Origin of the sequence: Pseudomonas sp. D1HM (assembly GCF_019266105.1) — a bacterium.
Lineage (GTDB): Bacteria > Pseudomonadota > Gammaproteobacteria > Pseudomonadales > Pseudomonadaceae > Aquipseudomonas > Aquipseudomonas taetrolens.
The window spans coordinates 1-229,751 of record NZ_LRMN01000015.1 but is presented as its reverse complement, the minus strand read 5'-3'; the positions used below and the strand labels follow the sequence as shown (position 1 = coordinate 229,751).

Annotated in this window: 195 protein-coding genes, 2 tRNA genes, 1 pseudogene and 1 riboswitch (1 of these 199 running past the window's edge); of the genes and pseudogenes, 108 read left to right on the top strand and 90 right to left on the bottom strand. The window is 59.4% G+C overall.

The annotated features are described in order from the left end of the window. From glnE to AWM69_RS16725, 9 genes are all read left to right on the top strand, one after another. Window positions 1-1,393: the end of a bifunctional [glutamate--ammonia ligase]-adenylyl-L-tyrosine phosphorylase/[glutamate--ammonia-ligase] adenylyltransferase gene (glnE, locus tag AWM69_RS16765; RefSeq protein WP_218727600.1), read on the top strand. Its footprint begins 1,583 nt before the window's first position; only the last 1,393 of its 2,976 coding nucleotides appear in the window; its start codon lies beyond the left edge, outside the window; it ends in the stop codon at window positions 1,391-1,393. A 92-nt stretch (window positions 1,394-1,485) separates the two neighbouring features. Further along, window positions 1,486-2,409 carry a branched-chain amino acid transaminase gene (locus AWM69_RS16760; RefSeq protein WP_048382825.1) on the top strand — a complete coding sequence of 308 codons (924 nt, stop codon included), beginning with the start codon at window positions 1,486-1,488 and terminating at the stop codon, window positions 2,407-2,409. 226 nt (window positions 2,410-2,635) lie between these two features. After that, window positions 2,636-3,670 (top strand): lipopolysaccharide heptosyltransferase II, encoded by a 1,035-nt coding sequence (gene waaF / locus AWM69_RS16755; protein ID WP_218727598.1) that lies wholly within the window; start codon window positions 2,636-2,638, stop codon window positions 3,668-3,670. Continuing rightward, window positions 3,671-4,732, top strand: coding sequence for a lipopolysaccharide heptosyltransferase I (gene waaC, locus AWM69_RS16750; RefSeq protein ID WP_048382821.1), 1,062 nt, complete (start codon window positions 3,671-3,673; stop codon window positions 4,730-4,732). Further along, a complete protein-coding gene (locus tag AWM69_RS16745) occupies window positions 4,732-5,853 on the top strand; it encodes a glycosyltransferase family 4 protein (RefSeq protein WP_131653664.1) in 1,122 nt (373 codons plus the stop codon). The genes waaC and AWM69_RS16745 overlap by 1 nt, the downstream gene beginning before the upstream one ends. Next, window positions 5,853-6,659 carry a lipopolysaccharide core heptose(I) kinase RfaP gene (rfaP, locus tag AWM69_RS16740; protein WP_131653663.1) on the top strand — a complete coding sequence of 269 codons (807 nt, stop codon included), beginning with the start codon at window positions 5,853-5,855 and terminating at the stop codon, window positions 6,657-6,659. Before AWM69_RS16745 ends, rfaP begins: the two co-directional genes overlap by 1 nt. Next, window positions 6,659-7,393 carry a lipopolysaccharide kinase InaA family protein gene (locus tag AWM69_RS16735; protein WP_218727596.1) on the top strand — a complete coding sequence of 245 codons (735 nt, stop codon included), beginning with the start codon at window positions 6,659-6,661 and terminating at the stop codon, window positions 7,391-7,393. Before rfaP ends, AWM69_RS16735 begins: the two co-directional genes overlap by 1 nt. After that, entirely contained in the window at window positions 7,390-8,142 is a 753-nt protein-coding gene (locus AWM69_RS16730; RefSeq protein WP_131653661.1) for a lipopolysaccharide kinase InaA family protein, read from the top strand. The genes AWM69_RS16735 and AWM69_RS16730 overlap by 4 nt, the downstream gene beginning before the upstream one ends. Then, window positions 8,142-9,578, top strand: a complete 1,437-nt coding sequence (locus AWM69_RS16725) for a lipopolysaccharide kinase InaA family protein (protein ID WP_218727595.1) — start codon at window positions 8,142-8,144, stop codon at window positions 9,576-9,578. Before AWM69_RS16730 ends, AWM69_RS16725 begins: the two co-directional genes overlap by 1 nt. Window positions 9,579-9,685: 107 nt before the next feature. Here AWM69_RS16725 and AWM69_RS16720 read toward each other — a convergent pair. Further along, a pseudogene (locus tag AWM69_RS16720) lies at window positions 9,686-11,777 on the bottom strand (TonB-dependent receptor family protein). 219 nt (window positions 11,778-11,996) lie between these two features. Between AWM69_RS16720 and AWM69_RS16715 the strand changes: the two are divergent. From AWM69_RS16715 to AWM69_RS16690, 6 genes are all read left to right on the top strand, one after another. Continuing rightward, window positions 11,997-13,754, top strand: a complete 1,758-nt coding sequence (locus tag AWM69_RS16715; RefSeq protein WP_131653658.1) for a carbamoyltransferase — start codon at window positions 11,997-11,999, stop codon at window positions 13,752-13,754. Beyond that, the gene (locus AWM69_RS16710) at window positions 13,738-14,868 is read left to right on the top strand and encodes a glycosyltransferase (protein WP_131653657.1); all 1,131 of its coding nucleotides are present in this window, start codon (window positions 13,738-13,740) and stop codon (window positions 14,866-14,868) included. The genes AWM69_RS16715 and AWM69_RS16710 overlap by 17 nt, the downstream gene beginning before the upstream one ends. Then, the gene (locus AWM69_RS16705; RefSeq protein ID WP_131653656.1) at window positions 14,868-15,764 is read left to right on the top strand and encodes an antimicrobial resistance protein Mig-14; all 897 of its coding nucleotides are present in this window, start codon (window positions 14,868-14,870) and stop codon (window positions 15,762-15,764) included. The genes AWM69_RS16710 and AWM69_RS16705 overlap by 1 nt, the downstream gene beginning before the upstream one ends. A 120-nt stretch (window positions 15,765-15,884) precedes the next feature. Continuing rightward, window positions 15,885-17,321, top strand: a complete 1,437-nt coding sequence (locus AWM69_RS16700) for a PIG-L deacetylase family protein (protein WP_218727593.1) — start codon at window positions 15,885-15,887, stop codon at window positions 17,319-17,321. Continuing rightward, the gene (locus tag AWM69_RS16695) at window positions 17,318-18,292 is read left to right on the top strand and encodes a glycosyltransferase (protein WP_131653654.1); all 975 of its coding nucleotides are present in this window, start codon (window positions 17,318-17,320) and stop codon (window positions 18,290-18,292) included. The genes AWM69_RS16700 and AWM69_RS16695 overlap by 4 nt, the downstream gene beginning before the upstream one ends. Beyond that, window positions 18,289-19,389, top strand: coding sequence for a glycosyltransferase (locus tag AWM69_RS16690; protein ID WP_218727591.1), 1,101 nt, complete (start codon window positions 18,289-18,291; stop codon window positions 19,387-19,389). The genes AWM69_RS16695 and AWM69_RS16690 overlap by 4 nt, the downstream gene beginning before the upstream one ends. On the opposite strand, the gene AWM69_RS16685 is transcribed toward AWM69_RS16690, so the two are convergent. After that, complete coding sequence (locus AWM69_RS16685; protein WP_218727670.1) at window positions 19,378-19,944, bottom strand: lipopolysaccharide kinase InaA family protein; 567 nt, start codon at window positions 19,942-19,944, stop codon at window positions 19,378-19,380. The genes AWM69_RS16690 and AWM69_RS16685 overlap by 12 nt on opposite strands. A gap of 137 nt (window positions 19,945-20,081) precedes the next feature. Here AWM69_RS16685 and AWM69_RS16680 point away from each other — a divergent pair, with 137 nt between their 5' ends. The 3 genes from AWM69_RS16680 (at window position 20,082) to hldE (ending at window position 24,674) form a co-directional block, all read left to right on the top strand. Continuing rightward, window positions 20,082-21,248, top strand: a complete 1,167-nt coding sequence (locus tag AWM69_RS16680; RefSeq protein WP_218727589.1) for an O-antigen ligase — start codon at window positions 20,082-20,084, stop codon at window positions 21,246-21,248. 16 nt (window positions 21,249-21,264) lie between these two features. Next, window positions 21,265-23,076 carry a lipid A export permease/ATP-binding protein MsbA gene (gene msbA, locus AWM69_RS16675; RefSeq protein ID WP_131653651.1) on the top strand — a complete coding sequence of 604 codons (1,812 nt, stop codon included), beginning with the start codon at window positions 21,265-21,267 and terminating at the stop codon, window positions 23,074-23,076. Between the two features lie 176 nt (window positions 23,077-23,252). Continuing rightward, window positions 23,253-24,674 (top strand): bifunctional D-glycero-beta-D-manno-heptose-7-phosphate kinase/D-glycero-beta-D-manno-heptose 1-phosphate adenylyltransferase HldE, encoded by a 1,422-nt coding sequence (hldE, locus tag AWM69_RS16670; RefSeq protein WP_131653650.1) that lies wholly within the window; start codon window positions 23,253-23,255, stop codon window positions 24,672-24,674. Between the two features lie 118 nt (window positions 24,675-24,792). Here the strand turns inward: hldE and AWM69_RS16665 are convergent, their stop codons facing one another. The 4 genes from AWM69_RS16665 to AWM69_RS16650 form a co-directional block, all read right to left on the bottom strand. After that, window positions 24,793-25,758 (bottom strand): metal ABC transporter ATPase, encoded by a 966-nt coding sequence (locus AWM69_RS16665; RefSeq protein ID WP_131653649.1) that lies wholly within the window; start codon window positions 25,756-25,758, stop codon window positions 24,793-24,795. Window positions 25,759-25,799: 41 nt separating this feature from the next. Next, the gene (locus AWM69_RS16660) at window positions 25,800-26,612 is read right to left on the bottom strand and encodes an aldo/keto reductase (RefSeq protein WP_048382791.1); all 813 of its coding nucleotides are present in this window, start codon (window positions 26,610-26,612) and stop codon (window positions 25,800-25,802) included. Then, on the bottom strand, window positions 26,609-27,784 hold the full coding sequence (locus AWM69_RS16655; RefSeq protein WP_218727587.1) for an FAD-binding oxidoreductase: 1,176 nt from the start codon (window positions 27,782-27,784) through the stop codon (window positions 26,609-26,611). The genes AWM69_RS16660 and AWM69_RS16655 overlap by 4 nt, the downstream gene beginning before the upstream one ends. A gap of 67 nt (window positions 27,785-27,851) precedes the next feature. Continuing rightward, the gene (locus AWM69_RS16650; protein ID WP_131653647.1) at window positions 27,852-28,184 is read right to left on the bottom strand and encodes a multidrug efflux SMR transporter; all 333 of its coding nucleotides are present in this window, start codon (window positions 28,182-28,184) and stop codon (window positions 27,852-27,854) included. A gap of 355 nt (window positions 28,185-28,539) precedes the next feature. Here AWM69_RS16650 and waaA point away from each other — a divergent pair, with 355 nt between their 5' ends. Beyond that, the gene (waaA, locus tag AWM69_RS16645) at window positions 28,540-29,817 is read left to right on the top strand and encodes a lipid IV(A) 3-deoxy-D-manno-octulosonic acid transferase (RefSeq protein WP_218727585.1); all 1,278 of its coding nucleotides are present in this window, start codon (window positions 28,540-28,542) and stop codon (window positions 29,815-29,817) included. A 174-nt stretch (window positions 29,818-29,991) separates the two neighbouring features. Here waaA and AWM69_RS16640 read toward each other — a convergent pair whose 3' ends face one another. Then, a complete protein-coding gene (locus AWM69_RS16640) occupies window positions 29,992-31,428 on the bottom strand; it encodes a TolC family outer membrane protein (protein WP_218727583.1) in 1,437 nt (478 codons plus the stop codon). A gap of 181 nt (window positions 31,429-31,609) precedes the next feature. Next, window positions 31,610-31,715, top strand: a riboswitch (TPP riboswitch). 154 nt (window positions 31,716-31,869) lie between these two features. Here AWM69_RS16640 and thiC point away from each other — a divergent pair. Both thiC and cytX read left to right on the top strand, forming a co-directional pair. Beyond that, complete coding sequence (gene thiC / locus AWM69_RS16635; RefSeq protein WP_131653644.1) at window positions 31,870-33,759, top strand: phosphomethylpyrimidine synthase ThiC; 1,890 nt, start codon at window positions 31,870-31,872, stop codon at window positions 33,757-33,759. 129 nt (window positions 33,760-33,888) lie between these two features. Continuing rightward, window positions 33,889-35,154, top strand: a complete 1,266-nt coding sequence (gene cytX, locus AWM69_RS16630) for a putative hydroxymethylpyrimidine transporter CytX (protein ID WP_218727581.1) — start codon at window positions 33,889-33,891, stop codon at window positions 35,152-35,154. Between the two features lie 57 nt (window positions 35,155-35,211). Here cytX and AWM69_RS16625 read toward each other — a convergent pair whose 3' ends face one another. Further along, a complete protein-coding gene (locus AWM69_RS16625) occupies window positions 35,212-35,958 on the bottom strand; it encodes an RsiV family protein (protein WP_218727579.1) in 747 nt (248 codons plus the stop codon). A 223-nt stretch (window positions 35,959-36,181) separates the two neighbouring features. Here AWM69_RS16625 and AWM69_RS16620 point away from each other — a divergent pair, with 223 nt between their 5' ends. The 9 genes from AWM69_RS16620 (at window position 36,182) to AWM69_RS16580 (ending at window position 45,487) form a co-directional block, all read left to right on the top strand. After that, window positions 36,182-36,799, top strand: coding sequence for an NUDIX domain-containing protein (locus AWM69_RS16620; protein ID WP_048382781.1), 618 nt, complete (start codon window positions 36,182-36,184; stop codon window positions 36,797-36,799). After that, the gene (locus AWM69_RS16615; protein ID WP_131653642.1) at window positions 36,790-37,242 is read left to right on the top strand and encodes a DUF1249 domain-containing protein; all 453 of its coding nucleotides are present in this window, start codon (window positions 36,790-36,792) and stop codon (window positions 37,240-37,242) included. Before AWM69_RS16620 ends, AWM69_RS16615 begins: the two co-directional genes overlap by 10 nt. 79 nt (window positions 37,243-37,321) lie before the next feature. Next, window positions 37,322-38,137, top strand: coding sequence for a 3',5'-cyclic-AMP phosphodiesterase (gene cpdA / locus AWM69_RS16610; protein WP_131653641.1), 816 nt, complete (start codon window positions 37,322-37,324; stop codon window positions 38,135-38,137). A gap of 111 nt (window positions 38,138-38,248) precedes the next feature. Beyond that, a complete protein-coding gene (locus tag AWM69_RS16605; RefSeq protein ID WP_218727577.1) occupies window positions 38,249-38,857 on the top strand; it encodes a YqiA/YcfP family alpha/beta fold hydrolase in 609 nt (202 codons plus the stop codon). A 52-nt stretch (window positions 38,858-38,909) separates the two neighbouring features. Continuing rightward, a complete protein-coding gene (parE, locus tag AWM69_RS16600; protein WP_131653640.1) occupies window positions 38,910-40,814 on the top strand; it encodes a DNA topoisomerase IV subunit B in 1,905 nt (634 codons plus the stop codon). Next, window positions 40,814-41,794, top strand: a complete 981-nt coding sequence (locus tag AWM69_RS16595; protein WP_218727575.1) for an esterase-like activity of phytase family protein — start codon at window positions 40,814-40,816, stop codon at window positions 41,792-41,794. Before parE ends, AWM69_RS16595 begins: the two co-directional genes overlap by 1 nt. After that, on the top strand, window positions 41,791-42,312 hold the full coding sequence (locus tag AWM69_RS16590; protein ID WP_131653638.1) for a TIGR02281 family clan AA aspartic protease: 522 nt from the start codon (window positions 41,791-41,793) through the stop codon (window positions 42,310-42,312). The genes AWM69_RS16595 and AWM69_RS16590 overlap by 4 nt, the downstream gene beginning before the upstream one ends. 11 nt (window positions 42,313-42,323) lie before the next feature. Next, entirely contained in the window at window positions 42,324-44,594 is a 2,271-nt protein-coding gene (parC, locus tag AWM69_RS16585) for a DNA topoisomerase IV subunit A (RefSeq protein WP_218727573.1), read from the top strand. A gap of 188 nt (window positions 44,595-44,782) precedes the next feature. After that, a complete protein-coding gene (locus AWM69_RS16580) occupies window positions 44,783-45,487 on the top strand; it encodes a membrane integrity-associated transporter subunit PqiC (protein WP_218727571.1) in 705 nt (234 codons plus the stop codon). A 122-nt stretch (window positions 45,488-45,609) separates the two neighbouring features. Here AWM69_RS16580 and AWM69_RS16575 read toward each other — a convergent pair whose 3' ends face one another. Beyond that, the gene (locus AWM69_RS16575) at window positions 45,610-47,145 is read right to left on the bottom strand and encodes an AhpA/YtjB family protein (protein WP_131653635.1); all 1,536 of its coding nucleotides are present in this window, start codon (window positions 47,143-47,145) and stop codon (window positions 45,610-45,612) included. A gap of 132 nt (window positions 47,146-47,277) precedes the next feature. Here AWM69_RS16575 and serB point away from each other — a divergent pair, with 132 nt between their 5' ends. After that, complete coding sequence (gene serB / locus AWM69_RS16570) at window positions 47,278-48,492, top strand: phosphoserine phosphatase SerB (RefSeq protein ID WP_048382771.1); 1,215 nt, start codon at window positions 47,278-47,280, stop codon at window positions 48,490-48,492. Between the two features lie 101 nt (window positions 48,493-48,593). Here the strand turns inward: serB and asd are convergent, their stop codons facing one another. The 3 genes from asd to AWM69_RS16555 are packed head-to-tail and all read right to left on the bottom strand — an operon-like array spanning window position 48,594 to window position 51,882. Continuing rightward, entirely contained in the window at window positions 48,594-49,463 is an 870-nt protein-coding gene (gene asd, locus AWM69_RS16565) for an archaetidylserine decarboxylase (protein WP_048382770.1), read from the bottom strand. A gap of 9 nt (window positions 49,464-49,472) precedes the next feature. Continuing rightward, a complete protein-coding gene (locus tag AWM69_RS16560; RefSeq protein WP_131653634.1) occupies window positions 49,473-50,300 on the bottom strand; it encodes a rhodanese-like domain-containing protein in 828 nt (275 codons plus the stop codon). A 43-nt stretch (window positions 50,301-50,343) separates the two neighbouring features. Then, window positions 50,344-51,882 (bottom strand): HDOD domain-containing protein, encoded by a 1,539-nt coding sequence (locus AWM69_RS16555; RefSeq protein ID WP_218727668.1) that lies wholly within the window; start codon window positions 51,880-51,882, stop codon window positions 50,344-50,346. A gap of 165 nt (window positions 51,883-52,047) precedes the next feature. Between AWM69_RS16555 and motA the strand changes: the two genes are divergently transcribed. Further along, the gene (gene motA / locus AWM69_RS16550) at window positions 52,048-52,899 is read left to right on the top strand and encodes a flagellar motor stator protein MotA (RefSeq protein ID WP_131653633.1); all 852 of its coding nucleotides are present in this window, start codon (window positions 52,048-52,050) and stop codon (window positions 52,897-52,899) included. A gap of 3 nt (window positions 52,900-52,902) precedes the next feature. Further along, on the top strand, window positions 52,903-53,880 hold the full coding sequence (motB, locus tag AWM69_RS16545) for a flagellar motor protein MotB (RefSeq protein WP_131653632.1): 978 nt from the start codon (window positions 52,903-52,905) through the stop codon (window positions 53,878-53,880). 44 nt (window positions 53,881-53,924) lie between these two features. Here motB and rsgA read toward each other — a convergent pair whose 3' ends face one another. Continuing rightward, window positions 53,925-54,956, bottom strand: a complete 1,032-nt coding sequence (gene rsgA / locus AWM69_RS16540) for a small ribosomal subunit biogenesis GTPase RsgA (RefSeq protein WP_048382764.1) — start codon at window positions 54,954-54,956, stop codon at window positions 53,925-53,927. A gap of 105 nt (window positions 54,957-55,061) precedes the next feature. On the opposite strand from rsgA, the gene orn reads away from it, so the two are divergent. Further along, on the top strand, window positions 55,062-55,604 hold the full coding sequence (gene orn, locus AWM69_RS16535; protein ID WP_048382763.1) for an oligoribonuclease: 543 nt from the start codon (window positions 55,062-55,064) through the stop codon (window positions 55,602-55,604). A gap of 240 nt (window positions 55,605-55,844) precedes the next feature. Beyond that, window positions 55,845-56,456, top strand: a complete 612-nt coding sequence (locus AWM69_RS16530; RefSeq protein ID WP_048382761.1) for a trimeric intracellular cation channel family protein — start codon at window positions 55,845-55,847, stop codon at window positions 56,454-56,456. A 158-nt stretch (window positions 56,457-56,614) separates the two neighbouring features. Here AWM69_RS16530 and queG read toward each other — a convergent pair whose 3' ends face one another. Next, window positions 56,615-57,682: a tRNA epoxyqueuosine(34) reductase QueG gene (gene queG / locus AWM69_RS16525; protein ID WP_218727569.1), complete on the bottom strand. Its 1,068-nt coding sequence runs from the start codon at window positions 57,680-57,682 to the stop codon at window positions 56,615-56,617. 62 nt (window positions 57,683-57,744) lie between these two features. Here queG and AWM69_RS16520 point away from each other — a divergent pair, with 62 nt between their 5' ends. From AWM69_RS16520 to AWM69_RS16470, 11 genes are all read left to right on the top strand, one after another. Next, on the top strand, window positions 57,745-58,605 hold the full coding sequence (locus AWM69_RS16520) for an NAD(P)H-hydrate dehydratase (protein WP_218727568.1): 861 nt from the start codon (window positions 57,745-57,747) through the stop codon (window positions 58,603-58,605). Continuing rightward, entirely contained in the window at window positions 58,593-59,063 is a 471-nt protein-coding gene (tsaE, locus tag AWM69_RS16515) for a tRNA (adenosine(37)-N6)-threonylcarbamoyltransferase complex ATPase subunit type 1 TsaE (protein ID WP_048382758.1), read from the top strand. Before AWM69_RS16520 ends, tsaE begins: the two co-directional genes overlap by 13 nt. Before the next feature lie 2 nt (window positions 59,064-59,065). After that, on the top strand, window positions 59,066-60,496 hold the full coding sequence (locus AWM69_RS16510) for an N-acetylmuramoyl-L-alanine amidase (protein WP_218727666.1): 1,431 nt from the start codon (window positions 59,066-59,068) through the stop codon (window positions 60,494-60,496). Further along, a complete protein-coding gene (gene mutL, locus AWM69_RS16505; RefSeq protein WP_131653628.1) occupies window positions 60,493-62,412 on the top strand; it encodes a DNA mismatch repair endonuclease MutL in 1,920 nt (639 codons plus the stop codon). Before AWM69_RS16510 ends, mutL begins: the two co-directional genes overlap by 4 nt. Next, the gene (gene miaA / locus AWM69_RS16500) at window positions 62,412-63,392 is read left to right on the top strand and encodes a tRNA (adenosine(37)-N6)-dimethylallyltransferase MiaA (protein WP_131653627.1); all 981 of its coding nucleotides are present in this window, start codon (window positions 62,412-62,414) and stop codon (window positions 63,390-63,392) included. Before mutL ends, miaA begins: the two co-directional genes overlap by 1 nt. 93 nt (window positions 63,393-63,485) lie before the next feature. Further along, a complete protein-coding gene (hfq, locus tag AWM69_RS16495) occupies window positions 63,486-63,746 on the top strand; it encodes an RNA chaperone Hfq (RefSeq protein WP_003439025.1) in 261 nt (86 codons plus the stop codon). Window positions 63,747-63,758: 12 nt separating this feature from the next. Continuing rightward, a complete protein-coding gene (hflX, locus tag AWM69_RS16490) occupies window positions 63,759-65,060 on the top strand; it encodes a ribosome rescue GTPase HflX (protein WP_218727566.1) in 1,302 nt (433 codons plus the stop codon). Between the two features lie 96 nt (window positions 65,061-65,156). Further along, window positions 65,157-66,329, top strand: a complete 1,173-nt coding sequence (gene hflK, locus AWM69_RS16485) for an FtsH protease activity modulator HflK (protein WP_131653626.1) — start codon at window positions 65,157-65,159, stop codon at window positions 66,327-66,329. Then, window positions 66,329-67,204, top strand: coding sequence for a protease modulator HflC (gene hflC, locus AWM69_RS16480; RefSeq protein WP_218727564.1), 876 nt, complete (start codon window positions 66,329-66,331; stop codon window positions 67,202-67,204). Before hflK ends, hflC begins: the two co-directional genes overlap by 1 nt. A gap of 325 nt (window positions 67,205-67,529) precedes the next feature. Continuing rightward, a complete protein-coding gene (locus AWM69_RS16475) occupies window positions 67,530-68,717 on the top strand; it encodes an ATP phosphoribosyltransferase regulatory subunit (RefSeq protein ID WP_131653624.1) in 1,188 nt (395 codons plus the stop codon). Between the two features lie 54 nt (window positions 68,718-68,771). Continuing rightward, complete coding sequence (locus AWM69_RS16470) at window positions 68,772-70,067, top strand: adenylosuccinate synthase (RefSeq protein WP_048382750.1); 1,296 nt, start codon at window positions 68,772-68,774, stop codon at window positions 70,065-70,067. Between the two features lie 85 nt (window positions 70,068-70,152). On the opposite strand, the gene AWM69_RS16465 is transcribed toward AWM69_RS16470, so the two are convergent. The 4 genes from AWM69_RS16465 to AWM69_RS16450 all read right to left on the bottom strand — a co-directional run bounded on the left by AWM69_RS16465 (window position 70,153) and on the right by AWM69_RS16450 (window position 73,353). Further along, complete coding sequence (locus AWM69_RS16465) at window positions 70,153-71,706, bottom strand: iron ABC transporter permease (protein ID WP_131653623.1); 1,554 nt, start codon at window positions 71,704-71,706, stop codon at window positions 70,153-70,155. Then, the gene (locus AWM69_RS16460) at window positions 71,706-72,731 is read right to left on the bottom strand and encodes an extracellular solute-binding protein (RefSeq protein WP_218727562.1); all 1,026 of its coding nucleotides are present in this window, start codon (window positions 72,729-72,731) and stop codon (window positions 71,706-71,708) included. Before AWM69_RS16460 ends, AWM69_RS16465 begins: the two co-directional genes overlap by 1 nt. A gap of 283 nt (window positions 72,732-73,014) precedes the next feature. Then, window positions 73,015-73,101: transfer RNA gene (locus AWM69_RS16455), tRNA-Leu, on the bottom strand. Window positions 73,102-73,266: 165 nt separating this feature from the next. Further along, window positions 73,267-73,353, bottom strand: a tRNA-Leu gene (locus AWM69_RS16450). Between the two features lie 224 nt (window positions 73,354-73,577). Here AWM69_RS16450 and rnr point away from each other — a divergent pair. The 7 genes from rnr to dnaB all read left to right on the top strand — a co-directional run bounded on the left by rnr (window position 73,578) and on the right by dnaB (window position 80,906). Further along, window positions 73,578-76,244, top strand: a complete 2,667-nt coding sequence (rnr, locus tag AWM69_RS16445; protein WP_131653621.1) for a ribonuclease R — start codon at window positions 73,578-73,580, stop codon at window positions 76,242-76,244. Then, on the top strand, window positions 76,241-77,008 hold the full coding sequence (gene rlmB / locus AWM69_RS16440; protein ID WP_048382746.1) for a 23S rRNA (guanosine(2251)-2'-O)-methyltransferase RlmB: 768 nt from the start codon (window positions 76,241-76,243) through the stop codon (window positions 77,006-77,008). Before rnr ends, rlmB begins: the two co-directional genes overlap by 4 nt. 300 nt (window positions 77,009-77,308) lie before the next feature. After that, entirely contained in the window at window positions 77,309-77,734 is a 426-nt protein-coding gene (gene rpsF / locus AWM69_RS16435; RefSeq protein WP_003439045.1) for a 30S ribosomal protein S6, read from the top strand. 28 nt (window positions 77,735-77,762) lie between these two features. Next, complete coding sequence (rpsR, locus tag AWM69_RS16430) at window positions 77,763-77,993, top strand: 30S ribosomal protein S18 (RefSeq protein ID WP_003171373.1); 231 nt, start codon at window positions 77,763-77,765, stop codon at window positions 77,991-77,993. A gap of 36 nt (window positions 77,994-78,029) precedes the next feature. Then, entirely contained in the window at window positions 78,030-78,926 is an 897-nt protein-coding gene (locus tag AWM69_RS16425) for a hypothetical protein (RefSeq protein WP_048382744.1), read from the top strand. 19 nt (window positions 78,927-78,945) lie between these two features. Beyond that, on the top strand, window positions 78,946-79,392 hold the full coding sequence (gene rplI / locus AWM69_RS16420) for a 50S ribosomal protein L9 (protein ID WP_003439047.1): 447 nt from the start codon (window positions 78,946-78,948) through the stop codon (window positions 79,390-79,392). Window positions 79,393-79,511: 119 nt separating this feature from the next. Beyond that, window positions 79,512-80,906, top strand: coding sequence for a replicative DNA helicase (gene dnaB / locus AWM69_RS16415; protein ID WP_016783319.1), 1,395 nt, complete (start codon window positions 79,512-79,514; stop codon window positions 80,904-80,906). Window positions 80,907-80,960: 54 nt separating this feature from the next. On the opposite strand, the gene AWM69_RS16410 is transcribed toward dnaB, so the two are convergent. Next, a complete protein-coding gene (locus tag AWM69_RS16410; RefSeq protein WP_218727561.1) occupies window positions 80,961-84,977 on the bottom strand; it encodes a dermonecrotic toxin domain-containing protein in 4,017 nt (1,338 codons plus the stop codon). A gap of 349 nt (window positions 84,978-85,326) precedes the next feature. On the opposite strand from AWM69_RS16410, the gene AWM69_RS16405 reads away from it, so the two are divergent. Then, a complete protein-coding gene (locus AWM69_RS16405; RefSeq protein ID WP_218727662.1) occupies window positions 85,327-87,636 on the top strand; it encodes a YgiQ family radical SAM protein in 2,310 nt (769 codons plus the stop codon). A 255-nt stretch (window positions 87,637-87,891) separates the two neighbouring features. Here the strand turns inward: AWM69_RS16405 and AWM69_RS16400 are convergent, their stop codons facing one another. Continuing rightward, window positions 87,892-88,098, bottom strand: coding sequence for a hypothetical protein (locus AWM69_RS16400; protein WP_048382741.1), 207 nt, complete (start codon window positions 88,096-88,098; stop codon window positions 87,892-87,894). A 408-nt stretch (window positions 88,099-88,506) separates the two neighbouring features. Between AWM69_RS16400 and azu the strand changes: the two genes are divergently transcribed. Next, window positions 88,507-88,953: an azurin gene (gene azu, locus AWM69_RS16395; protein ID WP_048382740.1), complete on the top strand. Its 447-nt coding sequence runs from the start codon at window positions 88,507-88,509 to the stop codon at window positions 88,951-88,953. Window positions 88,954-89,019: 66 nt separating this feature from the next. Here azu and AWM69_RS16390 read toward each other — a convergent pair whose 3' ends face one another. The 4 genes from AWM69_RS16390 to AWM69_RS16375 form a co-directional block, all read right to left on the bottom strand. Continuing rightward, window positions 89,020-90,042 (bottom strand): DUF1338 domain-containing protein, encoded by a 1,023-nt coding sequence (locus tag AWM69_RS16390; RefSeq protein WP_218727559.1) that lies wholly within the window; start codon window positions 90,040-90,042, stop codon window positions 89,020-89,022. Window positions 90,043-90,259: 217 nt separating this feature from the next. Beyond that, entirely contained in the window at window positions 90,260-91,087 is an 828-nt protein-coding gene (gene nadE, locus AWM69_RS16385; protein WP_218727557.1) for an ammonia-dependent NAD(+) synthetase, read from the bottom strand. A 3-nt stretch (window positions 91,088-91,090) separates the two neighbouring features. After that, on the bottom strand, window positions 91,091-92,305 hold the full coding sequence (gene pncB, locus AWM69_RS16380; protein ID WP_048382737.1) for a nicotinate phosphoribosyltransferase: 1,215 nt from the start codon (window positions 92,303-92,305) through the stop codon (window positions 91,091-91,093). A gap of 129 nt (window positions 92,306-92,434) precedes the next feature. After that, window positions 92,435-93,340, bottom strand: coding sequence for a LysR family transcriptional regulator (locus AWM69_RS16375; RefSeq protein WP_218727555.1), 906 nt, complete (start codon window positions 93,338-93,340; stop codon window positions 92,435-92,437). 166 nt (window positions 93,341-93,506) lie between these two features. Here AWM69_RS16375 and AWM69_RS16370 point away from each other — a divergent pair, with 166 nt between their 5' ends. The 9 genes from AWM69_RS16370 (at window position 93,507) to AWM69_RS16330 (ending at window position 104,315) form a co-directional block, all read left to right on the top strand. Beyond that, complete coding sequence (locus AWM69_RS16370; RefSeq protein ID WP_218727553.1) at window positions 93,507-94,997, top strand: aldehyde dehydrogenase family protein; 1,491 nt, start codon at window positions 93,507-93,509, stop codon at window positions 94,995-94,997. 77 nt (window positions 94,998-95,074) lie between these two features. Continuing rightward, complete coding sequence (locus AWM69_RS16365; RefSeq protein ID WP_218727551.1) at window positions 95,075-96,358, top strand: FAD-binding oxidoreductase; 1,284 nt, start codon at window positions 95,075-95,077, stop codon at window positions 96,356-96,358. A gap of 363 nt (window positions 96,359-96,721) precedes the next feature. Further along, a complete protein-coding gene (locus AWM69_RS16360; RefSeq protein WP_048382733.1) occupies window positions 96,722-97,858 on the top strand; it encodes an ABC transporter substrate-binding protein in 1,137 nt (378 codons plus the stop codon). A 167-nt stretch (window positions 97,859-98,025) separates the two neighbouring features. Then, a complete protein-coding gene (locus AWM69_RS16355) occupies window positions 98,026-98,940 on the top strand; it encodes a branched-chain amino acid ABC transporter permease LivH (protein ID WP_131653613.1) in 915 nt (304 codons plus the stop codon). 2 nt (window positions 98,941-98,942) lie between these two features. Continuing rightward, window positions 98,943-100,226 carry a high-affinity branched-chain amino acid ABC transporter permease LivM gene (gene livM, locus AWM69_RS16350; RefSeq protein WP_131653612.1) on the top strand — a complete coding sequence of 428 codons (1,284 nt, stop codon included), beginning with the start codon at window positions 98,943-98,945 and terminating at the stop codon, window positions 100,224-100,226. Continuing rightward, window positions 100,223-101,113: an ABC transporter ATP-binding protein gene (locus tag AWM69_RS16345; RefSeq protein WP_218727549.1), complete on the top strand. Its 891-nt coding sequence runs from the start codon at window positions 100,223-100,225 to the stop codon at window positions 101,111-101,113. Before livM ends, AWM69_RS16345 begins: the two co-directional genes overlap by 4 nt. Beyond that, window positions 101,110-101,826, top strand: coding sequence for an ABC transporter ATP-binding protein (locus AWM69_RS16340; protein WP_131653610.1), 717 nt, complete (start codon window positions 101,110-101,112; stop codon window positions 101,824-101,826). The genes AWM69_RS16345 and AWM69_RS16340 overlap by 4 nt, the downstream gene beginning before the upstream one ends. Window positions 101,827-102,571: 745 nt before the next feature. Beyond that, window positions 102,572-103,339: an SDR family oxidoreductase gene (locus AWM69_RS16335; protein WP_218727660.1), complete on the top strand. Its 768-nt coding sequence runs from the start codon at window positions 102,572-102,574 to the stop codon at window positions 103,337-103,339. Window positions 103,340-103,409: 70 nt separating this feature from the next. Beyond that, window positions 103,410-104,315: a cation diffusion facilitator family transporter gene (locus AWM69_RS16330; protein ID WP_131653609.1), complete on the top strand. Its 906-nt coding sequence runs from the start codon at window positions 103,410-103,412 to the stop codon at window positions 104,313-104,315. Between the two features lie 37 nt (window positions 104,316-104,352). Here the strand turns inward: AWM69_RS16330 and AWM69_RS16325 are convergent, their stop codons facing one another. From AWM69_RS16325 to AWM69_RS16300, 6 genes are all read right to left on the bottom strand, one after another. Further along, entirely contained in the window at window positions 104,353-105,486 is a 1,134-nt protein-coding gene (locus tag AWM69_RS16325) for an AGE family epimerase/isomerase (RefSeq protein WP_218727547.1), read from the bottom strand. 746 nt (window positions 105,487-106,232) lie between these two features. Beyond that, window positions 106,233-106,841, bottom strand: a complete 609-nt coding sequence (ureG, locus tag AWM69_RS16320; RefSeq protein WP_131653607.1) for an urease accessory protein UreG — start codon at window positions 106,839-106,841, stop codon at window positions 106,233-106,235. A 9-nt stretch (window positions 106,842-106,850) separates the two neighbouring features. Next, complete coding sequence (locus AWM69_RS16315) at window positions 106,851-107,525, bottom strand: urease accessory protein UreF (protein WP_218727546.1); 675 nt, start codon at window positions 107,523-107,525, stop codon at window positions 106,851-106,853. Beyond that, entirely contained in the window at window positions 107,522-108,022 is a 501-nt protein-coding gene (gene ureE / locus AWM69_RS16310) for an urease accessory protein UreE (RefSeq protein ID WP_218727544.1), read from the bottom strand. The genes AWM69_RS16315 and ureE overlap by 4 nt, the downstream gene beginning before the upstream one ends. Before the next feature lie 162 nt (window positions 108,023-108,184). Then, window positions 108,185-108,817, bottom strand: a complete 633-nt coding sequence (locus AWM69_RS16305) for a TetR family transcriptional regulator (protein ID WP_218727542.1) — start codon at window positions 108,815-108,817, stop codon at window positions 108,185-108,187. Between the two features lie 188 nt (window positions 108,818-109,005). Further along, complete coding sequence (locus AWM69_RS16300; protein ID WP_131653603.1) at window positions 109,006-109,416, bottom strand: hypothetical protein; 411 nt, start codon at window positions 109,414-109,416, stop codon at window positions 109,006-109,008. Window positions 109,417-109,760: 344 nt separating this feature from the next. Here AWM69_RS16300 and AWM69_RS16295 point away from each other — a divergent pair, with 344 nt between their 5' ends. Then, a complete protein-coding gene (locus AWM69_RS16295; protein ID WP_218727540.1) occupies window positions 109,761-111,827 on the top strand; it encodes an AsmA family protein in 2,067 nt (688 codons plus the stop codon). A 94-nt stretch (window positions 111,828-111,921) separates the two neighbouring features. On the opposite strand, the gene AWM69_RS16290 is transcribed toward AWM69_RS16295, so the two are convergent. After that, entirely contained in the window at window positions 111,922-112,452 is a 531-nt protein-coding gene (locus tag AWM69_RS16290) for a bacterioferritin (protein ID WP_048382904.1), read from the bottom strand. A 120-nt stretch (window positions 112,453-112,572) separates the two neighbouring features. Next, the gene (locus AWM69_RS16285; RefSeq protein WP_131653601.1) at window positions 112,573-113,457 is read right to left on the bottom strand and encodes a DMT family transporter; all 885 of its coding nucleotides are present in this window, start codon (window positions 113,455-113,457) and stop codon (window positions 112,573-112,575) included. Window positions 113,458-113,554: 97 nt separating this feature from the next. On the opposite strand from AWM69_RS16285, the gene AWM69_RS16280 reads away from it, so the two are divergent. The 3 genes from AWM69_RS16280 to AWM69_RS16270 all read left to right on the top strand — a co-directional run bounded on the left by AWM69_RS16280 (window position 113,555) and on the right by AWM69_RS16270 (window position 115,850). Beyond that, entirely contained in the window at window positions 113,555-114,340 is a 786-nt protein-coding gene (locus tag AWM69_RS16280; RefSeq protein ID WP_131653600.1) for a helix-turn-helix transcriptional regulator, read from the top strand. Between the two features lie 90 nt (window positions 114,341-114,430). Further along, entirely contained in the window at window positions 114,431-114,712 is a 282-nt protein-coding gene (locus tag AWM69_RS16275) for a PsiF family protein (protein WP_048382714.1), read from the top strand. Window positions 114,713-114,839: 127 nt separating this feature from the next. Further along, entirely contained in the window at window positions 114,840-115,850 is a 1,011-nt protein-coding gene (locus AWM69_RS16270) for an AI-2E family transporter (RefSeq protein WP_131653599.1), read from the top strand. A 111-nt stretch (window positions 115,851-115,961) separates the two neighbouring features. Here AWM69_RS16270 and AWM69_RS16265 read toward each other — a convergent pair whose 3' ends face one another. Beyond that, complete coding sequence (locus tag AWM69_RS16265) at window positions 115,962-117,227, bottom strand: Hsp70 family protein (RefSeq protein ID WP_131653598.1); 1,266 nt, start codon at window positions 117,225-117,227, stop codon at window positions 115,962-115,964. A gap of 296 nt (window positions 117,228-117,523) precedes the next feature. On the opposite strand from AWM69_RS16265, the gene cbpA reads away from it, so the two are divergent. The 3 genes from cbpA (at window position 117,524) to AWM69_RS16250 (ending at window position 124,116) form a co-directional block, all read left to right on the top strand. Beyond that, entirely contained in the window at window positions 117,524-118,435 is a 912-nt protein-coding gene (gene cbpA, locus AWM69_RS16260) for a curved DNA-binding protein (protein WP_218727538.1), read from the top strand. A 2-nt stretch (window positions 118,436-118,437) separates the two neighbouring features. Next, complete coding sequence (locus AWM69_RS16255; protein ID WP_048382710.1) at window positions 118,438-118,740, top strand: chaperone modulator CbpM; 303 nt, start codon at window positions 118,438-118,440, stop codon at window positions 118,738-118,740. Window positions 118,741-118,929: 189 nt separating this feature from the next. Further along, the gene (locus AWM69_RS16250; RefSeq protein WP_218727536.1) at window positions 118,930-124,116 is read left to right on the top strand and encodes an NEL-type E3 ubiquitin ligase domain-containing protein; all 5,187 of its coding nucleotides are present in this window, start codon (window positions 118,930-118,932) and stop codon (window positions 124,114-124,116) included. A gap of 69 nt (window positions 124,117-124,185) precedes the next feature. Here AWM69_RS16250 and ureC read toward each other — a convergent pair whose 3' ends face one another. The 11 genes from ureC to urtA all read right to left on the bottom strand — a co-directional run bounded on the left by ureC (window position 124,186) and on the right by urtA (window position 134,262). Further along, window positions 124,186-125,886 (bottom strand): urease subunit alpha, encoded by a 1,701-nt coding sequence (ureC, locus tag AWM69_RS16245; RefSeq protein WP_218727535.1) that lies wholly within the window; start codon window positions 125,884-125,886, stop codon window positions 124,186-124,188. A 75-nt stretch (window positions 125,887-125,961) separates the two neighbouring features. Beyond that, entirely contained in the window at window positions 125,962-126,270 is a 309-nt protein-coding gene (locus AWM69_RS16240; RefSeq protein ID WP_131653594.1) for an urease subunit beta, read from the bottom strand. Then, window positions 126,267-126,800: a GNAT family N-acetyltransferase gene (locus AWM69_RS16235; protein ID WP_131653593.1), complete on the bottom strand. Its 534-nt coding sequence runs from the start codon at window positions 126,798-126,800 to the stop codon at window positions 126,267-126,269. The genes AWM69_RS16240 and AWM69_RS16235 overlap by 4 nt, the downstream gene beginning before the upstream one ends. Next, window positions 126,797-127,339 carry a GNAT family N-acetyltransferase gene (locus AWM69_RS16230; RefSeq protein WP_218727533.1) on the bottom strand — a complete coding sequence of 181 codons (543 nt, stop codon included), beginning with the start codon at window positions 127,337-127,339 and terminating at the stop codon, window positions 126,797-126,799. Before AWM69_RS16230 ends, AWM69_RS16235 begins: the two co-directional genes overlap by 4 nt. 9 nt (window positions 127,340-127,348) lie before the next feature. After that, window positions 127,349-127,651 (bottom strand): urease subunit gamma, encoded by a 303-nt coding sequence (gene ureA / locus AWM69_RS16225; protein ID WP_218727531.1) that lies wholly within the window; start codon window positions 127,649-127,651, stop codon window positions 127,349-127,351. A 68-nt stretch (window positions 127,652-127,719) separates the two neighbouring features. Continuing rightward, a complete protein-coding gene (locus AWM69_RS16220) occupies window positions 127,720-128,559 on the bottom strand; it encodes an urease accessory protein UreD (RefSeq protein ID WP_131653591.1) in 840 nt (279 codons plus the stop codon). 32 nt (window positions 128,560-128,591) lie between these two features. Then, a complete protein-coding gene (urtE, locus tag AWM69_RS16215; RefSeq protein ID WP_048382703.1) occupies window positions 128,592-129,290 on the bottom strand; it encodes an urea ABC transporter ATP-binding subunit UrtE in 699 nt (232 codons plus the stop codon). Between the two features lie 162 nt (window positions 129,291-129,452). Then, complete coding sequence (gene urtD, locus AWM69_RS16210; protein WP_131653590.1) at window positions 129,453-130,301, bottom strand: urea ABC transporter ATP-binding protein UrtD; 849 nt, start codon at window positions 130,299-130,301, stop codon at window positions 129,453-129,455. Then, complete coding sequence (gene urtC / locus AWM69_RS16205) at window positions 130,298-131,377, bottom strand: urea ABC transporter permease subunit UrtC (RefSeq protein ID WP_131653589.1); 1,080 nt, start codon at window positions 131,375-131,377, stop codon at window positions 130,298-130,300. The genes urtD and urtC overlap by 4 nt, the downstream gene beginning before the upstream one ends. Further along, window positions 131,377-132,879 (bottom strand): urea ABC transporter permease subunit UrtB, encoded by a 1,503-nt coding sequence (gene urtB / locus AWM69_RS16200; RefSeq protein WP_218727529.1) that lies wholly within the window; start codon window positions 132,877-132,879, stop codon window positions 131,377-131,379. Before urtB ends, urtC begins: the two co-directional genes overlap by 1 nt. A 117-nt stretch (window positions 132,880-132,996) precedes the next feature. Next, on the bottom strand, window positions 132,997-134,262 hold the full coding sequence (gene urtA / locus AWM69_RS16195) for an urea ABC transporter substrate-binding protein (protein WP_218727527.1): 1,266 nt from the start codon (window positions 134,260-134,262) through the stop codon (window positions 132,997-132,999). 182 nt (window positions 134,263-134,444) lie between these two features. Here urtA and AWM69_RS22910 point away from each other — a divergent pair, with 182 nt between their 5' ends. After that, window positions 134,445-134,567 (top strand): hypothetical protein, encoded by a 123-nt coding sequence (locus AWM69_RS22910; protein WP_256930377.1) that lies wholly within the window; start codon window positions 134,445-134,447, stop codon window positions 134,565-134,567. Next, complete coding sequence (locus tag AWM69_RS16190; protein WP_218727525.1) at window positions 134,554-137,991, top strand: DUF4329 domain-containing protein; 3,438 nt, start codon at window positions 134,554-134,556, stop codon at window positions 137,989-137,991. The genes AWM69_RS22910 and AWM69_RS16190 overlap by 14 nt, the downstream gene beginning before the upstream one ends. On the opposite strand, the gene AWM69_RS16185 is transcribed toward AWM69_RS16190, so the two are convergent. From AWM69_RS16185 to cbiE, 12 genes are all read right to left on the bottom strand, one after another. Beyond that, the gene (locus tag AWM69_RS16185) at window positions 137,988-138,998 is read right to left on the bottom strand and encodes an iron ABC transporter permease (RefSeq protein ID WP_048382698.1); all 1,011 of its coding nucleotides are present in this window, start codon (window positions 138,996-138,998) and stop codon (window positions 137,988-137,990) included. The genes AWM69_RS16190 and AWM69_RS16185 overlap by 4 nt on opposite strands. Continuing rightward, window positions 138,995-139,945 carry an ABC transporter substrate-binding protein gene (locus AWM69_RS16180; RefSeq protein WP_218727523.1) on the bottom strand — a complete coding sequence of 317 codons (951 nt, stop codon included), beginning with the start codon at window positions 139,943-139,945 and terminating at the stop codon, window positions 138,995-138,997. Before AWM69_RS16180 ends, AWM69_RS16185 begins: the two co-directional genes overlap by 4 nt. After that, window positions 139,942-140,730: an ABC transporter ATP-binding protein gene (locus tag AWM69_RS16175; protein ID WP_048382695.1), complete on the bottom strand. Its 789-nt coding sequence runs from the start codon at window positions 140,728-140,730 to the stop codon at window positions 139,942-139,944. The genes AWM69_RS16180 and AWM69_RS16175 overlap by 4 nt, the downstream gene beginning before the upstream one ends. Window positions 140,731-140,828: 98 nt before the next feature. Further along, complete coding sequence (locus AWM69_RS16170) at window positions 140,829-142,946, bottom strand: TonB-dependent siderophore receptor (protein WP_218727521.1); 2,118 nt, start codon at window positions 142,944-142,946, stop codon at window positions 140,829-140,831. Window positions 142,947-143,097: 151 nt separating this feature from the next. Next, window positions 143,098-144,474 carry a PepSY domain-containing protein gene (locus AWM69_RS16165; RefSeq protein WP_218727519.1) on the bottom strand — a complete coding sequence of 459 codons (1,377 nt, stop codon included), beginning with the start codon at window positions 144,472-144,474 and terminating at the stop codon, window positions 143,098-143,100. A gap of 75 nt (window positions 144,475-144,549) precedes the next feature. Further along, window positions 144,550-146,628: a TonB-dependent copper receptor gene (locus tag AWM69_RS16160; protein ID WP_218727518.1), complete on the bottom strand. Its 2,079-nt coding sequence runs from the start codon at window positions 146,626-146,628 to the stop codon at window positions 144,550-144,552. A gap of 96 nt (window positions 146,629-146,724) precedes the next feature. After that, on the bottom strand, window positions 146,725-147,120 hold the full coding sequence (locus AWM69_RS16155) for a DUF2946 domain-containing protein (RefSeq protein ID WP_048382691.1): 396 nt from the start codon (window positions 147,118-147,120) through the stop codon (window positions 146,725-146,727). Between the two features lie 48 nt (window positions 147,121-147,168). Beyond that, window positions 147,169-147,663: a copper chaperone PCu(A)C gene (locus AWM69_RS16150; protein WP_218727517.1), complete on the bottom strand. Its 495-nt coding sequence runs from the start codon at window positions 147,661-147,663 to the stop codon at window positions 147,169-147,171. 47 nt (window positions 147,664-147,710) lie between these two features. After that, entirely contained in the window at window positions 147,711-148,109 is a 399-nt protein-coding gene (locus AWM69_RS16145; protein WP_218727516.1) for a DUF2946 domain-containing protein, read from the bottom strand. 259 nt (window positions 148,110-148,368) lie between these two features. Further along, window positions 148,369-149,097 carry a cobalt-precorrin-6A reductase gene (locus tag AWM69_RS16140; RefSeq protein ID WP_218727515.1) on the bottom strand — a complete coding sequence of 243 codons (729 nt, stop codon included), beginning with the start codon at window positions 149,095-149,097 and terminating at the stop codon, window positions 148,369-148,371. After that, window positions 149,094-150,191, bottom strand: a complete 1,098-nt coding sequence (locus tag AWM69_RS16135; protein ID WP_131653577.1) for a cobalt-precorrin-5B (C(1))-methyltransferase — start codon at window positions 150,189-150,191, stop codon at window positions 149,094-149,096. Before AWM69_RS16135 ends, AWM69_RS16140 begins: the two co-directional genes overlap by 4 nt. Then, window positions 150,184-151,395: a precorrin-6y C5,15-methyltransferase (decarboxylating) subunit CbiE gene (gene cbiE, locus AWM69_RS16130; protein WP_218727514.1), complete on the bottom strand. Its 1,212-nt coding sequence runs from the start codon at window positions 151,393-151,395 to the stop codon at window positions 150,184-150,186. The genes AWM69_RS16135 and cbiE overlap by 8 nt, the downstream gene beginning before the upstream one ends. A gap of 92 nt (window positions 151,396-151,487) precedes the next feature. On the opposite strand from cbiE, the gene AWM69_RS16125 reads away from it, so the two are divergent. From AWM69_RS16125 to AWM69_RS16090, 8 genes are all read left to right on the top strand, one after another. Further along, window positions 151,488-151,700, top strand: a complete 213-nt coding sequence (locus AWM69_RS16125) for a hypothetical protein (protein ID WP_218727513.1) — start codon at window positions 151,488-151,490, stop codon at window positions 151,698-151,700. 236 nt (window positions 151,701-151,936) lie between these two features. Next, window positions 151,937-153,187, top strand: coding sequence for a precorrin-3B synthase (gene cobG, locus AWM69_RS16120; protein WP_256930385.1), 1,251 nt, complete (start codon window positions 151,937-151,939; stop codon window positions 153,185-153,187). Next, window positions 153,180-153,806, top strand: coding sequence for a precorrin-8X methylmutase (locus AWM69_RS16115; protein ID WP_218727512.1), 627 nt, complete (start codon window positions 153,180-153,182; stop codon window positions 153,804-153,806). Before cobG ends, AWM69_RS16115 begins: the two co-directional genes overlap by 8 nt. Further along, entirely contained in the window at window positions 153,803-154,537 is a 735-nt protein-coding gene (locus AWM69_RS16110) for a precorrin-2 C(20)-methyltransferase (protein ID WP_131653573.1), read from the top strand. The genes AWM69_RS16115 and AWM69_RS16110 overlap by 4 nt, the downstream gene beginning before the upstream one ends. Then, a complete protein-coding gene (gene cobJ / locus AWM69_RS16105; RefSeq protein ID WP_218727511.1) occupies window positions 154,534-156,222 on the top strand; it encodes a precorrin-3B C(17)-methyltransferase in 1,689 nt (562 codons plus the stop codon). Before AWM69_RS16110 ends, cobJ begins: the two co-directional genes overlap by 4 nt. Window positions 156,223-156,569: 347 nt before the next feature. Beyond that, a complete protein-coding gene (locus AWM69_RS16100) occupies window positions 156,570-157,379 on the top strand; it encodes a hypothetical protein (protein ID WP_131653571.1) in 810 nt (269 codons plus the stop codon). 68 nt (window positions 157,380-157,447) lie between these two features. Further along, a complete protein-coding gene (locus AWM69_RS16095; RefSeq protein WP_218727510.1) occupies window positions 157,448-158,173 on the top strand; it encodes a hypothetical protein in 726 nt (241 codons plus the stop codon). Beyond that, window positions 158,170-158,820 carry a hypothetical protein gene (locus AWM69_RS16090; protein ID WP_131653569.1) on the top strand — a complete coding sequence of 217 codons (651 nt, stop codon included), beginning with the start codon at window positions 158,170-158,172 and terminating at the stop codon, window positions 158,818-158,820. Before AWM69_RS16095 ends, AWM69_RS16090 begins: the two co-directional genes overlap by 4 nt. A gap of 26 nt (window positions 158,821-158,846) precedes the next feature. Here AWM69_RS16090 and AWM69_RS16085 read toward each other — a convergent pair whose 3' ends face one another. The 12 genes from AWM69_RS16085 to AWM69_RS16030 all read right to left on the bottom strand — a co-directional run bounded on the left by AWM69_RS16085 (window position 158,847) and on the right by AWM69_RS16030 (window position 173,626). After that, window positions 158,847-159,443, bottom strand: a complete 597-nt coding sequence (locus tag AWM69_RS16085) for a MarC family protein (protein ID WP_048382678.1) — start codon at window positions 159,441-159,443, stop codon at window positions 158,847-158,849. 62 nt (window positions 159,444-159,505) lie between these two features. Beyond that, complete coding sequence (locus tag AWM69_RS16080) at window positions 159,506-162,292, bottom strand: hybrid sensor histidine kinase/response regulator (RefSeq protein WP_218727509.1); 2,787 nt, start codon at window positions 162,290-162,292, stop codon at window positions 159,506-159,508. A gap of 99 nt (window positions 162,293-162,391) precedes the next feature. Further along, the gene (gene purD, locus AWM69_RS16075) at window positions 162,392-163,690 is read right to left on the bottom strand and encodes a phosphoribosylamine--glycine ligase (RefSeq protein WP_131653567.1); all 1,299 of its coding nucleotides are present in this window, start codon (window positions 163,688-163,690) and stop codon (window positions 162,392-162,394) included. Window positions 163,691-163,842: 152 nt separating this feature from the next. After that, window positions 163,843-165,450 (bottom strand): bifunctional phosphoribosylaminoimidazolecarboxamide formyltransferase/IMP cyclohydrolase, encoded by a 1,608-nt coding sequence (purH, locus tag AWM69_RS16070; protein ID WP_131653566.1) that lies wholly within the window; start codon window positions 165,448-165,450, stop codon window positions 163,843-163,845. Window positions 165,451-165,531: 81 nt separating this feature from the next. After that, the gene (gene fis / locus AWM69_RS16065; RefSeq protein ID WP_003439210.1) at window positions 165,532-165,852 is read right to left on the bottom strand and encodes a DNA-binding transcriptional regulator Fis; all 321 of its coding nucleotides are present in this window, start codon (window positions 165,850-165,852) and stop codon (window positions 165,532-165,534) included. Continuing rightward, window positions 165,849-166,862: a tRNA dihydrouridine synthase DusB gene (dusB, locus tag AWM69_RS16060; RefSeq protein ID WP_048382674.1), complete on the bottom strand. Its 1,014-nt coding sequence runs from the start codon at window positions 166,860-166,862 to the stop codon at window positions 165,849-165,851. The genes fis and dusB overlap by 4 nt, the downstream gene beginning before the upstream one ends. A gap of 196 nt (window positions 166,863-167,058) precedes the next feature. Then, window positions 167,059-168,309: a DUF3426 domain-containing protein gene (locus tag AWM69_RS16055; RefSeq protein ID WP_218727507.1), complete on the bottom strand. Its 1,251-nt coding sequence runs from the start codon at window positions 168,307-168,309 to the stop codon at window positions 167,059-167,061. Between the two features lie 30 nt (window positions 168,310-168,339). Continuing rightward, window positions 168,340-169,218 (bottom strand): 50S ribosomal protein L11 methyltransferase, encoded by an 879-nt coding sequence (prmA, locus tag AWM69_RS16050; RefSeq protein WP_218727505.1) that lies wholly within the window; start codon window positions 169,216-169,218, stop codon window positions 168,340-168,342. 177 nt (window positions 169,219-169,395) lie between these two features. Further along, window positions 169,396-170,754 carry an acetyl-CoA carboxylase biotin carboxylase subunit gene (gene accC, locus AWM69_RS16045; protein WP_048382671.1) on the bottom strand — a complete coding sequence of 453 codons (1,359 nt, stop codon included), beginning with the start codon at window positions 170,752-170,754 and terminating at the stop codon, window positions 169,396-169,398. A 17-nt stretch (window positions 170,755-170,771) separates the two neighbouring features. Then, a complete protein-coding gene (accB, locus tag AWM69_RS16040) occupies window positions 170,772-171,233 on the bottom strand; it encodes an acetyl-CoA carboxylase biotin carboxyl carrier protein (protein ID WP_048382670.1) in 462 nt (153 codons plus the stop codon). A gap of 25 nt (window positions 171,234-171,258) precedes the next feature. After that, window positions 171,259-171,714 (bottom strand): type II 3-dehydroquinate dehydratase, encoded by a 456-nt coding sequence (gene aroQ / locus AWM69_RS16035; RefSeq protein WP_048382669.1) that lies wholly within the window; start codon window positions 171,712-171,714, stop codon window positions 171,259-171,261. A gap of 130 nt (window positions 171,715-171,844) precedes the next feature. After that, window positions 171,845-173,626 carry a protein-disulfide reductase DsbD gene (locus AWM69_RS16030; RefSeq protein ID WP_218727657.1) on the bottom strand — a complete coding sequence of 594 codons (1,782 nt, stop codon included), beginning with the start codon at window positions 173,624-173,626 and terminating at the stop codon, window positions 171,845-171,847. A 273-nt stretch (window positions 173,627-173,899) separates the two neighbouring features. On the opposite strand from AWM69_RS16030, the gene AWM69_RS16025 reads away from it, so the two are divergent. The 4 genes from AWM69_RS16025 (at window position 173,900) to speA (ending at window position 178,447) form a co-directional block, all read left to right on the top strand. Next, entirely contained in the window at window positions 173,900-174,967 is a 1,068-nt protein-coding gene (locus AWM69_RS16025; protein ID WP_218727504.1) for a DUF2333 family protein, read from the top strand. A gap of 3 nt (window positions 174,968-174,970) precedes the next feature. Next, window positions 174,971-175,513, top strand: a complete 543-nt coding sequence (locus AWM69_RS16020; protein ID WP_218727502.1) for an NUDIX hydrolase — start codon at window positions 174,971-174,973, stop codon at window positions 175,511-175,513. Between the two features lie 429 nt (window positions 175,514-175,942). After that, window positions 175,943-176,314, top strand: a complete 372-nt coding sequence (locus AWM69_RS16015) for a translation initiation factor Sui1 (RefSeq protein ID WP_048382666.1) — start codon at window positions 175,943-175,945, stop codon at window positions 176,312-176,314. A 219-nt stretch (window positions 176,315-176,533) separates the two neighbouring features. Continuing rightward, window positions 176,534-178,447, top strand: a complete 1,914-nt coding sequence (speA, locus tag AWM69_RS16010) for an arginine decarboxylase (protein ID WP_131653562.1) — start codon at window positions 176,534-176,536, stop codon at window positions 178,445-178,447. A gap of 64 nt (window positions 178,448-178,511) precedes the next feature. On the opposite strand, the gene AWM69_RS16005 is transcribed toward speA, so the two are convergent. Continuing rightward, window positions 178,512-179,855: an MATE family efflux transporter gene (locus tag AWM69_RS16005; RefSeq protein WP_218727500.1), complete on the bottom strand. Its 1,344-nt coding sequence runs from the start codon at window positions 179,853-179,855 to the stop codon at window positions 178,512-178,514. Between the two features lie 357 nt (window positions 179,856-180,212). On the opposite strand from AWM69_RS16005, the gene AWM69_RS16000 reads away from it, so the two are divergent. From AWM69_RS16000 to AWM69_RS15990, 3 genes are all read left to right on the top strand, one after another. Further along, window positions 180,213-181,187, top strand: a complete 975-nt coding sequence (locus tag AWM69_RS16000) for an S-type pyocin domain-containing protein (protein ID WP_256930375.1) — start codon at window positions 180,213-180,215, stop codon at window positions 181,185-181,187. Window positions 181,188-181,197: 10 nt separating this feature from the next. After that, the gene (locus tag AWM69_RS15995; RefSeq protein WP_131653559.1) at window positions 181,198-181,437 is read left to right on the top strand and encodes a pyocin S6 family toxin immunity protein; all 240 of its coding nucleotides are present in this window, start codon (window positions 181,198-181,200) and stop codon (window positions 181,435-181,437) included. 182 nt (window positions 181,438-181,619) lie between these two features. Then, entirely contained in the window at window positions 181,620-186,500 is a 4,881-nt protein-coding gene (locus AWM69_RS15990; RefSeq protein WP_218727498.1) for an alpha-2-macroglobulin, read from the top strand. Between the two features lie 78 nt (window positions 186,501-186,578). Here the strand turns inward: AWM69_RS15990 and AWM69_RS15985 are convergent, their stop codons facing one another. Beyond that, on the bottom strand, window positions 186,579-186,872 hold the full coding sequence (locus tag AWM69_RS15985) for a hypothetical protein (RefSeq protein ID WP_048382660.1): 294 nt from the start codon (window positions 186,870-186,872) through the stop codon (window positions 186,579-186,581). 104 nt (window positions 186,873-186,976) lie between these two features. Between AWM69_RS15985 and pbpC the strand changes: the two genes are divergently transcribed. Then, window positions 186,977-189,301: a peptidoglycan glycosyltransferase PbpC gene (gene pbpC / locus AWM69_RS15980; protein WP_373274329.1), complete on the top strand. Its 2,325-nt coding sequence runs from the start codon at window positions 186,977-186,979 to the stop codon at window positions 189,299-189,301. 341 nt (window positions 189,302-189,642) lie between these two features. Here pbpC and AWM69_RS15975 read toward each other — a convergent pair whose 3' ends face one another. After that, window positions 189,643-189,789, bottom strand: coding sequence for a Flp family type IVb pilin (locus tag AWM69_RS15975; RefSeq protein WP_256930383.1), 147 nt, complete (start codon window positions 189,787-189,789; stop codon window positions 189,643-189,645). A 419-nt stretch (window positions 189,790-190,208) separates the two neighbouring features. Between AWM69_RS15975 and cpaB the strand changes: the two genes are divergently transcribed. Genes cpaB through AWM69_RS15935 form a run of 8 tightly spaced genes read left to right on the top strand, consistent with a single transcriptional unit; the run spans window position 190,209 to window position 197,632 of the window. Next, complete coding sequence (gene cpaB, locus AWM69_RS15970; protein ID WP_218727496.1) at window positions 190,209-191,144, top strand: Flp pilus assembly protein CpaB; 936 nt, start codon at window positions 190,209-190,211, stop codon at window positions 191,142-191,144. 28 nt (window positions 191,145-191,172) lie between these two features. After that, window positions 191,173-192,390, top strand: coding sequence for a type II and III secretion system protein family protein (locus tag AWM69_RS15965; RefSeq protein WP_131653555.1), 1,218 nt, complete (start codon window positions 191,173-191,175; stop codon window positions 192,388-192,390). Beyond that, window positions 192,387-193,589, top strand: coding sequence for a pilus assembly protein (locus AWM69_RS15960; protein ID WP_131653554.1), 1,203 nt, complete (start codon window positions 192,387-192,389; stop codon window positions 193,587-193,589). Before AWM69_RS15965 ends, AWM69_RS15960 begins: the two co-directional genes overlap by 4 nt. After that, entirely contained in the window at window positions 193,586-194,860 is a 1,275-nt protein-coding gene (locus tag AWM69_RS15955; RefSeq protein WP_048382655.1) for a CpaF family protein, read from the top strand. Before AWM69_RS15960 ends, AWM69_RS15955 begins: the two co-directional genes overlap by 4 nt. Before the next feature lie 10 nt (window positions 194,861-194,870). Continuing rightward, complete coding sequence (locus AWM69_RS15950; protein WP_131653553.1) at window positions 194,871-195,755, top strand: type II secretion system F family protein; 885 nt, start codon at window positions 194,871-194,873, stop codon at window positions 195,753-195,755. Window position 195,756: 1 nt separating this feature from the next. Beyond that, window positions 195,757-196,641 carry a type II secretion system F family protein gene (locus AWM69_RS15945; RefSeq protein WP_218727494.1) on the top strand — a complete coding sequence of 295 codons (885 nt, stop codon included), beginning with the start codon at window positions 195,757-195,759 and terminating at the stop codon, window positions 196,639-196,641. A 14-nt stretch (window positions 196,642-196,655) separates the two neighbouring features. Continuing rightward, window positions 196,656-197,348 carry a tetratricopeptide repeat protein gene (locus AWM69_RS15940; protein WP_131653551.1) on the top strand — a complete coding sequence of 231 codons (693 nt, stop codon included), beginning with the start codon at window positions 196,656-196,658 and terminating at the stop codon, window positions 197,346-197,348. 17 nt (window positions 197,349-197,365) lie between these two features. Then, window positions 197,366-197,632, top strand: a complete 267-nt coding sequence (locus tag AWM69_RS15935; protein WP_218727493.1) for a DUF3613 domain-containing protein — start codon at window positions 197,366-197,368, stop codon at window positions 197,630-197,632. Between the two features lie 26 nt (window positions 197,633-197,658). Here the strand turns inward: AWM69_RS15935 and AWM69_RS15930 are convergent, their stop codons facing one another. Then, on the bottom strand, window positions 197,659-198,438 hold the full coding sequence (locus AWM69_RS15930; RefSeq protein ID WP_218727491.1) for a response regulator transcription factor: 780 nt from the start codon (window positions 198,436-198,438) through the stop codon (window positions 197,659-197,661). 118 nt (window positions 198,439-198,556) lie between these two features. After that, window positions 198,557-199,030, bottom strand: a complete 474-nt coding sequence (locus AWM69_RS15925) for a prepilin peptidase (RefSeq protein WP_218727490.1) — start codon at window positions 199,028-199,030, stop codon at window positions 198,557-198,559. Between the two features lie 70 nt (window positions 199,031-199,100). Between AWM69_RS15925 and AWM69_RS15920 the strand changes: the two genes are divergently transcribed. Together AWM69_RS15920 and AWM69_RS15915 are read left to right on the top strand one after the other, a co-directional pair. Further along, complete coding sequence (locus tag AWM69_RS15920; RefSeq protein WP_218727488.1) at window positions 199,101-199,538, top strand: TadE/TadG family type IV pilus assembly protein; 438 nt, start codon at window positions 199,101-199,103, stop codon at window positions 199,536-199,538. Further along, on the top strand, window positions 199,535-202,303 hold the full coding sequence (locus tag AWM69_RS15915; protein WP_218727487.1) for a PAS domain-containing sensor histidine kinase: 2,769 nt from the start codon (window positions 199,535-199,537) through the stop codon (window positions 202,301-202,303). Before AWM69_RS15920 ends, AWM69_RS15915 begins: the two co-directional genes overlap by 4 nt. On the opposite strand, the gene AWM69_RS15910 is transcribed toward AWM69_RS15915, so the two are convergent. From AWM69_RS15910 to AWM69_RS15880, 7 genes are all read right to left on the bottom strand, one after another. Further along, window positions 202,292-204,250 carry a pilus assembly protein TadG-related protein gene (locus tag AWM69_RS15910; protein ID WP_131653545.1) on the bottom strand — a complete coding sequence of 653 codons (1,959 nt, stop codon included), beginning with the start codon at window positions 204,248-204,250 and terminating at the stop codon, window positions 202,292-202,294. The two genes, AWM69_RS15915 and AWM69_RS15910, sit on opposite strands and share 12 nt — an antisense overlap. Window positions 204,251-204,494: 244 nt before the next feature. Then, window positions 204,495-205,052: a DUF4136 domain-containing protein gene (locus AWM69_RS15905; RefSeq protein WP_131653544.1), complete on the bottom strand. Its 558-nt coding sequence runs from the start codon at window positions 205,050-205,052 to the stop codon at window positions 204,495-204,497. A gap of 26 nt (window positions 205,053-205,078) precedes the next feature. Continuing rightward, window positions 205,079-205,705, bottom strand: coding sequence for a DUF4136 domain-containing protein (locus AWM69_RS15900; RefSeq protein ID WP_218727485.1), 627 nt, complete (start codon window positions 205,703-205,705; stop codon window positions 205,079-205,081). A 23-nt stretch (window positions 205,706-205,728) separates the two neighbouring features. Next, entirely contained in the window at window positions 205,729-206,478 is a 750-nt protein-coding gene (locus AWM69_RS15895; RefSeq protein ID WP_218727484.1) for a methyltransferase domain-containing protein, read from the bottom strand. Continuing rightward, window positions 206,475-206,780, bottom strand: coding sequence for a nucleotide pyrophosphohydrolase (locus tag AWM69_RS15890; RefSeq protein ID WP_048382642.1), 306 nt, complete (start codon window positions 206,778-206,780; stop codon window positions 206,475-206,477). The genes AWM69_RS15895 and AWM69_RS15890 overlap by 4 nt, the downstream gene beginning before the upstream one ends. 240 nt (window positions 206,781-207,020) lie before the next feature. Then, window positions 207,021-207,875, bottom strand: coding sequence for a MaoC/PaaZ C-terminal domain-containing protein (locus AWM69_RS15885; RefSeq protein WP_218727483.1), 855 nt, complete (start codon window positions 207,873-207,875; stop codon window positions 207,021-207,023). Window positions 207,876-207,877: 2 nt separating this feature from the next. Beyond that, window positions 207,878-209,230 carry a 3-oxoacyl-ACP reductase gene (locus tag AWM69_RS15880; protein ID WP_218727482.1) on the bottom strand — a complete coding sequence of 451 codons (1,353 nt, stop codon included), beginning with the start codon at window positions 209,228-209,230 and terminating at the stop codon, window positions 207,878-207,880. A 122-nt stretch (window positions 209,231-209,352) separates the two neighbouring features. Here AWM69_RS15880 and AWM69_RS15875 point away from each other — a divergent pair, with 122 nt between their 5' ends. Further along, entirely contained in the window at window positions 209,353-210,627 is a 1,275-nt protein-coding gene (locus AWM69_RS15875) for an acetyl-CoA C-acetyltransferase (RefSeq protein WP_131653540.1), read from the top strand. 292 nt (window positions 210,628-210,919) lie between these two features. Here AWM69_RS15875 and AWM69_RS15870 read toward each other — a convergent pair whose 3' ends face one another. After that, on the bottom strand, window positions 210,920-211,948 hold the full coding sequence (locus AWM69_RS15870) for a bile acid:sodium symporter family protein (protein WP_218727481.1): 1,029 nt from the start codon (window positions 211,946-211,948) through the stop codon (window positions 210,920-210,922). An 82-nt stretch (window positions 211,949-212,030) separates the two neighbouring features. On the opposite strand from AWM69_RS15870, the gene AWM69_RS15865 reads away from it, so the two are divergent. Beyond that, a complete protein-coding gene (locus tag AWM69_RS15865; RefSeq protein ID WP_218727480.1) occupies window positions 212,031-212,825 on the top strand; it encodes a helix-turn-helix transcriptional regulator in 795 nt (264 codons plus the stop codon). Between the two features lie 207 nt (window positions 212,826-213,032). Beyond that, window positions 213,033-213,926 carry a PA4780 family RIO1-like protein kinase gene (locus tag AWM69_RS15860; RefSeq protein WP_218727479.1) on the top strand — a complete coding sequence of 298 codons (894 nt, stop codon included), beginning with the start codon at window positions 213,033-213,035 and terminating at the stop codon, window positions 213,924-213,926. A 97-nt stretch (window positions 213,927-214,023) separates the two neighbouring features. Here the strand turns inward: AWM69_RS15860 and cueR are convergent, their stop codons facing one another. The 3 genes from cueR to AWM69_RS15845 form a co-directional block, all read right to left on the bottom strand. After that, on the bottom strand, window positions 214,024-214,425 hold the full coding sequence (cueR, locus tag AWM69_RS15855) for a Cu(I)-responsive transcriptional regulator (RefSeq protein WP_048382635.1): 402 nt from the start codon (window positions 214,423-214,425) through the stop codon (window positions 214,024-214,026). A 13-nt stretch (window positions 214,426-214,438) separates the two neighbouring features. Continuing rightward, a complete protein-coding gene (locus AWM69_RS15850; protein WP_218727654.1) occupies window positions 214,439-216,826 on the bottom strand; it encodes a heavy metal translocating P-type ATPase in 2,388 nt (795 codons plus the stop codon). 92 nt (window positions 216,827-216,918) lie between these two features. Beyond that, window positions 216,919-217,299, bottom strand: a complete 381-nt coding sequence (locus AWM69_RS15845) for a hypothetical protein (RefSeq protein ID WP_218727478.1) — start codon at window positions 217,297-217,299, stop codon at window positions 216,919-216,921. Window positions 217,300-217,446: 147 nt separating this feature from the next. Here AWM69_RS15845 and AWM69_RS15840 point away from each other — a divergent pair, with 147 nt between their 5' ends. Both AWM69_RS15840 and AWM69_RS15835 read left to right on the top strand, forming a co-directional pair. Then, window positions 217,447-217,647 carry a heavy-metal-associated domain-containing protein gene (locus tag AWM69_RS15840; RefSeq protein ID WP_131653534.1) on the top strand — a complete coding sequence of 67 codons (201 nt, stop codon included), beginning with the start codon at window positions 217,447-217,449 and terminating at the stop codon, window positions 217,645-217,647. Window positions 217,648-217,779: 132 nt separating this feature from the next. Further along, window positions 217,780-218,976: a multidrug effflux MFS transporter gene (locus tag AWM69_RS15835; RefSeq protein ID WP_131653533.1), complete on the top strand. Its 1,197-nt coding sequence runs from the start codon at window positions 217,780-217,782 to the stop codon at window positions 218,974-218,976. Here AWM69_RS15835 and AWM69_RS15830 read toward each other — a convergent pair whose 3' ends face one another. Together AWM69_RS15830 and AWM69_RS15825 are read right to left on the bottom strand one after the other, a co-directional pair. Next, window positions 218,977-219,147, bottom strand: coding sequence for a hypothetical protein (locus tag AWM69_RS15830; RefSeq protein WP_218727477.1), 171 nt, complete (start codon window positions 219,145-219,147; stop codon window positions 218,977-218,979). Between the two features lie 137 nt (window positions 219,148-219,284). Then, a complete protein-coding gene (locus tag AWM69_RS15825; RefSeq protein ID WP_218727476.1) occupies window positions 219,285-220,298 on the bottom strand; it encodes a zinc-binding alcohol dehydrogenase family protein in 1,014 nt (337 codons plus the stop codon). Between the two features lie 124 nt (window positions 220,299-220,422). Here AWM69_RS15825 and AWM69_RS15820 point away from each other — a divergent pair, with 124 nt between their 5' ends. Then, window positions 220,423-221,334 carry a LysR family transcriptional regulator gene (locus AWM69_RS15820; protein WP_048382630.1) on the top strand — a complete coding sequence of 304 codons (912 nt, stop codon included), beginning with the start codon at window positions 220,423-220,425 and terminating at the stop codon, window positions 221,332-221,334. A 123-nt stretch (window positions 221,335-221,457) separates the two neighbouring features. On the opposite strand, the gene AWM69_RS15815 is transcribed toward AWM69_RS15820, so the two are convergent. Then, window positions 221,458-222,411 carry an adenosine deaminase gene (locus AWM69_RS15815; protein ID WP_218727475.1) on the bottom strand — a complete coding sequence of 318 codons (954 nt, stop codon included), beginning with the start codon at window positions 222,409-222,411 and terminating at the stop codon, window positions 221,458-221,460. Between the two features lie 223 nt (window positions 222,412-222,634). Here AWM69_RS15815 and AWM69_RS15810 point away from each other — a divergent pair, with 223 nt between their 5' ends. After that, entirely contained in the window at window positions 222,635-223,720 is a 1,086-nt protein-coding gene (locus AWM69_RS15810) for a calcium:proton antiporter (protein ID WP_218727473.1), read from the top strand. A gap of 487 nt (window positions 223,721-224,207) precedes the next feature. On the opposite strand, the gene AWM69_RS15805 is transcribed toward AWM69_RS15810, so the two are convergent. From AWM69_RS15805 to AWM69_RS15795, 3 genes are read right to left on the bottom strand one after another with little or no spacing between them, the layout of a single operon-like run. Beyond that, window positions 224,208-224,810, bottom strand: a complete 603-nt coding sequence (locus AWM69_RS15805) for a YigZ family protein (RefSeq protein ID WP_218727472.1) — start codon at window positions 224,808-224,810, stop codon at window positions 224,208-224,210. Window positions 224,811-224,821: 11 nt separating this feature from the next. Continuing rightward, on the bottom strand, window positions 224,822-225,472 hold the full coding sequence (locus tag AWM69_RS15800) for a TetR/AcrR family transcriptional regulator (protein ID WP_131653530.1): 651 nt from the start codon (window positions 225,470-225,472) through the stop codon (window positions 224,822-224,824). 57 nt (window positions 225,473-225,529) lie between these two features. Continuing rightward, window positions 225,530-226,450: a LysR family transcriptional regulator gene (locus AWM69_RS15795; protein ID WP_048382624.1), complete on the bottom strand. Its 921-nt coding sequence runs from the start codon at window positions 226,448-226,450 to the stop codon at window positions 225,530-225,532. 123 nt (window positions 226,451-226,573) lie between these two features. Between AWM69_RS15795 and AWM69_RS15790 the strand changes: the two genes are divergently transcribed. After that, window positions 226,574-227,923 carry an aspartate aminotransferase family protein gene (locus AWM69_RS15790; RefSeq protein ID WP_048382623.1) on the top strand — a complete coding sequence of 450 codons (1,350 nt, stop codon included), beginning with the start codon at window positions 226,574-226,576 and terminating at the stop codon, window positions 227,921-227,923. An 80-nt stretch (window positions 227,924-228,003) separates the two neighbouring features. Continuing rightward, on the top strand, window positions 228,004-229,497 hold the full coding sequence (locus tag AWM69_RS15785) for a CoA-acylating methylmalonate-semialdehyde dehydrogenase (protein ID WP_048382622.1): 1,494 nt from the start codon (window positions 228,004-228,006) through the stop codon (window positions 229,495-229,497). Window positions 229,498-229,751 lie beyond the last annotated feature (254 nt).

The window sequence follows — 229,751 nt, the reverse complement described above, 5'->3', positions numbered from 1 at the left end:
TTTTATCCCGCGTTTGCTGGCCCAGGCGGTGGAGCACGCCAACCCGGACCTGGTGCTGGAGCGGGTGCTGCCGCTGGTTGAGGCCGTCGCCCGGCGTTCGGCGTACCTGGTGTTGCTGACCGAAAACCCCGATGCGCTGCGCCGCTTGTTGACCCTGTGCGCGGCGAGCCCGTGGATTGCCGAGCAAATCACCCGTTTCCCGCTGCTGCTCGATGAGCTGCTCAACGAGGGCCGTTTGTTCAAGCCTCCTTTGGCACCCGAGCTGGCGGCCGAGCTGCGCGAGCGGCTGACGCGCATCCCCGAAGATGACCTTGAGCAACAGATGGAGGCCTTGCGTAACTTCAAGTTGGCCCACCGGCTGCGGGTCGCCGCTTCGGAAATCGCCGGCAGCTTGCCTTTAATGAAGGTCAGCGATTACCTGACCTGGCTGGCTGAGGCGATTCTGGAGCAAGTGCTGGCGCTGTCCTGGCGCCAGACTGTCGCCAAATACGGGACCCCGCAGCGTTCGGACGGCAGCCTGTGCGATCCCGGCTTTATTATTGTGGGTTACGGCAAGGTCGGCGGGATTGAGCTGGGGCATGGCTCGGACCTGGATCTGGTGTTTATTCACGACGGGGATCCGAATGCTGAAACCGACGGTGCCAAGCCGATCGACAGCGCGCAGTTCTTCACTCGCCTGGGGCAGCGGATCATCCATTTGCTGACCGCACAAACCAACTCCGGTCAACTGTATGACGTCGACATGCGTTTGCGTCCCTCGGGTGCTTCGGGGTTGCTGGTCAGTTCGCTGGGGGCCTTTGAGCGCTATCAACAAAACGAAGCCTGGACCTGGGAACACCAGGCGCTTGTACGGGCGCGGGTGCTGGTGGGGTGCAAGCAGGTGGGGGCGGCTTTCGAAAAAGTGCGCGCCAGCGTGCTGGGTCGCGAGCGGGATTTGCCGACATTGCGCCAGGAGGTCAGCGAGATGCGGGCCAAAATGCGCGATAACCTCGGGACCCGGATCACCGCTGCCGGAACCGGCGAAAATGCCTACCAGGCCTCGGTGCCCTTCGACCTCAAGCAGGACGCAGGAGGTATCGTCGATATTGAATTTATGGTGCAATACGCGGCCTTGGCATGGTCCAGGGAACACCCGGCGTTACTGCGCTACACCGACAACATCCGCATTCTGGAAGGGCTGGAACAGGTCGGGCTGATGCCCGTCACCGATGCCAGCCTGTTGCGCGAGGCTTACAAGGCCTTTCGCGCCGTCGCTCACCGGCAAGCCTTGCAGAAGGAGGCCGGTGTGGTGACGGGGGATCAATTTGTCGTCGAGCGTCAACACGTGCGGCGCATTTGGTCCGAGCTGGGATTGAGCCAGTTCTCCAAGGCTCAAGCTGGAACACAGAATTAAAGCTGTAAAACGTATCCGGCGGGTCCATAAGGCCCGTCCAATTTGCCTGAAGCCTCATGGCGCAGGTGCTGGATTCTTTGAGGAGCGTAATGATGTCGATGGCTGATCGTGATGGTGTGATCTGGTATGACGGCAAGCTGGTGCCGTGGCGTGATGCGACAACCCACGTGCTGACCCATACCCTGCATTACGGCATGGGCGTGTTTGAAGGTGTGCGTGCCTACGAAACCCCGCAGGGCGCGGCTATTTTCCGCTTGCAGGCGCACACAGACCGCCTGTTCGACTCGGCCCACATCATGGGCATGAAGATCCCGTTCAGCAAAGACGAAATCAACGAAGCGACCCGCGTAGCGGTGCGTGAAAACAACCTCGACAGCGCCTACATTCGCCCGATGGTGTTCTACGGATCCGAAGCCATGGGGCTGCGGGCAACCGGCCTGAAGGTTCACGTGATCATCGCGCCCTGGAGCTGGGGTGCCTACATGGGCGCCGAAGCCCTGGAAGTCGGAATCAAGGTGCGTACCAGCTCCTTTACCCGCCACCACGTGAATATTTCCATGACCCGGGCCAAGGCCAACGGTCACTACATCAACTCGATGCTGGCCCTGCAGGAAGCGATTTCCGGTGGTGCCGACGAAGCCTTGTTGCTGGACCCTGAAGGCTTTGTGGCCGAAGGCTCGGGCGAGAACGTGTTCCTGGTCAAGGATGGCGTGATTTACACCCCGGACGTGACGGCCTGCCTGAACGGCATTACCCGCAGCACGATCCTGACCCTGGCCACTGAGCTTGGCTTCAAGTTTGTTGAAAAACGCATCACCCGCGACGAGGTGTACATCGCCGACGAAGCGTTCTTCACCGGTACGGCCGCTGAAGTAACGCCGATCCGTGAAGTCGACGGCCGCCTGATTGGTATCGGCCGTCGTGGTCCGATCACCGAAAAACTGCAAAAGGCTTACTTCGATCTGGTGACCGGCAAAACGACGGCCCACCCAGAGTGGCGTACACTGGTCAAATAAAGGCATATGGCATCAAAGCGGGGAGGCGAAGCCTGATACCCGTCAGTTGAGTGGGCGTTGTCCCTGCAGGAGCGAGCTTGCTCGCGATGGTCGTTAACGATAACGCGTGTTTACTGTATAAACGCGGCGCTCATCAGGCCATTGCGAGCAAACTCGCTCCTGCAGTTGATTGCCCTTGACTGACGAGTATCAGGCAAATGCCTCCCTTGCTTGTTTATGGAAACTTATGAATATTCTGATCGTTGGGCCCAGCTGGGTCGGTGACATGGTGATGGCGCAGACACTGTTCCAGTGCCTCAAACAGCGCCACCCGCAGTGCGAAATCGATGTGCTGGCCCCCGAGTGGAGCCGGCCCATCCTTGAGCGCATGCCTGAGGTTCGCCAGGCCTTGAGCTTTCCGCTCGGCCACGGTGCGCTCGAACTGGCCACGCGACGCAAGATCGGCAAGTCCCTCAAGGGCCAATACGATCAGGCCATCTTGCTGCCCAATTCCCTGAAATCGGCCCTGGTGCCGTTTTTTGCCGCTATTCCCAAGCGCACGGGCTGGCGCGGCGAATTCCGCTACGGTCTGCTCAACGATGTACGCACCCTCGACAAACAGCGTTATCCGCTGATGATCGAGCGCTTCATGGCGTTGGCGTATGAGCCGGGGGCCGACCTGCCCCAGCCGTACCCGCGCCCTGACTTGCAGATTGACCCGGTGAGCCGCGATGCGGCCCTGACCAAGTTTGGCCTGGCGCTGGACCGCCCGGTGCTGGCGCTGTGCCCCGGAGCCGAGTTTGGCGAATCCAAGCGCTGGCCATCCGAGCACTACGCCAAAGTGGCCGAGCAAAAGATCCGCGAAGGCTGGCAGGTGTGGTTGTTCGGCTCGAAAAACGACCACGGCGTGGGCGAAGACATCCGCTCCCGGCTGATTCCGGGTCTGCGCGAAGAGTCGGTCAACCTCAGCGGTGAGACCTCGCTGGCCGAGGCCATTGACCTGTTGTCGTGCGCCGACGCCGTGGTGTCCAACGATTCTGGCCTGATGCATGTGGCCGCGGCGCTCAACCGCCCGCTGGTGGCAGTCTATGGCTCGACTTCGCCCGGTTTTACCCCGCCGCTGGCGGACAAGGTCGAAATCGTGCGGTTAGGGCTCGAGTGCAGTCCCTGCTTTGACCGGACCTGCCGCTTTGGCCACTACAACTGCCTGCGTGAATTGATGCCGCAGTCGGTAGTTGAAGCCCTGCAACGTTTGCAGGGATCACCGGTCGAGGTTCAATAGGTGCGCGTTCTGTTGGTGAAAACCTCGTCCCTTGGGGATGTGATTCATGCCTTGCCGGCCTTGACCGATGCGGCACGGGCGATCCCGGGGATCACGTTCGACTGGGTGGTGGAAGAAGGCTTTGCCGAAATCCCGACCTGGCACCCGGCCGTGGGCAAGGTGATCCCGGTGGCGATCCGCCGCTGGCGCAAGAACCTCTGGCAAACCTTCAAGAGCGGCGAATGGCGACGCTTCAAGCAAAGCCTGCGCGCCGAGCATTACGACCTGGTGATCGACGCTCAAGGCCTGTTCAAAAGTGCCTGGCTGACCCGTTACGTGAAAGCCCCGGTGGCGGGCCTTGACCAGAACTCCGCCCGTGAACCCTTGGCCAGCCGCTTTTACCAGCGCCGTCTGGCCGTGGCCCGCGGGCAGCATGCGGTGGAACGCTTGCGCCAATTGTTCGCCCTGGCGTTGGGGTATGACTTGCCCAAAGGTCTGGGCGATTACGGACTGGATGTCGACAGGCTGGTCGAGTTGCCGCGCAACAAACCTTATGTGCTGTTTTTGCACGGTACGACCTGGGACACCAAGCATTGGCCTGAAGTGTATTGGCGCGATCTGGCCCTGCGGATGGGGCATATGGGCGTCGAAGTCCGCCTGCCCTGGGGCAACCCGGCAGAAAAAGCCCGTGCCGAACGTATTGCCAATGGCCTGGGCAACGCCGTGGTATTGCCCAAGCTGAACCTGGCGGGGGTTGCCAAAGTGTTGGCCAGCGCCAGCGCCTGTGTGGCCGTCGATACCGGGCTGGGCCATTTGGCCGCGGCTCTGGATGTGCCGACGATATCCCTGTTCGGCCCGACCAATCCCGGCCTGACCGGCGCCTATGGCAAGGCACAAATTCATCTTGCCAGCGACTTTCCGTGCGCGCCGTGCCTGCAGAAAAAATGCACTTACCAGCCGACTGCGCAGGATCAGCAGCGGTTTGACCTGAAAACCGAGTGGCCTTTGTGTTTCACTCGTTTGAATCCCGAGCGTGTCGCGAGTCGATTAAGCACGTTGTTACTGGCTGAGGAACTGCGCTGATGCAACTGGCTTTTGTGCTGTACAAATATTTCCCGTTTGGCGGGCTGCAACGCGATTTCATGCGCATTGCACTGGAGTGCCAGAAGCGCGGGCACCAGATCCGTGTGTACACCATGATCTGGGAAGGTGACATTCCGCCGGGTTTTGAAGTGCTGGTAGCGCCGGTCAAGGCGTTCTCCAATCACACCCGCAACGAAAAAATGCTGGCCTGGATGCAGGCTGACCTGGCCAAGCGCCCGGTCGACCGTCTGATCGGCTTTAACAAAATGCCGGGGCTGGATGTTTACTACGCGGCCGACGGCTGTTTTGAAGACAAGGCGCAAAACCTGCGCCACTCGATGTATCGCTTCTTCAAACGTTATCGGCACTTTGCCGAGTACGAGCGCGCGGTGTTCGACAAGAACGCCAAGACCGAAATCCTGATGATTTCCGAAGTCCAGCAGCCGTTGTTCATCAAGCACTACGACACGCCGCTGCAGCGCTTCCATTTGCTGCCCCCGGGTATTGCGCTGGATCGCCGTGCGCCGCCGAATGCAGCCGAAATTCGGGCTGAATTCCGTCGCGAGTTCAAGCTGGCCGACGATGACCTGTTGCTGGTGCAGATTGGCTCCGGGTTCAAGACCAAGGGCGTGGATCGCAGCCTTAAAGCCGTGGCGGCGTTGCCCTCCGAGCTTAAAAAACGCACCCGGCTGTTTGTAATCGGTCAGGACGACCCCAAAGTCTTTCAGTTACAGAGCGCCACGCTGGGGCTGGGTGATCACGTGCAGTTCCTCAAGGGCCGCAGCGATATCCCCCGTTTCCTGTTGGGCGCCGACGTGCTGATCCATCCGGCTTACAACGAAAACACCGGCACCGTATTGCTTGAAGCTTTGGTGGCGGGTTTGCCGGTACTGGTCAGTGCGGTATGCGGTTACGCCCACTACATCAGCGATGCCGACAGTGGTCGGGTGTTGGACGAGCCGTTCGAGCAGGCACAACTCAATGAGTACCTGACCCATATGTTGTCCGATGATGCTGCGCGCGCGGCCTGGAGCCGAAACGGCCTGGCCTACGCGCAGACGGCCGACCTCTATAGCATGCCGCAGCATGCTGCGGATGTGATTCTGGCGGAGCAACACTGATGAAACTGATTCTTGCCGAACCGTTCAAAAGCTTATGGGCTGGACGCGATGCGTTCACCGAAGTCGAGCGTCTGGAAGGCGAGGTTTACCGCGAGCTGGAAGGCCGGCGTACCTTGCGTACCGAAGTCGACGGGCGTGGTTTCTTTGTAAAAATTCACCGCGGCATTGGCTGGGGTGAAGTGTTTAAAAACCTGCTGACCGCCAAATTGCCGGTGCTGGGCGCCGGTCAGGAGTGGCGGGCGATCAAGCGCCTGCACGAAGTCGGCGTACCGACCATGACCGCAGTTGCCTATGGCGAAAAAGGCAGCAATCCGGCCGCACAGCACTCGTTCATCATCACCGAAGAGCTGGCACCCACGGTCAGCCTCGAAGATTTCAGCCTCAACTGGATCGCGCAGCCGCCGCAACCCAGGCTCAAGCATGCGCTGATCGCAGAAGTGGCCCGCATGACCGGGATGATGCACCGCGCCGGGGTTAACCACCGCGACTGCTACATTTGTCACTTTTTGCTGCACACCGATAAGCCGGTGACGGCCGAAGACTTTCGTTTGTCGGTAATCGACTTGCACCGTGCCCAGACCCACGCCGTGATTAGCCAGCGCTGGCGCAACAAAGACCTGGCAGCGCTGTATTTCTCTGCGCTGGACATTGGCCTGACCCGGCGCGACAAGCTGCGGTTCTTGCGCGGCTACTTCCAATTGCCGTTGCGTCAGATCCTGCGCGAAGAAGCCCGCCTGCTGGCGTGGCTGGAAGGCAAGGCGAAAAAACTCTACGCCCGCAAACTGCGTTACGGGGATGCACTGTAATGGCGGGTTGGAATCTGGAACCGGCCTACAGCTCATTGGCAGACGACTTTGGCACTCTGGACGCGGTCTTCGCCCTGCAGGGCGAGCACCTGACCCGAGATCCTTTGTCGGATGTCATCCGCGTCGAGCGCGAGGGCGTCAATTACTACGTCAAGCGCTACACCGGCGCCGGCAAGGGTTTGCGCCGCTATCTGGGGCGGCCACGGGTCAAGTCCGAATGGCAGAACCTCAAGCGTTTCGCCAAATGGGGCATTCCGACTGCCGAAGTGGTGGCCTGGGGTCTTGAACGGCGCGGCGCGGCCTATGACCGTGGGGCCTTGATTACCCGCGAACTGCCGAACACCCGGGACCTGTCCGAGCTGGCCGAGCACAATGACCCGCTGCTCAAGGACCGTACCTGGCTGGATGGCGTGAGCCGCCAATTGGCGCGTTACACGCGGATCATGCACGACCACTGTTTTACTCATAACGATCTGAAGTGGCGCAACTTGCTGATCGACGATCAGTCCCGGCTGTTCTTGATCGACTGCCCCAATGGCGATTTCTGGCGTGGATTCTGGCTCAAGTACCGCATCACCAAAGACCTGGCGTGCCTCGACAAAGTGGCCAAATACCAGCTGTCTGCGACTCAGCGCCTGCGTTTCTATCTTCAATACACCGGGCGTTCTACGCTCAATGCGGCGGACAAAAAACGGGTCCGTCATATCGTGCGTTTTTTTGAGGGCCGGGAATGACTGATTTTTTGGCGGCCGCCGACCGGACGTTGCTGGAGCGCAATGGACTGGCTGACTTCGATGCCTTATGGGCCTTGCAGCTTGAAGCGGTTGACGAGCCCAACACCAGCGGTGGTGGCTGGAGCAGCGTGTTTCGCCTGGACCTTGAAGGCCAGGGTTTTTACCTCAAGCGTCAGAACAACTACCTGACCCGTACGCTGCATCGGCCGCTGGGCGAGCCGAGTTTTGCCCGTGAGTTTCGTAATATCCGTCGCTATCAGCAGATGGGTGTTCCGGCATTGGACGCGGTATTTTTTGGTGAGCGCAAGGCACCGGGTGAGCGCCGGGCGATCCTGATGACCCGTGCGCTGGACGGATGGAATGATCTGGATTCGCTGCTGGAGCAATGGCCGCAGCTGACAGCCGAGCAACAGCAGAAGATTTTGCAAGCCTGCGGGCAGCTGGCGCGGCGTCTGCATGCCGCACGCCAGGTGCACGGTTGTTTCTATCCCAAGCACATTTTTTTGCAGCCCGACGGCTCAGGCTATCGTGCTCAATTGATCGACCTGGAAAAAACCCGGCCTTTGTTGCTGGGCCAGCGTGATCGGGTCAAGGATATCGAGCCCTTGTTGCGCCGGGCCCGGGTCTGGACCGAGGCCGAGGTGCGCACCTTGCTTGCCGCGTATCTGGAGCAACCGCTCGACAGTAGCCTGGTTGAGGCGTGGTTTCGGCGCCTGAATCTTCGTCGCAGTCACAAGGAGAGCCGCTGATGCGTTTGTCCGAATTGCACAAAGCCGGGCGTGCGCCCGAGGTGCCGCTCAGCATAACCCTGGCGGATGCGGCCGGGCCTGCGCAGCTGCAACTGTTGAGTTTGCTGCGCGTGTTGCCCGGTCAGCGCTATGTCGGTGCCGGTGTATGGCGCGGACGTCCGGTGCTGGCCAAGTTGTTGGTGGGCAGCAAAGCCTCGCGTAATTTTGAGCGTGAGCTGGCAGGCGTGCGTCTGCTGGCTGAGCAAGGCCTGACCACCCCGTTACTGCTGGCTGACGGCTTGCAGGCAGGCGAGGGCGGCTGGCTGCTGTTCGAGTTTCTGGAGCAGGCTGAGAGCCTGGCCGAGGCCTGGAGTGCCGTACAGGATCTGCCTCTGCTGGCAGACGAGCAGCAGGCGGTTTTGGCTGATGCGTTGTCGGCGATCGGGCAAATGCACCTCAAGGGGTTGTGGCAAGAAGACCTGCACCTGGACAACCTGCTGCGTCAGAACGGTCGCTTGTATTTGATCGATGGTGCAGGGATTTGCGCCGAGCAGCCGGGCAAGCCGCTGTCGCGCAATAAGGTGCTGGAAAACCTCGGGGTGTTTTTCGCCCAGTTGCCGAAAAACCTTGAGCCGTTTATCGAAGAGCTGCTGGTGCATTACTTGCTGAGCAACGGCGAGCACGCCTTGCCGCTGGAAGCTCTGCTCAAACAGGTCGAGAAAGTCCGCGCCTGGCGCTTGAACGATTTTCTGAACAAGGTCGGACGCGAGTGCACGCTTTTTAGCGTGCAGCGCGGGGCCTTTGCCTTGCGCGCCATCCGTCGCGAAGAAGAGGCCGCAATGTTACCGGTGCTGGCCAGGGCCGATGACCTGCTGGAGCAGAGTCACCTGTACAAGACCGGCGGCGCGGCCAGTGTTGGCAAGGTCGACGTGGCAGGTCGCACGCTGGTGGTCAAACGCTACAACATCAAAGGTTTCGCCCATTGGCTCAAACGCTTCTGGCGCCCGAGCCGGGCCTGGCATTCCTGGCGCGAGGGCAATCGACTGGCGTTTTTGGGCATTGCCACACCCAAACCGCTGGCGTTGCTGGAAACCCGCTTTTTGTGGCTGCGCTGCAAGGCGTATCTGGTGACCGAGTACTTGCCCGGCCCGGATATCATCGAGCGCTTTGCGCCTTATATCGAGCACGGCGATGCCCCCGAATCCGAGTTGCAGGCGCTGGATGTCCTGTTTGCCGATTTGATTCGCGAGCGCATCAGCCACGGCGATCTCAAGGGGCATAACGTGTTCTGGGATGACGGCCGCTGGGCGTTGATCGATCTGGATTCGATGTGCCAGCACCGTTCGCTGAGCAGCTTTGCTCCGGCCTATGCCCGGGACCGGGCGCGCTTCATGCGTAATTGGCCAGTGGGCAGTGCGCTGTATCAAGTGATTGATGGGCGATTGCCAAAATTGTAGGAGCGGGCTTGCTCGCGATGCAGGCGACGCGGTTGTGTTGCCAAACCGCATTGAGGCTATCGCGAGCAAGCTCGCTGTTACAGGCGGCGGGGGCAGTACGGAGGCTTTTAAAAGCTGTACTGAGCCCCGGCGCCGGCATACCACGAGCGGCCCGGTGCCGATTCGTAGTAGCGATTGTTACTGTCACCGACAATCACTGACCCCACGTATTGGCGATCCAGCAAATTGTCCAGGCGCAGGGTCTGGTGGAAGGTCCAGTGTTCGACCTTCTGTTCAAACTTCGCACGCCAGTTGAAGACGGTGTAGGCCGGTGCCGGTTTTTCGGTGTTGGTGTCTTCGACATACACCTTGCTGCGGTACATGCCTTCGATGGCGGTGCTGACCCAATCAACAGGCTTCCAGTTCACTTCGGCAAACAGCGTGGTTTGCGGCACGCCCGGCAGGTAGTTGCCTTTGTCCACGGAGCCCTTGGCGCTGGCAAAGTCACGGTCGTAGGTGGCTTGCAGGCGAGTGTAGGCCAGGGTCGTGGTCCAGTGTTCGCTGAGCTGGCTTTCGACGCCCAGTTCAAAGCCGCGTCGCAGGGTACGGCCAGCATTTTGATAGGTTGTGCGCCCCCCGGTGTTGCTCAAGACCACCAGTTCGTCTTCAGTGGTGATCTGAAAGATCGCGGCATTGATGCGGGTGTTGTTGAGCTGGGCCTTCAATCCCATTTCATATTGAGTGCTTTCGGAAGGCTTGAGGCCAAAATTGAAACCCTGGCCACTCGGTGAGTACGCCAGTTCAGCCTGAGTCGGCGTCTCAAACCCTTTGCCGGCACTGACATAACCATGCAGTTCTGGCGTGAAGGCGTACATCACGCTCATCGATGGCGTGGCTTTTTCGTAGCGTTTGGTGCCGCTGTCGTCGCCGTTGCTCAAAAATTGATCATCGACGTCCATTTCCATGGTGCTGTAGCGCAAGCCGGTCTGCACCGTCCAGTTGTCGATGGCCCAGTTGGCTTGCACATACGGGTCGAGGCTCCGTGCTGTGTCGACTTCGTCACGCACCAGAGCACCTTTCACGCCCAGCAGGTCGCCGCTGAAGTTTTGATAGCCATGACGGCTGTCCTGGCTCTGGTCGTAGTCCAGGCCTGCGATCAAGGTCAGATCACCCGGCACGCTGTACACCGGCTGCAGCCAGCGCAGGCTGCCACCGTGGAACTTGCGGTCGAACTGAACCACGCCGCCGCCTTGTTTATTGCCTGCCGCGAACGGTGGAATCGCCAAATACTGAATCACGCTGCGCGTCCCGGTGTACGCATTGACTTGCAAGGTTGCGTCGCCGAAGTAGCGCTCGTAGTTCAGTCCCACCTGCTGGTGGTCGATGCTTTTGCGCGTGTTGTAGGTCAGGGCGTTTGGCGTGACTGAACGCGGGTCGGCCTTGTAGGCGTCCCAGCTTTGACCCAGTGGATCCTGCGTGCCGTTTTGCTCAAGGCTGCTGTAGATCAGCGCCAGTTTGCTGTCTTCATCTGGCTTGAGGTTGAGCTTGGCGAAGGTCTGGTCGCGGCGCGCGGCGCGCGGCGCTGTGGTCACGGTAGCCATCGGTGTCCATGCGCGAGGCGTCGAGTACAAAACCCACGTCATCGGTAGCGCCTTCGGCCGTCAGGTGGTTTTTGCTCATGCCGTCGCTGCCGATCAGGGTTTCGGCGCCAATGCGCGGCGGACCTTCGCCATCACGGGAAAACATTTGAATCACACCGCCAGCGTTGCTGCCGTACAAGGTGGCTGCCGGCCCGCGCAGGACTTCGATGCGTTCGGCGGTGTCGAGATTAAACGTTGCCGCCTGGCCCTGGCCGTCCGGAGTGCTGGCCGGGATGCCGTCCGCGATCAGCTTGATGCCACGGACGCCAAATGCCGAACGGGCACCAAAGCCGCGGGATGAGATTTGCAGGTCTTGTGCATAATTCTGGCGGTTTTGCACCACCAGCCCTGGTACGCGAGACAGCACTTCAGAGGCGTTGATGCCGAGTTGACCGTCATTGATTTGTTGCTGGTTGATGCTGTCGACCGAGTACGGCAGGTCAAAGCTTGGGCTTGCGCTGCGCGAGCCGGTAATCACGCTCGGGTCGAGCAGTAGCGGCGCACTGTCACCCAGGGCCAGGGGGCTCAGGGACAGGCAAGGCAGCAGCAGGGCGAAATGTGCAGGGGTCAACGCTTTCATGGGAGGTATCGGAGTTCCGTTTGACGCGACCCGGCCGGGCAGCCGGGTATCAGGCTAGCAAAGGTTGCGGAGTTTAGCGGTTAGGGTGGTAAATAGCGCTGAGTCATTACCCTGCTCTTTACGCTATAATCCCGCCCTTTAGCTGTTTCTCGCATGGCGAGGGGCACACCATTTTCTCAGGCGCCCGCCGCCTGCCTGCATTTTAAAGAGGCTAAACCAGTGGCATTGACGATTCTTGGCCTGTCCGGCGCCCTTAGCCATGATCCCTCCGCAGCCCTCTATATCGACGGCAAGCTGGTCGCAGCAGCAGAGGAAGAGCGCTTTGTACGCGATAAGCATGCAAAGAACCGCATGCCCTACGAGTCGGCAAAGTTCTGTCTTGAACAAGCCGGTATCAAACCTTCCGACGTTGACGTAGTGGCGATTCCCTTCGCTCCGATCAGCTTGTTCGGCAAGGCGCGCTGGCATTACGCCAAGCGTTATTGGTACGCCCCGGATCGCGCGCTCGATGCGATCCTGATGGGTAATCGTCGTTACAAACGCTATCGCAACAAGATTGTGTTCTGCCTTGAGCAACTGGGTTTCGATCCGAAAAAAATCAAGATCGAGCCGGTTGAGCACCACTTGGCCCACGCCTCCAGCGCTTATCACTGCTCCGGTTTCAAAGAGAAAACCGCGATCCTGGGTATCGACGGCAAGGGCGAGTACGCCACGACCTTCTTTGGTTATGGCGAAAACGGCAAGATCCACAAGATCAAGGAGTTCTTCGATCCGGATTCCCTGGGTGGCCTGTACGGCGCAATCACCGAGTTCCTCGGTTTCGAGATGCTCGACGGCGAGTTCAAGGTCATGGGCATGGCGCCGTACGGCGATGCCAGCAAATACGACTTCTCGCGCCTGGCTTCGTTTGAAAACGGTGAGCTGGTAATCAACACCGAGTACGCCAACGTCATCGGTCTGCGTCGCTACAAGGAAAACGGCAAGGGTTTCTACTTTTCGCCAAAACTGATCGAGTGGCTGGGGCCCAAGCGTGAAGGCGATATTGCCGACGAACCTTACATCCACTACGCGGCCAGCATGCAGGCGCTGTTTGAAAAACTGTCGCTGCAAATGATCGATTACTACCTGGGCGACATCCTCAAGGAAACCGGCAAGATCGCTTTTGCGGGCGGCTGCGCGTTGAACGTGAAGCTGAACCAGAAGATCATTGCCCGTCCCGAGGTCAAGGAGCTGTTCGTGCAGCCAGCGTCCGGCGATGCCGGGACTGCCGTGGGTGCCGCCGCTTATGTATCACACGCCCGTGGCGTACCGGTCGAGAAAATGGAGCACGTTTATCTCGGCCCTGCGTACAGCAACGAAGACGTCATTGCCGCCTGTGCCCGTCACCCGGGCAAGCCGGCGTATCGCAAGATCGAAAACACCCCGGAGCGCATTGCCAAGATCATGGTCGATGGCAACCCGGTAGCCTGGTTCCAGGGCCGCATGGAATTCGGTCCGCGTGCCTTGGGCGGACGTTCGATCATCGGTTGCCCGAGCAGCGAAGGCGTGGCTGACCGTATCAACGAACAGATCAAGTTCCGCGAGCGCTGGAGGCCTTTCTGCCCGTCGATGCTCGACACCGTGGGCCCGCAGATGATCAAGGTCGATCACCCGGCACCCTTTATGACCTTCACCTTTGAAGTGGCTGAAGAGTGGAAAACCCGTGTTCCGGAAGTTGTCCATGAAGATGGCACCTCCCGTGCACAGGTACTCAAGCGCGAATACAACCCGCGCTACTACGACATGATGAAAGCCCTTGAAGTGCTGACCGGTAACGGCGTGTCACTGAACACCTCGCTCAACCGCCGTGGCGAGCCGATGGTGTGCTCGCCGACCGACGCGCTGAACATGTTCTTCGGCTCCGATCTGCAGTACCTGATCATGGAAGATATTCTGGTTGTCAAAGCTGGCGCGGAAACTTATGAATCGCTCGACTGAGCGCCATGTTCTGCAGTTCTGTCACGGCTATGACGGGCCGTTTCTGGACTGCGCCCGTCAGTACGCCAGCCTGTTCGCCGGCACCGGTTATCGCGTCACCACGGTCTTCTTGACCGGGGTGGCGGATCCCGAAGTGGCAGCAAACTGTGCCTCCGATGAAGTGCTGTTCATGGAGTTCAGCTCCAAGGCCATTCGTGGCCTGAAGCTGGGCGCCATCCGTGAGCTGCGTAAAATCGCAGCGTCGCGCTCTTTCAGCTTTTGCATTGCCCACCGCTTCAAACCGATCTACATCGCCTTGCTGGCCACCGGCCTGCCGGTGATCGGCGTGCATCACGCGTTTGGTGATTATCAACGCAGCAGCCGCAAACTGTTTGCCAACCTGTTCCGCAAGCGCCTGAGTCTGCTCGGTGTGTCGGACGCGGTGCGCGATGACATGCGCCAGTGCTTGCCCAAGTGGCCGACCGGACGCATTCGCACGCTGTACAACCGCATCGATATCGATGCCGTACAAGCCGGCCAATTGCCGGGCACCCAGGCGCGTGAAGCGCTGGGGTTGTCGGTCAATGGCTTTATTGTCGGCAATGTCGGGCGCCTGCATCCCGACAAGGACCAGGCGACGTTGATCAAGGGGTTCGCCAAGGCTTTGCCGGGCTTGCCTGCTGACAGCCAACTGGCGATCCTGGGTACCGGGCGGCTGGAGCAAGACCTCAAGGAACTGGCAAACGAACTCGGAATTGGCGCGCAGGTGAGTTTCCTCGGCCAGGTTCCTGACGCCCGACGCTTCTTCCGTGCTTTCGATGTGTTCGCCCTGAGCTCCGATCACGAGCCTTTCGGCATGGTTCTGCTGGAGGCGATGGCCGCCGGGGTTCCGCTGCTGGCCACGGCCTGCGGTGGCGCCAAGGAAGTGGTCGAGGGTGTGGGCGTGCTGTTCCCGCTAGGGGATGCCGAACACCTGGCCCAAGGGCTGCAGCATCTGTCGCGGCTTGACGACGAACAACGCCAGGTGTGCGCTGAGCAGATGCTGACGCGTTTGCATGAGCGGTTCTCGGACCAGGCTGTGCGTAATGTGTTCTGGCATTTACCACAAGTTACCGACCTGACAGCGGAGTCCTGATGCTTAATCGATTTCAGGGCTGGCGCGAGCGCGGCTGGAACGTGGTGGATGCGTGTACGTACGCTGACGCCTGGCAGCGTTTTGGTGGCAGTGTCGCGACTCACCCAATGGTTGTTGACCGGCTGGCGCAACTTGCCGGTATCCCGGTGCGTTATCTGGCCTGGGAGCAGGGGGGTGAGCTGAAAGCGGCGATCCCGACCTGGGGCCGGGATCTGGCGTTGTCCAAGGACGTGCTCAAGCGTCACGGTAAAAAAGGCCTGTTCGACCTCGGCAATGCCGAGTTCATACTGCCGGCTGCCGTCGATGCCCAAGCGCCTTTGCGTCATCGTGGACGCTATCTGTCAGCGCTCAATGAAGGCCGTTTCAGCACGTTGGTCCCGCAAGCCGAGCAGTTGGCTATGGCCCGCACACCTGAAGAACTCTCGAAGAAGTTCCGCTATAACCAGCGCCGTGAACTGCGTCTGCTGGAGGAAGCGGGGGGAGTTGTGCGCCCGGTGTCGGAGTTTTCCAGCGCCGAATTGGCGAGCATTTATTGCGACTTGTTTCTGCGCCGCTGGGGGTTTGTGGCCACCGGTGCCGAGCGCATGGCTGAAGTGATTGAGTTGTTGCGTGAGCTGTTGATAGGCTCGGTGATCTTCCTCAACGATGCACCCATCGCAATTCAACTGGTGTATAGGGTTGAATCACCTGAATGGATCAGCGTGGAGTACGTCAATGGGGGTGTCGACCCCGAAACCCGCGCATTCAGCCCCGGCAGTGTATTGAGTTTTCTCAATACCCAATCGGCCTGGGAACAGGCTCGCAGCGTCAATAAGCCCCTGCGCTTCTCGTTCGGTCGTGCCGATCGCGAGTATAAAGAGCGATGGTGTAATCCGGTGCCTGTTTTCAAGGTTTGAATGATCTTCTGCAGGCACGGGCTTGCGCGCGATGGCATCACTTCGGTGAATCAGGCAGGCCGAACATGTTGCATCGCAAGCCAGCTCGCTCCTGCAGGGGCTAAATACAAGAGCCAAACCATGAGCGAACCCCTTTCTCGAAAGCAACAGTTACTCAAGCGTCATCGACGCAACAAGCGGATGGGCTTGCTGGCGGGTTTGATCGTGCTGATCGCCTGCGGCGTGCTGCTGGCCTGGTGGTTGCCACCCGTGTTGGCGGTTTTGGGCTGGATCGCCCATGAAGCCTGGTTTGCCGACCATCTGTTTTACTCTCCCCAAGACGACTATCAGTACAGCTTTCCTGCGGATAGCGAGCGCCCGGCTGCTCGCCTTGAAGGGGAGCGCTTGTTGCTGGATCAACCGCTAAATGTTGCCGGCGATGAAACCCTGATACTGGCAATCAGGGTCAAAAGCGGCTGGGCAGGACGGTTTCTTGATCCGTTCGTCACCCTCTCGGGATCCGGACATGCCGACCGGCAAACCTTTGAGCGGGGCGTCAACGGGCTGCGCTATTTGAACCTGAGTGATCATGCCGAAGCCTTGAGCCGGGGCGAGTTGCGCATTCGCGGGCGCTTTTGCAGCGTGCAGGGCCAGCCTGAATTGTGGCTGTTGCGTCAGCCCGACTATCGCGAACAGCGGGTGATGGTCATCGCGCCCCACGCCGACGATGCCGAGCTGGCGGCCTTTGGTCTGTACAGCCAGGCCCGTGAAGCCTGGATCGTGACCCTGACCGCAGGAGAGATCGAGGCTGAGCATTATCAGCAGATGGGCCTTGGGCGCGCTGACGCTGCGCGCCTCAAAGGGCGTTTGCGTGCCTGGGACAGTCTGGCCGTACCTCGCTGGGCGGGTGTGCCAGAGGCTCATTGTGCGCAGCTTGGGTATTTTTGCCTGCAACTGCCTGCCATGCAGGCTGCTCCCGATCAACCGATTGCCTCGCGAGAAGCCGACCTGAACGACACCCGTCTGTTCAGGCAGCTCAATCCGTTCCTGCTCCCGGGCGATCAGGACGGTGCGCCGACCTGGCATAACCTGCTGGCAGACTTGCGTGCGCTGATTGAAAGGGCCCGCCCCGAAGTCATTGTGCTGCCGCACCCCTCAATCGACCCTCACCCGGACCACATCTGTGCCCACACGGCGGTGATGCAAGCCCTGGAAGGGTTGGCCTGGCAACCGACAAGTGTGCTCGGTTACGCCAATCACTTGCATGACAATGATCGCTGGCCGATGGGTAACAGTGCAGACGGTATTGCCTTGCCGCCGATGTTCGATGCTGCGATTCGAGTGCACCCTTGCTCCTTGCCGTTGTCCCTTGAACAGCAGCGCAACAAGGCGATGGCGCTGGGCATGATGCACGACCTGCAGCCGCGAGCGGCGCTCAAGCGCCGGTTGCGACGGGCGATCCAGCAGGTGCTGGTAGGTCGCAAGCCATCACCGTATGGCGAGAATGAATTCTTTCGTAAAGCGGTCCGGCGGCATGAACTGTTTTGGCGCCTCCCGGTGCCGCAAGGAAAACCATGAACGTTCTATTTCTAGTACAGAAAGAGCAGCGGGCCATTCTGGATCGCTTGTATGACGGCGTATCGGCTCACTGCAACTGCGATATCCGCTGGCTGAGCAGCGATGAGCAGCGCAACCTGCGCCGTTACTTTCGCGAGGAAGTCGATGTGTCGCGATACGACCGGATCGTGTTTTTCCTGCGCTTCAAGCAGGAAATCCGGCAGGTTGGCTTTATCCGCACGTTGCCCAACCTGGTGATTCTTGAACACGATGCTTATCAGAACTACATCGAGTGCAAGTACACCGGAAAATTCAGCGCGCACTATCGTCAACTGCCCTGGGCCCGGATCATCAGCTCCGGCTTTATGGTGACCGAGCGCCTGCGCGAAGAAGGTTTCGATGCGGTGTTCGTGCCCAAGGGCTACGACGAGACGTTGCTGCAGGACCTGGGCCTTGAGCGAAACATCGAGCTGGCATTTGTCGGCAGCACCAACAGCGTGGCCTACAGCGGCCGCAAAGCCTTGCTCGATGAGCTGGCCAGTGTCGAGCCGCTGGTGGTCACCCGCACCAAGTCCGGCGATGAATACCGCGATACCTTGAACCGCATCCGCTTTTTTGTCAGCGCAGATGTGGGCATGGGTGAGTACATGATCAAGAACTTCGAAGCGATGGCCTGCGGTTGTGTGTTGCTGGCGTTCGATCAGGGTGAGGCCGAAAACCGCGCCCTGGGCTTTGAAGACATGCACAACATGGTTTTTTACCGCGACATCCCTGAGCTGCAAGAAAAGCTCGCCCGCCTGCGTGCCGATCCGGAGCTGGCCGCTGCCATTGCCCGGCGCGGCCGTGATCTGGCCGTGTCGCAGTACAGTTTTGCGCGCATAGGCCAGCGTATCGTTGAAGCGCTGGAGCCTGCCTTGCGTCCCCATCCCCCGTTGTCCTGGCTGGACCGTATTCGGTTGAAGCTGGGTGGGCATCGAGGCGTTGGCGGATGAGCATCATCAATGTGATGTGGTCAGGTGGCTTGCCATATGCCTCCGTTCACAAGGTTCATCAGCAAATCCTGTCCCAGGCCGCCCCGGGTGCGTGCATCAAAACCTGGCTGCTACAGGACAAGGCCGCTGCTTGCCTGAAGGATGTCGGCGAAGTGCGGGCCTGGCAGTTGTCTTCAAAGGTGTTGAAAGGTCGCGGGATCCGGGCGTTGTCCGGTTTTTGGCTGCGGCGTGGTTTTCACAAGGCATTGTTGGCCGATGATGCCCGTGTCGTATTGATCGACGGAGTGGGCGTTGCGCGGGTGCTGTTGCCGGTATTGCGCACGCTGCCTCACGTGCGTGCGGTGGTGATGTTTCATGGCGCTACCCGGCTCAATGATAAAGAAATCAGCCTGTTTCGTGATTTCCCCCAGGAGCAGCTCACCTTGTGTGCGGTATCGCAAACGCTGGCGGCTTCCATTGAGGCCGACACCCGGTTGCCCGTGGTGACACTGCGTTGTGCGCTCGACCCCCAGGCCTTTCAAAGCCAGTTGTTGTCCCGCGAACTGGCCCGTGAGCAGTTGGGGATTGCGCTCGACCCGGCTCAGGTGTTTGGCGCTGTCGGCCGGTTAGTCGCAGGCAAGGGTTTCGACTGTTTGATCCGCGCCTTTGCCCGGACACTCCAGCAGGCACCGGACCGGCTGCTGGTGATTGTCGGTGAAGGTCCTGCGCGAGCTGAGCTTGAAGCCAGGATCCAGTCACTGGGACTGCAAGGCAAGGTGCTGCTGCCTGGCCACTTGACCCACGTGGCGAGTTTGTATCGAGCGTTTGACTGGGTGCTGATCCCTTCGCAGGAGGAAGGCCTGGGGCTGATCGTGCAAGAAGCAGTCATTGCCCATGTGCCCGTGCTGGTCAGCGACCTGCCGGTATTTGAGGAGCAACTGGGTGAGTCGGGGCGCTACGTGCCAGTAGACGATGAAGCCGCCTGGGTACAGGCCATTGAGGCGACGGCGGCTGTTTCAGCGCGGGACGTGGCAGCGCGTCAATACGCAGCGATTGCTCCGGAGCAGGCGTGGCAGCGGTTCAGTCACGCGTGCTCCGTGGTGCTTTCAGGCCGGTAAAAAAGACTCTTGCAGTGCATCGACGGGAAACTTGTCGGTCAAATGTTCCCGCTGGATGTAGCGCACGAAATGTTGAAGGTTGCGTTGCGCCAGTTTTTTGGACAGAGGGGCTTTGAAAAAGCGCATGTCTGCGATATCGATCAATCCCCACTGGTTCTGCGGGGTGACCACAATGTTGCCCAGGTGGAGGGAGCGAAAGTAAATACCGGCCGCGTGCAGGCGGCGGATCAGTTCAATCAGCTTCGGCAGGTTTTCTTTCCAGTCAAACCCGTTCTTTTCCGCGATCTGACGCAGTGTTTCGCCTGGTAATGGGCTATACAGCACAGCAGTCATGCCGGGCTTGTCCAGACGATAAAATGCCAGAACCTTGAGGGTCGGAATACCGAGGTGTTGAAGCTGCGCGGCATTGTCGATGAAGCGTTTTGAATAAGGGCGCAGCAAAGCAGATGAGAACAGTCGCTTGCGCCGGAACAGCTTCATGATGTTCCCGTCTTGGAGCAGATAGACTTTTGCGCCGTAACTGTCGGCTTCAAGAATTTTGGCGCCTTCAATCATTTGATTCAAAGCGGCTTGTGGAAGCCGTGAACATTGCATCGTAGAACCCTTGCGAGCAGTCAGACAGGCAATGATGCCGAAAAAGTCATGTTTTAACCATGCCAGCGTTGGCGGGTGTTTTATTTAGGAGTTGGACGATGTACGAAAGTCGGTGGGCGAAAGCCCTGATGACGTGTGGTTTATTGTGGTTCATGTGGGCCATGGCATTAGCGCCCACCAATAAGCTGTATCAGCAGGGGCTGGTGTTGTTCATCTGGGTCCCCACGCTGTTCGTGGCGTGGTCAGCTCGCGCGCTGATTGCTCAGCTCTGGCAGGCCCAGCGTGCACTGTGCCTGGCACTCATCGGTCTGGCGGTCTGGGCGCTGATCAGTTGGAGCTGGAGTGAGGCTCCGCTGCGTGAGGCCAAGACCATGGCCTACATTGCCCTGTTTATCCTGTCGTTTCCGATTCTCGCCAATGGCCAGCCTGAGCGTGTCGTGCGCTTGCTGCAATGGGGCGGGCTGGGGCTGGCACTCATCGCACTGGTGGCGATGGTGCGCTTCTACTTTGTCCTGGGGCACGGCTGGACTGAGCGCCTCGAAGGCCTGGGTCAGCTGGCGCACCCTATTTTGGGCGCCTACGCGATAGGCGTGGCATGCGTGTGGATGCTGCACTGGGTACCGCAGGGGCGCGGCATGAAAATGCTGTGGCTGGTAGCCCTGGGACTTTTGGGTGGCTTTGTCGTGTTGACACAAAGCCGTGGTGCGGCCGTTGCATTGTTGCTGACGGTTCTGGCAATGCCGCTCTGGCGGCGTGACCGACGTACCGTGGTGATCGCCCTTGCGGGGCTGATAGGCGCAGGCGTGGTGTTTTGGTATATGCAGGCGCTGATGCTGGAGCGAGGTTCTTCCTATCGCCCCGAAATATTCATGGCCAGCGTAGAGATGATCAAATCACATCTCTGGACCGGTCTGGGGCTGGGGATGCGCTATCACGTCACGTCTGTCGGATTGACCTTTGATCATTCGCATAACCTGTTCACCAGTGTCGGAATTCTTTATGGTCTGCCGGGCTTGTTCTTCTGGAGTGTCGCCTGGTTCTCAGTCCTGTTCTACGCTTGGCGTGCGCGTACAACTGTGCTCGGTCAGGGTGTGATCGGGGTTTGGGTGTTTTCGATGCTGGCCATGCAATTTGATGCGGCCAGTCTGCTGGATTCACCCCGTGCAGAGTGGTTCATTACCTGGCTGCCGGTGGCCCTTGCGACTCTTTTGACGTTCAAGAAGGCGTCGATTGACGCCTGTGATAAAATTTCGCGTTTTCCCTAATTCAGTGAGCTCTACGATGAGTGATGCACCGCGTGAAGCGGAACAGAGTTCAAGCCTGAAAATATACTTTCGGCTTTTGACTTATGTGAAACCCTATATCGGCCTTTTCCTGCTGAGTATTCTCGGGTTTCTGATTTTCGCTTCGACCCAGCCAATGCTTGGTTACATCCTCAAGTATTTCGTCGACGGCCTGTCCAATCCGGATGCCGTGTTGTTTCCTTCCGTCCCGTATCTGCGTGATTTGCGTCTGCTGCAGGCCGTGCCATTGCTGATTGTGTTCATCGCAGCCTGGCAAGGACTGGGATCATTCCTAGGCAACTACTTCCTGGCCAAAGTATCGCTTGGGCTGGTGCACGACCTGCGGGTCCAGTTGTTCAATAACCTGCTGGTGTTGCCGAACCGTTATTTTGATCAGCACAACTCGGGTCACCTGATTTCCCGTATCACCTTCAACGTGACGATGGTGACCGGTGCCGCTACGGATGCGATCAAGGTCGTTATCCGTGAAGGCATGACGGTGGTCTTCCTGTTTGCTTCATTGCTGTGGATGAACTGGCGCCTGACGCTGGTAATGATCGCCATCCTGCCGCTGATTGCGGTGATGGTCAGCACGGCCAGCAAGAAATTCCGCAAGCAGAGCAAGAAAATCCAGGCGGCAATGGGTGATGTCACCCATGTGGCCTCGGAAACCATTCAGGGCTATCGCGTAGTTCGCAGTTTCGGTGGCGAAACCTACGAGCAGAATCGCTTCCTGGAAGCCAGCCAGAGCAACACGGACAAGCAATTGCGCATGACCCGCACCGGGGCGATTTATACGCCGATGCTGCAACTGGTCATTTACATAGCCATGGGCATTCTGATGTTCCTGGTGCTCTACCTGCGCGGTGATGCCTCGGCGGGTGACATGATTGCCTACATCACCCTGGCCGGCCTGTTGCCCAAGCCGATTCGCCAGCTGTCGGAAGTCAGCTCGACGATTCAGAAAGGTGTGGCAGGTGCTGAAAGCATCTTTGAACAACTGGATGAAAAACCGGAAGTCGACACGGGCACCGTTGAGCGTGATCACGTCAGCGGACGGCTTGAGGTGCGTCACCTCAACTTCACCTATCCGGGGACCGATCGCCAGGTGCTCAAGGATGTGACGTTCTCGGTTGAACCCGGGCAGATGGTGGCGCTGGTAGGGCGTTCGGGCAGTGGTAAATCAACGCTGGCCAACCTGATTCCGCGTTTCTATCACCACAATTCGGGCGAAATCCTGCTCGACGGCGTTGAGATCGAGCAGTACCGCCTGATCAACCTGCGTCGTCACATTGCGCAGGTGACCCAGCACGTGACCCTGTTCAGCGATACCGTGGCCAATAACATTGCCTACGGCGATCTGGCCGGTGCACCTCGTGAGGATATCGAGAAAGCCGCGCGGGATGCCTACGCGATGGACTTTATCGAGCAATTGCCACAAGGGCTGGACACCCAGGTCGGTGAAAACGGCGTATTGCTTTCCGGCGGTCAGCGCCAGCGTCTGGCAATCGCCCGGGCCCTGCTTAAAAATGCTCCGTTGCTGATTCTCGACGAAGCGACCTCCGCACTGGATACCGAGTCCGAGCGTCACATTCAGGCAGCGCTGGACCACGTCATGCAGGGTCGAACCACGCTGGTGATCGCTCACCGCCTGACGACCATCGAAAAAGCCGATCTGATTCTGGTCATGGATCAGGGCCAGATTGTAGAGCGCGGCACGCACGCCGAACTGCTGGCACAAAATGGTTATTACGCCAGGCTGCACTCGATGGGGCTCGACGCTCCTGAGACCTCTGGCGATATCGCCTGAGGTCGATGCAGCCCTTGCAGGAGCCCGCGTGCTCCTGCAAGGGCTGTGTCAGTTCTGGCAGGCCATGTTTTGTAGCACCCTTCTGATTCTCATTCGTTGCGATTAATACCGTGAACTGACCTGCGTTCACCCTGTGTTAATATCGCGCCCCTGTTCATTTTGTATGTGGGTTCTCCATGAAGTTGTCCATGCCGCAATTCGATCAAGCCCCTGTCTTGGTGGTAGGCGATGTCATGCTCGACCGTTATTGGCATGGCGGGACCTCACGGATTTCCCCTGAGGCGCCGGTGCCGGTAGTCAAGGTCGAGCAAATCGAAGACCGTCCGGGCGGTGCTGCCAACGTTGCGCTCAACATCGCCGCACTCGGTGCGCCTGCCTCGCTGGTCGGTGTGACCGGTGACGACGAAGCGGCCGACAGTCTGGCCAACAGCCTTGAAGGCGCTGGCGTACGCGCTCTGTTCCAGCGCATCGCGCACCAACCGACCATCGTCAAACTGCGGGTCATGAGCCGTCACCAGCAACTGCTGCGTATCGACTTTGAAGAACCGTTCGCCACCGATGCCCTGGCATTGGGTGCTGAAGTCGACAACCTGCTCGAAGGCATCAAGGTGCTGGTGCTGTCGGACTACGGCAAAGGTGCGCTGAAAAACCATCAGGTGCTGATCCAGGCCGCGCGTGCCCGGGGCATTCCGGTGCTGGCAGATCCTAAAGGCAAGGACTTCTCGATCTATCGGGGCGCCAGCCTGATCACGCCGAATCTCAGCGAGTTCGAAACCATCGTCGGCGGTTGCGCCGACGAGGCCGAACTGGTGGCCAAAGGTGCCAAGCTGATGGCTGACCTGGATTTGGGTGCCTTGCTGGTTACCCGTGGCGAGCACGGCATGACCTTGCTGCGTCCCGGCTTTGCCGCGATGCACCTGCCAGCCCGGGCCCGTGAAGTGTTTGACGTCACGGGTGCTGGCGATACCGTTATTTCGACCCTGGCCGCGGCTATCGCTGCCGGCGAAGAACTGCCCCACGCCGTGGCACTGGCCAATCTGGCGGCCGGCATTGTGGTCGGCAAGCTGGGTACGGCGGCCATCAGCGCGCCGGAGTTGCGCCGCGCCATTCAGCGTGAAGAAGGCTCGGAGCGGGGCGTATTGAGCCTCGATCAGTTGTTGCTGGCCATCGATGATGCGCGGGCTCACAACGAGTCAATCGTCTTCACCAATGGCTGCTTCGACATTTTGCATGCCGGGCATGTGACCTATCTGGAGCAGGCACGGGCCCAGGGCGACCGATTGATCGTTGCCGTCAACGATGATGCCTCCGTGAGCCGCCTGAAAGGGCCTGGCCGCCCGATCAACAGCGTGGATCGCCGCATGGCGGTGCTGGCTGGCCTTGGCGCGGTGGACTGGGTGATCAGCTTCCCGGAAGCCACACCGGAGAACCTGCTGACTCAGCTCAAGCCGGATGTGCTGGTCAAGGGTGGCGATTACGGGATCGACCAAGTGGTCGGCGCCGACATCGTGGCGGCTTACGGCGGGACCGTGAAAGTGCTGGGGCTGGTAGAAAACAGCTCGACCACGGCCATCGTCGATAAAATCCGCGGTCAGTGACGGCAGCCCTCATCCGGGGCAGCTCAAAAATCTGTAGGTGCGAGCGTGCTCGCGATGGTTTCAAAAAACGCTGCGCTTAACCAGTAAGTACATGCGTCCATCGCGAGCAAGCTCGCTCCTACAGAGGGCTTTTGGTTTTCACCACCTTTCTGAAGATCTGCCGGGCCTTGCCGGTCAGGCGTTGTAGCCCTGACGCCTTGCGCGGTGCGCTCAAACCTTGCTGTATGAGCCAGTCTTTCCAGCGTATGCGCTCCTCGCGGACCACCCAGCCTTCCTGATGCGCAAAGCTCTCTGCCAGATACAGCCCTCGGGTACTGGCGCTGTGTAGCCGGTCTTTGTGCAGCGTATACAACTCGGCACAGGGTTGGCCGTCGCTCAGGGGCATCAGGTACAGGTCCGGTCGCTTGCGGTCCAGCCGTGCCACCAGTTGGTCACCTTCCAGTCGCTCATCAACATGGAACAGGCTCAGGGATTTGGCCTCTTTGGGCACTTCCAGGCGCAAGTCGTAAATCAGCTGCAACGAGGCGGTGGGCAAGTGTACATAGCCCCGTGGGCGCTCCAGCAAAGTCTGGGTGCCACAACGAACCGGGCGGGCGGCGCCGGACAACGGCGTGAGGCGAAAGGGCAGGGCTTCACGGTAGTGCAGTGCCGCAGAATAAGGTGCGGGTAGCCATGTTTCGTTAAAACGCCCGCTGAGCCAGCCTTCGGGGGTTTCCAGCAAGCACTCCTCGGCTATCTCTTGAATGGCGGTGTGCAAAGGCAGATTGATTTCGTGGGCGGGTACGTAGCCCGAAATCAATTTGAGCACCACGTCCCCCCGATCCTGGCGCCGCTGGCGCACCAATACCCAGTAATCACGCCCTTGCCAATTCAGGGTCAGGCGCACCGACACCCCGAGATTGGCCAGCTCCAGCGAGAAACGCTCGGTATCGGTCACCGTGACCTGTCGGCGTTTGTGCAGGGTTTGCGCAAAGTTCAGGGGCATGCCGATACTTTGATAGCTCAAGCCCTCAGGCGTGGCCTCGACAAACAATGGCAGGGTTTTGAAGTCGCTGGGGTTCTTGCGGATAAGTGAACGCGGCATGTCGGCACCTTCTTGCGTCGGGGTCGGCCGCGTCGGCGGCATCAGAGGTTACGCAAAACCTGCGCAACGGTTGCCACGTTATGGGCCAAGTGCAAAGGGTTGATGGTGCCGACAATAGCACTGGCAACCCCGTGATGACCAAACACCAGTTCGAAGCTGGCGCGTACTGGATCAACGCCCGGGCTCAAACAGACATGACCACTGGCCAGGGCTTTTTTTACCAGAATCGCCTTGCCGTGAGCCGCGGCATAATCGATGACAGGCTTTTCAGCCTGTTCATTCAGATTGTAAGTGACCATTGCACAGTCGCCGCTTTCCAGGGCTTTGAGCCCACCTTCTACGGTTTTTCCTGACAACCCGAAGCCACGAATTTTACCTTCGCGTTTCAGGTCTTCCAGTGTGGCATACACCTCACACTGGTTGAGGATCGCCAGGTCATTGCCGTCAGAGTGCACCAGCACCAGATCGATGAAATCAGTTTCCAGACGTTGCAGGCTGCGCTCTACCGAATACCGGGTGTGAGCCGCACTGAAGTCGTGACTCGACTGACCGTTGACGAATTCTTCGCCCACCTTGCTGACAATCACCCACGCTTGCCGCTGGCCGCGCAGCAGAGGCCCAAGGCGTTCTTCACTGCGGCCATAGGCGGGGGCGGTGTCGATCAGGTTGATGCCCAGATCGCGGCTCAGTTTGAGCAGCATCCGCGCTTCATCGTCGTCCGGGATCTGGAAGCCATTGGGGTATTTCACCCCTTGATCACGGCCCAGCTTGACCGTGCCCAGCCCTAGCGGCGAAACCATCAGTCCGGTGCTGCCCAATGGGCGGTGATGCGCGTGCAGGGTTGCCTGGCTCATGGCAGCAGTTGCTCCCAGGCCGTTTTACCCAGTGGAGGACGCGGGAATTCCGGCAGTGCAGGGGCATTGCCCGGTTTGATGCCGTCATGCTCCAGTGCTTGTAATACGCGGTCCGAGAAATCGGGGGCCAGCGCCAGTTTGGTCGGCCAGCCCACCAGCAGGCGGCCTTGATCGGCGAGGAAGGCGTTGTCGGGACGCACCAGGCCCGATTGCGCGGGCTCGGCACGGCTGACTCGCAGCGTGGCCCATTGCGCCTGACTCAGGTCCACCCAGGGCAGCAGGTTGCCCAGTTCTTTTTGGGCCACCGCGATTTGCTCGGCAGGTTCGCGGGCCACACCATCGGCTTCGGCAATGTCACCGCCCAAATACCAGACCCATTCACCATCGGCGGCCGGGTGGGTGGTGACCGTGATGCGCGGCTTGGACCCGCCACCCAGGCAATGAGCGTACAGGGGTTTCAGGCTGGGGCCTTTGACCAGCACCATGTGCAGGGGGCGCAGTTGTTGCGCGGGAACGTTGATGCCTGCACTGGCCAGAAGCTCGGCATTGCCGGCGCCGGCGCTGAATACAATGCGCTGGGCATGAATCTCACGCCCGTCGACCCGCAGGCCGATCAGCTCGTTGTTTTCGAACAGGGGCTCGATGTTCTGGCCTGCCAGCAGGCCGTCACCGGCCAGTTGGGCGAGACGCTCGATCAGGCTAGGCACGTCGACCACCAGTTCGGCCAGGCGATAGACCTTGCCCTTGAAACGAGGGTTTTGCAGGGCCGGCGGCAATTGGTCGCCCTTGACCTGGTCAACCCGGCCGCGCACGGCCTTGCTGGCAAAAAAGCTGGTCAGATTGCCGGCCAGGGTGCCGGGCGACCACAGGTAGTGGGCTTCGGAAAGCAGGCGCACGCCGCTCAGGTCCAGCTCGCCGTCACCGGCAAGGGCTTTGCGCCAGCGGCGTGGCATATCGGCAATGGCTTCAGAGGCGCCGGTGAGCGCACCATGCAGTGCGTACTTGGCACCGCCATGAATGATGCCCTGGGACTTGACCGTCTGTGCGCCGCCGAGCGTACCGTTCTCTACCAGCACGGTAGAAAACCCCTGACGGCGCAGGCGGGCATTGAGCCAGAGGCCTGCAACCCCAGCGCCGACAATCAGCACGTCGGTGGAAATAACAGATGGCATGGTCGACCTCAGCGTTCAAAGACAAGGCCGCAAGTATACAGCCTCATTCTCAACCTGCCCGTGTGGTCTAGTGCCCCGCTGTTTTGGAAAACAGCTGGATTACCACCACGCCCAGCACGATCAGGGCCATACCGAGCATGGCCGGCACATCGAGTTTTTGCCCGTAGATAAATAGCGCGGCAATACTCACCAGCACAATGCCCAGCCCCGCCCATACGGCATAAGCCACACCCACCGGAATGGTGCGCACCACCAGGGTCAGCATCCAGAACGCCGTGGCATAACCGGCAATCACCAATATCAGGGGCAACGGTGTGCTGAACCCCTTGATCGCTTTCATTGAAACGGTGGCAATCACTTCGGCGCCAATGGCGATGGCCAGATAGTAGTAAGCGTTCATGATGGAGTCCTGAAGGTGGAACGGAGCAATTTAACAGCAAGGCATTCTAGTGGTTGTAAAAGTATGTAGCGGGTTTTTGTTGTGGTAAGCGTAGGAGGATTCTGGGTTTTAGCGGTGAAGCTTTGGGCGGCGAAATCAGCTCTTAGAATTCCTGACCCACGTTGATTCAGGAATGTATGGAGCAGCCGGATTTTCCAAGGAAACACTACTCCGAGCCGCTGGCGTAGCTCAATCACGAGCAGGTACAAGTAACCGCTTGTTTGGGAGTTGGTGGTCTGGCGCTCCCTATGGTGATGATCGCGGGCAATGAAACATTCCGGGCACACTCAATTCCATCATCGTAAACTCTGCTCCCATGAATAGAACTCTCTACACCTTGCTGTTTCATCTGGGGCTGCCGTTGGTGGCGATTCGCTTATGGTTGCGGGCGCGCAAGGCGCCGGCGTATGCCAAGCGCATTGGCGAGCGTTTTGCCGTGAATTTGCCGGCCTTGCAGCCCGGGGGCATTTGGGTGCATGCGGTGTCGGTGGGCGAGAGCATCGCGGCGGCGCCGATGATTCGGGCGCTGCTCAAGCGTTATCCCGAACTGCCGATTACGGTCACGTGCATGACGCCCACCGGTTCCGAGCGGATTCAGGCCATGTTCGCCGACGAACCACGGATTCAGCATTGTTACTTGCCTTACGACTTGCCATGGGCCGCTGCGCGGTTTTTGGCCCGGATGCAGCCAAAACTGGCGGTCATCATGGAAACCGAGCTGTGGCCCAACCATATCCATCAGTGCGCTAAACGCGGTATCCCGGTGGCGTTGGCCAATGCCCGGCTGTCGGCACGCTCGGCCAAGGGCTATGCCCGTTTCGCCGGACTGACACGGCCTATGCTCGAAGAGATGAGCCTGATCGCCGTGCAGACCGAAACCGAGGCCGAGCGCTTTCGTCAGCTGGGTGCGCGGCCTGAATGCGTGGAGGTGACGGGGTCGATCAAGTTCGACCTGAGCATCGATCCGCAGTTGCTGATCAAGGCCTGTGAGTTGCGTGGGTCCTGGCAGGCGCAGGAGCGCCCGGTATGGATTGCTGCCAGTACCCATGAGGGCGAAGACGAGATTGTCCTGAATGCCCATCGTCAGTTGTTGGCCAATTATCCGGACGCGTTGCTGATTTTGGTGCCGCGTCACCCGGAACGCTTCAACGCAGTATTTGAGCGGTGTCAGCGTGAAGGTTTTGCCAGCGTGCGGCGCTCCACGGGTGAGCCGGTCAATGCCCGGACGCAGGTGCTGGTGGGTGACACCATGGGCGAGTTGCTGCTCTTGTATGCACTGGCAGACAGCGCATTCGTCGGCGGCAGCCTGGTGCCCAATGGCGGGCACAACTTGCTGGAACCCGCGGCGTTGGCCAAGCCGGTGTTGAGCGGCCCCCACCTGTTCAACTTCCTCGAAATCGCCGCCATGTTGCGTGAAGCGGGGGCGCTGGAAGAGGTAGAAGATGCCCAAGGGCTTGCGCTGGCGGTGCAGCGTTTATTTGAGTTGCCGCAAGATGCGCAGCGCATGGCACAGGCGGGCCTGAATGTGATGCAGGCCAATCAAGGCGCCTTGCAGCGCCTGCTGGACGGGCTGGCCCGGTTGCTGAAGGGTTGATCCGAACCCTGCACCCCGTAGCCGCTGCAGAAGGCTGCGTCTGACGACGCAGTCGTCAAACCTGAGCATGGGTGTGTCGGTCGAGTTCGACAACTTGCCTTTATGATTGCGGCGCAATCGGACGTAGCCTTCGGCAACGGCTACACAATCTGATTGCGCCGCAAATCGGGCGCTTCAATTCCCTGGCGAGCGCAAGTTGGCTTCGGCCGCTTTGGCCAGGTCCGGTGGCAGGAAGTCCTTGTCCGGGTTGTAGTCGGCTTTCAGATACCGCGACAGTGCTTCCAGGTCACCCGGATTCAGCGTGCCCGCTGCCTGCTTCAAGCGCAGGTTGTCGAGGATGTAGTCGTAGCGGGTGTTGTTGTAGTCGCGCACCGAGGTGTACAGCTGGCGCTGGGTATCGAGGACATCGACGATGTTGCGTGTTCCCACCTGGTAGCCGATTTCGGTGGCCTCCAGAGCGCTCTGGTTAGAAATGATCGACTGTTTGCGGGCCTGAACCTGCTCGACATCGGTGTTCACGGCACGGTGCAGGTTGCGGGTGTTCTCGACCACCTGGCGTCGCAGGGCTTCGCGTTGCTGTTCGGTCTGGCTCAGGCGCGAGTACGACTCTCGTACCTGTGAGCTGGTCAGGCCGCCGCTGTACAGCGGAATGTTCAATTGCAGGCCGATGCTGCGCTGCGACACGTCGCCGCCATACCGTTGATTCAGGGCATTTGGATTGCTCAGGCCAAAACCATCGTTGTCGCCGGTCTTGTATTGCGCCACGGCGTCCAGGGTCGGCGCATGACCAGCCTTGCGCTGCTTGAGGGTTTCCTCGGCTGCACTCACCGCGTAATTGCTGGCCAGCAGGTTCAGGTTTTGCTTCGCCGCCGTCTCCACCCAGGTCGTGGCGTTATTGGGGGTGGGTGGCAAAATCGGCAAGGTGTGGGCAATGCCTTCAATTGACCGGTACTGGCGGTTGGTCAGGGTCATCAATGCTTCAAAGGCGTCATCGACCTGGCGCTGAGCCAGAAGCCGGTTGGCCCGTGCCGTGTCGTAGCTGGCCTGGGATTGCAGGACGTCGGTCTTGTCTGACAGGCCGACATCAAAGCGTTCGCGCGATTGATCCAGCTGGCGCTTGAATGCGGCTTCTTCAGCCTTGGTCGAGGCCAGCGTGTCCTGGGCGCGCAACACGGTGAAGTACGACTCGGCGGTTTGCAGGATCAGATTTTGTTCGGTGGCCGATAATTGCAGCGCGGCCTGTTCATTCACGGACTCGGCTGCCTTCAATTGGAACCAGCGGTCCGCGCGGAAAATCGGTTGGGCGAGTGTTGCCTGATACACCACGGCACTGCGGGTGGTCGTCAGCGATGGCTGGTCGATCGAGGTGCGCACGCTGCTTGATTCGGCGCCCCCCGAGAGGTTGGGCAGCAACCCGGCACGGGCCTGGGGCACGACTTCCTTTTGCGCCGCGTAATCGGCGCGGGCGGCCGCCAGGTCGGCGTTGTTGTTTACCGCTTCATGGTAAACGCTGACCAGGTCGGTCTTGCTGGACACAGGGGGTTGCCCGTCCAGAGCCATTGCGCTGGTCGCACAAGACACAGCAATAGCCAGCGAGAGTTTGCGCAGCATGAGCGATCCCTAGTTCAATAATGCGAAAAATAAAGGCCCGAGGCCGTGTTCCGGCGCTCGTGGTGTCGAGACGTAGCGAGTGTAGTAGCCGTGTCATCTTGCAACAATGCCGTTATCACGCCTTTCATCATGCGGTTTATTCCGGTGTTGGCGTTCTGCTTCACTCTTGTCTAGACTGCACGGGTTCTTGTCGGGGTGCCTTGCTATGAGGCTGAGATCGAATAATTTCGGATCCCGTTGAACCTGATCAGGTTAACGCCTGCGTAGGGAACAAGATTTCTCGTCTCCCGGCGAGTCCTCTTGAGTACCGTCCGGGATCGATTGTTCAAAAAATGAACAGTCGTTCGAGGTCGTCACTCAGCATCCGGTCCTTGGGTGCGTCCGTGCTTTTTTCAGGTTCTCCCTCCGACAATCCGCCTGGATGCAGTCTGGAGAGCCGTGATGAGTACAACACTAAAAAACGCGATCAATCTCAGCGATTCGGCCAAGGTCGATGAGCAATCGGTCAAGCCGTTTACCCGTTCACAAAAAGTCTATGTACAGGGTTCGCGCCCTGACATTCTGGTGCCGATGCGTGAAGTCAGCCTGGATGTCACACCCACGGATTTTGGCGGGGAAATCAACGCCCCGGTATTGATCTACGACACCTCCGGCCCGTATACCGACCCGTCTGTGCAAATTGACGTGCGTAAAGGTTTGGGCGACGTGCGTTCAGCGTGGATCGATGACCGCGGCGACACGGAGCGCCTGCCAGGCCTGAGCTCTCACTTCGGGCAGATGCGTCTTGACGATGCTGAACTGACCAAACTGCGTTTTGCGCACGTGAAAAACCCGCGTCGGGCCAAGGCCGGGGTTAACGTAAGCCAGATGCACTATGCGCGTCAGGGCATTATTACGGCCGAGATGGAATACGTCGCCATCCGCGAAAACATGAAGCTGCAAGAAGCTCGTGCCGCCGGTTTGCTTGACCAGCAGCACGCCGGCCACAGTTTCGGTGCCAACATTCCGAAAGAAATCACCCCGGAGTTCGTGCGCGAAGAAATCGCCCGCGGTCGCGCCATCATCCCAGCCAACATCAATCACGTTGAGCTGGAGCCGATGATCATTGGCCGTAACTTCCTGGTGAAGATCAACGGCAACATCGGCAACAGCGCGCTGGGCTCTTCGATCGAGGAAGAAGTGGCCAAGCTGACCTGGGGCATTCGCTGGGGGTCGGACACGGTCATGGACTTGTCCACCGGCAAACACATTCACGAAACCCGCGAGTGGATCATCCGCAACTCGCCGGTTCCAATTGGCACCGTGCCGATTTACCAGGCACTGGAAAAAGTTAACGGTGTCGCCGAAGACCTGACCTGGGAACTGTTCCGCGACACGCTGATCGAGCAGGCCGAGCAGGGCGTCGACTACTTCACCATTCACGCCGGCGTGTTGCTGCGCTACGTGCCGCTGACCGCCAAGCGTGTAACGGGCATTGTTTCCCGTGGCGGCTCGATCATGGCCAAGTGGTGCCTGGCGCACCACAAAGAGAACTTCCTCTACACCCATTTCGACGAAATCTGCGAAATCATGAAGGCCTATGACGTCAGCTTCTCGCTGGGTGATGGCCTGCGCCCGGGTTCGATTGCCGACGCCAACGATGCGGCGCAATTCGGTGAACTGGAAACCCTCGGCGAGCTGACCAAAATTGCCTGGAAACACGATGTGCAGTGCATGATCGAAGGCCCTGGCCACGTGCCGATGCAGCTGATCAAAGAGAATATGGACAAGCAGCTGGAGTGCTGCGACGAGGCACCGTTCTACACCCTGGGCCCGCTGACCACCGACATTGCGCCGGGTTACGACCACATCACCTCGGGCATCGGCGCGGCCATGATCGGCTGGTTCGGTTGCGCCATGCTCTGCTACGTCACGCCCAAAGAGCACCTGGGCCTGCCGAACAAGGATGACGTGAAAACCGGGATCATCACTTACAAGATCGCGGCCCACGCGGCTGACTTGGCCAAAGGGCACCCGGGCGCACAAATCCGCGACAACGCGTTGAGCAAAGCGCGTTTTGAGTTCCGCTGGGAAGACCAGTTCAACCTCGGTCTGGACCCGGACACCGCGCGCTCGTACCACGACGAAACCTTGCCCAAGGATTCGGCCAAGGTCGCGCATTTCTGCTCGATGTGCGGGCCGAAATTCTGCTCGATGAAAATCACCCAGGAAGTGCGGATCTACGCCGCCAACCAACGCATCGAAGCCGTCGACGTTGACGTGGCCAAAGGCTTGGCCGAGCAGGCTGAGCGCTTCAAGCAGGAAGGCAGCCAGCTGTACAAAAAGGTGTGATGTAAACGCGCCAGCCAGTCTGGCGCAATTCCCGTAGCCGCTGCCGAAGACTGTGAAGCGGTCCTTTTGGCAGTCTTCGGCAGCGGCTACGGGGGCGAGTGCGTGTATTCCCTCTTTGAGATCCAACCCTTGAACACACCCAGCACCTATTCACCGGATATTGCTGTGCCTTCTCATCAGCGCGTGTTCGGTGCGCGTGATCTGTTTTCTCTGTGGTTTTCCCTCGGCATTGGCCTGATGGTGTTGCAGACCGGCGCGTTGCTTGCGCCGGGGCTGGGCCTGTCGGGTTCGTTGCTGGCGATTTTTCTCGGCACGTTGGTCGGCGTGGCCTTGCTGGCGTCGGTCGGGGTCATTGGCAGCGACAGCGGTCTGTCCTCGATGGCCGCGCTCAAGCTCAGCCTGGGATCCCGTGGCGCGAGCCTGCCGGCGGTGCTCAATGTGCTGCAGCTGGTCGGCTGGGGCTCGTTCGAAATTATCGTAATGCGCGATGCCGCGAGCCTGCTCGGTGCCCGGGCGTTCAGCGAGGGCAGCCTGTGGAGCCATCCCTTGCTGTGGACGGTGTTCTTCGGCGCTTTGGCCACGTTGCTTGCCGTCAGCGGGCCTTTGACGTTTGTCCGGAAAATTCTGCGCAAATGGGGCATCTGGTTGCTGCTGGCGGCCTGTATATGGCTGACCTTGAACCTGTTCGCCAAGGCTGATCTGGCCGCGCTCTGGGCGCAAAAGGGCGATGGTTCACTGCCGTTTGCCGTAGGTTTCGACATTGCCATCGCCATGCCGCTGTCGTGGCTGCCGCTGATCGCCGATTACTCGCGTTTTGGCAAGCGAGCCAAAAACGTGTTTGGTGGCACGGCACTGGGTTTCTTTATCGGCAACTTCTGGTTGATGAGCCTGGGGGTGGCCTACACGCTGGCATTTGCGCCAAGCGGCGAAGTCAACGCGTTGCTGTTGGCGCTGGCGGGGGCCGGGCTGGGGATTCCGTTGCTGCTGATCTTGCTGGACGAGTCTGAAAACGCGTTTGCCGATATTCATTCGGCGGCGGTTTCCGGCGGGATCTTGCTGCGCCTGAAAGTCGAGCACCTGGCCTTGGCCATCGGTGTGATCTGCACCCTGATCGCTTGCTTTGCACCGCTGGCGCAGTACCAGAACTTTCTGCTGTTGATCGGTTCAGTGTTTGCGCCACTGTTTGGCGTGGTGCTGGTGGATCACTTCATCCTGCGCAAGCGCAGCGCTGAAGTGACCCCCGGGCGGTTCCACAGGGCGACGTTGCTGGCCTGGTTGGGCGGGGTGGTGACGTATCACCTGCTGGCAAACCTGCTTCCGGACGTGGGCGCCACTTTGCCGGCATTGCTGTTGGCGGGGCTGCTGCAATGGGTGCTGGGGCGCAAGGGTTCATAAGCGCTAAGGATCGGCTGCAGGGGCGAACCTATTCGCGCCTGCAGCCGATCTGGCGGCTTATCCTCGACCCGGGAACCACTCCGGCTTGAGGATGCCGCGCAGGCGCGAGTAAGGAATCTTCAGCTCAACATGGCCTTCAGAGTACGGTGCAATGCTGTACACATCGTATTTGAGGACGACGTTGTCCTTGAGCAGCGCGACGTGCGGTGTTTGCTGGAACGGCCAGTTTTTGACGAATTCAGGGTCATTACCGAAACGAGTGCTGATCAGCCAGTTGTTGTGTGCGACCTTTCCGGCAGCCCAAAAAGCGTTTTCCTGACCCGGTACCAACATGTCCTGCAAGGTCACTTCTTTTTGATTCTGGCGCGAATAGTTGATAAAGCCACGACCCGGGATGCCATGAGCGCCGCCTGTGTCCAGATAACTGGACAGCTCAACAATCACCAATCCGTCATGCTGTTCACGTACTTTGGCCTGCAAATAGCTGCTGTTGCGGCTTTCGGCAGTGCGCAGGAACTGCTCACGGTAAGCCTCGAGCGAAGGCGCGAGTTTATCTTCGGGTGAAAAGACGGTCATTTTCAGCAGGCGTTGTTCGATCAGCGCATCGAGCTTTGGCTCGTCGGCCACGTGCACGGTATCAATGTTCACCAGTGGGCATTCCTGGCCGCTGCAACCTGCCTTGAGCTGCTCGGAGCGGTCAGCGGTGAATGCCAGGGGCTTTTGTACCGAGGGCTGGAATACGCTTTGGCAGGCGCCCAGCGTCAGGGCGATGCAGGTCATGGAAGCAAATTTTAAAAGCGACATGGTCGTCCTTCATGAATAAAAGAAAGTTGAAAAATATGGTGGTTCGACTGCCAACAACAGCATCAGTTCGCCACTAAGCTAATAAGTGTCAATTAGAGTTGTTTTGCAGGCGATCCGTCTATCTCCGTGTCATAAAAGGGGCTGCATCCCCAAGTGCTGGCGCGTTAGGATGCCCGTTGCCGAGATCCACTCCCGGCATGAATTCGCCAGCAAGAGGTTTTGAATGACTGATATCACTAAGGCCACGCCAAGCGTTGTTGAGATCGTAAAGCGCGAAAACGGCTACCAGGGTTTCTACAAACTTGATCGTGTACACCTGCGCCATGAGCTGTTTGCCGGTGGCATGAGCCGTGAGATCAGTCGCGAAGTCTTTGTGCGCCATGATGCTGTCTGCGTATTGCCTTACGACCCGCAGCGCGATGAAGTGGTGTTGATCGAGCAATTCCGCGTCGGGGCCATGGACAAGGCTGATACACCCTGGCTGATCGAGCTGGTCGCCGGCCTGATCGATAAAGATGAACAGCCCGAAGAAGTCGCCCATCGTGAAGGCGAAGAAGAGGCAGGGCTAACGTTTTCGTCTTTGTGGCCTGTTACCCGGTATTTCCCGTCGCCGGGCGGCAGCACCGAGTTTGTGCACTTGTACCTGGGCCGTTGCAGCACCGAGGGCGTGGGCGGGTTGCATGGTCTGGAAGAAGAAGCAGAAGATATCAGGGTTACAGTGTGGGCTTATGAAGATGCCATGCAGGCCGTGCGAGATGGACGTATTTCCAATGCAGCGAGCATTATTGCCCTGCAATGGCTGGCGCTGAACCGCGCTGAAGTGAGGGGGTTATGGTCGTAAACGGGGTGCGCGATCGTTATCGGGTCGATTTGATCGGGCTGCAGGCGGCCTGCGAGGCCAACTATGCCCGCTTGATGCGCTTGCTGCCCGATATGCGTGAGCAACCCAGCGCCCGACGCATCGCCTTGACCCAGGGTGACCAGATGCTCGGTGTGCTGACCCTTGAGGTGATCCTCGACTGCCCCTACACCAGCACCTTGCGCGTGCGCCAGGAGCACAGCTTGCCGTGGCTGCCGGTGCCTGAGCTGCAGGTTCAGGTTTACCACGACGCGCGCATGGCCGAAGTCATTGGTGCCGAACACGCCCGGCGTTTTCGCTGTATTTACCCGTATCCCAACGTCGCGATGCATCAACCTGATGAAAAGGCCCAGCTCAATGTGTTCCTGGGCGAATGGTTGAGTCATTGTCTGGCGTGCGGGCATGAGTACGCCGAGGTTCGCTAGAAACCTCGACGGTGTGCGTTGTCTGGTCTGATGGCATAATCTCGCCATTCGTTCATGGCGTTGTACCGGGAGAACCCCCTTGCCGAGTGTATCCTCGCTGACCACCGAAGATCCGGTGCTGCTGGTGCAGTTGTCCGACAGTCATTTGTTTGCCGACGCAAACGGTGCACTGCTGGGGCTCAAGACCGCCCATAGCTTGCAGCAGGTGGTCGATCTCGCTTGCGCCGAGCAGCCGCGCCCCGATCTGCTGCTGGCCACCGGGGATTTGACCCAGGATGGCAGCGTTGAGGCTTATCAACATTTTCGCCGGCTGACGACCCCGCTGTCGGCCACGGCGCGCTGGATACCCGGCAATCACGACCAGCTGGCGCACATGCGCGAGGCGGCGGTGCAAAGCCGCTTGCTTGAGCCGGTGGTCGATATCGGTAACTGGCGCATCACCTTGCTCGACTCGGCGGTACCGCATTCCACCCCCGGTTATCTGGAAGACAAGCAATTGCAGTTGCTCGCCCAGGCTTTGAGTGAGGCGCCTGAACGCCACCATCTGGTGTGTCTGCATCACCATCCCGTGTCGGTGGGGTGCCCGTGGCTTGAGCCGATTGGTTTGCGCAATGCCAATGAGTTCTGGAAAGTGCTGGATCGCTACCCGCAAGTGCGTGCGGTGCTCTGGGGGCACGTCCATCAGGCGTTTGATCAGCAGCGAAATGGCGTCAGGCTGCTGGCATCGCCCTCGACCTGCATTCAGTTCGCCCCGGGCAGTGAGGATTTCAACGTCAGCAACGAAGCGCCCGGCTATCGCTGGTTGCGTCTGCAACCGGATGGCACGCTGGAAACCGGCGTGTCGCGTCTGGCGGATTTTGAGTTCGAACCGGACTACAGCGCCGGTAATTACTGAGTGATTGTCGGGCGGATCTACCTTGAGGAGGGTCATTACCCTTGAGTCAGGCTAAACTGCGCGTCTTTATAGAGGCTGTGTTTGGCTTAATTTGCACTCGGGAGTAATTGCATGTCGGGTTCCATCTTGTATATCCACGGTTTCAACAGCGCTCCCGAGTCCAAAAAGGCCACGCAGTTGTCGTCGCTGATGCAGCGCATCGGTTGCAGTGATCAGTTGCGGGTACCGGCCTTGCACCATCACCCGCGTGAAGCCATCGCCCAACTGCAGGCGGCAATCAGCGACCTGGGCAGGCCATTGCTGGTCGGCAGCTCGCTCGGCGGCTACTATGCGACGTATCTGGCCGAACAGCATGGTCTCAAGGCCTTGCTGGTCAACCCGGCCGTCAGTCCGCACCGGATGTTTGACGGTTATCTCGGCACGCAAACCAACCTGTACAGTGGCCAGACCTGGGAGCTGACCCACGATCATGTCACGGCCCTGGCTGAGCTTGAAGTGGCGGCGCCTCAAGACCCGGAGCGCTATCAGGTTTGGCTGCAGACGGCCGACGAAACCCTGGATTATCGCCTTGCCGAAAAATACTACAAGGCATGTGCCTTGCGTATTCAGGCCGGAGGCGACCACAGTTACCAAGGGTTCGCCCAGCAACTGCCCGCGCTGCTGAATTTTGCCGGGATTGGCGCAGAACAGTATCAAGCCATCGACTTTGCGGCCCTGTAAGGCGCCCGTTGAATGGCCCTTATTTTTCACTTACGACTAACGACGAGACCCTATGGCCACTCCCAGCGCTAGCTCTTATAACGCAGACGCCATCGAAGTCCTCTCGGGCCTCGACCCGGTGCGCAAACGCCCCGGGATGTACACCGACACCAGCCGGCCCAACCACTTGGCTCAGGAAGTCATCGACAACAGTGTCGACGAAGCCCTGGCCGGTCACGCCAAATCGGTACAAGTCATCCTGCACGCCGACCACTCGCTCGAAGTCAGCGATGACGGGCGCGGCATGCCCGTGGACATTCACCCTGAAGAAGGGGTGTCCGGTGTTGAGCTGATCCTCACCAAGCTCCATGCGGGCGGCAAGTTCTCCAACAAAAACTATCAGTTCTCCGGCGGCCTGCACGGCGTCGGCATTTCGGTGGTCAACGCCCTGTCGACGCTGGTCCGGGTCAAGGTCAAGCGCGACGGCAACGAGTACCAGATGACTTTCGCCGATGGCTACAAAGCCACGGACCTTGAAGTCATCGGCACCGTCGGCAAACGCAACACCGGGACCAGCGTGTACTTCGCGCCGGATCCCAAGTACTTCGATTCACCCAAGTTCTCGGTCAGCCGCCTCAAGCATGTGCTCAAGGCCAAGGCCGTGCTGTGCCCGGGGCTGCTGGTCAGCTTTGAAGACAAAAACACCGGCGAAAAGGTCGAGTGGCACTACGAAGACGGCCTGCGTTCTTACCTGGTCGACGCGGTCAGTGAGTTCGAGCGCCTGCCGAACGAGCCGTTCTGTGGCAGCCTGGCGGGTAATAAAGAAGCCATCGACTGGGCGCTGCTGTGGTTGCCCGAGGGCGGGGACAGTGTTCAGGAAAGCTACGTCAACCTGATCCCGACCGCTCAGGGCGGCACCCATGTCAACGGCTTGCGCCAGGGCTTGCTCGATGCGATGCGCGAGTTCTGTGAGTTCCGCAGCCTGTTGCCGCGTGGTGTGAAGCTGGCCCCCGAAGACGTCTGGGAGCGCATTGCGTTCGTGGTGTCGATGAAAATGCAGGAACCACAGTTCTCGGGTCAGACCAAAGAGCGTCTGTCATCCCGTGAAGCCGCGGCTTTTGTCTCGGGTGTGGTCAAGGATGCCTTCAGCCTGTGGCTCAATGCCAACCCTGAACTGGGCATGCAGCTGGCTGAACTGGCAATCAACAACGCCGGGCGTCGCCTCAAGGCCAGCAAAAAGGTTGAGCGCAAGCGCATTACCCAGGGCCCGGCCTTGCCCGGCAAACTGGCCGACTGCGCCGGGCAGGACCCGATGCGCGCTGAACTGTTCCTGGTCGAAGGGGATTCCGCAGGCGGTTCGGCCAAGCAAGCACGGGACAAAGAGTTCCAGGCAATCCTGCCGTTGCGCGGCAAGATCCTCAACACGTGGGAAGTCGACGGCAGCGAAGTGCTGGCCAGCCAGGAAGTGCACAACATCGCCGTCGCCATTGGCGTCGATCCGGGCGCGGCCGACATCAGCCAGCTGCGCTACGGCAAAATCTGCATCCTCGCCGACGCCGACTCCGACGGCCTGCACATTGCGACGTTGCTCTGTGCCTTGTTTGTGCAGCATTTCCGCCCGCTGGTGGATGCCGGTCATGTGTACGTGGCCATGCCGCCGCTGTACCGAATCGACCTGGGCAAAGAGATCTATTACGCCCTGGACGAAGCCGAGCGCGACGGCATTCTTGATCGACTGGTGGCCGAGAAGAAGCGCGGCAAGCCGCAGGTCACTCGATTCAAGGGGCTGGGTGAGATGAATCCACCGCAGCTGCGTGAAACCACCATGGATCCGAATACCCGGCGTCTGGTGCAATTGACGCTGGAAGACTTCGCCGCCACTTCGGAAATGATGGACATGCTGCTGGCCAAAAAACGCGCGGGTGACCGCAAGTCCTGGCTTGAATCAAAAGGCAACCTGGCGCAGGTGCTGGCTTGATGCGCAGAGCCTTGATGGCGTTGCTGTGTGCAGGGGCTACACCGGTGCTGGCGGATGCCTGGCCTGAATTGACATTGCAGTCCGAACATCCCGTCGAAGGCATGCGCGGCGCCAATCTGTCGGGCCTGGCGATGTGCCAGGGCGAACTGTGGGCCGTGTCCGATCGCGACGATGACCAGGTTTACCGGCTGGACAACCGCTATGCGCAGTGGCACGCCGAGGCTGTCGGCTTTGATGCGCCGCCGGTGCCTGAAAGCGGTCTGCCGTGGGGCGTACGGATGATGGGTAAAGCCTTCAGCCCCTTACGGGGCGGCGATCTGGATCTTGAAGGCATCACCTGTGACGAAGCGGGCAACCGTTACGTTGTCAGTGAGAGCCATGCCGCGGTGCTGCAACTTCCGCAGGTGGGCTCGCCTTCCTGGTTGAAAATTGATCCGGCGCTGGTGCGTCAGGCCCGCGCCAGCGGCATGTTGCTGCACTTCAATGCACTGTTTGAAGGCATTGCCGTCAACCCGCAAGGCAACCAGATCTGGCTGGCGGCCGAACGAGAGCGACGCGGGTTGCTGAGTATCCGCAAAAAACAGAGTGTGTGGGATTGCGAAGAGAGTTGTGTCTTGATGAGTGAGGGCGGCCCGGAACAGCCACCGCCCGAGCTCAAGGTCAAGCCGCAACAAAAGGACTTTGCCGACCTGGCCTTGTTCCAGGGCAAGTTGTTCACTCTGGAGCGCATGGCCTACCGTATTTGTCGCCGTAGCCCGGACACGGGGGAGGTCGAACGCTGTTGGTCGTTTGCCCGCGATGGTTTGACCGATGCCCGGCAGTACAACACCCGGTATGGTCATGCCGAAGCCTTGAGCCTGGACGCCGGCGGTGCCTGGATCGGTGTCGATAACGGCAATCACGTACGCGCTGACGGCGAAGCACGCCCGATCGTCTGGCGCTTCGCTGCACCGCAGGGTGGCTGGAGTGCCGGGTTATGAGTAACCAAGCCCCGGGTAAGGGTGTCGGCCGGATTTTCATGGTCGTGGCCTGGTGCGCCGGTTTGTACCTGGCGACCCAATTTTTCGGGCGTTGGGAGCAGCGCCAGGAAAACCCCAATACCGAGGTGACCTCGCAGCAAGGCGAGGGTTATATAGAAGTCAAACTGTTGGGTAACGCGCAGGGCCACTTCGTGGCCAGCGGCCGGATCAACAATGTGCCGGTGGAATTTTTGCTCGATACCGGAGCCACCGATGTAGCGGTTCCGCTGGAACTGGCCAGGCAACTGGCGCTGCCCAAGGGGGCGGCCGTGACCTTGAATACGGCCAATGGCCGGGCTCAGGGCTATCGTACCCAGATCGACCGCCTGCAACTGGGCGCCATCGTTTTACGCAATGTGCGTGCGGTGGCCGCGCCGGGGCTTGAAGGCGAGCAAGTGCTGCTGGGCATGAGCGCTTTGAACAAACTTGAATTTACTCAGCGCAGCGGCAGCATGCTGTTGCGCCAGACAACGAACTGAATGAGGTCCGCATGAGCGACTCCCTTGATCTCAGCCTCGACGGCGTAGAACGCCGGTCCCTGGCCGACTTCACCGAACAGGCCTACCTCAACTATTCCATGTACGTAATCATGGATCGCGCCTTGCCGCATATCGGCGACGGTCTCAAGCCGGTACAGCGACGTATCGTCTATGCGATGAGCGAGTTGGGCCTGGACGCAGATTCCAAGCATAAAAAATCGGCGCGTACGGTCGGTGACGTGCTCGGCAAGTTTCACCCTCACGGTGATTCCGCGTGTTACGAAGCGATGGTGCTGATGGCTCAGCCGTTCAGCTATCGCTACACCCTGGTCGATGGCCAGGGCAACTGGGGTGCGCCGGATGATCCCAAGTCGTTCGCGGCCATGCGTTACACCGAAGCCCGTTTGTCGCGCTATTCCGAAGTGCTGCTCAGCGAGTTGGGGCAGGGCACGGCTGACTGGGTGCCAAACTTCGACGGTACGCTCGATGAGCCAGCGGTATTGCCGGCGCGTTTGCCGAATATCCTGCTCAATGGCACAACCGGGATCGCCGTCGGCATGGCCACAGACGTGCCGCCGCACAACCTGCGAGAAGTCGCCACCGCCTGTGTGCGCCTGCTCGACGAGCCCAAGGCCACGGTTGAGCAACTGTGTGAACACATCCAGGGCCCGGATTACCCGACTGAAGCCGAGATCATCACCCCGCGTGCTGATTTGCTGAAGATCTACCAGACCGGTCGTGGTTCGGTGCGCATGCGTGCTGTCTATCACATCGAAGACGGCGACATCGTCGTTACCGCATTGCCGCATCAGGTGTCGGGCGCCAAGGTACTGGAGCAGATTGCTGCGCTGATGCAGGCCAAGCCGACCAAGCTGGCGATGGTCACCGACTTGCGCGATGAGTCGGACCACGAAAACCCGTGCCGTATCGTGATCATCCCGCGTAACAACAAGGTCGATCTCGATGAACTGATGCAGCATTTGTTTGCCGTGACGGAGCTTGAGTCGACCTTCCGCGTCAACATCAACATCATTGGCCTGGATGGCAAGCCGCAGCTGAAAAACCTGCGTGCGTTGCTGGTGGAGTGGCTGGAATTCCGCATCAATACCGTCCGCCGCCGGCTGCAGTTCCGCCTCGACAAGGTCGAGCGTCGCCTGCACCTGTTGGACGGTTTGCTCACCGCCTACCTGAACCTCGACGAAGTGATCCACATCATTCGCACCGAGGAACACCCCAAGGCGGAGCTGATTGCGCGCTTTGCCCTGAGTGAAATCCAGGCTGACTACATCCTCGACACGCGTTTGCGCCAGTTGGCACGTCTGGAAGAGATGAAGCTGCGTGACGAGCAAGACGCGTTGCGTAAAGAGCAAGCCAAGCTGCAAGCCCTGCTGGGCAGCGAAGCAAAGCTTAAGAAGCTGGTGCGCACCGAGTTGCTTGAAGACGCCAAAACCTACGGTGATGATCGTCGCTCGCCAATCGTTTCTCGCGCAGAAGCCAAGGCTCTGTCGGAAAACGAACTGGTACCCACCGAGCCGGTCACCGTTGTTCTGTCTGAAAAGGGTTGGGTGCGTTGCGGTAAAGGTCACGACCTTGATGCAACCGGCCTGTCCTATAAAGCCGGCGATGGCTACAAGACGGCGGCCGCCGGTCGCTCCAATCAATTTGCAGTGTTTATCGACTCCACCGGGCGCAGTTATTCGGTGGCGGCGCATACCTTGCCCTCGGCCCGTGGTCAGGGTGAGCCGCTGACCGGGCGCCTGACGCCGCCGCCAGGTGCGACTTTTGAATGCGTGTTGCTGCCTGAAGACAACGCGCTGTACGTGATCGCCTCCGATGCCGGTTACGGGTTCGTGGTGAAAGGTGAAGACCTGCAAGCCAAGAACAAGGCCGGCAAGGCTTTGCTTAGCCTGCCTAAAGGCGCGCAAGTCATGCAGCCACGCCCGGTCAATGATCGTGAGCAGAACTGGCTGGCAGCCGTGACCACTGAAGGCCGGCTGTTGATTTTCAAAGTCAGCGACCTGCCGCAACTGGGCAAAGGCAAAGGCAACAAAATCATCGGGATTGCGGGTGATCGCGTGGCCAGTCGTGAAGAGTATGTGACCGACATCGCCGTGCTGCCCGACACCGCAACGCTGGTGTTGCAGGCTGGCAAGCGGACTCTGTCGCTCAAGGCGGATGACCTGGAACACTACAAGGGTGAGCGGGGCCGTCGAGGCAATAAGCTGCCCCGGGGTTTCCAGCGCGTGGACGCTTTGCTGGTAGAAATACCGGGTCAAGGTTGAGGGTCTGGAGACCCTTTTGAGCGCTCGATCTGCGTTTTATCGCGCAGATCGACGCAACAACGCTGGAGTCGAACCGGATATTCGCGGATGATATGGCGCTCTTGTGGTACGGCATATGGCCATGTACCCGACGCATTTTTCAAGAATCACACTGTGGCGCGCACTGCGGCGACCACCTGGATGGAATGATGAACGTTCTGCGCCTTCCTTTAATCGCGTTGCTGGCCGGTGTGCTTGGCCTGGCCGGGTGCACCGTGCATCAGCCAGCGTCCCTGTATCAACTGGACAGCGGCACTCCTGGCCAGCCCAAGCAAGCTGAGGGCATGGCCGTGGTACTTGGCCCCGTCACCGTGGCTGATTACCTGCAACGTGAAACCCTGCTGCAACGTCAGGAGGATGGCAGCCTGAGTGCTGCGACCGACGGTCGTTGGGCGGGCAGCCTGTCTGCCGATATCGATCAATTGCTGGTGCGTCAGCTGGCCTGGCGCCTGGATAGCCAGCGCGTGGTGCTTGCGCCGGCCATTGCGAGCTTCAGCCCGGACGTGCAAGTGCTGCTGACGATTACACGTCTGGACTCGGGTAAAGACCAGCCGGCTGTGCTGGATGCACAATGGCGTCTGATCGACCGTCGTGGTCATGTGCGTGATAACCGCATGGTCCACCTCGAAAAGCTGCACGAAGGCAGCACGGCCGATCAGGTCAAGGCCCAAGGTGAGTTGTTGCAGCAATTGAGTGAGCAACTGGCAGTGGCCCTCAAACCACTGGCCAACCAGCCGCCGCTTGTTGAGCCGCGCAAACCTGAGTCAAAGCCGGCCCCCAAGAAAAGCGTCGACAGGCCAAAAATCCCGATGGCTTCACCGATCCGCACTGATCTGGAAGTGTTCCGTTTCTGAGGCAGTGATCAACGCTTTTGAAAATCCCGCCGGTGTGCGGGATTTTTTTTGGGCCAAATAAAAGCCCCTGACCCCTCCCTCGGGGAGAGGGGCAGGGTCAGGGGCTTTATTGTGACGGTGCTTTAGACGCGGGTCTCATGCATCCGCGCCAACTGGCGCTCGAGCATGGACGGATACGGCTCCATCAGGCGCTCAACGCAGCAGGCACCTTCAGGGCTGGCAATCGGGCGGATACGGGCGCGCTGACGGATCAGCGGGTCGTCGCTGATCTTGCGCTCAACCAGCAGCAGGTTGCGGCTGTGTTGCGAGAGCGCCAGGGCATCCTGAGCCGTCTCGGTCAGTAGCAGGTCTATCTGGCTCAGGCCGTTCATGCCCTCACCCAGCACCAGGCCCAGCTGCAATTGCAGGGTGATGCCGCTGTCGGCGACTTCGATCTGCAAGGCGTGACCCAGGGCGCGTAGCAGTTCACCGCAGCAAATGGCGTTGGTCAGGTAGTCGTCGCCGCTGTCTTCGCTGTGGAACAGCATCAGTGTGCTGCCATCGTTCAGGGTGTGCAGCTCGCTTTGGTACAGCGAGGCCGCCTGGTTAAGGCAGTCGCGGTAACGCTCCAGCAATTCCATCAGGCGGGCGCGGGGCAGACGTCGCAGTTGTTCCTGTGCGCCCAGTTGTACCGCAAGCACGGCGCTTGGCTGTGGCGTGGTCGGTGCTGAGGGTTGTGGCTTGCTCAGGACAACCGGTACCGCAGTGCCGGTGTCGCGCAGGTCTGCAAACGGGTCGTCTTCGTTGTCGTCGTCTTCGTCGGTGCTGATCACCTGGCGCGGTGCCGCTTTAGGCGCCGGTGCTGCAGGTGCCTCATCAAAACTCGGGTCGCGCAGGTTGCGCACTTCGAAGGTCGGCTCGTTGTCTTCTACGTCGTCTTCTATCTCGTCCTGCTCTTCTTCTGGCTCTGGCTCAGGTTCAGGTGCTTCCGGGGCCAGGCGGGCGTGGAGCTGGCGTGCCAGGTCGCCGATTTCGTCCTGGCGCTGGATGGCCGGGGTGTGTGGATCGGGTTCACGCAGCCACACTCGCAACTGCAGCAGCGGAGTGGTGATATGACGCCCCAGGCGCAGGCTCAAGGCCAGCGCCAACGCCAGCAAAATGGCGCTCAGGATACCCATGCTTTGCAGGCTGATGGTCATCGGCTGTTCAAACTGCTGCATGTCCAGGCTGATGCGCAAATGGCCGGCGGTCACGTCCTGAAAGGTGATCTTGGTCTGATAGACGCCTTCTGTTTCACCCAGCAGGCTGTTTTTCGGGCGCTCCCCGGCTTCAGCGAGGATGCGGTTATCGACGCTATAGATGGCAGCGTGCGCCACCAGCGGGTTTTTGGTCAGGTTATTGAGCAGCACGTTGAGGCTGAGGATGTCGTTGGACACCAGCAACTCGGTCGCCGACGTAGCGGTTTGCGTGGTCAGGCTCTGACCCAGGGCGTCGGCTTGTTCGTGCATGGCCTGCTTGAACTGCAGGCCCATCACCACGGCATAAATGACCAGCGCCAGGGCGACCAGGATCACGTTATGGCTGGCAATCCGCAGCGCCAATGGAATGCGACGATCGCGCAGGGCTCGAAAGATCAGCAGGAAGAAGTTATCGGTTTTGACAGGCGATGGCCGGTTCACTGAGCGCGGCTCTTAGTCCGTTAAGTTGGAGCGCAGTATAACGAGCAGCCTAGAGGCGGCAAAGCCTTGGTGATGCCCGATGGTCACTGAAAGTGAGTAGAATGCGTTTTTTTTAGGAAATGGGGGTGTGCCTTGCGCGAAATCGTCCTGATAAACATCACGGGTGAGGACCGTCCTGGCCTCACTGCGGCCATTACCGGTGTATTGGCCAACAATGGTGTGAGCATTCTCGACATCGGTCAGGCTGTCATCCATGACTTTTTGTCGTTGGGCATCCTGGTCGAAATTCCGGGGACCGAGCAGGCATCGTCTGTGCTCAAAGACATTCAGCAATTGGTCAGCGCTCTCGACCAGCAGGTGCGCTTTGCCCCTATTTCAGAAGCCGATTACCAGCACTGGGTGACCGAGCAAAGCCAGAAGCGCCATGTGCTGACACTGATGAGCCGTCAGGTCACGGCCCATCAGTTGCAGCGCGTGACGACGATCATCAGCCAGTACGGGCTGAATATCGAGCACATCGATCGCCTGTCTGGCCGCGTGCCGCTGGATGCGCCGCTTGAGCTGAGCAAAAGCTGCATCGAGTTCCGCGTGTGCGGCGAGGCAACCGACATTCAGGCCTTGCGCGCCGAGTTCTTCAATCTGGCGCAAGAGCTCAATGTCGACATCGCTTTCCAGGAAGACACGCTGTTCCGTCGCAATCGCCGCTTGGCGGTCTTCGATATGGACTCGACCTTGATCGAAGCTGAAGTCATCGATGAGCTGGCGAAAGCGGCCGGTGTGGGCGAGCAAGTGTCGGCCATTACCGAGCGTGCGATGGCTGGCGAACTGGATTTCAAGGCCAGTTTCAAGGAGCGTCTGGCACTGCTCAAGGGGCTGGACGTCAGCGTGCTGGACTCCATCGGTGCGTCGTTGCGGCTGACGGAAGGCACTGAGGTACTGTTCGCCGAGCTCAAGCGTCTGGGCTACAAGACGGCCATCCTGTCGGGCGGCTTTACCTATTTCGCCAAGCAGCTGCAGGCGAAGCTGGGCATCGACTACGTATTCGCCAATGAGTTGGGCGTGGTAGACGGCAAGGTGACGGGGGTGGCGGTTGAGCCGATTGTTGATGCACAGCGCAAGGCAGACTTGCTGCGTGAGCTGGCGCAAAAGGAAGGATTGAGCCTGGAGCAGACCATTGCGGTCGGTGATGGCGCCAACGACCTGCCGATGCTGGCCATTGCCGGGTTGGGTGTTGCGTTCCGCGCCAAGCCACTGGTCAAACAGTCGGCCAAACAGGCGATCTCGAACCTGGGGCTGGATGGCGTGTTGTACCTGTTGGGTCAGCGCGACCGTAACAGTCAGGGCTGATAATCGCCCTTTCCCGGTAGGCGCCGGCGAAGGCCGCGATCTTTTTCAAGATCAAAAGATCGCAGCCTTCACGCCTCGTCAGCGCCTGCGTGCCGTTGCGTTTATACGGTTTGAGCCGCTGGCGCACCGATGCTCTGGCCCATCGTTACCGGCGAACCGGCTGCCAGGTTTTCAGCCCATTTCACTTGCTCCGGCCCGAACAGCACGATAGCGGTCGAACCCAGCTTGAAGCGTCCCAGCTCGGCACCTTTTTCCAGATGGATCGGTGCACGCGCAGCTTCGTCGTAACGGAAGGTTTTCAGCTCGCGCTTGGGCGGTGTTACCAGGCCCGCGAACACGGTTTCGATCGATGCCACGATCATGGCGCCCACCAATACCACGGCCATCGGGCCGCGCTCGGTATCAAAAATACACACGGCACGTTCGTTGCGGGCAAACAGCTCCGGCACGTTTTCGGCAGTGGTCTGGTTGACCGAAAAGAGACGGCCTGGCACATAGATCATTTCGCGCAGGGTGCCGGCCAGCGGCATGTGCACGCGGTGGTAATCCTTGGGCGACAGGTAAATGGTCGCAAAGTCGCCGCCCATGAACTGCGCGGCCACGCCCGCATCGCCACCCACCAGCTCCAGCACGCTGAAGCTGTGGCCTTTAGCCTGGAACACGCGACCATGCTCAATCGGGCCCAGTTGGCTCACGGCGCCATCGGCCGGGCTGAGCACGGCACCCGGGGTTTGATCCAGCGGGCGAGCACCTTCTTTCAGGGCGCGGGTGAAGAACGCGTTGAAGTGTTCGTAGGCGGTCACGTCCTCAACCAGTGCCTGGGACATATCCACCTGGTAACGCTTGGCGAACCAGGTGGTGAATGCATTTTTGAACCAGCGTACGCGGCACTCGGCAATACAGCCCGCCAGACGCGACAGCAGGTGATGCGGCAACAGGTACTGGCTGAGGAGGAACAAACGCTTTTTCATTCAAGGTCCTTAATTTTTTGCAGGCAGTTCAACGGGCGTATCGGGGTGGTTGCCCCATTCGCCCCAGGAACCGGCGTAGCCTTTAACGCGCGGGTAACCGAGCGATTTAGCAACGAGATAAGTAAAACCAGAGCGATGGTGGGTCTGGCAGTGGGTAATGACTTCTTTGTCTTTGCTGATGCCCAGATCGTTGAGGATCTGCGCCATGTCAGTGCGGATACGCAGGTGGCGGGTTTTATCCATGCCAGCGGTCCATTCAAAGTGTTTGGCGCCGGGTATGTGCCCGCCTTTGGCCGCCAGTACTTTTTCACCGGTGTACTCGCCTTCGCTGCGTGCATCCCAGATCACCAGGTCGGCGGCACCCAGACGGCTTTGCAGATACTCGCGGGTGGCCGTGGGTTCGTCGTGCAACGTCAGGGCAACCGGGCCGCCAGCCGCGGGCGCAGCCTCGGTGGACAATGGCAAACCTTCTGCGATCCAGGCGTGAAGCCCGCCGTCCAGGTAGTGGCAGGCCTTGTGCCCGATCACATCCAGCAGCCAGATAAAACGCCCGGCCCAGCCGCCGCCTTCGTCGTCATAGACCACGTAGACCGCGTTCGGGTTGTGTCCCAGCTCGCCAAACAGGGCTTGCAGCGAAGCCTGGGTCGGCAGCAACCCGGGAGCCGGGGGCTGACCCAGCTGTGTCCGTTTCGGGTCGACAAAACGAGCGCCCGGAATGTGCCCGGCCTCGTAGCGCGCCACGCTGGTCAGGTCGACCACAATCAGATTGGGTGTTTCGAGCCGGGCGAGCAGGTCGCTGGGCTCAATCACCAGCGGCAAGCCAGAGAAGTCAGGCATGTGAGGTCTCCAGAGCGAAAGGGGGCGAATTGTAGCGCAAGCGTTAGCGCCCGCGAGCAGTAAAGCTGTTCAGCGCTTTCTCGATGCATTGCGCTGTTTTACCAAAGGCTTGCACGCTGGTCTGTGAAAACGGACCGCCGCCCTGATCAGCGACTATCAGCATTACCGTGCGGCTATGGTTGCTCAATGAGCGCAACAACAGGTGCTCACCCGGGAAAAGGCTGCGCAGGCTATCGGGTAAAACGGCAGAAATCACCTTGTTATTTTCGGGTGTCAGGCGCACTTGAGCCGGGTGCTCCATCAACCGTTGCAGCGCGGTGCTTTGATTGATGGGCAGGCTCAGATCGAAGACTTCCTTGGGCAGCCCCGAGATCTGATGCACGCGCAGAGTGGATGAGGTCTTGTCGGCCATCAGCAACATTACCCGGCGCATGCCACAGGCCATCAGTGCCTCGCAGGCGCAGGTGGTCAGGTGCATGGAGTTGCTGAACACACTCGGATCGGCCAGCAATTTGCCGCAGTGTTTGCGCCACAACTCCAGTGCTTCGGCCGAAGGTGGCGCGGCGGGTTGCAGGCCTTGACTCGTGCGGCGCATGTCCCATGGCCAGAGCAGTGACTGTGCCGGGTGCCAGAGATCGGGCAACGCGTGATAGCGCCCGCTGCTCGCAGCGTTCTGATGCACTTGCTGTTGCAGCTCATCCAGTGGCATTTGCAGGTACAGGCTGGTCAGGTATTGCCAGCGCAGGTTGTGCGGTGAGTCCCAGGCCTGTTGCGCGGACAGCGCCAGGCCGTTGGCCAGCAGCACGGTATGGGCGGGCTGACCCAGCCAGCGCCGCAGCGCCGGATTGGCGTCCAGGCGCTGCTGTTGGCGCAGGGGATTCTGGCTGTCACGGGCGATGTGCAGCACGCTGACCAGCGTGCGTTGTTCTTCGGTAATCACGGCATAGCCTTGCAGCACCCACTCGGGCAGTCGCCACAACACCGCCAGTGCCCGGCAGATTTCAAACAGGCGCACCCCGAACAGCCGCTGCTCAACCTTGCTGGCGCATTCGCCCTGATGAAACACTCGCCGCTCCCATTCATCAAGCTGTTGCGGGTGGGTCAGGGCCATGGCCCACAGTGGCGAGAGAAACAGCAGGCTGCCCCAGTAGATTTCGTGCCAGAGCCGTGCCAGACGATTGCCGAACAGTCCGCTGGCTTGCTGCGCGGCGTGCTGGCTGATGAGTTGTATTTGCCGGAATGCCAGAGGCATCTCTTCAGCCGGTAAGGCCGGTAAACGCTCAAGCAGCGCCTGGGTGCGTTGCAGGCCGAGGCGGTTGATGGCCACTTCAAGGCTTTCGCTCGGCTCGCTCAGGCTACCGTGGGCATGGTAATTGGCCTCGCGGATCAGGCTTAGCGCCAGCGCCGGGCTGTCTTGCATGACCTCGGCAATTTCACGCAGGGAGCGCCGACTGTCGTTGAGTGCCTTGCAGACCTGTGTATGGCTGTGCAGCGGGATCGGCAGGTTGACGGCGTCGAGGTGTTTGACCCAGGAATCGAGGGTAGAAGGCGTTGAGGGTGTGGCGAGGGTTTCGTAGGTCATGATGGGAACGCAGTCATCATCCATTGTGTGCACGCCCTGACGGGGCAAATGGCTTTTCGCCGTTGCAAGCTATAGTCTGGCGCAGATTCGCCGATAAGGAGAAGAAGAGTTTTAGCGGCGCCGGACAATCACCTTGAACCTGACTCAATAAGTACCTTTATCCCTATGGCTAAAATTATCGGCATCATCGTCGTGTTCGCGAGCGTGCTCGGCGGTTACGTGCTTTCCCATGGCAAGATCGGGGCGCTGATTCAGCCATTCGAAGTCTTGATTATTGGCGGTGCGGCATTCGGTGCGTTCCTGCAGGCGAACCCGGGTTACATGACACTGCACGTGATCAAGAAATCCATCAGCATGTTCGGTTCGCGTTTTTCCCACGCGTTCTACCTTGAAGTGCTGGGCCTGATTTACGACATCCTGAATAAAAGTCGTCGCGAAGGCATGATGGCCATCGAAGGCGATATCGAAGATGCGGCGGCCAGTCCGATCTTTGCCAAGTACCCGACCGTGCTTAAAGACGAACGCATGACGGCGTTTATCTGTGACTACCTGCGCATCATGTCATCCGGCAACATGGCGCCCCATGAGCTTGAGGGCCTGTTCGACATGGAACTGTACAACCTCAAGGAAGAGCTGGATCACCCGTCCCATGCGGTGACCGGTATTGCCGACGGCATGCCCGGGTTCGGGATCGTGGCCGCGGTGCTGGGGATTGTCGTGACCATGGCTTCGCTGGGTGAAGGCGATCAGGCCGCGATCGGCATGCACGTCGGTGCAGCCCTGGTGGGTACGTTCTTCGGGATCCTGGCCGCGTATGGCTTCTTCGGGCCGCTGGCGACTTCTCTGGCACATGATGCCAAGGAGGAGCTCAATATCTACGAATCGATCAAGGCCTCGCTGGTGGCTTCCGCCTCGGGCATGCCGCCGTCGCTGGCGGTCGAATTCGGTCGCAAAGTGTTGTACCCCAAGCATCGGCCGAGTTTTTCCGAGCTGGAACAAGTGGTTCGCGGTCGCTGATTTATGGAGAACAATCAGCCAATCATCATCAAGCGCGTCAAGCGCTATGCCGCAGGCCATCACGGTGGTGCATGGAAAATCGCGTTCGCTGACTTCGCCACGGCGATGATGGCGTTTTTCCTGGTGATGTGGCTGATGACGGCGGCGACCCCAGAACAGAAAATCGCCATCGGCGGGTACTTCAAAGACCCGATCGGCTTCAGTGAGAGCGGCACGCCGTATGTGATCGACCTCGGCGGCACCCCCGAGCTGGCACCTGAAAAAACCCTTAACCCCGAACAAACGCTGCAGCCGCAACCGGACAAAGTGCCGCTCGATGCCGATCAGGCCGAAAGCCTGGCTGATCAGGTTGAGAAAGAGCGCCTCGAACTGTTGCTGCAAGAACTGCAGAACAAAGTTGAAGAAAACCCGGAGTTGCGCAAATTCAAGGATCAGCTGCTGTTTGAAATCGCCCCGGACGGTCTGCGCATCCAGATCATGGATGCCGAGAGCCGGCCGATGTTTGATGTCGGCAGTGCGCGCCTGAAACCGTATTTTGAAGACATTTTGCTGGCCCTGGCCGACACCATCAAAGCGGTGCCCAACAAGGTCAGTATCAGCGGCCATACCGATGCTGCGCCATATGCCGGCAATGGTGATTTCGGCAACTGGGAGTTGTCAGCCAATCGCGCCAATGCGGCGCGGCGGGCGTTGGTGGCAGGCAGTTACCCAGAGGCGCAGGTGGCGCGAGTCGTTGGGTATGCCTCGTCCCAATTGTTCAACAAAACCAACCCGCTGAGCCCGATCAACCGGCGCATCGACATTGTGGTGCTGACCAAAAAGGCCCAACAGGCGATTGAAGGCGAGCAGGGTGCGCCCAAGGCCAAGGCTGAAACACCGACAACGCCGATTGATCCGATCGTATTGCCGGCCGACCAGCAGCCGCCACCGGCTCATGAAGAGCGGCAAAAGCTGAATTTGTTTGACGATAAGGCCCCGTAGCCCTGCAGGCGCGAGCGTGTTCGCGCCTGCAGGGATTCTGCGGTTTAGTAGCTGCTTTCGGGCAGGCTGGCGATGATCGAGCGGTAGCTGTTCATGCGCTGCTGCTGCACGCGGCCATCTTCCAGAGCCATCAATAATGCACAGCCCGGTTCGCGGTCGTGTTTGCAATCGCGGAAGCGGCAACGGCCGATCAGGTCGTTGAACTCGATAAACCCGGCTTCAACATCAGCCCGGCTCACGTGCCCCAGACCAAACTCGCGAATACCCGGGGAGTCGATCAGATCGCCGCCGCCCGGGAAGTGGAACAGTCGTGCGGTGGTCGTGGTGTGCGTGCCCTGCCCGGAAATCTCGGACAGCGGCCCGACCCGCAGGTTGACCTCTGGTAACAAGCTGTTGACCAGGGACGACTTGCCCACGCCAGACTGCCCCACAAACACACTGATGTGCCCATCCAGCTGTGCTTGCAGTTGCTGCATGCCATTGCCGTGATGCGCCGACACTTCCAGCACCGGATAACCCAGCTGTCGATAGACACCTAGCAACGCATTCAGCGCCGGGGCATTTTGATCGTCGATCAGGTCGGCTTTGTTGAGCAGCAACAGCGGGCGGATCCCGGCGTGCTCGGCTGCCACCAGATAACGATCGATCAGGTTGGCATGGGGCTCGGGCATGGGCGCGAAGACAATCACAATCATGTCGACGTTGGCGGCGACCGGCTTGAGCTGACCACGGCTGTCCGGACGGCACAGCTCGGTTTTACGCGGCAGCTGGGCGACGATTACCCCGATACCCTGGTTGCCGGCGCGCCATACAACGGTGTCGCCGGTGACCAGTGCGGGCAGGTTGGCGCGCAGGTGGCAACGGAACATCTGGCCTTTCAGTTCGCCTTCCTGGGCTTCGACTTCGACTTGTACGCCAAAGTGCGCGATGACCAGGCCGAGCTGCTCGGGGCCCAGGTCGCCGCCCTCAAGCGCCTCAACGGCACTGGATTCACGTTTGGCGGCGCGTGCAGCGCGCTCGCCCTGGATCTTTTCGATGCGCCAATTCTGACGACGATTGAGCTGGCGTTTGGCCATGGGTGTTCCGTGTTGATAAAACGATAAGGAGATGAAACGCCGCCGAGTTTAGCACGTGGGCCGCACGCCTAAGCTAAACTGCGCGACTAAGCCCGGGAGCCCTTTATGAACAACGCGCAGAACCTGATCTGGATCGACCTGGAAATGACCGGTCTGGACCCAGACAACGACGTCATTATCGAAATGGCCACTATTGTCACCGACAGCAACCTCAACACCCTGGCCGAAGGCCCGGTCATCGCCATCCATCACAGCGATGAAGTGCTGGCCCGCATGGACGAATGGAACACCCGCACCCACGGCGGCAGCGGTCTGACCCAGCGCGTCAAGGACAGCACCACCAGCATGGCCGAGGCCGAGGCACAAACCATTGCCTTTCTCGAACAATGGGTGCCAAAAGGCAAGTCACCGATCTGCGGCAACAGCATCTGTCAGGACCGGCGCTTCCTGTACACCCACATGAAAACCCTCGAGAGCTACTTCCACTACCGCAACCTGGACGTCTCGACCCTCAAGGAGCTGGTTGCCCGCTGGGCTCCGGAAGTCCGCGACAGCCTGGTCAAAAAAGGCACGCACCTGGCGCTGGATGACATTCGCGAGTCGATCGCCGAGCTGCAGCACTACCGTAAGCACTTCATCAAGTTCTAACGCGGTCAGCGCACTTTCCTGGCGCTGTCGAGATACGACGGCTGCGTCCGCCGGCGCAGCCGTCGTGAAATCAGGCATGCGACGTGCCGGATTTACCCTGTACTCAGGTTTGCGATTACCTGGCAATCGGGCGCAGCCTTCGACAACGGCTACGGGATCGTTGCAAACCTTCAGCGTCGCCCCCTTTTGGTGCTGGCGCCAACTGAGTAGACTGCGCGCCTTATCGCAAGGATCGCTGCCATGTTGCTGATGCTCTATTTAGTTGCCATTACCGCAGAAGCCATGACCGGCGCGCTGTCAGCCGGGCGTCGAGGCATGGACTGGTTCGGGGTGGTGCTGATTGCGTGTGTCACGGCGCTGGGCGGCGGTTCAGTGCGTGATGTGTTGCTGGGGCATTACCCGCTGACGTGGGTGAAGCACCCGGAATACCTGGTGCTGACGACTTTTGCCGCGTTGGTGACGATCTTTATCGCACCGCTGATGCGCCATTTACGCTCGCTGTTTTTGGTGCTCGATGCGCTGGGGCTGGTGGCGTTTACGCTGATTGGCTGCATGACCGCCCTGGAAATGGGCCAAGGCATGCTGGTGGCTTCGGTCAGCGGGGTCATTACCGGTGTGTTTGGCGGCATCTTGCGAGACATCTTCTGCAACGATATCCCATTGATCTTCCGCCGTGAGCTCTATGCCAGCGTGTCCTTCGCTGCCGCGTGGTGCTTCCTGCTCTGCACCTGGCTGGAAATGCCCAACGAACAGGCGATCCTCGTCACCTTGTTCGGCGGCCTGTTGCTGCGCTTGCTGGCGATCCGCTTCAACTGGGAGATGCCCAAGTTCGTCTACAACGACGAGCACTAGGCCTTCGGTAGCGGCTACAGACTGTCTCCACATCTGTAGCAGTTGACGAGCTCCGCGAGGCTACGGTCGAGGACGGGTTCCTCGGTACCCATGGCGTACTTCGATGCACGACGGCTATCTAGCCGCACGCAGCCTCGTTGCGTGGACGACAGCAGTCTTCAGGCCCGCTCAGCGTGTTGCTTCAATGCCCATGCCACATGTTCCTGCACCAGCGGCGAGGGATATTCACGGCGCGCCTTCAAGGCTTCCAGTACAGGAATGCTCGACGGCGCATTGCCCAGGCCCACGGCCAAATTGCGCAGCCAGCGCTCATAACCGGCCCGGCGCAGGGGCGAGCCTTCGGTGCTGCTCAGGAACTTCTCTTCATCCCACATAAACAGTTCAGCCAGTTCGGCGTTGTCCAGGTTATGCCGTGGCTTGAAGTCGCCTTCTGTTGTGGGGCGGGCGAAACGGTTCCAGGGGCAGACGATCTGGCAGTCATCACAACCAAATACACGGTTCCCAATCAGTGGGCGCAGGTCTTCGGGGATCGCGGTTTTAAGCTCGATGGTCAGGTATGAGATACAGCGCCGAGCATCCAGCACGTAGGGCCCGACAAACGCATTGGTCGGGCAAATGTCCAGGCATGCCGTGCAACGCCCGCAATGTTCAGTCTCGTGGGGCGGGTCTTCGGGCAGCGGCAAGTCGACAAACAGCTCACTCAGAAAGAAGTAGCTGCCCGCCTTGCGATTGAGCACCAGGGTGTTTTTGCCGATCCAGCCCAGGCCGGCTTTTTGCGCGATGGCTTTTTCCAGGACGGGCGCACTGTCGACGAACGCACGAAAGCCGAAAGGGCCGATGGCCGCCTGAATGCGGTCGGCCAGTTGTTGCACGCGCTTGCGGATCAGCTTGTGATAATCGCGACCCAAGGCGTAGCGCGACACGTAGGCTTTTTCGGGTTGGGCGAGCAATTGCGCCATGTGGGTGTCGCCGGGCAGGTAATCCATGCGCAGGGAAACCACCCGCAGCGTACCGGGCACCAACTCTTCGGGGTGTGAGCGTTTGCTGCCGTGAGCGCCCATGTATTCCATGTCGCCGTGGTAACCGGCGGCGAGCCAGCGTTCCAGATGCTGTTCGTGTTCGCCCAGATCGAGACCGGCAATGGCGACTTGCTGGAAGCCGAGCTCACGGCCCCATTCCTTGATGGACTGAGCAAGTGCGGGGAGGTCGACATTAATAGCAGGCATGAGGCAAGAGAAACCGGGGCTGAGATGCGTATAATTCTGCCAGACATCGGAGTCCAACACGCATGCCGCAGACCAAACACCTGTTTCCTGAGCCCACGCCGCTTCATGCAGAGACCCTGCCGCGCCTGCCTGCGCGTACAACCAGTGCCCACAAGGGCCAGTTCGGGCATGTACTGTTGATCGGTGGCGACCGGGGTTTCGGCGGCGCCATTACCCTGAGTGCACAGGCTGCATTGCGCTGTGGCGCGGGCCTGGTGTCGCTGGCGACCCGGCCCGAGCACGTGCCGGCCGCCTTGACCCGCTTGCCCGAAGTCATGACCTTGGGCGTGTCGTCGGCCAATCAGTTGATGGACGTGCTGGTACACGCGTCGGTGTTGGTGGTCGGGCCGGGCTTGGGGCAGGCCCCATGGGGGCGCAGCCTGCTGTCGGCAGCGGCCCAGGCAAAAATGCCGCAGGTCTGGGATGCCGATGCGCTGAATCTGTTGTCCAACGCTGACTTTAAGCTAACGTCAGGTTCAGTGATCACCCCGCACCCCGGCGAAGCCGCGCGTTTGCTCGGTATCAGTACGAGCCAGGTGCAGGGCGACCGCCCGGCTGCGGCACGGGCCCTGGTTAAAAAGTACTCAGTGGCGTGCGTTCTCAAAGGGGCAGGCAGCTTGATTGCCGATGTGGATGGCCGTTTGGCCCTGTGCGATCACGGGCATCCGGCGATGGCCACGGCCGGTTTGGGGGATGTGCTGGCAGGCGTGATCGGCGCGCTGCTGGCTCAAGGCTTGAGCGCGTTTGATGCCGCATGCCTGGCGGTGTGGCTGCATGCCCGTGCCGGGGAGCAACAAGGAACAATGGGCCGTGGGCTGGCGGCCAGTGATTTGATTCCAGTCATTCGTCAGTTGTTGGAGGAGCAAGCACCGTGTCTGAATTAACACTGCCACTGGCTGATGAAGAAGCCATGGTCGCATTTGGCGGGCAGTTGGCTCGCGTCACTCAAGGACGCGGGGTGATTTTCCTTGAAGGGGATCTGGGCGCCGGTAAAACGACCCTGTCGCGGGGCATTATTCGCGGCCTTGGGCATGTGGGCGCAGTAAAAAGTCCTACATTTACCTTGGTAGAGCCTTATGAGATCGGTGAGGTACGGGCCTTTCACTTTGATCTCTATCGCCTGGAAGACCCTGAAGAGCTGGAATTCATGGGCATCCGGGATTATTTCGATGGCGATACATTGTGTCTGATTGAATGGCCTCAAAAAGGTGCAGGCTTTTTGCCAAAGCCTGACCTGACCATTACCATTAGCCCCCTTGATGCCGGGCGCTCGCTGAAGTTGTCGGCCCAGGGTTCGCGTGGCGAGTCCTGGTGTGAGACTTTGGCATTGGAATTCAAATAATGATGGGGTTTGGTATGCGCTTTCGCGCGTTAGTGAGTGTCGTTGGTCTGTTGCTCAGTGTCATGGCGGTGAATGCCGTTGCGGCAACTCAGGTGAAAAGCGTGCGTTTGTGGCGCGCACCGGACAACACGCGATTAGTGTTTGACCTCACGGGCCCCGTGCAACACAGCGTCTTTACGCTGACGGCACCTGATCGTCTGGTGATCGATATCAATGGCGCGACCCTGGCCGGCGCCTTGAATGTGCCGATGGCCAACACGCCCATTACCAGCATGCGTTCGGCACAGCGCACGCCTCAGGACTTGCGTGTGGTCATCGACCTGAAGCAGTCCGTGACCCCGAAGAGCTTTACCCTGCCGCCAAACGCGCAGTACGGCAATCGCCTGGTGGTCGATCTGTATGACCAGGGAGCCGACCTGGCGCCAAGCCTGCCGCCCACCAACGTGGCTAAAGTGCCGGTGGTGCCGGTCACCCCGACGCAGCCGGAAGTGAAGCTGACGCCCATCCCGATACCGAAGGGCAAGCGTAATGTGGTGGTGGTGATCGATGCCGGTCACGGTGGCGAAGACCCGGGGGCTTCCGGCTCGGCCGGCCAGCGCGAAAAAGACGTGGTGTTGGCGATTGCCAAAGAACTGCAGCGTCAAATCAACGGCATGAAAGGCTTCAAGGCCGAACTGACCCGTACCGGCGACTACTTTATTCCGCTGCGCGGTCGTACCGAAATCGCCCGCAAGAAGGGCGCCGATCTGTTTGTGTCGATTCACGCAGACGCCGCACCGTCCAGGGCCGCATTCGGTGCCTCGGTGTTTGCCTTGTCTGAACGGGGTGCTACCTCCGAGACCGCCCGTTGGCTGGCAGACAGTGAAAACCGTTCCGACTTGATCGGCGGTGCTGGCAACGTCAGCCTTGATGACAAGGACCGGATGCTGGCGGGCGTGTTGCTCGACCTGTCGATGACCGCTTCGCTGACTTCCAGTCTGAACGTTGGGCAAAAGGTCTTGAGCAACATTGGCCGCGTCACCCCCTTGCACAAGCGACGCGTGGAACAAGCCGGATTCATGGTGCTCAAGTCGCCGGACATTCCGTCGATCCTGGTCGAGACCGGCTTTATCTCCAATGCCAACGAGGCATCCAAGCTGTCTTCGTCCAATCACCAGCAAGCGCTGGCGCGTTCGATCAGCAGTGGCGTACGCCAGTTCTTCCAGCAAAACCCGCCGCCGGGCACGTATATCGCCTGGTTGCGCGACACAGGCAAAATCGCCCAGAGCGCCCGGGAACACACGGTTCGCCCCGGCGAGACCCTGGCCATGATCGCTGTACGCTATCAAGTGGGCGTGTCCAGTTTGCGTTCCAGCAACAGCTTGAAAAGCGATGAGCTGAAAGTCGGCCAGACCCTGAACATCCCAGTCGCTGAGTTGGTAAGCAGCCAATGAGTGACGAGGCGTTGAACAGCAGCGCGCGGATCGAACTGCTCAGTCCGCGCCTGGCTAACCAGATTGCAGCGGGCGAGGTGGTCGAGCGTCCCGCCTCGGTAATTAAAGAGTTGCTGGAAAACAGCCTCGACTCGGGCGCCAAGCGCATCGACGTGGATGTTGAGCAGGCAGGCATCAAACTACTGCGGGTGCGTGATGATGGTAGCGGTATCTCCAGCGACGACTTGCCGCTGGCGCTGGCGCGTCACGCCACCAGCAAGATTCGTGACCTCGAAGACCTTGAGCGGGTGATGAGCCTAGGGTTTCGTGGTGAAGCGCTGGCATCGATCAGCTCGGTGGCCCGCCTCACCTTGACCTCGCGCACCCGTGGCGCAGATCAGGCGTGGCAGGTCGAAACCGAAGGCCGCGACATGGCGCCCCGCGTACAACCGGCAGCGCATCCGGTCGGCACTTCGGTTGAAGTGCGCGACCTGTTTTTCAATACCCCGGCGCGGCGCAAGTTTCTCAAGACCGAAAAAACCGAGTTCGACCACCTGCAAGAAGTGATCAAGCGTTTGGCGCTGGCCCGCTTCGATGTCGCGTTCAACCTGCGCCATAACGGCAAAACCATCCTCAATCTGCATGAAGCCCATGACGATACCGCCCGTGCGCGGCGTGTGGCAGCCGTGTGCGGTTCGGCATTCCTGGAGCAGGCACTGCCGATCGAGATTGAGCGCAATGGGTTGCATTTGTGGGGCTGGGTCGGTTTGCCGACCTTTTCCCGCAGCCAGGCCGACTTGCAGTACTTCTATGTGAATGGTCGTGCGGTGCGCGACAAACTGGTGGCTCACGCCGTACGCCAGGCCTATCGCGATGTGCTGTTCAATGGCCGGCATCCGACGTTCGTGCTGTTTTTTGAAGTCGACCCTTCGGTGGTCGATGTCAACGTGCACCCGACCAAGCACGAAGTGCGTTTCCGTGACGGGCGCATGGTTCACGACTTTTTGTACGGCACCTTGCACCGTGCCCTGGGTGACGTGCGTCCAGAGGATCAATTGGCCGCGCCTGCACCGGTTCCCGGTGCCGAGCGCCCGACCGGCCTCGATGCCGGGGAATTCGGCCCTCAGGGTGAAATGCGCTTGGCCGCGCATCTGCTGGAGCAGCCGCAAGCGGCCCCCGTGTACTCGCAACCTGTACCGGGCTCGGGTGCCGGAGCCGGTTACCAGTATCAATACCGGCCGCAGTCTTCCACCCCTTCAGTACCCGTCAGCGAGGCGAAAAACGCCTATCGCGAATTCTTTGCGCCCTTGCCTGAGGCAAACGCAGCGCCGCTGCCTGAAGGGCAGGGTGATATACCACCGCTGGGCTTTGCACTGGCGCAGCTCAAGGGTATTTACATTCTTTCTGAAAACGCCCAGGGCCTGGTGCTGGTGGATATGCATGCCGCGCATGAGCGCATCATGTATGAACGCCTGAAAATCGCCATGGCCAGCGAAGGCCTGAGCGGGCAGCCGCTGCTGGTGCCAGAGTCGATTGCAGTCAGCCAGCGCGAAGCCGATTGCGCTGAAGAGCATGGCGAATGGTTCCAGCGCCTAGGCTTCGAGTTGCAGCGCCTGGGCCCCGAAACCCTGGCGATCCGTCAGATTCCGGCCTTGCTCAAACAGGCCGAGGCTCAGCGCCTGGTACACGATGTGTTGGCGGACTTGATGGAATACGGCACCAGTGACCGGATCCAGGCCCACCTCAATGAGTTGCTCGGTACGATGGCCTGCCACGGTGCGATCCGGGCCAATCGTCGATTGGCCATCCCGGAAATGAACGGCTTGTTGCGTGACATGGAAAACACCGAGCGCAGCGGTCAGTGCAATCATGGTCGTCCGACCTGGACCCAAATGGGCCTGGACGATTTGGACAAACTCTTTTTGCGCGGTCGCTGATGACAGGTTCCAACGTTTTACCCCCCGCCATTTTTTTGATGGGGCCAACTGCTGCGGGTAAAACCGATCTGGCGATCGAGCTGAGCAAAGTCTTGCCGTGCGAGTTGATCAGTGTCGACTCGGCATTGGTGTATCGCGGGATGGACATCGGCACGGCCAAGCCGTCCAAGGACATTCTGGCCCGGCATCCGCACCAATTGATCGACATCATCGATCCGGCCGACAGCTATTCGGCAGCCGACTTTCGCCGTGATGCGCTGCAGGCCATGGCTGAGATCACCGCGCGCGGTAATATCCCGCTGCTGGTGGGCGGCACCATGCTCTATTACAAGGCGCTGAGTGAAGGCCTGGCGGATATGCCGGCTGCCGACGCCGAGGTGCGTGCCGAGCTTGAGGAAGAGGCCCGGCGCCTGGGCTGGCAAGCCCTGCACGACCAGTTGGCGGCGATAGACCCTGAGTCGGCGGCACGTATCCATCCCAATGATCCGCAGCGTCTGACCCGTGCGCTGGAGGTTTATCGGGTCAGCGGCATGAGCATGACAGCCCACCGGCAAAAACAATCTGAACAAACGACTAAAGCAGCGGCTTCTGGACAGGGACAATTGCCCTATACTGTCGCGAATCTGGCCATCGCTCCGGCGAATCGTCAGGTATTACATGAACGAATTGCACAAAGATTCGGGCAGATGCTGGAACAGGGGTTCATTGACGAGGTCCTAGCACTGCGCAATAGAAGTGACTTGCATTCAGGTTTGCCGTCTATACGTGCTGTAGGCTATCGACAAGTCTGGGATTACCTCGACGGCAAACTGACGGCAGCCGAGATGCAGGAGCGCGGCATCATTGCTACGCGCCAATTGGCGAAGCGTCAGTTCACCTGGTTGCGCAGCTGGAGTGATCTCCATTGGCTGGACAGCCTGGACTGCGACAATCTGCCACGAGCCTTGAAATACCTGGGATCGGTCTCCATATTGAGCTGAGTCTCAGGAAATGCCGTCTATCCTATGGATGTGGCGTCATCAGCCATCTAATTTTTGTTTCTATTTTTATTTATCCTTACAGGAGTGCGGCATATGTCAAAAGGGCATTCGCTACAAGACCCTTACTTGAATACTTTGCGTAAAGAGAAGGTTGGCGTTTCCATCTACTTGGTCAACGGGATCAAGCTGCAGGGGACCATCGAATCTTTCGATCAGTTCGTCATTCTGCTGAAAAACACTGTTAGCCAAATGGTTTACAAACACGCTATCTCGACAGTAGTACCAGTTCGTCCAATTCGTTTGCCTAGCGCAGCTGAATCGGAACTGGCAGACGCTGAACCAGGTAACGCCTGATAGGAGTCTGCTTTGTTCTTTGAGCGCCACGGTGGTGGTGAGCGAGCGATCCTCGTTCACTTGGAAGGTCAGGACCCTGAGGCGCGCGAAGATCCGCAGGAGTTCCAGGAGTTAGCTGTATCGGCCGGCGCCGAGACCGTCGCGTTTTTTAACGTGCCGCGTCATCGGCCATCGGCCAAGTACCTGATTGGCAGTGGCAAGGTCGAGGAGCTACGCGACCTGGTCAAGGCCGAGAAGGTCGATATTGTGATTTTCAATCACGTCCTCACGCCCAGTCAGGAGCGAAATCTCGAACGTGTTTTCGAGTGTCGCGTGCTTGACCGTACAGGGCTGATTCTCGATATCTTCGCTCAGCGCGCCCGCACCCATGAAGGCAAGCTCCAGGTCGAACTGGCCCAGCTTGACCACATGAGCACGCGTCTCGTACGCGGCTGGACCCACCTTGAGCGTCAGGGTGGCGGCATCGGCATGCGCGGGCCGGGTGAGACCCAGCTCGAAACCGACCGCCGTCTGTTGCGCGTGCGCATCAGCCAGATCAAGGCCCGCCTGAAAAAAGTCCGCAGTCAACGCGAGCAGTCCCGTAGAGGGCGCCAACGCGCCGACATTCCTACGGTGTCGCTGGTGGGCTATACCAACGCCGGTAAATCCACGCTGTTCAACGCGGTCACCGGCTCAGACGTTTTTGCCGCCGACCAATTGTTCGCCACGCTCGACCCGACCTTGCGCCGCCTTGATCTGGGCGACCTGGGGCCGATTGTTCTGGCCGATACCGTGGGTTTTATTCGTCACCTTCCGCACAAGCTAGTTGAAGCTTTCCGGTCTACGCTCGAAGAGTCGAGCAATTCCGATTTGCTGCTGCATGTGATCGACGCGCACGAACCTGAGCGCATGGCGCAGATCGAGCAGGTGATGGTGGTGCTGGGCGAGATTGGTGCCCAGGACTTGCCGATCCTCGAGGTCTACAACAAAATCGATTTGCTTGAAGGCGTCGAGCCGCAGATCCAGCGCGATGCCGACGGTAAACCGCAGCGGGTCTGGTTGTCGGCCCGCGAAGGTCAAGGGTTGGAGTTGCTTGAGCAAGCCATCGCCGAGTTGCTGGGCAATGATTTGTTCGTTGGGACCTTGCGCTTGGAGCAGCGTTTTGCTCGACTGCGTGCACAGTTCTTTGAATTGGGTGTTGTGCAAAAAGAAGAGCATGACGATGAGGGGGCCAGTCTGTTGGACGTGCGCCTGCCGCGATCCGAGCTCAATCGCTTGGTCAGCCGCGAAGGGATGCAGCCGCTGGAATTCATCGAAGAACACACTTTGCAATAAAAGCCTCGCAAAGCGGCTGTGCCGCTGTGATAGGCATTCTGTAGCATTGGTCGGCGCGCCGTGGGCGCGTCTTTGCTTTATCAGATGGAGAGCGCTATGGCTTGGAATGAGCCGGGTGGCAACTCGAACAATCAAGATCCTTGGGGTGGCAAACGCCCGAATAATGGCGGCCGCAAGGGACCACCGGATCTCGACGAGGCCTTCCGCAAGCTGCAGGAAAGCCTGAATGGGTTGTTCGGTAGTGGAAAGAAACGTGGTGGCAGCGAAGGCGGATCGGGCGGCAAGGGCGCCGGTTTCGGTCTGCTCGGCATCGGCCTGGTCGTATTGGCTGCGGCATGGCTGTACAGCGCGGTCTATGTGGTCGATGAGCAGGAGCAAGCCGTTGTGCTGCGCCTGGGCAAGTACTACGACACTGTCGGGCCGGGTCTGAACATCTACTTCCCGCCGTTCGACAAAAAGTACCTGGAGAACGTGACGCGTGAGCGTGCCTACTCCAAGCAGGGCCAGATGCTCACTGAAGACGAAAACATCGTCGAAGTGCCTCTGACCGTGCAGTACAAGATCAGCAACCTGCGCGACTTCGTGCTTAACGTTGATCAGCCGGAAATCAGCCTGCAGCAGGCTACCGAAAGTGCCCTGCGGCATGTCGTGGGTTCCACGGCAATGGACCAGGTCCTGACCGAAGGCCGTGAGCAGATGGCGGTTGAGATCAAAGAGCGCTTGCAGCGTTTCCTTGATACCTACAAGACCGGTATCACCGTGACCCAGGTGAACGTACAGAGCGCAGCGGCACCGCGTGAAGTGCAGGAAGCCTTTGATGACGTGATTCGCGCCCGTGAAGACGAGCAGCGTGCCCGCAACCAGGCAGAAAGCTACGCCAATGGCGTGGTGCCGGAAGCGCGTGGTCAGGCTCAGCGCATCATCGAAAACGCCAACGGCTATCGTGATGAAGTGATCTCTCGCGCCAAGGGTGAAGCAGACCGCTTTACCAAGCTGGTGGCCGAGTATCGCAAAAACCCTGAAGTGACCCGGGACCGTCTGTACCTCGACACTATGCAGGAAGTCTTCAGCAACACCAGCAAGGTGCTCGTGACCGGTAACAAGAACGGCCAGAACAACCTGCTTTACTTGCCGCTGGACAAAATGATCGAAGGCCGTAGTGGCAGCACGCCGGCAACGGGTTCGGCCGCAGCAGCGGGTAATAACGATGCTGGCTCGAACGCCAAAACAGATCTGCCGCCGCAAGCGCGTACCAGGGAGAGTCGCTGATGAGCAATAAATCGCTGGTCGCCCTTATTGTGGCCGTTGTCGTGGCGATCGTTGCCTGGAACAGCTTCTACATCGTCTCGCAAACCGAGCGTGCGGTACTGCTGCGTTTCGGTCGTGTGGTTGAGACCGATGTCCAGCCGGGCCTGCATGTGAAGATTCCTTACGTTAACCAGGTGCGAAAATTCGACGCCCGCCTGATGACGCTGGATGCTCCGACGCAGCGTTTCCTGACGCTGGAAAAGAAAGCCGTAATGGTTGATGCCTTCGCCAAGTGGCGGGTGAAAGATGCCGAGCGCTTCTACACCGCTACATCGGGTCTCAAGCAGATTGCTGACGAGCGCTTGTCGCGTCGTCTGGAATCCGGCCTGCGTGACCAGTTCGGCAAGCGCACGTTGCACGAGGTTGTGTCCGGTGAGCGTGATGCGCTGATGGCTGACCTGACGGCTTCGTTGAACAGAATGGCCGAGAAAGAACTGGGTATCGAAGTGATCGATGTCCGGGTCAAGGCCATCGACCTGCCGAAGGAAGTTAACCGCAGCGTGTTCGAGCGCATGAGCAGTGAGCGTGAGCGTGAAGCCCGTGAGCACCGCGCCAAGGGTAACGAACTGGCCGAAGGTATTCGTGCTGACGCCGATCGTCAAAGCCGTGTGCTGTTGGCTGAGGCGTATCGTCAGTCCGAAGAGTTCCGCGGTGATGGTGATGCCCAGGCTGCTGCCATCTACTCCAAGGCTTACAGCCAGGATCAAGAGTTCTACAAGTTCTATCGCAGCCTGCGCGCTTACCGCGAAAGCTTTGCGAACAAGAGCGATGTCCTGGTTCTGGATCCAAGCAGCGATTTCTTCCGCTACCTGGAAAAATCCAAGCCTTCGCAATAACAAGGGCCATGCCTTGGGTTGTATGCCTGCGGGCATCAATCCAGAGCATGAGTTCACTCCGCTGGGCGGGCAAATTGTCTGGCGGGGTGATCCTTTGAGAAAACGTGTGTATGATACGGCAGCCGGGAAATTCCCGGCTTTTTTGCGTCTGCATGTTTGATTGACCGAGCGGCTGTGACAGCGTCGGCAGATTTTTCGAGGAATGTTGCTGCGTAAGCCCGTCGTTTTGGGCTTTTTTGCTGTGCGCGTTCAAGACGCAGCCACGTTCTGCTTTACTCAAGGCTCGCCTGCTGGCTGGCCGCCCGGATCATAGGGGAATGGTGTAATGGCAACGGTAGACCGCTGGCTCCTGCCAGATGGCATCGAAGAAGTACTTCCGCCCGAGGCTGCCCGCATTGAAGTTGCGCGGCGTCAGGTGCTGGATCTGTTCCAGAGCTGGGGCTATGAGTTCGTCGTCACCCCGCATATCGAATACCTGGAGTCTCTGCTGACAGGGGCTGGCCAGGATCTCGACTTGCGGACCTTCAAGGTTATTGACCCGCAAACGGGTCGCCAGATGGGTTTTCGTGCCGACATCACGCCGCAAGTGGCGCGCATCGATGCGCATACCCTGCGTCGTGAAGGGCCGAGCCGTCTGTGCTACGCCGGCAGTGTGCTGCATGCCCAGCCGCGGGCGTTGTCATCCTCGCGCAGCCCGATTCAACTGGGTGCCGAGTTGTATGGCGATGCCAGCCCGAGCAGCGACGTTGAAGTTATCAGCCTGATGCTGGCGATGCTGCAACTGGCCGATGTTCCGGATGTGCACATGGATCTGGGGCACGTAGGTATTTATCGCGGGTTGGCCCGTGCGGCCAACCTGTCGGTTGAAGTGGAACAACAATTGTTCGACGCCCTGCAACGCAAGGCGATCGACGAAGTAACGGCCTTGACCGAAGGTTTGCCAGCTGATTTGGCGGGCATGCTGCAGGCATTGGTTAATTTGTGTGGTGGCCGCGAGGTACTGGCTGCTGCGCGTGAGCGACTGGCCAAGGCTCCGGCCCCGGTGCTGGCTGCTCTGGACGATCTGCTGGCGATTGCCGAGCGTTTGTCTGTGCGTTTCCCGCAGTTGCCGCTGTATTTTGACCTGGGTGAGTTGCGTGGTTATCACTACCACACAGGCGTGGTGTTTGCGGTTTTTGTACCGGGCGTTGGGGACTCCATCGCTCAGGGCGGTCGTTATGATGATATCGGCGCCGACTTCGGTCGTGCCCGTCCAGCTACCGGCTTCTCGACCGATTTGAAAACCCTGGTGACCCTGGGGCGTGCTGAAGTCGAGTTACCGTCTGGTGGTATCTGGATGCCTGACAGCACGGATGCGGCTCTCTGGCAGCAGGTTTGCCAGCTTCGCAGTGAAGGTCAGCGTGTGGTTCAGGCGTTGCCTGGACAGCTACAGGCCGCCGCCCGTGATGCGGACTGCGACCGCCAATTGATTCTGCAGAATGGCTTGTGGCAAGTAATGCCGCTGGCTTCTTGAGTTTTCCTGCCGGCGGCTGCCGGCACCAAGTTTGCGCGAATGAGGACAAGTGTTATGGGTAAGAATGTCGTAGTCCTGGGCACCCAATGGGGTGATGAGGGCAAAGGCAAGATCGTTGATCTGCTGACCGAACATGCTGCCGCTGTAGTGCGCTACCAAGGTGGCCACAACGCTGGCCACACCTTGGTGATCGACGGCGAAAAAACCGTTCTGCACCTGATTCCGTCGGGCGTACTGCGCGAAGGCGTGCAGTGCCTGATCGGCAACGGTGTCGTGGTTGCTCCCGACGCGTTGCTGCGTGAAATCATCAAGCTGGAAGAGAAAGGTGTACCGGTGCGCGAGCGCCTGCGTATCAGCCCGTCTTGCCCGCTGATCCTGTCGTTCCACGTCGCGCTGGACCAGGCCCGTGAAAAGGCCCGTGGCGAGCTGAAGATCGGTACTACCGGTCGCGGCATCGGCCCGGCGTACGAAGACAAAGTAGCCCGTCGTGGCCTGCGTGTTGGCGATCTGCTGAACATGCCGCGCTTTGAAGCCAAGCTGCGTGAACTGGTGGAATACCACAACTTCATGCTGGTCGGGTTCTACAAAGAACCAGCGATCGACTTCGACAAGACTCTGGCCGAGTGCAAGGAATACGCTGAGCTGCTCAAGCCGTTGATGCTGGACGTCACTGCTGAGCTGCACGGCCTGCGTCGCGCTGGCAAGGACATCATGTTCGAAGGTGCCCAGGGCTCGTTGCTGGACATCGATCACGGTACCTACCCGTACGTGACCAGCTCCAACACCACGGCTGGCGGCGTAGCCACCGGTTCGGGCGTTGGCCCGATGTTCCTGGATTACATCCTGGGCATCACCAAGGCATACACCACGCGCGTAGGTTCGGGTCCTTTCCCGACTGAGCTGTTCGACGACGTCGGCGCTCACCTGGCCAAGCAGGGTCATGAGTTCGGTGCTACCACCGGCCGTGCCCGTCGTTGTGGCTGGTTCGACGCTGTTATCCTGCGTCGCGCTATCGATGTGAACAGCATCTCGGGTATCTGCCTGACCAAGCTGGACGTACTCGACGGTCTGGAAACCATCAACATTTGCGTCGGCTACAAAGATGCAAACGGTGCTGTGCTGGTTGACGCACCGACTGATGCTGACAGCTACGAAGGCCTTGAGCCTGTGTACGAGTCGGTGCCGGGCTGGACCGAGTCGACCGTGGGTGCCAAGACCCTGGAAGAGCTGCCAGAAAACGCGCGTGCTTACATCAAGCGCGTTGAAGCGCTGATCGGCGCGCCGATCGACATCATCTCGACCGGTCCGGACCGCAACGAAACCATCGTTCTGCGTCATCCGTTCGCTTAAAGCGTCGCAGATGTAAAACAAAGGGCCCTTCGGGGCCCTTTGTCGTTTGGTGCTGTTTGCAAAGCTGTTGTGGCAACTGATTGTCTCAGCGGCTCAAGTACATCTTCGTCGTCAGTAAATACACCGGTAAACCCGACACCAGAATCAATAGTGCCGCATAGGGTGCAGCAGCGGCGAATTCGACGTTTGAGGTGTGGGCCCAGACTTGCGTGGCCAGAGTGTTAAGTCCGGTCGGGCTGAGCAGCAAGGTCGCGGTCAGTTCCTTCATGGCGTCCAGGAATACCAGTGCAAAGGCGGCGCCCAGGGCTGGGAAGATGATCGGCAGGGTTACCCGGCAAAACGCAGAGAACGACGAGGCTCCCAAGGTGCGTGCGGCTTCTTCAAGCTGTGGCGCGGCCTTGTTCAGAGCGGTGCGGATCGGTGCCTGAGCCAGGGGCAAAAACAACAAGGCGTAGGCAATCAGCAGCAGGGCAGAGGTTTGATACAGCGCCGGTACGTAGTGCAGGGCGAAATACACCAATGCCAAGGCGATGACCAGGCCGGGAAGCGCATGCAGTAAATAGGGCAATCGTTCGGCCCAGATCGCCAGCTGGCCTTTGTAGCGCACCACCAGCAAGCCCACCGGAACCGCGAGTACCAGGCACAGTGCCGCGCCGCCCAGTGCCAGCGACAAGGACGAAAACAGTGCTTCGCCAATGGCGGCCACCGGAAATGCCGCCGAGCTGCCTTTGACTAGCCAGTACACCAGCATGCCCAAAGGAATGCCGCTGCCGATAACGGCCAGAGCCAGGCAATACAGCTGGCCCACCACGGCAAATTTGCCCAGGCGCACCTGCTCGGCATGCCGTGCGGCGCCCTGGCCGATGCGGATGTGTCGGCCTTTGCCGCGTACTTTCAATTCCAGCCATAACAGGCTCAGGCACATTACCAACAGTACCGCCGAGAGCATGGCTGCGTTGGCGTTGCTGAACTCCAGTTCGAACTGTTGGTAAATCGCGGTGGTGAAGGTTTGCAGGCCAATGATCGACAGTGCGCCGAACTCCACCAGCATGTGCAGGGCAATCAGAAGAGAGCCGGCCAGCAGCGAGGGCCAAAGCAGTGGCAGGGTGATCCGGAAAAACACCCCCCAACGATTCTGTCCCAGTGTGCGGGCCGATTCTTCCAGGGCCGGGTCCAGATTGCGCAGGGTGGCTGCGACCGGCAGGAAAATCAGCGGGTACTTTGACAGGCTCATGACCAGAATGGCCCCGCCCAGGCCCTCGAAACTCGAGCTGAGCGAGACCCAGGTAAAGCTGCTGACGAACGCAGGGACGGCAAACGGCAAGCACAGGATCACGCCCCACAGGCGTCGTCCCGGCAGGTTGCTGCGCTCCAGCAACCAGGCCAGCGTAAGCCCAAGCAGTGCGCAGGTCACGGTGACGCCGACCATCAGCATCAATGTGTTGCGCATCAAGCCAAAGACATAAGGCCGCCACAGCAGGTTCACCGCTTGTTCCCAGCCGGCCTCCCAGGTTTTGCTGCCGACGTACCACAATGGCAACAGGCTCAGGCCCACCAGCAGTGCGACAGGCAGCAATAGCCAGATCGAAGGTCGTTTGCGTCTAGGGATAAAGCGTGCGGATTGAGTGGCGGACAGCATCAGAGCAGGCCAACGTCGCGTTCGAGCTCCAGCGCTTCTTCGGCATTGCCCAGGTCGGCCGGGGTCACTTTAGGTGGCTGCAGCTCTTCAAACGGCTTAAGGCCGCGATCCGAGATCATGCCTTTGCGCATCGGGTATTCCGCCGAGGTGTTGGTAATCACGCGCTGACCTTCTTCACTGGCCATGAATGCCAGCAGTTGTTGCGCTTCTTTAGGGTGTTTGCTGGATTTCAGTGCGGCTGCGCTGGACACGGTAATCAGGCCGCCAGCATCGCCATCGGTGAAGTAGTGCAGTTTGGAGTCCAGCTTGCCTTTTTCTTTCTCCAGGGCAAACCAGTAGTAGTTGTTCACCAGTACGCTGGCCACTTCGCCATTTTCGACTGCTTTCAGGGCAACCATGTTGTTGGTGTAGGTTTTGCCGAACGCCCGCAGCCCTGTCAGCCATTCTTCGGCGGCATCACGTCCGTGAAGCTTGATGATTGCCACCGCCTGCTCCTGGAATGCGCCGCTGGTAGGTACAAAACCCACTTTTCCTTGCCATTGAGGGTCGGCGAAATCCAGTACCGACTTGGGCAGCTCTTCTTCCTTGATCAGCTTGGGGTTGAATGCCACCACGCGGGTACGCGCGGTTACACCCATCCAGGTGTCATTGGCGGCTACGTATTCCTTGGGCAGTACCTCAAGTGTGCTGGCGTCGATCTTGGCCAAAAAGCCCTGTTCACCCAGATTGTTCAGGGGAGGGGATTCTTCGGTGTAGATCACGTCCGCCGGGGAGCGGTCGCCTTCCTCGACAATCTGGCTGGCCAACTGGTTGCTGCTGCCTTTGCGCACGTTGACGTGAATGCCGGTCTTGGCTTCGAAGGCTGCGGCGAGGTTGTCACCGACTTCTTTGTGTTGACCGTTGTACAGCGTCAGAGACACAGGATCGGCAGCGTAGGTGGAGGGAGCGGTCAGGGTCAGACCAAGAGCGGCGATGGACAAGCCGCGCACAAGCCATGTCGCAAGCTGGGTATTTCGGAGCATCATTCGCTGGGTTCCTCGCTTGGGTACTACAAAACTTGTAACAATAATAAACGATATTGTTTCTCAAGTGCGATTGACTCAGCGTCGAATTGTGCAAGTGCGACGAGCTGTGATGCGCGGGGAGGGGGAGGATTTACAGCGTGTTGCAGAAAGTCGTGAGAGGTATCGGTGCATGCAGCTTGGGTGGCTGTCGGAAGATTTTTGGGGTGGGGATGCATCGGAAACTAAAAAGCCCGCTTTCGCGGGCTTTTTGAGTGGTTTACAGCGTGAATCTGTAAACCTGAATTGGTGCCCAGAAGAAGACTCGAACTTCCACGACCTTGCGGTCACCAGCACCTGAAGCTGGCGTGTCTACCAATTTCACCATCTGGGCAGTATCAGCAACGTTGCCGCTGTTGATGTGGCGCACTATACGGATAGCTTTTAAATCTGTAAACCCCTGTTTTAGTTTTAATAAATCAGTGGCTTAGAATGCAAAAACCCGCTTTCGCGGGTTTTTGTGTGAGTCTGGAGATTGTACTAATCTCCATCTCTAAATTGGTGCCCAGAAGAAGACTCGAACTTCCACGACCTTGCGGTCACCAGCACCTGAAGCTGGCGTGTCTACCAATTTCACCATCTGGGCAGCATCTTCAACGTTGCCGTTGTCGATGGCGCGCACTATACGGATACCCCTTTGACCTGTAAAGCGTTGTGAATAAAAATATCCAAAATATTTCGCGAACGGTGAGTGGGCAGCAGCAAAGCGCGTCAGAAAGGGCTAATAAGGCATTGAGTGAGCCTGAAATTTCCCGTTTCAATACGCGTATGCCAAACTAACCCGCATATAGACAAGGTGAAAACTATCTAATGGCCGATTGGCAGACCCTCGATCCCGAGGCCGCACGTGAAGCGGAAAAATACGATAACCCTATCCCTAGCCGCGAGCTGATCCTTCAGCATCTGGCCGAGCGTGGTTCGCCGGCTGCTCGTGAGCAGTTGGTAGAAGAGTTCGGTCTGACTACTGAAGACCAGATAGAGGCCCTGCGTCGTCGCCTGCGTGCGATGGAGCGCGATGCCCAGCTGATTTACACCCGTCGGGGCACTTATGCGCCGGTGGACAAGCTCGACCTGATTCTCGGTCGCATCAGCGGTCACCGCGACGGCTTTGGCTTCCTGATCCCGGATGACGGCAGCGACGACCTGTTCATGAGCCCGTCGCAAATGCGCCTGGTGTTCGATGGCGACCGTGCGCTGGCCCGTGTTTCGGGTCTTGATCGCCGTGGTCGTCGTGAAGGCGTGATTGTGGAAGTGGTCTCGCGTGCTCACGAAACTATCGTGGGTCGCTACTTCGAAGAAGGCGGCATTGGCTTTGTAGTGGCCGATAACCCGAAAATCCAGCAGGAAGTGCTGGTGACGCCGGGTCGCAACGCTGGCGCCAAGGTAGGTCAGTTTGTTGAAGTGAAGATCACTCACTGGCCGACGCCGCGCTTCCAGCCACAAGGCGACGTGCTTGAAGTGGTGGGCAACTACATGGCGCCCGGCATGGAAATCGACATTGCCCTGCGCACCTACGATATTCCGCACGTCTGGCCGGAAGCAGTGCTCAAGGAAGCGTCCAGGCTCAAGCCGGAAGTCGAAGAGAAAGACAAAGAGAAGCGCATCGACCTGCGTCATCTGCCGTTCGTCACCATTGACGGCGAAGATGCTCGGGACTTCGATGATGCGGTTTACTGCGAAGCCAAACCGGGCAAGCTGCGACTGTTCTCGGGTGGCTGGAAGTTGTACGTGGCGATTGCCGACGTCTCCAGCTATGTGAAAATCGGTTCGGCGCTGGATGCCGAATCCCAGGTACGTGGCAACTCGGTGTACTTCCCTGAGCGCGTGATCCCGATGCTGCCTGAGCAGCTATCCAACGGGCTGTGCTCCCTGAACCCGAAAGTCGATCGTTTGGCGATGGTCTGCGAGATGACCCTCTCCAAAACCGGCGAAATGACTGACTATCAGTTCTACGAAGCGGTGATCCATTCCCAGGCGCGTCTGACCTACAACAAGGTCAGCACCATCCTGGAACAGCCGAAAACCAGCGAAGCCAAGCAGCTGCGTAGCGAATACGCTGATGTTGTGCCGCACCTCAAGCAGCTTTACTCGCTGTACAAGGTGTTGCTGGCGGCTCGTCATACCCGTGGCGCGATTGATTTTGAAACGCAGGAAACCCGGATCATCTTCGGTTCCGAGCGCAAAATTGCTGAAATTCGCCCAACGACGCGTAATGACGCTCACAAGCTGATTGAAGAGTGCATGCTGGCGGCCAACGTGGCCACCGCCGAGTTCCTCAAAAAGCACGAAATTCCTGCGCTCTATCGTGTGCATGATGGTCCGCCGCCTGAGCGTCTGGAAAAACTGCGCGCCTTCCTGGGTGAGCTGGGTCTGTCCTTGCACAAAGGCAAGGACGGTCCATCGCCGAAGGATTACCAGGCGTTGCTGGCCAGCATCAAGGATCGTCCGGACTTCCACCTGATCCAGACCGTCATGCTGCGTTCGTTGAGCCAGGCGGTGTACAGCGCTGATAACCAGGGCCACTTCGGTCTGAATTATGAAGCCTATACCCACTTCACCTCGCCGATTCGCCGCTACCCGGACTTGCTCACGCACCGTGCGATTCGTAGCGTGATCCATTCCAAAATGGACACCCCGCACGTTCGTCGTGCTGGTGCGATGACGATCCCCAAGGCGCGTATTTATCCGTACGACGAAGCTATCCTGGAGCAGCTCGGCGAGCAGTGCTCCATGAGTGAGCGTCGTGCAGACGAAGCCACGCGTGACGTGACCAACTGGCTCAAGTGCGAGTTCATGAAGGATCGCGTTGGCGAGTCGTTCCCGGGTGTGGTGACTGCGGTGACGGGTTTCGGCCTGTTCGTCGAGTTGACTGACATCTACGTCGAAGGCCTGGTTCACGTAACCGCCTTGCCGGGTGACTACTACCACTTCGATCCTGTGCATCACCGCCTGGCGGGCGAGCGCACCGGTCGTAGCTTCCGTTTGGGCGACACGGTTGAAGTGCGCGTAATGCGTGTTGATCTCGATGAGCGCAAAATCGACTTCGAAATGGCTGAGAAAACCCTCAGTGCGCCGATTGGTCGTAAAAACCGTGGCACTGAAAAGCCTGCGGCGAAGACCAAACCGGCTGGCAAGCCAAGCAGCTACGAGACTGAAAAGCCCGCGGAGCCTGCAAAAACCAGCCGTCGTGCGCCAGCGAAGAAAACGACCAAAGGCTCTGATGACGCCTATCGCCCAAGCGATGCGGCGGCAAAGAATGCCGAGCTGCGCAAAAGCCGTGAATTGAAGCAGGCGTTGTTGGCCGAGTCGAAAAGCGGCGGTCGGACATCGGAGCCGGGAAAGTCGGGGAGGGCGGCACCTGCTAAAGATGCAGGCAAGCCTTCCAAGCCGAGCAAACATCGTAAAGGCCCGCCAAAAACGGGCACCGCTCCTGCTGCCAAAAGCGGCGGGGCGCGCAAACCTAAGGCCAAACCATGAGTCAGTTGGAAAAAATCTACGGCATTCACGCTGTAGAGGCGTTGCTGCGTCACCACCCGAAACGCGTCAAGCAAGTGTGGCTGGCTGAGGGTCGTAGCGACCCTCGCGTGCAGACCTTGATTGCGCTGGCTGACGAAAGCCGGGTTCCGGTGGGCAACGCCGAACGTCGCGAAATGGACGTTTGGGTCGAAGGCGTGCACCAAGGTGTCGTGGCAGATGTCAGCCCGAGCCAGGTGTGGGGCGAGGCCATGCTCAATGAGCTGCTGGATCGCACCGAAGGTGCTCCACTGATTCTGGTGCTGGACGGTGTGACGGACCCGCACAACCTGGGTGCCTGCTTGCGTACCGCCGATGCGGCGGGCGCACTGGCCGTTATCGTGCCGAAGGACAAGTCAGCAACCCTGACCCCGACTGTACGAAAAGTGGCTTGCGGTGCGGCAGAGGTTATTCCGTTGGTCGCAGTCACTAACCTGGCTGCCACGCTGAAGAAGCTTCAGCAGCGCGGCTTGTGGATTGTCGGCACGGCTGGCGAAGCCGAGCAGGAGCTGTACGAGCAAGACCTGACCGGCCCGACCATCCTGATCATGGGTGCAGAAGGCAAAGGCATGCGCCGCCTGACCCGTGAGCACTGCGATTATCTGGTGCGCCTGCCTATGGCCGGTAGCGTCAGCAGCCTGAACGTTTCCGTGGCTACCGGCGTGTGCCTGTTCGAAGCCCTGCGCCAGCGCAGCGTCAAGGCAGCGTCTTCTTCCAAGAAGAAGTAACGCCATCTGCAGGCATTGCCGAAGGCTGCAATAAGGGTTTAAGGCCCTTCAAAGCGGGGTTGCTTCGCAACTCCGTCGCAGCCTGCGGCAACGGCTACAGGGTTTGTGGTGATTGTGAGGCGGGATTGCTCAAATAATCACCAATTGCCTTGCGCGCCTCTTGTCCCTTCTCTACAATTGCGCCCCTTGCCGTCATGGCGGGCGCATATGTGCCTCTCTAGGCAAGACACACAAGTGTCATTCACTCCTTGTCTGACCCGCTTTCAGTTAGCGGCAGGCTACAACCCGTAAGGAGCATTCATGCGTCATTACGAAATCATCTTTTTGGTCCACCCGGATCAAAGCGAACAAGTCGGCGGCATGGTAGAGCGTTACACCAAGCTGATCGAAGAAGACGGCGGCAAAATCCACCGTCTGGAAGATTGGGGCCGTCGTCAACTGGCCTACGCAATCAACAATGTTCACAAGGCTCACTACGTGATGCTGAACGTTGAGTGCACTGGCAAAGCCCTGGCTGAGCTGGAAGACAACTTCCGTTACAACGATGCTGTGATCCGTAACCTGGTCATCCGTCGCGACGAAGCCGTAACTGGCCAGTCCGAGATGCTCAAGGCTGAAGAGAACCGCAGTGAGCGCCGTGAGCGTCGTGACCGTCCTGAGCATTCTGACAGCGCCGATGGCGATGACAGCGATAACAGCGACGCCAGCGATAACGCTGACGAGTAATCCACGGACCTTTTGAGGAGCCAATTACATGGCACGTTTCTTCCGTCGTCGTAAATTCTGCCGCTTCACCGCAGAAGAAGTGAAAGAGATCGATTACAAGGATCTCAACACTCTGAAAGCATACGTATCCGAGACCGGCAAAATTGTTCCAAGCCGTATCACCGGTACTAAAGCTCGTTATCAGCGTCAGCTGGCCACCGCTATCAAGCGCGCCCGCTTCCTGGCCCTGCTGGCCTACACCGACAGCCACGGCCGCTGAGACCGGGCAGTCGACAAGTAGTAAGGGATTGAAAGCATGCGCGCCTTAGCTGAGTTCATCATGCGAGGCCGTGTGCAGGCCACGTTAATCGTGGCCGGATGTGCGGCATTGCCGTTTTTGTTCTGGTTGAGTGCTGCTGCAGGATGCCTTGTGCTTCTGCGGCGCGGTCCGAGAGATGCTTTCAGCATCCTCACATGGGCTTTACTGCCGGCCTTGGTCTGGTGGTTTATCGGAGAACCTCGCACCCTCATGGTGCTGCTGGGAACTCTGGGATTGGCGATGTTGTTACGCGCCGGTCAGCCCTGGTATCGCGTGCTGCTGGTCAGCGTGGCGTTGGGTGTGGTGTATGGCGTGATCCTGGGCACGGTTTTCCGCGAACCCATTGGTGTGATGGCGCAGGAGTTGGAAAAACTTCTGCCGCAGGTCCTCAGTGGTCTCTACGACAAGTTATCTGACGTAGAGCGAGCGCGCCTTGGAGCATTGGTTGCACCCGTACTCACCGGTTTGATTGCAGCTTTGATGCAGGTCGTCAGCGTGCTAGCCCTGATTATCGGGCGTTATTGGCAGGCGTTGTTGTACAACCCGGGCGGTTTTGCCAGCGAGTTTCGCAGCATCCGCCTACCGCTTGGTCCAGCGTTACTGTTGCTGGCGTGCATGCTTGTAGGGCCGAACTTCGGTCCTCAAATGGCCATGCTTACGCCGTTGTGCAGCGTAGCGTTGTTCTTCGCCGGGCTGGCCCTGATTCATGGGCTGGTGGCGCAAAAGCGACTGGGCCGTTTCTGGCTGGTGGGGTTGTACGTCACGCTGTTGCTGTTTATGCAGCTGATCTATCCGTTGCTCGTGGTCTTGGCCATTGTCGACAGCCTGATTGATTTTCGCGGACGTCTGGCGCCGAAAGACGCTGATAAAGACTCTGCGGACGGTGAAGGTTAAAAGTTAAGAGGATTTTCACATGCAACTGATCCTTCTGGAAAAAGTCGCTAACCTGGGCAACCTGGGCGACAAAGTAAATGTTAAGGCCGGTTACGGTCGTAACTACCTGCTGCCGTACGGCAAAGCTACCGCTGCAACCGCTGCCAACCTGGCTGCGTTTGAAGAGCGTCGTGCTGAGCTGGAACAAGCTGCTGCAGACAAGAAAGCTTCGGCTGAAACACGCGCTGCCCAACTGGCTGAGCTGGAAGTGACTATCACTGCCACCGCTGGCGACGAAGGCAAGCTGTTCGGTTCGATCGGTACTCACGACATCGCTGATGCACTGACCGCCTCCGGCGTTGAAGTTGCTAAAAGCGAAGTTCGTCTGCCGAACGGCACTATCCGCAACGTTGGCGAATTCGACGTGGCCGTGCACCTGCACGCCGAAGTTGAAGCAACCGTACGCGTTGTTGTGGTAGCTGCTTAAGCAGTCTTAACTGACTGGCACCTTGTGTGCCGGACGGTTAACATCGGGCACGATCCTGTTTACAGGTCGTGCCTTTTGTTTTTGTGCAGTTCCTGTTTTTTAACCTATTCCAAGTGGCCATGAACGATATCTCCGCTCCTGAGCAATACGATCTACAAACCGCAGCCCTGAAGGTGCCTCCGCATTCCATCGAGGCCGAACAGGCTGTGCTCGGTGGTTTGATGCTGGATAACAACGCCTGGGAACGCGTGCTGGATCAGGTCTCGGACGGTGATTTCTATCGACATGACCATCGCCTGATCTTCCGTGCCATCGCCAAGTTGGCAGACCAGAACTCCCCGATCGACGTCGTGACCCTTGCCGAGCAATTGGACAAGGAAGGTCAGACGTCGCAAGTTGGTGGTCTGGGCTACCTGGGTGAGTTGGCAAAAAACACGCCGTCGGTCGCTAACATCAAGGCGTACGCGCAGATCGTGCGTCAGCGTGCAACCTTGCGCCAGCTCATCGGCATCAGTACCGAAATTGCCGACAGTGCCTTCAACCCAGAAGGCCGCAGCGCCGAGGAAATCCTCGACGAGGCAGAGCGTCAGATCTTTGCGATTGCCGAGGCCCGGCCAAAAACCGGTGGCCCGGTGAGCGTGAATGACCTGTTGACCAAGGCCATTGACCGTATCGACACGTTGTTCAACACCGACAACGCCATCACTGGCCTGTCCACGGGTTATACCGACCTGGATGGCATGACCAGCGGCTTGCAGCCAGCAGACTTGATCATCGTCGCCGGGCGTCCATCGATGGGTAAAACCACCTTTGCGATGAACCTGGTGGAAAACGCTGTATTGCGCAGTGAGAAAGCGGTGCTGGTTTACTCGCTCGAGATGCCAGGTGAATCGCTGATCATGCGTATGTTGTCTTCCCTGGGGCGCATCGACCAGACCAAGGTGCGGGCGGGTCGACTTGAGGATGACGATTGGCCGCGCCTGACCTCGGCGGTCAACCTGCTCAATGACCGCAAGCTGTTTATCGATGACACCGCGGGCATCAGCCCTTCGGAAATGCGGGCCCGGACCCGACGCCTGGTGCGTGAGCACGGGGACATCGGCCTGATCATGATCGACTACCTGCAGTTGATGCAGATTCCGGGTTCTGGCGGTGATAACCGGACCAACGAAATCTCCGAGATATCCCGCTCGTTGAAAGCGCTGGCCAAAGAGTTCAATTGCCCGGTGGTGGCGCTCTCGCAGCTCAACCGTTCCCTTGAGCAGCGTCCGAACAAGCGCCCGATCAACTCCGACTTGCGTGAATCCGGAGCCATCGAGCAGGATGCCGACGTCATCATGTTCGTGTATCGGGATGAGGTGTATCACCCCGAAACCGAGCACAAGGGCATTGCTGAAATCATCATCGGCAAGCAGCGTAACGGCCCTATCGGTACCACGCGCCTGGCGTTCATCGGCAAGTACACGCGTTTTGAAAACCTGGCGCCCGGCAGCTACAACTTCGATGATGATTAATCGCCGGATACTGCTCGCGGCCTGATCAGGGGCCGGTTGTGCACCGCTGATTGTTCAAGAGAACAAATGCTGGATGTCTCGCTCGTTGTAGGCATAGTTCCAGCGCAGCTCCGTATCGGCTTCTATGATCTCGCTGGCGAACATCCCCGTCAGCAGGTACTTCTCTTTGACGCCTTCGGTGTTGAGGGTATCGACCACGAAAGGCGCGATTTCAACGTTATAGCCACTGGCAGCTTGCCTGACCGGCTTGCCATTGACGTATTCAAAGGTGGTGTTGATTCGCGACAGAATGTTGGTGCCGGATAAAACTACCGGCATGAACCTTGGATTGTGTGTCGAAGATCTCTTGGTCATCACGTCGATGACGTAGGGGTCTCTGCGACGGTGAGCAATGTGATAGGGGATCAGTTCCCCTGAATACACTCCCAGCACTTCCCCTTTGTTGAGCCGGATCTTGGCCGTGACCATCGACTGGCCTACCAGCAGCTGCTCACCCTCCACTTGAATGTCGGCTTCGGTAAAGGGGCGCAGATGAAGTTTTTCTTCATAAAGGCTGCCCACGGCTTCATACCCTTCCCACTCGATATAAGGCCTGATTAATTCGCTGTGATAACGCGTGCTGGAAGACGTCGAGCGTGCTCGGGTCTGGATGGAGCGTATGCGCAAGGGGTTGCCATGCAAGTCGCGAAGTGGATAACGACCGTTCTCGGCGCGTTCATAGGTTCCGGGTTGATTCCTGGCGTGCTGGTAGTTGTCGGTGTTGCGCATGATTGCGCTTTCGCGAGGGGTGTATTCGGTCCATGGCCGTTCACTTGCCGTAAAGAATGGGTCGGTGGAGCTTTCCTCGACGTTTACCCGTGAGCTTCCAATGCCAGGAGACCCGCCTTTAAGCCCGCTGTCCTGATCCAGCTCCCAGCTGTCATCGGCTGTGCGACGGATCAATGGTTTGTAACAGCGGAATGGGTTGCGGGCATCTATCAGGCGCCAGCCCAGGCGTGTGAGCTCCACTTGAAAGGTCCAGGCGTGCACCTTGATGAAGTTGCGAACAAGCCCGCCATTTTCAGGAAACTTCTGATAGATGCCTTGATAAATGCCATCCGTCCGTGGCGGGATGCCTTCCAGGGATTCCTGGCTGGCGAAGTTAAGATCCAGTTGCTGGAATGAGGGAAAGAACAACTCGGAAAGCTCACGCCTTTCTTTGGGTAAGTTTCGCCGCGCAAGCGACTGCTTGTCAGCTTGCAGACGGGTTTGTGCCATGAGCTGTTTAAGTTCCTGCACCGGTGCGAATGTGGACAGTCCCAAAAGCTGGCGCTCGGATTCCGACAGGCAGTTATACAGCGCGTAATAGATGCTGCCGGGCGGGCTGACGGGCTGGCCTTCCGGGCTAAGTGCCTGATACCGGTTGGCTGATGTGATCAGGATTCTTTTGGCTGAATCGCCCCGCGCGTAAGTACTCGCCAGTAACGGGCCTTCGGCGGTGTGCTGGTGGAGTTCAATGTTCTGTGCCGTGGGCCAGTCCACCAGGTGCTCGAAGATCGAGAAGGCCAGAAGGTCGCTTTGTTCACTGCTGACCGAGTCCAGATACAACCCTTCATATACCCGGTTGACACTCAATCTGGCCATCAACGCATCGGCCTCGGTTTTGAAGACCGGCGGCAGCGGTCGGGGACCAAGCAACTGGAGTTGTTCTGAGGGGCGAGTGGTCACGATCAGTTCATCTGCAACGCTGGTTGGCATCGTCGGGTAGCTACGTCTGATGGCCTGGGTCAACTCATTGTCGCTGACCTCACTGTGCTGGTAGAGGATTTCGAACACCCTATGGCGGAAAATCTGCGCATAAGCACTCATGGCTTCGCCCAGTGCTGCCGTGTTGGTTTGTGGCGAAACGCTGGGCGGATGCCCCAGCAGGGTTGTGAGTTCTTGATGGTCCAGGTAGGCCAGCAGGGTGTCGAGTGCAATCCCGGCCTGCAGTTGAGCGTTTGTCACCGGGAGGCGTGTGTGGTTGGGCACAGTGTCGCCAAAGTCGCGAATGACCTGGCCCAGATCGTCAATCCAGCGTACGGGTTTATTACCAGGCCATCCTGGCAGGGATGTCAGCAGTTGCAGCCAAAGCTCGGCGTTACTGGCATCAGGGGTCTGGTTGAGCTGGATGTCTTCGATGAATGACTTGATTTTGCGGTCGATCGCCAGGCGCTTGAGCGCATCGATCAGCAGGCCGGGCGGTACAAGGTTGTCAGCGTGTACGCGTTGCAGCATCTCGGTGCTGACGCCGGTGGCAGACATGATGAAATCAACATCATCCTGCTCCAGAGTCTCGCCGTAACGTCCCAGTCGTTTGATGAGCTTGGCATTGTCCCAGAAGAGGGGCTGTTCTTGTTCAAGGCGCCAGGCCCCGTAATGGTTTGTGGTCAGCGTAGGGGAGAAGGCCGTGTTGTCGGTAGGGTGCTTTACGCGCCAGGGCGTTTGCGGGGTATCGCGGGTGACCTCGAACACCTGCTGGTCCAGTTTCAAATAGTCTTTGCTGTGGAATGCGTAGAGGCCCTGTTTGTTGGGGAGGGCGGTGACGGGGAGTTCGAGGTCTTGTTGGTAGGGGGTCAGGTCGACATTCCACAGCCGGCGTGTGCCGTCAGGTAGCGTGACGGGCGCCAGTCGGGCCACGAACTCGGGCATCTTGATGGCGCGCAACTGTGAGGTGATCATGTGTGTGCCGGCCCCGATGACTGCCATTTCAGCCAGGCTGTCCGTGATGTCCAGCAGGTATTCGGCGGCCAGGTTCAGGTCGTTCTCAGACCAGGCTTCGACGCCGTGATAAGCCTGATAGAGCACATGCGCTGAGGTCAATGCGAGCATTGCCTCGCCTACACCGGGGATCAGCGAGAGGGCCAGGGTGGCGAGTGTCCACCCTGCGCTTTCAAGTGTCTGGATTCTTCGGTTGCGAACTTCCATGTTGACGTCTTCTACAGGCACGGCAATTTGCCGGGCATCGTCAAGCATGCGTTCGAGTCGTTGTTGGTGGAGGTGTTCAAACAAGGACTCATTGCAGGGTATTAACTCAAGGGATGTATCGTCGGGGTAATAAGAGGCCAATGATTCCTTGAATGTTTGTTGTTGGCGAAGCGGGACAAAGTGCAACAGGAATGCCGTTCTGTCGGCGCGTAATAGTTCACTCAGGTGCGCTTCAAAGTGAGCGATGGAAACATACTCTTTAAGCGACGCTTCTCCAGGAACCGGAATATAACCAATACAGGGTTGGCGCCGTGCTTTATCAGTAATGTGGGCACATATCAGGACCGGTCCTGTTAATACCGTGCCTAAAAAGGTGATGCTGGATAAAAATACCGATTCCCCTTGAAGGAGCAGTGTTGATTCGCCCGCGACAAGCTTTGTCAGCAACGTATGAGCCGACTGGCTGATATCACCTTTCAGGGCTGCGATACACGCCATGACTTCGAGCGTACTTTTTCCGTGGGCGATAAAGTCAATCGGTGTCTGGCTCTCGTGGCGCCAGTCATCCGCAAGGGCCGGGGCGCTGAAGACTGACCGGATGTGCTGTTGGTACTGCGAGCCCAGATCCAGCGTACGGCACACTTGGGCAAACTGTTCGGGCCTGGGTCTTAGCGAGTGCCAGCCATCCTGGCCGAGCCGGGCATAGAGCATCGAGCCTTCGATGAATCCGTCAGGTTCTGTTTCGGAGGCTTCGAAGTTCTGCAGGGCCGCCTGCAGCAGGGTTTGGTGAGTCGCGGCGGCGGTTGTCGTAAACAGCCCGAACAGGTGCGAATGAACATGGGTAATCTTGATGAAGTTATGGGTGACATCGAGCGGGGAATCGAAGCGGGCCAAGAGTGCCAGTTCAAGAATGGGCAGGGCAAATGCCGTGGGCGTCTTTAATAGCGCGAGCCGGTTTGCCACCGCATGTTGATGCTCGAGGTGGCGAATATACAGGCGTCGGAAGTTGGCTCGGGCAGAGGCGTCGGCGTTGAGCAGCCAGTCGGGAATATGTTGTTTTATAAAGTCGATACGTGAATCTTTTAATGACGGTGCTGCGGGAGAGGCGGGCGGAGTTGTGGGCATGAGCATTTCCTTTGCTTGATGAATGGCTCAAGTTTAGGGCGTTCGTAGTGTTTAAAAAGAGTAAAAAACTGATGCGTAAAAGCACCGTTTAATCTTATAAGTGCGGACAAGTCATAGTTATGTAGTGCCGGATTAATGCGTGGTTGTGCCGGGGGATTTTGTTGTCCACCGAGCGCATTCATTTGCCAGCGTGTGTTTGCCTCTGCGGGCTTTGAGTTCGCTGTGGGGCCAGTGGTCGGCAAAACCCACCGTCACGGTCGGATTTGATCAAATTTTGTGCTATATTCCGCGACCGCGAATTTCCTCGTAAATGACGCGTCCTTTTTCGCACTCAACACCGGTCATCGACATGCAAGCAGCCAAGCCTTTATTTGACTATCCGAAGTACTGGGCCGAATGTTTCGGCCCAGCACCATTCCTGCCCATGAGCAGGGAGGAGATGGATCAGCTTGGCTGGGATTCCTGCGACATCATCATCGTGACCGGTGATGCCTATGTCGATCACCCTTCGTTCGGCATGGCAATCATTGGTCGCTTGCTGGAGTCCCAGGGTTTTCGCGTGGGCATCATTGCCCAGCCTGACTGGCAGTCCAAAGACGACTTCATGAAGCTGGGGGAGCCGAACCTGTTCTTCGGCGTTGCCGCCGGCAACATGGACTCGATGATCAACCGCTACACCGCCGACAAAAAAATCCGCTCCGATGACGCCTACACCCCAGGCGGCATGGCGGGCAAACGTCCGGATCGCGCGAGCCTGGTCTACAGCCAGCGTTGCAAGGAAGCTTACAAGCATGTGCCGATCGTACTCGGCGGCATCGAGGCCTCGCTGCGCCGTATCGCGCATTACGATTACTGGCAGGACCGCGTACGCAACTCGATCCTGATCGATGCCTGCGCCGATATCCTGCTGTACGGCAACGCCGAGCGCGCCATTGTCGAAGTGGCCCAGCGTCTGTCGTACGGTCACAAGGTCGAAGAAATCACCGATGTCCGCGGTACGGCGTTCATTCGTCGCGATACGCCAAAAGACTGGTATGAAGTCGACTCCACGCGTATCGACCGTCCGGGCAAGATCGACAAGATCATCAACCCGTACGTGAACACCCAGGACACCCAGGCCTGCGCCATCGAGCAGGAAAAGGGCCCGGTTGAAGACCCGAACGAAGCCAAGGTCGTACAGATCCTGGCCAGCCCGCGCATGACCCGTGACAAGACGGTTATCCGTCTGCCATCGGTCGAAAAGGTGCGCGCTGACGCGGTTCTGTACGCTCACGCCAACCGCGTGCTTCACCTCGAAACCAACCCGGGCAATGCCCGCGCCCTGGTGCAGAAGCATGGTGAAGTGGATGTGTGGTTCAACCCGCCACCGATCCCGATGACCACTGAAGAAATGGACTACGTGTTCGGCATGCCTTACGCACGTGTCCCGCATCCTGCGTACGGCAAGGAAAAGATCCCGGCCTACGACATGATCCGTTTCTCGGTGAACATCATGCGTGGCTGTTTTGGCGGCTGCACTTTCTGCTCGATCACTGAGCACGAAGGCCGGATCATCCAGAACCGCTCCGAAGAGTCGATCATTCGCGAAATCGAAGAGATCCGCGACAAGGTCCCGGGCTTTACCGGGGTCATTTCCGACCTCGGCGGGCCGACCGCGAACATGTATCGCATTGCCTGCAAAACCCCGGAAATCGAATCGGCGTGCCGCAAGCCATCGTGCGTGTTCCCCGGCATTTGCCCGAACCTGAACACGGACCACTCGTCGCTGATCCAGCTGTATCGCAGCGCTCGTGCCTTGCCGGGTGTGAAGAAGATCCTGATCGCTTCCGGTCTGCGTTACGACCTGGCGGTCGAGTCGCCGGAATACGTGAAAGAGCTGGTGACCCACCACGTGGGTGGTTACCTGAAGATCGCCCCGGAACACACCGAGGAAGGTCCGCTCAACCAGATGATGAAGCCGGGCATCGGCAGCTATGACAAGTTCAAGCGCATGTTCGAGAAGTACACCAAGGAAGCGGGCAAGGAGCAGTACCTGATTCCGTACTTCATCGCGGCTCACCCGGGCACCAAAGACGAAGACATGATGAACCTCGCTCTGTGGCTCAAGAGCAACGGTTTCCGTGCTGACCAGGTGCAGGCGTTCTACCCGTCGCCAATGGCTACCGCCACGGCGATGTACCACTCGGGCAAGAACCCGCTGCGCAAGGTGACGTACAAGAGCGACTCGGTCACCATCGTCAAGAGCGAAGAGCAGCGTCGCCTGCACAAGGCGTTCTTGCGCTATCACGATCCGAAAGGCTGGCCAATGCTGCGTGAAGCCTTGATCCGCATGGGCCGTGCCGACCTGATCGGTTCGGGCAAGGATCAGCTGATTCCGCTGCATCAGCCGGCGGTTGATGGCTACCAAAGCGCGCGTCGCAAAAACTCGACACCTGCCGGTAGCCATAAAGTGGCCAAGGACAAGACCACCAAGATCCTCACCCAGCACACAGGGCTGCTGCCTCCACGTGCCAGTGATGGCGGTAACCCGTGGGACAAGCGTGAACAGGCCAAGGCCGCAGCGTTTGCCCGCAACAAGCAAGCCGCTAAGGAACGTCAAGAGGCAGCCAAGGGCGGCAAGAGCCAGAAGCCGACCCGCAAGCCTGTTGTGCCGCGCTAACGCCGGTACAGCAGCGGCTACCGATCGCGACACCGCGCAACGCCAGCTTTCGAGCTGGCGTTGTGCATTCTGCCGCCTGAGAAGCCTTTCAGGCATGCGCAGGCAGTCCGGTGTCTCTCGGTGTGTGTTTGCAGGGCTTGAAGCGTCTGATGGCGTTACAGGAGCTGTCAGGGTAACTGCGAGGATCAGCAGGCGGGCTGCTGATCCTGATCACAGATCCTGTGGGCCGGGTTGTGGATAACCGGGCCGAGGGGGTTACGCGTCGGGAGCTTTTTCTGCTGGTGTCTCGGTGTTTTCAGCGACAACCTCACCCTCTGCATCGACGGCGGTGTCAGCATCGGGATTGAGCTCTACTGTGCCTTCTTCAGCGGCTGCTTTCTTGCGCTGAAGCTTTTCCTCTTTCTTCTGCTCTTTAGCCAAGTCTCTTTGACGCTTAGCGAAGTTGTAATTTGGTTTGGCCATGGGCGATCCTCTGGGCTCGAAGTTGAGGTTGAGCGGCGCGTATTCTGCCCTGTATTAGTGCTTAGCCGTTAGCTGGGTTTTTGCAAGGGTGAATTCCACGTTGCTGCCCCGACTCTACACCTGGTCAGAATAGTGCGTGTATTCAAGCGTAGCGCCTGAGGTTTGAGGGTGCCCGCTGGCGCCGCAGGCATAGGCGGCGAGCAGGTGGGACAGCAATGCGGGAAATCTCATCAGGGGTGCTCCAGACCGGAATTGATGGCCTAAGGTTAAGGGCCTGATGTTCGTCTGGCTGGTTGATTGTTTCGATTAATGCGATAGAGCATGACGCAGGTCATTGGAACTTTCATCGCTTTCGTGCAATCTGTATACAAGTTTTGTATTTTTTGTACCCTGACTCGGAGATAAACCATGTTTGCCAAAGTTGTTGCGGTATCCCTGTTGACTCTGGCCAGCGGCCAATTGCTGGCGGCTGAATGCAAAGTGACAGTCGATTCCACTGACCAGATGAGCTTTGACACCAAAGCCATTGAAATCGACAAGTCCTGCAAAACGTTCACGGTTGAGCTGAAACATTCCGGCAAACTGCCGAAAAATGTCATGGGCCATAACTGGGTATTGAGCAAAACGGCAGACATGGCGGGTATCGCCACAGACGGAATCAGCGCCGGGCTGGATAAAAACTACCTGAAGGAAGGTGACACTCGTGTCATCGCCCACACCAAGGTCATTGGCGCTGGCGAGACCGATTCGGTGACCTTCGACGTGTCGAAGCTGAACCCGGCTGAGTCGTATGAGTTCTTCTGCTCCTTCCCGGGCCACAACTCGATGATGAAAGGCACCGTGGTCCTCAAATAAGCCCCGGCACCTGCCTTTGAACAGCCCTGACGAGCCTTGTGCCGTCAGGGCTGTTTGCGTTCAGGTTCAAGCTTTGGAATCGGTCATCTTGAAAATACCTTGCGCGTTGCTGCTGTCGAAGTTCAGGTCGATTCGTCCGGTGTCGGGATCAACCTTGCGCTGAATGAACTCGACGAACGACCCCGGCACCGAGTGCGCGCGATAATGGCCTGCGGCATCGATCAGGCCCCGGCTGACCGTGCAGGCGCGATACGCGGTCTGCAGTACCCGGCCCGAGGCCGAGACTTCAATGCTGTCTTTCATGGGGCGCTGCAGGTCGTGCTGCTGCGCGACGCAGGCAGTCAGGTCGTGTACGCGGTCGGTCAGGTGGTTGAAGCTGTTGCCTTCGGTGGCAATCCAGGCCATTTCGGCGCTTTCCTTGAGCAGACACTGGTAGTCCGTTTCAAGCACCACCCCGTGCTGGCGCCCGAAGGCCCGGTACAGCGCCGGCAACACGGTTTGAGCTTCGTCGAGGCTGCAGTGGCGGGTGAGCTGCAGGCGTTTGAGGATGTTCAGGTGTTGCGCCTCCAGCGGGTCGAGGCTGGAGCTCACCACGCGGCTGACGGCCTGCTGGAAGGGTTCGCTGAAACGGCCAGGGTGTAATTCCGAGACAAAAAACTGGGCAATGTCTTCGGGCAAGTCCATCTGCCGATAGCCCCAGCCCGTCATGTTGAGCCGTGTCAGCGGGTAGGTGCGAACATCGGTGAAACCCAGCGGCTCCAGCAGACGAGCGAACGCCTGGCGACCACGGGGCAGCTCGCCATTGTCGGGCCAATCCACCGTGCGCAGGGCGCCGTGATCGAATACCACCTTGCGTCCGTGACGTGCCTGTTCTTCAACATAGCGTCGGCCATCCGGCACGGCATCCACCAGCTTGTGCAGCAAGCAGAGGTTCAGCGCTTCAGCGAGCCACACCCGGTGCAGCGCTTGCTCGCTCCAGCTGAAATCAAGCAATCCTTCAGGGACATCGACATGCTCGCGCAGCCAATGGGTGGCCGGCTGACCGAGCAGTGACTGGACTAGAGAGAACAGACCATCGAAAGAAGACATGGGGCAGGGCTCTGGCGACGAAATAGACGCTTATCAAAGCCTGATGGTGCGGACGCGACAAGCGAAAAAAAACGTGGGGTTCATTCCGTTTTTTCGTACGTCGATATTCTGTAGCCGCTGCCGATCAAGTCTGCAGGCCCTTCGCGCTTTTTTAAACACGAAGGGCCTGTGGCTCTTATCGCAGCCCGCGGCAGCGGCTACAGGGGGGCGTCACGGATCAAGGGGCGAGCGGCATCTCGCGCTTGTGCTGGGTTTTCTCGTAGGTCCTGCAGATGATGTCGAACGCGGCCTGACTGACCGGCTGGCCTTGCAGGAACGCATCGATTTCGGCGTAGGTGACGCCATGGGACGCTTCGTCCGGCTTGCCGGGTGCCAGGTCTTCAAGGTCGGCAGTCGGGATTTTCTCGACCAGCGACTCGGGTGCGCCGAAATACCGGGCAATGTCCCGCACCTGGTTTTTTACCAGGCCGCTCAACGGTGCCAGGTCGCACGAACCGTCGCCAAACTTGGTGAAGAAGCCCATCACCGCTTCGGCCGCGTGGTCGGTGCCGATGACCAGGCCGCCGGTAGCCCCCGCGATGGTGTATTGCGCCACCATGCGCATCCGCGCCTTGGTGTTGCCCAATACAAAGTCGACGGTGGCGTGGGGCTTGCCTTCGAACGCCGTGACTTCGGCGGCCAGGGCTTTGACTGCCGGGCCGATGTTGACGGTTTGGCGCTCGTCGGGGCTAATGAAATCGACCGCGGCGGTCGCATCGACTTCATCGTGTTGCGCCATGTAGGGCAGGCGCACGGCGATAAAGCGATACGCAGGATCGCCGGTCTGCTCGCGCAATTGCTTGACTGCGCGCTGGGCCATCAAGCCCGCAACCAGCGAGTCGACGCCTCCACTGATGCCCAGTACCAGGGTTTTAAGCCTGGCATTGTGCAGGCAGCACTGAATGAAGGTGATGCGTCGAGCGACCTCGGCCTCCAGGGCGGAGGTGTCTTTAAACGGCGGCTGGACCTTGAGGTCTTCAGCAATCTGCTGCTGTACGGCCTGCATGATTCACTCCTTTGGAGACTGTTCAGGAACATGGAAAACGTGGCGCAAGTAGGCGGCGAAGTTTGGATCGGAGCAATGGGTCTTGCCCGGCTCGTCTGAAATCTTCGCGACTGGCGAGCCATTGCAGGCGGTCATTTTAAGCACGATGCTCATCGGCTCGACACCCGGAATGTCACACGTCAGGTTGGTGCCGATACCAAAACTGACATTGATCCTGCCGCGCAGCGCCCGGAAAATTTCCAGTGCGCGGGGCAGCGTGAGGCTGTCTGAGAACACCAGGGTCTTGCTCATCGGGTCAATACCGAGACGGTGGTAATGGGCGATGCATTTTTCGGCCCACAGCACCGGGTCCCCCGAGTCGTGGCGCAAACCGTCGAACAGCTTGGCAAAGTACAGATCGAAGTCGGTGAGGAAAGCGTCCGTGGTGATGCAGTCCGTCAGCGCAATCCCCAGCAGGCCACGGTATTCGCGGACCCAGCAGTCGAGCGCGGCGCTTTGGCTGTCTATCAAGCGTGGGCCCAGCTGCTGGTGCGCCATGATCCATTCGTGGGCCATGGTGCCCAGCGGTTTCATGTCCAGTTCTCGGGACAGATTGACGTTGCTGGTGCCGACAAAGCGCCCGGGGAAGTCATGCTTGAGCACGTTGACCACTTCTTCTTGTACGCGGTACGAGAAGCGTCGACGTGTGCCGAAATCGGCGACTTGCAGTTCGGCCAGCTCGTCTGCGCTGGCGTTGGCCTGCAGCCAGTCAAACTTGCGATACAGCTGCTCGCGGGCCTGGGACAGCACCGTGCCGGCATAGCGGGAACGGTTGCGCACTTCGCTGACAATCGCCAGCAAAGGCACTTCAAACAGAATGACATGCAGCCACGGGCCACGCAGACGGATAAACAGTTCGCCGTTTTCGATCCCGGTGTGTACGTAGCGCATATTGAAGCGGAACAGGCCCAGGAAGCGGATGAAGTCTGGCTTCATGAACGTGATGCGCTCCAGGAACCCCAGTTGATCCTGGCTCATGCTCAACTCGCCCAGACGTTCGATCTGGTGGCGAATTTCGTTCAGGTACGGGCGCAAGTCTTCGCTGTTACGGCAGCGGAACTCCCATTCGACTTCCACATTGGGATAGTTGTGCAGCACCGCCTGCATCATGGTCAATTTGTAGAAATCGGTGTCGAGCAGGTTCTGCACGATGTGATCGGCAAACACACTCTCGCTCATAGCGGCTATCTCCATGCTGGCCGTGCCTGATGACCACGACATTCAGCTCTTTCAATGAATGGTGCTAGTGGCGCATATCCGCAGGCGGTATTGCCAGTGGTTTTTGTCCGGCGAGGCATTTCCTCGCGGCTACAGGGTGTGCGGGTCTTCCAGTTGCTCCAGCATCCACGCGACAAAATCCCGGACTTTGGGTACGCCCGCTGAATGCTCGGGGTAGGCGAGGTAATACGCGTCCTGGCTGGGCATCGGGTGCTGCCAGGCGATCACCAGCTTGCCCTCGGCCAATTCTTCTTCCACCAGGAACCGTGGCAACAGCGCGACACCACAGCCCACCTGAGCTGCGCGGATGCACATATAGAAGGTGTCAAAGCGGGGGCCGTGATAGCTGTGATCGGTGCGATAACCCTGGCTCTCGAACCATTCATGCCAGGCCTGTGGGCGTGAGGCGTTCTGCAGCAGTACCAGATCGGTCAACTGTGTCGGGTCTGTGAACGGGGTGGCCGGCAAACTGGCGGGTGCACACACGGCCACCAGCTCTTCACCAAACAGCTTCAGGCATTCGGTGCCGGGTCGAGATGCCTGGCCAAAATAAAACGCCAGATCGCTGCGACCTTGCAGCAAGTCATCGGCCTCCTGCTCGTTGCACAGGTCCAGATGAATCTGCGGATGGCGCAGCCGCCAGCCCTTTAGCCGGGGTACCAGCCAGCGAGCGCCGAAAGTCGAGGGCGTCGACACCCGCAACACTTCGGTTTCACCCCCATAAGAACGCAGGGTATGGGTCGACATCTCGATTTTGGTGAGGATATTTCGGACTTCGACCAGATACAAATCACCGGCAGGTGTCAGTTGTAAGCGACGGCGTACGCGGCGAAACAGCAAGTGCTGTAGCAGCTCTTCCAGTTGCGCCACCTGTTTGCTGACGGCGCTCTGGGTCAGATTCAGTTCTTCTGCGGCGCGGGTGAAGCTCAAGTGACGGGTGACCGCCTCAAAACACTGCAAGGCAGTGATTGACGGCAGATGGCGTTTATTGAGCATAAAAGGGCCCTCGTACGTGATGTGGGGTGACGTTACCAGCGCAGCATGAATTTTTGGAATGATATCTGGCTTAAAGGTCGTTTGTTGCCGTCCGTCGACCCGGCTACAACTAATGGCCTGAGCCGTTGTGCGCGGCGAACCATTTTTCAGTTCAAGGAGTGCTTCCATGATTGCCGCATTACTGGATCGTCTAGGTGTGAACCCCGCCCTCTACCAGCAAGGCAGCCAAGCGGTTCACACGCCGATTGACGGCAGCCGGATCGGCGCCGTGCACTGGGAAGGTGCCGCCGAGGCCGAGCAACACGTCACCCGTGCCGAGCATGCATTCGAGGCCTGGCGCCAAGTACCCGCGCCACGCCGTGGCGAACTGGTGCGCCAGTTTGGCGACTTGCTGCGCGAGTACAAGGCGGACCTGGGGGAGCTGGTGTCCTGGGAGGCGGGCAAGATCACCCAGGAAGGCCTGGGTGAGGTCCAGGAAATGATCGACATCTGCGATTTCGCAGTGGGCCTGTCGCGCCAGCTTTATGGTTTGACCATTGCCTCCGAGCGTCCGGGTCACCACATGCGCGAATCCTGGCACCCGCTGGGTGTGGTCGGGGTGATCAGCGCCTTCAACTTCCCGGTTGCGGTCTGGGCCTGGAACACTACGCTGGCACTGGTGTGCGGCAACGCGGTGATCTGGAAACCGTCCGAGAAAACCCCGCTTACCGCGCTGGCCTGCCAGGCCTTGTTTGATCGGGTCCTGAGCGGATTCGACGATGCACCCCCGTACCTCAGCCAAGTGATTATTGGCGGGCGTGACGCCGGCGAAGCCCTGGTGGATGACCCGCGTGTAGCGCTGATCAGCGCCACTGGCAGCACCCGTATGGGACGTGAAGTAGCTCCGAAGATCGCCGCACGGTTCGCTCGCAGCATTCTGGAACTGGGCGGCAATAACGCCATGATCCTCGCCCCGAGTGCGGATCTGGACATGGCCGTCCGGGCGATTCTGTTCAGTGCCGTGGGCACCGCAGGCCAGCGTTGTACCAGCCTGCGCCGGTTGATCGCCCATGAGTCGGTCAAGGAAGAAATCGTCACCCGGCTCAAGGCAGCCTATTCCAGGGTGCGCATTGGCCACCCGCTGGAAGGCAACCTGGTTGGGCCGCTGATCGACAAACGCAGCTTTGAAAACATGCAGGATGCGCTGGAGCAGGCGTTGAGCGAAGGCGGGCGAGTGTTTGGCGGAGAGCGCCAATTGACCGACCAATACCCGCATGCCTACTACGTGTCCCCGGCGATCGTCGAGATGCCGGAGCAGAGCGATGTGGTTTGCAATGAAACCTTTGCACCGATCCTGTACGTCGTGGGCTACACCGACTTTGCCGAAGCCGTACGCCTGAACAATGCGGTGCCACAGGGGTTGTCATCGTGCATCTTCACCACAGACGTGCGAGAGGCCGAGCAATTCATGTCTGCCACCGGCAGTGACTGCGGCATTGCCAACGTCAATATTGGCCCGAGCGGCGCCGAGATCGGCGGTGCCTTCGGTGGCGAAAAAGAAACCGGTGGCGGTCGAGAATCCGGTTCTGATGCCTGGCGCGGCTACATGCGCCGCCAGACCAACACCATCAACTATTCGTTGGAGCTGCCGCTGGCGCAGGGGATAACGTTCGATTGAGGTGATGCAAACCCTCTCTTTCGGGAGAGGGTCAGGGGCTTTTGATTCTGGTTAGGTTTCATTTTTGGAGCTTGGCAATGCCTTTACGCGAACAATGTCTGTGGGAAAACCTCACACCTCAACGTCCCCAATCACCCACTTTCAAAGGGGAGTTGAGCGTTGATGTGTGTGTGATAGGCGCCGGTATCACGGGGCTGTCAGCTGCAATCCATCTGCTGGAACAGGGCAAAACTGTCTGTGTACTTGAAGCTCACCGTACCGGACACGGTGGTTCAGGGCGCAATGTGGGGCTGGTCAATGCCGGGATGTGGATCCCGCCCGATGAGATCGAGGCCGGTTTTGGCCCCGCGGTCGGCAGTCAGCTCAATCGCATGCTCGGGGCGGCACCGTCTCTGGTATTCAGCCTGATCGATAAATACCGCATTGACTGCCAACTGCGTCGCGAAGGCACGCTGCACATGGCCCATAACGCCAAGGGTGAGGCTGATTTGCGCAGCCGCGAACAGCAATGGAAACGCCGGGGGGCTCCTGTTGAATTGTTAACGGGCGCGGCCTGCGAAGCGGCCACCGGCACCCCCAAAATCGCCGCGGCTTTGCTCGATCGGCGGGCCGGAACCTTGAATCCCATGGCTTATACCTCGGGCCTGGCCAAGACCGCCAGCGAGTTGGGCGGGCGCCTGTTCGACCAATCGCCTGTCACCCGGCTTGAGCGTCAGGGCCAGCGCTGGTCCGTGCAAACCGCCGAGGGTGCTGTCAGCGCCGAACAGGTGGTGCTGGCCTCCAACGCCTATACCGAGGGTGAATGGACCGACTTGCGGCGTAATTTTTTCCCGGGTTATTACTATCAGGTCGCCTCCAAACCTCTGACGGATGACACCGGCCAACGCATCTTGCCGGGTGGCCAGGGCTCGTGGGACACCCGTCAGGTGCTGAGCAGCATTCGTCGGGACGCTGAGGGCCGTCTGCTATTGGGCAGCCTGGGAAATGGCAATCAAAAACCCGCGTGGTTTCTCAAAGCGTGGGCTGACCGTGTGCAACAGCATTACTTTCCGTATTTGAAGGGTGTGGAGTGGGAGTGCACCTGGACCGGCTGTATTGCCTTCACCCCCGATCACCTGATGCGGTTGTTCGAGCCGGCACCCGGTCTGGTGGCCGTGACCGGTTACAACGGGCGAGGCGTAACGACCGGTACGGTGGTGGGCAAGGCTTTTGCCGATTACTTGTGTAGCGGTGATGCCAGTGCGCTGCCCATTCCGTTTGCGCCCATGCAGCCGCTGGCTGGCGCGGGCCTGCGCAGTTGTTTGTATGAGGCCGGTTTTTCGCTTTATCACGCCGGGCAATGCTTGCGAATTGTGATCTGAGCAGAATTATCTGACTGCCCGACCAACGTTTAGCCCGCCAGCGACTAGCCTTAAAAGGTGCCGCCTGTAGCAGTCGCGCACCGAGAGTGTGCAGATCGGTGACGCATCGGGTTACAGGGCGGTTGCGCAGCGCAGGGCTACCCGGTTGCAACGCCTCATGTGGGCGGTGTAACCGATGAGTGATTGATGGTTTCACCTTCCTTGGTTTAGACGGTTGCACGCCCAATGAAAATGGGCTCGAAACAGTCGATATAACAACAATACAGCGGCTTTTTTAAGAATAAAAAACCACTGGCACGCGGCTTGCTCAGCAGTTTGTGTGAAGTCGCAGTGCCAACTAAAAAAACTCAGGAGCACCACCTCATGTCGCAGACGTTCTACAAGAAAGGTTTTCTGGCTCTCGCAGTGGCTACTGCGTTGGGTGTTTCTTCGTTTGTTCAGGCGGATGTGAAAATCGGTGTGGCGGGCCCGATGACCGGCGCCAACGCAGCATTTGGCGAGCAGTACATGAAGGGGGCACAGGCCGCGGCGGACGCAATCAATGCCAAGGGCGGCGTCAACGGCGAGAAGATCGTGCTGATCAAGGCTGACGATGCCTGTGAGCCCAAACAGGCCGTTGCTGTGGCCAACCGCTTGGTGGATCAGGATGAGGTGATTGGGGTTGTAGGGCATTTCTGCTCGTCATCGACCATTCCTGCGTCTGAGGTGTACGACGAAGCCGGGGTGATTGCGATCACGCCCGGTTCGACCAACCCCGCCGTAACTGAGCGAGGCTTGGGGGCGATGTTCCGTATGTGCGGGCGTGACGATCAGCAAGGGATTGTCGCGGCGGACTACATTGTCGACGTCCTGAAAGGCAAAAAAGTCGTGGTGCTGCACGACAAGGACACTTACGGCCAGGGCCTGGCGGATGCGACCAAGGCTCAACTGGAAAAACGCGGCGTAAAACCTGTTCTGTATGAAGGCCTGACCCGTGGCGAGAAAGACTTCAGCGCCGTGGTGACCAAGATCCGTGCAGCCGGGGCTGACGTCGTGTACTTCGGCGGCCTGCACCCGGAAGCCGGTCCGCTGGTACGCCAGTTGCGTGAACAAGGCCTTAAAGACGTGAAGTTCATGTCCGATGACGGCGTGGTAACCGATGAACTGGTGACGACTGCAGGTGGCCCGCAATACGTAGAAGGTGTGTACATGACCTTCGGTGCTGACCCGCGCCTGCTGCCGGACAGCAAGGCCGTAGTGGACCAGTTCCGTAAAGCCGGAACCGAGCCGGAAGGCTACACCTTGTACGCCTATGCTTCGGTTCAGGCCCTGGCTGATGCCTTCAATGGCGCCAAGTCCAACAAAGGTGAGGACGCCGCCAAGTGGCTCAAGGCCAACCCGGTCAAAACCGTAATGGGCGAGAAAGCCTGGGACAGCAAGGGCGACCTCAAGGTCTCTGACTACGTGATGTACCAGTGGGACAAAGACGGCAAATATCACCAGCTGGAAAAACAGAAGTGAGATGAGTCCCTTGCCTGAACCACGCTTCGGCTGCGGTTCGGGCAGGAACGAAAGTGCATCACCGGTCTTTTTTTCCAGGAGCGGCGCAAGCAGTGCCACCCGGGTCGTCGGCTGACGGCAAGGGTGGCGCGTGGCTGCGCCAATGCTCAAATGCGTGAGATTGCGTTATGGACGGTATCTTCCTACAGCAACTGCTGAACGGCCTGACCTTAGGGTCTGTTTACGGCCTGATTGCCATCGGCTACACAATGGTCTACGGCATCATCGGCATGATTAACTTCGCCCACGGCGAGGTGTACATGATCTCTGCTTACCTCGCGGCGATCAGTCTGGCTCTGTTGGCATACTTCGGCATTGAGTCCTTCCCGCTGCTGATGTTGGGTACCTTGATTTTCACCGTGGTGGTCACTGGCGTGTATGGCTGGGTGATCGAGCGCGTGGCTTACAAACCCCTGCGAAACTCCACACGGCTGGCGCCCTTGATCAGCGCCATCGGTATTTCCCTGATCCTGCAGAACTACGTGCAAATCGCCCAAGGCTCTCGCCAGCAAGGGGTTCCAACGTTGCTGAGTGGTGCCTGGCGAGTCGATATAGGCACGGGCTTTGTGCAACTCACCTACACCAAGGTCTTCATCTTGATTGCCGCCTTTGTAGGGATGGGCGTGCTGACCTACATCATCAAGTTCACCAAGCTTGGCCGCATGTGCCGTGCGACACAGCAAGACCGCAAGATGGCGTCGATCTTGGGGATCAATACCGACCGCGTGATCTCCTATGTGTTTGTCATCGGTGCCGCCATGGCTGCTCTGGCCGGTGTCTTGATCACCATGAACTACGGCACCTTCGACTTCTATGCCGGGTTCATCATCGGGATCAAGGCGTTTACCGCTGCGGTACTCGGCGGGATCGGATCACTGCCCGGCGCCATGTTGGGGGGGATCATCCTGGGGATTTCCGAGTCGCTTTTTGCCGGGTTGATTAACTCGGATTACAAGGACGTGTTCAGTTTCTCACTGCTGGTGCTGATCCTGATTTTCCGTCCTCAAGGCCTGCTGGGTCGTCCTCTCGTGGCGAAGGTGTAAGTATGTCTGCAGCCATTAACAAGCCGATTGATCTTAAAAGAAGCCTTGTCGATTCGATCCTCGCCGGATTGATTTCATTGATTGTGTTCGGGCCTATCGTAGGCGTGGTGCTCGACGGTTACAGCTTTAACTTGCAACCGGCACGCGTCGGTTGGCTGGTGGCAATCGTGATGGTGGGGCGTTTTTTCCTCAGCCTGTTTTTGCAAACGGCCAAAGGGTTGAAAATCCTTCAGGGGTTTGAATCCAGCGGCTCCGGTGTGCATGTACTGCCGCCTGACTATAAAACGCGTCTGCGCTGGATTGTCCCGCTGCTGATCGTGATTGCCATCGTGTTTCCGTTCTTTGCCAACAAATACCTGCTGACGGTGGTGATTCTCGGTCTGATCTACGTGCTGCTCGGCCTGGGGCTGAACATCGTAGTGGGGCTGGCAGGGCTGCTCGACCTGGGCTACGTCGCGTTCTACGCCATCGGCGCTTATGGTCTGGCGCTGGGTTACCAGTATCTGGGGTTGGGCTTTTGGACGGTGTTGCCGCTGGCGGCGATTGCGGCAGCGATGGCGGGGTGCATTCTGGGATTTCCGGTGTTACGAATGCATGGGGATTACCTGGCAATCGTGACCCTGGGCTTCGGTGAAATCATCCGTCTGGTGCTCAATAACTGGCTGTCGTTTACCGGCGGCCCGAACGGGATGCCGGTGCCTTCGCCCACGTTTTTCGGGCTGGAGTTCGGGCGTCGAGCCAAAGATGGCGGGGTGCCGTTCCATGAGTTCTTTGGTCTGGCCTACAACCCCAACATCAAGTTCCTGTTTATCTACATCGTGCTGTTCCTGGTGGTGCTGTTGGTGCTCTACATCAAGCATCGCTTGACCCGCATGCCTGTCGGTCGCGCCTGGGAGGCGTTGCGCGAAGATGAGATCGCCTGCCGTGCCATGGGCCTCAATCACGTACTGGTCAAGCTTTCGGCATTCACCCTCGGCGCTTCCACTGCGGGTCTGGCCGGTGTGTTCTTTGCCAGCTACCAAGGGTTTGTTAACCCGTCGTCGTTTACCTTCTTTGAGTCGGCGCTGATCCTCGCGATTGTAGTGCTGGGCGGCATGGGCTCGACGGTCGGCGTGGTCATCGCTGCATTCGTACTGACCGTGGCCCCGGAGTTGCTGCGCAGTTTTGCCGAATACCGGGTGCTGTTGTTTGGCGTGCTCATGGTGTTGATGATGATTTGGCGTCCGCGTGGCTTGATCCGGATCAGCCGCGTCGGTGTGACGCCACGTAAGGGGGTCGCGCCATGAACGAACACCCGAACAATGACGAGATCGTGCTTTCGGTCGACAAGCTGATGATGCATTTCGGTGGCATCAAAGCTTTGAGCGATGTCAGCCTCCAGGTCAAACGCAACTCGATTTTTGCCCTGATCGGCCCGAATGGCGCGGGCAAAACCACAGTGTTCAACTGCCTTACCGGCTTTTACAAGGCATCCGGCGGCAAGATCGAACTCAATGCCCGTGGCACTCGTACCAATGTGATCAAACTGCTGGGCGAGCCGTTCCGCCTGACCGACTTTGTATCGCCCAAGAGGTTTGCCAGCCGGCTCTATTACAAGATGTTCGGTGGGACTCACCTGGTGAATCGCGCCGGCCTGGCTCGAACCTTCCAGAACATTCGGCTGTTCAAGGAAATGTCCGTGCTGGAAAACCTGCTGGTGGCGCAGCACATGTGGGTCAACCGCAACATGCTGGCCGGCATCCTCAACACCAAGGGCTATCGCAAGGCTGAGAGCGATGCACTGGACCACGCGTTTTACTGGCTGGAGGTGGTGGATCTGGTGGACTGCGCTAACCGTCTGGCGGGCGAGTTGTCCTACGGCCAGCAGCGACGCCTGGAAATCGCCCGTGCCATGTGTACGCGGCCGCAAATCATCTGTCTGGATGAACCGGCGGCGGGTCTCAACCCTCAGGAAACCGAAGCATTGAGCGCGATGATTCGCCTGTTGCGTGACGAACACGACCTGACGGTGGTGCTGATCGAGCACGACATGGGCATGGTCATGAGCATTTCCGACCACATCGTGGTGCTCGACCACGGCAACGTGATTGCCCAAGGGGGGCCTGAAGCCATTCGCAACGACCCGAAAGTGATTGCTGCCTACCTTGGCGCAGACGAAGAGGAGCTGATATGACGAGCACGATCCTCGAACTCAAGGAACTGGACGTGCATTACGGGCCGATCCAGGCGCTGAAAAAAGTGTCGATGCACATTGAAGAGGGCGAGACCGTCAGCTTGATTGGCTCCAACGGCGCGGGCAAATCGACGTTGTTGATGTCGATTTTTGGCCAGCCGCGTGCCAGTGGCGGGCAGATCCTCTACCAGGGCGTAGACATCACCCAGAAATCCTCGCACTACATTGCTTCCAATGGCATTGCCCAGTCGCCGGAAGGGCGTCGCGTGTTCCCGGACATGTCGGTTGAGGAAAACCTGTTGATGGGCACCATCCCCATTGGTGACAAATACGCTGACGAAGACATGCAGCGCATGTTCGAACTGTTCCCGCGGCTCAAAGAGCGGCGTAATCAGCGGGCGATGACCATGTCTGGTGGAGAGCAGCAAATGCTCGCCATTGCCCGGGCGTTGATGAGTCGGCCCAAGTTGCTGTTGCTGGATGAGCCCAGCCTCGGGTTGGCACCCATCGTGGTGAAGCAGATTTTCTCCACGCTCCGGGAGCTGGCAAAGACCGGTATGACCATCTTTCTGGTCGAGCAAAACGCCAACCATGCCCTGCGCCTGTCCGACCGCGCCTACGTAATGGTCAACGGTGAAATCCGCCTGACCGGCAGCGGCAAGGAACTGTTGAGCAATGAGGAGGTTCGCAACGCTTATTTGGGCGGGCATTAACAGCCGTTACCAGCAGGCGCGAGCATGCCATCCCTTCAGCCCCTTAAGTGGGGCTTTTTTATTGTTCTACAAAGCGCACTTGAAATTGTGGAAAACAATATTGCAACCCTACTAAAGCGCGACATAAAGACGCTGTAAATCGCTGTTTTTCATCATTTTGACTTGTCCCCGTTTGCTGTGGAGGTGGCTGTGGGTAACGTGGGAGTAGTTGGCTGCAGCCCTTTGTTTTCGTGGTCTGCAGGCTTGTGATCGTTTTTTGATCAGTGGTTTTTGCTCAAGTGGTCGGGGGATTTGTCAACAGATTTGTTCAGCAAAAAGGGCCGATCCAAAAAGCTGCCCGGCCTGTGGATAAGTCTGTGGTTAAACTCTGGAAAGAACGCCGTGGGCAGCGTAATGACTGGCTTCTGGCTATCTGTCCGCAATCACCGGGTTGCACCTTTTCAGGGCGCCTGCATGTCAGTCATGTTCAGGTCAAGTTAAAAACACTTCAGTTCGGGCTATACCCCTTGTGTACAAAGGCTTTGAGCTCGTTCGACTTGCCCCCAAAGACTGTGGACGGGCCTGTGGATAAGGTGAGTGCATAGTGCTCCAGCCCTTATTCCGCGTGGCCTGGTGAGTGTTGGTTATTTTTCGTACAGTTCGTGACGGAAACTTCAGCCCCGGGTTGCCGCCCAATCGCAGGCCGGGCATTCTGCTTAGCGTCTTATTCAACGGCGGCCGATGCCCGCCAGCCAAGGAGAACATGATGACTTCCACCCTGTTTATTACGGGCGCGACATCCGGATTCGGTGAAGCCTGTGCCCGCAAGTTTGCGCAAGCCGGCTGGAAACTGGTGCTGACGGGTCGCCGGGAAGAGCGCTTGAAGGCGCTGTGTGAGGAGTTGTCCAAGCAGACCGAGGTATACGGGCTGGTGCTGGACGTTCGCGATCGTCCAGCGATGGAAGCGGCGATTGCCAATCTGCCGCCCGCGTTCAGCCAATTGCGCGGGTTGATCAACAACGCAGGGCTGGCAGTGGGCACCGATCCGGCCGGGCAGTGCAATCTCGACGATTGGGACACCATGGTCGATACCAATATCAAGGGCCTGCTCTACAGCACCCGCCTGCTGCTGCCACGCCTGATCGCCTATGGTCGCGGCGCCGGCATCATCAACCTGGGCTCTATCGCTGGCAGCTACCCGTACCCGGGCAGCCATGTGTACGGCGGCACCAAGGCGTTCGTTAAGCAGTTCTCGCTCAACCTGCGCTGCGACTTGCAAGGCACGGGTGTGCGGGTCAGCAACATTGAGCCGGGCCTGTGCGAGAGCGAGTTCTCGCTGGTGCGCTTCGGCGGCGACCAGGCGCGGTACGACGCGACCTATCAAGGGGCTGAACCGATCCAGCCTGAAGACATCGCCGAGACTGTTTTCTGGGTGCTCAATACCCCGGCCCACATCAATATCAACCGCCTTGAGCTGATGCCTGTCACGCAGTCCTGGAGCGGTTTTGCCATCGAACGCCACGCCAAAGAGTAAACTCACCCCTGGCAGCCCACCTGCGACCCCTGAGAGGGGTCGTATTCAACCGGGCTGAAAAGGAGTTTTTGTGAGTAACCGTGGTGAGCAGAAATTGCTCAAACAATCGACCGTCCTGATGTTCGCAGTGGCAATTGCGGGGATCGTGACGGGTTTTATATCGGGTTCCCAATCCATCATGTTCGATGGATTTTTCTCTTTGATCGCGACCTTCATCAAAGTATTGATGCTGATTACCGCGACGTTGATCGCCAAGGAAAGCAACCAGCGTTTCCAGTTCGGCTTCTGGCACCTTGAGCCCATGGTGCTGCTGATCGAAGGCAGCTTCCTGTTCCTGATTGCAATCTACGCCTTTCTCAATGGTGTGTTCGGCATCATCAACGGCGGGCGTGACATTGAACTGGGGCTGGTCATCGTCTATGCGGCGGTGTTTACCGTGATCGAATTTGCGTACTACTTCTGGGTACGCCGAAAAAACCGCAAGCTCAAATCGACCTTGATCCAGTTCGACAACATCAGCTGGCTGGTAGACGCCATGCTCTCAGTGGGTTTGTTGATCAGTTTCATCATTGCGCTGGTCTTGAAGCAGCAAGGGCATGAGCAGTGGGCCGCGTATGTCGACCCGGCGATTTTGATCCTGCTGGCACTGAGCATGCTCCCGCCAGCGTTCAAAATCCTCAAGCCGGCTTTGCGCGACGTGCTGGGTATTGCGCCGGACAAGCTCGATGACAAGGTGCGGGATGTGCTTGAAGAGATGTCGGCACGGCATGGATTTGAAGGCTACAAGACCTATGTGCAAAAGCACGGCCGGGCGCGCTTCATCGAGATCCACATTGTGCTGCCGGCGGGTTACCCACTGACCAGCGTGAAGACCCTGGATGCCATGCGCGAAGAACTGTCGAGCCTGCTCGGTGCCCCTGACAGCGCCCGTTGGTTGACCATTTGCTTTACCGGCGATCGCAAATGGATTGCCTGATCAAGCATGGCAGGCGCAAGGCCTGCCATGTGTGCAGTCAGTTCAGGAAGTGCGTAAGGCCGCTGTAACAAGTCGCCAGGTGATACGGCGTGGTCGAGGGCATGTCTGCGCGGCTGACGTTGCCTTGTGCATCCAGGCATTCATACCAGCCACCGGCATGTAGAAAATGCTGTTGCAGCGCCAGCAATTGGCGTTGCAAGCGTGGCTGGTTTTCGGGGCGCAAGGTCAGTGCCCGCAGGTACTCGGCCTGGGCCCAGATACGCTGGGTGCCATCGCGCAGGCCGCCAGCGCTGTCGAGCATGCCGCACACCGCGCCGGTCTTCGCATCCACCCCGACCTGTTCGGCGAAACTGAAGGCGCGCTCCAGCGATGCGTGCAACGGGGTGTCGCGCAGCAGTGGAGAGGCGTGCAATAAAAAGAACCATTCGAACTGATGGCCCGGCTCAAACCAGTTATCCACAGCTCCGCGTGGTTTTTCGAGCATGACGTTATGCACAGGCTCGATAAAACGCTGCTGCATGCGTTCGGTCAGTGTGAGCAGAGCGGCCTGCACGGGCGCGTCGTCGCGCACGGAAAGGGTCGCCAGAAAGGCTTCGGCCAAATGCATCAATGGGTTTTGCAGCGGCCCGCTGCCCAGTGACGACCAGTCTTGATTCAGGCTGGCTTCGTAGAGGCCGTTGCCATCACTGAAACGCTCGGCCACCACGCTCAGGGCCGCATTGAGCACCGACTCCACCAAGGGTTCGCGCACTTTGGCCCAGTAATGGGCGCTGGCAAAGATGATGAAGGCATGGGTGTAGAGGTCTTTGCGTTGATCCAGAGGCGCGCCTTGAGGGTCGATGCTGTAGATCCAGCCACCGTGCTCGGCGTCATGAAAGTGCTGCTGTAACGAGCGGAACAGGGCGCTGGCGCGCGCGGCTGCATCAGGGAAATCCTTGTCGCCGATCAGGCTGGCGAAGACATACAGCTGACGTGCGCAGGCCATGGCGCGATAACGCTGGGGCGGCAACGGCTGATGATCCGGGCTGAGGGCCTCATAAGGCAACGCCATATCGGCATTCCAGCCGGGACCTTGCCACAGGGGCACAATCACCTGGCGAAAATGCTGCTCGACGGCCGTAAATACGGCAGTCAGTTCAAGCGGGAAGGCGGAGCTGGCTACATCAGGCATGGGTGTGCGTCGTCACGGCTGTTTGCGCGACATGATACACCTCAAGGCTTTACACGTCCCTGTAGCCGCTGCCGCAGGCTGCGATGGGGTGCGCAGTTGAAGGCCCTTCGGCCATATCGCAGCCTGCGGCAGCGGCTACACAGACCGCTTGTAGCAGCGGTCGAGCGAAGCGAGGCCGCGTCCGGCGGCGCAGCCGTCGTAAAGCCCCGCGTACCTCTCCGTTGAATGCACCACGTGTCTCGCCGTTAAGGCGGTTCATTGTTGTCCCTGTAGCCGCTGCCGCAGGCTGCGATGGGTTGCGCAGATGAAGGCCCTTTGGCCCTTATCGCAGCCTGCGGCAGCGGCTACACAGACCGCCTGTAGCAGCGGTCGAGCGAAGCGAGGCCGTGTCCGGCGGCGCAGCCGTCGTAAAGCCCCGCGTACCTCTCCGTTGAATGCACCACGTGTCTCGCCGTTAAGGCGGTTCATTGTTGTCAATGTAGCCGCTGCCGCAGGCTGCGATGGGTTGCGCAGTTGAAGGCCCTTCGGCCCTTATCGCAGCCTGCGGCAGCTGCTACAGAGACCGCTTGTAGCAGCGGTCGAGCGAAGCGAGGCCGCGTCCGGCGGCGCAGCCGTCGTAAAGCCCCGCGTACCTATCCGTTGAATGCACCACGGGTCTCGCCGTTAAGGCGGCTCATTGTTGTCAAACAGCCACAAAAGCAAGCCCAAAGGCCGAAAGGGGCGGGACGGTATTTACGGACATCGAGTCAGGTCAGTAATCCTTGACGCTCGATAAACGCCACGATGGCATCGAGCCCCTGGCCGGTTTTCTGGTTGCTGAACACAAAGGGTTTGCCGGCGCGCATGCGTTGGGTGTCGCTGTCCATCAGTTCCAGGGAGGCGCCTACCAGCGGGGCGAGGTCGATTTTGTTGATCACCAGCAAATCCGATTTGCAGATCCCCGGGCCACCTTTGCGGGGCAGCTTGTCGCCCGCCGATACATCGATCACATAGATCGTCAGGTCGGACAGTTCGGGGCTGAAGGTGGCCGACAAGTTGTCACCGCCCGACTCCACCAGAATCAGGTCGAGCCCGGGGAAACGGCGGTTCAGTTGATCGACGGCTTCCAGGTTGATCGACGCGTCTTCGCGGATGGCCGTGTGCGGGCAGCCGCCGGTTTCAACACCGATGATCCGCTCCGGGGCCAGCGCTTCATTGCGCACCAAAAAGTCGGCATCTTCGCGGGTATAAATATCGTTGGTGACCACGGCCAGGTTGTAGCGCTCGCGCAGGGCCAGGCACAGCGCCAGGGTCAAGGCGGTTTTGCCGGAGCCCACAGGGCCACCAATGCCGACACGCAACGGTTGTGTGTTCATCAAATTCTCCTAGGAACGAAACAGACGGCTGTATTGGCGCTCGTGGGCCATGCTCGCCAACGACAGGCCGAACGCGGCGCTGCCCAAGCGGGATAAGTCGAGGTTGCTGGCATGTTGCTGTGCCTGTTGCAACGCGGGGGATAACTCACTGGTCATGCGTTGGGCCGCTTGCTGGCCCAGCGGCAGGGTCTTCATCAGCACCGCCAATTGGTTTTCCAGCCAGCTCCAGAGCCAGGCGGCCAGCGCATCCTGCGGGCTGATGCCCCAGGCGCGGGCAGCCAATGCCCAGCCGAGTGCCAGATGCGGCTCGGTTTGCCGGGCGAGAAACTCACGGCCAGGGTCATCCAGCTCGGGTAAACCCTTCAACAGCTGTTGCAGGGAGTAGCCCATTTGCCGGCTTTCCTGATGCAACTCGCGGGTTTCACGGCTGGCGCGGTGCTCGTCGCAAAACTGCTGCAAGATGTGCCAGTCCTGCTCTGCTGCCGCTCGACAATGGGCCAGCAGCAGCGGTGCCTCAAAGCGGGCGAGGTTGAGCAGCAACTGATCGCTGATCCAGCGCGAGGCACTCGGCGGGTCGCAGACCCGGCCTTGCTCGACCGCCATTTCCAGGCCTTGGGAATAGCTGTAGCCACCGATGGGCAATTGCGGACTGGCCAGGCGCAACAGCGCCCAGGCCGGGTTCACACGCGCACGCCGAATTGATGCAGACGCGGTGCATAGTTGAAGGCTTCTTCACCTGCCCGTGAATGATGATGACCGCCACCGTAGGCGCCGTGTTCAGGTTGAAACGGCGCCTCAATGGCTTCGGCGTGAGCCCCCAACTGCTCAAGCATGGCCTTGAGCACGTAGTCATCGAGCAACCGCAGCCAACCGTCCCCCACCTGCAAGGCGACATGGCGATTGCCCAGATGATAAGCAGCACGCGTCAACTCAAAGGCATTGCGGCAGGTGACATGCAGCAGCTTTTCGGGGCTGGCACACACGCGCACGATACGCCCGTCCTGGGCCTGAAGGTATTCACCGTCATGCAGGGGGGCTTGTCCGCGATCAAGAAACAAGCCCACATCTTCGCCATCACTGCTAAAGCAGCGCAGACGACTTTTGCTCCGGGCTTCAAAGTTGAGATGTATCTCGGCGCTCCACACGGGGTGGGCTTCGACTCTGCGGTGAATCACCAGCATCGGAAGGCTTCCTGCAATGAACAATGCCAAGGTCAGAGCAAGGGGCTTGCCAACCTTGGGGGACACCGTAAATGCGAGGGTGACATGCGATCTGGACGGAGCAGAGGGGGCGAAAACAGTGCGTAGTGCGAGGCTGGGCGCACCATTGCAGTGCGTTCTGGCCTATTCGGTGCTGCCCAGGCCTTTCCAGTGTTTGAGCCCGATAAAGATAAAGCGCAATTGCTGACTGATTTTGGCCTGTGCTTGCAGGTACTCGGGCAAGGCTTCGGCAGGTGGATCAATAACGTCGGGCAAGGCGGCGAATACGCTTTTCACCACCAGGTCGGCAATCACGGTGAGGGCCGCGTGATTCAAATGGCGCAACTTGGGCTTGGACCCGAGGTCTGCCGCCAGATCCGAAGTGATGTCTTCGCGCAGTGCGCCAATGGCCTGTCGAACAGGTTGTGAACCGCCATATTGTTCACGCGCCAGAAACAGGAATTGCGATCGATTGGCTTGGACAACGTCGAGAAAGATTTGTACCGAGGCGTTGATAACGCCGCCCATAAACAGTTCGTTGTGACGTACCAGGCGAATGGTTTCGCGGAATGTCTGGCCGACTTCACTGACCAGCGCCAGGCCCAGCTGATCCATGTCGCTGAAGTGACGATAAAACCCGGTAGGCACGATGCCGGCCGTTTTTGCGACTTCACGCAGGCTCAAGCTGCCAAAGCCGCGACCCGATTCCATCAAGTGGCGGGCAGCATCCATCAGCGCAAGGCGGGTTTGTTGTTTCTGTTCGGCGCGGGGCAGCATTGGGGCTGGTATTCCTGACTGGGGCAGCAGCGCACTCTAGCAAATCAGCTTTGATGACGTCGAACGGTGTGGGAGGCAATCCTGGCGAACCGGTGCCGATAGCTGCGATGGGAGGTGAAGCAGTCCAGATGTTTTGAGGGGCCTGCTGCTCTTATCGCAACCTGACGACAGCGGTTACCAGGAGAATGTCAGCTCGCACGTTGATTCCTTTCGGCCAGGCGTTCCGCGCCACCTTCGGCTACACGGTTCAGCTGTTTCTGGGTGCGATCGTAGCCGTCTTCGGCCACACGGTTTTGTTGATTCAACGTGCGCTGTGCGCCGTCTTCAGCGACACGATTTTGTTGATTCAACGTGCGTTGAGCGCCGTCTTCAGCGACACGGTTTTGTTGATTCAATGTGCGTTGTGCGCCGTCTTCAGCGACACGGTTTTGTTGATTCAGCGTGCGTTGTGCGCCATCTTCGGCCACCGGGTCGAGAGGCTGGGTCAGGGTGCTTGAGGCCGGTTGTACCATCGGGGTCGGTTCTTCGTCAGCAGGCTGGGCGAAGGCGTTAATCGCAAACAGTGAAAGGGTCAGGCCAAGCAATAAGGGGCGTTTCATGGTGTCGGTGCTCCGTAGCAGTGCAAACAGTAGGTGTGAAGGCAATGCTACGCTTGGAAATCCGATATCAAAGTTCATAAGGACAATGGTAATAATCAACAGAATTGATTGTCCGGGCTCAAGCGCTCTAGCCCGAGGCTTTGGCCGGGTCAGACTGTACTCGTCAGGGGGGGCGGGCGACAGCGGCAGGCCTTTGTGCGGCTGCACGGATGCTGCTGTAAACCCGGCAGATTGGTTTTTTTTTGCGAATGCGGCACCCGGGTTAAACCTTGAGTCGTGTTTGTCAGTCGTACTTTTATCAGCGTCGCTAATAGGACGTTCAGCAGTCATTAAGGAGCCGTGAAATGACGCGCACCCGTAAAACCCTCGCCTGGACTGGCGGTATTTTGGTGCTGCTGCTGGCGGTGCTGGTAGTGCTCCTCGCTACCTTCGACTGGAACCGCATCAAGCCGACCATCAACAGCAAAGTCTCCGAGATACTCCATCGTCCTTTTGCCATCAACGGCAACCTGGCCGTGCGCTGGCAGCGAGAGGTGGACGAGGGCGGTTGGCGGGCCTGGGTGCCGTGGCCGCACGTGATTGCTGAAGACTTGAGCCTGGGTAATCCCGAGTGGTCGAAAGCGCCGCAGATGGCTAGCCTGGAAAAGGTCGAACTGCGCTTGTCGCCGCTGGCCCTGCTGACTGAAACCGTGGCCATTCCGCGTATTGACCTGACCCGGCCCAGCGCCAGTCTTGAGCGCCTGGCGGATGGTCGCGCCAACTGGACGTTCACCTTTGACCCCAAAGACCCGAATGCAGAACCTTCCAGCTGGAAGGTGGATATAGGTGCGATTGGTTTCGACAAGGGGCACGTGACGTTAAATGACCAAACGCTTAAAACCCGGCTGGATGTGTTGATCGACCCGTTGGGCAAACCGATCCCCTTCAATGAAATCGTCGGTGAAGCTGCGGCGAAAAAGGCTCAGGCAAAAGGCGCCCGGGCGCAGGACTATGCATTCGCCTTGAAGGTGAAGGGCCAGTACCACGGCCAGAAACTCAATGGCTCCGGCAAAATTGGCGGCCTGCTGGCCTTGCAAGACGCGGACAAACCGTTCCCGTTGCAGGCCGAGGTGAGCATTGCCGACACTCGGGTCGCGCTGGCCGGAACCTTGACCGATCCGCTCAACCTGGGGGCGCTGGATCTGCGCCTGAAATTGTCCGGCAACAGCCTGAGCAATCTGTATCCGTTGACCGGCGTGACACTGCCGGATTCGCCACCCTATGCCACCGATGGTCACTTGATTGCCAAATTGCATGAGCCCGGTGGTGCAGCGTTCACCTATGAAAACTTCAACGGCAAGATTGGCGACAGCGACATTCATGGCAGCCTCAACTATGTCGCCACTCAGCCGCGTCCCAAGTTGAGCGGGGCGCTGGTGTCCAATCAGTTGCTGATGGCTGACCTGGGGCCCTTGATCGGAGCGGACTCCAACACCGAGCAAAAGGCCCGGGGCGGTGCAAGCAAACAACCGGCGGGTAAAGTGCTGCCGGTCGAAGAGTTCCGCACCGAGCGCTGGCGCGAGATGGATGCCGATGTCGAATTCACCGGCAAACGCATTGTGCACAGCGCAGACCTGCCTTTCACCGACCTCTATACGCACTTGGTGCTAGAGGATGGTGTGCTCAGCCTTGAGCCGCTGCGTTTCGGGGTGGCAGGAGGCAAGCTGGATGCGCAAATTCGCCTGAACGGCCAGGGGACGCCATTAACGGGGCGGGCCAAACTGACGGCACGCAAGTTCAAACTCAAGCAGTTGTTCCCGGCATTTGAGCCGATGAAGACCAGCTTTGGTGAACTGAATGGCGATGCCGCCCTCACGGGCACCGGTAATTCGGTAGCCAGGCTGCTGGCCACTGCCAATGGTGACTTGAAGATGATCATCAATGACGGGGCTATCAGCCGCAGTCTGATGGAAATTGCCGGACTGAACGTCGGCAACTACGTGGTGAGCAAGATCTTTGGCGATGAAGAAGTGAAGATCAACTGCGCGGCCGCAGACTTCGGGATCAAAAACGGGTTGGCCAGTCCCCGGCTGTTCGTGTTTGATACCGAAAACGCGATTATCTACATCGACGGTACGGCTAACCTCGCCACCGAACAGCTCGACTTGCAAATCACCCCTGAGTCCAAGGGGCTGCGCCTGTTTTCATTGCGCTCGCCATTGTACGTACGTGGCACCTTTGCCAACCCGTCGGCAGGTGTTCAAGCGGTGCCGCTGTTGTTGCGCGGCGCTGGGATGGTCGCGCTGGGTGTGATCGCCGGCCCGGCTGCCGGTTTGCTGGCCCTGATCGCCCCCAGCGGCGGAGAGCCCAACGAGTGCGCCCCGCTGCTGCAGCAAATGCAGCAGGGTAAAGTACCGAAAACCGTGAAGTAAGGGCCTGAACTTCCGCGGTTGGGCCTGACGCTCACAGGCCCAAAAAAGCCCGCCCTCACTCTCATGGGGGCGGGCTTTTTAATGGCCGGGGCGATTACAGGTCTTGCAGAATATCCGCCATGTCGTCGGCGTGTTCTTCCTCTTGGGCGAGGATGTCTTCCAGAATCCGGCGGGTAGTCGGATCCTTGTCGCCGATGTACTGGATCATTTCACGGTAGCTGTCGATGGCAATGCGCTCGGCAACCAGGTCTTCATAGACCATTTCCTTTAGCGTATTGCCGGCCACGTATTGCGCATGGGCGTTTTTGGACAGCAGGTCGGGGTTGAATTCCGGCTCGCCTCCCAGTTGCACGATGCGTTCGGCCAGTTTGTCAGCGTGTTCCATTTCCTGGGTCGCATGCTCCAGAAACTCTGCTGCCGCAACGCTGGCTTTCAGGCCGGTGGCCATGAAATGGTGGCGCTTGTAGCGCAAGACACAGACCCATTCCGTTGCCAGTGACTCATTGAGCAAACGCAGGATTTCTTCGCGGTCGGCGCTGTAGCCTTCAGTCACGGCACCGTCTTCAACGTTCTTGCGAGCGCGTTCGCGAAGGGTCTGTTTATCCGATAAATGCATCTGGGTCATTTCATTCTCCTCACTCATCCGGTTGCCGCCTGGCTCTGTTGGCAAGGTCGGTTCGTTAGTTGTGAGTCTTGAGCGCCGAGAAAGTTTTATCGGATTTCCCTCGGCGCTGCGCCTGGCTGTTTACGCCGTCTTGGGCTTGCCCAGCGGTGTGGTCCAGCGCTCCGAAAGGATGACCCCGGCCAGGGTCAGTGCGCCGCCGATCAGGTGATAGGCGTGCAACTGCTCGTTCAGTACCACGGTCGCAATCAGCGCGGTGAGTAGCGGCAACAGATTGAAAAACAGCGTGGTCCGGCTCGGCCCCAGCAGGGCAATGGCTTTCATCCACGCCAACGGAGCGAGCATCGACGCCAGCACACAGGCATACAGCACCAGCCCGATGTTGTGTACCGAGGGGCCGATCTTGGGTGAAAGCAGGTACAGCGGAAACAGCACCACAATCGCTACCAGCACTTGCAGGTACAGCATCTGCAAAGGAGGGAGCCGCAGCTGCCATTTCTTCAGCAGCGTGCTGTAAATCGCATAGGCCAGGGTGGCGATCAGCATCATCGCGTCGCCCAGGTTCAGGCCCTGCTCGAGCAAAAGGCCGAGGCTGCCACTGGAAACCACTACCAGCACGCCGACAAACGACAGCATGGCGCCGAACAAGGCGCCGGCGGTCAGGCGCTGGCCCAGGCTGATGATGGACATGGCCAGCACCATCAACGGCATCAGTGACAGGATGATGCCCATGTTAGTGGCTGAGGTACGGGCGGCGGCGTAGTAGGCCAGGCTTTGATAAACCGCCATGCCGAGTACGCCAAGGATGAAAATCTTGCCCAGGTTGGGGCGGATGATTGACCAGTTGGCAATGATCGGTTTGAGCATGAACGGCGTGAACAGCAGGCCGGCCAGCAGCCAGCGATAAAAACCGATCTCGGACGGGAAGATCGCCCCCACGGCCATTTTGGTGATCACGTTGTTGCCGGCCCAGATAAAAATGGCCAGCAGCGGGAAAGCGTATTGCATCAGTCACAACCACACGATGAATGAGCGGGGATTATCCGCTTGTCTGTCTGCAGGCCTATACTTCAATCCGGCCAATCTTTGTTTAGATCCAGACAGCATGCGCAAGAACCTGATCAGCGTTCCCGAATTCGATGGCTTACCGGCCCCGGTCTATTTCCGCTACGCCGAAATTGCGGCCGACAGCCATGCCGCGCCACACGTGCATGCCTGGGGTTCGCTGGACTACGTGGCCCGCGGGGTCATGCGGTTTGAGGTTCAGGGCCAGCGCTTCATGTCGCCCCCGCAATATGCGGTCTGGGTACCTCCCAATACCGTGCACAGTGCCTATAACGCGCAGGCGATTGTGTACCGCTCGGTGTATCTGGACACCCAGCACTGTCAGCACCTGCCGACCCGTCCGGTGACATTGGCCATCAGCGACATCCTCAAGGCCATACTCAGCGACTTTGCCCGGCGCGATATCAATATCCCCCAAAGCGAGGCGGATATTCGTCTGGCGCAAGTACTCGTCGATCAATTGCGTCAGGCCCCCGAGCATCAGTGCTACCTGCCGTATGCGCGTCATCCCGGGCTGCTGCTGGTGCTGGAGGCGTTGCAACACCACCCAGGCGATAACCGGCCGCTGGGGCAATGGGCCGATCAGGTGCATGTCAGCGAGCGAACTCTGGCGCGTTTGTTTGTGCGTGAGCTGGGCATGAGCTTCGGCGAGTGGCGTCAGCGTCTGCGCTTTCTGGTCGCGATAGAGGCCCTGGAGTCCGGGCGCAGCGTGCAGGATGTCGGCTTCGACACGGGATACAGCTCGTCATCGGCCTTTATCGCGATGTTTCAGCGCCAGGCCGGGTGTACCCCCGAACAATACCGGCGTCAGGTTCAGCATCTTTAAAGCGCGCGGACGGGCTGTAGGTGTAACAGAGTTTGTCTACAATGCCGATAAGTCCGCTGCCACTCGGTGCGGCAATAAGGAGAAGACTCCATGAAGATGCTGCGCGTTCCTCTGTTGATGATGGGTTTGCTGTTGTGTTCCCAAGGATTTGCGGCCACTGCCCAACAAAACAAAATGACCACCTGCAACGCCGAGGCCGGCGCCAAAACCCTCAAGGGTGATGAGCGCAAAGCCTTCATGAGTACCTGTCTCAAAGCCAAGCCGGCCACGCAACAAGAAAAAATGAAAACCTGCAACGCCACCGCGGGCACCCAGGCCCTCAAAGGCGATGAGCGCAAAGCGTTCATGAGCGAGTGCCTGAAGAAGAAATAACCTCCCTGAGCCTGTAGCCGTGGGCAGCCGGCTGCGGCTACAGGTCAGATGCCGTTACAAATTCTAGTGATCCCCGCCGAAGGCTGGCAGACTGCCCGTCCATTCGCGCTGCCTGGTCTGAGGCTGTATGCCATCGTTTTCTCAACGTCACATCCTTCTGGCCAGTTACATCATCATTGCTGGCGGGCTGTTACTGGTTTTTCCGTTACGTTTGTTGCCGAGCCTTCTGGCCGGTTTGCTGGTTTTCGAACTGGTCAACATGCTCACCCCGCAATTGCAGCGGCTGATCGCCGGGCGGCGTGCGCGTTGGCTGGCCGTGGCGCTGCTCGGCACACTGGTAGTCAGCGTATTGGCGCTGCTCTTTGCCGGCGCCATCAGCTTTTTACTGCATGAAGCAGAAAATCCCGGCGCCTCACTCAACAAATTCATGGTCGTGGTCGACAGGGCGCGCGGGCAATTGCCGCCGTTTATCGATGCGTATCTGCCCGCCAGTGCGGCCGAGTTTCGCGTGGCCATCGGCGCATGGATGAACAAGCACCTGAGCGACTTGCAGCTGGTGGGCAAAGACGCGGCGCACATGTTCGTGACCTTGCTGATCGGCATGGTGCTGGGCGCCATCATTGCCTTGCAACGCATTCCGGATGTGAGCCGGCGCAAGCCGTTGTCCGCGGCGCTGTTCGAGCGCTTGCACCTGTTGGTGCAGGCGTTTCGCAACATTGTGTTTGCGCAGATCAAGATCGCGTTGTTGAACACCGTATTTACCGGGGTATTCCTGGCGCTGATCCTGCCGATGTTCGGCGTGCACCTGCCACTGACCAAAACCCTGATCGTGCTGACGTTCCTGTTGGGCCTGCTGCCAGTGATCGGCAACCTGATCTCCAACACCCTGATCACCATTGTCGGGCTGTCGTTGTCGATCTGGGTCGCAGTGGGAGCATTGGGCTACCTGATCGTTATCCACAAGCTGGAATACTTCCTCAACGCCAAAATCGTCGGCGGGCAGATCAGCGCAAAATCCTGGGAGTTACTGCTGGCGATGCTGGTATTCGAGGCAGCCTTCGGCCTGCCGGGGGTGGTGGCGGGACCGATTTACTATGCGTATTTGAAAAGCGAGCTGAAGCAGGCGGGGTTGGTCTGAACCCGTAGCCGCTGCCGCAGGCTGCGATGGGTTGCGCAGCGACCCTGCCTTTAAAAGGCGAAGGCCCTGCGGCCCCTATCGCAGCCTGCGGCAGGGGCTACAAAATTGCTGTTAGCCGTAACGCTTTTTGGCTTCGATTGCCAGACCGCTGCCGATGCTGCCGAAGATGTTGCCTTCAACGTGGCGGGCGTTGGGCAGCATGGCCGAGACGCTCTGGCGCAAGGCCGGGATGCCGCTCGAACCGCCGGTGAAGAACACCGTGTCGACCTGCTCGACACCTACGCCGGCACTGACCAGCAAGTTCGTCACGCTGTTGCGGATGCGCTCCAGTTGGTTGTCGATCGACGCTTCGAACAGCGTCCGGCTCAACTCTACGCTCAGACCGGCTTCAACCCGATCCAGCGGTACATGGCGGCTGTCGCTCTGGGTCAGTTCGATTTTGGTTTCTTCGATTTCCATAGCCAGCCAGTGACCGGCACGTTGCTCGATCAGCTTGAACAGGCGGTCGATGCCACCGGTGTCTTCGATGTCGTAACGCATGCTGCCCAGGGCCAGCTGGGACTTTTGCGAGTACACCGAGTTGATGGTGTGCCAGGTCGCCAGGTTCATGTGGTGGCTGGTGGGCATATAGGCACCGCTTTTCATGCGGCTGCCGTAACCGAACAGAGGCATGACGCCTTGCAGGCTCAACTGCTTGTCGAAGTCGGTCCCGCCTACGTGCACGCCGCCAGTGGCCAGGATGTCGTCCTGGCGGTGGTCCATGCCACGGCGCTCCGGGGACAGGCGCACCAGCGAGAAGTCGGATGTACCACCGCCGATGTCGACAATCAGTACCAGTTCTTCACGCTCGATGGTCGATTCATAATCGAAGGCCGCGGCGATCGGTTCATACTGGAACGACACTTCCTTGAAGCCGATTTTGCGCGCGACGTCGATCAAGGTGTTTTCGGCTTCCTGGTCGGCGAGGGGATCGTCATCCACGAAATACACCGGGCGACCCAGAACCACTTCTTCAAAATCACGACCGGCGGTCGCTTCGGCACGCTGCTTGAGCTGACCGATAAACAGGCCGAGCAGGTCCTTGAACGGCATTGCGGTGCCGAGCACGCTCGTGTCGTGCTTGATCAGCTTGGAGCCCAGCAGGCTTTTCAGCGAGCGCATCAACCGGCCTTCGTAGCCTTCCAGGTACTCATGCAGCGCCAGACGACCATACACCGGGCGGCGTTCTTCGATATTGAAGAACACCACTGAGGGCAGGGTGATCTTGTCGTCCTCCAGTGCAATGAGCGTTTCCACGCCTGGGCGCAGCCAGCCGACAGTGGAGTTGGACGTGCCAAAGTCGATACCGCAGGCACGTGCTGGAGAGGCGCTTTTCATGTCGTTTGTGTTCCGGTTAAAAAACGGCCGCGCAGTGTATGCCAGACCGCCGAAGAATCGAAGGGCGACTATTCGTTAAATCGCAGGTTTTAATCCCCTTGAAAGACTATCCTTCACCCCCAACCTTCCAGACATTGGCTTGGTAGTTGGCTGGCGAGAAGCCTGTAGGCTGCCGATAAACTTTTGCAGCACAGTTCAGTCAGACGGTTGATAGCGATCAATCGACCGGCCGGGCACCCCGAGCTTCCTGGGTGAGCAAGAACTGCGCGATATTGATAACGGATGGTGATCCTTACATGGACTTCAAAGACTATTACAAGATCCTGGGTGTCGAGCCCACGGCTGACGATAAGGCGATCAAGGCCGCCTATCGCAAGCTCGCGCGCAAGTTTCACCCGGATGTCAGCAAGGAAAAGGACGCCGAGAACAAGTTCAAGGATGTCAACGAGGCCTATGAGGCCCTTAAAAGTGTCGAAAAACGCGCGGAATACGATGAACTGCGTAAATATGGCCAGCATGGCCAGCCGTTCCAGGGGCCACCAGGCTGGCAGGGTCACGCCGGTGCCGGTTTTGAAGACACGGGCGATTTTTCAGACTTTTTCAGCTCGGTCTTCGGTTCGCGCAGCAGCGGTTTTGGTGGCCAGTCAGGTCGCAGTGCGGGTCGTCGTGGACAGGACGTAGAAATGGAATTGCCGATTTTTCTTGAAGAAACCCTGTCCGGCGAGTCGAAACAGATCAGCTTTCAGATCGCAGGTGTCAACAAGACACTGAACGTGAAGATCCCGGCCGGTGTGGAAGACGGCGAGCGCATCCGTCTCAAAGGCCAGGGCGGCCCGGGCATGGGCGGCGGGGCGAATGGTGATTTGTACCTGATCATTCGCTTTGCCCCGCACCCGATGTTCGATGTGGAAGGTCACGACCTGATCATCACGGTTCCGCTGGCACCATGGGAAGCGGCGCTGGGCACCAAAGTGGCAGTGCCGACCCTGACCAGCAAGATCAACCTGACCATTCGTCCGGACAGCCAGAGCGGTCAGCGTTTGCGGATCAAAGGCCATGGCCTGGCAGACAAGCAAGGCCAGCGCGGTGATTTGTACGCCCAATTGAAAGTGGTGATGCCCAAGCACACCGACGAGGCTACCAAAGCCCTGTGGCAAGACCTCGCCGAAAAAGCGGCATTCGACCCGAGAGCCCAATGGAGTAACTGATCATGAGCAGCACCCTGATCGTTCAGCTGGACATGGAAAGGTTCTGCGAGGAGGCCAATATCCCGGCCACCTACGTGATAGAGATTGTCGAACACGGAATTATCGAGCCTCAGGGCCGCACGCCGGACGTGTGGCGTTTTGAAGATTACGAACTGATGATTGCAAGGCGTGCAGCCAAGCTGCGTGATGATTTGAAGATGGAGTGGGAAGGTGTCGCCCTGGCACTGGAACTGCTCGAAGAGTTGCAGCAACTGCGGGCCGAAAATCAGCGGCTCAAACAGCAGTTGGGACGCTTCGTCGAATAGCTTGACTCCGGCCCCCGCGAGTTTGCGATGACCATGCGTTGATTCGTCCGAATCAACGCATGGCGACCCTCGTGAGCCCGCTGCATGCGGCATGATTGCACTGGCCCGACCAGGCACTATCTATATACCCCTTTAGCCCAAGGCCTCCTCGATAAGCTGATGACCCCATCATTTATCAAGGACTGAACGATGCCCGAGGCTACGACTTACCCCGCTTTAATCCCCATTGAACACGGACGCCACTACGACCTCATCCAGAGCGCCATCCCCCCGTATATGGTAGAGGCTGCGCCAGAGCGACGTGCCGCGCTGACGGCAATCCGCCCGCAGATTCCCGATTGGTATGCACGCGCATCAACGGCACAAAAAGACACGCTCAAAACGCTGAACCAGACCTGCGGCCAGGCACTGAACAAGCTGGACAGTTACCTGGGCAAAATCCCGGAGCTGAACGCCTTTGCGCAACCCTTGCTCGAGCAGGCGCTGGAAAGTGCCGGGTACAGGCTCCCGGTCAACGAGGTTTTTGTCCGGCTCTACGCACCGACGGTCGACGCGTTTGGTGTCGGCTCGGGCGGGTTCAGTGTCAAAAGCATGTCGTTGCTTCAGGCCGCACTGCACAACTTTGAGCAACCTGAAACCGAGGCCGGGTACTTTGGCGAAGACTCGGGGTTCATTAGCCGGCCGGACGAGTTCGGCCGCTTCAAGCCGTACCAGACCTCACTCACGCTCGAAGTGTTCACCTCGCTGTGCCGAACCCTGGATATCGGTCGCCTGTACCAGCAGGAGCTCGGCACCTGGCTCGACCCGGAAAGCGTGCTGTCCCGGGAAGTCCTGCGCCACCGCTACATCAGTCACCAGCAAGCGTTGCTCAAGGTCGATGCGCAAACAGCCTTGCTCAAGGGCGATATCGACATCGCCACTTATGCCCTGATGATGCGGGTGGTGGGCGGTGAGCGTCAGATCAAGCTGGGCGAGCAACAACTCTGGTATCGCTACCCATGTGTGATGGGGCTTTTGCTCAAGGGCTGCGTCGTCTTCGAGCTCAGTGTCGAGGGGCACTACGCGGGAGCGATGGTGGTCTGGATCCCGGGCGATCCAGAGCACCCGCTCAAGCGCTACGCAAGCTTCTCCGATTTTCGTGACGAAATGCTGCGCAAACTGACGACCCGTTCCACGTCATTGAGGCAGGCGGGCCTTACGCCTTATCAACTGTTCCTGAGCCGGTTCATTGAGCAAAAGGACCGTCCCTATTACTACAGGCGCCTGACCATGCTGGTGACGGATGCGCCGGAGCATCCCTGGTGGCTGGGCTGGGCCCTGTCACTGAGGCCTGTGCTGCTACTGCCCCAGCCCGAATACCATACGCGTCGTGTCCAGGCGGACGATCCCGATATCAACCTCGAAATTTGCACCATGAGCGAAGAACGGGTGTGGTTCGACGTTGAAATATGGGGCAAGTTGTTCGACGACATGCGCGGCACCCTGTTCAACAATGCCCGCAACATGGCCCTGTCCACGGCAGACGCCGATGTCAGCAATCGCTCTGCACGGCTCTCGCACTATCTGAATATCGGCTTGTTTGCAGTCAACGTGCTGGCAATGGTGGTACCGCCCCTGGGTGATGTGATGTTGACGGTGATGGCCGGGCAGTTGCTGTACGAAACCATCGAAGGCTGTCTCGAGTGGAGCGATGGCGACCGGGAAGCGGCCTGGGGGCATATCGGTGATGTCCTGGAAAACATGGCGATGCTGGCGGCGGGCGCCGCAGTGGTGCGCGGCGTGTCACCGGTGATCGAAAGGCTCAAGCGCGTGACATTGCCGGGCGGTGAGCAGCGGCTTTGGAGCCCGGACCTGGAAGGTTATGAACATCCGATCACCCTGGCGCCCCAATCACAGCCCAATGAGATTGGCCTGCACACGCACAATAATCGTGAAGTGCTGGTGCACGAAGGCAAGCACTACGTGCTCAGGCAAGATCCGGCCTCCGGTCAGTATCGTGCGTTGCATCCCGCCCGCGTGGAGGCTTATGAACCCGAGTTCCGGCACAACGGCCACGGGGTGTGGGTGCATGAAGGGGAGCAGCCCAAGCTGTGGCCACGACGTACCCTGATGCGCCGGCTGGGCGCCTCGGTCGTGGGGATGAGCGACAGCGAACTCGAGCAGGTGCTGCAGGTCAGCGGCGTTCATGAAGACGACTTGCGCCGCATGTATGTCGAGAACGAGCCGACCCCCGCACTTCTGGCCGACAGCATTTGGCAATTCAAGGCGTATGCCAAGGCCAGGACCGTGGTCGCGGAAGTCAGGGCAGGGCGTCTCTCCAGTGAACTGTGTGGCTACTCCGCGGCCTTTGCCCCGGAGCTGGCGGGCTGGCCCGCGAGCAAGGCCATCGAGGTTTTCGACTTGCCGGCGCCTTCGGTACCGGGCGCCCGATTCGGCAATGAACACGCGTCCGGTAACGACATTATCCACATCAACCGGGCGCAGTTGATGAATGGCGAGTTACCGGGACGTGTTGTGGACGCACTGACTCAGCAACAACTCGAAGACCTGCTGGGTGAGCGTGTACCTTTTCAGCGTGATGAACGCCTTGAGCTGTTCAAAGAGCGTCTGAGCGCACTGATGGAAAAAAACACCCAGCGTTTGTTCGACAGCCTTGCTGAAGGCAGTGTGCCGGCCAGGGATCCGCTGCGGACCTCCATCGAGTGGCTCAAGCGCGTGTTTCCGAAACTCCCTGCATCGATTGCCCGCCGGTTGGTGTCTGACGCCAGCGCCAGCGAACTGGCGCAGCTCAACAGCGGCAAAGGCCCCGAACGGTTGATGCAATCGGCACGCACCCTGCAGCGTGAGGCGCAACTGTCGTCTGCTTACCGCGGGCTGTATATGGACAGCCTGGTCACGGCAGACACCGAAACCCTGGCCCTGAATACCCTCGAAACCTTGCCCGGCTGGAAGGACGATCTGCGCATTGAAGTCCGTAACGATCACTTCAATGGCGAATTGAGGGCCAGCTTTGGCCCCCTGGAGGCAGGCAATCGCAAAGTGCTGGTACGCATCGGAGATGGGCAATACATGGCTCAGGATGAACAGGGCCAGGCGCTGCATGGCGCTGATGACCTGTATAGCAGCCTGCAGCATGCCTTGCCGGACGGGTATCGGCAGTCGGTAAAGTTGCCCCATGTGGGCCAGGGTTCGGCGTTGAAATTGAATATTCAGCAACACCCGTTATCCCGGGAGCGCCTGCGGCCCCTGCTGAACATCCGGGCCGAGAGCCGACCGTTCTTCCTGCCCCCCGAACGCTTGCCCGATGGCCGCTTGGGTTACCCGCTCAGTGGCCGGCGGACCACGGGCACTTACGGTCCGCAAGAGATGCTCAGGGCCCGCTATGAGCGGCTGTATCCCTATGCCGGAGCGGATGAAATATCCGATGCACTGAGTTCACTCGGCATCCATGCACCGGCCAGGATCAAAGCGCTTGAGGATGATTTCACCCAGTTGGGCATGACCCTCAACCGATGGATTTCATCCCCTGTCGATGGTGTGCCTTTGCGGGGCGGGCCGACGGACACCCAGATTCCGGTATTGCGGGCCAGGCATTACATCAGCGATCGGCTCAAGCAGGTGTGGCGTCGGGCCGGTCCGATGAATCTGGATCGTGCCGGGCGGTATATTGGCCAGACGCTGCAAATCGAAGGCGAAGGCATGGGGCCTGTGCTGGAAAGCCTGCCGCCGTTGAGCGCAGATTTCTCCCATGTCACCCGGGTCGAGTTGTCGCAAACGGGGGCCACGGATGCCATTGACGACTTTCTCTCAAACTTTCCGAAATTACAGTCGCTCGATCTCAGTGCCAATCGACTGACCCGATTCCCGACGGCCATCACACGCATGCCGAAACTGGAAGTGCTCGACCTGATGGTGAACAACATCACGCTCACCCCTGAATCCGCCGAGCAGCTCAAAGGCATGACCCAGTTGGTGATGCTGGGGCTGGACGACTCACCGCTCGGCGTGTTGCCCGATCTGAGCCGCATGCCCCGCCTCAGAGCCATTTCGCTCAACAATTGCGGGCTTGATGCCTGGCCCGCCGGGCTTTTGGCTCATCCCCGGCCTCGGGATTTTTTACTGTTGCTCGAAGATAACCCGCTGACCCGCATCCCTGATGTGGCGCCGGGCTCTGACAAGGCCCGCCTGCTGGGGCGAACCAGTATCAGCGCGCAACGGGTTTCGGATGAGGTGAACGAAAAAATAAACCTGTATCGCGAATCGGTGGGAATCGACCCCGCCCGGCAAAGGGCACGGGGGCTGGCCAGCGACAGCGGGCATTGGGTCGAGGGCCTGCCCGCCGAAGAGGTGGTCTCCCGGCAAGCGTTGTGGAACCGTGTGGAATTCTCTGCGGGTTCGGAGCCGTTTTTCGCCGTCATCAGCGATCAGGCGCAACACATGAATTATCGCCCCGACGCCGTGACCTTCAACGCAGACATGAAAGCCAAGGTCTGGCGCATGCTGACAGCCATGGACGAAAGCCCTGACCTTCGTGACAAGCTCTTCGAGATGGCTCAGGCACCTTTTACGTGTATTGATGCCGGCGCACAGCTGTTCAATGCGATGGGTGTCGAGGTGATGTGGTACGAGGCTTATCAGGCGCCGAAGGCGTGGCTGGTCAAACTCGAAGTGCTCGACCTCGCCAAAGGCAAGGCCCGGCTCGATCAGTTGGGGCGGATTGCCCGGGCGCGGGTGCAGGAACTGGAAGCCCAGGGCCGCAAGCACCCCGAGTACAAATACAACTCGGGTGACACGCCACGGCGTGTCGATCATTACGATGCCAATGGCGTGCTGCTGCCAGACATCGATGAAGTGGAAATCTACCTGGCTTACACCACTCATCTTGCCCGGCGCCTGGATTTGCCGTGGCAATCTTCCAGCAATATGTTCGTGGAGCCCGAGGTGACACCGGCGATGCTGGAGAGTGCCTATGAGCAGGTGCTGGCGCTGGAGCAAGGTGAAGGTCTGCGCAACCAGTTGCTCGATCAGCCGCGGTGGATCGAGTTTCTTGAAGGCACCCACCGTCCTGATTTTGACAGGCTGAAAGCCAAGCTGGAGGCGTTGATCGATCTGCAGGCCGCGCAACAGGCCTGGGTCGAAGACGTGGCGTTATCCGGGGCGCAGAAAGCCGGGTTGCGCCAGCAGATCGAACAGGCGGGCGCCGTGCTGGGCAAACCCCTCAGTGCGCTGCCCCTCGGTCGGGTCATGACCGATGCCGAGTACGCGGCCGGTGTCCGTCAGATTGATGATGAGCACCGACAGCTGCTGAAGGCATTGACGGATGCAGCGCTGGGCGTGGACGTGCCAGCGCTGAGAGAAACCCCGCGCCAGGGATGAGCCTGTACCGGGCATTGCCGGGGGGGGGCTGGTCTCAGTACTCGCCCCCTCACCGTCCGGCGAGCGCTGTCAAAACAGGAAGTAACGCTGGGCCATCGGCAGTACGTCTGCCGGCTCGCACCACAGCAACACGCCATCGGCCTTGACCTGATAGGTCTGCGGGTCGACGTCGATCACTGGCAAGTAACCGTTGTGGATCAGGTCGGTTTTTTGCACATCGCGGCAGCCTTTGACCACCGCGATCTGCTTTTTCAAACCGAGGGTTTCAGGCACACCGGCATCCGCTGCGGCCTGGCTGATGAACGTCAGGCAGGTGGCGTGGCGCGATCCGCCATAGCTGGCGAACATGGGGCGGTAATGAACCGGCTGTGGGGTCGGAATGGAGGCGTTCGCGTCCCCCATCAGGCTGGCGGCAATCGCACCACCCTTGAGAATCAGCGTCGGCTTGACCCCGAAAAACGCCGGGCGCCACAGCACCAGATCGGCCCACTTGCCCACCTCGATCGACCCCACTTCATGGCTTACACCGTGGGTAATGGCCGGGTTGATAGTGTATTTGGCGATGTAGCGCCTGGCGCGGAAGTTGTCGTTGCCGGGGCTGTCTTCAGGCAGCGGGCCGCGCTGTTTCTTCATTTTGTCGGCGGTTTGCCACGTACGGGTGATGACTTCGCCCACACGTCCCATTGCCTGGCTGTCGGAGCTGATCATCGAAAAAGCCCCCAGATCGTGCAGGATGTCTTCGGCGGCAATGGTTTCGCGACGGATGCGGCTTTCAGCAAAGGCCACGTCTTCGGCAATGCTGGGGTCAAGGTGATGACACACCATCAGCATGTCGAGGTGTTCGTCGATGGTATTGCGGGTAAAGGGCCGGGTCGGGTTGGTCGAGCTCGGCAGTACGTTACTCAGGCCGCAGGCTTTGATGATGTCCGGGGCATGCCCGCCACCGGCGCCTTCGGTGTGATAAGTGTGGATGGTGCGGCCTTTGAACGCGGCGAGGGTGGTTTCGACAAACCCCGACTCGTTCAGGGTGTCACTGTGAATCGCCACTTGTACGTCATACAGGTCGGCAACGTTCAGGCAGTTGTCGATGGCGGCCGGGGTGGTGCCCCAGTCTTCATGCAGCTTGAGGCCGATCGCCCCGGCCTCGACCTGTTCGATCAGCGGTTGAGGCAGGCTGGCGTTGCCTTTACCGGTGAACCCCATGTTCATCGGGAACGCATCGGCGGCCTGCAGCATGCGCGCCATGTGCCACGGCCCGGAGGTGCAGGTGGTGGCATTGGTGCCTGTTGCCGGGCCGGTACCGCCGCCGATCATGGTGGTCACGCCGCTCATCAATGCTTCTTCGATCTGCTGCGGGCAGATGAAGTGAATATGGGTGTCGATCCCGCCTGCGGTGAGGATCATGCCTTCGCCGGCGATGACCTCGGTGCTGGCGCCGATGGCGATGGTTACGTTGGGCTGGATGTCCGGGTTGCCGGCTTTGCCGATGGCATGAATCCGCCCGTTTTTAAGCCCCACATCAGCTTTGACGATCCCCCAGTGATCGATGATCAGAGCGTTGGTAATCAATGTGTCGACGACTTCGCTGGCGAGCAGCTGGCTTTGCCCCATGCCGTCGCGAATCACCTTGCCGCCCCCAAATTTCACCTCTTCACCGTAGGTAGTGAAGTCCTGTTCGACCTCGATCCACAACTCGGTATCGGCCAGCCGTACCTTGTCGCCCACAGTGGGGCCGAACATATCGGCGTAAGCCTGACGAGAAATTTTCATTGTTCATTCCCCAAAATTAATTCGATCCGGCCCGCGGTGATTTCATCGCGAGCGTGCTCGCGATTCGTGTTGGGGTCAGTCCAGGTTGCCCATGATTCGCCCGGCAAAGCCAAACACACGACGCAGTCCGGCCAGCTCCACCAGTTCCACTTCGCGGGTCTGGCCCGGCTCGAAGCGCACGGCTGTTCCTGCCGGGATATTCAGGCGCATGCCGCGGCTGTCGGCCCGTTCAAAGTTCAGCGCATCATTGGTCTCGAAAAAGTGATAGTGCGAGCCGACCTGGATTGGCCGGTCGCCCCGGTTTGACACACTGAGACTCAAGGTGCGGCGGCCGACATTGAGTTCGATATCCCCGGACTCGATCCGGTATTCACCCGGAATCATTGCGGCTCACCCAGGGTTTTGTAGTAGATGGCCGTGGGGCTGTAATGGCCGTTCGGGCTGCGGCAATAGTTGGGCAATTCGCCGACACGGGTGTAGCCCAGTGCGCTGTAGAAGTTCTCGGCCGGGGAGCCGGCTTCGGTGTCCAGGTGCAACAACCCGCGTTTTTGCTGGCGGGCGCCCTGTTCAAGGGCGTGGATCAGCACCTGCCCCAGGCCGCGACGCCGCACCTCGTTGAGTACCAGCAGTTTTTGCACCTCGGCGCGGTTCAGGCCGTTGCTCTTCTGGCACAGGGCCAACTGCACACTGGCCAGCACGCGCTGGTCTTCGACCAGGACCCACAACAGCAAGCTGCCTTGCTCCAACTGAGTGTGAACCTCGTTGAAGTAGCGGCTGGCCTGAGGTAAGTCCAGATCGTCCATGAACCCGACCGAAGCACCGTGACGAACGGCATCGATCAGCAACGTGATCAAGTCTTCGCGATACTGCGCAAACGTCTGGGCCGTGACTTGCAGCACGTGTTCGGTATTCATTGCACGTTATCCAGGTGAGCGGCGCGGGGCAATGCGCCAGGGTTGAGCATCAATTGCATGAAGGTCAGGTCGAGCCAGCGACCAAACTTGATCCCGACTTGTGGCATGCGCCCGCTGGTGACGAAGCCGAGCTGGCGATGGACATGGATCGACGCGGCGTTACCGCTTTCAATGGCGGCCACCATCACATGTTTGTCGCAGGCTCTGGCACGTTTGATCAGTTCCACCAGCAACAGTGGGCCGAGGCGCTTGCCGCGCTGCTCGGGATGAATGTAGACCGAGTGTTCAACCGTGTGGCGGAAGCCTTCAAACGGTCGCCAGTCACCAAACGAGGCGTAACCCAGCGGGGTGTCGGCGGTATCGACGATCACCAGAATCGGGTAGCCCTGGGCCTGGCGGGCATCAAACCACTGCTGGCGGTTCTCCAGGTCGACGGTCTGCTCGTTCCAGATGGCCAGGGTATTGAGTACCGCATCGTTGTAGATGTCGCGAATCGCCGGCAGGTCGCTCGGGACAGCATCACGAATGATGTAAGACATGGTGCAGCCTCAGGCGATGGGTTGATGGACAGTGACCAGCTTGGTGCCATCCGGGAAGGTGGCTTCGATCTGGATGTCGGGGATCATTTCCGGGATACCTTCCATGACCTGCTCGCGGGTGAGCAGGGTGGTGCCGTAATGCATCAGGTCGGCGACGGTGCGGCCATCACGGGCACCTTCGAGCAAGGCGGCCGAAATATAGGCGATGGTTTCCGGATAGTTGAGAATCACGCCGCGTGCCAATCGCCGTTCGGCCAGCAGGCCGGCAGTGAAGATCAGCATCTTGCCTTTTTCGCGTGGTGTCAGGTCCATGATGGGTCCGTATTCAAATCAGAAAAAATAGAGTGCGAAGGGCGGGCGGCTGATGCCTGCGCCGTGCTTCAGGTGCTCCAGATTCTTGGCGCCAACGCCGCTCGGCCCAGTAGCGCCGGACGCAGCAGATGCCACAGGTCAATCAGCCAGCCCCGTGCCTGCAAGGCCTCAGCGGCCAGGCAACGCGCCACCAGCAGGCCCGGCAATTGGGTCAGATCACCTCGTACCGGGTTGGGCAACGAGCGGCAGGTCTCAAGCAATTCGGGGCTGATGTCACCGGTCACCAGCAACGTGGCAAATACCGGGTGGCCATCCAGGCCTATAGGCGAGTGCAACAGGCCATCGCCGCCGACAATGCGCTGGCGCTCATGCCAGAGCAACTGGCCGTCGCGACGGATATCCAGCTGTGATTGAAAGTGCCCGAGGTCGAAGTGTTCGTCGCTGGCTTGTCGGCCCAGCGCCACCATGTCCCAGTAAAACAGCCGCGCATCGCCTTCCAGTTCAATGCGGGTACTGAGTTCGGCCCGGGCTGCGCTGAAGACGATGGTTTCTTGTGGCAGCCATTCGAGCGTCGCGCCGGCGGCCACATTGAGCTCGACTGTTTGATAGGCCGGCCCGGCGGCGCGGTACCACTTTGCGGCGCCGGGGCTGGTCAGTTGCGCCCAGGCCCCGGGGCCGACACTGGCGCGAATGTTCAGCCGGTCACCGCCGGCGATCCCTCCCGGCGGATGGACGATGATGTGCTGGCACACCTGCGGGCCTTCGGCGTACAGGTGCTTTTGCACACGTAGCGGCCCGGCATGGCGGCGAAGCGTCGGGCGCGTGCTCTCACCAAAGCGGCCATAGCCCAGTTCCAGCTCGGCATCCCAGCTGGGGGTGAACAACGCGGTGTTGGCCGGCAGGTTCATAGGTAGGACTTTTCACTTATCAGGGCCACAGATTAAATCGTCACCAGCCCGCGTACACCCTCTGTTTGCATATTTTCTCCACGGCCTTGCTGCACGATCTCTCCCCGGGACATCACCAGGTACTGATCGGCCAGCTCTTCGGCAAAATCGTAGAACTGCTCCACCAGCAAGATCGCCATGTCGCCCCGGGCGGCGAGCATTTTGATCACGGCGCCAATCTCCTTGATCACCGAGGGTTGAATGCCTTCGGTGGGCTCGTCGAGGATCAGCAAGCGAGGCCGGCTGGCCAGTGCGCGGCCAATCGCCAGCTGTTGTTGCTGGCCACCGGACAAATCGCCACCGCGTCGATGTTTCATTTGCAGCAACACCGGGAACAGCTCATAGATGAACGCGGGCACTTCCCGGGCTTCGGCCCCCGGGAAGCGCGACAGGCCCATGAGCAGGTTTTCTTCAACCGTCAGGCGTCCGAAAATCTCCCGGCCCTGGGGCACATAAGCGATCCCGGCGTGCACGCGCTGATGAGGTTTAAGCGAGGTGATGACCTGACCCGCCCATTGCACTTCGCCTTCTTTGACCGGCAGCAAACCCATCAGGCACTTGAGCAGCGTGGTTTTGCCCACGCCATTGCGCCCGAGCAGGCACGTGACTTCACCCACGCTGACCTCAAATGACAGGCCGCGAAGAATGTGGCTACCGCCATAGAACTGATGCAGATTTTTGACGTGAAGCATGGTTGGTTTCCTTATGGCCTGCGCCTGACTGTGTACCTGTGCATAAGCCTTCTGTAGCCGCTGCCGAAGGCTGCGATGGGTTTTGCAGTTGAAGGTCCTGCGGCCCTTTTCGCAGCCTGCGGCAGCGGCTACAAAGGCAAGTTTGCAGCCTCGTTCCATTCATCAGCGGCCCAGATAAACCTCGATCACCCGCTCATCTGCCTGCACCTGTTCCAGCGACCCTTCGGCCAGTACGCTGCCTTGATGCAGCACGGTGACGTGGTCGGCGATGGCGCCGACGAAGCCCATGTCATGCTCCACCACCATCAGCGAGTGCTTGCCCGCCAGGCTTTTGAACAGTTCGGCGGTGAACTCGGTTTCAGCGTCGGTCATGCCCGCGACCGGCTCGTCCAGCAGCAACAGCTGCGGGTCTTGCACCAGCAGCATGCCGATTTCCAAAAACTGTTTTTGCCCGTGGGACAACAACCCGGCCGGGCGCTGTGCCGAGGGGGTCAGGCGGAGGGTGTCGAGCACCTCGCCGATGCGGTCGGTCTGTTCGCCGGTCAGCCTTGCGCGCAGGCTGGCCCACACCGACTTGTCGGTCTTTTGGGCCAGCTCCAGGTTTTCAAACACGCTCAGGGCCTCGAACACTGTGGGCTTTTGAAACTTGCGACCGATCCCGGCCTGGGCGATCTGCACTTCGCTCATCTGCCTCAGGTCGAAGGTTTCGCCAAACCACGCTTGACCTTCCGTGGGACGGGTCTTGCCGGTGATCACATCCATCATCGTGGTCTTGCCGGCCCCGTTGGGGCCAATGATGCAGCGCAACTCACCCACGCCGATGTACAGGTTGAGGTTGTTCAACGCCTTGAAGCCGTCAAAGCTGACGCTGATGTCTTCCAGGGTCAGGATCGTGCCGTGGCGGGTATTGAGGCCTGGCCCGGCGCTTTGGCCCAGGCCGATGGCGTCGCGGCTGCTGCCTGCATCCATGACCGGTTCGAGCATGAATTCAGCGGTCGGTGTGATTCTCATTGCTCGCCCCTTTTCTTCAGCAGGCCGATCACGCCCTTGGGCAGGTACAGGGTCACGATGATGAACAACGCCCCGAGAAAGAACAGCCAGTATTCGGGGAAGGCCACGGTGAACCAGCTCTTCATGCCATTGACCAGGCCTGCGCCGAGCAAGGGGCCGATCAAGGTGCCGCGTCCGCCCAGGGCCACCCATACGGCAGCTTCAATGGAGTTGGTGGGCGACATTTCACCCGGGTTGATGATCCCCACTTGCGGCACGTACAACGCTCCGGCCAAGCCACACAGCACGGCACTCAACACCCACACAAACAGCTTGAAGCCCCGCGGGTCGTAACCGCAGAACATCAGGCGGTTTTCGGCATCACGCAGCGCGGTGAGCACCCGGCCGAATTTGCTGCGCGCCAGTCGCCAGCCCAGAAACAGACTGCTTACCAGCAACAGCACGGTGGCTAAGAACAACGCGGCGCGGGTCCCGGGTTCAGTGATGCCGAACCCCAAAATGCTGCGGAAGTGGGTGAAGCCGTTGTTGCCGCCGAAGCCGGTTTCGTTACGAAAAAACAGCAACATCCCGGCGAAGGTCAGGGCCTGGGTCATGATCGAGAAGTACACGCCCTTGATCCGCGAACGAAAGGCGAAAAAGCCGAACACCAGCGCCAGCATGCCCGGCGCTAGCACCACCAGGCACATCGCCCACCAGAAGTGCTCGGTCCCGACCCAGTACCACGGCAGTTCGGTCCACGACAAAAAGGTCATGAAGGCGGGCAACTCATCGCCTGCGGCCTGGCGCATCAGGTACATACCCATCGCGTAACCGCCCAAAGCGAAGAACAGGCCGTGCCCCAGCGACAACAGCCCGGCATAACCCCAGACCAGATCCAGGGCCAGAGCGACAATGGCGTAGCACAGGATTTTGCCCACCAGCGTCAACGTGTAGGCAGAGACTTGAAACGGGCTGTCGGCAGGCAGCAGCGACAGCAGCGGCATGGCCAGCAGTACCAGCAGTATCAGGCCGCCCGCCAGCGCGGTGAGCCTGGGCCCGGCCTTTTGTGTGGCTGTCATCATCAGGGGTTGGTTCATCAGTCGATCACCCGTCCTTTCAGCGCGAAGAGACCTTGCGGGCGTTTCTGAATAAACAGAATGATCAGCCCCAGGATAAGGATTTTGCCGAGCACGGCGCCCATCTGCGGTTCCAGGATCTTGTTTGCCACCCCTAAGCCGAAGGCCGCGTAGACCGTGCCCGCGAGCTGACCGACGCCGCCGAGCACGACCACCAGGAAGGAATCAATGATGTAACCCTGGCCCAGGTCCGGGCCGACGTTGCCAACCTGACTCAACGCCACGCCACCCAGCCCGGCAATGCCCGAGCCGAGACCGAAGGCGAGCATGTCCACCCGCCCGGTCGGCACGCCACAGCACGCCGCCATGTTGCGGTTTTGGGTCACGGCCCGCACGTTAAGGCCCAACCGGGTTTTATTCAGCAGCAACCAGGTCAGCACTACGACGGCCAGGGCGAAGACGACGATGACCATGCGGTTGTAGGGCAGTACCAGATTGGGCAGCACGTGCAAGCCGCCCGAGAGCCAGGCCGGGTTGGCAACTTCGACGTTCTGCGCCCCAAACAGCAAGCGCACCAACTGGATCAACATCAGGCTGATGCCCCATGTGGCGAGCAGGGTTTCCAGTGGTCGGCCATAGAGATGGCGAATGATCGTGCGCTCCAGCAGCATGCCGACGCCGGCGGTGACGAAGAACGCCACGGGCAGAGCGAGCAGGGGATAGAACTCGATGGCCCCGGGTGCATAGCGCTGAAACAGCAACTGCACGGCGTAAGTGGCGTAGGCACCGAGCATCAGCATCTCGCCGTGGGCCATGTTGATCACGCCGAGCAGGCCGAAGGTGATGGCCAGCCCGAGGGCCGCCAGCAATAGAATCGACCCCAGGGATACGCCGCTGAAGGCCTGGCCCAGCACATCGCCGATCAGCAGTTTGCGCTCGACTTGCGCCAGGCTGGTTTCGGCAGCGGTACGCACGGCGGCATCGGTTTCGACACCCGGCTGCAACAGGTTTTCAAGGCGGGTACGGGCCAGCGGCTCGCCGGTTTCCCCGAGCAGGCGCACAGCGGCCAGGCGTACGGCGGGGTTGCTGTCCACCAGTTGCAGATTGGCCAGTGCCAGGCTCAGGGCGCTCTGAACATCGCTGTCGGTTTCGCTGGCCAGTTGTTGTTCGAGAAAGCTGAGCTGCGCCGGTCGGGCAGACTTTTGCAGTTGCTGCGCCGCGGTCAGGCGCAGTGCCGGGTCGGCGGCGAGCAGTTGATGGCTGGCCAGCGCGGTCTCGATCAAACCGCGCAAGCGGTTGTTCAGACGCACCGTTCGGGTTTCACCGTTGAGGGCAATCCGGCCTTGCTGCAGGCTGTTGATCAGCTCGACACGGGCCGGTTCGGGCCGGGCAGCCCAACTCTCCAGTAATTTGGCCTGTTGGGTACTGTTCGCGGCGGTGAAGTCGCTGGCGTCATCGGCCGTGGCCGCCAAGGGCAGGAATAGCAGCAACGCGAAGATAAAGCGGTAAAGGGCAGTGGGCATCGTCATGGCCTTACAGAGTCTGCAGGAGCGCGCTTGCTCGGGATGCAGGCGCCGCGGTTTATCAGAAACCGTCGAGATGCGAGCAAGCGCGCCTGCAGAGGGGGCGATCTATCGGTCTTAGTTACCCTTCACCGCGTAGTCCGGCTTTTTGTCGTTGCCAGGAATGTACGGGCTCCACGGTTGAGCCCGGACCGGGCCTTCGGTTTGCCAGACCACACTGAACTGACCGTCAGGCTGGATCTCGCCGATCATCACCGGTTTGTGCAAGTGATGGTTGGTCTTGTCCATGGTCAGGGTGTAGCCCGATGGCGCGGCGAAGCTCTGTCCGGCCAGGGCTTCACGGACTTTATCCACATCGGTGGACTTGGCCTTTTCAGCCGCCTGCGCCCACATGTGGATGCCCACGTAGGTGGCTTCCATCGGGTCGTTGGTCACGGCCTTGTCCGCCCCCGGCAGATTTTTGGCCTTGGCATAGGCTTTCCAGTTCGCCACGAACGCTTGGTTGACCGGGTTCTCGACCGACTGGAAGTAGTTCCAGGCCGCCAGGTTGCCCACCAGCGGCTTGGTGTCGATGCCACGCAGTTCTTCTTCACCCACCGAGAAGGCAATGACCGGCACGTCGGTCGCCTTGAGTCCCTGATTGGCCAGTTCCTTATAGAACGGCACATTGGAGTCGCCGTTGACGGTGGAGATCACGGCTGTTTTGCCACCGGCCGAGAACTTTTTGATGTTGGACACGATGGTCTGGTAATCGCTGTGACCAAACGGGGTGTAGACCTCTTCGATGTCTTTGTCGGCGACACCTTTGGCATGCAGGAAGGCGCGCAGGATTTTGTTGGTGGTGCGCGGGTACACATAGTCGGTGCCCAGCAAGACGAAGCGTGTGGCACTGCCGCCGTCTTCGCTCATCAAGTACTCAACGGCCGGGATCGCTTGCTGGTTAGGCGCAGCACCGGTGTAGAACACGTTGGGCGACATTTCTTCGCCTTCGTATTGCACCGGGTAGAACAGCAATCCGTTGAGCTCTTCAAACACCGGCAGCACCGACTTGCGCGACACCGAAGTCCAGCAACCGAACACCACCGCGACCTTGTCCTGGGTCAGCAACTGACGTCCCTTTTCGGCGAAGAGCGGCCAGTTGGACGCGGGGTCGACCACGACGGCTTCCAGCATTTTGCCGTTGACCCCGCCTTTGGCATTGATCTCGTCGATGGTCATCAATGCCATGTCTTTCAGCGAGGTTTCGGAGATCGCCATGGTCCCCGACAGCGAATGCAAGATGCCGACCTTGATGGTCTCTGCAGCCTGAAGGGTCCAGGACATGCCCATCGCGGCGATGGAAGCTGAGAGGGTGAAAGCCTTGATCAAGCTACGACGCTTCATGGTGCGAGCTCCAGGTGTCTGATTTTTTTAGTCGGCAGATACGAACGCTGAAGGTCTTTAGCAAAGGCTGTGCCGTTTCGGTGCGGCGGCTCTGGATTGGGGCTTTACGAGGATTTGTAACGCGGGCGCGCACCAGCCCGGTGCCGTCCGGCGCACGCCGTGGGCGCAGATGTTCTGCTTTGGTGCTTGAGCCCCCGCGCCTTAACTATGTAGCACCCGAAGGCGAGTGGCAGAACGCAGGATGGGCACTGGCCGCGATGGAACCGGCCAACACCCTCAAGGAGATGAGTGATGATGGAATCTGATAACCCGCGAACATCCGCCCGGGAGCGGAACGGTGCACCGGTAACGCTGCCGACACTGAGCCCTGCGTTCCTTAACCCCGATGATGCCGCCCGCTTTGCCCATGAGCTGATCGGCGAACGGCGCAACGTTGAGTATGGCGGGGCGATCCTGAAGGACCGCCAGGGCCGTTATTTTGCGACGCGCCCGGTGAGGGGCAAGGCCACGTCCTTCAACCCCGAACTGATCATGGCGCGCGATGCCGGCGGTGCCTTTATCCAGCCGGCGGGCTATACGTGCTACGCCTTTTACCATTCGCACCCGGACAACTACGATGCGCTGCAGGCGCATTTCGGCCATTGGGGCGCACCGGATATTCACCTGCAGGTCAGCTTCTTTTCGGTCAATGACCTGCTGGCCACGATCATCAACGCCGAGTTTGCTCCTGCGCACTACCTGTCCGGCGTAAACGGATCGCTGATCAAGTATGTGACCAGCGGCTCTGCCCTCGAACGTGCCCTGTTGCTCAAGCTGTACAAGGACATTCGGGCCGGCGTCCAGAGTTTTGACTCGATGACCGAGAGCGTCAGGGCGGTCGCCGAAGCCGGGACATTGACCGTCATCCAGTCCATGGAGGTCTGGGGCGCCAGAGTGGGGCGGCTGAGCGGGGCATTCAAGGCGTTACCGGTGCCGCATGCGTTGGCGCTGGCGCCGGTGATTGTGCAATTCCCGGCCTTCGGTCCTGTGTGTTCCAGCATCGAGCTGGCCCTCAAGTATGCCCGGCGCCGAATGTATCGAACCGCCGATCCGCACTATGGCGTGACCCTCAAACACAGGGAACGCCAGGCGTTCGTTGTCAGCGAACCCATCACCCAGGCGATGGACTTCTCTCTGGACCGGGCGCTGGGCCGGGACCCGGAGGGGCGTAGCTTGATGCCTGCCGGTTACTCCGCTTTCGGCTTTTATGGTTGCGATGGTCTTTACCGCGACCCGTCGCTGATACCCGCGCAACAGGCCAGCGTGTTCAAGAACTTCATGCACCCCGATGCCCTGCAAAAGGGCATTGCAGCGGCGCAGGCCCATGCCGGCCCGGGGGCGACTCAAGCCTTGCCACTGTATATCGCGACCCGCGACGGGGCTTTGCTGGAGTATGTGTCGCACTTCCTCGCTGTCGAGCACGCCCTGTTTGCCCGGCTGTCGGCAGCCGAAGGCGGCGGGCTGTCGATCCTGCGCGACCTGCTGGCAGGTGTCGAAACCGTTCAGGGGCTGATTCGTTCGCTGGCCAGTGCAGGCCAGTTGAGCGTGCTGCAAACCAGCGATGTGTGGAGTACCGAAGGCCGTGTCGATGCGCACTGGCAGCCTTTCAGCGGGTTTGAGCGGCGGGCGCTGAGTCCTTTCTTTATCAGCGCCGACGATGCGGCGCGTTATGTCCATGCCCGGATGGCCGGGGGTCAGGATAAAGTCTACGGCGGGCTTGTTTACCAGACTCCGGATCGGCGCTTTATCGCCACAGAGCCGTTGGCGTCCCACAACGAAACCTTTGATCCGTCGAGCGTGGTGCCGCAAGACGTTGAGCCCTTCATTCCCACCGAATACCGGGTGGTCGCGGCTTATCAGTCGCACAGGGTCGAGCCCTTGCAGCTGTGGCGCTCCGACCAGGAGGAACAACTGGCCCGCGCAATGTTTGCCCCCCATGAGTTGTGCGCCGCGATCAAGGGTCGCCATTGGGCACCCGTGCGCTATTTCTGCGCCCCCGACGGGGCATTGCTCAAATATTCGGCGAGTGGTTCGGCGGCTGAGAAAAAGCTCCTGGTCAGCCTTTCGCCCCCTGTAGAACACCCTGAGCAGGCACGGAACAACCCGCTGCAATCCAGGCTGCGGGCCAACTCAATCAAGCCCGGCGAATACATTGCCCAGGTCGCTGGCGCGGGTCAGTTGCAGGTTGTCACCGGCAGCCCTCATTGGGGTGTGCCGGGCACCCTCAGGGCCACTTCGGTGCTGCCGTTATCCAGGGACGAAGGGCTTGAGGCCAGTCAGCCTCCGGCCTGCGGTCCGGTGTTCAGTCAGGTGCTCGATGCCGTCCGTGATGCTCACCGTCGAATGGGGGAACGTCGGGGTGTGCAATATGGCTTCATTTTGAAAAGCAACGTCGGCGCGCACTATGTTGCAACCGTACCGGTACAGAGCGATGCGCTGAGCCTGGACAAGGTGTTTGCGCATCGCCCGTCGGCCTCAGGTGACCACTGGCCCGAAGGCTTTACAGTCTTTGCCATGTACCTGGCCGGGCCTGCCCGGTCGGCATTCCTTGCCACGGATGAACTGTACCAGGCGTTTGTCTCGCCCCGTGATTTGGCGGTGGCGATGGTGACACTCTCGATCATCAAGGATCAGCGTTATCCGTTGGCAGACCCGGTGAAGTTGTACCTTTCAACGGCGGACGGCGCTGTGCTGGGCTTTTTGCCGGGCAATATCCCCAGGCTTATCGGTGCGGGGAGCTTGCGCAACACCGGCAAGGAGATGATCGAGCAACTGGCCAGCCAGGCCGAGACAGCGCTGGGGTACGTGCGCAAGGTAGCGGCGAGCGGTGTCCTCGAGGTTCTGCTGCCCAGCCCGCTTTGGGGGCCAGCGGGGCGTATCTCGCAGGGTTGGCGGCCGTGGGGGCAAACACCCACCGTGGACGGGCCGGGCAACATATTCGCACTGGGCCCTGAGTTCAGTCACGAAGACGATGCGGCGCGATACGCCCATGACCAACTCACTTGCCCGCATGTACACGCAGTGACCGGCGCGATCCTGCACAACCCGGCCTCCAGCCGGTATGTGGCGGTGGAGCCTTTCAGGAATGGCGCTCCCGTGGACGGTGCCGAAGCGCTGTTCCTGAGTGCAACGTTCGAGCGTTCAACAGGCCAGTTGCGCCCCTTGCCGGACTTCCCCGACGGTTATGCGCCGATAGCCGCCCACTTTTCGCACCCGCCCGTCGACAGTGCTCGAGGGACGGAGGCGCAGCGGCAGTTGCTGGATAACTCATTCGCGCCGCGTGATATTTGCTATGTGACCACGGGGCTGGAACGCCTGGGGTTTTCGTTGGCACACGCGTTTCACTCGGGCAACGATGGCTCGTTGCTCAAGTACCGACGGCGGGAAGGGGAGGCGCAAAAGGCGCTGTGCGAGATGGTCCCGGGCTCCGATTTTTGGGACGACCTGTATGCCAGTCAGCAAGGGGTCGATGCGAGCCCGAAAAAACAACGTGATTACCTGGCGCAACTGGCCAGTGCGGGCGCCCTGAGCGTGCTGGCGAGCAGCCGCGAGTGGCCGCGTGCGGGGCGTGTAGAGGTCGGTGACAATCACGCACTGCAGGCGGCACTACAGACCGTGGACTGGGACACCCCTTCGCCGCTGGATGCCATACCCACGCCGAAACCCGGGCTGTTGCGCGACGAAATCTAGCGTTTGCGCATCAGGCCAAGAAAGAACAACCCGCCGATCGCCGCCGTGGCCACGCCAATGGGCAGGTCTTCGGGGGCAATCAGGGTGCGTGCGGCGACATCGACCCAGACCAGGAATACGCTGCCGAGCAGGGCCGACACCGGCAACAATCGCCGGTGCTCGGCACCGACCAGGCGGCGCGCGATATGCGGGATCATCAGCCCGACAAAGCCAATCGAACCGCTGATGGCGACCAGTACTCCGGTCATCATCGAGGCAATCAGGAACACCCGCAGGCGCACCGTGCGGGCATTCAGACCGAGGGTCACGGCGGTCTGCTCGCCGGCCATCAATGCATTCAACGGGCGGGCCATGCCCAGTAGCAACACCAGCCCCAGCAACACGCTGGCGCTGGGGATTGCCAGCAGCTCCCAGCGCGCCAGACCAAGCCCGCCCAACATCCAGAACAGCACGGCGGAACTGGCGCGATGGTCACCCAGAAACAGCAGGGTGTTGGCGATGGCCATCATCACGAATGACACCGCCACCCCGCACAACAGCAAGCGGTCGCTGTCGAGCCGGCCCTGACGGCTGGCGATGACCAGCACCAGCAACATGCTCAGCAGGGCACCGATAAATGCGGCAATCGGCAAGGTCAGCAGGCCGACGATCTGACCGACATGCAGCACCACGATCACTGCGCCCAGCGTCGCGCCACTGGTCACACCCAGCAGGTGCGGGTCGGCCAGCGGGTTGCGGGTCACGGCTTGCAGGACGGCACCGATCAACGCCAGCCCGGCGCCCACCAGCGCCCCGAGCAGCATGCGCGGCACACGGATCAGCCACACGATATGGGCTTGCCCGGGACTCCAGTTCACCTCTCCGATACCGAACAGCTTGTTCAGCAATATGTGCCACACCACTTCCACCGGCACCCGCGCCGGACCAAAACCCAGCGACACCACGCACGACACCAGCAACAGGACGCCAAGGCCGCTCAGCATGAGAGAGTAGCGACGGTCGGTCATTGCGGATGAAAGCCTTTGGCCAGGGTTTTGATCGCCACCACGTTGTCGATGCCCGGTGTGGCCTGAACATAGGGGATGACGATAAAGCGTTTGTTGCGGATGGCCGCCACGGATTGCAGCGCCGGGTTGTGCTCAAGGAAGTATTGTTTTTGCTCGGCACTGACTTCGCTGTAATCGACGATGACGATCACCTCGGGGTTACGCTCGACCACGGTTTCCCAATTGATGCGGGTCCAGCTGGCATCAATGTCGCCGAGGATATCGTCACCGCCGGCGGCTTCGATCAGGGCATGGGGAATGCCCAGGCGACCTGACGTCATGGCGCGGTCTTCTCCGCTGTCATACAAAAACACCCGTGGCCGGCTCTCGGGCAGGGTCTTGCGGGTGTCCGCAACGCTCTGCTGCATCTGTGCAATCAAGGCGTTGGCGCGATCCTGCACGTCGAAGATCTTGCCCAGGTTGCGCAGGTCGTTGTAAGTGTCTTCGAGGCTGGCAGCCGGGCGCTTCATCACAAACGCGCAGGACTCGGTCAGCTCATACACATTGATCCCCAGCGGGGTCAGGGTTTGGGGAGTGAGATCGCCGCCTACCCGCATGCCGTAATCCCAGCCGGCGAAGAAAAAATCAACGTTGGCATTGAGCAGGGTTTCGATCGAAGGGTACTTGCTCGCCAGTTCCGGCAGGCCGTCGAGAATCACCTGCATCTCGGGCGTGACCGCCTTCCAGCCGCTGATGCCGCTGTAGCCCGCCATGCGTGGCTTGAGGCCCAAGGCAAGCATCATTTGCGTCATGTTGATGTCGTGGCTGACCGCGTGTGTCGGCGCCTGATTGAACGTGACGTCGCGGTTGCAGCTCTGGATTGTCAGCGGGTAGCGGGAGGCTTCGGCCTGAGCCCATTGGGTAACAGACAGCAGGCTCAGGCAGAGCGCGAGGCGGATAAAAGTCATGGTTGGGTTATCCAGGTAATGCGCGGGTAGCCGGACAGGGGATGGTCGTCGACCAGGGCCTGGACACCAAACACGTCGCGCAACAGGTCGACGGTCAGCACCTCGCGCGGGGTGCCGCTGGCGATGATCCTGCCGTGGTCGATCACATACAGCCGGTCGCAAAAAGCTGCGGCCAGATTAAGGTCGTGGATGCTGGCCAGGGTGCCGATCTGCAGGCGCTTGAGCAGTTGCAGCAGTTCGAGCTGATAACGTGGGTCGAGGTGATTGGTCGGCTCATCGAGGATCAGCAGCTCGGGCTGCTGCGTCAGCGCCCGGGCCAGAATCACCCGCTGCTTTTCGCCACCGGACAAGGTGGCGAAGGCGTGGTCTTCAAAACCGTGCAGGCCGACAGATTCCAGGGCGTCCCTGGCCAGTTGCCGATCGACCTCGGTGTCGCCATCAAACAGGCCTTTGTGCGGGGTACGACCCATGGCGACGATTTCAGCCACGGTCAGGCCGAAGGCGTCGGGGAATTCTTGCAACACCACCGCGATGCGTCGGGCGCACCAGCGCGATGATTGTTGCCAGAGGTTGTGCCGGTCGAGGTGGACTTCACCCCGCTCCGGCTTGCTGAAGCGATAAGCGCAGCGCAACAGGCTGGTTTTGCCGCTGCCATTAGGCCCGATCAGCCCCACGAACTCCCCGGCCGCCACGTGCAGGTTGGCATCGCGCAGTTGAAACTGGTGATGACAATGGCCGTGGCCCAAAGGCGTCCAGGCGAGCTGAGTGAGGGTGAGGCGGGTCATAAGGTTCCGGGGGTTGTGAATACTGTCGCCGCTGGCGAAGGCTGCGATCGAGCGCAAAGCGGTCGCGCTCTTCTGCGCCAGCGGCGACAGGATTCCAGTTAAAAGGTGTAGTCGGCGGTCACGAAGAACGAGCGGGGCTCGCCCATGATCCATTGCTGGCCGCTATTGTATTGGCTTATGGCGTACTGGCGGTTGAACAAATTGTTCAGGCGCAGGCCCAGGGTGGTTTTGGGCAGGGCTTTCCAGCTCACGGAGGCATCGACCACGGTGTAACTTGGCAGCTCAACGGTGTTGGCCGTGTCGGCATAGCGTGCGTCGACATAACGTACGCCGGCCCCGGCATTCAGTTCATCGGTGAGGGTTTTGCTCAGCCACAAGTTAGCGGTACGGCGCGGCACGTCGGTCGGGCGATTGCCTTTGCGCGAGACGCCGCCATCATCGAAGGTGTCGTATTCGGCACGCACCACCGAGGCATTCGCCTGCAATTGCCAACGGTTCGGCAGTTGCATCTCAAGGCTGGCTTCGAGTCCGTCGGATGATTGCTCACCGACTTGCAGCGACACGCTCGGGTTATTGGGGTCGGGCGTCAGCAAATCCTTTTTGACGATATGGTACGCCGCCAGTGTCCACTCGCCGCGCTGGTCCCAGAACATCTGCTTGAAGCCAATTTCGGTCTGGCGGGCTCTGGCCATGTCAAAACCCTGCTCGGTCGGGTACAGGCTGATCAGCCCGGCCACGCCGTCGACGCTGGTGGCTTGTTGCGCGTACACCGACATGTCCGGCGTCAGTTCATACACCAGGCCGACTTTCCAGCTGTTGGCCGACAGGCTGCGGTCAGTGCGAGCGTGGTCGATCAGGTCATCGCGGTCCAGGTGCACGATGTCGCGGCGCACACCGGTGACCAGCGACAGTTGATCGCTGAGCTCGGTGCGGTTCTCGGCAAACAGCGACACCTGTTGGGTGGTGGTCTTGAACTGATCGCGGTACGGCGAATGGCTGACGAACTCGCCACGGTCCGGGTGGTATCGATCAATCGGTTCGCCGCCGTCCACCGCATCGTCATAGGGCGCATTGCTGTGCAGATCGAAATGGATACGGTTGTAGTCGACGCCCACCAGGGTTTTGCTGTTCAGGCCCATCAGGTCATGGTTGAGGGTGAAGGTCTGGCGGTCGCCCACCTGTTCCTGTTGATGCTTGATGCTGAAATAGCCACTGCGCAGCAGGGTTTGCCGGTTTTCGTCCCAGGCATGGTTTTCGGCGTTCTGCCAACGGCGCTGGGCCTTGAGGTAATACAGTTCGTTGCTGGCCACGAGGTTGTCGTTGATCTGCCACTCGCTGTTGAGGCGTGTCCATTGATCGTTGTAGTGCAGCTTGGCGTCCCGCACATTGTATTGCTTGTCACGCAGGCTCTTGTGATAGCGGCCGTTGATCAGCGGTACGCCGAAATCGTTTTGCGGTTGTTGGTCGCCATAGTCGTGGCTCAGGGTAAAGGCCAGGTCATCGCGGGCCTGCCAGCGTAGAACGGCGCTGATATAGGTGTTCTCGGAGTCGCCGTGGTCGATCCAGCCATTGCTCTGGGTATGGTTGATAGCTAACCGATAGCTCAGGGTGTCGGTCAGCGAGCCACCACTGTCCAGTGCCTGCTGCCGGGTGTCGTCAGTGCCATAACCGACACGGATGCGGTTTTCGATTTCGCCGCTGAACGGCTTCTTCGGTATCACGTTGATCACTGCGCCGGTCGCGCCTTCGCCGTACAGCACCGAGGCCGGGCCACGCAGCACGTCGATTCGTTCCACTGACCAATCGTCGACCGGGAAGGTCACGGTGCCAGCGCCGCTGTACATGCGGATGCCATCGTAGAGCTGCATCACCGAGCCTGCACCGACAAAACCGCGGGCCGAGTAGGATGAACCGCCGTTGCCCGGGTTGCCATTGCTGGTGATGCCCGTGGTACGGGTTACCGCCTCCTGTACGTTGCGGTCACCGCGTGCGCGAACCCGTTCGCCGCTCAGGCTTTCGACACTGGCCGGGGTTTCGAGGCTGTTGAGGTTCAGCCGTGAGCCGGCGCTGGTCGCGGTCTTGAGGTCGGTGTGTTCGGCATCGACTGCAGGCGCTGTGATGCTGGCAGCGGGCAACATCAGCGAAGGGGCGGTGTCGTCGGCCTGGGCGCTGTTGATCGCCAGCAGGCAGAGGCTGGAAAGCAGGTAGTTGTTCATCGGGGCAGTGAGTCGCTTATTTCAAGAGGTGTACCCGCTGCCTCCTGGCGGCGGGTCATGCTGCGTGCAGCGTGTTGCCATTCAATGGGTGATCGTGGCGCGTCAGTATAACCAGCGCTCTGGAATGCGCCTCTCGGATGCCTAATCCTGGTTATGAGTGACGTTCACGTTGCCGGGTTGAACGAAAGATCAGCAACAGGCGATCCAGTGCCCACACGGCAATCAAAGAGGCGCCCACCAGCGGGAATACAATCGCCAGCGCGAGCATGATCAGCACCCCGGCTTTCCAGGTCGGCAGTTCGTGACGCAAGGGCGGTACGCCCCAACGACCTTGCGGGCGGCGCTTCCACCAGATCACCAGGCCGCTGATCGAACTCAGCAGGATCATCAGGCACACCAGCAGGATCGCAATCTGGTTCAGTGAACCGAACATTTTGCCTTCGTGCAGCATGACGCCCATTTCAGTGACGCGGGCGACAGTGGGGTAGTGCTGCCAGCGCACGTCGGCCAGTACCTCGCCGGTGTATTGATCCACATGCAGGGTGGCGTCATTGCGCGGGTCGTCCGCAAACACGGCGATGGTGAACACGCCTTCGGCGGTGGTGGGCAGGGTGATGCTGTAGCCCGGCTCGACCTTGCGTGCCGTGGCGGTTTCAAACACCTGTTGCAGGGTGACGCCGGGCGCTGCCGGGCCAGCCGAGTGACCGGCATGGGCCATGTGTTCGGCATGGGCGCCGGAGGTCGGCATCGGCGTGTTTTCCATGGCCCAGGGCACGGTCTGGCGAGTCGCGGTGTTGAGCGTTCGGGCTTCAAGGTCGGATGCGGGCACGTCCATCCACATGGCGGCCGGGAACTGATTCCACAGTTCGGCGTATTGCTTGCCCCAGAAACCGGTCCAGGTCATGCCGCTGAGCAGCATGAACAACAGCAGGGCGGCGCCCCAGAACCCGGTCACGGCATGCAGGTCGCGCCACAACACCCGACCGCGCCGGCTCAGGCGTGGCCACAGAATGCCGGCTGCCGATTGCCCGCGTGGCCACCACAGGTAAAGCCCGGAAATCACCAGCACCACGCCCCAGCCAGCAGCCAGTTCGATCAGCCGGTCACCGAGGGTGCCAATCATCAGTTCGCCATGCAGTGCCCGGGCCACGGCTTGCAGGTTGAGTTTGGCGTCTTGCTCGCCCAGCACTTCGCCGTTGTACGGGTTGATAAACACATTGAGCTCGCGCCCGCCGTCATGAATGACGAACTGTCCGCTGCGCTCAGGGTTGATCGGGGGCAGGTACTGGCTGATATGGCCCTGTGGATAAGTGGCCTGCACCCGCTGCAACTGTGTGTCGGCGCTGAGGCGGTGATGGCCCGGGCTGACGTTGAGCAGGTGGTCGTACATCAAGGGGTCGAGCTGGGGCTTGAACAGATAGATGATGCCGGTCAGCGCCAGCAGGATCATGAATGGCGCAACGAACAGCCCGGCATAGAAGTGCCAGCGCCAGGCCAGGTTGTAAAAAGACGGTGTTGGTTGGCTCATGTGAGCGGCTCCGCGAAGATGAGTTGGCGTTCTGCAGGCGCGATCACGCGCGCCTGCAGAGAGCGGGTCAGGTGTTTAGAAGCTCACATCCACTTTGGTCCACAGGGTGCGGCCCGGTTCATTGATCGGCCTCGGGTCGTTGGCCGGATAGCCGTAGCCCGCGTTACCCGCCATGTTCAGGTGCTCGCTGTAGTTTTTATCCAGCAGGTTGTCGACCCCGGCGCTGACTTTGAGATTCGCGTTGATGCGGTACGCGCCATTCAACGAGAACACGCCAAACCCGGCGCTTTTGGCGTAGTCCTTGCCGACCACGTTACCGGCGTTGCGGTCGATGCGGTTTTGCGCGGCAACCACGCGCCACAGGGCACCGGCGCTCCAGTCGTCTTCGCTGTAGGTGAGGCCAAAGCGAGTATCCAGCGGCGGCATTTGTGGCAGGGCCTTGCCGTCGGTGCTGTTCTTGCCCCAGGCATAGGCCAGTGTCGCGTCGGCTTTCCAGTGCGAGGTCAACTGATAGGCTGCCCCGAGTTCGCCGCCCATGATGCGCGCATTGATGTTTTGTGCCTGGGAGGCGCCCCGGCTGTAGTCGAACAGGATGTAATCACGGACTTCCCCGGCGTAAGCCGATACCCAGGCTTCCAGGTCCGGGGTTTTGTATTGCAGGCCAACGTCGAGTTGCGTGGTTTTTTCAGGTTTGATGGCATCGAACGCATTGACCGAGCCGGTAGGGCCGGACGTCGGCGAAAACAGTTCCCAGTAATCCGGGAAGCGCTGCGCATGGCCAAGGCCGGCATACACCGTGGTCGGGCTGTCTGCCAGGTCGTGCTCGTAACGGATGAAGCCGCTGGGCAGGGTGTCGGCGCGGGTTTTATCGAGAGTGGGGTTGGCGCGGGCCATCATCCCCGAGCCCAGTTTTGCGCGGTAATCCCTGGCTGACGCGCGGTCCACCCGTGCGCCGGTAATCACGCGATCCCGCTCGGCGGCGTACCAGGTCAGCTCACCAAAGGCGCCATAGTTATGGAAGTCGGCGTCTTTGCTCCAGTTCTGATCCTTGTAGGTGTCGATGCCCATGCCGGAGCGCTTGCGATGCTCGTTGGTCTGCGCGTCGATCCCGCTGATCAACTGATAATCAGCCCAGCGCCAGGTGGCTTTGATCCGCGCTCCCAAGGTGCGGCGGTCAACGTTGCTGGCCATGGGGCCGGCCATCATGCCGGTGCCTGAGGGCGTGCGCAGGCTGTAGTTATCCATGACGTGGTCAGCGTAGTTGTAATAGACCTGCGCTTCGATGCTGTCGAGCACCTCGCCGATATTGGACTTTTCAAAGCGCAGGCCGAGGCTTTCACGCTTGTACTGGCTGCCGTCCATGCCGCGCCCGGCGGAGCGAGCTTCACCATCGCCCTTACCGGCGGTGAGTTCGAGCAGGGTGTCGGCGTCCGGGGTCCAGCCGAGGGCAATATCGCCGTTCCACTTGTCATAGCGCGACGGCACCGTGTCGCCATTGCCGTCTTTGTAATCGTCCGAGCGGGCGGTGTTGCCGATCACCCGCACATAGCCTTGAGGGCCACCGGCTGCAGCGTCCAGGGTCTTGTCGAAGCGCCCGTTGGAGGCCGCCAGCAGGCTTGCGTTGACCCGTGTGCCCAGCTCGCCAAAGTGCTCCGGTTCGCGTTCAAACAAGATGGTGCCCGCCGACGCGCCAGGACCCCAAAGCACGGTTTGCGGGCCTTTGATCACCGTCAGCCGGTCGTAGGTTTCAGGTGAGATATAGGACGTCGGGGCGTCCATGCGCCCGGGGCACGCGCCGAGCATCATGCCGCCGTTGGTGAGGATATTCAGGCGCGAGCCGAACATGCCACGCAGCACCGGATCACCATTGGTGCCGCCGTTACGGATCAAGGCGAAACCGGGAATGGTCTTCAGGTAGTCACCGCCGTCACTGGCGGGAACCGGTTGGCGCGGGTCCTTGGGGTGGGTGACCACCGTCAGCGGCGAACTGGGCGCCACGGCGGTGACCACCGTGGGGCTCAGTTCGTTGACAGGCCCGGTCGAGGTCTCGGCCAGGGCCGCAGGTGACAGCAGGGCGCAGCACAGTGCGCTCAAGGTAAAAGGCAATACCGTTTGGCCAGGGGTCAAACGGTAAGCAGCAGTAAAGCGGGACATAGACATTCCATTCTTCAAGCAGATACGACACGGCCATGCACCTGCGCCTGTCTTGAGCAGGCTGCGGGCAGGCCGGGTGGTGAAGGAGGCGGTTGCTTAAAGAAAGGCGGGCGGTGCGCGGGAGCGAGCGCCGGGGAAGACCGGTTGCCGGGCATGGCCCAGTCGGGTGTGCAGCGCCAGATAACCCTTGGGACGCGGCGCATCCAGCAGGGTCAGGTCAGGGCTGTGCGGCAGCGCCGGGCAACTGAACAGCAGGGTGCAATAGCCGCACTTTTCCCACATGGCGTGGTGATCAGTGGCAGGTGCCTGATGCTCTGCATGTTCCCCATGTCCGGCATGGGCCGACATATCCATGTCCATGCCCACGTTCATCGACATGGGCATGATCATGGAGGCGTGATGATCCATCGGCACCGCTTGGGAAATCAGCGGGCCGATAAAGATCATCAGCATGGCAAACAGGCTCAACCAACTGCCGCGAATCTGCGACATGGAGTGCCTGGCGCGAGGGGTGCGCACCGGGTTCAAAAACCGTGGCGGTTAGTGGGCGTGAGCGTGATCCACAGGGGCGCCGGGGGCTTGCTTCTGCACATTGACCTCAACCGGAACGGCACCGGCCTTTTCAAAGTGCAGGGTCATCGGGAAGCGTTTGCCGTCTTGCAGCAGGCTGCGGTCTTTCAGACCGACCAGCATCACGTGGTACGCCATGGGCGCAAAGGTGACAGTGGCGCCAGCGGGCACGTCGACGCTCGGGACCGGTTGCATTTTCATCAGGTCGCCCTGCATCACGTGCTCATGCAACTCGGCCTTGTCGGCAATCGGGGTGTCGACGCTGAGCAGGCGGTCGGCGCTGCTCCCGGCGTTGTGGATCACGAAATACGCAGCCACCGTCGGTGCGTTGGGCGGCAGCTCCTGGGACCACGGGTGAGCGATATCCAGCTCGCCGCTTTTGTATTGATGGGCGTTGGCAAAAGTGGCAGGCAGCAAAAAGGCCGCCGCAATCAGGGCGTGCTTGACCAGTGACAGGTTCAACATGGCAATTCTCCGGAACGATTCAAGGCGCAAAAGGGTGCGGGGATGAATCAGGCCAGAGGCGACGCGCGGGGGTTGAGGCTCGGCCATTGCTGGCGCGGAGTGGGGCGTTTGAGGTGATCCGGGACCAGGCTGTGGCCATGTTCGATGGCCGCGAAGTACAGCGTGGGCACATGGGCGGGCAAGGCCACCAGCGGGGCCGAGCCTGAACAGCACCAGCAATGCTGCATGGTGGAGTGATCGTCTGGCTGGCTGTCACCGGGCTCAAAGGTCCCCAGCGATACCGAGACCATTTTGGTGCCCATGGACGTGCAAAAGCTGCTGACCATGAACTGTTCGACGGGCGCACGATCTGACCGGGGCATCGCACCGGCCATCGACATGGCGAGCATGTTGAACAGCACTGCGAAGCAGGCGATCCAGGCAAATGCCAACCGTTGTCGGGACATGACGGATTCCGTGAATCAAGCGATCAAGGCGACTATTAAGCCTGAATGATCAGCGTAAGTAAAAAGGTCGGGTATGCGGTGAAACGTCGCGCAAGTTTAAACAATATGTGGCTCTTTGGTTCTGTATTTCATGTAGGAGAAATCTGGTGAGTAATGAGCGCTCTACTCATCGGAATGACCTGGTGCCCACTGTTGACTGGACTTTTGCCCACCGCCAAACAGGATGATCAAACGCTTTGCGTCATGTAACAAATAGATTCTATGCAAAGCCCTGGGTATTCAAAGCCTGCAATACCTCATCCACCGTCCATAACTCGCGCTCCACCGCCGGCAGCACCGGGCGTTTGAGGATCAGCACCGGCAGGCCGTGTGCCCGGGCGATTTCGAGTTTGGGTTCGGTGGCGCTGCTGCCGCTGTTTTTGCTGATCAGCACGTCAAACCGGCGCTGTTCGAACAGGGTGCGTTCGTCGTTGAGGGAGAAGGGGCCGCGTGCGCCGATGACGTCGCAGCGGGCATTGCCCGGATACGGGTCGAGGGCGCGCAAGGTCCAGAATTGGCCTTGGGGGATTTCATCCAGATGCGCCAGTGGCTCGCGGCCCAGGGTAAAGAACGGTCGCTGGAAGGGTTTCAGCGCGTCGACCAGTTCGGACCAGTCAGCGACTTCACGCCAGTCGTCGCCTGTCTGCGGCTGCCAGGCCGGGCGACGCAAGGCCCAGCACGGGATGGCGCAGATGGCTGCCGCCTGAGCGGCGTTCTGGCTGATTTGAGCGGCATAGGGGTGAGTGGCGTCGAGCAACAGGTCAATGCCTTGTTCGCGGATGTACTGAGCCAAGCCCTGGGCGCCGCCGAAGCCTCCGACCCGTACCTGGCACGTCAGATCCCCGGGCACGCGGCCCACGCCAGCCAGGCTGTACACGTGGTGCGCTGGCAGTGTCCGGGCGATGGCCAGGGCTTCAGTCACCCCGCCAAGCAATAAAAGGCGTTTCATGCAAAGGCTCCGGCGTGACCGACGATCCCGCCCTGACGGTCAATGGCAAACACTTCGACCTGCACCTGTGCCGGGACGACGCTGCGGGCGAAGTCCAGGGCGTGCTGGCACACGGCGTCGCCCAGCGCGATCCCGGCCGCACTGGCCATCGCCAATGCTTGCTGGCTGGTGTTGGCCTGGCGGATGGCGTCTTGCAGCGAGGCATCGGCGCCGATGGCGGCGGCCCAGTCGGCCAGTTGCGGCAGGTCGATGCTGGAATGCCGGCTGTGCAAATCCATATGCCCGGCGGCCAGTTTGCTGATTTTTCCGAAGCCGCCACACAGGCTCAACTTATCCACAGGGACTTTGCGCAGATGCTTGAGCACGGCCCCGACGAAATCGCCCATCTCGATCAGGGCAATTTCCGGCAGGTTGTAGACCCGGCGCATGGTGTCTTCGCTGGCATTGCCGGTGCAGGCGGCAATATGCAGATAGCCATTGGTCTTGGCCACGTCGATGCCCTGATGGATGGAGGCGATGTACGCCGCACAGGAGAACGGCCGGACGATACCGCTGGTGCCCAGAATGGACAGCCCGCCGAGAATCCCCAGGCGCGGGTTCATGGTCTTCAGGGCCAGGGCTTCGCCATCGCGCACATTGACCGTCACTTCGAAACCACCGCTATAACCGAGCTCTTGCGCCAGTTGCAGCAAGTGACCGCTGATCATCTTGCGCGGCACCGGGTTGATTGCCGGCTCGCCGACGCCCAGCACCAGACCCGGGCGGGTCACGGTACCGACACCTTGGCCGGCGATAAAGCCAATGCCCGGCTGCGGCGTGAGGCGTACGCGGGAGTACAGCAACGCGCCGTGGGTCACGTCGGGGTCGTCGCCGGCATCCTTGATCGTGCCCGCTTCGGCACCGTCATCGAGCAGGCGGCAGAACTCCAGGCGCATCGTGACGACCTTGCCTTTGGGCAAGGTGATTTCCACGGCATCATGGCTGACGCCGCTGAGCAGCAAACGGGCGGCAGCCAGGCTGGTGGCGGTGGCGCAGCTGCCGGTGGTCAGGCCACTGCGCAGGGGCGCGGGTTGTTCGGCGGTTTCGTCACGCATCGTGGGGCTTGGTCATTTCAAGAAGTGTGATCGGCAAGGCCTGCCGCCAGGTGTCGAATTCGCCCAGCGGTTGGGCCTGCGCGACATGCACGCGGGTCAGTTCGCCGCCATGCTGCTCGCGCCAGCTCATCAGGCGCATTTCACTTTGCAGCGTCACGGCATTGGCCACCAGCCGGCCGCCGGGCTTGAGCTGCTGCCAACAGGTTTCGAGCACACCCTCGCGGGTGACGCCGCCACCGATGAAAATCGCATCCGGCCGTTCCAGGCCAGTGAGGGCGTGCGGGGCCTTGCCGCGAATCAAGTGCAGGCCGGGTACGCCCAACGCATCACGGTTGTGTTCGATCAGTTGCTGGCGCCCGGCATCGGCCTCGATGGCCAGAGTGCGGCAGCTCGGGTAGGTGCGCATCCACTCGATGCCGATCGAGCCGCTGCCCGCGCCCACGTCCCACAGCAACTCACCGGGTAACGGCGCGAGGCGGGCGAGGGTGATGGCGCGTACATCGCGTTTGGTCAGTTGCCCGTCATGCTGGAAAGCGCTGTCGGGCAGGCCGCCAACCCTTGACAGTGGCCGGGCCGTCTCATCGGCCAGGCATTCAATGGCGATCAGATTGAGGTCGGCGATCGGCGGGTCGCTCCAGTCATTGGCGCTGGACACGAATTGCCGTTCGGCCGGGCCGCCCAGATGTTCAAATACGCTCAGGCGGCTGGGACCAAAGCCGCGCTCGCGCAGCAGGGCCGCGATGGCCGCCGGGCTGTTGCCGTCGTTGCTCAGCACCAGCAGGCGTACACCGCTGTGCAAATGGGCATTGAGTGCGGCAAGGGGACGGGCGACCACTGACAGCGTGACCACATCCTGCAACGCCCACCCCAGACGGGCGGCAGCCAATGAGCAGGAGGACGGCGCGGGCAAGATCAGCATCTCGTCGCACGGTACTGCGCGAGACAGGCTGGCGCCCACGCCGAAGAACATCGGGTCGCCACTGGCCAGCACGCAAACCGGCTGCCCGCGTGACGCCAGCACCGGCGCCAGCGAAAACGGGCTCGGCCAGGTCAGACGCTCGGCGCGGACACAGGCGGGCAGCAAGTCGAGCTGACGCGGACCGCCAACCACCCGGGTTGCACCCAGCAAGGCACGGCGGGCATTTTTGCCCAAGCCTTTGAAGCCGTCTTCACCGATTCCCACAACTGTAAGCCAGGGCGACATGCCAATCCTCTTGTTCAACGTCGATTGATCCATCCGCACCGACCGCACAGGTCCGCAGATACTCGACGCATGATACGCGCCTTGGCCTGCGGATGCCTTTGGTAGCCGTGCACGAGCAGAACGAGGCCGTGTCCGGCGGCTACCAGGGTGAGTTCGTTATGCCTCAGGCGCCAACCTTGCACGTTGAGCGAGTCACAGCTGTCACGCAGTCACCGCTCAAGGTCATCGTGCCCAAACAGCCCGCACGGGTTATTGTGCTTCGCGAACACGCCCGTTCCTGCCAAGAAATTCAATCGATCAAGTGAGCACGATTGCCAGCGATCCAGCACACACCTGCGCGATCCGGCCATGGCCGCCAAGCCATACGTCAGACGTATCGTATCCAGGCTTTTCATGCCAACGGCCAAAGCAGGCATAATGCGCGATCCGCACGCGCGCCTAGCCTTCTCTGGATCGACTTTTGACCTTGCCACCTCAACCTTCTGCCACGACGCCCGTGCGCCCTTCGGCTTGTCCGGGGTTGCTGCGTATCGTCCAGGCGATGGACGGCGGTATTTGCCGGGTCAAACTGGCGGGCGGCTCGATCACTGCCGATCAGGCCGTGGCCGTGGCCGAAGTCGCTCAGCGCTATGCCAGCGGGGTGATCGAAGCGACCAATCGCGGCAACCTGCAAATTCGCGGGGTGGGCCCGCAGCACACCGAGCTGATTGCGCCGTTGCTGGCGGCCGGGCTAGGCCCGGGCCACGCGGCCAGCGATGACGTGCGCAACCTGATGCTCAGCCCGAGCGCGGGCATTGATCCGCAGATGACGATCGATACCTGGCCCCTGGCCCGGCAGATTCTCGCCAGCCTTGAAACCACCCCGCGCCTGGCCGAGCTGTCGGCCAAGTTCGCCGTGCAACTGGACGGTGGCGAAGGGTTGGCGATGCTCGAACATCATCACGACCTGTGGTTGTCGGCGTGCGAGCAGGATGGCCAGACGCTGCTGGCCTTTGGCCTGGCCGGTTGCCCGGCGCACAACCCGGCATTGGCTGCGGTGCCTGTTGCGGCGGGCCATGAACTGGTGCTGGCCGTGCTCACACTGTTTCTCGACCTGGCCCGCCCTGAGCAAACCCGGATGCGCCATCTGCTTGAGGAGGTGCCCGTTGCGCAGTGTGTTCAGTTGTTGGCGCAACGACTGAGCGTTGCCCTGATTCCACTGACGGGCTGGCACCGCGAGATCAATCCCAAGCCGCTGCACATCGGCATTTATCCACAGCGAGAACCGGGCCGGATCTGTATTGGCGCCGTTGCACCGTTGGGGCGGCTGGATGCGCGGATGCTCAACGGGCTGGCGCAGGTGGCCCGTGAACACGGCGACGGCACCTTGCGTTTCACCCCATGGCAAAGCGTGTTGTTGCCCCATATCTCGGCGGCAGATGCTGTGCGCGTCACTGCTCGACTACAGGCGCTGGGCCTGCTCTGTGAGGCGGCCGATCCCTTGGCGCATCTGGTCGCGTGCACCGGCTCCAGCGCCTGCGCGAAAGGCCTGGCCGACACCAAACAGGATGCCCGCCAGTTGGCGGCGGGCTTGTCCCGCCCGCTGAATATTCACCTGACCGGCTGCCGGCGTTCCTGTGCGGCGGCCCACGAAGCGCCAGTCACGCTGCTGGCGGTGGCACCCGGTCATTACGACCTTTATTTACGCACCGCAGAACAGCCGGGTTTCGGCGTTCTGCGTGAGCGAAACCTTACTATTGAAGCGGCGAGCGCCTGGCTTGAGGCCCGCCAATGGAGCAACACTGATGATTGATTACATCCGCGATGGTCAAGAGATCTATCGCAACTCGTTCGCCATTATCCGTGAGGAAGCCAACCTCGATCGCATCCCGGCAGACCTGGAAAAACTCGCGGTACGAGTGATTCACGCCTGCGGCATGGTTGATGCTATTGACGACCTGCGCTTTTCGCCGGGCGCGGGCAAGGCCGGGCGTGATGCCCTGGCCGCCGGCGCGCCGATCCTGTGTGATGCGCGAATGGTCTCCGAGGGCGTTACCCGGGCCCGTCTGCCCGCCAATAATCAGGTGATCTGCACCCTGCGCGAAGCAGGCGTACCGGAGCTGGCTCTGGAACTGGGTAACACTCGCTCGGCAGTCGCGCTTGAGCTGTGGCGTCCGTACCTGGAAGGCAGTGTGGTGGTGATCGGCAATGCACCGACCGCCTTGTTCTACCTGCTGGAAATGATCGACGCCGGTGCCCCGAAGCCGGCACTGATTCTGGGCTTCCCGGTCGGGTTTGTCGGCGCAGCCGAATCCAAGGCGATGTTGGCGGCGGACAGCCGCGGAGTACCGTTTGTGATCATGCAGGGCCGTCGCGGCGGCAGCGCAATGGCCGCTGCAGCGGTTAACGCCTTGGCGACGGAGATCGAATGATGACGCAACCTGGACGTTTGATCGGTTTGGGCGTTGGCCCGGGTGATCCCGAGCTGATTACGGTAAAAGCCTTGCGCCTGCTGCGTGAGTCGCCGGTGGTGGCTTACTTCGTCGCCAAAGGCAAAAAGGGCAATGCATTCGGCATCATCGAAGCGCACCTGCAAGGCGCTCAAACCTTGATGCCGCTGGTGTACCCGGTGACCACGGAAGCCTTGCCGGCGCCGTTGTCGTATGAGCAGGTGATCAGCGACTTTTATGACGAGGCGGCTGAACACGTGGCCGTACATCTGGCGGCCGGCCGCGATGTGGCGGTGATCTGCGAAGGTGATCCGTTCTTCTACGGCTCTTACATGTACTTGCATGACCGTCTGGCGCAGCGTTTTGAAGCTCAAGTCGTCCCGGGTGTGTGCTCGATGCTGGGTGGCGCTTCGGTGCTTGGCGTGCCGCTGGTGTACCGCAACCAGAGCCTGTCGGTGCTGTCTGGCGTGTTGCCTCACGATGAACTCAAGCGCCGCCTGGCCGACGCCGATGCGGCGGTGATCATGAAGCTGGGGCGCAACTTTCACAAAGTGCGCGAAGTCCTGGGTGAGCTGGGGTTGGCCGAGCGTGCGCTGTACGTCGAGCGTGCGACCATGAACAACCAGAAAATCGTGCCGCTGAATGAAGTCGAGCCGATGTCTTCGCCTTACTTCTCGCTGATCATCGTGCCCGGTGAACGGTGGCAAGGGTGAATCGCGGCGCACCGGCCATTGTCATCCTGGGCAATGGCAGCCTGAACACGGCGCGGCGTATCCAGCAACGCTACCCGCAGGCTCGGATTCACGGTCTGGCGCAGCGGGTTGAAGGTGCTGACTGCACCTACAGTGATTTTGGCGCCACCTTGCGTCAGCTGTATCAGCAGGACACGCCGATCATCGCCTTGTGCGCCGCAGGTATTGTGATTCGTTCGCTGGCGCCGGTGCTGCTGGAGAAGGGCGCAGAGCCGCCCGTCCTGGCTGTGGCCGAAGACGCCAGTGCGGTCGTGCCGTTGTTGGGCGGGCTGGGTGGGGTGAACGATCTTGCGCGGGAAATCGCGGCACACCTGGCCGTGGCTCCCGCGATCACCACCAGCGGCGAATTGCGTTTTGGTACCTGTTTGCTGAACCCGCCGAGCGGCTATGCCCTTGGCGATCTGGAACTGGGCAAACGGTTTGTCTCTGACTTGCTGGCGGGTGAACCGGTGCGCATCGAAGGCGATGCGCCGTGGCTGGCAGGCGCGCAATTGTCCGAAAGTCAGCACGCTCGTTTGGCGATCCATGTGGGCAGCGCTGAGCGTGCGCCGACCGCCAATGAGCTGTTGATCTACCCGCGCAATGTGGTGGTGAGGGTCAGCACGCCGACCGCTGAACTGGCGCAAACCGTGCGTGACGCGTTGCACGCCGCCAGCCTCGCGTGGCAATCGCTGGCGTGTCTCATCGCAGAAGAAACCTTGATGGCGAACGTGCAGGTGCACGAGGCCGCAGCGGCGTTGGGCGTGCCGTTGCGTTTTGTCAGCACGGGCGAACAGACCCGGTCTGTCGCAGGCCAAACCCTGGCCTGGCATGAGGCGGACAACGCACTGGCGCTGGGCGTGGCTCCTGCGCCTCTGGATCCGCAACAGATCGGCCGCGCGCGCGGACGGCTGGCCGTCATCGGGCTTGGCCCGGGCGCTGCCGACTTGATGGTGCCGGCGGTCAAAGCCGAACTGGCCCGGGCCAACGATGTACTGGGCTATGAAACCTATGTACGCATGGCCGGACCGTTCCGCGACGATCAAGTGCTGCACTGCACCGATAACCGTGAGGAGATGCAGCGCGCACGGCATGCCTTCGAGCTGGCGGCTCAGGGTCGTTCAGTGGTGGTGGTGTCGTCGGGCGACCCTGGCGTGTTTGCTATGGCAGCGGCGGTCCTTGAAGCCTTGCACGCGTCCAGCGACCCGCAGTGGCACCGCGTTGAGCTGGAAATGTTGCCGGGAGTGTCGGCATCCCTGGCGACCGCGGCACAGGCCGGCGCACCGCTGGGCCATGATTTTTGTGTGATGTCACTCTCGGACAACCTCAAGCCGTGGAGCATCATCGAAAAGCGCCTCGACCTCGCCTGCGAGGCGGACCTGGCGCTGGCGTTCTACAACCCGATCTCCCGGTCACGCCCGTGGCAACTGGGGGTTGCACTGGAAATCGTCGCCCGCCACCGCACCGCGCAAACGCCGGTGGTATTGGGGCGGGATATCGGTCGACCCGGGCAGACGTTGCGGGTGACCACGCTCGGCGAACTGACCCCGGAGCAAGTCGACATGCGCACCATGGTGCTGATTGGCTCGTCCACCACCTGCACCTTCCCGCGTGCCGATGGTCGGGAGTGGGTATACACCCCGCGCTGGTATGGCGAAAAACCCTGATGGCCGATCTGGATCACGTTTAACAACAATGGCCCTTGATGGGCCATTTTTGTCAGGGCGTTATACCGGGCAGACGTGTGCAGCGCGTTATCGTGATTGAGTAGGTTTTTTCTGCTGTTTAATGAATATTTTGACAGTGGTAAGTGGGTTTGCTTACTTTGTTTTGTGGTTTATTTAGTTCTGTTTATTTAAGGCCTTTAATATTCAAGTTGATGCGGGATAGGCTCGTAAAGTTTGTAATATTTAGTATGGCGTTAAGGTTGGTGGTCAGAGTTTTTGCCGTCTAAGTTTTAACGTGTCGGGCAACTCATGGTTCGACACCTTTAAACTTTATGGGACTTCGAAGTATGTTGATCACTGAACAAGCACTGCCGACTGAACGTGAAAGCGAACAGTTTTTTAATCGCATGAAAATGCCGGCTCAGCCTCAGTTTGCAAGAATGAGTGCGTTGTCAGCACCCGGAAAAATGCAGGGTGCTTCGGACCTGCCGACTGGATCAGACGAAGCTGGCGCCGTAGTAGGCAAGAAGGCGCCGATCATCATTGCCTTTGCCGACGGCCTTGCGCCGGACAAACGCCATGCCGCAATGAACAGCACACAACTGTCAGAGCAATATGCCGACAGCAAGGCAGATCGCAAAACCCAGGCGCTACGCTGGCATGATGCCTATGTCGAAAGCATGCGCCATTGTGGCTGGATCTTTACCAGTTATGTGTTCTCCGACCACGACACTTCCAAAGCGAATGTCTCAATGGACAGTATCGTGATGGATATTGTCAGCATGGTCGCGGGGGCCAATACCCAAGTGGTTCTGGAACTGTTGGGACGGGTCTTTGACGCGATCAAACAGGACACGCCGACCATTAACCTGTTTGACAAGAACAGCAAGAAAGACTCGGTCGGTCATTGCCAGATCATGCCGTGCATGGAATCCCCCGGGGGCATCGGTGTGTCGGTATTTACCGGGCTGGAGTGTCACTTTTCGAGCCTTGAAGGCGGTGCCTGGTTCTGGAAGTGGAAAACTTCCAACTTGAAAATCAAAAAAGCGGCAACCATGGTCAATTTGAACTTTGCGCATTATCAGCGGCATGAACGCACGATTCTGTCGAAGCTCGATGGTGCCGCCGATGACTTCTTTGCCAACGTGCGCTTTTAATTTTTGAATCGTGACCACGAGATCGCTGTTGGGGCCTTGCCTGTGCTGCGGTATGGAGATTTTTCAACATGGACTATGACGTGAAAGTGGTGGCAGGGCAGTTGCTTCTGTTATCGAAGTCACTGGCGCCCGGGCACAAGGAGGATGTGGTGCAGTCGCTGCTATTTGCGCAGCTCTATGCCAACTCCAGGGCCGACAAGTTCTGCCAGGCGCTTGAATGGGACAAGTATCAGGTCAAGGCCCTGCAAGAGGCCCGGTGGATTACGACACTGGTTCAGACCCGAAGCAATCAGCCTTCGCCCCGACAGGTCATGAGTGTTTCCCGGTTGCTTACCCTGCAACTGGGCAGTGTGCTGGAGGAAGGGGCCAGCGTCCGGCTTGACGCCGTCAGCCGTGCACTGACGGCACTGGCGCGAACGCCGGTCGCCCGGCAGGTCTTTGACGAGGCTTGCCTGATGCGCACCGCGATGTGCGTTACAGAAGATTCGGCTCCTGCTTCACGGGTATCGCTGCAGGTGACGCTGGTAGAGCCCGGTGCGTTGGCAGTGTCCATCCAGATTGGCTTCACGACGCGGGTGGCCTTCGCTGACGATTTGCTGACACGGCGCTTTTCAGGTCTTGATGTGGACGGGGCGGTGGTGACGTCTGTCACGCGCACGGAGCTGGATATCCCTAATTACGCTCGCGTACGAAGCAAAATCCTCACGGCCCTCGGTACCCAGCAGGAGACGCTGGTGGTTGAGGTGGGAGTCCCGCTTGTATCGGCTGAGTGGGCAGGCAGGAGCGAGACATGAGTCAGCAGGCGGTGCTGGTGGCGGGAAACCTGATTTCTTTCGCTGAAGGCGTGACAGAGCAGGATCGTCAGGATGTCATGGACTTGATGCTGTATGCCGACCTGTCAGCCAGCAAAAAATATGATCAGACCACCTTGAGCATCAGTTGGCTAAATCATTACCAGCAACGGTTGATCAAGTTTGGCTGTGAACTGAAAGCGTTCATTGATCCTGAAACACTGTTCGCTTCGGATTTGCAGAGTTTCTATCAATTGACCTGCCAGGTGTATGGCAGTGTGGGGTCGCTCGCGCTGTCGCAGCAGCTGCGTGCTTCTTTCTCGGCGCTGGACCTGGATCAAACGGCCAAGGATTTGTTTCAGCGCTCCATGGGCAGCGCAAGGAGCGTGATCATCAAGGCCACGCCTTGCGAACTGACCGCCAGCAATGAACTGATGATTCTGTTTTGCGCCATCAAGCTGACGTCGACGGTAGACGTCGAGGGCTTTTTGTTCTGGAAAGAGACATTCCGCGATTTGAGCATTCGCCCCGACGGCGGTGTTTTCCTGTTTCGCCGGGAGATCTACGACCGCTATCGGGCGGGTATCCGAAGCAGGTTGGCGGGGCTTTCAGAGCAGTTCTTTCACCCGCTGAGGGCCCCGCAGCCCTGAAACCTTTCGTCCGGCTTGGGCGCGGCTCAGGGCACCATGTAGCCCCGGATGCCGGTAAAGATGATCTGTGCGGCAAGGGCGCAGACGAACAGTCCCATCAGGCGACTGACGATCTGCAGCCCTTGCTCCCCCAAAATGCGTTCAATCCGGCCGGACAGGTAAAGCACTACGCCAACGGTCAGGCTGGCCAGCGCAATACTCACAATGGCCATCAGCTTGTCGTCCCAGTGCGGCTGTCCGACCCCCATCACCAGCAATGCACCGATAGTGCCCGGCCCTACGGTCAGCGGGATGGTCAGCGGTACGATGGTGACGTCCTGGTTCACGTTGTCAGTCTGCACTGCTGACTTGCCCTGAGCCATGCCCAGGGCGGAGATGAACAGCACGCTACCGGCGCCGATGCGGAACGCATCCACGGTGATGCCAAAGACGTTGAAAATCACCCGGCCAAAGAGGTACAGCAATACGCTTGAGACCAGTGTCGCCAGTGCGACCTTCCAGGCCAGGTACCGGCGCTCTTTTTTAGAATAACCACGCGTCAGGCTGATAAAGCACGACAGCACGAAGAACGGGCTGTAGAGCACCAGCATCTTCAAGTAAACACTGAATAACACATGGAGCATGGTCGGAGCTCACATAGAAGGAGGGCGCCGAAAGTCTATCAGGCTGCCAACAATCTGTCGGCTTACGTCTGGTTCCACTGGGCATGAGGTTCACGCATCTCGCGTTGAGCGACCCAATACTCCACCAGTTCACGCAGTTGTGACAGTTCCACCGGCTTGGCCATGTGGCCGTCCATTCCTGCCTGTCGGGCGCGCTCTTTGTGTTCGCTCAGAATGTGCGCAGTCAATGCCACCACCGGCGTGCGAACGCGTTGGTGACTGACTTCCCAGGCCCGAAGTTGTTCGGTGGCCGAAAACCCGTCGAGCACCGGCATCTCACAGTCCATCAGCACCAGGTCATAGCGATGGGCTTTCATGGCGTGCAAGGCTTCTTCGCCATTACAGGCGTTATCGGGTTGCACGTTGAGTTTGCCCAGCATGCCGCGGATGACCTTGGTGGAGATGTTGTTGTCTTCGACCACCAGAATACGGAAGTCGCCGGGCACTGAGACGGGCGCCGCTGCCGGGCCATTGTGGGCGGTTTGTACGGCTGGTTGGCCCTTGCTGCGTTGGGTCAGCTCATCGGCCAGGGTGGTTTTCAGGGTGTAACCTGCCACGGGCTTGGCCAGGATGCGTTTGATTCCGCAGTTACGGGCGATGATCTTGCTGGGTGCGTTGCTGATCCCGGTGAGCATGATCAACAAAATGTCGTGATTCAGGCTCGGGTCTTCCTTGATCTTGGCAGCCAGTTGCATGCCGGTCATGCCGGGCATGTTCTGATCCAGCAAAACGATATCGAAGTAATCACGCAGGTGAGCTTTGGTGCGCAGCACGGCGAGGGCTTCTTTGCCCGAAGCCGCGGCACTGACATTCAAGCCCCAGGCCGAGCACTGCTGTACCAGCACTTTGCGGCAGGTGTCGTTGTCATCGACCACCAGCACTCGGGCGTCCTTGAGCGGGCTGTCCAGGTCGGATGTCGGGTGCTCGAGGTGCTGCGGGTCCAGTGGCAGGGTCAGCCAGAGATTGCTGCCCGTGGTCTGCCCGGTTTTTATCCCGAACTCGCCTCCCATCAGCATGATCAACTGGCGCGCAATCACCAGCCCCAAATGGCCACCCAGGCGGGTAGCGGCCAGGAAGTTCTTGCTGTGCAGCTCAGCGTGCAACAGCGCCTCGCGCTCCTGATCATCCATCGGCTGGCCGGAATCCTGAATGGCAATCCGTAGCCGTGGCGGGCCACTGCGCTCTTCCAGGGCCACGACGATGAGAATCTCGCCTTCGGTGGTTTTCTTCAGGGAGCTTTCCAGCAGGCTCAACAGGGTTTGGCGCAAGCGCGTAGGGTCGCCACCAATGACGCGTGGGACTTGCGGCTGAATGAAGCTGATGAGCTCGACATTCTGCTGTTCGGCCTTGGTACGGAAGATGTTCAGGCAGTCTTCAATCAGGGCATTGAGGTCGAACTGCACATCGTCCAGTTCGATTTGCCCCGATTCGAGTTTGGAAATATCGAGTATTTCGTTAATCAGCGTCAGCAGTTCATTACCGGCACTGTGGATGGTCTGTACATAGTCACGCTGCTTGACCGACAACGGTGTCCCCAGCAGCAGTTCGGTCATGCCCAGCACACCGTTCATGGGGGTGCGGATTTCATGGCTGATCTTGGACAGGAACTCGGTCTTGGCGTTGACCTCGGCGTTACTGGCGGCCAGGTCGCGGCTGATGCTGAACTGGCTTTCAGTGATGCTGCGATTACGCTCGCTCAAAGCGACACTCATCAGGCAGCCGCTGATGCAGATCACCAGCATCAACGCCAGGACCAGCTCTTGCGGGGCAATCAGGGTCAAGCTCAGGAGTGCAGGCAGAATCACCAGGCTACCGATGTTGAACACCACCATGGCCGCCACGAACAGGCGGGCAGGGCGGTAGCCCTTTTGCCAGTGGTAAGCGGCAACCAGCAGTATGCTCAGGCTGGCCAGTCCGACCAGGCCGTAGGTCATCAGGTTCAATGGCAGGGTGTCGATAAACAACAGCAGCAGGCTGGCGAGGGTGATGATCAGTATGTCGGCCAGCAGCAGTTTATTCAGCGGGTGCGGGCCGCGGGGCGAGAAGAAGCTGTAGGTAAACATCAGCCCGCAAGGCGCCGTGATCAGCAAGGCCAGGTAGGCGCCGGGGGTGTGGGCAACACGCCAGTCGGGGAGCCAGGGCCCCAGCAAGTTCAAGAACAGCACGGCACTGCTCAGGAGCAGGATTTCGCAGATGGCGAGCCACAGGCTGCTGATGGAGCGGGTGAAGGCAAATCGCAGGAGGTTATGCAGTACCAGCATGATCAGGCAGCCAAGCAGCAGGCCGTAGAGCAAGGGCATGCCTTGGTTTGCGGCAAGCATGACGGCGGTGTCCAGGGTTATGTGCGGGCGCATCTGGTGATTGGAGACCAGTCGCAGGTAAACATCGAGCTCATGAGGACTCTGGGGCAAGGGCAAAATATAGTCGCTGCTCGGCAGGGGTTTTTCCGCCGGGCTCAGGTCATTGCCCGTGGTGATTTCGTTGATCAGTTTTTGATCATCGAGGACGTACATGTCCAGCCGGGCCAGGTCGGGCGCAAACACCCGCACAACCTGTTCGTTTTTTTGGGGGGTTAGCCGTAAGCGTAGCCACAGAGCCTCGCCGGGTTTAGCGGCGGCCAGTTGATCGAGCTCGATGGGGCTGAATTGATGGGCCAGTCGTGCAGAGCGGACATCGCTCAGTTGCAGGTCACCCTGAGGGTCCGGCAGAGCTGACCAGGCATTGCCTGTAGCTGAATGTGCCGGCAGCGAGACGAGCAAGGCGGTCAGCAAACTGAACGTTACAGCTATGGCGATCCTGAGCCAGCGCAAGGCGAAATCCCTTCGTAAAGTGAAGCCAGAGGTGAACTATGCGCGGCGCTGGAACAGTTAGGCAAGGGCCGAGTGCCCCCGCCTATCTGTATGGGTTGCTTATTCCGGGACGTCGCCCCGTTCGCGTGCAATGGCTCGGTAGCCGATGTCGTTACGGTAGAAACAGCCGTCCCATTCGATGGCTTTGGCCAGTGCATACGCTTGCTGTTGAGCCGCTTCAACCGTGTCGCCCATGGCCGTTGCGCACAGTACGCGACCACCGGCAGTCACCACTTCACCCGCAGCGTTAAGTGCCGTGCCTGCGTGGAAAACCTTGCCTTCCAGTTGGGCTGCCGCATCCAGACCGTGGATCACGGCACCTTTAGCGTAGTCGCCAGGGTAGCCGCCGGCGGCCAGTACGATGCCGAGGCTCGGACGTGGGTCCCACTGAGCTTCTACCTTGTCCAGAGCCTGAGCCAGTGCGGCTTCGACCAGCAGGACCAGGCTCGACTGCAAGCGCAACATGACCGGTTGGGTTTCCGGGTCACCGAAGCGGCAGTTGAACTCGATGACTTTCGGGTTGCCCGCTTTGTCGATCATCAGGCCGGCATACAGGAAGCCGGTGTAGACGTTGCCTTCTTCGGCCATGCCGCGCACGGTCGGCCAGATCACCAGATCCATGACGCGCTTGTGGACGTCAGCCGTGACCACTGGAGCAGGGGAGTAAGCACCCATGCCGCCCGTATTAGGGCCGGTGTCGGCGTCGCCAACACGTTTGTGGTCCTGGCTGGTCGCCATTGGCAATACGTTTTTGCCATCGACCATGACGATGAAGCTGGCTTCTTCGCCGTCGAGGAACTCTTCGATCACGACGCGTGAGCCGGCTTCGCCAAACGCATTGCCCGCGAGCATGTCGCGCACGGCGTCTTCGGCTTCTGCCAGGGTCATGGCGACGATAACGCCTTTGCCCGCGGCCAGGCCATCAGCCTTGATCACGATCGGTGCACCGACCTTTTGCAGGTAAGCCAGCGCAGGCTCGATTTCAGTGAAGTTCTGGTAGTCGGCGGTCGGGATCTTGTGACGCGCCAGGAAGTCCTTGGTGAATGCCTTGGAGCCTTCCAGCTGGGCCGCGCCCGCGGTCGGGCCGAAGCAGTCGAGGCCACGGGAGCGGAACAGGTCCACGACACCGGCAACCAGTGGCACTTCCGGGCCAACGATGGTCAGAGAAACATTTTTCTCGGCAAAGTCAGCCAGTTGCTCAAGGGCCAGCACGTCGATCGCGACGTTTTCGCACTTGGCCTCAATGGCCGTACCGGCGTTGCCCGGGGCAACGAATACTTTGGCCACACGCGGGTCCTGAGCGACTTTCCAGGCCAGAGCGTGTTCGCGGCCACCGCTGCCAATGATCAAAACATTCATTTCAAAAACCTCGGATGACGCTGAATTCGGGAATTCTATGTTCTGTAGGAGCGAGCGTGCTCGCAATCGCATCACCACGGTCCAGATGGCTGGACCGTGTCGCCTGCATCGCGAGCAAGTTCGCGCCTACAGAGGCATGGGGAAGCAGTGTTTTAGTGACGGAAGTGACGCATGCCGGTGAACACCATGGCAATGCCGGCTTCATCGGCAGCAGCAATCACTTCGTTGTCGCGCATCGAGCCACCTGGCTGGATCACCGCAGTGATACCGGCCTTGGCCGCGTTGTCCAGGCCGTCACGGAACGGGAAGAATGCATCCGATGCCATGACCGAGCCTTGAACCTGCAAACCGGCATGTTCGGCCTTGATTGCAGCGATACGGGCCGAGTTTACGCGGCTCATCTGGCCCGCGCCGACACCGATGGTCTGACGGTTCTTGGCGTAGACGATGGCGTTGGATTTCACGTACTTGGCCACTTTCCAGGCGAAGATCAGGTCGTTGATCTCTTGCTCGGTCGGTGCGCGCTTGGTCACGACTTTCAGGTCTTCGCTGCCGATCATCTGGATGTCGCGGCTTTGTACCAGCAAACCGCCATTCACGCGTTTGAAGTCCCAGGCCGGAGTGCGCTCTGCGCTCCACTCGCCGCATGCCAGCAGGCGTACGTTGGCTTTGGCCGCCACGATAGCGCGGGCTTCTTCGCTGACCGAGGGGGCGATGATGACTTCGACGAACTGACGTTCAACGATGGCCTTGGCCGTTTCGGCGTCCAGCTCGCGGTTAAAGGCGATGATGCCGCCGAATGCCGATTCGGTATCCGTCGCGTAGGCCAGTTCGTAAGCCTGGCGGATGCCGCCTTCGGCGTCCGGGCTGACTGCCACGCCGCACGGGTTGGCGTGCTTGACGATAACGCAGGCAGGTTTGACGAAGCTTTTTACGCATTCCAGCGCGGCATCGGTGTCTGCCACGTTGTTGAAGGACAGTTCTTTGCCTTGCAACTGGGTTGCGGTGGAGATGCTGACTTCGGCAGGCTTGGCTTCAACATAGAACGCCGCGCTCTGGTGCGGGTTCTCGCCGTAGCGCATTTCCTGGGCCTTGATGAACTGGCTGTTGAAGGTGCGCGGGAACTGGCTGCGACCTTCGGTGCTGAGGGTTTCAGCGGCCTGGTTCACGGTGCCCAGGTAGTTGGCGATCATGCCGTCATAGGCTGCGGTGTGCTCGAACGCCTTGAGCATCAGGTCGAAGCGCTGGGCGTAGGTCAGGCCACCGGCCTTGAGGTTTTGCAGGACGTTGGCGTAATCGCTGGCATTCACCACGATGGCCACGTCTTTGTGGTTTTTGGCAGCCGAACGGACCATGGTCGGGCCGCCGATATCGATATTTTCGATCGCGGTCGGCAGGTCGCAGCCTGGTTTGGAGATGGTGGCTTCGAACGGGTAGAGGTTGACGGCTACCAGGTCGATCGGCTTGATGCCGTGCTCGTTCATGATGTCGTCGTCAATGCCGCGACGGCCGAGGATGCCGCCGTGGATTTTCGGGTGCAGGGTTTTCACCCGACCGTCCATCATTTCCGCGAAGCCGGTGTAGTCAGCAACTTCAACTGCAGCCACGCCGTTATCTTGCAGCAGCTTGAACGTGCCGCCGGTGGACAGGATCTCGACGCCGAGGGCTTCCAGTTCACGGGCGAAATCAAGGATTCCGGTTTTGTCGGAAACGCTGATTAGAGCGCGGCGGATCGGCAGGCGGGTAGTCTGATCGGTCATCTCGATTTCCATCAAAAGCAAAGGAGTCAGCAAAAAAGGCGGCCCGTTTTACCAGGACGCCTTTCAGGTTTGATTGAATGCTTACAGCAGATCGTACTGTTTGAGTTTTTTGCGCAAGGTGCCGCGGTTCAGTCCCAGTAACTCGGATGCTTTGGTCTGGTTGCCCTTGACGTAGTTCATGACGCACTCGAGCAAGGGGGCCTCGACTTCTGAAAGCACCAGGTTGTACACGTCCGTAACTTCAGCGCCCTCCAGATGGGCGAAATAATTGTGCAGCGCCTTTTCGACACTCCCGCGAAGGGTCTGACCTTCTTCGCTTGGTGTATTGAGGTGCTGTTTCAAGTTGACGTTGTCGCTCACGGGCGTTGTTCCACTCACTAATGTCTCGGTCATCATCGTCATGCGGCCACCCATCCTTCGTCCCCTGTCACCAGGCTCTTGTGTCGTTCGGCGAAAAACGCCTGAACGTTGGCGCATTGTGCTTCCGTATCTTCTAAACGATTGAAGTGGGCGCGAAACTCCTTGGCGCCCGGCAAGGTTGCGAGATACCAGCCGACATGCTTGCGGGCAATACGTACGCCCAGCACCTCCCCATAGAAGGCATGCAATGCGGCCAGATGCTCTAGCAGAATACGTTCCACTTCGCTCATCTGCGGTGCCGGCAAGAGTTGCCCGGTACGCAAAAAGTGATCAACTTCGCGGAAAATCCAGGGCCGCCCCTGGGCCGCCCTGCCAATCAAAAGTCCGTCGGCGCCGGTTGCTTGCAGCACATGCCGGGCCTTGTGGGGTGAATCGATGTCGCCATTGGCAAATACCGGGATCGACACGGCCTGCTTGATCGCGGCGATGGTGTCGTACTCGGCTTCGCCGGTGTAAAGGTCGGCCCGGGTTCGGCCATGCACTGCCAGTGCTTGAATCCCGGCCTGTTCGGCAATTTTTGCCACCGTAAGGCCGTTTTTGTTGTCCCGGTCCCAGCCGGTACGGATTTTCAGGGTGACCGGCACATCAACTGCGGCCACAACGGCCTGCAGGATCTCGTTCACCAATGCTTCATCTTTCAATAACGCGGAGCCGGCGGCCTTGTTGCAAACCTTCTTGGCCGGGCAACCCATGTTGATGTCAATAATTTGTGCGCCCAGTTCCACATTGGCTCTGGCGGCGTCTGCCAGCATTTGCGCGTCACCGCCGGCGATCTGTACCGAGCGGGGCTCGGGATCACCGTCGTGAATCATGCGCAGGCGCGATTTGCGACTGTTCCAGAGACTCATGTCGCTGGTGACCATTTCCGAAACAACCAGGCCTGCGCCCATCCGTCGACAAAGCTGACGAAAGGGCTGGTCTGTGACGCCCGCCATCGGGGCGAGAATCAAACCGTTATGTAATGTATATGGGCCGATGCGTACCGCCGACATAGGACTTCCCTGTTGTGGGGCCGGATCTTGGGAGTTCGAAAAAGGGTTGGCATGATACCCGCTCTCGATGACTGGATAAAGACTGAACTGGATAAAAATTGAACAACCCGTGGCAAGTTGCTTGCTTGAACCGTCAGCTCGCTGAGGTCAACTCATGGCCGCAAGCGTGCCGCTGGCCACTAAAAACGCGTGAGGTTCATTCCGGGGAGTGAAAGCTGAGGCTGTAGTTAACCGCCTTGGGGCCAGGATCAAGGATGTCCAGAGCAATATGGATAGGGGTTTGTGGTGGCATTTCGGCCTTGGCCAGGTCGCCGCTCAGGTACTCGCCGGGTTTGAAGCGGCGACTGGCTATCATTTTGCCATTGAGGTCGGCGAAGCGCATTTCCAGCAAGGGGAACGGCTGGGAGAACGGCGCGCGGTTATACAGGATGGCATCGACCACCAGTGCCCCGGCGAACTCAGGGTGGCTGCGCACCACCAGGTTGCTGCTTTTGATCCGGTCAATATCGACCTTTGAAGGGACGGTGCAGCCGATCAGTGGGCACACTTGCTGAAAGTAAGGGCGGTACAGGTCCTGTCGGGCCAGCTCCTCGAAGTGGTAGGCAATGTACTGGCCGGCCAGCGCGCCACCCGCCAACAGCACCAGCAAGCCCCAGAGCAGGCGCTTGCCCCAAGGGCTGCGGCGCTTTTTCCAGTCCAGGTGCAGTGGCGTGTCGACCAGATCCAGCAGCATGTCATCGCGGATGCCCGGTTCGTTGCGTCTGGATTTGTCTTTGCCGGCAGGGGGTGCCTCAACAATCTCGTCGTCTTCGTCATCGGTTGCTGACAGGCGTTCGCCGATCAGCGGCGGCTCGTGTACATCATCGTCCATCGACAATCTGAGTTGCGGGGTGTCGTCGAGATCGTCGATGTCGAGAGACAGGGACGGCTCAGTGCGTTCGGATGTGTTTGGCTCGACGGGCTTTGCTGCGGCCTGTGCCGCCAGCGCCGAGGTTTCGGCGCGCTCGGCGGCAGAGTCGCTGAACAGGCTGTCAGACCATTCGCTTTCCTCTGCGTCGCAGGTTTCGCGCCGCGCACTCAGCGAAGGGTCTTTGGGTTTGTGCGGTTGACCGAAACTTTTGCTGGGCTGGATTTCAAGCTCTTCTAGCCTGGCCAGTTCTTCGTCCAGATCCAGATGGTCGAGGTCGAGCTCGGTCGCCTGCCACGGTGTCGGTTCGGCGGCCTTGGGCGTGGCGGGCGGCGTGATGGCCGCGGGTGCCACAGCCGTGGGCACCGCGACCGGTGGCTGCTCTGTTTCAGTGCTTTTATTCAGCAGTTGCTGTGCGGCATTGAACACTTGCAGGCAGGCGCCACAGCGCACCACGCCGCGCGCCATGCTCAGTTGAGCATGGCTGACGCGGAAGCTGGTTTGGCAATGCGGGCACTGTGTAACGAAGCTATCGCTCATGCGGCCATCCGGATTAGTCAGGCGTGCATTCTAGCGCCGACGGCCACTGATGCGCACCCAGCCGTCGCGATTGGCGATAGGGTCAAGGTCGAAATCCTTGGCGTAGGCAGCCGCCACTTCTTCGCCCTGTTCGGCGAGGATGCCCGACAATGCCAGGCGGCCACCGGGTTTGACCAGGCTCGACAGTTGCGGTGCCAGTGCGACCAATGGCCCGGCGAGGATATTGGCGACCACGACATCGGCCTGAACCTGTGGCAGGTCTTCGGGCAGGTACAGCGGAAACAGGCCCGGCTCGATGTTGTTGCGTCCGGCGTTATCGCGCGAGGCTTCCAGCGCTTGCACATCGATATCGGTGCCGATGGCTTCCTTGGCGCCCAGCAGCAGGGCGGCGATGGCCAGAATCCCCGAGCCGCAGCCGAAGTCCAGCACGTTGCAGTCCTTGAGGTCCTGACCGTCGAGCCATTCCAGGCACAGCGCGGTGGTCGGGTGAGTGCCGGTGCCAAACGCCAGCCCCGGATCGAGCAACAGGTTCACGGCGCCCGGCTCGGGAGCTGCGTGCCAGCTGGGTACGATCCACAGGCGCTGGCCGAAGCGCATCGGGTGGAAGTTGTCCATCCAGCTGCGTTCCCAATCCTGGTCTTCGATGACTTCAGCGTGGTGCTCGGGCAAGGGCGAGCCGGTCAGCAGTTCCAGATGGGACAGAACGAGTTTGGCTTCGGTGCCGCCTTCGAACAGTGCCAGCAAGTGGGTGTGCGACCACAGTGGCGTGGTGTTGAGTTCAGGTTCAAAGATCGGTTGATCTTCGGCGTCCATGAACGTGACCGAAACAGCGCCGACTTCGAGGAAAGCGTCTTCGTAGGTTTCGGCTTGTTCCGGGCTGATGGCGAGGCGTACTTGCAGCCAAGGCATGGCGGGCACCTTTGAATTAAGAGGAGTGTGCAGCCTGTCGGGCCGCGAAAGCGCGCAAGTTTACGCGAGCAGGGGCGTGGCGGGTAATCAAAATGCGATGAAGCGCCTGGCGGGCGTCAGCAAAACCCGTAAACAACAAAGCCGCTCGAAAGCGGCTTTGTTGATCAGAAAACAAACTTACTGGTTAGCCAGTTTGTGTTCCAGGTAGTGAATGTTGACGCCGCCTTCGCAGAAGCCTTCGTCATTCACCAGATCACGGTGCAGCGGGATGTTGGTTTTGATCCCGTCGACCACGATCTCGTCCAGGGCATTGCGCATGCGCGCCATGGCTTCGTCACGGGTCGAGCCCCAGGTGATCAGCTTGCCGATCAGGGAGTCGTAGTTGGACGGAACCTTGTAGCCGCTATACAGGTGCGAATCGACGCGAACGCCGTTGCCGCCTGGAGCGTGGAAGTGCTTGACCATGCCCGGGCTCGGCATGAACGTCGCCGGGTCTTCAGCGTTGATCCGGCATTCCAGCGAGTGACCGTGGATTTTTACGTCGTCCTGGCTGAAGGTCAGCTTGTTGCCCGCGGCAATGCTCAACATCTCTTTGAGGATGTCGATGCCGGTGACCATTTCGGAAACCGGGTGCTCTACCTGCACACGAGTGTTCATCTCGATGAAGTAGAAGCGACCATTCTCGTACAGGAACTCGAACGTGCCTGCGCCGCGGTAGTTGATGTCGATACACGCCTGAACGCAGCGCGCCAGAACTTCTGCGCGTGCGGTCTCGTCAATGCCGGGTGCCGGTGCTTCTTCCAGAACCTTTTGGTGACGACGTTGCAGCGAGCAATCGCGGTCGCCCAGGTGGATCGCATTGCCCTGGCCGTCGGAAAGCACCTGAACTTCCACGTGACGTGGGTTGGTCAGGTATTTTTCGAGGTAGACCATCGGGTTGCTGAACCAGGCGCCCGCTTCTTCGCGGGTCTGCTTGGCGGCTTCGATCAGGTCTTCTTCGCGGTGCACAACGCGCATGCCGCGACCACCGCCGCCGCCAGCGGCCTTGATGATCACCGGGTAGCCGACTTCACGGCCAATGCGCAGTGCGGTTTCTTCGTCTTCCGGCAACGGGCCGTCAGAACCCGGAACCGTCGGAACGCCTGCCGCGATCATCGCGTGCTTGGCCGACACCTTGTCGCCCATCAGGCGGATGGTATCGGCTTTAGGACCGATGAAGGCAAAGCCGGATTTCTCGACTTGCTCGGCGAAGTCGGCGTTTTCAGCCAAAAAGCCGTAGCCCGGGTGAATCGCCGTGGCGCCGGTAACTTCAGCGGCCGCGATGATTGCCGGAATGTGCAGGTAAGACAGGTTGGCTGGTGCCGGACCGATGCAGACGGTTTCGTCCGCCAGGCCCAGGTGCATCAGTTCCTTGTCGGCAGTGGAGTACACCGCGACGGTCTTGATGCCCAGTTCCTTGCACGCCCGCAGGATACGCAAGGCGATTTCACCGCGGTTGGCGATAAGAACTTTTTCCAGCTTCTGAGGCTTCAACATCGTTGGCTCCCCGTGGTTCAAACGATGGTGAACAGCGGTTGGTCGAACTCAACCGGCTGACCGTTTTCTACCAGGATGGATTCGATAACACCGGCTTTTTCAGCCTGGATGTGGTTCATCATTTTCATCGCTTCAACGATGCAAATGGTGTCGCCGACCTTAACAGTCTGGCCCACTTCAACGAAGGCTGGCGAAGTTGGCGCCGGGGTGCGGTAGAACGTACCGACCATTGGCGACTTGACCACAAAACCGTTCAGTTTCGGGGCAGCCGGGGCTTCGGTGATGGTAGCAACCGGGGTTGCGGCAACCGGAGCGGCAGCGGCTGGCGCTTGCATTGGAGCCGGCGCGTAGAACTGCTGGGCTGGAGTCTTGCTGTGACGGCTGATGCGTACGGACTCTTCGCCTTCTTTGATTTCCAGCTCGTCGATACCGGACTCTTCCAGCAGCTCGATCAGTTTCTTAACTTTACGGATATCCATGAATCGTCAACTCCCAATGGGTCGGTCAGGGGCGTTTAGCTTGTAGTTCAAGCTGTTCCAGGGCGGCCTCCAAGGCCAGTCGATAACCGCTGGCGCCAAGGCCGCAGATCACACCTACCGCAACGTCGGAGAAGTAGGAGTGATGGCGGAAAGGTTCGCGTTTGTGCACGTTAGACAAATGCACTTCGATGAATGGGATGCTCACTGCCAGCAACGCGTCACGTAATGCCACGCTGGTGTGGGTAAAAGCAGCCGGGTTGATCAAAATAAAATCCACCCCTTCATCGCGGGCGGCATGAATCCGGTCGATCAATTCATACTCGGCATTGCTTTGCAGATAGAGCAAATGGTGACCGGCATTACGGGCCCGCTGCTCCAGATCCTGATTGATTTGCGCCAGGGTAGTCGCGCCGTAGACGCCCGGCTCGCGGGTGCCGAGCAGGTTCAGGTTGGGGCCGTGCAGCACCAGAAAGGTCGCCATCTGCTGTTCCTTGTTATGTGTGTGCAGTTGTCAGTGCCGGGCGACTATGCCGAAAAGCGGATTCGCTGTCCAGTTAACTGCAATAGCCAGCACGATGACCGATGTTCGCGAAAAGTTTGTGACCGGAGCTCTAGTTCTGGTCATTCGCGTTCGCGACACGTTCGGCGAAGTCCGCCGCATTGATCTCGCCGATGACCCGCTGGTCACTAATTTCGGCGCCATTTTTACCAAAGAACATCAGCGCCGGAGGACCGAACAAGCGGTAGTGATCAAGCAGGGCACGCTGCTCGGGATTGCTGGCCGTCATGTCGAAGCGAATCAGCCGGTAGCCCTTGAGCAAAGCGAGCACGCGCGGGTTGTCCAGCACTTCATGTTCAATCACCTTGCAACTGATGCACCAGTCGGCGTACCAGTCCAGCAACAACGGCTGGCCTGCTGCCGTGGCTTCGGCCAGCGCGTTATCCAGCTCGGCGGGCGTGCTGATGCTGAGCCATTGGCCCGCCGGTTGCGGGGCGGCGGGTGTGGCGTTGCTGATCGATTGCGAAGGGCCGAGCGGATTCAGCGGGTTGCCCTGGCCGCTAAGGGCGCCGTACCAGCAGGCCAGGCCATAGGTCAGCAACAGCAGGCCCAGTAGCTGTGCCAGGCGCTGGCGCGGGGTTTTACGGGTCAGCTCCAGGGTGCCCAGGAACACGCTCACGCCTACCGCCAGCAAACCGATCAGCAATAACGTGATCGTGCCGGGCAACACACGGCTGAGCAAACCAATGGCCAGACCTAGCAGCAGCGCGCCAATCGCGTTTTTAACGCTGACCAGCCACGGCCCGCTCTTGGGCAGCCATGCTGCACCGCCGGTGGCCACCAGCAGCAGCGGCGCGCCCATGCCCAGCCCCAGCGCGAACAATTTCAAGCCGCCGCCCAGGGCATCGCCGCTGGCGCTGATATAGAGCAAGGCACCGGCCAGTGGCGCTGACACACAGGGCGATACCAGCAAGCTGGAGACTACGCCCAGCACGGCAGCGCCCCACAGCGATCCGCCCTGGGTGCGATTGGCAACGCGATCCAGGCGGTTGCTGATGGCTTGCGGCAACTTCAGTTCGAATACGCCAAACATCGCCAGGGCAAAAATGGCGAAGAACAGGGCAAACGGCACCAGCACCCACACGGATTGAAGACGGGCTTGCAGGTTGAGTTGAGCGCCGAACATGCCCATCAGCGCACCCAGCAGTGCAAAGCACGCCGCCATAGGCAAGACGTAGGCCAGAGACAGGCTGAAACCGCGCAGGCCGCCCACCTGGCCGCGCAATACCACGCCCGACAGAATCGGCAGCATAGGCAACACGCAGGGGGTAAAGGTCAGCCCAAGGCCGGCGAGGAAAAACAGCGCCAGTTCGCGCCAGCTCCAGGACGTTGCCGGCACGCCAATGCTTTCATTGGCGGGTGCCGAAACGGTCGTGCCATCGATGCTCAGGCGTTCGGTTTCTGGCGGGTAGCACAACCCTTTGTCGGCGCAGCCCTGGTAGGTGACCAGCAGGGTGAAGGCACGTGAGTCGTTGGCCGGGCGGGGTACTTCAACATCGAGAATGCCGTGATACACCTCGACATCGCCAAAGTACTCGTCGTGCTTGGCTTCGCCGGGTGGCAATTGCGCAGTGCCCAGTGCGATGCCGGCGGGCTCGGTCTTGAAGCCGAACTTGTGCCGGTACAGGTAATAGCCTTCGGTGGGAACAAAGCGCAGCGTGATCGTTTCGGGAGTGCTGTCGATCAGGTTCAGCTTGAACGCTTCACGCACGGGTAAAAAGTCGCTGCTGTTATTGATCGCCCCCAAGGTGGCGCTGGGACGGTTATCCAGCAGTCCGGCGCCCAGGGCTGGTACGGCAAACAACACACACAGGATCAACATCAGGCGGCGCATGGCAATCTCGCAAATCAAACGTGCGGACATGATAACGGAGTGGGTCGATCGGCGCAGGTGCAGGTCAAAAACCGACCCTCAAGGCGCCGGTCTCGTTGGCGTTCCTGAATACCGGAGCGCCGCACGTGCATAGGCGTGGCTGCGAGCTTGTTCTATAGTGCCGTGCTGTAGCGCCCGCCCCGGTTTTTGCGTGATTAAAAAGCATGCATGCAAGGCACGATGGGGTAGGGTTGTGGTCGAACCGTTGAATCAAGTATTGAAAAGGACATAGCCATGCTGGACTGGAAGAAGCGTGAGGGCAGCACCCGCGAATCGGTCAAGGAGACATCTGCAAAGCCGCATGGCTATTTCAAAAGCATTTTGTTGAGTCGCTCCATTGCCGTGCTGGTAGGGATTTATGCCCTGGTGTGCCTGGGGCTCGGGTGGTACTGGAGCCAGGAGCCGGCGCTGTTCCCGGTCCAGCAAGTGGCCCAACAGGCTGCCGAGAAAGAGGGCAAGCAAATAGTCCCGGGTTTTACCACGGTTGAAACGCTCAAGGCCGTCGCCGGTACCTTGCTCACCAAGCCGGGTGGCTACCTGTCCAATGACCGTTTTCCGCCGGGCGTGCTGCTCGACAATATCCCGAGCTGGGAATATGGCGTGCTGGTGCAAGTTCGTGACCTGACCCGTGCCATGCGCAAAGACTTCGCCCGCTCGCAGTCGCAGTCGGCCGAAGATGCGGATCTGGCCAAGGCCGAGCCGCGGTTCAACTTCGATAACAAGAGCTGGATGCTGCCTTCCAGCGAGTCCGAGTTCCAGGAAGGGCTGAACTCCCTGAGCCGTTATCAGGCACGCCTGTCTGATCCGAATCAGAAAAACGCGTTGTTCTATGCCCGCGCCGATAACCTCAACAACTGGTTGGGCGATGTAGGGACCCGTCTGGGTTCGCTGTCGCAGCGTCTGTCGGCCAGCGTGGGTCGGGTCAAGCTCAACAGCACGCTGAAAACCGAAAGCCTGCAACCGGGCCAGGTGCCGGTGGTGGACGAGGAAATCGTCGAAACGCCGTGGATGCAGATCGACAACGTGTTCTATGAAGCGCGTGGTCAGGCGTGGGCCTTGTCCCACTTGCTGCGTGCCATTGAGGTCGACTTCGCCGATGTGCTGGCCAAAAAGAACGCGACGGTCAGTGTCCGTCAGATCATTCGTGAGCTGGAAGCCGCTCAGGAACCCGTCTGGAGCCCGATGATCCTCAACGGCAGCGGTTATGGCATGTTGGCCAACCACTCGCTGGTCATGGCCAACTATATTTCCCGGGCTAACGCAGCGGTCATGGATCTTCGTCAATTGCTCACGCAAGGATAAAACATGCCGATCTCAGCTTCGGAAGCCGCGCACCGCGCGGCCTCCGATGTCGAACAGGTGGTCTGGGTCGATCGTGATGACCGGGTCGTGGGTGCCTTGCCGCGCCATGAGCTGCGTGAGCGCAGTCTGATCGGCCGCGGCACGTTTATCCTGTTGTTCAACAGCGCCGGTGAGTTGTGCGTGCATCAGCGCACCCAGAGCAAGGCGTTGTATCCGGGGTATTGGGATGTGGCGGCGGGCGGCATGGTGGGGGTGGATGAAAGCTACGCCGAGTCGGCCTCCCGCGAGCTGGCAGAAGAGTTGGGGGTCAGCGGTGTGTCGCTGATCGCTCACGACCGGTTTTACTTCGAAGGCCCGGAAAACCACCTCTGGTGTGCCGTGTTTTCGGCCGTGTGGGACGGGCCGCTGCAGATCCAGCCCGAAGAAGTCCAGCGCGCTCATTTCCTGCCGGTGTCCGAAGCGTTGCGCTTGAGTGAACTGCAGCCCTATTGCCCGGACTCGCTGGATGCGCTGAAGCGTTACCTGATGCGCAAAGGCGAGTTGTAACCGCTGCACCCCGTCGCAGCCGTCGGCAGCGGCGATTGTAGCCGCGGACGAGTAGAGCGAGGCCGCGTCCGGCGGCGTAGCCGTCGTAAAGCCTGACACACCGAGAGACCTGGATTTACGACGGCTGCGCTGCCGGATGCAACCTCGCTGAGATCAGTAACTGCGACGGTCTGTCATCGCAGCCGAGGCGCGAAGACTGCGGTACTTGACTGGCAACAGAGTCTCTACAGGTTTTGCGTGAAATTTTGCGCCGATTGGCTCTTGGGCAGCGGGACATTTGTCGTTACACTGCGCGACCTTTTTCACGCTCAAGCCGTTTTTCGCTTGAGTTGCGCTGCCCCTGCCAGAGTGGGGCTTCGCGGTCGGTAGAGCGCGACGCATCAGCGTCATGCACCGGCCAATTTCTTGTCCTCCAAATGAGGATTGCCGGTGGCCAAAAAAGCCGCATCCTTCGCCGCCCTGGGTGGCCTGGTATTTTCCACCGACGCAGGTCGTCACTGTCCGGACTGTAGCCAGCCGGTGGCCGCCTGTACCTGCAAACAAACCCAAATCCCCGACGGTGATGGCATTGCTCGCGTACGTCGCGAAAGCAAAGGCCGTGGCGGCAAGACGGTTACGACGATAACCGGCGTGCCGCTGGCTGAAGACGCGCTCAAGGAATTGGCCACGGCGTTGAAAAAACGCTGCGGTACCGGCGGTGCGTTGAAAGACGGCATCATCGAAATTCAGGGCGATCACGTCGAACTGCTGCTGGGCGAGCTGGTCAAGCATGGGTTCAAGGCCAGGAAATCCGGCGGTTAGCAGCCTCTGTGAAGACCACCGCGCCACTGACCTGTCGCCCTCCGTGGGCTGACAGGGCATGTGCGCCATGGCTTTCACAGAGCCTGTTCTGACGGGTTTCTAAACTCCGTGCTGTTGTCAGGGTCTACCCTGCACAGACTCTAATCGTCACGTTCACTCTTTAGACTGCGCCAGCCTGCTCTCAGGCTGGGCTATTTGACTTATTTATAGGGGACTTCAATGTCCGTACGACGCACACGCAAAGACGATGGCAGCCAATGGACAGTTGCGGACAGCCGCAGTGTTTATGGGATTCGCCATTGGGGGGCCGGATATTTCGCGATCAATGAAGCCGGTCGCGTAGAAGTACGTCCGAACGGCCCGAACAGCTCGCCCATCGATCTGTACGAGCAAGTCGACGAACTGCGTAAAAGTGGCTTGTCTTTGCCATTGCTGGTGCGTTTTCCGGATATTTTGCAAGACCGTGTACGGCAGTTGACCGGCGCCTTCGATGCCAATATCGAGCGTCTGGAATACCAGAGCCAGTACACCGCGCTGTACCCGATCAAGGTTAACCAGCAAGAAGCCGTGATCGAGAACATCATCGCTACCCAGGATGTTTCGATTGGTCTGGAAGCCGGCTCCAAGCCCGAGCTGCTGGCTGTGCTGGCGTTGGCCCCCAAGGGCGGCACCATCGTCTGCAACGGTTACAAGGACCGTGAGTTCATCCGTCTGGCACTGATGGGCCAGAAGCTGGGCCACAACGTCTTTATCGTGATCGAGAAAGAGTCTGAAGTAGACCTCGTGATCGAAGAAGCCGCGTCGCTCAAGGTCAAGCCGCAGGTCGGCTTGCGCGTACGCCTGTCATCCCTTGCGTCGAGCAAGTGGGCCGACACCGGTGGCGAAAAATCCAAGTTCGGTTTGTCTGCCGCGCAATTGCTGTCGGTGGTTGAACGCTTCCGTGCCGCTGGCCTGGATCAGGGCATTCGCCTGCTGCACTTCCATATGGGTTCGCAGATCGCCAACCTGGCCGACTACCAGCATGGTTTCAAAGAAGCGATCCGTTACTACGGCGAACTGCGCAACCTTGGCCTGCCGGTCGATCACATCGACGTGGGCGGCGGTCTGGGCGTGGACTACGACGGTACGCACTCGCGCAACGCCAGTTCGATCAACTACGACATGGACGATTACGCCGGTGTCGTGGTGGGCATGCTCAAGGAGTTCTGCGACGCGCAAAGCCTGCCGCACCCGCATATCTTCTCTGAAAGCGGCCGTTCGCTGACCGCTCACCACGCCATGCTGGTGGTACAAGTCACCGACGTCGAGAAACACAACGACGACGTGCCGGTAATCGAGAACAAAGAAAGCCTGCCTGAAACCGTGCAGTGGCTGGTTGACCTGCTGGGTCCGACCGACATCGAGATGGTCACCGAGACCTACTGGCGCGCGACGCACTACATGAGCGACGTGGCGGCCCAGTACGCCGACGGCAAAATCACCCTGGCTGAAAAAGCCCTGGCCGAGCAGTGCTACTTTGCGGTCTGCCGTCGCCTGCATAACTCGTTGAAAGCGCGTCAGCGTTCCCACCGTCAGGTGCTCGATGAGCTCAACGACAAGCTGGCTGACAAGTACATCTGCAACTTCTCGGTATTCCAGAGCCTGCCGGACACTTGGGCGATTGGCCAGGTCTTGCCGATCCTGCCGCTGCACCGTCTCAACGAAGAGCCGCTGCGCCGTGCGGTACTGCAAGACTTGACCTGCGACTCCGACGGCAAGATCAAGCAATACGTCGACGAGCAGAGCATCGAAACCAGCTTGCCGGTTCACGGGCTGAACGAAGGCGAGGATTACTTGCTGGGTATCTTCCTGGTGGGCGCTTACCAGGAAATCCTGGGTGACATGCATAACCTGTTCGGTGACACCGACTCGGTGAACATCTACCAGAATCCGGATGGCAGTGTTTACCACGCCGGTATCGAGACCCACGACACCATCGAGGACATGCTGCGCTATGTGCACTTGTCGCCCGAAGAGTTGATGACTCATTACCGTGACAAGGTGGCCAGCGCCAGTATCAGCGCCAAAGAGCGCACTCAGTATCTGGATGCTTTGCGCCTGGGCCTGACCCGCTCGTCGTACCTGTCTTCGTAAGTTTCGCGAAGCCTTGAAAAACGCCGCCTCCTGAAGGGGAGCGGCGTTTTTTTATGCCTGTCGATCAAGGGTTGAACCATTGATCCTTGCGCTGCATGTTCCACGCATAGACACCCAGCGTCAGGCTGCGCAGCACCATGAACAGCAGGAAACTTATCCACAGGCCGTGGTTGCCAAAGCTGTGCAAGGCCCAGGCTACCGGGAGGGCGAGGAGCACGCTGATCACCATGGCATCGCGCATTTCCCGGGCGCGGGTGGCGCCGATAAACAGCCCGTCGAGCAGGTAGCTCCACACGGCAATCAGCGGTAATAGCGCCAGATAAGGGACGTACTGGAAGGCAGTTTCGCGCACGCTCGGGATGTCGGTCTGCAACTCGATGAATAAATGCCCGCCGAGCCAGAACAGCAGGGCAAAGCCCAGGCTCGCCAGCAAAGACCAGCCACAGGCCACCACCATCGAACGGCGTAATGCCTGGCGGTCCCGGGCGCCGATGGCGTGTCCGCATAACGCTTCTACGGCGTGAGCCAGGCCATCCAGGGCGTGGGCCGCCAGGAGCAGGCCATTGAGCAACAGCGCGTTGGCAGCCACCGTGGCATCACCCAGGCGTGCGCCTTGCAGGGTGATCAGGAAGAACACGGACTGCAGCATCAGGCTGCGGATAAAAATATCGCGGTTGACCCCCAGCAGCGGTTTCCAGTTGTGCCACTCCCGCAGCGCGGCCCACAGCAGGACGCCCGGATACTTGCGCAATGCACCGCGGGTCAGCCACAGGCCCAGCAGGGCGCCGCTCCATTCAGCGATCACCGAGGCCCGTGCCGAACCGACCACTCCCCAATCGAGCCCGAGGACAAACCACAGGTTCAGCGCAATGTTCACCAGGTTCGTGGTCAGCAGAATGGCCAGCGGTGCCCGGGCGTTTTGCGTGCCCAGGAACCAGCCGACCAGGGCATAGGTGGCCAGCGCCCCCGGCAGACCGAACAGGCGGGTGTGGAAGAAGTCCAGGGTCAGCCCATGCAACTCGGCCGACGGCTGCATGACGCTGAGCGCCACCCCGCTGAAGGGAATCGCAATCATCCCCAGCACCATCGACAGCAGCACACTGAGCAGCAGGCCTTGCAGCAGGATTTGCCGAAGCGCCGTGCCGTCTCCGCGTCCGGCGGCCTGAGCGGCAAACCCGGTGGTGCCCATGCGCAAGAAGCCCATGGCCCACGCCAGGAAAATGTACAGGCTCGCGCCCACCGCTACCGCACCCAATTGATGCGCGTGGGGCAGGTGACCGATGACGGTACTGTCGACCAGCGCCACCAGCGGAACAGAAATATTCGACAGAATCATCGGTGCTGCCAGCGCCCACACCCGGCGATGGGTCGGACGGTCGCGCCAGTCAGCTAGTAATGAAGAGGACATGCAGGCTCCTTTGGGGAGCGGCATTGTAGCGGGACGGCGCAGTTCTGTAGCCGCTGACGGGGCACGAAGGTTACACAGCAGCTGCAAAACCTGGCTGCTCGGTCCATCTGACACTCCAAGTTACGTAGTCAAATTGACCGGTAGAGATAGTCATCCACATGCTCCTTGGCCTGACATATAGCCAGGCAGTAACTCAGGATGAAAAAAGCCGATTCTGATGACCCTTTGTTTCGCAGGCCCATGGGAGGCTCACTTCCGAACGGCGGAGCCTCATGGGCTGCGTGGAACAAACCCTCTGTACCTGTGCCTATATACATTCCAAGAGATGAGTGGCCGTCCCCCGCGGAGCGTACAGACTTGGTCTTTGCCAAGTCCTGTGTGTCATCAAACTGGTGCCGTACAGATGCTGGTGCAGCCATAGAGCCTGCCTCGAATTTCGGCAATGTCATGGTGGCTACCTCCATGCTTTTACCTGACGCTTCGGCGGCTATAGCCTTAGCCCTTGGGGCCGATGTCGGCCTCGCTCGTGTGGCCGGTGGCGGCATTATGCAACAGCGGCTGACCTGGATGCTGCGCGGAGTTAGCGGCCCCGCCGGGGTTTTTATACTGGGTATGCTCCCTGCAAAAATGGCTGACGGTACGCTGCATACTGACGACCAGCTACGCACAATGAGCCGGGTCGCTACACGGGTGCGTTTTCAGTTTCGGCGTGATGCCGAAGGCGTTTTGCAGGTCTACGGCATTCACACTAGTGCGTTAGGGGACGACTCGGTTCGCACAATTCAGGTCAAGTGGAATGCGGCCAAAACCGCGATGGAAGCCGAACTGAGTGGGATTACCATTATTTGGACGCCTCAACGTGGGTCTTTAGGGCCCATTGCGCCGCTGATTTACCCCAACAATAGAGGAGCGCAACTGGGCACTATTTTTGTGCATCCGATCCCGGAGAATGCTGACAGCCAAGTCGAAGGCTTGCCCGGCGAGAACATTACAACTGACGATTGCATTCTGGTCTTTCCCGCAGAGACGGGTCTAAAGTCGCTGTATGTGGTGTTTGCTAAACCTATTGGCGGTGACCACAGTTATTACCCATCGCCAAAAGGACTGACAGCTTTTCCTGATGCGGTACGTGATCGTCCGAAATCAAGTGTCCAGGGTGGTGGTAAAAAGCGAAGTCGCTGGAAAGATAAAAAAGGAAGGATTTATGAGTGGGACAGCGAGAACGGAGCTGTTGAGATATACGACAAGCAGGGCAAGCACTTAGGTGAGTTCGATGCTGATACTGGAAAAATGAGAAAGCCTCCAAAAGCAGGCAGAACAACACCAAAATAAGGAGGCAAGCATGTTTTTGGAAATTACAGGGTTTTTAGCAGGCAACAGCGAAGACAGCTCAATCAAATTTGAGCTGAATGTTTCTCCTGAGTTGGAGCTGGCAGTAATGGAATTTCTTGGCTGGCAGAGTTTGGCTGCCGAATGTGATGGTGAGCGGTTATTAACCAATGACCAAGTCCGAGAAATTGCCTCATTAATCAATGAGCCGCTGCCAACTGAACTTGAAATGTACATAGGCGTACGAGCTTGATCCCTTCAATTGGGGAATAGGGAAGACATACAGCTCCTTAGGGAAGCTGATTTGTGGGGTTGCCCAAATCAGCTTCTGTCTTTAGTTCCTTCTCCCTCCGGGAAAGGGAGAGGGGCTTTAGAACTCGATGCCTGCGGTTCGTATATAGTCAATGCCTTCACTGCCAAGTAAACGAGTACACCATGCTTAACAAAGGATTGTTCCTGGCTTGCGCGCTGGCGCTGCTGAGCGCTTGTGATTCTTCAACCCCTGACCAGCCGGTGCCGCCATCAGCAGCGGTGACGCCGCCGATTCAGGACGTCAAGGTTCTGGCCGAGCGCTATGCGGGGCGGGCGTTAAGTGTGGTGGATGTGTCCGAGGTGCAACTGGACGGCGCCAGCGCCTTGTCCGTGAGTTTCTCGGTGCCGTTGGAGCCCGAACAGAACTTCGCGGACAAACTGCATGTGGTGGACGCCAAGAGCGGTAAGGTCGATGGCGCCTGGGAGCTCTCCGACAACCTGATGGAGCTGCGCCTGCGCCATCTGGAGCCGCAACGCAAGTTGATCCTCACCGTCGACCCCGGCCTGCGGGGGGGCAATGATGCCCAACTGGCCGGCGAGTACGTCAGTCGTCTTGAAACCCGCGACCTGCAGCCTACGGTCGGCTTTGCCAGCCGGGGTACTTTGCTGCCGACACGCCTGGCTGAAGGTTTGCCGCTGATTGCGTTGAACGTCGACAAGGTGGATGTCGAGTTCTTTCGGGTCAAACCCGAATCCCTGCCAGCGTTTCTCAGCCAATGGGGCCGCAACAGCAGCCTGCAAAGCTATGAAGCCCGCGACCTGTTGTCGATGGCCGAGCTGGTTTACGGTGGGCGCTTTGATCTGAACCCGGCGCGCAATACACGGGAAACCCTGATTCTGCCAACGGCGGGTATCAAGCCCTTGCAGCAGCCGGGTGTTTATCTGGCGGTGATGAAAGCGTCTGGCAGCTACAACTATTCACAGCCGGCCACCTTGTTCACCCTCAGTGACATTGGTCTTTCGGCGCACCGCTATCACAAACGCCTGGATGTCTTCACTCAGGCGCTGGAAGGCGGCAGTGCCTTGAGCGACGTCGAACTGGAATTGCTCGACGGCAAAGGCAAGATGCTGGCCCAGGGCAAAACCGACAATAAGGGGCATGCGGAACTGGCATTGCCTGCCAAGGCCGAGGTGCTGTTGGCCCGCCAAGGTGATCAAACCAGCTTGCTGCGGTTGAACACCGCCGCGCTGGACCTGGCCGAATTCGACATTGGCGGGCCGCAGGCGCACCCGTTGCAGTTTTTCGTGTTTGGCCCGCGAGACCTGTACCGCCCGGGCGAAACCGTACTGCTCAATGCCTTGCTCCGTGACCGTGACGGCCACCCGGTCAAGCCGCAGCCGGTCAGCGTTGAAGTGCGTCGCCCGGACGAGCAAGTGAGCCGCAAGTTTGTCTGGACACCGGACGCGTCCGGTTTCTATCAATACCCGTTGCAGTTGGCCAGCGAAGCCCCGACCGGGCGCTGGCAACTGGTGTTTGATCTGGGTGATGGCAAGCCGCAGCTTTATGAATTCCTGGTCGAAGACTTCCTGCCCGAGCGCCTGGCCTTGGAGCTCAAGGGCAGCGCCACGCCGTTGTCACCCGGGCAAACGGCGGATATCCAGGTCAATGGCCGTTACCTGTACGGCGCGCCGGCGGCGGGTAATCGTTTGAGCGGCCAGGTCTATGTGCGGCCGTTGCGCGAAGCGGTCAAGGCCTTGCCGGGTTATCAGTTTGGTTCGGTGACTGAAGAAGAGCTGAACCAGGATCTGGAGCTCGAAGAAAGTGTGCTCAATGCTGAGGGCGAATACACCATTAGCCTTGAAAGCCAGTGGAGCAACGCCAAGTCGCCGCTGCAATTGATCGTCCAGGCCAGCTTGCAGGAGTCCGGCGGGCGGCCGATCACCCGGCGACTGGTGCAACCGGTGTGGCCGGCGGATCGTCTGCCGGGTATACGCGGGCTGTTCGAGGGCACCGAAACCGATGGCGATGGCCCGGTGCAATTTGAGTTGCTGGTGGCCGACAACGAAGGCCACAAACTGGCGGCCGAGAACCTCAAGGTGCGGCTGGTTCGCGAACGCCGCGATTACTACTGGAACTACTCGGACAACGACGGCTGGAGCTATCACTACAACGAGAAGTTCCTCAACCTCAACGAAGAAACGGTCAACCTCAAGGCCGGCGAGACCGCCACCGTCAGCTTCCCGGTGGAGTGGGGCCCGTATCGGGTTGAAGTCGAAGACCCGAAGACCGGCCTGGTCAGCAGCCTGCGTTTCTGGGCCGGTTATCGTGCCCAGGACAACGCTGAAGGCGGAGCGGTGCGTCCCGATCAGGTCAAGCTGGCGCTGGACAAGGCTGCGTATGCCGAGGGTGATACTGCCCGGGTCACCGTGACGCCGCCAGCAGCGGGCAAGGGTTACTTGCTGGTCGAGGGCAGCGATGGCCCGTTGTGGTGGGAAGAAATCGAGGTGCCGGCTGAAGGCAAAACGTTCGAGGTCAAACTTGATTCCACTTGGGCGCGGCATGACCTGTATGTCAGTGCGCTGGTGATCCGGCCCGGCGAGCGCAAGGCCAATATCACCCCGAAACGCGCAGTGGGTGTGCTTCATCTTCCGCTGGATCGTACTGCACGCAAGTTGGCGGTGACCCTCGATGCCCCGGAAAAAATGCGCCCAAAACAAGCACTGACGGTGAAGGTGCAGGCCAAAAACGCCGATGGCAGCATTCCTGCGCAAGCCCATGTGCTGCTGTCCGCAGTGAATGTGGGGGTACTGAATATCACCGAATACCCAACCCCGGACCCTTACGCGAGTCTGTTTGGGCGCAAGGCCTATGGTGCGGACCAACTGGATATCTACGGGCAATTGATTGAGGCCGGGCAGGGCCGTCTGGCCAGTCTGGCGTTTGGCGGGGATGCGGCGCTGGCCAAAGGCGGCAAACGCCCGGCGACCAGCGTCAACATTGTCGCGCTGCAAAGTGCGCCGGTGACGCTGAACGCGCAGGGCGAAGGTGAAGTCAGCGTGCAAATCCCGGATTTCAACGGTGAGCTGCGAGTCATGGCGCAAGCCTGGACCGATGACCGTTACGGCATGGCCGAAGCCAAAACCGTGGTGGCTGCGCCGTTGGTGGCCGAACTGGCCGCTCCGCGTTTTATGGCCGGTGGCGATGAGACCCGCCTGGCCCTGGACCTGTCCAACCTCACTGACAAGCCGCAACAGCTACAAGTAAGCCTCAATACCCAAGGGCCGTTGAGTCTGCTGGGTGATGCGCGGCAGACGTTACAGCTCAGCCCCGGCCAGCGCAGCACCTTGCAGATCCCGATCAAGGCGCTGGGCGGTTTTGGCAGCGGTAAGGTCGGCGTAACGGTCGAGGGTCTCGACCTGCCGGGAGAAACCCTGGCGCCCTTTACTCGCGAATGGACCTTGGGTGTACGCCCGGCGTACCCGGCGTTGCTCAAGCATTACCGCACGGTGCTCAGCGACCAGCCGTGGAGTCTGCCCGATCACGCGTTGCAAGTCTTTGAACCGGCAGGCCGTGAAGCCTTGCTCAGCCTGTCGAGCCGGCCGCCGCTGAACCTGGGCGAGCAGATTCGCGCACTCAAGGCTTACCCGTACGGTTGCTCCGAGCAAACCACCAGCGGCCTGTATCCTGCGTTGTATGCCGATGCTGCGCTGCTCAAACGTCTGGGCCTTGAAGGCGAGCCGGACGCCGAGCGCAAACGCAAGATCGAACTGGGCATTGAGCGTTTGCTGGGCATGCAACGCTACAACGGCAGTTTTGGCTTGTGGGGCGCGGACGGCCAGGAAGAGTATTGGTTGACTGCTTATGTCACCGACTTCTTGCTGCGCGCCCGCGACCAGGGCTATGCCGTTCCGCCCGAGGCGCTGAAGAAGGCCAGCGAGCGTCTGATGCGTTACGTGCAGGAGCGTAACCTGATTGAAGCCGACTACAGCGACAACCTTGAGCACACCCGCTTTGCAGTGCAGGCCTACGCGGGGTTGGTGCTGGCCCGCAGCCAGCAGGCGCCTTTGGGGGCGCTGCGCAGTCTCTTTGAGCGCCGCAGTGATGCGCGCTCCGGTTTGCCGCTGGTGCAGTTGGCGATAGCGCTGCAGAAAATGGGCGATCAACCGCGGGCAGATCAAGCGCTGGTGGCCGGTTTGGCCGCGACTCGCAAAGCCAATGAATGGCTGGGTGATTACGGCAGCCCTCTGCGTGATCAGGCGCTGATCCTGGCGCTGCTGGAAGAGAACAATCTGATGAGCGGCCAGCGCGAGCAACGCTTGTTTGAGCTGTCAGACCAATTGGCAGCGAGCCAGTGGCTATCGACGCAGGAGCGTAATTCGCTGTTCCTCGCGGGCCGTGATCTGTTGAGCAAGCCTGAAGCCAGCTGGACGGCGCAACTGGGTAGCGCTGGAGAGACTCGCGAGCTGAGCAACAGTCAGCCGGCCCTCAAGCTGGAAGGGTCATTGCTGGCCACGCCGCTGACGGTGCGTAATCAGGGCAGCACGGCGATTTATCAGCAACTGACGATTTCAGGTTATCCACAGCAGGCACCCCAGGCGGGTGGAGAAAACTTGAGTATCCGTCGTGACTACCTGGGCATGGATGGCGAACCGCTCAACCTCGATACCTTGAAAAGTGGTGATCTGGTGCTGGTGCATTTGGCGGTGACGGCCAAGGAGCGGGTGCCGGATGCGCTGGTGGTGGATTTGCTGCCGGCGGGCCTGGAGCTGGAAAACCAGAACCTGGGCCAAAGTGCCGCCAGCCTTGAAAACGCCAGCAGTCAGGTCAAGCAATGGCGCGAATCAATGCAAAACGCCAGCATTCAGCATCAGGAGTACCGGGATGACCGCTATGTCGCGGCGCTGAACCTGGACGGTAACGGCACTTCACACCTGTTGTACCTGGCCCGTGCCGTGACGCCCGGCACTTACCGCGTGCCACCGCCACAGGTGGAGTCGATGTACCGTCCCGACTGGCAGGCCGTGGGCGAAACACCGGGGCCGATGGTGATCAAAGGCCGGTAGTCCTTCTTTTGTAGCCGCTGCTACGGGCCGCTGGCGCCCGTCGTAGCCTGCGGCAGCGGCTACAGAAGGTGGGGTGTTCTAGCTGATGATCCAGCTCAGCACCCATAACCCCAGCAACAACCAGATCACGCCGCCAACGATCGAGGCGCGCATGAAAGCCCGGACGGCGTTGTACAGAAGCAGCAGACCGATCACCAGAATGGCAATGCTGATGATCGACGTTTCCATGCCCAGGGTACGGCTCAGGCCGTCGATGAAATTCCCGCCGGCGTTGCTAAGGCCGCTGAAAATGCCACTCAACCCTTCAACGATAAAACGAATAATGGCCCCGAACATTTGTCCCAGGCTCTCGAAAAATCCTTCAACTTGCATGTGTGTGTCCCGATGAATGAGGCCGCTACTGTGCCAGAGATACGCCTTGGGCTGCTATGCCCTGCGCGTAGTTCCCTGCAAGGGCGTGAGGCCAGACGTTGAAGGTGAAGAAAACCCTGCGCTGGAGCGCTGCCAGCCTGTTGCTGGTTGTTGCCTCGCTGTGGCTGGCTGATCGTCTTTGGCCTCTGCCGCTGCCCAAGGATGACCTGGCCCGTGTGGTACTGGCCGAAGATGGCACCCCGCTGTGGCGCTTTGCCGATGCCAACGGTGTCTGGCGCTACCCGGTGCAGACCCACGAGGTATCACCGCTGTATCTGGATGCCCTGCTGACCTATGAAGACCGCTGGTTCTTCAGGCATCCCGGGGTTAATCCGCTGGCGCTGGGACGTGCCGCCTGGCAAAACCTGAGCGGTGGGCGGGTGCTGTCGGGAGGCAGCACCTTGTCGATGCAAGTTGCCCGATTGCTCGATCCCCATGAGCGCACGCTGTCCGGCAAGCTGCGTCAGCTATGGCGAACGGCGCAACTGGAATGGCACTTGTCCAAGGAACAGATCCTCAACCTGTACCTTAATCGCGCGCCGTTTGGCGGCACCTTGCAAGGTGTGGCGGCGGCCAGTTGGGCGTATCTGGGCAAATCGCCGCAACAGCTCACTCACTCCGAAGCGGCGCTCCTCGCGGTGCTGCCGCAAGCCCCGAGCCGGTTGCGTCCGGACCGTCACCCGGAGCGCGCCCAGGAGGCACGGGACAAAGTGCTGCGGCGATTGGCCGACTATGGCGTATGGACCACAACCGCGGTCAATGACGCCCTGGAAGAACCCCTGTTGCTGGCCCCGCGTCAGGAACCGAACCTCGCACCGTTGCTGGCCCGACGTCTTAACCGGCCACACAGCCCGCCACTGATTCGCACCACCCTCGACGCCAGCCTGCAGCGTCGGCTAGAAGACTTGTTATTGGGCTGGCGTGCCCGGTTGCCAGAGCACACGTCGGCCGCCATCGTGGTGGTTGAAACCGACACCATGGCGGTGCGGGCGTATCTGGGATCGGTGGACATCAACGACGCTCGTCGTTTCGGCCATGTCGACATGATCAGTGCCCTGCGCTCGCCGGGCTCCACGCTTAAACCGTTCTTGTACGGGATGGCGATGGATGCCGGGCTGATTCACTCCGAGTCGCTGCTGCAAGATGTGCCGCGTCGCTATGGTGATTATCGGCCGGGCAATTTTTCCATGGGCTTCAGCGGGCCAGTATCGGCCAGCGCGGCGCTGGCGATGTCGCTCAACTTGCCGGCGGTGCAGTTGCTTGAAGCCTACGGCCCGAAACGCTTTGCTGGCGATATGCGCAACGGCGGTGTGCCATTGAGTCTGCCGGCGTTGGCCGAGCCCAACCTGGCGCTGATCCTGGGCGGCGCCGGCAGCCGGCTGGAAGATCTGGTCAGTGGCTACAGCGCGCTGGCGCGGGAAGGGCGCAGCGCCAGTCTGCGTCTGCAGCCCAGCGACCCACTGCATGAGCGGCGCTTGTTATCGCCGGGTTCGGCGTGGATTATCCGGCGCATCCTCAGCGGTCAGGCGCGCCCGGATCGTGACCCGCGTGCCGAACTGGTGCAGCGCCCGCAACTGGCCTGGAAGACGGGCACCAGTTACGGTTTTCGTGATGCCCTGGCGATAGGTGTCGGGCCGCGCTACTTGATCGGAGTCTGGATCGGCCGGCCGGATGGCACGCCGGTACCAGGGCAATTCGGTCTGGCGTCGGCTGCGCCGCTGATGCTGCAAGTTCATGACGTGCTGAGTAATCGCGACAGCCAGCGTGGCATTGTGGCGCGGGTACCGGCAGTGCCCGGCAGCGTCGGGGTAGCCGCTATTTGTTGGCCGTTTGGGCAACCTTTGAACAAGCGGGATCCCAATTGCCGGCGTCAGCGTTTTGCCTGGACGCTGGATCACACCACGCCGCCCACCTTGCTGGCCACTGATCAACCCTTGGGCGTGGGGTTGCGGGAGCGTATCTGGGTCGATCCGCACGGCTTGCGTGTCGGCCCGCAATGCCCCGGGGCACAGGTGCGGGAAGTCGCGGTGTGGCCCGCTCCGCTGGAGCCCTGGCTGCCCCGGGCAGAGCGCCGAGAGTCACGTTTGCCGCCCGCTTCGATTACCTGTGCGCCCCCCGCCCTGAACACGGTCACGGCGCTGTCGATTGTTGGCGTGCGTGAGGGCGACCGCTTGCGACGCCCCGCTGCGAGCCAGACGCTGTTGACCCTCAAGTTGTCGGCGTTGGGCGGGGACGGCCAGCGCTGGTGGTTTCTCAACGGCGTACCGCTGGGTGACAGCGCGCGCCAGGAAACCCTCAACGCGACACTTGAGCAGGCAGGGCGGTATGAGTTGAGTGTGCTCGATGAAAGTGGGCAAACTGCGCGGGTAGAGTTCAGTGTCGTGGAGTGAAGTTTCAGGCGATTGTACGGGCGTGCGTCCACGGCAAAAACGACGTGTTAAGTTGTTTTAACGTTCAACTAAGAATCTTTCGGTGCGCCATTTTACAAGGCGGCACGGTGGGGGTAAAAACGCCACGGTGTTACGGTGTGCAATACCTCGTTTATGCGTAGTTGGCGGGGCACCCGTTTTGGCGGGCTGCCGACAAAACGATGAAGAATTAAAAAGGCCTAAGTTGTCATATGACAACTTAGGCCCTTGTCTTTTTGCAGTGCTTCCCACGTAGAAAAAAACACGTTATGTTTTTTCACGCTATCCAAAGCTGTCGGCGTGGTGAAGGGACGCGTTCTCTATTAAAGGGCGCCTTCAATTTGCGTGAACATTGCCGTCACAGCAGCTGAAATGGTCGGTACAAACGCCACCAGCGCCACCGCCACCATGCCCGCAATGAGTGCGTATTCAATACCCGATGCGCCTTCCGTGCGCTTTGCAAACAACATGGCCTGGTGTTTAAGGAATGCCTGGGCCGGCACATACACTTTCAGAACAGTATTCATAATCATCTGACAACTCCTTGATGCGTCGGGGTGAGCACTGCGGCACCGTGTGGGGTGCTAGAAGATGCTTGTAGGGTAATTCCCATTTGCCATTACAGCATTGGCAATAATTCATTAATGAGCAACTGTAATAACTAGCTAATTATAAAGTATTAATCCAAACGAGTTTTGGACGAGAAATGCGTTCTAAATCAAAGTATTTATAAATTCTTGGAGATTTTTAGACGAGCTAATGGCATTTTGGTTCGCCTGCGCTACTTTCACATAGCAAAATGATTGAGTCAGTGTGATCTGTTCATCGTTGCCTGATGGTGCGTGATTTATTGGATCTGCAGTACGCCGTGAGGAAAGGGAGTTTAACTATGAACAATCGACGCAGTTTGATATTGGCCGCGATTTTGTTTATCGGCGCTATTGTGGCAGGTTACTGGGGGTTGGTATTGACCCGGCAACAACCGATCGCGACAGCCCCGGTGGTTCAGACCGTTGAGCAGGGGGTGGCGACAGTTGAGGATCAGACCCGGCAGCCGGTCGTGGTGTTGGCCCGTGATGTTCCCCCGCATGTGGCCCTGACAGCCGCTGACCTGTCCCTGGAGAAATTGCGCACCGCGCCACCCGGCAGCCTGACATCGATCGATCAGGCTGTGGGGCGTACGCCATGGCGTGCACTCACCGCAGGGACCTGGCTGAGCGAGCAAAGCTTTGACGTTGGAGGGCCCTTGGCCCGCATGATCCGTCCGAACGAACGTGCCCTGGCGGTGGCCATCGACGAGGTTGCCAGTGCGGGCGGCCAGTTAATCCCCGGCGATTACGTCGACATCTTGTTGTTTCTGCGTCAGGACACCGATAACCCGCAGCAGTCGGCGCAGGTGGTGGTGCCTGCCGTGCGGGTGTTGAGTGTGGGCGAAGAGCTGGGCCTGACCAGTGACGGTCAATTGGCAGGCCGCCCCTTGACTGCCGAAGAGGCGCAGCAGCAAGCACTGCGCCGTGTCAGTGCCCGGACTGCGGTGCTGGCCGTTCCCGAACCCTTGCTCAATCAACTGATGCTCGCCACTCAGGCCGGCACCTTGCGGTTGGCCGTACGCAGTGCCCAGGAACAGCGCCTGAGCAAGTACTGGGCTGGCGAGCAAGACGCCCCCACCAACCTGGAGAACGCCAAGCGCAGCCTTTACCAGTTCAACCAATTGGCCCTGGCCGGCCCGGTGAAAGCCCCGGCTACGCGTTATTCGGGTCCTGCGCACGTGCGTGGCATTGAAATTATTCGGGGCAATCAAACCGCCCAACAGCCTGCTCAATAAAAAACCTGATTTGCAAGGGAAGCCCAGCATGAGTCGTCGTTGCGTTCCGCTGTACAAACGAGCTGCCTGGACTCTGATCTTAAGCAGCCTGCCATTTGAAATGGTGGTGGCCAATTGTTCGGCTCTCGAACCATTGCCTGCAGTCCTGGAAGTGGCCCAAGGGACACAGAAAGCGCTGGAGTCTGCGGTGAATATTTCTCGCATTGCAGTGGGCGATCCGACCATCGCCGATGTGCATGCCAATGGCAGCAATGCCTTTTTGCTGACGGGCATGGCCCCGGGCACGACCAGCCTGATGGTCTGGACAGCCTGTTCCAAACAGCCGCGCCAGAGCATGGTGTTCGTCAAGGGCAAGGCGACAGAGGGCTTCACCGGGGCATCGGTTGTGCCCTCTGAAGACCCGACACTTTCCAGTCAGGTACAAACTGAAATTCGGTTTGTTGAAGTCAATCGCACTAAATTGCAGGAAGCCAGCACTTCGATTTTCGGCGTGGGCACTAACTTCTTGCTCGCGTCACCGGGGTCATTTCTCAGCAATGCCGAAGGGCTTATCACTGGCGGCCCGGTCGCGAACGACAAGTACTTCAATATCGGTTTCGGCGGCGGTCGGGTCAAAGCCATGATCAACGCACTGGAAGGCAGCGGTTTTGCCTACACCCTGGCGCGTCCGACGCTGGTTGCGTTGAGCGGCCAGAGTGCGAGCTTTCTCGCGGGGGGTGAAGTACCGATCCCGATCCCCAGCAGCGGCAGCGATAACGTGTCGATCGAGTACAAGGAGTTCGGTATCCGCCTCACGCTGACCCCGACTGTCGTGGGGCGCGACCGCATCCTGCTCAAGGTGGCGCCAGAAGTCAGTGAGCTGGATTACACCAATGCCGTGAATATCGCCGGAACCCTGGTCCCGGGCCTGAATGTGCGCCGCACCGATACCAGCATCTCCCTGGCCGATGGCGAGAGCTTCGTGATCAGTGGCCTGATCAGTACGCGCAACACTTCACAGGTGAACAAATTCCCGGGCCTGGGCGACATACCGATTCTGGGCGCTTTTTTTCGCGACTCCAACATCAGCCGCGAAGAGCGTGAGCTGTTGATGATCGTGACGCCACGACTGGTTCAGCCGTTGGCGGCCAACGCACCGTTGCCTTCATTGCCGGGCGAAAAACTGCGCAATTACGACCCTAACTGGTATCGCCTGTACTTCCTTGAAAACGGTAATACCAATCGCCGTAGCGGGTTATCTCAATGAGCGAGAACTTGAGTCAGACGTTCCTCGCGCTGACGCGCAACAGCACTGATCTTGAATGGCTGCAAGGGGCTCTGGCACCGCTGGGTCAAGTGGTCGGTGCAGGTCCCGGCAGCAGCCTGGATGAGTTGTTGGCGCTGGTGGATGTCACGTTCGCCGGCTTGATCTTTGTCGGTCTGGACCGAGACAAGGTGGTGTCCCAATGCGCGCTGATTGAAGGTGCGCTGGAGGCCAAGCCGATGCTGGCGATTGTTGCCCTCGGCGATGGCATGGATAACCAGCTGGTACTCAATGCCATGCGCGCGGGTGCGCGGGATTTTGTCGCTTACGGTTCACGCTCCAGTGAAGTGGCCGGGCTGGTGCGTCGGCTGAGCAAGCGCTTGCCACCGGTCACTCCGAATGCCGAGCTGGGCGGGCTGAGCGTATTGTTCAGTGCACAATGCAACGCCGACGGTGCGTTGCTCGCCAGCCACTTGGGGTTGGTGGTGCAGAAACATGAAGACAAAACCCTGTTTCTCGACCTTGGGGTGCCCCGCGGGGATGGCCTGGCGTTGCTGGGCCTTGAGAGCTCGTTCTTTTTTGGTGATGCCTTGCGTCATTTGCGCCGCTTGGACAGCACCCTGATTGACAGCGCGTTTACCAAAGCCCCCGGTGGTTTGCGGATTCTGGCCCACAGCAACAACGATGAACCACTGGAGCACACCAGTGCGGCCGAGTTGTACATGTTGCTCAGTGCCCTGCGTCAGCACTTCCAGCACATCGTGGTCAACCTCACCGGCCAGCCGGACAGCGAGGCGTTGCGCACATTCGTCAGTCACTGCGACACGTTGCTCTGGTACACCGATCAAAATGTCCTCGATTGCCGCCGCAATCTTGACGTGCTCAGTGCATGGCGGGCCAAAGGCATGGGGCTCGACCATGCCACATTGCTGGTTGACCGTTATATACGCGGTGTTGCACCGGATGCCGATGCCCTGGTCAAGAGCTTTGGATTTGACCTGGCCAGCACCTTGCCGCTCAGCCCGGAGCTACGGCTCAGTGCCAAGAACCAGGCCATCACCTTATTTGACCTGGGGCCGCGCGAAGCCCTGAGCCAAGGCTTGAAGAAGCTTGGCGAGCGACTGGCGAAAGGCTCTAAAGGGGCGCCGCAAGGTGTCACCAAACCGGGTGCCTGGTTGAGTCGTCTGTGGGGGGCCAAATGAATAAAGAACTTCTGTTCGGCTCAAGCCTGAACAAGGACGGGCGTGCAGACCATGACGGTCTGAAACTGGTGCTGCATCGCTACATCATCGATGCCATTGAAGAGAACGGGAATAATCTGCTGGAAGGCTCGCGTGTTGCCCTGGCGCAGTTTGTAACCGAGCGGGTTGCCGAGTACGTCTCGCGCCTGCACCTGGCCATTTCACGTTACGAAATGGAGCGGCTCGCTGAAGAAATCGTCGACGAACTCACGGGCTTCGGGCCGCTTGAAGTCTTGCTGCGCGATCCGGCAGTCACTGAAATTCTGGTCAACGGCCCGCACCGGGTTTTTGTCGAGCGCGAAGGCATCCTGTTTCAAAGTGAGCTGCGGTTTATCGATGACCATCACGTAGAGCGTGTGATGCAGCGCATTCTGGCTCCGTTGGGGCGGCGTCTGGACGAGTCGTCGCCCATGGTCGATGCGCGCATGCCCGACGGCAGCCGGGTGAACGCGATCATCCCGCCGATTGCGCTCGATGGCCCGTGCCTGTCGATTCGCAAGTTTCGCAAGGACATGCTCAAAAGCAGCGACCTGGTTGCGATGCACACCATCGATCAGGCCATCCTCGAGTTCCTCCAGGAGGCCGTCAGCAAACGCTGCAATATCCTGATCAGCGGCGGTACCGGTACCGGTAAAACCACGCTGCTGAACATTCTCAGTCAGTTGATCGACCCTCATCAGCGGCTTGTGACCATTGAGGACGTGGCCGAATTACAGCTGGGGCATCCCCACGTTGTGCGCCTGGAGACACGTCCGCCGAATGCCGAAGGGCACGGTGAAGTCAAAGCCAGCGACCTGATTCGCAACGCTCTGCGGATGCGCCCGGATCGCATCATTCTGGGCGAGATCCGTGGTGTGGAAGTACTCGATGTCCTGACTGCGATGAACACCGGCCACGATGGTTCGATGAGCACCGTCCACGCCAACAACGCACAGGACGCCTTGCTGCGTCTGGAAACCCTGGTTGGCCTGACCGGGCGCACGGTGGCAGAAAAGACCTTGCGTCAGATGATCTGCGCCGCACTGGATGTGATTATTCAGCTGACCCGCATGCCCGACGGGCGTCGTTGCGTCAGCGAAGTGCTGGAAGTGGTCGGGGTACGTGACGATGTGTATGTCACCAATACCTTGTTCCGGCTCGATAAACGCACAGGCTATGGATTTGTGCGAGACGCCCTGAACCCGGCGGGTGACAAGTTGCGCCATGCGCCGATTCTGAATTCAAACGGCTGAGGGACTGCAAATGATCCCGGCCTTACTGCTATTCATGATCAGCCTGATGATGTTCGGATTGTCGCTGCGTCTGGTGTACACCGTCTTGCGTGACCCGGCGACCAACCGGGTACTGGAACGCCTGGGTGCGGCTCAGCCAGCGCTGGGGCAGAAGAGCATGAGCGTGGCATGGCTGGACAGGGCCTTTCTTCAGGCGGGTCTGGGGCGGCCTTCTGAGCGTATTGGGTTATGGCTGGCGATATGGGGCGGGGTGGCGCTGCTGGGCGGCTTGATCGGCGGCTGGGTGCTCCTGTTTGCGCTTCTGATATTGCCACCGTTGCTGCTCAAGCTGTTTGTCAGTTGGCGTTATCAGCGCCGGGTAAAGCGCATGGTCGAGCAGTTGCCACAGTTGCTCGATTCTTGCGTGCGCAGCCTCAAGTCGGGGCGGACCCTGGCCGATGCCGTGTTGCACGCGATCGAGTCATCCAGCGACCCGCTCAAGAGCAGCATCAGTCGGGTGTCGCGCAACGTGCAATTGGGGGTGAGTTTGCCCGAGGCGGTACAGGATTTCGCCGAGCTGTATGAGCGTGAGGAATTCCGCATGTTCGCCCTGGGATTGAAGGTCAATTATCGCTATGGCGGTAACGCCAGCGAACTGCTGGAAAACCTGATTGTGCTGATCCGCGAGCGTGACCAAGGGGCTCGCAGGCTCAGGGCCATGACCGGTGAAACACGCATTACGGCGCTGGTCCTGGCGGTATTGCCGTTGCTGGTGGGCGGTTATTTCATGCTCACCAATCCGAAGTATCTGCTCAACATGTGGCACGACCCGGCGGGCCAGTTCGCGTTGCTCACGGCCGTTATCATGCAGACGATAGGCTGCCTGGCATTGTGGCGTATGGTACGGAGCGTATGACATGGCTTTTGTGATATGTGCCGTTTTGCTGATGGGTGCTCTTGGGCTGCTGATCTATAACGTGGTCCAGAATCGGATGCGCCATCAGCGGGTGATACAGCGTCTGGAAGGTGACAAAACCGGGCCCGGCAAGTTCAGTGAGTGGATGCGGGCATTGGGCAGCAGCAAGTACGGGCAGCGATCGGTTTCGATGGATTCCGAAACCCAAACCTTGCTCAACCGTGTGGGGTGGCGAACGGCTAGCCAGCGCTCGCTGTTTGCCGCATTCCAGATCGGCATTCCGGTGGCGTTTACCGGGCTAGTGTTTTTGGGCTATGAACTGTTTTTTCCGCGCTCAGGCAATCTGCTGATCGTGCTGCTGTTCGCCCTGGCCTTGGGGTATCTGATCCCCAAGCGTTTGTTGGCTTATGCCGCGAAACAGCGCCAGCAGCAGGCAGCCATTGAGATTTCAACGTTTATACCGTTGCTGCGAATTCTGTTTGAGTCCGGGATGGCTGTCGAACAGGCGCTGCGGGTATTGAGTCAGGAGGCCCGGCAGCTATTGCCGGTACTCACCAGTGAGTTGCAGGTGGTGCTGGCCCGGGTGGACTCCGGGCTGGAGTTGAGCCGCGAGTTGAATAAAGCTGCCAGTCTGCTGGCCGTGGATGAGTTCGATGACACCTGCGTCATCCTTCAGCAATTGATTCAACAGGGCGGAGGGGCGATGAAGTCGCTGCAGTCGCTCAAAGAGTTACTCGATGACCGGCGCCTGACGCGCATGGAGGAGTACATCTCAAAAATGTCCGCCAAGATGTCAGTGGTGATGATGACGTTTCTGTTCCCGGCGCTCCTGATTGTATTGGGCGGGCCGAGTTTTCTTGCCATGGCACGAGCCTTTTCCTCTTGATCGGGAGTATGTACATGAGAGCTGTCATCGTCGCCTGTGGGCTGTTGCTGTTGGGCGGCTGTGCAACGGACGGGCAGAGTAATCCGCCGTGGGCAGGCCTGACTGGCAGCAGTTGCACCAAGTTGAGTGGCGATCAGGAGTTGTCGCTGAACCTGGCCGACGACATGGCCAGGGAAGGCAAGCTGCACGCCAGCCTGGCCAACCTGCAAAGCCTGCCGGAGCGCCAGGCCCAAGTGCAACTGCGCAAGGCGCGGATCTATCGCCAGCTGGGACGGGCTGAAGCCGAGCCGTTGTATCGCGGATTGCTGGGCACCTGCCTGGAGGCTGAGGGCGAGCATGGTCTTGGGCAATTGGCTGCGGGGCGCGGCAATTATCCATTGGCCACCTCTCACCTGGAGCGAGCAGCGAAGCTGGCGCCCACCGATGACAAAATTCGCAATGACCTGGGGGTGGTCTATCTCAATCAATTGCGCATCGATGATGCCCGCTTTGAGTTTTTGACCGCACTGGAGCTCAAGCAAGAGGACTCCCTGGCGGCGCTCAATCTGGTGACTTTGTTGCTCTTTCAGGACAACTGGAGCCAGGCCTCGGAGCTTGTGACCCGTGCCGGACTGACGCCTGAACAAGTGAGCGATGCACAGGCAAGGGCGATCGAGCTCAAAGCCCAGACCGTGAAAGTCATTAGCCCGGTGGCTGCAATCCATTAATGCGTTGGAGTTTTGCCATGATCTTTTCTATTCGTATGGGTGTGATGCTGGCCATGCTGCCTCTGGTTGCGATGGCCATTGAACCGGGGCCTGCGTCCAGTGCCCAGCAAGAAACCGAAAACTGGCTGCATCTGCAGAGCAGCGGCAAAGCCCGGTCGTCGATACAGCAAGTGGCAACTCCGGCGGAACGCGAGCGCAGTCTGCAACGCTGGCTTGACAGCTACACCCACCCGATTCCCGAATACTACGGGCAAAAAGAGGGCGGCTCTGCCAAGCCGGATTGAGTCGGGCGCCGTGACAGCACCCGGGATTAATGCGAGGTGTGCTGATGCGGTTTGGCGTAGGCACCCGGGGACAAGGCCAGCGCCAGTTGGGTTCGATTATTCATGTGGGTCAGGCGCAGCACTTGCGACACATAGAGTTTGACGGTGTTTTCAGTGATGCCCAGATCACAGGCGATCTGGTAATTGGTTTGGCCTTTGCCCACCAGTTTTGCCACATCCATCTGGCGCGGTGACAGCTGTTCGAAAATCGAAGGGATCTGGACTTCGCTCAAGACCCGCTCGGCAGGTGGTTCAGGGGCTCGATGCGGGGGGCGTAGCACGGACTCCATGTCGTGATAAAGATCATCGATGGACTCGGCTAAAAATTGCAGTTTCTGGTTCAGGTGGCCCAAGTGATCATTTCGTTGCCGATCAAGCAGTATCGTTTCCTGACGCTGAATGCCTTCGAGCAGTTCGTTGAGATCGATCGGTTTTTGATAGTAATCAGCGATGCCAATTCGCAAGGCCTTGATCACATCCTGTTTGTCCGCGCGGCCCGTGAGCAGAATGCTTTCGAAGGCCCGTTGCCTTCCGGCGATTTTTTGCAAGTGCTGTGTCAGCTCAATACCGTCCATGTCCGGCATGTGCAGGTCGCACAGCACCAGAGCGATTTTCGGATCGGCGACAAATGCAGCGATGGCTTCACGGCTGGATAGGCAGGGCACGCAGGTATAGCCGCTGCTTTCCAGGAATTCACACAGTTCTTCGACGATCATGGGCTGGTCGTCGACGACGAGTATTTTTATTAGGGGGGTGAGCTTGTTCACGCGTTACTCCATGCCTGGCAAGCCAATCTAAGGCGTCCTTTACCATTCATTGAATGGGGGTGTATAGAACATAGCCGTACTTTTACACACTGTACAACTATTAAATCCTACGTTTTGGCTAGGGTATGCACAAGACCGTGAGACTAAAACCGCATAGCAGAAACGGTGCAAATGGCAGTTTTTTTGACGGTTCACCCATGCGTTCGGGTGTAGGTGGAGTAACCCGTTGATTCAGCAACGAGCAGATTTTGGGGGAGAGCCACCACCACAGTCCTGCGCTGAGCCCGGCGCCGATAAATGTGCCCAGCAGCATCAGGCGATCGCTTGCCAATGCCAGGGCCATTAATAATTTCACATCACCGGCCCCCAGCTTGTTGAGGGCATAACCGGGGAGGGTCAGCGCCAATGCAATCAGCAATGCCCAGCCGCCCTCGGCAGCGCTGGCGCCCAGCCAGGTATGCCCGGTCCAGAGCAGGTAGAGCAATGCCAGCGCCGCGGCCCCGAAGGTCAGCCAGTTGGCAATGTGGCGTTGCAGCAGATCCTGGATAGCGCAGGCGCCGAACCACAGCAATACAACCCATAATTGGATCACGTAATTAACATCCCTTTTTACGAATGATTCTATGATGATATTACGTTAAGTCGGCAGGGTAGATGCAGTCATGAAAATGGGCCTTTCCCACAAGCAAAAAGGTGCTGCCGCGATAGAGTTCGCGCTGGTGTTCGTTATTTTCTTTTCCGTGTTGTACGGCGTGCTCAGCTACAGCTTGCCGTTGTTGCTCATACAGTCGTTCAACAATGCGACGGCCGAAGCCGCGCGGCGCAGCGTGGCGGTGGATCCTACTCTGGCTGCAGCGACCTACAAGCTAAAAGTTGAAGAGGTTGCCAAGGCTGTACTGGACAATAAGCTGACCTGGGTGCCATCTTCGATCAGCGGATCCCTCGTCAAGACAGCGGTCTACAACGCGGGTGAGTTGATCGTGACCGTCAGCCTGCCGGCCACTGCGTTAAGCAACATCATGCCGGTGATCACGTTGGGGACGATCACGGTGCCTAAACTGCCCACCGATTTGAGAGCTCAGTCGAGTCTCAAGTTTTGAGCCACGGTGAGCGCTTGTTCGCCCGGTTGTTAAAGCGCAACAGCGAGCCAGCCCCCGGGACGACGGGGTTACCGCCCGGCAGCGAGACGGGCCTGCAACTGTTGCTCGATCAGCGCGGGTACGTGATCGAGGCCCGCGGCGCGCAACGTTATGGTCTGGCTCAACTCAGCGAAGGTGCACCGCGTCTGTTGCGGGACTATCTGGTACCGGGCAGCACGCTGGCGCTCGAAGGTGTACCGGCAGACTGGACCGGGCACAGCCTTGATCTCGACTTCCAGGGCGCCGGACAACTCGTGGTTCACACCCGCGGCTGGCTACAGCCCCACGCCGACGGCTGGTTGTTGCAGTTGCTGGATATCACCGACTTGATGCTGGGTACGCAGCAGGCGCGCAGCCGTCAGTACTGCACGCAATTGAGCCTGAGCATGACCGAGCAACTGCGCCAGTGCAGCCTTGAGCGTTTGCCCGTGGTGATGCTCGAGTCGCTGCAGCGGCTCGCCCAGCATTGGCATGTGCCCTGTGTAGCGCTGGCCCTGCGCGATGATGCGCAGCCGGGTTGGCGTCTTTATAGCGCCTTTAACGCTTTTGACGCTCCGCAGCTCTGGTCCGCAGGGCAAATGATTGGCGCAGAACTCAACAGTTACAGTGGTGCTCAGCGTCTCGACCTGCAGCGTCAGGCAACAGAGGAACAGCTCCGGCTGGACAGCCTGTTCGGTCATGCCGAAGGCCTGCACGTGCCGTATCGTGATCATTGCGGGCTGTCAGCGTGGCTTCTGTGCGGGTTTTATCCGCGGTCGGCACATTCAACCCTGATGAGCGAGAGTGACTGGTCGCAAGTCTGCGCGGCGCTGGCCGGGCCACTGCTGGCGCGTTTACGCGAAAAACAGCAAGTCGAGCACCGCGACCGTATGGAGTCCCTGCAAGGGTTGCTGGGCACGGGCTGGTGGGAGTGGTCCCTCGGCGATCAACAACTGCAAGTTGCCCCGCAATTGGCCAACAGTTTGCTATTGGCGCCCGGTGCGTACTCGATGAGCCGTGAAGCGTGGCTGGCACTGTTCCACCCCGCAGACCGCGACGAGCTCAGTAGTCGGTTCAATGAGTTGCTGGAGCATGACAAAGGGATGTTGCTGAGTGTGCGCCTGCATCAGCCATCCAGCAGCGAACCGCCTCAGTGGTATCGAATCCAGGGCCAGGCACAGGGTGCTGGCAGTCAGCGCCGCATCGTGGGCTTCATGCTCGATGTCAGCCTGATTAAAAACCAGCAACTGCAGGCCGATGCGGCCCATGCTCGACTTGATAACCTGATCGCCAGTTCACCGGCGGTGATTTACGTCCAGCGCTATGAAGAGGGGGCGTTGCTGCCCGCTTTTTTCAGTGCCAGCCTGCAACCGCTCTTGGGCTGGTCTCTGGAAGACTGCACCAGCGCCGCGTTGATCGAATGGATTCACCCCGATGATCGCGAGCAGTATTTTGAGCGCAACCGGCAACTGCTGCGCGATGGCAGCGCCCGTGCCCGCTATCGCCTGCGTGATCAACGTGGCAATTATCACTGGTTGCTGGATGAGGCCAAATTATTGCGGGATGACCTCGGGCTTCCCGTGGAGGCCGTCGGGTTATGGCTGGATGTCACCGAGGCCACCGAGACGGCCGAGCGGGTCAAACGCAGCGAAGAACGCTACCGGGTGCTGGTCGAGGACTCGCCGGCAATGATTTGCCGCTACCTGCCTGACCTGACCCTGACCTTCGGCAACCAGCCGCTGGCGACGTATCTGGAATGCACCCCTGCACAATTACCGGGGATCGACCTGGGCAGCTGGCTCTCAGCGGAGCAGCGTGCAGCCTTTGTGCAGCGCATTGCCAGCCTGACGCCGCAAAACCCGGTGAGCCTGGCTGAAATCAGCCTGCAATTGCCGGGGCGTGAACATGCGTGGTGGGTATGGTCAGACCGGGGCGTGTTCGATGCCCAGGGCAACTTGCTGGAAATTCAGGCCGTCGGCCGGGATAACACGGAGTTGCGGCGATCCCAGCAGCAACTGACCCACAGCGCAAAAATGGCCACTTTGGGTGAAATGGCCACCGGCTTGGCCCACGAGATCAACCAGCCCTTGAACGTGATGCGCATGGCGGTCGTCAATGTCCTCAAGCGCCTGAGCAACGGTGATGTGCAGGTGGACTACCTGCAAGACAAACTCAGCCGCATCGACTCGCAAATCCAGCGCGCGGCGCGGGTGGTTGATCACATGCGGGTGTTTGGTCGTCGCTCTGAAATCGAGCAGCAAGTTTTCAATCCGCATCAGGCAATGGAAGGCACGCTGGCCTTGTTGGCGGAAGGGCTGCGCGGCAAAGGTGTAGAGCTGCGCAGCGAAGGCCTGGCGTGCAGCGTGCTCGTACGCGGTTATGTAGACCAACTGGAGCAAGTGCTGATCAACCTGGTGGTGAACGCCCGTGACGCCCTGATGAGCAAGCGCGAAACCGACCGCGACTTCCAGCCCTGGATCGCCCTCAGCGCCGAGGCCGTCGGCAATAACGTCTGCCTTTGGGTACAGGACAACGCCGGCGGCATCGACCCGCGTCTGCTGGAGCGGGTTTTCGAACCGTTCTTCACCACCAAGCCCATCGGCCTCGGCACCGGCCTGGGCCTGTCCGTCAGCTACGGCATCATCGACAACATGGGCGGCCGGCTCAGCGTCAGCAATACCGGGCCGGGCGCCCGGTTCTGTGTGGCGTTGCCGGTGGTGGAGGCCGGAGGCTTGCTAGAGCACTAGTTGAGGGTGTCCGCCCTGATTGCAGGAGAGGTTGGCGCCGATTTCAGCGTTGGCGAGGCCCACGCCAAGAGCGCTGAGTACGCTGTTCACAATAGGGTCGAGCAAGTTGGACAGCAGCTCTTTCAGGGCGGTGGACAGAATGGTGGTGATTTGGTTGACCAGCCCGGCCACTGCCGCCAGTGCATCATTGGTAATGTTGCCGGTCTGGGGGGTGTAAGTGACCAATAATTTGTTAGCCAGAGAGTCGCCCAGACTTTTAATGATGTTTGGATCACCGGGGAGTGTTTTCCAGGTGAGTGGCGTGTTGACGTTGGTTAGCGTGGGGGCAGAGAAAATAACCGGCGCGGTTTTGCCGGCAAGCTGAGTTTGAACCTTGAGCCCCAGTCCTCCACCCTTGCCCACCTGGAGAGGGCCACAGAGCAAAAGAACTGAGCACTTGGTGATATCAATACTGATGAGCTTCACCGGCTCCACCGCCAGAAAATTCTCTTTGTTGATTTCGATGGTTGAAGGAAATGCGCCGTTAGCGGGAGGTGTACCAATGCTCAGTTTGGCGGCCGCGCTCGAAGATTGAGCGGTCAAACTTTTGGTCGCTGGGCTTGAACAGTTATAGGCCGTGACATAGCTGTTGGCGCTGGCGGCTTCGAGGAAAATATCCAGGGATGAGGCAATACTCAGTGAGGATCGCTCGCAGGCCACGAGGCAACTCAAAACGCCGACCAGATCCAGATGTAAAAGGCTGTTGACCACACTGGTCAGCGGGGACAGGAGTTGAGTGAGCGCCGAGGTGATTTGCGAGACCAGCTTTAACACCACCAGATCAATATGGATGTGGGTTTGGACTTGCGCAGTTTTTACAAAAATTCGATTGGGGCCGTTCAAAGGGTCTTTAATGGCCAGCGCGGGATTACCCACCATTGATATCTGTGCGGGTTCAATGACTTTAAGTTTCAGCGTCACGTTGCCGACCAGTGGAATAGACGAGTTGATGTCGGCGGAAATGGCACTTTTTCCGTTTGACAGTTGAACGATCCCTTGAAGTAAGTCAAACACTCTCAGGTCTGTATTCAGGCCTGCGTTTGATGTGCCGTTTTGAATTTTAATCAAATCCCCCAGTTTTAATATCTGGGTATTACTGGCAATCAACTTAATGGCTTTAAGGGCGTTCAATGCGACCGATGCTGCCGGGCCTCCTTTCTCCAGGACATTCACCGCGGCGTTGATGAGTTGAGTCGCGCTGACCGTCGTATCCAGCAACTGGTTGTAATTGCCGGCCGTCAGGTTCAGGTCGATGGCGAGCTGATCCAGATAACTGAGCAGGTTGATGTTCGTGGTCGCCAACCCATTCCACGATACGAGTGTCAGGTCCAGCTTTCCGCCTAACAGGCCACCGAGGACACCGTTAAGAAGTGTTGATTTCGAGCTGTCTATCGTTCCGAGTGCGGTCCGAATACTCAGCATTGCAAGAGGCTGGCCTCCAATGGCCCCCACCGCACTTGCCGTCAGATTTTTATTGAGGTCAACCCCGGCCACTGAAAACAGGCGCCACAATCCCACGGCCACGCTGGTGGGGACGGCGGTGGTGGCGATCACGCGGATGGCATCTGACTTGCTGTTGTCGGCGACGAAGGTGCGCAGGCCGTCAATGGTATTCAGGGTTCCGCACGTAACGCTCACCGGTTGGGGGAAGCCATTGCGGCTGGCGCTTTCGTTGGCGAAGGTGGTGGCGGTACCGCTCGTGCAACTTCCTCCGCGGCCGACCGCTTCAAGCACTGCCAGGTCCGCTACCCGCTGCAACTGGCGTTGTTCCAGGTAAAGGCGCCCGCTGTCGACCACCAGCAGCATAAAGAGCAGTGCCATCCCCAGCACGATGGCAGCCATTAAACCGATTGCACCACGCTGTGGCTGCGGGCCCTTGAAACGGGCACCACGAAGATGGGGAGACATCGAGTACTCCTTATGCCGGAACAGAGGCCGACGCTAACTCTCCAAAGGTGCAGGGAGTGTAGCCAAGAAGCGATTGCAATGCTGGCAATTTGCCGGGTTTATATAAGTAATGTGAGCCATTGATCAGAACTTTTTGGCCCACGCTCGAAAACACGGTTTAAACACTAATGGACTCACGAAAGTATTAATACGTTATGAGTTACAGGCAGCCATAAGTGAGTGTGTGTTGCCCCGTGAGTGACCTTTACTTGGGGGGGTAGTTACTCAGAATTTTACTGGCCGCGTTATGAATCGCTGCATTACGTTCGGCGGGCGTCGGGCGCGGGTTGACGATTTGTTCAGCGCTGCCTCGCCACACCAGTTTGCCATCTCGGGCATCGAGCAAATCGATTTGCAGGGTGCCGACCTGATAGTCAACGCTGCGGGTTTCGTTATACATCGCAGGGCCCCAGTAGCCACCCCAAGGGCCGCCCCACGGCCCACCATACTGGGTACTGACTTGCTGCTGGCGATTGTCGACGATCAGGTAGGTCTGCACCTGCAGGTCGGCTTTGCTGCCGGCTGCAGCCTGACGCAACCCGCGTTGATCCAGTTGCTCGGCCACGGCCTGACGAATGCGTTGTTCGGTCAGGTCGCTTTTGATGCGCGGGTCGTTGGGGCGGTATTGCAGGCCGGGTTCTTTCCAGGACCAACTGCGGTAGCTGGCAAAGTCGCGGCTGGCATCAAAATCGTGATTCACCTGCGTGGTTTCGCAAGCGCTCAACAACAGGGCCATACCCAATAACAAGAGGCGACGTAACATGATGAATTCTCCGCTTCAACAGCGCTTTATTGGGGAGGATAAGCTTGCACAGCCTTGTTCAACGACTCGCGCAACGCATCACTGCGTTCGCTCAGGCTGCCCCGGCTGCTGGTTTCGGCGCTGGAGCTCCAGACGGGCTGCCCGGTTTTGCCGTCATACAGATTGAGCCGTACCACCATCACTTCAACTTCATAGGTGCGCACGACCGGAACGCGCTGATACATGCCGAACTGGTTGCCATAACGCCCATACGGGTCACCATACATCCCGCCGTATCCACCCCCATAACCATAGTCGTCCTGCACCTGGCGCAGACGTTTTTCGGTGTGCAAATCGGCGCGAACCCACAGATCTGCCGGCCGGCCGACTAGCGCCGGACGCAAGCCGCGCTGATCCAGGGCATTGCTCACGGCTTCAGCGATTTGCGCCGAATCGGCCCAGGCCGTGCCTACCGGCGGGCGACCATTGAGCCAGCCCCAGCTCTGGTAGCGCCCGTAATCTCTGGGCGGCGCGGGGTAGGCGCTCAAGTCCAGGGTGTGGGCGGCTTGAGCCGGGGCCGGCGGCATGGGCAGGGACGTGGCGGTGTAGGGGTTGGGGCTTTGACACGCTCCCAAACCTAAGCTTAAAACGAGTAAGGCAGCACGGCGATACATGATGTTTCCCCCTCGCCAAGTGATCAAACCGGGCGGCATACCCAATGCAGATAGCGACCCAGCCCGGCAAAAGCAGGATGACGGCGGTGGGCAAGTTCCATTTCTACCAGCGCCTGCAGCTCGGCGCGGGCCTGGAACTCCACGGGCATGTAATCGTGAAAAACCCGCACGCCACTCTGGCTTTCGACTTGCCACAGCCCCTCAAGTGCAGTGGCCAGCTCACGTGGATCGAGGGGCTGTTGCGGAGTCAGGCTCTGTTTTTCGCCGGCCATGTCGTTCTTGCGCATCTTGCGGAAGTGGCCTTTGAGCAGATTGCGGTAGATCAACGCGTCGCGGTTATAAAACGCCAGCGATAACCAGCCGTCTTTGGCGGTCAGTTGATGCAGCACCGGCAAGATCGCGTGGGGCTCGGCCAGCCACTCCAGGACCGCGTGACACAGCACCAGGTCGTAAGGTTCGGTGAGCTGGCCCAGCAACTCTTGCCAGGGCGCCTGAATAAACGTGCCGGTCTGGCCGGCTTCGGCAAACCGCTGACGCGCGCCTTCAAGCATGGGGGCGGCCGGTTCGGCCAGGGTCACATCGTGCCCTTGCTCGGCCAGCCACAACGACATATGCCCCAGCCCGGCACCGATATCCAGAACCCGCAATGGACGGGATGGCAGTTCCTCCTTGAGGTCGGCCTGAAGCACGGCCAGGCGAATGGCGCCCTTGGCGCCGCCGTAGATTTTCTCGGCGAAGCGGGTGGCCAATTGATCGAAGTGACGGTCACTCATTGATTGAAACGCCTTTCATTGTCGGCCAGTTTACTGCGCACCACTTCGTTCATGTCCAGCCCCAGCTCGCCGCACAGCAACACCAGGTAAAGCACGATATCGCCCACTTCCTGTCCGGCGTGAGCCAGTTTGTCAGCGGGCAATTGACGTGATTGGTCTTCGCTCAGCCACTGAAAGATCTCTACCAGCTCGGCCATTTCGACACTGGCGGCCATGGCCAGGTTTTTCGGGCTGTGGAATTGCTTCCAGTCATTGTTATCGCGGATGCGATGCATGCGTTGGGTCAGTTCGTCGAGGTTCATCGCGGGTGTGCTCTCCAGAAGACGCAAAGCTTGCGGCGGAACGCCAGCTGACGCAAGTGAAAGGCATTGGCTGCGGCCTGTAGCAGCGCTCGAGCAGAATGAAACGATGTGCGTTTTTTGCTCCCGAACACTGCGGTGCGCACATACCGGGCTCTGCGACTGCTGCGCAGCCGGACGCGCCTCGTTCTACTCGACCGCTGCTACGGATTGCCAGCAGTCGGGCTCTGTAGCCTTGATCACTTAGCCAAGCGGGCGCCACTGACCGGTCAGATGCACCAGATCACCCTGTCCGTTGAGCTGGAAGTCACCACGGGAGCCCGGGTCGCTGGCCAGTAGAATGACTTCGCTGGGCAAGCGCACCGGTTTTTTGAACGAGACACAAATGTCGAGATTGTCCGCCGGTAGATGTGAATCAAGGGCCGCCAGGGCTCGGGCTTTTATCCACAGGCCGTGGGCAATGGCACTGGGCAGGCCAAACAGCTTGGCACTGGCTGCGCTCAGGTGGATCGGGTTGTAATCGCCCGACACCTTGGCGTACTGGCGGCCAATGCCGGAGGGGACGTACCAGCGCGTCAGCTCTGTCAGCGCAAGCGTTGCGGCGGTCGGTTGCTCAAGCGTTTCTCCCGGTAACTCAACGCCTTTGCACAACAACGTACTTTCAGCCGCCCACAGCGGACCGATCCTGTCGCTGACTTCGGTCACCACCTCAAAGGTCGCGCCCTTGGGGTGTTTTTGCAGGTTGCGGGCATACACGCCGATATGCAGTTCGGTCACACCCCCCATTGGCCGTATGAGTTGAATCCGGTTGTTGAGATGAATCAAACCGAGCAGCGGGAAGGGGAAGTCCTTGGCAGTCAGCAATTGCATTTGCAGTCCGAACGCCAACAGGTGTGGGTAGGTGGGAGGCAACAGCGGACTGGGTGTTAAACCGCACAGCTTACGAAACGCCGCCAGGGGTTTGGGATCGACGGCCACCCAGCAGCGCACGCCTTGCTCAGGCAACGTGCTACCGGTGATTTTGCGTCGGGCCGCGGCGTGGGCATACAGCGCGGGCAAATGCGGCGGCGTGTCGAGATCAAGCCATCTTATGCTCATGCTCAGGCCCCCAGAATGCTTTGGCCACACACCCGCAGCGCTTGCCCGCTGATCGCGCCTGACCCCGGCTGGCCGAGCCAGGCCACGGCTTCCGCCACATCTTGCGGCAGGCCGCCCTGACCCAGAGAGCTCATCCGGCGTCCGGCTTCACGCAGGGCAAACGGAATGTGCGCGGTCATTTGGGTTTCGATAAACCCTGGCGCCACGGCATTGATACTGATACCGCGTTCGCCCAGCAAGGGTGCCCAGGCCTGAGCCAGGCCGATCAAACCGGCTTTGCTGGCGGCATAGTTGGTCTGACCACGGTTGCCGGCAATGCCACTGATAGAGGCCAGCAGGATGACCCGGGCATCATCGCGCAGGGTGCCGCTGTCGAGCAGGGCTTTGGTCAGGACCTGGGGGGCATTGAGGTTGACCGCCAGCACCGCATCCCAGAATTCGGGTGTCATGTTGGCCAGGGTTTTGTCACGGGTGATGCCGGCGTTGTGGACCAGAATGTCGAGACCGTCCGGCAATTGTTCGATCAACTGTGCCGGCGCGTTTTCAGCACAAATATCCAGCGTGATAAAACGCCCGTCCAGGCGTGCGGCGAGGGCTTCAAGATCATTCCTGGCCGCGGGCACATCCAGCAGGGTCACATGGGCACCATCGCGGACCAGCGTCTCGGCAATCGAGGCGCCGATTCCGCGGGCGGCACCGGTGACCAGTGCCTTGCGCCCGGCCAGCGGTCGGGACCAGTCCTGTACCTGCGAGGCGCAGGCATTGAGGCGCAGCACCTGGCCGCTGACGTAAGCACTTTTAGGCGAGAGGAAGAAGCGCAGCGCGCCTTCCAGCTGGTCTTCGGCGCCTTCGCCGACGTACAGCAGCTGCAAGGTGCTGCCGTTGCGCAGTTCCTTGGCCAGTGAACGGCTGAAACCTTCGAGGGCGCGTTGAGTACTGGCTGCGAAGGGATCACTCAAGGTTTCCGGGGGGCGGCCTAAAACTACCAGGTGCGCGTTCCGTTCAAGGCTGCGCAGCAGAGGCTGGAAAAACTCGCGCAACTGCTTGAGTTGATCGGTGTGTAACAGTGCACTGGCATCGAATACCACTGCTTTGAGTTTTGGTCCCTGGCCTGGAATCCAGGACGTCGCGTTGAAGGATCCAGGGCCGTAGCTGAACACCGCATCCGTGAGTTTGCTGGCAAAGCGATTGACCTGCCCGGCCAGTTCGCCTCCGCCAATCAGCAACGGGCCTTCGACCGGACGCAGACGTCCGGCTTGCCAGCGCTCCAGTCGTACCGGTGACGGCAGCCCCAACGCGCCGACCAGACGCTGGCCGATGGAGGAGTTGGCAAAGTCGATATAACGGTCTGACATGGAACACTCTCCGACAGATGGGGTTCAAAGGGTTGACCACAAACAAGTGATAGTCGTTCGTTTTCAGCGATAAGACCTACGCTTGTAACGATTAATGGCGGTAAGAGAATAGGGTGAATCGTATGAGTCTGCGCCGTGTGGCAATTATTGGCGGTAATCGAATTCCGTTTGCCCGCTCTAACGGGCGGTATGCGACTGCCAGTAATCAGGCAATGCTGACGGCCGCGCTGGAAGGTCTGATCGAGCGCTATAACCTGCATGGGTTACGCATGGGGGAGGTGGTGGCCGGGGCTGTGCTCAAGGATTCACGGGATTTCAGTCTGACCCGGGAATGCGTGCTGGGCTCGCGGCTGTCGCCGCAAACCCCGGCCTATGACGTGCAGCAAGCCTGTGGCACCGGACTTGAGGCCGCGTTGCTGGTGGCCAATAAAATCGCCTTGGGACAGATCGAATGCGGCATCGCGGGCGGGGTCGACACCACTTCCGATGCGCCCATTGGCCTGAATGACGGGTTGCGCAAATGGTTGTTGCAGTTCAATCGCACCAAGGCGCCCCTGGACAAACTGAAATCGCTGTTGCAGTTGCGCCCGCAGTTTCTGAAGCCCGAGTTTCCGCGTAATGGCGAGCCACGTACCGGGTTATCGATGGGCCAGCACTGCGAGTTGATGGCGCAAACCTGGAACATACCCCGCGACGAGCAGGATGCATTGGCCTTGCACAGTCATCAGGCGTTGACGGCGGCTTATCACGCGGGCTGGGAAGATGATTTGATCACGCCGTTCCTGGGCCTGAGCCGCGACAACAATCTGCGGGTCGACCTGACGCTGGAGAAACTGGCCGCCCTTAAGCCGGTATTTGAGCGCAGCGCCAAAGGCACACTGACAGCGGGCAACTCCACGCCGCTGACGGATGGCGCGTCCGTGGTGTTATTGGGCAGCGAGGCCTGGGCCAAAGAACGTGGGCTGCCTGTGTTGGCTTACCTGCGCGATGGCGAAACGGCTGCAGTGGATTTCGTACACGGTGCTGAAGGTTTGCTGATGGCCCCGGTATATGCGGTCCCGCGGCTTCTAGCGCGCAATGGCCTGACGTTGCAGGACTTTGACTACTACGAGATTCATGAAGCATTTGCGGCGCAGGTGCTCTGCACCCTCAAGGCATGGGAAGACGCGGATTACTGCAGAAGCAGGTTGGGCCTGGATGCGCCGCTGGGCGCGATTGACCGCAGCAAACTGAATGTCAAAGGCAGCTCGCTGGCCATCGGTCATCCCTTTGCTGCGACGGGGGGACGGATTCTGACCAATATGTCCAAGTTGCTCGCTACCGCCGGGCAGGGGCGAGGGTTGATCTCGATCTGCGCGGCGGGCGGGCAGGGCATTACGGTCATCGTTGAGCGTTAACAGGCAGCGCAGCAGTCGTAAATGTGAGGGGCCGGGTTTACGGCTGCTGCGCAGCCGGACGCGGCCTCGTTCTACTCGTCCGCGGCTACAGGATGGTGTGAGCCGAAGGTCGTCCCGGTTTGTGGTGGGCACGGCCACTGTAGAGCAGTCGTAGAAACGCTTTTGTAGCCGTTGACGAGCGCAGCGAGGCTACGTTCGGCTGCGCAGCAGTCGTAACGCAGCCGGACGCGGCCTCGTTCTACTCGTCCGCTGCTACAGGATGGTGTGAGCCGAAGGCCGTCACGGTTTGTGGTCAGCGAGTGGGCATGACCACTGTGCTTTGTGCCGCGACGTTCTGTCGATGACGGTTGGCATAGTTTTCTGCCATGACCGAGCACACGATCAGTTGCAGCGGGTGGTAGATCATGATCGGCAGCAGAATCAGCCCCAGGCCGGGGTGAGCACCAAAGATCAGTGCCGCCATCGGCGCGCCGGCGGCCAGCGATTTTTTGCTGGCGCAGAACACAGCGGCAATCTCGTCAGCCGTGCTGAACTTCAAGGCGCGGGCGGCCCGGGTGGTCATCCACAAAATGACTGCCAGCAATAATACGCTGCCTGCCAATGCGCTAAAAATCACCGAGGAACCTTGTTGCTGCCACATGCCCGAGAGCATCGAATTACAGAATGCGGCATACACCAGCAACAAAATCACCAACTTGTCGGCGATGCCGGTGTAGCGCTTGTGCCTGGCAAAGAAGCGTCCCAACAGCGGCCGTGCCAGTTGGCCAAGAACCAGTGGCAATAACAGCATGGCGCACAGGTCGAGCAGGGTTGAACCCAGGTCGATGCCACCGGTGCCGCTGCCGACGACGAAACTGACCAGCAACGGCGTCAGGAATATCCCCAGTACGCTGGACAAGCTGGCGTTAAGAATCGCAGCGGGCACGTTACCGCCTGCACTGCCGGTCAGTGCGACTGAAGACGAGATCGTTGAGGGCAGGGCACACAGGTAGAAGAATCCCAGCATCAGCAGTGGCGGCAGTTGAGCGCCGAGCAGTTTGTCAGCCATGACCCATATCAGCGGAAACACCACGAAGGTGAAGCCTTGCACCATGAGATGCAGACGGATGTTTTTCAAACCATGACTGATCTGCTCGCTGGACAGGTTCACCCCGTGCAGGAAAAACACCAGGAATACCCCGATATTGATCACCCACTCTGCGTGCATGGCGCCCCCTGTGCTACCGAATGTCGGGAACACATAGGCCAGAAATGTCGCCAGCAACATGCCACACAGGAACCAGTCGGTGAACAGTCGCTTGAGGTGTTTGAGTACAGGCATCACAGGCACCGGGATATTGTAAGAATTGGTGACTTAGCCTAACGTCAGCTTTTTGAGACGTCTTGCGACACAAGGCCAAGTAATGCCGCCAAACGGACAATATGGGCTGGAGCGGGCCATTCCGGTACTGAATGCCTTGCCTCGGCCGTTGTATGCACGGGCCGAGAGCCTGGGCGCGGGCTCGTGGACGCCACGGCATCAACATGATTGGGTGCAGTTTTCGTACGCGATCAGCGGTGTGTTGGGTGTGCACACCGACGAGGGCAGCTTCTTTGCGCCACCGCAGTGGGGGATCTGGATTCCCGCCGGCCTGGAGCATGAAGTCATCACCTCGATGCGGGCTGAAATGCGCAGTTTGTACGTGCGCCGGGAAGATTGCCCCTGGGCGCCGGGCCATTGCCGGGTGCTCGAAGTCACGCCGCTGGCCCGTGAATTGATCAAGCGCTTTTGTGCCTTGCCCGTGGAATATCCCGAAGGCGGCAGCCCGGAACAGCGACTGGTGCAGGTCTTGCTCGACCAGCTTGCCTGTCTGGATGAGGTCGGGTTCTCGCTGCCTTTGCCGCGTCATGCGCGATTATTGGCGTTGTGCAATGAGTTGATCGCCTGTCCGGATGCCGAGGTGACTCTGGGCTTGTGGGCCGGGCGCCTGGGCACATCGGAGAAAACCCTGATGCGACTCTTTACCCGTGAAACGGGCTTGAGCTTTCGCAGTTGGCGTCAGCGCATGCGGTTGCTGTCGTCGCTTCGGGTGCTGGAAGAGGGCGCCAGCGTGACCAGCGCTGCGTTGTCATGCGGTTATGATTCGACGTCGGCTTTTATTGCCGCCTTCAAAAAAATGTTCGGGTTTACGCCGGGGGAGTTGTTCTGTCAGGGTTAACCGCCGGGTTGATAAGTCGATGCTCTAACGGTGGGCCTCGTCTATCATTCAAACGGTTGGCGCAGGAGGCGGCTTTCCGGATTTATCGGCACAAGGAGTGCGTACAAGCGACTCTTAAAACGGTCGCCCTCTCCCCGTGGTGAGAGGATTGCCGTATAACGAGTGACATTCGCGTGTTTGGTAATAAAGGACCCACAATAAAAGCTGATGAAGACTCCAAAACGCTTAGAACCCCTGATCGAGGACGGTCTGATCGACGAGGTGCTGCGCCCACTCATGAGTGGTAAAGAAGCAGCTGTGTACGTAGTCCGCTGTGGCAATGAGCTGCGGTGTGCCAAGGTTTACAAGGAGGCTAACAAACGAAGTTTTCGCCAGGCCGCCGAGTATCAGGAAGGCCGCAAGGTACGCAACAGCCGTCAGGCCCGAGCGATGGCCAAGGGCTCGAAGTTCGGTCGTAAAGAAACCGAGGATGCCTGGCAGAACGCCGAAGTGGCTGCGCTGTTCCGTTTGGCGGGTGCCGGTGTCCGGGTTCCAAAACCGTTCGACTTCCTCGAAGGCGTGCTGTTGATGGAGCTGGTGGCGGACGAGTACGGCGATGCCGCTCCGCGTCTGAATGACGTGGTGCTGGAGTCGGATCAGGCCCGTGAGTACCACGCGTTTCTGATTCAGCAGATCGTATTGATGCTGTGTACCGGACTGGTTCATGGTGACTTGTCCGAGTTCAACGTGCTGCTGACGCCGACCGGTCCGGTGATTATCGACCTGCCACAAGCGGTTGATGCTGCAGGTAACAACCATGCGTTCAGCATGCTTGAGCGTGATGTGGGCAACATGGCGGCCTACTTCGGACGCTTTGCACCGGAGCTCAAGAGCACCCGCTATGCCAAGGAAATGTGGGCGCTTTACGAAGCGGCTACGTTGCACCCGGGTAGCGTGTTGACCGGCGAGTTTGACGAGCCGGACGAGTTGGCGGATGTCGGCGGTGTGATGCGCGAAATTGAAGCGGCGCGTCTGGACGAAGCCTTCCGTCAGGCGGTGCGGGCTGCCGATGATGCCCCTCCGAGCAAAACCGAAGAGCCGCCTCCACCGTGGATGCAGTGATTCGATGAATAAAAAATCCGGCCCAGGCCGGATTTTTTTATGGCTGTGATTCAAAGCCCTCACCCGCAGATCGAAGGGCTTTGTGCCTGGGGGGCAATCACTTGCAGCAGCTCCCCGATTCCAGGTCCTTGAGGATCGGGCAGTCAGGGCGGTGGTCGCCCTGGCAGCTTTCAACCAGTTCCTGGAGGGTGTCGCGCAGGCCGCTGAGTTCGCGGATTTTTTGATTCAACTGCTCGATATGCTGGCGAGCCAAGGCCTTTACATCGCCGCTGGCACGCTGGCGGTCTTGCCAGAGGGTCAGCAACTTGCCGACTTCTTCGAGTGAGAACCCCAAGTCCCGTGAGCGTTTGATAAACGCCAGCGTATGAAGGTCATCATCGCTGTAAAGGCGATAGCCGCTGTCGCTACGATTCGCCGCTTTCAGCAGGCCGATGGATTCGTAATAACGAATCATCTTGGCGCTCAGCCCACTGTGTCTGGCGGCTTGGCCGATGTTCATGGCAGGTGCTTCCTCACTCAAGGTCCTTGGGTTTCCACAGCTTCAGCAACAAAGCGTTGCTGACGACGCTGACGCTGGAAAAGGCCATGGCTGCACCCGCAAGCACCGGGTTCAAAAAGCCGAAGGCGGCCAGCGGGATGCCGATGACGTTATAGATAAAAGCCCAGAACAGGTTCTGACGGATTTTGGCATAGGTCTTACGGCTGATCTCCAGCGCGGCGGGTACCAGGCGTGGATCGCCACGCATCAGGGTGATTCCCGCGGCATGCATGGCAACGTCGGTGCCACCGCCCATGGCGATACCAATGTCTGCCGCTGCCAGAGCCGGGGCGTCGTTGATGCCGTCGCCGACCATGGCCACCACGCCGGTTTTTTTCAATTCGGCCACGGTCGCAGCCTTGTCGGCGGGCAATACCTCGGCGTGTACATCTTCAATCCCCAAGGCCTGGGCCACGACCCGGGCACTGCCCCGATTGTCGCCGGTCAGCAAGTGGCTGCTGATATGGCGTGCCGTGAGTTGCTGAATGGCAGACAACGCGCCGCTTTTAAGTGTGTCGCCAAAGGCAAACAGTCCCAGGACATGCGGCTGAGGGCCTTGCTCAATCAACCACGACAGCGTGCGGCCTTCCGCTTCCCAGGCGGCCGCAGACTCGGCAAGCGCTCCCGGGGTGAGGCCGGTTTCTTCCAGCAGGCGACGATTGCCCAGCGCCAGGCGACGACCTTGCAAGGTCCCGGCAATTCCGCGGCCGGTGAGCGATTGGCTGTCGGTGACATCCGGTACCTCCAGGCCGCGGGCGGCGCACGCATCCAGTACGGCTTTGGCGAGCGGGTGTTCACTGCCTCGTTGCAGTGCACCGGCGGCTTGCAACACGCGGGTTTCGTCACCTTCAAGTGCGCTGAAGTGGGCAATCTGCGGGGTGCCGGAGGTCAGGGTGCCAGTTTTATCAAACACCACGGCGCTGACTTCATGGGCGCGTTCGAGGGCTTCGGCATCTTTGATCAAAATGCCGTAGCGGGCCGCCACGCCGGTGCCGGCCATGATTGCGGTCGGTGTGGCCAACCCCAGTGCACAGGGACATGCGATGACCAGCACCGCCACGGCGTTAATCAGTGCGGTTTCGATGGGCGCGCCATAAAACCACCAGCCGAGCAAGGTCGCGAGGGCGATCAGCAGCACCACCGGGACAAAAACCTGGCTGACTTTATCCACCAGCTTCTGGATCGGGGCTTTAGCGGCCTGGGCGTCCTCGACCAGACGGATGATGCGTGCCAGTACGGTTTCGGTACCCAGCGCCAGCGTTTTGATCACCAGGCGACCTTCACCGTTGATCGCGCCCCCGGTGACTTTATCCCCAGGCTGTTTCGGCACGGGCAGGCTTTCGCCACTGATCAGCGCTTCGTCGGCATGGCTTTGGCCTTCGACCACCTCGCCATCCACCGGGAAGCGTTCACCGGGTTTGACCAGCACCAGGTCGTTGAGGCTCAGGTCGCTGATGGCGACATCTTGTTCCTGACCATCGACCACCCGCAGCGCACGTTCGGGGCGCAGTGCTTCAAGGGCTCGAATGGCACTGGCGGTCTGGCGTTTGGCGCGACTCTCGAGGTATTTGCCCAGCAGTACCAGCGCGATAACCACCGCCGAGGCTTCGAAATACAAGTGCGGAACACTCCCGGGGGCAGCGATGGCCCATTCGTACAGGCTCAAGCCATACCCGGCGCTGGTGCCGAGAGCCACCAGCAAGTCCATGTTGCCGGCGCCGGCTTTGACGGCTTTCCAGGCGGCGACGTAAAACCGTGCCCCCAAAATGAACTGTACAGGCGTGGCCAGCACAAACTGGGCCCATGGGGGCAGCATCCAGTGCAGGCCGAATGGTTCGAGCAGCATCGGCAGCACCAGCGGCAACGCCAGAACAATCGCCAGAACCAGTGCCCACCGTTCGCGGTGCAAGCGTTTTTGCTGATCGTCCTCGGCGGCTTTTGGGTTTTGCGGCAGGCTTGCCGCATATCCCGCCTGGCTGACCGCCTTTATCAGCACGCCCGGATCGAGCTGTCCGAGGTATTCAATGTGGGCGCGTTCGCTGGCAAGGTTGACGCTCACACGTTCAACTCCCGGCACCTTGCCCAGGGCCTTTTCCACCCGTCCCGCGCAAGACGCACAGGTCATCCCGCTGATAGCCAGCTCAAGGGTGTGACGGGGTACCTGGTAACCCGCATGTTCCACGGCCTCGATCAGCAAGGGCAGGCTATCGCCATTGGCTGCCACACGAGCGTGCTCAGTGGCCAGGTTAACGCTGACCGACGTAACGCCCGGCACTTTGGCCAAGGCTTTCTCCACACGTCCAGCGCAGCTGGCACATGTCATGCCCGAAATGGGCAAATCGAATGGGGTGGACACAAGCAGACCTCCTCAAGAAGTTATCTATCCATAGAATCGACCTTGACCCTATGGCAAGGTCAAGGCTTCTTGCTGCCCGCTACGTTAGCTCCCCGGATTCAGTAGCCCAGCGCGGCCGGTTTGAGGTACATGCCGCTTTTGCCAAGGGCGATACGGTACTTGCGCACATCACCGGCTTTTAAAGTGAACTGCTGCGCGGGCGGCACCAGCATGCCGGGCTGGCATCCAGCCGCTTGTCCGGGCAATAGCTTGAGACGAATGTCGACGCTGGCGGCGGGTAAATTAAAAGACAGGGCTTGTTCTTGAAACAAACGCCCGGCCAGCAGGTCATCTATGTACACGCCAATTTCACAGTGTGTGGGCACTTCAAGGCGCTCGCGGGAGATGATCAGAACGCCGTAATCCTGTTCGGCATGTGCCCACAGCGGCAAACTGGCAAGACCCAAAAGGCTGATCAGGCTCAAGGCGGTCCAGCGCATGGGACCCTCTCCTGTGTTTCGATAGTTGGCCTTGCAGCTTGGCCGAGCGGTGGATGGATTGCCAGTGCACTGTCGTAACAACGGGCTTGACCTTGCCACGATGGCAAGGTGAAAGCTGACCGCATCTCAAACCAAGGAGGCATGACCATGCAAGTATTCACAGTTGAAGGTATGACCTGCGGCGGCTGCGCCGGATCAGTCACCCGTGCCGTGCAGCAAGCGGATAAAAACGCCCGGGTTGAAGTGGACCTGGCGACCAAAACAGTCAAGGTGGAAAGCACGTTGCCGTCGTTGCAAATCATCGATGCAATCACCAATGCCGGGTTTGATGCGCGGACTGCGCACTGAGTGACGGGCGTAAATCGGGGTGTGTGGCGAGCCGGGAGCATTTATTAGCTAGCTCGCTATCTTAATGTTCAAGGTGCTTATCCACAGCTAGACTATCGGGCTGCATTGAACGCAGCTCGATTTGGATAACTGATGAACTTTAGAGCAATTCTGATTCTTGGCGCCTTGAGTGCTTTCGGCCCCTTGGCCATCGATTTCTATTTGCCGGGCTTTCCGGCAATGGCGACGGCCTTTGCGACTGACGAAACCCATATCCAGCTGACCCTGGCCGTGTATTTTCTGGGGCTGTCCATTGGTCAACTGATCTACGGCCCGATTGCCGACAGGTTTGGTCGACGCGTGCCACTGCTGGTGGGTGTCAGCCTGTTCACCGTGGCGTCTTTGGCGTGTGCTTTTGCCCCGAGCCTGGAATGGCTGATCGGTGCACGCTTTGTGCAAGCGTTGGGCGGTTGCGCGGGAATGGTAATTTCACGGGCGATTGTCAGCGACAAGTGCGATGCCGTTGGCTCGGCCAAAGTTTTTTCGCAGTTGATGCTGGTGATGGGGCTGGCCCCGATTTTGGCGCCAATGCTCGGCGGCTTGTTGGTCAACCTGTATGGCTGGCAGGCGATTTTCATCGTGCTGACGGCGTTTAGCGCAATGGCAGCATTGGCTGTGGCGCTTGGGTTGCCCGAAAGCCTGCCGGCCAATGTACCGCGCCAGCCGCTGTCGGGTGCCTTGCGTCAGTACGGTCGACTGCTTAAAGACGGTGAGTTCCTGGGACATGCCATGACCGGCGGAATCGCTATGGCCGGTATGTTTGCCTACATTGCCGGTTCGCCTTTCGTCTTTATCAAACTCTATGGTGTCCCGGCCGAGCACTACGGCTGGCTGTTCGGTACTAACGCCGCCGGGTTTATCCTGGTGGCCCAGGTCAACGCCCGATTGCTGGCCAAGCGCGGGCCGGCCTTTTTACTGTCGCGCATGATCTGGGTCTATCTGGCGGCGGGGCTGACGTTGCTGGGGGTGAGCTCGTTGCACACCGAGCAGTTATGGCCGCTGCTGATTCCACTGTTTATCTGTATTGCCAGCCTGGGTTGCATCATCCCCAACGCATCGGCCTGTGCCATGAGCGGCCAGGGCGCACGGGCGGGCAGTGCATCGGCGATGCTTGGCTGTTTGCAGTTCAGCGCGGCGGCGACAGCCGCGTGGATGGTGGGGGTCTTGCATGACGGCAGTGCGATGCCGGTAGGGATGGTCATCACCTTGTGCGGGATACTTGCAGTGGGTGCAGCGATGGCGACCCGTCGGCTCTATGCAGCACGGATCGCCACTCAAACATCGGTCTGATCAGACTGCCAGCTGCTCGGGAAGGCGGTGCGGGGCTTGTATCCGCGCTTGCAATTTGTCCACAAAGGCACGGGCTTCGGACTCGTTGCGAAAGTTGACCGCTTGCCGGTCGATTTGAACCTGCCATTGGCAGTCACGGGATCTTGCTAACGCTTTAATCAGGATTTTCATAACGGGCCTCCTCAGGTTGGCGAAGGAGGCCAGTGTATGCCTGAACATGCTGCCGTCGCCCGCACTGGCGGATGACGGACAGCAAGTCTCTGACTGACGGTTATCCCGAGGCCTTTACAGCGCCTGTGCGGGTTCGCTCAGAAGCCTTCCAGCACAATCTTGCCCTTGGATTTGCCGCTTTCCAGCAGCGCATGGGCGCGGCGCAGGTTGCTTGCGTTGATGGTGCCGAAGTGTTCGCCCAGCGTGGTGCGCAAAGTCCCAGCGTCAACCAGCTCCGCAACACGATTGAGTAGATGATGTTGCTCGATCATGTCCGCAGTTTCGAACAACGAGCGGGTGTACATGAACTCCCAATGCAGCGACAGGCTCTTGCGCTTGAGTTTGGTAATGTCGAGCGCCTTCGGGTCGTCGATCAGCGCGAGCTTGCCTTGCGGGGCGAGGGCGTCAACCAGCTGATCCAGATGCTGGTCGGTTTGGGTCAGGCTGGCGACATGAGTCACAGCGTCGATGCCCAGGCTTTTGAGGGCTTCACTCAAGGGTTGGCTGTGATCGACAACCACGTCGGCACCCAGCTCGCGCACCCAGGCCTGGGTTTCAGGGCGGGATGCGCTGCCAATCACCTTGAGTGCCGTCAGTTGACTGGCCAGTTGGGTCAGGATCGAACCGACGCCGCCTGCCGCGCCGACGATTAACAGGCTCTGTTGCTCGTCAGTATCACCCTGCTTGATCCCGAGACGCTCGAACAGCAGTTCCCAGGCGGTGATTGCCGTGAGTGGCAATGCCGCGGCGTGTGCGAAATCGAGGCTTTTTGGCATGTGCCCGACGATGCGCTCATCAACCACGTGGCGTTCACTGTTGGCCCCGGCGCGAGCGATTGAGCCGGCGTAAAACACCTTGTCGCCAACCTTGAACAGGCTGACCTCACTGCCTACGGCCTTGACCACACCGGCGACATCCCAGCCCAGTACTTTGGCTGTGCCAGCATCCGGCTGTACGTTCTGTCGGACTTTGGTGTCCACCGGGTTGACGGAAATGGCCTTGACGTCCACCAGCAAGTCCCGTGGTCCGGCAACCGGCTCGGGCAATTCGATGTCTTGCAGTGCCTGCGGATCTTGAATCGGCAAAGAATGGAAGTATGCGACAGCTTTCATGGGAAGGACGTCCTGCGAAGGGGGAGACAGTTGGGCGATGATTCGCTATTTCACAGAATGATAAAACCCGCTAATACTGCAGTCTCTTTCAATATTATTTTGATAATGCCCGGGTAAATTCCCCATGTTGCGCTTTGATGATCTGCAATTGTTTGTTCGCGCCGCTGACTTGGGCAGCCTGTCGGCTGCGGCACGGGTGATGGACATGTCCCCGGCCGTGGCAAGCGCGGCCCTCAAGCGAATTGAAGCGCAACTGGGCGCACGGTTGCTGGCGCGCTCAACTCGCAGCTTGCGCCTTACAGCTGAAGGCGAAGGATTTCTTGAGTACGCGCGGACGGCATTGAGCAGCCTTGATGAAGGGCGGCGCTTGCTGGCCCGTGGGCAAGATCAGGTCAGTGGTGTGTTACAGCTTTCGGCGCCCTCGGACTTCGGCCGCAATTTGCTGTTGCCGTGGCTGGATCAGTTTCAGCGTGAGCATCCGCAACTCACCGTACGGTTGTTGTTGGGCGACCGCATAGCCGATCTCTTTCGTCAGCCAGTAGATATCGCCTTGCGCTATGGCGAGCCGGAAGACTCCAGCCTGGTGGCACTGCCAGTAGCCCCTGACAACCGTCGGGTGCTCTGTGCGTCACCTGCGTATCTGGCGCACAAGGGTGAGCCGCAGCAGCTTGAACAACTGCTGCAACATAATTGCTTGCTGTACATGTTGGGTACGCGGGTACACGACTATTGGCAGTTCCATGACGGCAAGCGTGAGCTCGGGCTGACAGTGAGCGGCGATCGCTTCAGTGATGATGCCGATGTGGTGCGTTTGTGGGCAGTGGCTGGCGCGGGGATCGCTTATAAATCCTGGCTGGATGTTGCGGGGGATGTACAGGCCGGAAGGCTCAAGGTCTTGCTGCCCGAGCTGACGTGTGAACGGGCGCCGTTGAACATGCTCTGTGGCCATCGAGCACAATTGAGTAAACCGGTGAGGTTATTGCGGGACATGCTCAGTGAGCAGTGCGGGATTTTAAGCCGTTCCCGCAATCCGTAGCCGCAGGAACGTCGTAAAACCCGCGGCAGGAGCGGGGCTTGCCTCGTGATTCAGGCAACGCGGTCCGGGATGCCAACCGCGTGGGTGCCTTCGCGAGACAGGCCCGTCCTGCCGGCGGACGTGTTACGGCTTGACCAGGCGTGCGTCCAGGCTGTTTTGCGCCAGGCGTTTGGCCTGGTCCTGGGTCATGCCCAGATCGGTGTACAGCGCGTGGAAGTTCTCGGTCATGTAGCCACCGAAATAGGCCGGGTCATCCGAGTTCACGGTGACTTTTACGCCGCGTTCCAGCATGTCGAGAATATTGTGTTGTGACATGTGATCAAACACACACAGCTTGGTGTTGGAGAGCGGGCATACGGTCAACGGGATTTGCTCGTCGATGATGCGTTGCATCAAGCGCTCGTCTTCAATCGCCCGCACACCATGGTCGATGCGCTGGATTTTCAACAAGTCGATGGCTTCCCAGATGTATTCCGGTGGACCTTCTTCGCCGGCATGGGCGACGGTCAGAAAGCCTTCATGGCGCGCACGGTCGAACACCCGTTGGAACTTGCTCGGCGGGTGGCCCATTTCTGAACTGTCCAGCCCGACGGCGACAAAAGCTTCGCGAAACGGCAGTGCCTGATCGAGGGTTTTTTCGGCTTCTTCTTCGCTCAAATGGCGCAGGAAGCTGAGGATCAGACCGCTGGTGATACCCAATTGCTGTTCACCGTCCTTGAGTGCGCTGGCGATGCCATTGAGCACGACTTCAAACGGAACTCCACGGTCAGTGTGGGTTTGCGGGTCGAAGAAGGGTTCGGTGTGAATAACGTTCTGTTCTTTGCAGCGCAGCAGATACGCCCACGTCAGGTCGTAGAAATCCTGAGAGGTGCGCAGTACGTCTGCGCCCTTGTAGTAGAGGTCGAGGAACTCTTGCAGGTTGTTGAAGGCATACGCCTTGCGCAAGGCTTCAACGTCGTTCCAGGGCAATGCGATTTTGTTGCGCTCAGCCAGCGCGAACAGCAGCTCGGGTTCCAGAGAACCTTCAAGGTGCATGTGCAGTTCAGCTTTTGGCAGGGCGTTCAGCCAGTCATACATAACGTTTTTTCTCATCAAAGCAGGTACAGATGACGACATTCTACAGGCGCGAAGCACTACAGCTTGTAAAAATGCCCCTGCCATTTGTCGCAGCCCAGGCTGTACTTGCCAGTCAAGTGATGATCAAAACGCTGATAGCTGAACTAAGGTGTAACGAAACGTTAGCGGGTTGCAGGTGTCTGTAGCCGGCGACGTAAATGGCTACTCCGACAAAAGGCTCTCAATGCTGACTTTAATCAAAGACGAAAAACTCCTGCTGCTGGCGATTGTCATGGCCTGCCTGGCATTCCCGCTGGAGCACTGGTTGCTGCATAGCGGTCAGGTCACGGCGTTGGTGGCAGGCTTTGTGCTGATTGCCGCGATTGTTTGTGCCTCGATGCGCGTGGCGCATCATGCGGAGCTGCTGGCAGAAAGATTCGGTGATCCATACGGGACGATGATCCTTACGCTTTCAGCGGTATTGGTCGAAGTCGTGATCCTGGCGATCATGATGAATAACGAAGCCTCTCCCACGCTGGTGCGTGACACCATCTATTCGGCGGTGATGCTCGATATCAACGGCATCCTTGGCTTGGCGGCCCTGATGGGAGGCATCAAGCACGGCGAGCAGTCTTACAACGACGATTCGGCCCGTACCTACAGCGTGATGATTCTGACCGCGATGGCTGTCTCGATGGTGGTGCCTGAATTTATCCCCAAGGCTGACTGGAAAATCTATTCAGCCTTCACCATTGGCGCAATGGTGGTGCTCTATACCTTGTTCTTGCGCATGCAGGTGGGGCCGCACAGCTACTTCTTCAGTTACAGCTACCCTGAGAAAAAAGCCCACAAGCGCACGGCAGAAGAGCCACAGGGCAATCTGCAGTTTTCAATCGGTATGTTGGTGCTTGGGGTCATTGTGATCGGTGCGCTGGCGGAGGTGATGTCCAAGACTCTGGATCTTGGCCTGGAAGGCACGGGGGCACCCCCGGTCATCACCGCTATCGTGGTGGCGACCATTTCGGCGGCGCCGGAAATCCTGACGGCCTTGCGTGCGGCGCTGGCCAATCGCATGCAATCGGTGGTTAACGTTGCCCTGGGTGCCTCATTGTCGACGGTGATTCTGACCGTGCCGGCCATGGAGGCGATGGCCCTGTATACCGGCCAACCGTTCCAGATGGCCATGACGCCGGTACAAACGGTGATGGTCCTGATCACCCTGGTGGTGAGCGCAATCAACCTGAACGATGGTCAAACCAATGCGATTGAAGGCATGACCCATTTTGTATTGTTTGCGACGTTCATCATGTTGTCGTTTCTGGGGTTGTAAGACGTAGGGACCTTGTATCGCGACTGCCAGGGGATCGCCCGGGTGTTGTAGTCCCCTCGACCATCCCGGCGAAGCAAGGTCTCAAGATGTAGTCATTTGATGATATTCAAGTAGGGCTTGTTTTTGAGTGTCGTCAGAAATGGATGGTATACGGGCAAATCGGTTAAAAAACATACAAAAATAAGCGGGCGTTATAGGGATTGGATCCGGGAGGAGTTTGCACGGGTTATCCACAGGTTGTTCCACAGTTACTGTGCGCAACTTGAATGCACGGCTATAAGTACTTGGCTACTGTGTTCTAACCGCGATAACAGATTCTAACCGCCTGTTTTTATTATAAAAATTTTCAAATTGCTGAAAGTTGGTTGAAAAACGTACAAATCCCCGAAATGCCCGTGCAATAAGGGCTGCAGCCGGGTGTGCTCAGGTTATCCACAGCCGGGTGCACAGTGACTGTGGGCAATTGTACTGCAGCGATATAGCCGTTTTACTCAGGGGGATCCACGGGGGATCTGTGCAGCAGAATTCTGCCGCGACTGAGACCTGACAGTTGCTGTTGCAGAGGCGCTATGTGCTCTTCGGCCAGAGCCAGCTGCAGTTCAACCCCGTTTGCCGTGAACGTCTCGTCGATCAGTATTCCGTTCAGTTCGGCCAACCGCAGTTTTACCAGGGCCAGCTCGTTGAAGTCGCAGGCGCAACTCAGTTCCACACGTCTGAACAGCGGCAGCTTCTCGGCGTTTTGCAGGCACTTGTTGGCTCCGCCGCCATAAGCGCGTGCCAGTCCGCCCGTCCCCAGTTGAATACCGCCATACCAGCGGATGACCAGCACGACCACCTGATCACAGTCTTGCGCTTCAATGGCTGAGAGTATCGGGCGCCCGGCGGTGCCCCCCGGTTCTCCGTCATCACTGCTGCGATATTGATCCCCGAGCTTCCAGGCCCAGCAGTTGTGTGAGGCGTTATGGTCGCTGTGTTGTTCTATGAACTCCTGGGCTTGCCGGGCGTTGCTGATCGGCGCCGCGAGGGTGATAAAGCGGCTTTTGCGGATTTCTTCGCGGTATTCGCAAAGACCCGTGAGGGTAGAAGGCATATCAGTTCCGCTTAGACAGGAGGCGTCAGGCCGCAGCCTTTGAGGATGATGCGAATCAGGTTGTCGCTGGCAACGTGCATGTCTTGCTTGGTCAAGCGTGAGCGCCCGGTTACGCGGCAGATCTGTGTCGCAAAGTCGGCGTAATGCTGGGTACTGCCCCACAAGAGGAAGATCAGATGCACCGGATCGACCGGGTCCATCTTGCCGGCATCGATCCAGGCCTGAAACACTGCTGCGCGACTTTGGAACCAGGCGCGGTAGTCTTGAGTGAAGTACTCGGTCAGACATACACCGCCACTGATGATTTCCATCGCAAATACACGCGATGCCTCGGGGTGCTGGCGTGAGAACTCCATCTTGGCCCGGATGTAGCTGCTCAAGGCCCGGGCCGGATCGTCTTCGGCGCGCAGTGTATTGAAGGTGCTGTCCCACAACTCGAGAATGTTGCTCAACACCGCAATATAAAGCCCCAACTTGTTGGAGAAGTAGTAATGCAGGTTGGCTTTGGGCAGGCCGGCCTTGAGGGCGATGGCGTTCATGCTGGTGCCTTTGAAACCATGACGGGCAAACTCATCCTCGGCGGCCTTGAGAATGGCCTCTTCGTTTTTTTGACGAATACGTCCGGCAGGTTTGCCGTCGTGGGCGGGGACTTCAAAGGTCATAGGTCTTCCAGAGCATGCTGTGTGGGAGTAATCGGTGCGACGACACGAATTTTCACGTTAACGTGTCGCTTCCAGGCTCTCAAGGAAACTTTCCAGCACCAGATGTGGGCGGCGGCCCTTTCGCGTGACTGAAGCCAGGCTCAAATCATAGAAACGTGTGGTGGCTTTGAGAGCCCGAAGGCGGCCTTGCTGCACCCAAAAGCTTGCGTAGTGATCGGGAAGATAGCCGATATAGCGTCCGGTCAGAATCAGAAACGCCATACCTTCGCGGTCCGAGGCGCTGGCGGTGCAATTGAGTGCCTGATAATGCGCTTGAATCTCGGCGGGCAGGCGAAAGGTCGGTGCAATGGCATCCTGTTCATTGAGGCGCTGATCTTCGAGTTGCCGGTCATCGACATAAAACAACGGATGACCCACGGCGCAATAAAGCTGCGAACGCTCGCTGTACAACGGTTGATACTCCAGCCCTGACAGTGCAGTGGCTTGCGGCACGACACCGACATGCAGGCGCCCATCGAGCACGCCTTGCTCGACTTCGCTGGGCGGGATCATTCGAATGTGGATGCGTACGTCTGGCCCGCGTTCTTTGAGTTGTGCCAGTGCATGGGTGATTCGCATGTGGGGTAGGGTGACGAGGTTATCGGTCAGGCCGATGGTCAGCTCGCCACGCAAATGTTGGTGCAGACCGTTTACTTCAGTACGAAAACTCTCCAGCGCGCCAAGTAATTGCAGAGATGATTGATACACCTCGCGACCTTCCTCTGTCAGAGAAAACCCCGCTCTGCCGCGTTGACACAGGCGTAACCCCAAACGCTGTTCAAGATCGCTCATTTGCTGGCTGATTGCCGAGCGTCCAATCCCCAGCACGGTCTCTGCCGCAGAAAAACCGCCGCACTCCACCACGCTGCGAAAAATACGCAGCAACCGGATATCAAAGTCGCTGACCTGGGCCAGTGCATCGGGACGACGGCTGCTCATAGTTTAGTAGGTGCCCAACTAAAGGTTAGAAGAGTTGTGTTTCATCGACTTTATAGCCGTGGCAATTTAGGTGCAAGAACGCTTTCAATCCCGTGCCGCTTTCTGCTTTGCGAGGTTTTGCTGATGAACATGCCCGAGAACGCCGAAGTTACCGTGACCAGCCAGCTCAAACTGGATGCTCACTGGATGCCTTACACCGCCAACCGTAACTTCCATCGTGACCCGCGTTTTATCGTGGGTGCCAAGGGTAGTTATCTGACGGACGATAAGGGTCGGCAGATTTACGACTCGCTCTCAGGTCTGTGGACCTGTGGTGCAGGGCATACTCGCAAGGAAATTCAGGAAGCCGTTGCCAAGCAATTGGGCACACTCGATTACTCGCCGGCGTTCCAGTACGGACATCCGCTGTCATTCCAGTTGGCAGAGAAAATTACTGCACTGACACCGGGCAATCTCAATCACGTGTTCTTTACTGACTCGGGTTCGGAATGTGCTGACACCGCAGTGAAGATGGTGCGTGCTTATTGGCGGTTGAAAGGTCAATCGAGCAAAACCAAGATGATTGGTCGTGCCCGCGGTTATCACGGTGTGAACATTGCGGGTACCAGCCTGGGCGGTGTGAACGGTAACCGTAAGATGTTTGGCCAGGCGATGATGGATGTGGATCATTTGCCGCATACGCTGCTGGCGAGCAACGCGTTCTCACGCGGTATGCCGGAGCAGGGCGGAATTGCCTTGGCCGATGAGCTGCTCAAACTGATCGAACTGCACGATGCGTCGAATATCGCGGCGGTTTTTGTGGAACCCATGGCCGGCTCGGCAGGGGTACTGGTCCCCCCTCAGGGTTATCTGAAACGACTGCGCGAAATATGTGACCAGCACAATATCCTGCTGGTATTCGATGAAGTGATCACCGGGTTTGGCCGTACGGGTGCAATGTTTGGTGCTGACAGTTTTGGCGTGACACCTGACTTGATGTGTATTGCCAAGCAAGTCACTAACGGTGCCATTCCAATGGGCGCTGTCATTGCAACCAGCGAAATCTATCAGACGTTCATGAATCAGCCGACGCCTGAGTACGCGGTTGAATTCCCGCATGGCTACACCTATTCGGCGCATCCGGTGGCGTGTGCTGCAGGTCTAGCCGCGCTTGATCTGCTGCAAAAAGAAAACCTGGTTCAGAGCGTGGCTGAAGTTGCACCGCATTTTGAGAATGCGCTGCACGGTCTGAAGGGTGTGAAAAACATCATCGATATCCGTAACTATGGGCTGGCCGGCGCGATTCAGATCGCACCGCGGGACGGCGATGCAATTGTGCGTCCGTTCGATGCTGCGATGAAGCTCTGGAAGGCTGGCTTCTACGTACGCTTTGGCGGAGACACCCTGCAGTTTGGGCCAACCTTCAACAGCAAGCCGCAAGATCTGGATCGTTTGTTCGATGCTGTCGGCGAAGCGCTTAATCAGATCGACTGATCCTTCTATATAGAAGAGACATTTTTGAATTTTGACAGGCGTGACAGTTTCGCGCCTGTGTATAACTTTTTGGAGTCCCAATGAGCACGATTCAACATTTGATCAACGGCGAAATGCTGAGCGATTCTGTCCGTACCGCTGATGTGTATAACCCTTCGACCGGTAAAGTGATTCATCAGGTTCCGTTGGCCAGTCGCGAGACGATTCAAAAAGCTATTGATGCAGCCAAGGCGGCTTTTCCTGCCTGGCGCAACACACCTGCGGCCAAACGTGCCCAGGTGATGTTCCGTTTCAAGCAATTGCTGGAGCAGAACGAGGCACGGATTGCGCAGTTAATCAGTGAAGAGCATGGCAAGACACTTGAAGACGCTGCAGGTGAATTGAAGCGCGGGATTGAGAACGTCGAGTACGCTTGCTCCGCTCCTGAAATCCTGAAGGGTGAATACAGTCGCAACGTAGGCCCGAATATTGACGCATGGTCAGACTTTCAGCCATTGGGTGTGGTCGCGGGTATTACGCCTTTCAACTTCCCGGCAATGGTTCCGCTGTGGATGTACCCGCTGGCCATTGTTTGCGGCAACTGTTTCATCCTTAAACCATCGGAACGTGATCCGAGCTCGACCCTGCTGATCGCTCAGCTGTTGCAGGAAGCCGGTTTGCCCAAAGGTGTGATGAACGTGGTGCACGGTGACAAGTCTGCCGTGGATGCGTTGATCGAAGCGCCAGAAGTAAAAGCACTGAGCTTTGTCGGGTCCACGCCTATTGCCGAGTACATCTACGCCGAAGGCACCAAGCGCGGAAAACGCGTTCAGGCACTGGGCGGAGCGAAAAACCATGCGGTACTGATGCCGGATGCTGATCTTGATAATGCAGTCAGTGCATTGATGGGAGCGGCTTACGGTTCATGCGGCGAGCGTTGCATGGCGATTTCGGTGGCCGTTTGCGTCGGCGACCAGGTGGCAGATGCGCTGGTGGCCAAGCTGGTCCCGCAAATCAAGGCACTGAAAATTGGCGCAGGCACGACTTGCGGGCTGGACATGGGCCCTTTGGTTACCGGACAGGCACGTGACAAGGTTAGCGGCTATGTCGAAGACGGCGTGGCAGCGGGTGCCGAACTGGTGGTTGACGGTCGTGGCCTGAGTATCAAGGATCATGAAGAGGGCTTCTTCCTGGGGGGGTGCCTGTTCGACCGCGTGACACCTGAGATGCGCATCTATAAAGAAGAGATCTTTGGTCCGGTGTTGTGCATTGTCCGGGTGAATAGCCTGGAAGCGGCGATGCAGCTGATCAACGATCATGAATACGGCAACGGTACTTGTATCTTTACCCGTGATGGCGAAGCGGCACGTCTGTTCTGCGATGAGATTGAAGTGGGGATGGTCGGGGTTAACGTTCCGTTGCCAGTTCCTGTGGCTTATCACAGCTTTGGCGGGTGGAAGCGCTCGTTGTTTGGTGATCTGCATGCCTATGGGCCGGATGGTGTGCGCTTTTACACGCGCCGCAAGGCGATTACCCAGCGCTGGCCGCAGCGCGCAAGCCATGAAGCTTCGCAGTTTGCCTTCCCGAGCCTGTAATCGCAGTACTGCTATATAGAAGAAGAGAGGCCAGCCGCCAGGCTGGCCTCTGCTTTTGGGGGCTTTTAAGGCGATATGACAGAAATATGAAATGAGTGCTTGACCTGAAAATCCAGCGGCCTATAATTCGCCCCACTTCCGGCGCAGTCGAAACGGAAAACTCCTTGAGTTTCAATGAGTTGGATTGGTTTTCGGCAGTGTCAGCTTCAAGTCATCGAAGCAGGAAATGAGGTGTTGACAGCAGCGTGTAACGC

What these genes read in the sequence shown, in the direction of transcription:
- AWM69_RS16760 (WP_048382825.1), top strand. Translation starts at nt 1,486, where the DNA reads ATGTCGATGGCTGATCGTGATGGTGTGATCTGGTATGACGGCAAGCTG.
- waaF (WP_218727598.1), top strand. Translation starts at nt 2,636, where the DNA reads ATGAATATTCTGATCGTTGGGCCCAGCTGGGTCGGTGACATGGTGATG.
- AWM69_RS16745 (WP_131653664.1), top strand. Translation starts at nt 4,732, where the DNA reads ATGCAACTGGCTTTTGTGCTGTACAAATATTTCCCGTTTGGCGGGCTG.
- rfaP (WP_131653663.1), top strand. Translation starts at nt 5,853, where the DNA reads ATGAAACTGATTCTTGCCGAACCGTTCAAAAGCTTATGGGCTGGACGC.
- AWM69_RS16735 (WP_218727596.1), top strand. Translation starts at nt 6,659, where the DNA reads ATGGCGGGTTGGAATCTGGAACCGGCCTACAGCTCATTGGCAGACGAC.
- AWM69_RS16730 (WP_131653661.1), top strand. Translation starts at nt 7,390, where the DNA reads ATGACTGATTTTTTGGCGGCCGCCGACCGGACGTTGCTGGAGCGCAAT.
- AWM69_RS16725 (WP_218727595.1), top strand. Translation starts at nt 8,142, where the DNA reads ATGCGTTTGTCCGAATTGCACAAAGCCGGGCGTGCGCCCGAGGTGCCG.
- AWM69_RS16710 (WP_131653657.1), top strand. Translation starts at nt 13,738, where the DNA reads ATGAATCGCTCGACTGAGCGCCATGTTCTGCAGTTCTGTCACGGCTAT.
- AWM69_RS16705 (WP_131653656.1), top strand. Translation starts at nt 14,868, where the DNA reads ATGCTTAATCGATTTCAGGGCTGGCGCGAGCGCGGCTGGAACGTGGTG.
- AWM69_RS16700 (WP_218727593.1), top strand. Translation starts at nt 15,885, where the DNA reads ATGAGCGAACCCCTTTCTCGAAAGCAACAGTTACTCAAGCGTCATCGA.
- AWM69_RS16695 (WP_131653654.1), top strand. Translation starts at nt 17,318, where the DNA reads ATGAACGTTCTATTTCTAGTACAGAAAGAGCAGCGGGCCATTCTGGAT.
- AWM69_RS16690 (WP_218727591.1), top strand. Translation starts at nt 18,289, where the DNA reads ATGAGCATCATCAATGTGATGTGGTCAGGTGGCTTGCCATATGCCTCC.
- AWM69_RS16685 (WP_218727670.1), bottom strand. Translation starts at nt 19,944, where the DNA reads ATGATTGAAGGCGCCAAAATTCTTGAAGCCGACAGTTACGGCGCAAAA.
- AWM69_RS16680 (WP_218727589.1), top strand. Translation starts at nt 20,082, where the DNA reads ATGTACGAAAGTCGGTGGGCGAAAGCCCTGATGACGTGTGGTTTATTG.
- msbA (WP_131653651.1), top strand. Translation starts at nt 21,265, where the DNA reads ATGAGTGATGCACCGCGTGAAGCGGAACAGAGTTCAAGCCTGAAAATA.
- hldE (WP_131653650.1), top strand. Translation starts at nt 23,253, where the DNA reads ATGAAGTTGTCCATGCCGCAATTCGATCAAGCCCCTGTCTTGGTGGTA.
- AWM69_RS16665 (WP_131653649.1), bottom strand. Translation starts at nt 25,758, where the DNA reads ATGCCGCGTTCACTTATCCGCAAGAACCCCAGCGACTTCAAAACCCTG.
- AWM69_RS16660 (WP_048382791.1), bottom strand. Translation starts at nt 26,612, where the DNA reads ATGAGCCAGGCAACCCTGCACGCGCATCACCGCCCATTGGGCAGCACC.
- AWM69_RS16655 (WP_218727587.1), bottom strand. Translation starts at nt 27,784, where the DNA reads ATGCCATCTGTTATTTCCACCGACGTGCTGATTGTCGGCGCTGGGGTT.
- AWM69_RS16650 (WP_131653647.1), bottom strand. Translation starts at nt 28,184, where the DNA reads ATGAACGCTTACTACTATCTGGCCATCGCCATTGGCGCCGAAGTGATT.
- waaA (WP_218727585.1), top strand. Translation starts at nt 28,540, where the DNA reads ATGAATAGAACTCTCTACACCTTGCTGTTTCATCTGGGGCTGCCGTTG.
- AWM69_RS16640 (WP_218727583.1), bottom strand. Translation starts at nt 31,428, where the DNA reads ATGCTGCGCAAACTCTCGCTGGCTATTGCTGTGTCTTGTGCGACCAGC.
- thiC (WP_131653644.1), top strand. Translation starts at nt 31,870, where the DNA reads ATGAGTACAACACTAAAAAACGCGATCAATCTCAGCGATTCGGCCAAG.
- AWM69_RS16625 (WP_218727579.1), bottom strand. Translation starts at nt 35,958, where the DNA reads ATGTCGCTTTTAAAATTTGCTTCCATGACCTGCATCGCCCTGACGCTG.
- AWM69_RS16620 (WP_048382781.1), top strand. Translation starts at nt 36,182, where the DNA reads ATGACTGATATCACTAAGGCCACGCCAAGCGTTGTTGAGATCGTAAAG.
- AWM69_RS16615 (WP_131653642.1), top strand. Translation starts at nt 36,790, where the DNA reads ATGGTCGTAAACGGGGTGCGCGATCGTTATCGGGTCGATTTGATCGGG.
- AWM69_RS16605 (WP_218727577.1), top strand. Translation starts at nt 38,249, where the DNA reads ATGTCGGGTTCCATCTTGTATATCCACGGTTTCAACAGCGCTCCCGAG.
- parE (WP_131653640.1), top strand. Translation starts at nt 38,910, where the DNA reads ATGGCCACTCCCAGCGCTAGCTCTTATAACGCAGACGCCATCGAAGTC.
- AWM69_RS16595 (WP_218727575.1), top strand. Translation starts at nt 40,814, where the DNA reads ATGCGCAGAGCCTTGATGGCGTTGCTGTGTGCAGGGGCTACACCGGTG.
- AWM69_RS16590 (WP_131653638.1), top strand. Translation starts at nt 41,791, where the DNA reads ATGAGTAACCAAGCCCCGGGTAAGGGTGTCGGCCGGATTTTCATGGTC.
- parC (WP_218727573.1), top strand. Translation starts at nt 42,324, where the DNA reads ATGAGCGACTCCCTTGATCTCAGCCTCGACGGCGTAGAACGCCGGTCC.
- AWM69_RS16580 (WP_218727571.1), top strand. Translation starts at nt 44,783, where the DNA reads ATGAACGTTCTGCGCCTTCCTTTAATCGCGTTGCTGGCCGGTGTGCTT.
- asd (WP_048382770.1), bottom strand. Translation starts at nt 49,463, where the DNA reads ATGAAAAAGCGTTTGTTCCTCCTCAGCCAGTACCTGTTGCCGCATCAC.
- AWM69_RS16560 (WP_131653634.1), bottom strand. Translation starts at nt 50,300, where the DNA reads ATGCCTGACTTCTCTGGCTTGCCGCTGGTGATTGAGCCCAGCGACCTG.
- AWM69_RS16555 (WP_218727668.1), bottom strand. Translation starts at nt 51,882, where the DNA reads ATGACCTACGAAACCCTCGCCACACCCTCAACGCCTTCTACCCTCGAT.
- motA (WP_131653633.1), top strand. Translation starts at nt 52,048, where the DNA reads ATGGCTAAAATTATCGGCATCATCGTCGTGTTCGCGAGCGTGCTCGGC.
- motB (WP_131653632.1), top strand. Translation starts at nt 52,903, where the DNA reads ATGGAGAACAATCAGCCAATCATCATCAAGCGCGTCAAGCGCTATGCC.
- rsgA (WP_048382764.1), bottom strand. Translation starts at nt 54,956, where the DNA reads ATGGCCAAACGCCAGCTCAATCGTCGTCAGAATTGGCGCATCGAAAAG.
- orn (WP_048382763.1), top strand. Translation starts at nt 55,062, where the DNA reads ATGAACAACGCGCAGAACCTGATCTGGATCGACCTGGAAATGACCGGT.
- AWM69_RS16530 (WP_048382761.1), top strand. Translation starts at nt 55,845, where the DNA reads ATGTTGCTGATGCTCTATTTAGTTGCCATTACCGCAGAAGCCATGACC.
- queG (WP_218727569.1), bottom strand. Translation starts at nt 57,682, where the DNA reads ATGCCTGCTATTAATGTCGACCTCCCCGCACTTGCTCAGTCCATCAAG.
- AWM69_RS16520 (WP_218727568.1), top strand. Translation starts at nt 57,745, where the DNA reads ATGCCGCAGACCAAACACCTGTTTCCTGAGCCCACGCCGCTTCATGCA.
- AWM69_RS16510 (WP_218727666.1), top strand. Translation starts at nt 59,066, where the DNA reads ATGGGGTTTGGTATGCGCTTTCGCGCGTTAGTGAGTGTCGTTGGTCTG.
- mutL (WP_131653628.1), top strand. Translation starts at nt 60,493, where the DNA reads ATGAGTGACGAGGCGTTGAACAGCAGCGCGCGGATCGAACTGCTCAGT.
- miaA (WP_131653627.1), top strand. Translation starts at nt 62,412, where the DNA reads ATGACAGGTTCCAACGTTTTACCCCCCGCCATTTTTTTGATGGGGCCA.
- hfq (WP_003439025.1), top strand. Translation starts at nt 63,486, where the DNA reads ATGTCAAAAGGGCATTCGCTACAAGACCCTTACTTGAATACTTTGCGT.
- hflK (WP_131653626.1), top strand. Translation starts at nt 65,157, where the DNA reads ATGGCTTGGAATGAGCCGGGTGGCAACTCGAACAATCAAGATCCTTGG.
- hflC (WP_218727564.1), top strand. Translation starts at nt 66,329, where the DNA reads ATGAGCAATAAATCGCTGGTCGCCCTTATTGTGGCCGTTGTCGTGGCG.
- AWM69_RS16475 (WP_131653624.1), top strand. Translation starts at nt 67,530, where the DNA reads ATGGCAACGGTAGACCGCTGGCTCCTGCCAGATGGCATCGAAGAAGTA.
- AWM69_RS16470 (WP_048382750.1), top strand. Translation starts at nt 68,772, where the DNA reads ATGGGTAAGAATGTCGTAGTCCTGGGCACCCAATGGGGTGATGAGGGC.
- AWM69_RS16465 (WP_131653623.1), bottom strand. Translation starts at nt 71,706, where the DNA reads ATGCTGTCCGCCACTCAATCCGCACGCTTTATCCCTAGACGCAAACGA.
- AWM69_RS16460 (WP_218727562.1), bottom strand. Translation starts at nt 72,731, where the DNA reads ATGATGCTCCGAAATACCCAGCTTGCGACATGGCTTGTGCGCGGCTTG.
- rnr (WP_131653621.1), top strand. Translation starts at nt 73,578, where the DNA reads ATGGCCGATTGGCAGACCCTCGATCCCGAGGCCGCACGTGAAGCGGAA.
- rlmB (WP_048382746.1), top strand. Translation starts at nt 76,241, where the DNA reads ATGAGTCAGTTGGAAAAAATCTACGGCATTCACGCTGTAGAGGCGTTG.
- rpsF (WP_003439045.1), top strand. Translation starts at nt 77,309, where the DNA reads ATGCGTCATTACGAAATCATCTTTTTGGTCCACCCGGATCAAAGCGAA.
- rpsR (WP_003171373.1), top strand. Translation starts at nt 77,763, where the DNA reads ATGGCACGTTTCTTCCGTCGTCGTAAATTCTGCCGCTTCACCGCAGAA.
- AWM69_RS16425 (WP_048382744.1), top strand. Translation starts at nt 78,030, where the DNA reads ATGCGCGCCTTAGCTGAGTTCATCATGCGAGGCCGTGTGCAGGCCACG.
- rplI (WP_003439047.1), top strand. Translation starts at nt 78,946, where the DNA reads ATGCAACTGATCCTTCTGGAAAAAGTCGCTAACCTGGGCAACCTGGGC.
- dnaB (WP_016783319.1), top strand. Translation starts at nt 79,512, where the DNA reads ATGAACGATATCTCCGCTCCTGAGCAATACGATCTACAAACCGCAGCC.
- AWM69_RS16410 (WP_218727561.1), bottom strand. Translation starts at nt 84,977, where the DNA reads ATGCCCACAACTCCGCCCGCCTCTCCCGCAGCACCGTCATTAAAAGAT.
- AWM69_RS16405 (WP_218727662.1), top strand. Translation starts at nt 85,327, where the DNA reads ATGCAAGCAGCCAAGCCTTTATTTGACTATCCGAAGTACTGGGCCGAA.
- AWM69_RS16400 (WP_048382741.1), bottom strand. Translation starts at nt 88,098, where the DNA reads ATGGCCAAACCAAATTACAACTTCGCTAAGCGTCAAAGAGACTTGGCT.
- azu (WP_048382740.1), top strand. Translation starts at nt 88,507, where the DNA reads ATGTTTGCCAAAGTTGTTGCGGTATCCCTGTTGACTCTGGCCAGCGGC.
- AWM69_RS16390 (WP_218727559.1), bottom strand. Translation starts at nt 90,042, where the DNA reads ATGTCTTCTTTCGATGGTCTGTTCTCTCTAGTCCAGTCACTGCTCGGT.
- nadE (WP_218727557.1), bottom strand. Translation starts at nt 91,087, where the DNA reads ATGCAGGCCGTACAGCAGCAGATTGCTGAAGACCTCAAGGTCCAGCCG.
- pncB (WP_048382737.1), bottom strand. Translation starts at nt 92,305, where the DNA reads ATGAGCGAGAGTGTGTTTGCCGATCACATCGTGCAGAACCTGCTCGAC.
- AWM69_RS16375 (WP_218727555.1), bottom strand. Translation starts at nt 93,340, where the DNA reads ATGCTCAATAAACGCCATCTGCCGTCAATCACTGCCTTGCAGTGTTTT.
- AWM69_RS16370 (WP_218727553.1), top strand. Translation starts at nt 93,507, where the DNA reads ATGATTGCCGCATTACTGGATCGTCTAGGTGTGAACCCCGCCCTCTAC.
- AWM69_RS16365 (WP_218727551.1), top strand. Translation starts at nt 95,075, where the DNA reads ATGCCTTTACGCGAACAATGTCTGTGGGAAAACCTCACACCTCAACGT.
- AWM69_RS16360 (WP_048382733.1), top strand. Translation starts at nt 96,722, where the DNA reads ATGTCGCAGACGTTCTACAAGAAAGGTTTTCTGGCTCTCGCAGTGGCT.
- AWM69_RS16355 (WP_131653613.1), top strand. Translation starts at nt 98,026, where the DNA reads ATGGACGGTATCTTCCTACAGCAACTGCTGAACGGCCTGACCTTAGGG.
- livM (WP_131653612.1), top strand. Translation starts at nt 98,943, where the DNA reads ATGTCTGCAGCCATTAACAAGCCGATTGATCTTAAAAGAAGCCTTGTC.
- AWM69_RS16345 (WP_218727549.1), top strand. Translation starts at nt 100,223, where the DNA reads ATGAACGAACACCCGAACAATGACGAGATCGTGCTTTCGGTCGACAAG.
- AWM69_RS16340 (WP_131653610.1), top strand. Translation starts at nt 101,110, where the DNA reads ATGACGAGCACGATCCTCGAACTCAAGGAACTGGACGTGCATTACGGG.
- AWM69_RS16335 (WP_218727660.1), top strand. Translation starts at nt 102,572, where the DNA reads ATGACTTCCACCCTGTTTATTACGGGCGCGACATCCGGATTCGGTGAA.
- AWM69_RS16325 (WP_218727547.1), bottom strand. Translation starts at nt 105,486, where the DNA reads ATGCCTGATGTAGCCAGCTCCGCCTTCCCGCTTGAACTGACTGCCGTA.
- ureG (WP_131653607.1), bottom strand. Translation starts at nt 106,841, where the DNA reads ATGAACACACAACCGTTGCGTGTCGGCATTGGTGGCCCTGTGGGCTCC.
- ureE (WP_218727544.1), bottom strand. Translation starts at nt 108,022, where the DNA reads ATGCTGGTGATTCACCGCAGAGTCGAAGCCCACCCCGTGTGGAGCGCC.
- AWM69_RS16305 (WP_218727542.1), bottom strand. Translation starts at nt 108,817, where the DNA reads ATGCTGCCCCGCGCCGAACAGAAACAACAAACCCGCCTTGCGCTGATG.
- AWM69_RS16300 (WP_131653603.1), bottom strand. Translation starts at nt 109,416, where the DNA reads ATGAAACGCCCCTTATTGCTTGGCCTGACCCTTTCACTGTTTGCGATT.
- AWM69_RS16295 (WP_218727540.1), top strand. Translation starts at nt 109,761, where the DNA reads ATGACGCGCACCCGTAAAACCCTCGCCTGGACTGGCGGTATTTTGGTG.
- AWM69_RS16290 (WP_048382904.1), bottom strand. Translation starts at nt 112,452, where the DNA reads ATGACCCAGATGCATTTATCGGATAAACAGACCCTTCGCGAACGCGCT.
- AWM69_RS16285 (WP_131653601.1), bottom strand. Translation starts at nt 113,457, where the DNA reads ATGCAATACGCTTTCCCGCTGCTGGCCATTTTTATCTGGGCCGGCAAC.
- AWM69_RS16280 (WP_131653600.1), top strand. Translation starts at nt 113,555, where the DNA reads ATGCGCAAGAACCTGATCAGCGTTCCCGAATTCGATGGCTTACCGGCC.
- AWM69_RS16275 (WP_048382714.1), top strand. Translation starts at nt 114,431, where the DNA reads ATGAAGATGCTGCGCGTTCCTCTGTTGATGATGGGTTTGCTGTTGTGT.
- AWM69_RS16270 (WP_131653599.1), top strand. Translation starts at nt 114,840, where the DNA reads ATGCCATCGTTTTCTCAACGTCACATCCTTCTGGCCAGTTACATCATC.
- AWM69_RS16265 (WP_131653598.1), bottom strand. Translation starts at nt 117,227, where the DNA reads ATGAAAAGCGCCTCTCCAGCACGTGCCTGCGGTATCGACTTTGGCACG.
- cbpA (WP_218727538.1), top strand. Translation starts at nt 117,524, where the DNA reads ATGGACTTCAAAGACTATTACAAGATCCTGGGTGTCGAGCCCACGGCT.
- AWM69_RS16255 (WP_048382710.1), top strand. Translation starts at nt 118,438, where the DNA reads ATGAGCAGCACCCTGATCGTTCAGCTGGACATGGAAAGGTTCTGCGAG.
- AWM69_RS16250 (WP_218727536.1), top strand. Translation starts at nt 118,930, where the DNA reads ATGCCCGAGGCTACGACTTACCCCGCTTTAATCCCCATTGAACACGGA.
- ureC (WP_218727535.1), bottom strand. Translation starts at nt 125,886, where the DNA reads ATGAAAATTTCTCGTCAGGCTTACGCCGATATGTTCGGCCCCACTGTG.
- AWM69_RS16240 (WP_131653594.1), bottom strand. Translation starts at nt 126,270, where the DNA reads ATGATTCCGGGTGAATACCGGATCGAGTCCGGGGATATCGAACTCAAT.
- AWM69_RS16235 (WP_131653593.1), bottom strand. Translation starts at nt 126,800, where the DNA reads ATGAATACCGAACACGTGCTGCAAGTCACGGCCCAGACGTTTGCGCAG.
- AWM69_RS16230 (WP_218727533.1), bottom strand. Translation starts at nt 127,339, where the DNA reads ATGTCTTACATCATTCGTGATGCTGTCCCGAGCGACCTGCCGGCGATT.
- ureA (WP_218727531.1), bottom strand. Translation starts at nt 127,651, where the DNA reads ATGGACCTGACACCACGCGAAAAAGGCAAGATGCTGATCTTCACTGCC.
- AWM69_RS16220 (WP_131653591.1), bottom strand. Translation starts at nt 128,559, where the DNA reads ATGAACCTGCCGGCCAACACCGCGTTGTTCACCCCCAGCTGGGATGCC.
- urtE (WP_048382703.1), bottom strand. Translation starts at nt 129,290, where the DNA reads ATGCTTCACGTCAAAAATCTGCATCAGTTCTATGGCGGTAGCCACATT.
- urtD (WP_131653590.1), bottom strand. Translation starts at nt 130,301, where the DNA reads ATGAGAATCACACCGACCGCTGAATTCATGCTCGAACCGGTCATGGAT.
- urtC (WP_131653589.1), bottom strand. Translation starts at nt 131,377, where the DNA reads ATGAACCAACCCCTGATGATGACAGCCACACAAAAGGCCGGGCCCAGG.
- urtB (WP_218727529.1), bottom strand. Translation starts at nt 132,879, where the DNA reads ATGCCCACTGCCCTTTACCGCTTTATCTTCGCGTTGCTGCTATTCCTG.
- urtA (WP_218727527.1), bottom strand. Translation starts at nt 134,262, where the DNA reads ATGAAGCGTCGTAGCTTGATCAAGGCTTTCACCCTCTCAGCTTCCATC.
- AWM69_RS16190 (WP_218727525.1), top strand. Translation starts at nt 134,554, where the DNA reads ATGATGGAATCTGATAACCCGCGAACATCCGCCCGGGAGCGGAACGGT.
- AWM69_RS16185 (WP_048382698.1), bottom strand. Translation starts at nt 138,998, where the DNA reads ATGACCGACCGTCGCTACTCTCTCATGCTGAGCGGCCTTGGCGTCCTG.
- AWM69_RS16180 (WP_218727523.1), bottom strand. Translation starts at nt 139,945, where the DNA reads ATGACTTTTATCCGCCTCGCGCTCTGCCTGAGCCTGCTGTCTGTTACC.
- AWM69_RS16175 (WP_048382695.1), bottom strand. Translation starts at nt 140,730, where the DNA reads ATGACCCGCCTCACCCTCACTCAGCTCGCCTGGACGCCTTTGGGCCAC.
- AWM69_RS16170 (WP_218727521.1), bottom strand. Translation starts at nt 142,946, where the DNA reads ATGAACAACTACCTGCTTTCCAGCCTCTGCCTGCTGGCGATCAACAGC.
- AWM69_RS16165 (WP_218727519.1), bottom strand. Translation starts at nt 144,474, where the DNA reads ATGAGCCAACCAACACCGTCTTTTTACAACCTGGCCTGGCGCTGGCAC.
- AWM69_RS16160 (WP_218727518.1), bottom strand. Translation starts at nt 146,628, where the DNA reads ATGTCCCGCTTTACTGCTGCTTACCGTTTGACCCCTGGCCAAACGGTA.
- AWM69_RS16155 (WP_048382691.1), bottom strand. Translation starts at nt 147,120, where the DNA reads ATGTCGCAGATTCGCGGCAGTTGGTTGAGCCTGTTTGCCATGCTGATG.
- AWM69_RS16150 (WP_218727517.1), bottom strand. Translation starts at nt 147,663, where the DNA reads ATGTTGAACCTGTCACTGGTCAAGCACGCCCTGATTGCGGCGGCCTTT.
- AWM69_RS16145 (WP_218727516.1), bottom strand. Translation starts at nt 148,109, where the DNA reads ATGTCCCGACAACGGTTGGCATTTGCCTGGATCGCCTGCTTCGCAGTG.
- AWM69_RS16140 (WP_218727515.1), bottom strand. Translation starts at nt 149,097, where the DNA reads ATGAAACGCCTTTTATTGCTTGGCGGGGTGACTGAAGCCCTGGCCATC.
- AWM69_RS16135 (WP_131653577.1), bottom strand. Translation starts at nt 150,191, where the DNA reads ATGCGTGACGAAACCGCCGAACAACCCGCGCCCCTGCGCAGTGGCCTG.
- cbiE (WP_218727514.1), bottom strand. Translation starts at nt 151,395, where the DNA reads ATGTCGCCCTGGCTTACAGTTGTGGGAATCGGTGAAGACGGCTTCAAA.
- AWM69_RS16125 (WP_218727513.1), top strand. Translation starts at nt 151,488, where the DNA reads ATGCCTTTGGTAGCCGTGCACGAGCAGAACGAGGCCGTGTCCGGCGGC.
- cobG (WP_256930385.1), top strand. Translation starts at nt 151,937, where the DNA reads ATGGACGGCGGTATTTGCCGGGTCAAACTGGCGGGCGGCTCGATCACT.
- AWM69_RS16115 (WP_218727512.1), top strand. Translation starts at nt 153,180, where the DNA reads ATGATTGATTACATCCGCGATGGTCAAGAGATCTATCGCAACTCGTTC.
- AWM69_RS16110 (WP_131653573.1), top strand. Translation starts at nt 153,803, where the DNA reads ATGATGACGCAACCTGGACGTTTGATCGGTTTGGGCGTTGGCCCGGGT.
- AWM69_RS16100 (WP_131653571.1), top strand. Translation starts at nt 156,570, where the DNA reads ATGTTGATCACTGAACAAGCACTGCCGACTGAACGTGAAAGCGAACAG.
- AWM69_RS16095 (WP_218727510.1), top strand. Translation starts at nt 157,448, where the DNA reads ATGGACTATGACGTGAAAGTGGTGGCAGGGCAGTTGCTTCTGTTATCG.
- AWM69_RS16090 (WP_131653569.1), top strand. Translation starts at nt 158,170, where the DNA reads ATGAGTCAGCAGGCGGTGCTGGTGGCGGGAAACCTGATTTCTTTCGCT.
- AWM69_RS16085 (WP_048382678.1), bottom strand. Translation starts at nt 159,443, where the DNA reads ATGCTCCATGTGTTATTCAGTGTTTACTTGAAGATGCTGGTGCTCTAC.
- purD (WP_131653567.1), bottom strand. Translation starts at nt 163,690, where the DNA reads ATGAATGTTTTGATCATTGGCAGCGGTGGCCGCGAACACGCTCTGGCC.
- purH (WP_131653566.1), bottom strand. Translation starts at nt 165,450, where the DNA reads ATGACCGATCAGACTACCCGCCTGCCGATCCGCCGCGCTCTAATCAGC.
- fis (WP_003439210.1), bottom strand. Translation starts at nt 165,852, where the DNA reads ATGACGATGATGACCGAGACATTAGTGAGTGGAACAACGCCCGTGAGC.
- dusB (WP_048382674.1), bottom strand. Translation starts at nt 166,862, where the DNA reads ATGTCGGCGGTACGCATCGGCCCATATACATTACATAACGGTTTGATT.
- AWM69_RS16055 (WP_218727507.1), bottom strand. Translation starts at nt 168,309, where the DNA reads ATGAGCGATAGCTTCGTTACACAGTGCCCGCATTGCCAAACCAGCTTC.
- prmA (WP_218727505.1), bottom strand. Translation starts at nt 169,218, where the DNA reads ATGCCTTGGCTGCAAGTACGCCTCGCCATCAGCCCGGAACAAGCCGAA.
- accC (WP_048382671.1), bottom strand. Translation starts at nt 170,754, where the DNA reads ATGTTGAAGCCTCAGAAGCTGGAAAAAGTTCTTATCGCCAACCGCGGT.
- accB (WP_048382670.1), bottom strand. Translation starts at nt 171,233, where the DNA reads ATGGATATCCGTAAAGTTAAGAAACTGATCGAGCTGCTGGAAGAGTCC.
- aroQ (WP_048382669.1), bottom strand. Translation starts at nt 171,714, where the DNA reads ATGGCGACCTTTCTGGTGCTGCACGGCCCCAACCTGAACCTGCTCGGC.
- AWM69_RS16030 (WP_218727657.1), bottom strand. Translation starts at nt 173,626, where the DNA reads ATGCGCCGCCTGATGTTGATCCTGTGTGTGTTGTTTGCCGTACCAGCC.
- AWM69_RS16025 (WP_218727504.1), top strand. Translation starts at nt 173,900, where the DNA reads ATGCTGGACTGGAAGAAGCGTGAGGGCAGCACCCGCGAATCGGTCAAG.
- AWM69_RS16020 (WP_218727502.1), top strand. Translation starts at nt 174,971, where the DNA reads ATGCCGATCTCAGCTTCGGAAGCCGCGCACCGCGCGGCCTCCGATGTC.
- speA (WP_131653562.1), top strand. Translation starts at nt 176,534, where the DNA reads ATGTCCGTACGACGCACACGCAAAGACGATGGCAGCCAATGGACAGTT.
- AWM69_RS16005 (WP_218727500.1), bottom strand. Translation starts at nt 179,855, where the DNA reads ATGTCCTCTTCATTACTAGCTGACTGGCGCGACCGTCCGACCCATCGC.
- AWM69_RS15995 (WP_131653559.1), top strand. Translation starts at nt 181,198, where the DNA reads ATGTTTTTGGAAATTACAGGGTTTTTAGCAGGCAACAGCGAAGACAGC.
- AWM69_RS15990 (WP_218727498.1), top strand. Translation starts at nt 181,620, where the DNA reads ATGCTTAACAAAGGATTGTTCCTGGCTTGCGCGCTGGCGCTGCTGAGC.
- AWM69_RS15985 (WP_048382660.1), bottom strand. Translation starts at nt 186,872, where the DNA reads ATGCAAGTTGAAGGATTTTTCGAGAGCCTGGGACAAATGTTCGGGGCC.
- AWM69_RS15975 (WP_256930383.1), bottom strand. Translation starts at nt 189,789, where the DNA reads ATGTTGTTTGCAAAGCGCACGGAAGGCGCATCGGGTATTGAATACGCA.
- cpaB (WP_218727496.1), top strand. Translation starts at nt 190,209, where the DNA reads ATGAACAATCGACGCAGTTTGATATTGGCCGCGATTTTGTTTATCGGC.
- AWM69_RS15965 (WP_131653555.1), top strand. Translation starts at nt 191,173, where the DNA reads ATGAGTCGTCGTTGCGTTCCGCTGTACAAACGAGCTGCCTGGACTCTG.
- AWM69_RS15960 (WP_131653554.1), top strand. Translation starts at nt 192,387, where the DNA reads ATGAGCGAGAACTTGAGTCAGACGTTCCTCGCGCTGACGCGCAACAGC.
- AWM69_RS15955 (WP_048382655.1), top strand. Translation starts at nt 193,586, where the DNA reads ATGAATAAAGAACTTCTGTTCGGCTCAAGCCTGAACAAGGACGGGCGT.
- AWM69_RS15950 (WP_131653553.1), top strand. Translation starts at nt 194,871, where the DNA reads ATGATCCCGGCCTTACTGCTATTCATGATCAGCCTGATGATGTTCGGA.
- AWM69_RS15945 (WP_218727494.1), top strand. Translation starts at nt 195,757, where the DNA reads ATGGCTTTTGTGATATGTGCCGTTTTGCTGATGGGTGCTCTTGGGCTG.
- AWM69_RS15940 (WP_131653551.1), top strand. Translation starts at nt 196,656, where the DNA reads ATGAGAGCTGTCATCGTCGCCTGTGGGCTGTTGCTGTTGGGCGGCTGT.
- AWM69_RS15935 (WP_218727493.1), top strand. Translation starts at nt 197,366, where the DNA reads ATGATCTTTTCTATTCGTATGGGTGTGATGCTGGCCATGCTGCCTCTG.
- AWM69_RS15920 (WP_218727488.1), top strand. Translation starts at nt 199,101, where the DNA reads ATGAAAATGGGCCTTTCCCACAAGCAAAAAGGTGCTGCCGCGATAGAG.
- AWM69_RS15910 (WP_131653545.1), bottom strand. Translation starts at nt 204,250, where the DNA reads ATGTCTCCCCATCTTCGTGGTGCCCGTTTCAAGGGCCCGCAGCCACAG.
- AWM69_RS15905 (WP_131653544.1), bottom strand. Translation starts at nt 205,052, where the DNA reads ATGTTACGTCGCCTCTTGTTATTGGGTATGGCCCTGTTGTTGAGCGCT.
- AWM69_RS15900 (WP_218727485.1), bottom strand. Translation starts at nt 205,705, where the DNA reads ATGTATCGCCGTGCTGCCTTACTCGTTTTAAGCTTAGGTTTGGGAGCG.
- AWM69_RS15895 (WP_218727484.1), bottom strand. Translation starts at nt 206,478, where the DNA reads ATGAGTGACCGTCACTTCGATCAATTGGCCACCCGCTTCGCCGAGAAA.
- AWM69_RS15890 (WP_048382642.1), bottom strand. Translation starts at nt 206,780, where the DNA reads ATGAACCTCGACGAACTGACCCAACGCATGCATCGCATCCGCGATAAC.
- AWM69_RS15885 (WP_218727483.1), bottom strand. Translation starts at nt 207,875, where the DNA reads ATGAGCATAAGATGGCTTGATCTCGACACGCCGCCGCATTTGCCCGCG.
- AWM69_RS15880 (WP_218727482.1), bottom strand. Translation starts at nt 209,230, where the DNA reads ATGTCAGACCGTTATATCGACTTTGCCAACTCCTCCATCGGCCAGCGT.
- AWM69_RS15875 (WP_131653540.1), top strand. Translation starts at nt 209,353, where the DNA reads ATGAGTCTGCGCCGTGTGGCAATTATTGGCGGTAATCGAATTCCGTTT.
- AWM69_RS15870 (WP_218727481.1), bottom strand. Translation starts at nt 211,948, where the DNA reads ATGCCTGTACTCAAACACCTCAAGCGACTGTTCACCGACTGGTTCCTG.
- AWM69_RS15865 (WP_218727480.1), top strand. Translation starts at nt 212,031, where the DNA reads ATGCCGCCAAACGGACAATATGGGCTGGAGCGGGCCATTCCGGTACTG.
- AWM69_RS15860 (WP_218727479.1), top strand. Translation starts at nt 213,033, where the DNA reads ATGAAGACTCCAAAACGCTTAGAACCCCTGATCGAGGACGGTCTGATC.
- cueR (WP_048382635.1), bottom strand. Translation starts at nt 214,425, where the DNA reads ATGAACATCGGCCAAGCCGCCAGACACAGTGGGCTGAGCGCCAAGATG.
- AWM69_RS15845 (WP_218727478.1), bottom strand. Translation starts at nt 217,299, where the DNA reads ATGCGCTGGACCGCCTTGAGCCTGATCAGCCTTTTGGGTCTTGCCAGT.
- AWM69_RS15840 (WP_131653534.1), top strand. Translation starts at nt 217,447, where the DNA reads ATGCAAGTATTCACAGTTGAAGGTATGACCTGCGGCGGCTGCGCCGGA.
- AWM69_RS15835 (WP_131653533.1), top strand. Translation starts at nt 217,780, where the DNA reads ATGAACTTTAGAGCAATTCTGATTCTTGGCGCCTTGAGTGCTTTCGGC.
- AWM69_RS15830 (WP_218727477.1), bottom strand. Translation starts at nt 219,147, where the DNA reads ATGAAAATCCTGATTAAAGCGTTAGCAAGATCCCGTGACTGCCAATGG.
- AWM69_RS15825 (WP_218727476.1), bottom strand. Translation starts at nt 220,298, where the DNA reads ATGAAAGCTGTCGCATACTTCCATTCTTTGCCGATTCAAGATCCGCAG.
- AWM69_RS15820 (WP_048382630.1), top strand. Translation starts at nt 220,423, where the DNA reads ATGTTGCGCTTTGATGATCTGCAATTGTTTGTTCGCGCCGCTGACTTG.
- AWM69_RS15815 (WP_218727475.1), bottom strand. Translation starts at nt 222,411, where the DNA reads ATGTATGACTGGCTGAACGCCCTGCCAAAAGCTGAACTGCACATGCAC.
- AWM69_RS15810 (WP_218727473.1), top strand. Translation starts at nt 222,635, where the DNA reads ATGCTGACTTTAATCAAAGACGAAAAACTCCTGCTGCTGGCGATTGTC.
- AWM69_RS15805 (WP_218727472.1), bottom strand. Translation starts at nt 224,810, where the DNA reads ATGCCTTCTACCCTCACGGGTCTTTGCGAATACCGCGAAGAAATCCGC.
- AWM69_RS15800 (WP_131653530.1), bottom strand. Translation starts at nt 225,472, where the DNA reads ATGACCTTTGAAGTCCCCGCCCACGACGGCAAACCTGCCGGACGTATT.
- AWM69_RS15795 (WP_048382624.1), bottom strand. Translation starts at nt 226,450, where the DNA reads ATGAGCAGCCGTCGTCCCGATGCACTGGCCCAGGTCAGCGACTTTGAT.
- AWM69_RS15790 (WP_048382623.1), top strand. Translation starts at nt 226,574, where the DNA reads ATGAACATGCCCGAGAACGCCGAAGTTACCGTGACCAGCCAGCTCAAA.
- AWM69_RS15785 (WP_048382622.1), top strand. Translation starts at nt 228,004, where the DNA reads ATGAGCACGATTCAACATTTGATCAACGGCGAAATGCTGAGCGATTCT.